Below are 230,686 nucleotides of genomic sequence, written 5' to 3'. Positions count from 1 at the left end.
GCGCCGCAGATAGGTGTGCAGAATCTCTTTGTCGTCCATACGACGACTCTGCCCCAGACGGACGACAGGCGCGAGCGCGTCAGTACCGAGCCTTGTCGGGCTCGATCTCGGTGACCCACGCGTCGACCCCGCCGCCGAGGTCGGAGATGTTCGACCAGCCGTTCTGCGCCATGTAGTCGCGGGCCTGGCCCGAGCGCCCGTCGTGGTGGCAGTACAGGATCACCCTGTCGTCCTGCGGCATCTTCTCGCGCGCCTCGTCGCTCAGTAGCTGGCTCATCGGAATCAGCTCCGATCCCTCGATAGCGACGATGTCGCGCTCCCACGGCTCGCGCACGTCGACCAGCACGAATTTCTGCTCGCCTCGCGCGCGGGCGTCGAGCAGATCCTTCAGCTGGGCGGGGGTCAGCCGTTCGGCCGACGGCTCGGGCTGGGCGGTGGATGCGTCGGGCTGGGTCACGGGAGTGCCTTTCGTTTGCGGGGTGGCGGGTGAAGAGGAGAAAGATGCGGCCGCGCGCTCTCGGGGAGCAGCATCGCGAGCGGCCGGGCCGAAGCGGATCTCGCGCCACGTCGCATCCAGACCGTCGTGCACGAGCAGGCGGCCGAGCAGCAGCTCGCCGAACCCGAGCAGGAGTTTGATGGTCTCGGTCGCCATGACCGAGCCGATCGACGCGCAGATCGATCCGAGAACGCCCGCGGTGGCGCACGTCTCGCCCTCGTCGGCCGCGGGTTCTTCGGCGAAGAGATCGCGCACCGTGACGCCCTGGCCGAGGGAGGCCGGAGGCGCAGCCCAGAACACGGTCGCCTGGCCGTCGAAGCGCAGCACAGACCCCCAGACGTAGGGCTTGTCCAGCAGCTTCGCCGCGTCGTGGGCGAGATAGCGGGTCTCGAAGTTGTCGGTGCCGTCGACGATCACGTCGTAGTCGGCCACAAGCGCGAGCACGTTCGCCGAGGTCAGGCGCGTCACCAGGGGAACGACGTCGATCAGCGGATTGAGCTCGGCCAAGGCGTCGGCCGCGGCGACGGCCTTCTGCCTGCCGACATCGGCAGTGCTGAACAGAGTCTGGCGCTGAAGATTCGAGGGCTCGACGGTGTCGGAGTCCACGACACCGATCGTTCCGACGCCCGCGGCGGTGAGGGAGGTGAGGATGGGGGAGCCGAGTCCGCCCGCTCCGAGCACGAGAACGCGCGAGGCCTTGAGCCGCCTCTGGCCGTTCATGCCGATCTGGGGCAGAGTGAGTTGCCGCGAATACCGGCTCAGTTCGGCGGGTGTCAGCGCGGCTCCAGGGGAGACGATCGGGGAGTGAGCCATTCCTTCGGGAGCGTCCAATCAGTGAGCGATGCCCCGGCGCGAAGTATGCGAGGCGGCGGATCAAGCGTACGCCGCCTAGCATGAGCGCTATGCGGAGCTCGATCAAGACACTGTCAGCCGGAGGCGTCACGGCGTTCACGGTCGTCGTCCTCGCCGCAGGGTGCGCGTCGAACGGCTCATCCGATGCCATGCCTACCCCGACGCCGAGTTACGTCATCACAGCGGCTGTCGACGGCGTCACGCTTCCCCCATTCGGCGAGCCGGCGGACTACCAGCTCGGCGGCAGCTACGACGTCGATGACGCGGTGAAGATGGTCGCGCGCGACAGCACCTCCGAGCCCGCGGAGGGCGTGTACTCGATCTGCTACGTCAACGGCTTCCAATCCCAGCCCGGAGACGACGAGCGGTGGAACATCGACAACCCCGACCTCGTGCTGCGGGATGACGCAGGCCACGCCATCATCGATCCGAACTGGCCCGACGAATTCATTCTCGACACCTCGAGCCCTGAGAAGAGGCAGCGCATCTCGCGCATGATCGGCGCATCGATCGAGATCTGCGCAGACAAGGGCTTCGACGCCGTCGAGATCGACAATCTCGACACGTACTCGCGCAGCGAGGGGCGCCTCAGCGTCGATGACAACCTGGCGCTCGCGAAGCTCTTCGCCGACCGCGCTCACGGGCGCGCCATGGCGATCGGGCAGAAGAACTCGGCCGAGCTGGGCGAGCGCGGGCGCACGGAGGCGGGCTTCGACTTCGCCGTCACCGAGGAATGCGTGCGTTTCGAGGAGTGCGGCGCCTACGCCGAGGTGTACGGCGACGCGGTCATCGACATCGAGTACACCGACGACCTCTCAGCCCCGTTCGACGAGATCTGCGCATCCGGCGACCGGCCCGCCACCACCATCCTCCGTGACCGCAACCTCGTCGCCGAGAACGAGCCCGGCCACGCGTTCGAGCATTGCTGACGAGCCTCGCCCCCGGTTTCGCGCCTGTTCGGTACCGTAGAGCAATCACGGGCAGTCGGAACGAAGCGGAGGGCCTCGGGTGTATCTGAAGAGCCTGACCCTCAAGGGCTTCAAGTCGTTCGCTCACCCCACCACCTTCGCGTTCGAGACCGGGGTGACCTGCGTGGTCGGCCCGAACGGGTCGGGCAAGAGCAACGTCGTCGACGCCCTCGCCTGGGTCATGGGCGAGCAGGGCGCGAAGACGCTGCGCGGCGGCAAGATGGAAGACGTCATCTTCGCCGGCACGGCCACCAAGGGGCCCCTCGGCCGGGCCGAGGTCATCCTCACCATCGACAACTCCGACGGTGCGCTGCCGATCGACTACTCCGAGGTCACGATCAGCCGCACGCTCTTCCGCAACGGCGGCAGCGAGTACGCGATCAACGGAGAGGGGTGCCGCCTTCTCGACGTGCAAGAGCTGCTGAGCGACTCCGGCCTCGGGCGCGAGATGCACGTGATCGTCGGTCAGGGCCAGCTCGACGCCGTGCTGCACGCTACACCCGAGGGGCGTCGAGGGTTCATCGAGGAGGCCGCAGGAATCCTCAAGCATCGTCGCCGCAAGGAGAAGACGCAGCGCAAGCTCGAGGCGATGCAGGCCAACCTCACGCGCCTCAGCGACCTCGCCGGCGAGATCCGGCGTCAACTCAAGCCCCTGGGGCGCCAGGCCGAGGTCGCGAAAGAGGCGCAGTCGATCGCCATGGTCGTTCGCGATGCGCGCGCCCGGCTTCTCGCAGACGAGGTCGTGACGCTGCGCACCGCGCTCTCCGAACACGGACGAACCGAGAACGAGCGCCGCACCGAGCGCATCGTGCTGCAGGAGCGCCTCGAGCAGAATCAGCTTCGGGTGGCGCGAATCGAGAACGCTCAGGTGGGCGATGCCGTCGACATCGCACGGCGAACGAGTTTCGGTCTCGAGTCGGTGCAGGAGCGCCTGCGCGGGCTCTTCACTCTGGCGAATCAACGGCTCGCGCTGCTGGGGTCGGATGCCGAGGGTACGGCCGCAGGGCCCACGGTCACGCCGCAGATGGTCGCCGACGCGGCCGACGAGATCGTTCGGCTTCGCGGCGAGGTCGCCGCGGCCGAGCTGGCTCTCACTGCTGCGCAGGCCGACTCCGTGACGGCGCGCTCTGCGCTCGACTCGGTCGACGAGGAGATCGCGGCGCAGAGTGCCCTCGTCTCGAGGCACGACCTCGAGATCTCCAAGCTGCAGGGCCAGGTCGACACGGCGAACTCGCGTCTGGCGGCCGTTCGCGGCGAGGTGCTGCGGCAGACCAACGCCCTCGAGGCCGCGACCGCCCGACGAGAGTCGGCGCAGGCAGAATTCGCCCTCCTCGAAGCAGAGGCCGCGGTCTCAGGAACGTCGGAGACCGACCTCGACGAGGCCTACGAGTTCGCGCAGGCCCGCCTGTTCGAGGCCGAGGCCGAGATCGAGATCCTGCGCGAGACGCTGCACGGCCACGAGCGCGAACGGGATGCACTCGCCGCCCGAACGAGCGCTCTGACGCTCGCCCTCGACCAGAAAGACGGCACCACCGATCTGATTGCCGCCAAGGTTCCGGGCGTGCTCGGACTCGTGGCCGACAACGTGACCGCCAAGCCGGGCTTCGAGGCCGCGATCGCGGCAGCCCTCGGCACGCTGGCCGATGCCGTACTCGCCGAGACCCCGGATGCCGCGCGCACCGCCATCGACCTGGCGCACAGTGACGAGCTGGGTCGCGTCGAGATCGTCGTGGCCGACCCCTCCGATTCGGTCGCCGACGAGGTCGCCTCGCCCATCGCATCCGCTGTGGCCGGGGTGATCGCGGCTGCCGATGTGATCACCGCGCCTTCCGGCGTGCGCGGACTGCTTGCCCGAACGCTCGTCGTCGACGACCTGGCGACCGCCCGCGAGGTCTGGCCGACGGTGTCGAAGCACGCGGGCGCCACCCTCATCACTCGATCGGGAGACGTACTCACCGAGTACGTGCTGCGCGGGGGATCGGGAGCCAAGCGCAGCCGCATCGAGCTGCGCGCCGAGCGCGACACCGCTTCGGTGAGCCTCGACGAGACGCGCTCGTTGATCGAGCGGGCGAAATTCGCCCTCGCCGAGCAGCGCGGAATAGTGCAGGTGGCTAAGGAGCAGTCGGCGAACGCCCTGGCGGCTCTCCGCGAGTTCGACTCCGCGCTCGCCGCGCAGACCGAGAAGCTCGCCAGGCTCAAGGCACAACTCGACGCGTCGACGGGTGAGTTCGACCGGCTCAGTACGGCCCTCGCGGCCTCGGAGGAGACTGTCGCCCAGGCCGAGCGGGCGGCGGCGACGGCGAAGGACGAACTCGAGACCGCGCAGTCCCGCCCGCGCCCGATGCTCGACGTGAGTCAGCGCGATGCGCTGTACGCCGAGCTCGAGAGCGCCAGGGAGCGGGAGATCGGCGCGCGGCTCCAGCTGGAGACAGCTCGCGAGCGGGTGCGCGCCGAGGAGGCTCGTCGAGCCGCCCTCGAGAAGCAGGTCGAGGCAGACCGTGCAGCGGCCGAAGAGGCGGCCCGCCGAGCCGTGATCCGGCGCCGTCAGGTCGAGGCGGCGACCGACGTGGTCGAAGCACTGCCCGCGGTGCTCAGCTCGGTGGAGGCCTCGGTGGCTGAGGCGCGCCTCGAACAGGCTCGCGCCGAGGCGGAGCGCGCGGAACAGAATCAGGAGCTGCTCGCCCTGCGCCGAGACGAAGCGGCATTGCGCGAGCGTCTGCAGGCGATCACCGAGAACGTGCACGGACTCGAGCTGCAGATCTATGAGAAGAAGCTGCATCTGTCGAGCGTGCTCGAGCGCGTCGGCAGCGAGCTCGGTCTCGTCGAAGACGTGCTCGTCTCCGAGTACGGCCCCGACGAGCTGATCCCCTCCGATACGCCGTCGCCTGAGCCCGTCGAGGGGCAGACCGCGGGCATCCCCTTCGATCGCGCGCAGCAGCAGGCCCGATTGGCGAAGGCCGAACGCAAGCTCGCCGAGCTGGGCCGCGTGAACCCGCTCGCACTCGAGGAGTTCGACGCGCTGGAGCAGCGGCACAAGTTCCTCACCGAGCAGCTGACCGACCTCACCAAGACCCGAACAGACCTGCTCACGATCATCGACGAGATCGACGTGAAGATGCAGGTCATCTTCGACGAGGCCTTCACCGACACGAAGGCGGCGTTCCAAGAGGTGTTCCCGATTCTCTTCCCGGGCGGCACGGGCAGCATCAGCCTCACCGATCCATCGAATCTGCTCACCACAGGCATCGAGGTCTCGGTGAAACCCGCTGGCAAGAAGATCGAACGGCTCTCGCTGCTGTCGGGCGGCGAGCGATCGCTGGCTGCGGTCGCGCTGCTGATCGCGATCTTCAAGGCCAGACCCAGCCCGTTCTACATCATGGACGAGGTGGAGGCAGCTCTCGACGACGCCAACCTCGGCCGGCTGCTCACCATTTTCGAAGACCTGCGAAAGACGAGTCAGCTCATCGTGATCACGCATCAGAAGCGCACGATGGAGATCGCCGACGCCCTCTATGGAGTCTCGATGCGACAAGACGGGGTGTCGGCCGTCGTCGGCCAGCGCGTCGGCGACAACCAGCCGGCGTGATTAATTGGACTGCGTCTATTAAATAGTTAGACTTCCGGCATGACGCAGCTTCTCCTTGCCGGATTCGGCGACGACGCACTGGAGTATCGAGAGGGCTGGGCTATGCAGCGCAGCATCCACGACGAGGTGGTCGGTGGTCGCTCGCCCGGCACTCTCATCATGCTCGAGCACCAGTCCGTGTACACGGCAGGCCGACGAACGGATGCGTCGGAACGGCCCACCGACGGCACCCCGGTCGTCGACGTCGACCGGGGCGGCAAGATCACCTGGCATGGGCCCGGCCAACTGGTCGGCTACCCCATTCTGCGACTCGCGGAGCCTGTCGATGTCGTGGGTTACGTGCGCCGTCTCGAGGGCGTTCTCATCGAGGTGCTCGATGAGCTCGGCGTGGAGTGCGGACGCGTCGAGGGGCGGTCGGGGGTCTGGGTCTCGGCGAACGGAACGGATCTCAAGATCGCGGCCATCGGCATCCGGATCGCCCATGGTGTGACGATGCATGGGTTCGCCCTGAATTGCAGCAACAGCCTCGCGCCCTACTCGCGAATCGTGGCGTGCGGCATCCGCGACGCGGGGGTGACGACGATCAGCGAGTGTCTCGGTCGCATCGTCACGCCGAGCGATGTCGCTCCGCTCATCGCCGAACGGTTCGCCGATTCGTCGGCGCTCGCGGGCTTCTCTGCCGACGCCGTCGCGGAGGTCGCCGCGTGAGCGCCGTGCCCGAGGGGCGCAAACTGCTGCGCCTCGAGATCAGGAACGCCGAGACGCCCATCGAGAAGAAGCCGGAGTGGATCAAGACGAAGGCGCGCTTCGGGCCCGAGTACCGCGCCCTGCAGAGCCTCGTGAAAGACGAGGGGTTGCACACCGTCTGCCAGGAGGCCGGGTGCCCGAACATCTTCGAGTGCTGGGAGGACCGCGAGGCGACGTTCCTCATCGGTGGGTCTCAGTGCACCCGCCGCTGCGACTTCTGCCAGATCGACACAGGCAAGCCCGCCGACTACGACACCGACGAGCCGAGGCGCGTCGCCGAGTCGGTCGAGAAGATGAACCTGCGCTATGCGACCGTCACCGGAGTCGCCCGCGACGACCTACCGGACGAGGGTGCCTGGCTGCACGCCGAGACCGTGCGCGAGATCCACCGTCGTAATCCCGGCACGGGGGTCGAGATCCTGGCCACCGACTTCTCGGGCAACAGCGATCTGCTCGCGGAGGTATTCTCGTCGAGGCCTGAGGTGTTCGCCCACAACGTCGAGACCGTGCCGCGCATCTTCAAGCGCATCCGCCCCGCGTTTCGATACGAGCGATCGCTCGATGTGTTGACGCAGGCCCGCGACGCCGGGCTCATCACGAAGTCCAATCTCATCCTCGGCATGGGCGAGGAGCCGGCCGAGGTGAGTCAGGCACTGCAGGATCTGCACGACGCCGGCACCGACATCATCACGTTGACGCAGTACCTGCGTCCGACCCCTCGCCACCTTCCGGTGTCGCGCTGGGTCAAGCCCGAGGAGTTCGTCGCGTTCAAGCAGGAGGCAGAGGAGATCGGCTTCCTCGGCGTTCTGGCCGGGCCGCTGGTGCGGTCGAGCTACCGGGCGGGTCGGCTGTGGGCGCAGTCCATGGCACGGAAGGGAATCGAGTTGCCCGAGCGCCTCGCCCACCTGGCCGCTGAGGCGGAGCGCTCAGACGGTTTCGTGCAGGCCGTCGGCTGAACGCGCGCCGCTAGTCTTGTCGTATGGCTGAACGCACCCCCTGGTCTTTGTCTGGCGCCCTCCGGGGCATGTTCACCAAGCCCACGATCGACGCCAACACGTGGGAGGACCTCGAAGACGCGCTGCTGAAGGCCGACTTCGGGCCGGACGTCACCGACTCCGTGGTGAGCGACCTGCGAGCCAAGGTCGATCGCTTCAAGACGACCGACCCCAAAGACCTGCAGCGCATGCTCCGCGAGACCATGGAGGAGCGGCTCTCGAGGCTCGACACGACCCTGCACCTCTCGGAGCGCCCGGCCGTGGTGCTCGTCGTCGGTGTGAACGGGGTCGGCAAGACCACCACGATCGGCAAGTTCGCCAAGTTTCTCGCCACCTACGGGCGCACGGTGGTCATCGGCGCGGCCGACACCTTCCGCGCAGCCGCCGTCGAGCAGGTCGCCACCTGGGCAGAACGTGCCGGCGCTGCCATCGTGCGGCCGCAGCACGAGGGCCAGGATCCCGCATCCGTCGCCTTTCAGACCATCGAGTTCGCGAAGCTGCACGGCACCGAGATCGTCGTCATCGACACGGCCGGTCGTCTGCAGACGAAGGGCGGCTTGATGGATGAGCTCGGCAAGATCCGTCGCGTCATCGAGAAGCAGGCTCCGGTTGCCGAGGTGCTTCTGGTGCTCGACGCGACCACGGGCCAGAACGGTCTCGCCCAGGCGGAGGCGTTCATTCAGCACGCCGGGGTGACGGGCCTCGTCCTGACCAAACTCGACGGCTCGGCGAAGGCCGGCTTCGTGTTGGCGGTGCAGGAGAAGACGGGCATTCCCATCAAGCTCATCGGCCAGGGTGAGGGCATCAACGACCTCACCGGCTTCACCCCGCACGTGTTCGCTCAGAACCTGGTCGGCTAGAACCTGGTCGGCTAGAGCCGCTCAGAATCGCGAGGCGACCTCGTAGAGAACCTCTTCGTCGCCGGCGTAGATTCCCTCTGGCCTGGGCCAGTGCGAGATCACATCGGTGAAGCCGAGTTGTGCCGCGCGGCCGACCATGTCGTCGAACGCGCCCACGCTCTCGAGAGAGAACTGGCCGCCCGAGTCGAGCGAGAGATAACGATCGATGGATGCCGGCTCGCGGCCCGCCGCGTTCGCCGCGTCGTCGAGACGGCCGGCCAGGGTGGCCACCGCAGACCACCACTCCTCGCCGGTGGCGCCGTCTTTGCCCGTGGTGACCCACCCCTGCCCGTGCTTCGCGACGAGCGCGAGGCCCTTCGGGCCGTTCGCGGCGAGCACGAACGGCACCCGCGGCTGCTGCGTCGCGACCCCGACCATGCGCGCGTCGACCGCTTCGTACCAGTCGCCGTCGAAGGAGATGCCCCGTGCTCCCTCGCCCTCGTGCCGCAGCAGCTCGTCGAGCAGAGTCACGAACTCCGCGAAGCGCTCGTGCCGCTGAAGCGGCGTGTACTCGGGCTGGCCGAGCACGAACGCGTCGAAGCCCGTTCCGCCAGACCCGACGCCGAGCACGAACCGACCGCCCGAGATGTCATCGACCGTCGCGATCTCTTTGGCGAAGGGCACCGGATGCCTGAAGTTGGGCGATGAGACGAAGGTGCCGAGGCGGATGCTCTCGGTGACGACCGCCGCGGCCGTGAGCGTGGGGATGGTCGCGTTCCATGGCTGGTCTGCGAGGGAGCGCCACGAGAGATGATCGTAGGTCCAGGCGTGATCGAAGCCGAGCCCCTCGGCGGACTGCCACTTTCGGCGAGCGATCGACCAAGGGTCTTGGGGAAGGATGACGATTCCTTGGCGCATGTCCCGAGTCTAGAGACTGGCTCCGACGTCGATCGTGGCCGGTATCGTCGGAGTCGCCCCTTGCGAGAAAGAGACCCATGCGCGCCGTTGTCTTCACTGAATTCGGAGGTACCCCCGAGCTTCGCGACGTGCCGGATCCCGTTCCCTCGGCCGCCGGCGTCGTCATCAGAGTCGAGACGACGGGAGTCTGCCGCAGCGATGCCCACGGATGGCTGGGCCATGACGACGGTATCGCCCTCCCGCATGTTCCCGGGCACGAACTCGTCGGCCGCATCGCCGCAGTGGGACCGGAGGTCACGAGGTTCCGGATCGGCGAACGCGTGACGGTTCCGTTCGTCTCGGCCTGTGGGCGCTGCCCCGAATGCGCGGGCGGAAACGGCCAGGTCTGCCGCAATCAGACGCAGCCCGGGTTCACGCACTGGGGGTCCTTCGCCGAGCTCGTGGCATTGCACAATGCCGACGTCAACCTCATCCCCGTTCCAGACGGGCTCGACTCGGGTGCTGCGGCCCTTCTCGGCTGCCGGTTCGCGACGGCCTATCGAGGTCTCGTGCACCGGGCGAGGCTCCAACGCGGTGAACGCCTGCTCGTCATCGGCTGCGGCGGAGTGGGGCTGAGTGCCGCGATGATCGGTATAGCTCTCGGCGCCGAGGTGATCGCCGTCGATATCGACCCTGTCGCGCTCGAGCGTGCCTCGTCGTTGGGAGCGGCGCACACCATCGACTCGTCCGGCCTCTCCGAGTCTCAGGTCCTCGAGGCGATCGCCTCCGTTGCCCCTGCCGGCATCCAGGTCTCTGTCGAGGCCTTGGGCAGGCAGGCGACGATGCGGCTCAGCGTGCTCGCGCTGGCGCCGCTCGGTCGACAGGTGCAGATCGGTCTGTTCTCAGAGGAGCCCGCGGTCCCGCTCCCGACGATCATCGCCAAAGAGCTCTCTCTGCATGGCAGTCACGGAATGCCGGCGTCGGACTACCCGGCGCTCCTCGACCTCGTTCTGAGTGGCGCCCTCGACCCGGCCCGACTCATCGAGCACCGGATCGGGCTGGCCGAGGCGCCTGCGGCACTCCAAGCCATTGCTGCGGGAGATCGGTCGTCTGGGGTCACCGTCGTCGACATCGCCTGACGCTTGACGCTTGGGGATCCGCGCTCAGGATCTCCGCGCATCCGCCTCGTCGAGGGCGAGATCCTCTTCAAGCTCCGCTGCAGTTTCGGGCGCGCTGCTGCGCGCGTAGGGTCGTCCGTCGTGACTCACGATGAAGTGCGGATGCGCAGCGCGGTCGTAGTGCAACCGCAGGTGCCGGAACACGATGAGCCAGCCGAGACCGATCGCAGCGGCGACGAGCCCCGACGCGGCGGCCACACCGATCGCCCAGCGAGGGCCGAAGCTGTTCGCCACCCATCCGACGACGGGTGCGCCGAGGGGAGTTCCGCCCATGAAGACCGCCATGTAGAGCGCCATCACGCGGCCACGCATCTCGGGCGCGGTCGTCGTCTGCACCGTGCCGTTCGCCGTGGTCATGAGCGTCTGAGCAGAGAGCCCCACGAAGACGAGCACGAGGGCGAATCCCCAGTAGCTCGGCATGACGGCGGCGGCGAGACAGCTCACGCCGAATGCGGTGGCCGCGACGAATGTGAGTCGGAGCCGTGGCCGGTCGCGTCGAGCCGACATCAGCGCCCCCGTCACCGATCCCACCGCCATGACCGACGAGAGCAGGCCGAAAGCCTCGGGCCCCTGCCCGAACTCGACGCTCGCCATGGTCGACGTGAAGATGGCGAAGTTCATGCCGAACGTGCCGATGATGAAGACGATCACGAAGATCACGAGAAGATCAGGCCTCGCCCGCACATAGCGAAAGCCCTCGAGCAGTTGGCCCTTGCCCTGCGGCGCACGCTTGCTCTGACGCAGCTGATCGACCCTGATGAACGCGAGCGAAGCCAAGACCGCGCCGAACGTCACCGCGTTCAGTAGGAAGACCCACCCCGCGCCGATCACGGCGACCAGGATCCCCGCGACGGCGGGGCCGATCATGCGCGCGGCATTGAACGAGGCCGAGTTGAGTGCCACGGCGTTCGACAGGTTGGAGCCGCCGACGAGTTCGGAGACGAACGTCTGCCGCACGGGCGCGTCGATCGCGGAGGCGATCCCCAGCAGCAGGGCGAAGAGATAGACGTGCCAGAGCTGGGCGACGCCCGTCACGACGATGAGGCCGAGTCCGAGGCCCAGAATGCCCATGGATGCCTGGGTCACCATCAGAGTGCGTCGCCGATCGAGACGGTCGGCGATCAACCCGGACCACGGCACGAGGAGGAGCTGCGGCCCGAGCTGAAGCGCCATGACGATGCCTACCGCCGCCGCATCGTGATCGGTCAGCTCGGTGAGCACGATCCAGTCCTGCGCCGTACGTTGCATCCAGGTGCCCACGTTCGACACCAGTGCTCCGGCGAACCAGATGCGGTAGTTGACGCTCGAGAGCGAGCGGAACATCGCGCTCACCGAGCAACCATCGTTCTCAGAATGACCGTCGCCTCCTCGAGTGTTCGTCGTTCCTCGGCCGTGAGTGCCGAGAGCCTCGAGTGCAGCCACGCGTCGCGCTTGCGCCTCGTCTCCTTCACGACCGCGAAGCCGTTCTCTGTGGCCGTGACGAACACCTTGCGGCCGTCCGACGCATCCGGTGTTCGAGCCACCAGGCCGGCGGTCTCGAGCGCGTTGATCGTGCGGTTCATCGATGGGGGAGTGACGTGCTCCCACGCGCTCAGCTCGTTCGGCGTGTGCGCCCCGGTGCGCACGAGGTACGCCAGCACGCTGAACTGGGAGTCGCCGAGGTCGATATCGGCCCGCTCGTTGCGGAGTCTGCGGGAGAGGTGCATCGTGACCCCGCGCAGCTCGGAGCTGAGGGCGGGCAGCGAGAGGGGAGGAGTCATATCTTTAGCCTAGCTCATTAGTTAGGCTAACGATCCGTCGCGTGTGTCGTTCAGCGGGCTCGTCGGCACGGTCCTTCGACCTGCGGCGTCGGCGGCCAGGTAAACTTGTCGAACCATGGCTACTTTCGGAAACCTGTCTGACCGGCTCGCAGAGACCTTCAAGAACCTTCGCACCAAGGGCAAGCTGAGCCCCGCGGATGTCGACGCGACCGTGCGCGAGATCCGCCGCGCCCTGCTCGACGCCGACGTCGCGCTCGAGGTGGTCAAGGACTTCACCGGCAAGGTGCGCGAGCGCGCGCTGGGCGACGAGGTCAACAAGGCGCTCAACCCGGCGCAGCAGGTCGTGCAGATCGTCAACGAAGAACTCGTGGCGATCCTCGGCGGCGAGGCCCGCCGCATCCAGTTCGCGAAGAAGCCGCCGACAGTGATCATGCTCGCCGGTCTACAGGGCGCCGGTAAGACGACGCTCGCGGGCAAGCTCGCCAAGTGGCTGGCCAAAGACAACCACACGCCGCTGCTGGTCGCCGCCGATCTTCAGCGCCCCAACGCCGTCAACCAGCTGCAGGTCGTGGCCGGACAGGCCGGAGTCGCCGTCTTCGCTCCCGAGCCCGGCAACGGCACGGGAAACCCCGTGAAGGTCGCGAAAGACTCCATCAAGTTCGCCATCGACAAGCAGTACGACGTGGTCATCGTCGACACGGCAGGTCGCCTCGGTGTCGACGCCGACATGATGAAGCAGGCCTCAGACATCCGCAAGGCCGTCGATCCCGACGAGGTGCTCTTCGTCATCGACGCCATGATCGGTCAAGACGCGGTCGCGACGGCCAAGGCCTTCCAAGACGGTGTCGACTTCACGGGTGTCGTGCTGACCAAGCTCGACGGCGACGCCCGCGGTGGAGCAGCCCTCTCGGTAGCCTCCGTCACCGGTCGACCGATCATCTTCGCGTCGACGGGCGAGTCGCTCGACGACTTCGAGCCCTTCTACCCCGACCGTATGGCGAGCCGCATCCTCGACCTCGGTGACATCCTGACCCTCATCGAGCAGGCCCAGTCGGCCTTCGACGAGGGTGAGGCCATGAAGATGGCCGAGAAGTTCGCCACCGACACCTTCACGCTCGAGGACTTCCTGTCGCAGATGCAGCAGCTCCGCGGCGCGGGCTCCATCAAGAAGATGATGGGCATGCTGCCCGGCATGGGCGGCATGAAGCAGCAGCTCGAGAACTTCGACGAGCGCGAGATCGTGCGCACCGAGGCGATCATCCAGTCGATGACCAAGGCCGAGCGGCAGAACTCCAAGCTGCTCAACGGCTCGCGCCGCGTGCGCATCGCCAAGGGATCCGGCATGACGGTCACCGACGTGAACCAGCTCGTGCAGCGATTCGAGCAGGCCGCGAAGATGATGAAGACCGTGGCCAAGGGCGGCATGCCGAACATCCCCGGAATGGGCCCGGTTCCCGGCGCCCACGGCGGACGCAAGCAGGTCGCTAAGAAGAAGGGCTCGAAGTCGGGCAACCCGGCGAAGCGTGCGGCCGAAGATGCGGCGCGCGCCGCCGGCATCAAACCGGATGCCGCGCCCGTCACGGCGGGCGGCTCGGGCTTCGGCCTGGGGCTCGGCAAGGGCAAGTCGGCACCGGGCGCTCCGAGCGAAGAAGAGCTGGCCTCGCTGCAGAAGTTTTTGGGTCGCTAGCGGCGTTCCGTGGTCCTCCGAGCCTCTTGGAGGAGGCGGGCTCAGTAGCTCGCGTTCGCCGTGAGGTAGGGGATCGCGTCGAAGCGGATACCGTCGGCGAAGAACAGCTCGAAGTGCAGGTGCTCGACACTGGCGTTGCCGGTGTCGCCGGTGAGCCCGATCACGGTGCCGGCCGTGACCTCCTGCCCCACGGTGACGGTCACGGATCCGTCTTGGAAGTGCATGTACATGCTGCAGAGGCGCTGTCCGCCGACCATGGTGGCGATCGCCACGTAATTGCCCGCTGAGCCGTTGTAGCCCGACGCGGTGACGACGCCGTCGCCGATCGCCTGGATGGGCGTGCCGTCTCCGGCGAGCATGTCGATGCCGTCGTGCATACCCTCGGCGCGTGGACCGAATCCGTCGCCGATCTTGACGGGATGGTCGTATGGCCAGGTGAGGCGCGTCGTCTCGGCGGGGGCGTCTCGCTGGCAGCCCCATCCTCCCGGGCTTCCTCCCGTCGACGCGGGGGCGGCCTTGACCACAGGCGTCGGGGTGGGTGTGGGCGTGGGGGTGTTCACGGTGTAGCCGTCGCGCAGAACGCTGGCGTCGGCGGCCGAGCCATCGACCGAGAGCAGCTGATCCTGTGACTGCGGACCGCCCGTGGCCCCGGTGAGTCCGAACGACGAGCCGGGCCCGAATGCTGCGGCCGGAAGGGACGTGGCAACCGCCAGTGCGCCGACGAAGAGCAGCGCGGCAGGAGGGAGAAACCGGGAGGCGATGTTGCGACGCGGCCGCTGAGGGCGCATGTTCGCAGACTTCGGCTCTATCGACTTCACCTGTTCATTGTGAGGTGAGATGCCGGATGCCGCAAGGTGAGTTCTCGAACAGGCGTGATAAGTAGGCTCGCATCATGACGACACACTCTTCGCGCCCCGTGCGCATCGGCATTCAGATCGCACCCCAGCACTCCGACTACACGACGATCCGTGACACTCTTCGTCAGCTCGAGGAACTCGGCGTCGATATCGCCTTCAACTGGGATCACTTCTACCCGCTGTCGGGAGACCCCGCGGGCCTGCACTTCGAGGGCTGGAGCATGCTCGCCGCCTGGGCCGAGCAGACCTCGACCATCGAGTTCGGCCCCCTCGTCACGTGTAACAGCTATCGGAACCCCGACCTGCTCGCCGACATGGCCCGCACCGTGGACCACATCAGCGCCAAGACCCCGGGCGCCGAGGGTCGGCTCGTCTTCGGTATCGGCTCGGGCTGGTTCGAGCGAGACTACGACGAGTACGGCTACGAGTTCGGCACGGTCGGGCAGAGACTGGATGCGCTGGGCGAGGCCATGCCGCGCATTGAGGCGCGGTGGGGTGTACTCAACCCGGCTCCCACCCGCAAGATCCCCGTACTGATCGGCGGTGGTGGCGAGAAGAAGACGCTCAAGCTCGTCGCGAAGCACGCGACGATCTGGCACAGCTTCTCCGACGTGCCGACTCTGCAGCACAAGCTCGAGGTTCTGCGCGGACACGCGTCGGATGTCGGCCGCGACGTCTCGGAGATCGAGATCTCGAACGATGTGAAGCTCACCGGTGCCTTCGGCTCGGCCGACGCCGCGGTTCTCGACGAGAAGGCCGAGGTGGGCGTCACGCTGTTCACCCTCGGAATCACGGGCCCGTCGATCGACCTCGGCCCGGTCAAGGATCTGCTGGCCTGGCGCGACGAGAAGAACGCCTAGCCGGTGTGCCCGAGGCCGTGGCGCAGTTCGCGAGTAAGCGAGGCGACCACGGCCTTGAGGCTGCCGCCGTTCTCCTCCGCGACACGAAGCTGGCGCTGGTAGCTGGCACCGTGCTCGAGGATCAGGTTCACCTGGGCGAGTTCGGCGACGCAGTCGAGCCGCTCGGCGATCGGCGCGAGGGTGACCAGCAGTTCTCGCACGTCGTCGGTGACCAATTTCTCGGCGCCCCGCGCATCCACGATGATCTCGGCGTCGAGACCGTAGCGCGCAGCGCGCCACTTGTTCTCGCGCACGTACCAGGGCTGAAGCGTCGGCAGGGTCTCGCCCGCGTCGAGCCGATCTGACATGTGCTCGACGAGGCACTGGATGAACGCCGCGACCGCGCCGATCTCCTCCGGGCTCGAGAGGCCGTCGCAGGCGCGCATCTCGAGTGTTCCCCACTGCGGTGAAGGCCGGATGTCCCAGCGCACCTCGGTGTGGTCGTCGACGATGCCCGTGACCTTCATATCGTCGACGTACGACTCGTACTGGGACCACTCGTCGAATTGGTAGGGGAGGCCTGCTGTCGGGAGCTGCTGGAACATGAGCGCGCGGTTCGACGCGTAGCCCGTCTTCTCGCCCGCCCAGAACGGGCTCGAGGCAGAGAGTGCTTGCAGATGCGGGTAGTAGTTGAGGAGACCGTTCAACAGGGGCAGCACCTTGTCGCGGCTCTCGACACCGACGTGCACGTGGATGCCCCAGATCATCATGTTGCGGCCCCACCACTGGGTGCGGTCGATCAGCTTGTGATACCGCTCCTTGTCGGTGATCTGCTGGTCGAACCACTGGGCGAACGGGTGCGTTCCCGCGCACATGAGCTCGACGTCGAGGGGATCGGTGATGGCGCGCACCTCGGAGAGCTGCTCCTGGAGGTCGTCCACGGCATCCGACACCCGGGTGTGCACCGCGGTGACGAGTTCGACGGTGTTCAGAAGGAGCTCTTCGGTGATGCGGGGGTGGTCTTCGCCGTCGGCTCCGCGAAGAGACTGCAGCACGTCGCCGGCGACATTGACCAGGTCGCCCGAGCTCTGCTCGACGAGTGCGATCTCCCACTCGATGCCGAGGGTCGAGCGTTCGGAATGAGCGAACGAGATCTCCATGAGCGGCTCCGATCGATAGCAGCGAATCGCCTCATCCTGACAGACTCGATGGAACGTGCTTCTGAATTACGCGCGCCGGTCGAATATCTGACAGAATGATCTGTCGAGTCTGCCCGCCCGACCCTCTAATCAGGTTGCGGCAGAACCCTCGAGAACTTTTTACGCCGAGTGTGCACCCCACGCTCACGGCTGCCAGTTCACCCACATTTAGGCCCACCAGGGCCGAGAGAAAAACCTAGGAAGAATTGTGGCTGTAAAGATCCGTTTGAAGCGCATGGGCAAGATCCGTGCACCGTACTACCGCATCGTCGTTGCCGACTCGCGCACCAAGCGCGACGGTCGTGTCATCGAGGAGATCGGCCAGTACCACCCCACCGAAGAGCCCTCGGTCATCAAGATCGAGTCCGAGCGTGCGCTCTACTGGCTCGGCGTCGGCGCTCAGCCGACCGAGCAGGTCGCCGCTCTCCTCAAGCTCACGGGCGACTGGGGCAAGTTCAAGGGCGACAAGGACGCGGTCTCGACCGTGCGCGTCAAGGAGCCCAAGGAGCCGTTCGTCGCAGACGAGAAGAAGAAGCCGGTTTTGAAGCCCAAGGCCGAGGTCAAGGTCGAGGCTCCTGCCGCTCCCGCCGAAGAGGCACCGGCTGCCGACGAGGCTCCCGAGGCTGAAGCAGAGAAGGCCTAGCCTTGCTCGCTCCTGCTCTCGAGCACCTGGTCAAGGGCATCGTCGACAAACCTGCCGACGTGCATGTCGTTGCGAAGAGCTCACCGCGCGGAGAGGTTCTCGAGGTGCGCGTGCATCCCGACGACCTCGGACGCGTGATCGGTCGTGCGGGTCGCACGGCCAAGGCTCTCCGCACACTCGTCGCCGCGCTCGCTGATGGCAAGCGCGTTCGTGTAGACGTGGTGGATACCGATTTCTAAGAACGAGACGCAGCAACTCCGGGTTGGTCGCCTCCTGAAAGCCCACGGGCTCAAGGGGGCGATCAAGCTGGAACTCTTCACCGACGACCCCGCACGACGCTTCGTGCCGGGCGCGGTGTTCACCCTCCAGGTTCCTACATCGTCTCCGTGGCACGGCAAGACCCTCGAACTCATCGAGCTCAAGTGGTTCAACAGCCATGCCGTCGGATTCTTCAAGGGCGTGCCCGACCGAACAGCCGCCGAAGGCCTGGTCAAGGCGATCCTCTGGATCGATCAGGACTCGGATGAGCAGTCAGCCGAAGAAGACGCCTGGTTCGACCACCAGCTCGTCGGACTCGACGTGATCCGCGACGGCGAGAAGATCGGCGTCGTGCGCCAGGTCAATCACATGCCAGCTCAAGACCTCCTGGTCATCGAGCAGGCATCCGGCGAGGTGCTGGTTCCGTTCGTCAAGGCAATCGTGCCAGCCGTCGACATCGTGGCCGGAACGATGACCATCACGCCGCCTCCGGGCCTCCTCGAAGAGCTCCCGGAGTCCGAGGACGACGAGACTCCCACCGAGGAGACGTCGCCGGAGGACACACCGGCCGAGTAGCAGCTTCACCCGAACGGGCGGAGATTACGTCATCCGACGCGCATAGCGAGTCGGATGTACTGATCTCCGCCCGTTCTTTGTTTTCCACAGATCTGTCGACGCTCCCCAGCGAGCTTGTCGCGCCGGGCACGATCGTCGTATGACGAGTCTCGAAACCATCCTCGGTTCGGCTGGCGGAGTCGCATCTCTGAGTTATCTGCAGACCCGCGGCGTTCCACGCCGAGAGGTCGACCGCGAGCTGCGCTCTGGTGCACTTCTGCGGGTCAGACAAGGCTGGGTGGCGTCGCCGGCGGCGAACGCGGAGATCGTGCAAGCTGTTCGGGTCGGCGGCGTGCTCACCTGCCAATCCGTACTGCGGCGACTCGGAGTTTGGTGCGACGATGACCGGCTCCTGCATGTTCGCGTGGGCAAACACACAACGCATCTCTCCGCCCCGCACGACCGCCGCATGCCGCTTGGCAGGCCTGGAAGTCGCGGCGTTCAAATACATCGCACGGTCGCTGGATCTGAGGCACTCGAAACGGGCCGCTCCGTCGATTCGGTAGAGATGGCGGTCATCCATCTCTTTCACTGCGAACCCCGCGACAAAGTGATCGTGAGTCTCGATTCGATCCTCAACAAGAGAATTCTGAGCCACGAACGACTCGAAGAGATCGCTTCGATTCTGCCCGAGAAGTTTCGTTCGTTCCTATCGCTTGTTGATTCAGCGGCGCAGTCGGGGTTGGAGACAAAGGCGCGTCTGGGCTTGAGGCGGCACGGAATCCCCTATCGCAGCCAGGTCTTCGTGGAGGGCGTGGGGCGCGTCGATCTCCTTATCGGCGATCGGGTGGTCCTCGAGGTCGACGGCGAAGCCTGGCACTCAGGACCGCTCGCCTACGCAGAGGACAGGCGTCGTGATCTCGAGCTTCTACGTCAAGGCTTCGTCGTCGTTCGCGTGAGCTACGCGCAGGTCATGAACCAATGGGCGCTCATAGAGGAGGTCATTCGATCCCTCGTCGCACGACGCGAGCACATGTGGGCAGGGCGGCACCGGCGTGCCGGACTCGGCGGCATCGCACTGGGCGGAGAACAGCTCAACCGAACCATATAGAGGCTCGGATGCTCTCGTCTCCGCCCGTTTCATCGAGTGTGCACTGCGCGACCGGGGCGGCGGCCGCAGCTAGGCTTTCAGGATGCGCATCGACATCGTCTCGATCTTTCCGAGCTTCTTCGACGCACTCGACATCTCTCTGCTCGGTAAGGCGCGCCAGTCCGGGCTCATCGAACTCGGGGTGCACGATCTGCGCGACCACACTCACGACCGGCATCGCAAGGTCGACGACACCCCCTTCGGCGGCGGCGCGGGAATGGTCATGAAGCCCGAGCCGTGGGGCGAGGCGCTCGACGCGATCCTCGATGCCGAGCCCACCGCATCCGCGGCCCCGCTGGTCATCTTTCCCTCGCCGGCAGGCGAGGTGTTCACCCAGAAGATGGCGCGCGAGCTGTCGACTCGCGAGCACCTGGTCTTCGGATGCGGGCGGTACGAGGGCATCGATCAGCGCGTGTTCGACGACACGGCCGAGAAGGCCGAGGTGCGGTTGGTGAGCCTCGGCGACTACGTGCTGAACGGCGGCGAGGTCGCCGTCATGGCAATGATCGAGGCGATCGGCAGGCTCATTCCGGGAGTCGTCGGTAACCCCGAGAGTCTGGTCGAGGAGTCGCACGAAGACGGCCTTCTTGAATACCCGAGTTACACGAAGCCGGCCGAATGGCGAGGCCGCGCCGTTCCGCCAGTGCTGCTCAGCGGCAATCATCGCGTGATCGCCGAGTGGCGTCGCGAGCAGCAGCTCGAACGCACCGCGCGGGTTCGTCCCGATCTTCTACGAGTGGACGATCAGCCAGACAGCGACGCAGGGCTCGCCTGACCGGTTGCTGAGGCGATGCGGCCTCGTCGCGGGAAACGTGATCGAGTCTCCGGCCGAGAGGGTCACATCTTCGCCCTCGAACGTGATCGTGAGGGTGCCCGAGGTGATGCTGCCGATCTCGAACCCGTCATGCCGGATGAGGTCGCCGTGGGCACTGCCCGTCGACCCTGCTGGGTAGGTGGACTCGAAGATCTCGAGGCCGGGCACTGGACCGGGGGAGAGCCTGCGATAGACGACGCCCGACTCGAGCTTCATGTCGGGCACGCGTCCGGCGCGTGAGATGACATAGCCGTCGCCCTCGACCGGCTCATCGGCGATGCCGGCGAGACGGTCGCCGAGCGTTGTGGCGGCGGTGGTGGATGCTGCCGCCGATTCCGCTCCCGGAGCTTCGAACGCCGCCGACAGGGGAACACCCAGCGCGGTCACGATGGCGATCAGGCGGTTCACCGAGGGAACCATCACGCCGGTCTCGATCTGCGACACGGCGCTCGCCGAGATGTCGAGCGACCGAGCGAGCGCTCGAAGCGAGAGGCCGGATTGGGTGCGGAGTTCGCGAAGTCTTCGACCGAGGGACTCGTTCGCGCCCTGAGCCGCCTCGTCTCCGGACTCGAGCACGTTCGCCACCCGTCAATTGTCACATGCCTGTAACAGGCACGAAATCGTGCGGAGCGTGTTAAGCAATAGCTTTATGAGCACTGACGGAGCCCTGGGGAGCTGCCGGTTAGGGAACGTGGATCGACTCGGATCATCCACCGCTCACCACCCTCCAACCACACTGTCGCACCACCGATGAGAAACCGGAGAAATCCATGACCGAGGTCATCAACCCCCCTGGCCAGAAGCCCGGCGACGTGCTCGAAGCCGCCGGACTGCCCACGGGCAGCGGCGTCGTCGAAGCGTTCCACGACCCGCGCCTCAGCAACGAGGATCTCGCGCCGCTCAAGAAGCAGACCTGGAGCGCCTACAACTTCTTCGCATTCTGGATGTCCGACGTGCACAGCGTCGGCGGCTACGTCACCGCGGGCAGCCTGTTCGCGCTGGGGCTCGCCAGTTGGCAGGTGCTCGTCTCTCTGCTGGTGGGCATCACGATCGTCTACTTCCTGTGCAACCTCGTCGCGAAACCCAGCCAGCAGTCGGGGGTTCCCTATCCGGTCATCTCGCGAACGGTGTTCGGCGTCCTCGGCGCCAACATCCCCGCGATCATCCGCGGCCTGATCGCGGTGGCCTGGTACGGCATCCAGACCTATCTGGCCTCGGCGGCGCTCGTCGTCGTCGCCCTGAAGCTCTGGCCCGAGCTCGCGGGCATCGCGGATGCCGACACTGTCGGTTTCGCAGGACTGTCGTTGCTCGGCTGGATCGCCTTCCTCATCCTCTGGGTCGCGCAGGCCTTCGTGTTCTGGCGGGGTATGGAGTCCATCCGCAAGTTCATCGACTTCTGCGGGCCGGCCGTCTACGTCGTGATGATCATCCTCGCCGTGTACCTCGTGTCGCAGGCGGGCTGGGAGAACATCGACCTGAACCTCGGTTCGGTGCAGTTCGAGGGCTGGGACGCGGTGCCTGTCATGCTCGGCGCGATCGCGCTCGTCGTGTCGTACTTCTCGGGCCCGATGCTGAACTTCGGCGACTTCTCGCGCTACGGCAAGTCGTACAAGGCCGTCAAGCGTGGAAACCTCCTCGGTCTGCCCCTGAACTTCCTCGTCTTCTCTCTTCTCGTCGTGATCTGCGCCTCGGCCACCGTGCCCGTCTTCGGCACGCTCATCACCGACCCCATCGAGACTGTCGCCCGCATCGACAACGTCTACGCGATCATCCTCGGCGCGCTCACCTTCGCCATCGCGACGGTGGGAATCAACATCGTGGCCAACTTCGTGTCGCCGGCCTTCGACTTCTCGAACGTCGCACCGCAGAAGATCTCGTGGCGCATGGGCGGCATGATCGCCGCGGTCGGTAGCATTCTGATCACGCCCTGGAACCTCTACTCGAGCCCGGAGATCATCCACTACACGCTCGACACGTTGGGCGCCTTCATCGGCCCGCTGTTCGGCGTGCTGATCTGCGACTTCTACATCGTGCGCAAGCAGACGGTCTATGTCGACGACCTCTACTCGATGAGCGAGAAGGGGCGCTACTGGTACAAGAAGGGCTTCAACCCGAACGCGGTCATCGCGACGGCGGTCGGAGCGGTCCTCGCGGCCAGCACCGTCTTCGTTCCCGCTCTTCAGGGCGCGGCGTCGTACGCCTGGTTCATCGGCTGCGGAATCGGACTCGTCGTCTACTGGCTGGCGGAGAAGATCAGTCCTCAGGCCGCTCGCAGCATGCAGGCGGCCGAGGAGCACGAGACCGCCTCGGTCATCCAGTAATCCCACTCGCCGCACCACCGAATGGATACGCCCTCGTGCACATCACCGTGATCAACCCGAACACCACCCGGGCCATGACCGACATGATCGGATCGTGCGCCCGGGGGGTGGCCGGCCCCGGAACGCGTATCAGCGCCGTGAACCCCTCGATGGGCCCGGCATCGATCGAGAGCCACTACGACGAAACGCTGTCGGTTCCCGGTCTGCTTCAAAAGATCGCGGAGGGCGAGCGGGCGGGCTCTGACGGGTACGTCATCGCCTGCTTCGGCGACCCGGGGCTGGATGCCGCTCGCGAGCTCGCGGGCGGCCCGGTCGTCGGAATCGCCGAGGCGGCGATGCACGCGGCCACCCTCCTCGGTCGGAGCTTCAGCGTGGTCACCTCGCTCTCGCGAACGGTGGGGCGCGCACAGGATCTGGTGAGGCACTACGGCTTCGCCGATCGATGCGTGGGCGTCTACGCCTGCGACATCCCCGTTCTGGCGCTCGACGACCCGTCGACCAAAGCGGCGCAGGTGATCATCGAACGGTGCCGGCAGACGGTCGAGCGAGACGACGCCGACTCGATCGTGCTCGGATGCGCCGGGATGGCCGAGCTGTGCAGCTACATCTCGAGCGAGGTCGGCGTTCCCGTCATCGACGGGGTGAGCGTCGCCACCAAGCTCGTGGAGTCGCTCGTCACACTCGGCTACTCCACGTCGAGGCGAGACGAGTTCGCGCGGCCGCTGCCGAAGGCCTACTCCGGGGGACTGTCCGCGTTCGAACTGGTCGACTGAACGCGGAGCGACCGGTTAAGAACGCGCGGTCAGGATCAGCGGGCCGTCCTCGGTGATCGCCACGGTGTGCTCCGAGTGCGCGCCCCGAGAACCGTCGGCGCTGCGCAGGGTCCAGCCATCTTTGTCGGTGACGATCTTGTCGGTCGTCTCGAGGAACCATGGCTCGATCGCGATGACGAGGCCCGCGCGTAGCGGGAGCCCACGGTTCGGGCGGCCGCTGTTCGGAACGTGGGGGTCGCCGTGCATGGTGCGGCCCACCCCGTGTCCGCCGAAGTCGGTGTTCACGAGGTATCCGGCCTCGGCCGCGACCTGGCCGATCGCCGCAGAGATGTCGCCGAGTCGTCCTCCCGGACGAGCCGCCGCGATGCCGGCCTCCAGAGCGCGCTCCGTCGTCTCGATGACGCGGAGGTCTTCCGCGCGGGGCGTGCCGACCACGATCGACACCGCTGAGTCGGAGACCCATCCGTCGACCGATGCCGCGAAGTCGAGACTGAGCAGGTCGCCATCGCGCAGGACGTAGTCGTGGGGGAGGCCGTGCAGCACGGCGTCGTTGACCGACGTGCACAGCACCTTGCCGAAGGGGCTGGCGCCGAACGACGGGTGGTAGTCGATGTAGCACGACTCGGCTCCACGAGACCGGATCATCTCATGTGCGATCGCATCGAGCTTCAGCAGGTTCATGCCGACGGCGGCACGCGATTTCAGTTCGGTGAGCACGTCGGCGACGAAGCGCCCCGCCGCCCGCATCTCGTCGATTTCTGTGGGCGTGCGCAACTCGATCATGTGTCTATTCTGCCCGCTCTCGTGTTCGCCCGAGGCGCACATCATCCCAGCCAATTCCCGAGCTGCCGCGCCTAGCCTGAAGAGGTGATGATTCGTCGGGCTTTCTATTCGGTTCTGTTCCCTGCAGCGGTCCTTCTCCCCGCGTGGCTGCTCGTCGGCAGCGCCATCTTCGGTGGCGGCGCCTGGGAGACCCTGGGGGTTCTCCTCGCCGGCATCGTGCTGTTCGTAGCGCTCGCCGCCATCGCCGGCATCGTCTACGCGCGGCCGGGCGTTCGCGCATCCAAACTCGTCTCGTGGATCGACGTGGCCGTTCTCACCGTGATCTCGGCCGCAGCGATCACCCTCGGCCTCAATACGGCCGCATCGACGATCGCATCCGTTGTTCTGATCGTGGCGGTCATCGGAGGGTTCTGGGCCTCCGTGTGGCAGTTCTTCGTCGAGGCGCGCAAGCGCGTGCAGGATGCATTCGCGTCGTTCGAGGTGCCGCCGACCACCCCCGGTGCCGGATTCCGACCGAATGAGGTGCCCGCGGGCATCCGGAACGACGGCGAGTACATCGTCATCGAGACGAGCCGCGACACTCATTGATTGTGGCGCGGGCGCCGCGTGTGGCAGAATAAACGATTGTGCCTCGGCCCGACTCTGCCACAGGGGAGTCTGCGATAAACGATGGCACCGAAACTCACACTTCTTTTACCCCGTAGTCGACCTGTGGCGGTTGCAGAGAGCGAATCATCATCATGAGCCACATTCTCGATTTCGTCGACGCGGCATCGCTGCGTAGCGACATTCCCGAATTCCGTGCCGGCGACAACGTCAAGGTGCACGTCAACATCGTTGAAGGTACGCGCTCGCGTATCCAGGTCTTCCAGGGCGTCGTCATCGGCCGCTCCGGCGAGGGCGTCCGCGAGACGTTCTGCGTGCGCAAGGTCAGCTTCCAGGTCGGCGTCGAGCGTACCTTCCCGGTGCACTCGCCGGTCATCGACCACATCGAGGTCGTCACCCGCGGTGACGTTCGTCGCGCGAAGCTGTACTACCTGCGTGCCCTTCGCGGCAAGAAGGCCAAGATCAAAGAGAAGCGCGACGCGTAACTCTCGCCTTCGAATCGTCTGACAGCCGAAACGCCGTCGGTCCTCCGATTCACATCCCTGAGCTCCCTGCCCATAAAATGGCAGGGAGCTCAGGCGGTTAAATGACAGAAACGACCATGCCATCGCGTACGTCACGCCGGCACAAGAATTCGCGCAGACAGCGCAGCACGCTGCTGTTCCTCCGCGACATCCTCATCATCTTCCTCGTGGCCGTTCTGGCCTCGGTGCTGATCAAGACCTTCCTCGTGCGGTCGTTCTACATCCCCTCGGGGTCGATGGAGAACACGCTTCAGATCAACGATCGCATTCTGGTGAACCAACTCGAGCCGAACCTCATGCCGATCGAGCGCGGCGACGTCGTCGTCTTCGCCGATCCGGGCGGCTGGCTGCCGGCCACGATCGAACCCGAGAAGGCGCCGGTCGCCGCGGCCCTCGACTGGGTACTCGAGACGGTGGGACTCACCGCGAGTGACGCCAACGACCATCTGATCAAGCGGGTCATCGGCCTGCCCGGTGACCACGTCACGTGCTGCAACGCGCTCGGGCAGATGTCGGTCAACGGTGTTCCACTCGACGAGCCCTACATCAAGCTGCCCGACGGGCAGACGGCCGCCTCCGGAGTCGCCTTCGACGTGACCGTGCCCGAGGGCTCTCTGTGGGTCATGGGAGACAACCGCTACAACTCAAAGGATTCGCGGTTCAACCAGGATCAGCCCGGCAAGGGCTTCGTGCCGATCGACAACGTCGTGGGTCGTGCTCTGTGGATCACCTGGCCGACCGATCGCTGGACATTCCTCGACAACTACTCGGATGTGTTCGCGGGCGTCGAGAGCGAGGGATCGAAATAGCCGTCTCCGACCCGACCCTCACGGTCGAACGCGGCCTGGAGCGCCGTGGCGCGAGCCTCGTCATCGGAATCGATGAGGTCGGCAGGGGAGCGCTCGCCGGCCCTGTCGCCGTGGGCCTCTGCGTGATCCGCGCCAGCAGGCGTGCGCCCATTCCCGCGGGCCTGCGTGACTCGAAGATGCTCTCCGAGTCGGCGCGCGAGCGCATCGCCCCGCTTGCGGCGGAGTGGGCGCTCGACAGCGCCGTCGGGCTCGCGAGCCCGCAGGAGGTCGACGAACTCGGCATCATCGCGTGCCTCGGACTCGCCGCGAAGCGCGGGCTCGGCCTGCTCTATGGCCGCGGGGTGGATGTCGCCGGTTCCGTCATTCTGCTCGACGGCTCCCACGATTGGCTGGCCCCCGCCCTCTCCACGCCTCTGAACGTCGTCACCCGGGTGAAAGCCGACCGTGACTGTGCGTCGGTCGCAGCGGCATCCGTCGTGGCCAAGGTGCACCGCGACCGTCTGATGATCGACCGCCATGTCGACACGCCTCACTACGGCTGGAACAGCAACAAGGGCTACGGAAGCACCGTGCACATGGAGGCAATCGCCAGCCACGGAGCCAGCGACTTCCATCGCCGCAGCTGGCTGAAGGAATCCGCCCTCGTTTCGACGCCGTAGACTGGGCGCACCATGGAAGATGATGAGATCGAGGACTACGACCGCGAAGTCGAACTGGCCCTCTACCGCGAATACCGCGATGTGGTCTCGCAGTTCAAGTACGTGATCGAGACCGAGCGCCGGTTCTATCTGGCCAACGACGTCGAATTGGTTCGCCGCGACACCGAGCACGACTTCTACTTCGAGCTCGTGATGAACGACGTGTGGGTGTGGGATGTCTACCGCTCCGACCGCTTCGTCAAGAGCGTGCGCGTGCTGACCTTCAAAGACGTCAACGTCGAAGAGCTGTCGACGAAGGACTTCGAGCTTCCGAAGGAACTCGCGCTCGACGAGTAGGCGTCTTCTCCTCGGTTGTGCCTGTGGAGAGTGGGTTTCGCCCGTTCTCTCGGTGTGACCTCTGCCGCAGTTCTCGCGCTGCCATCCTCGATGGCGGAGGCGCGAATGAAAGCAAAAGATGCCCTGGGTCGCCGGGGCGAAGACGTGGCGGCGAGCTACCTCGTAGACCAGGGCTTCGACGTTCTCGAACGCAACTGGCGGTGTGAGCACGGAGAGATCGATCTCGTCGGCGTAGACGGGCGCGACACTGTGTTCGTCGAGGTCAAGACGCGATCGTCGACGGCGTTCGGGCACCCCTTCGAGGCGATCACCGACGCGAAGCTGGCACGGTTGCGCCGGCTCGCCTCCGCGTGGTGCGACGCACAGAAAGGCGCACGACCAGGCGTCATCCGCATCGATGCGGTGTCGGTGCTCATCCGAGACGGCGGCATGCCCGTCGTCGAGCACCTCCGCGGGGTCTTCCGATGATCGGTACCACGACGGCGGTGGCGCTGCTGGGGTTGACCGGCCAGATGGTCGAGGTCGAGGCCGACATCACTCCCGGCCTTCCGTCGTTCACCATCATCGGGTTGCCCGATACGGCGCTGTCGAACGCGCGCGAGAGGGTGCGGCACGCCACGAGCAACGCAGGCTGTCCCTTGCCAGCGAGGCGCATCACCGTGAACCTCTCGCCCGCCGCACTGCCGAAGTTCGGCCCGGTCTTCGACCTCGCCATCGCGATGGCGCTGCTGGCGGCCGCACGCAGCATCAGCGCCGAATCGATCGGCCGGGTGGTGCACCTCGGCGAGCTGGGGCTCGACGGCCGGTTGAGGCCGACGAGCGGCATCCTCCCCGCGGTGGCCGCTGCTGCGCGATTGGGGTTCACCCGATTCATGGTGCCCACTGGCAACGCCGATGAAGCGGCCCTCGTGCCCGGCATCACGGTCATTCCCGTCGCCTCCGTCCGTGACGCGGCGATCTATCACGGCAGTACCCTCCAGCCTCAGCCCGTCGACCCGATCCTGCTCGCGAGAGAGAGCGCCACCGAGACCCCGGTGCTCGAACTGGCCGATGTGGTCGGCAATCGCGACGCGACTCAGGCCCTCGTGGTCGCCGCTGCCGGCGGTCACCATCTCTTCATGCTCGGCCCACCCGGCGCGGGCAAGACCATGTTGGCGGCCAGATTACCTGGGTTGCTTCCCGATCTCGGTGCCCTCGAATCGCTCGAGGTCAGTTCGCTTCGCTCGCTCAGCGGCGAGGTCGTCGGCTCGCAGCTCATCACACGCCCGCCGCTCGAGAGCCCGCACCACACGGCGACCGCGGCTGCGCTGGTGGGTGGCGGCTCGCGACAGATCAGACCGGGAGCTGCCGCCCGCGCTTCTCATGGCGTGCTCTTCATCGACGAGGCTCCTGAGTTCAACTCCTCGGTGCTCGACGCGCTGAGACAGCCGATCGAGACGGGCGTCATCAGCATCCATCGAGCGAACGCGGTCGCCTCGTTTCCGGCGACGTTCCAGCTGGTGCTCGCGGCGAATCCGTGTCCGTGCGGCCAGTACGGCGCCCGCGACTCCGAGTGCACCTGCACCCCGAACGCCCGTCGGCGATATCTCGGTCGGATCTCGGGGCCTCTGATGGACCGCATCGACATCCAGTTGCGTGTCCAGCGCATCACCGCGGCAGAACTGCGCATGGCCGACGGTGCCGAGCGACTCGATACGTCTACGGCGCGGGCGACCGTCATCGCGGCGCGGGCTCGGTCGGCGGAGCGGCTCGCGAAGACGCCGTGGAGGGTGAACTCGCAGGTTCCCGGCTCCTGGCTTCGCACGGGACCGCGTCGGCTGCATCGCGCCACCACAGCGTCGCTCGACCGGGCGCTCGAACGAGGAGGACTCACCATGCGCGGATACGACCGGGTGCTGCGCCTGGCATGGACCGTCGCCGATCTCGACTCTGTCGAGTCTCCGACGGCGGAACACGTCGGGCGAGCCCTGTACTTGCGGAAGTCGTTGCAGTCGTGAGCGTGTTCGGGTTGGACTCGCGTCAGGTCATGGGCCTCGCCTCCGCCGTGTCGTCTGGCGCGGACACGGAGGTCGACGAGGCGCTTGCGGCCGAGATCTTCGCCAGAGCATCCTGGACGGGCATCGCCGAGCCGGGCGATTCCGTCGCGGGTGCGCTCGTGTCGTCGTTGGGCGCGGTGGCTGCCCTCACTTCTCTCGTCGATTCATGGACCGTCGATCGAGTCACGGCCGAAGCCGCCAGCACGGGGGCCGACCCGGTCGCCGCGCATGATCTCGCGCTCGCCTTCGAGCGCTGGCGGCCGCGTCTGGTCTCGAGCGCGGTCATTACCGCGCTTAGACAAGCCGCGAGGGTGTCGGCCCGACTTCTTCTTCCGTCAGACAGGAGCTGGCCCTCCGCGGTCGACGACCTCGGCGTGCACGGCCCGATCGCACTCTGGGTGCGGGGTGTCGATGCAGCCTTGGATTCGCTCCCGTCGTCGGTCGCCCTGGTCGGTGCGCGGGCGGCCACGGGTTACGGAGAGCACATGGCGATGGAACTCGGAGCTGGTCTGAGCGACAGGGGAGTTTCTGTGGTGTCGGGCGCCGCCTACGGCATCGACGGCATGGTGCATCGGTCTGTGCTCGCGAGCGGCGGGCTCACGGTCGCGTTCCTCGCCGGCGGTGTCGATCGCTTCTACCCCAGCGGCCACGATGCCCTGCTGGGGCGCATCGCCACCGTCGGTGCCGTCGTCTCCGAGTTGCCCTGCGGTTCGCCGCCGACCAAATGGCGCTTTCTGCAACGCAATCGATTGATAGCAGCGGCGAGTGTCGCGACCGTCGTCGTCGAGGCCGGCCGCCGTTCGGGCTCGCTCAATACCGCGGCGCACGCGGCATCCGTCGGGCGGCCCCTCGGCGCGGTTCCCGGTCCGGTCACGTCTCCGTCGTCGGCGGGGTGCCATCGTCTGATCAGAGAATTCGATGCGGTGTGCGTCACGAGCGTCGACGAGGTGCTGGAGCTCGCGTCGGGCATGGCCGATGGTGCGGCGCAGCCGGAACTCGATATCGGCCTCGACGCGGCATTCGACAGACCACCGCCCGACCACGTGCGTGTGCTCGATGCGCTGAGCGCTCGATCGGCCCGCACGACGAGCGATGTGGCCCGGCGCACCGGCATGTCGATGGGGGCGACGGAAGGCGTGCTGGGCCTGCTCGCACTAGACGGGATGGCGGTCGAGGGCGAGGCCGGGTGGAAGAAAGAGAAACGGTAGCGTGAAGACATGAGCATTGCAGAGTCCCGTACGGACAGTGTCCCGGCGATCGCTGTCACCGGATCGACAGGTCATCTCGGCGGACGAGTGGCGACGGCCATCGCAGAGCGCGGAGAGGCGCAGACGCTGGTGGTGCGAGACGCCAGCCGCGCGCCTCAGCTCGCGGGCGCGCGGGTGCGCCAGGCGAGTTATCGCGACGGCGAGGCGAGTCGGGCCGCTCTCGAGGGGGTGCAGACGCTGTTCATGGTGTCCGCCTCGGAGAGTGCGGACCGCGTCGACGAGCACCGCTCGTTCATCGATGCCGCCGCAGCGGCCGGCGTTCGGCACATCGTGTACACGTCGTTCTTCGGCGCGCACCCCGAGGCTGTGTTCACGCTCGCGCGCGATCACTTCGCGACAGAGCAGCACATCCGAGACTCCGGAATGAGCTTCACGTTTCTGCGCAACAACTTCTACATGGACTTCTTCGCCCTCCTGCCCGGAGAGGACGGCGTGATCCGCGGGCCCGCCGGCAGTGGTCGTGTCTCGGCCGTCAGCAGGGCAGACCTGGCCGATGCCGCACTCGCGGTGCTGAGCGATCCGACGGCGCACAGCGGCGCCGTCTACGAGCTGACAGGCCGCGAGGCGCTGAGCCTCGACGAGGTCGCCCGAATCATCACCCAGAAGACGGGGCGCTCGATCACCTTCCGCGACGAGACGCTGCCCGAGGCCTACGAGTCTCGTGCCGGCTATAGCGCGCCATCGTGGCAGGTCGACGCCTGGGTGTCGACGTATACGGCGATGGCTGACGGCGAACAGGAGCGCATCACCGATGACATCCGAACTCTGACAGGGCACGACCCTCAGACGCTGGCGGAGTTCCTCGACCGATCGTGAGCCTCGGAGGCCGTGTCTCAGGCCGAGTCGCGCCAGACGATGGCCGTCTCGAGGAACGTGCCCGCGGTATCCACCGTCTCGCCCCTGAGCTGAGCCAGCACGCTTTCGGCCGCCCGTCGACCGAGTTGCCCTGCCGGCTGGTGAACCGTCGAGAGCGGGGGCTGTGCCCGGGTCGCCCAGGCGCTGTCGTCGAATCCCACGACGCCCACGTCGGCAGGAACAGACCGGCCGACCTCACGGAGGACATCGAGCACACCGGCCGCCATGGCGTCTGACGCAGCGAAGACGCCGTCGATGTCGGGCGCACGGTCGAGCAGCAGGCGCATGCCGTCGATGCCGCTCGCGTGTGCGTACAGCGGCGTCGTGATCACCAGCTCGGGGTCGAAGGCGTCGCCCATCGCGGCGCGGAAGCCCGCCATGCGGTCCTGTCCGGAGTCGCGGTCGAGGCCCGCGGCGATCATGCCGATTCGACGTCGACCGGTCTCCTTGAGCCGTGTCGTGATCGCCTTGGCGGCGCTGAAGTTGTCGATGCCCACGTAGGGGATGCCTTCGATGTCGACGGGATGACCCACGAAGGCTGCCGCGATACCGAGCTCGGCGACCACCTTTGCTATCGGATCGTGGGCGCGCGCCGACACGATGATCACTCCGTCGACGAACCCGCCGCTGAGGTACTCGGCCACCCTATGACTGTCGCGTTCGGAGTCGATGACGAGCGAGACGAGCTGATAGTCGGCGTCGGACAGGGCGGAGTTGATGCCCAGCAGGATGCTGCCGATGTTGGGGTCTTCGAGAAAGAGCGAGTGAGGTTCGTGCACGACGAGGCCCACCGCGTGAGACTGCCGCGTGGCCAGGTTGCGCGCCGCGCTGTTGCGAACGTAGCCCACCTTCGAGATGGCGTCGGTCACGGCGGAACGCGCGGCCTCCGAGACGTACGCCTCAGAGTTCAGCACCCGAGACACGGTGCCGCGCGAGACGCCCGCGACAGCGGCCACATCGTTGATGGTCGCGCGTGTGGCGGCGGCTCGACGGGCGGTCATATGCCCACTGTACTGGGCTGAAAGTCTGCTGGGTGGTTCGCCATCGGACGACCGGAATTGACACCTCGATATCCGTGCGCATATTCTGGGAGCGTTCCCAGAACCGACCTTCTTTTTTCGTTCGGACAAATCTGGGAGCGTTCCCAGACGGCGCGGCCGCGGGATCGAGCATGAACTGACAATGGAGCCCGTACCGTGAGCGAGACCGCAGTAGCCACCCTGATCGATGGCGACGTCTCCGCGTTCACTTTCGGTTGCGACTACAACCCCGAGCAGTGGAGTCGAGAGACCTGGCTCGAGGACGCCCGCCTGATGAACGAGGCCGGCGTGACCCTGGTGGCGCTGAACATCTTCGGCTGGGCGCAGCTCGAACCCGTGCGGGGCAGCTACGACTTCGACGCGCTCGACACGATCATCCAGATCCTCCACGAGCACGGCATCGGCATCAACCTCGGCACGGCGACGGCCAGCCCGCCGCCGTGGTTCAGCGCCGACTACCCCGAATCGTTGCCCATGATGGCCGACGGCACGACGCGCGAATTCGGCGGACGCCAGGCGTTCTGCCCGAGCTCTCCCGCCTACCGGGAGCACGCGCTCGCGCTCGTCGAGAAGATCGCCGAGCGCTACGGCGCGCATCCGGCCGTGCGTCTGTGGCACGTCTCCAACGAGATCGGATGTCACAACGCGCACTGCTATTGCGCCATCTCCTCCGTCGCCTTCCGTGGTTGGCTCGAGGAGCGCTACGGCAGCATCGACGAGCTGAACGCCGCATGGGGCACCTCGTTCTGGAGCCAGCGCTACGCGTCGTGGGAGCACATCCGCACGCCCCGGCTGACGGTATCGACCGGAAATCCGGGCCAGGCGCTCGACTTCATGCGATTCAGCTCGGATGAACTGCTGGCCCACTACAAGGCAGAGCAGGCGATCCTCCGCAAGCACAGCTCGGCGCCGATCACGACGAACTTCATGGTCACGGCGCACATCCGCAATCAGGACTACTGGGCCTGGGCGCCTCACATGGATGTCATCGCCAACGACCACTACCTCGACCATCGTCTGGGCGACCCGCGATCAGAGCTGTCGTTCGCGGCGGATGCGACGCGCGGCCTGGCCGGCGGACGCCCGTGGATGCTCATGGAGCAGGCGACTTCGGCGGTCAACTGGCAGCCCCTCAATATCGCCAAGGCGCCCGGCGAGATGATCCGCAACACCCTCAGCCACGTCGCCCGCGGCGCCGATGGCATCAGCTTCTTCCAGTGGAGGGCCTCGCTGCAGGGCAGCGAGAAGTTCCACTCGGCGATGCTGCCCCATGCGGGAACGGATTCGATGCTCTGGCGCGAGGTCGTCGAGCTGGGGGACATCCTGGCGAAACTGGCCGAGGTGACCGGCAGCGTCGTCGACGCCGACGTGGCCATCGTCTTCGACTGGCAGGCCTGGTGGGCCACCGACCTCGACTCGCATCCGTCGGTCGAGGTGCGCTACCTGGCCCAGGTGCACGCCGCATACAACGCACTCCTCGGCGCGGGCATCACGGTCGACATCGTGGCCCCGGGCGCTCCCGTCGACAGCTACGCGCTCGTCGTCGTTCCGAGCCTCTACAGCGTCACGGATGCCGCGGCTCAGGTTCTCGCCGACTACGTGGCGGCCGGTGGGCACGCCGTCGTGACCTTCTTCAGCGGAATCGTCGACGAGCACGACCGGGTGCGCGCCGGCGGCTATCCCGGCGCCTTCCGCGAACTCCTCGGCGTGCGGAGCGAGGAGTTCGTTCCGCTTCACCCGTCGACCGTTCTCGAACTGAGCGATGGACAGAGTGCGCGCCTGTGGTCGGAGCGACTGCGCCTCGAGGGCGCAGAGGCTGTCTCCGTCTTCACGAACGGGCCCGTTCCCGGTGTCGCCGCCGTCACCCGCAACGCGTTCGGCGACGGGGTCGCCTGGTACCTCGCGACGGCCCTCGACGAGGAGTCCCTCGCCACGACGCTCGTTCGCGCCGCCAGAGACGCCGGCGTCGCGGTGACCGCGGGCCACCCGGCCGGGGTGGAGATCGTGCGTCGGGTCGGAGAATCCGGCAGCTGGGTCTTCATCATCAACCACACGAATGCCGCGTTCGAGTACCGAACGCAGGGCACCGAGATCCTCACGGGCGCCGAGATCGGCCTGCCCGCGTCAGCTACGAACGAGACCGCGCGGATCGGCACGCTCGACGTGCCGGCCGGCACGGTGCGCGTCGTGAGAGAGAGCAGGAACTAAGAAGTGACGACCACCTCGGTGCCGCGGCTGAAAGCCCGCCGCACGCCCGTCAAGCACAAGAGGGCGATTGCGATCTTCCTCGCTCCCTTCGCCGTGCTCTTCGCCGCGTTCTACCTGTTGCCGATCGGCTGGGCGATCGGCCAGTCCCTGCTCGTCGTCGAGCGCGACGGTACGTTCGGCAAGCCCGTCGAGGTGTTCGGCGGCCTCACCCAGTACATCCTGGTGTTCCAGAACGAGGCGTTCTGGGCATCCGTCGGCCGCGTCGCGCTCTTCGGCGTGGTGCAGGTGCCGGTGATGCTCGGGTTCGCGCTGGTGCTCGCGCTGCTGCTCGACTCGCCACTCGTGAAGGGCAAGAAGTTCTTCCGGCTGGCCTTCTTCGTGCCGTATGCCGTTCCCGGCGTCATCGCGGCCATCATGTGGGGCTACCTCTACTCGCCGAACCTCTCGCCCTTCGCCGCCTTCACGTCGGGCTTCGACCTGCTGGCGCCCGAGACGGTGCTCTGGTCGATCGCGAACGTGGTCACGTGGGTCTACGTCGGCTACAACATGCTCATCATCTACTCGGCGTTGCTCGCTCTGCCCACCGAGATCTTCGAGGCGGCCAGGCTCGACGGCGCGAACCAGCTGCAGATCGCCCTCTCGATCAAGATCCCGCTCGTGATGCCGGCGATCGTGCTCACCGCGATCTTCTCGATCATCGGAACGCTCCAGTTGCTCGCCGAGCCGCAGGTGTTCCGCAGCTTCACCTCGTCGGTGTCGAGCACCTTCACGCCCAACATCGCGGTCTACACGACCTCCGCCGTTCCGAACGTGAGCCTGGCCGCCGCGATGAGCGTGGTTCTGGCCATCGCGACCTTCGTCATGTCGTTCGTCTTCTTGAAATTCACCCAGCGTAAGGGCGACAAATGAGCCAGATTTCTGCCGGAGCTCCCAAAGAGAAGCTCGCGTCGCGCACCGCGGCCATGATCGTGATGGGCGTCTCGACGCTCTACTTCCTGGTGCCGATCTGGTGGCTGTTCATCGGCTCGACCAAGTCGCGCGAGCAGTTCTCGAGCACGGCCGGTCTGTGGTTCGCCGACTTCAACCTGTTCACCAACATCGGCGACCTGTTCGCCTACAACGACGGCGTCTACCTCCGCTGGATGCTGAACAGCATCATCTACGCGAGCTTCGGAGCGCTGCTCGGAACGCTCTTCGCCGCGATGTGCGGCTACGCGCTCGCCAAGTACCGGTTTCCCGGCCGAGAGCTGATCTTCAACACCGTGCTCGGCGGTGTCCTCGTTCCGGCCACCGCGCTGGCGTTGCCGCTGTTCCTGATCTTCAGCCAGTTCAACGCGACCAACACGTTCTGGTCGGTGTTCCTGCCGAGCATCGTGAGCCCGTTCGGCGTATACCTCGCTCGCATCTTCGCCGCGGCGAGTGTGCCGGACGAGCTGCTCGAAGCCGCGCGGCTCGATGGCGCGGGCGAGGTGCGCACCTTCTTCTCCGTTTCGCGCCGCCTCATGACCCCGGCGCTCGTCACGATCTTCCTCTTCCAGTTCGTGGCCATCTGGAACAACTTCTTCCTGCCGCTCATCATGCTGCGCGACCAGACGCTGTTCCCCGTCACCCTCGGCCTCTACACCTGGAACTCGCAGGTCAACCAGATCCCCGAGATCCGCACTTTCGTCATCATCGGGGCCTTCCTGTCGATCATCCCGCTGATCATCGCCTTCCTCAGCCTCCAGCGCTTCTGGCGCGGAGGGCTGGGGGCCGGCAGCGTCAAGTAGCCGCTGCCACCCGCACGACCCCTCACCACAGAACCGCACAGTCAAAGGAAGAGAAAATGCATATCAAAAACAGCAAGCGCATCGTGGCGCTCGGTGTTCTCGCGGCTATCAGCCTCACGGGATGCGCCGCAGGCGGCAGCGGCGGAAGCGCCGGTGGCAGCGACGCCGCCGCGTGCGCTCCGAGCGACGGCAAGGTCGAACTGAGCTACACGTCGTGGATCCCCGGAATCGATAAGGTCGTCGACATCTGGAACAAGGAGAACCCCGACATCCAGGTCACCGTCCAGACGGGCCCGAACGGCAACGGCGGCACCTACAAGAACTTCTTCAACCAGCTGAGTGCCGGCAACGCCCCCGACCTCGGCCAGATCGAGTACGACGCTCTGCCGAACTTCCGCGTGCAGGACGGCCTCACGAACATCGCGTCGTGCAAGAACGTCACCGAGAGCAAAGACGACTTCATCGACTGGACCTGGAACCAGGTGACCTTCGGAGAGAAGGACTCGGTCTACGCGATCCCGCAGGACACCGGCCCCATGGCCATGTACTACCGCAAGGATCTGTTCGAGAAGGCCGGTATCGCCGTGCCGACCACCTGGGACGAGTACGCCGAGGCCGCGAAGACCATCCGCACGCAGGGCGGCTACATCACCAACTTCCCGCAGAACGACGTGAACTGGTTCGCCGGTCTCGTCTGGCAGGCAGACGGTCGTTGGTTCTCGAACGACGGTGACAAATGGGACGTCACCCTCACCTCGCCCGAGTCCGAGAAGGTCGCCGACTACTGGCAGGGCCTCATCTCCACCGACCTCGTCTCCAAGGTTCCGGCCTGGACCGACGAGTGGAACAACGCCTACAACACGGGCAGCGACTGGACCTGGATCTCGGCCGTCTGGGGAGCCAACTCGATCTCGAGCGGCGCCCCTGACACATCCGGCAACTGGGCCGTTGCGCCGATGCCGCAGTGGAAGGCCGGCGAGAACAAGGCAGGCAACTGGGGCGGTTCGTCCACGGCCGTGCTCAAGGGCTCGAAGCACCCCTACGAGGCGGCGCAGTTCGCTCTCTGGCTCAACACCTCCGACGAGGCCCTCACGGCTCTGAACAAGGAAGCCAATCTCTACCCCGCGACGAAGGCCGGACTCAAGCTGCCCGTGCTCGGCGACGGCGTCGACTTCTACGGCGGACAGAAGATCTACGACACGTTCGCGACCGCGGCGAACGAGACCAACTCCGACTTCGTCTGGGGTCCCACGATGACGCAGACCTACGGTGACGTCGCAGACGGCTTCGGTGAGGTGCTGGGTGGCACCGGCACGCTGACCGACGCGTTGAAGACGGGTCAGAAGAAGACCATCGACGCCCTCGACGCGGCTGCGATCCCCGTCAACAAGTGAGCATGATCCACCACCTCCGTGCCGCGGGCACCAGCTTCGTGCTGGACGCCCGCGGCACGGCCGTGCCCGCCGTTATTCATTTCGGGGCCGATCTGGGCGAACTCGACCAGCACGCCCTGCAGAACCTCGCCGAGGCGCAGAGACCGGCCATCGGCCCCAGCTCCATCGACTCGCCTCTCACGCAGCGGATCGTTCCCCTGATGGCCGACGGGTGGTCGGGCAGGCCCGGCCTCGCCGGCTATCACGAAGGCACGCCGATCTCCACACTCGGCGTGCAGCACACGGCGTCGCTCCGCCTCAGAGAGACGCGGCACGCAGGCCTCAATCTCTCCCTCGTTCTCGAGACGATCCCGCCGGTCGTCGGCGAACCGGATGCAACGGCTCTCGTCGCCGAGATCGACATCGAGATGTCGGCGCAGGGTGTCGTGCGCCAGCGGCTCAGCGTGCGCAACGAGGGATCGAGCGTGTATTCGCTGGCCTCCCTCGACGCCACCCTTCCTGTGCCCGCGAGGGCGCGAGAGCTGCTCGACTTCACCGGTCGCTGGCCCCGGGAACGTCAACCGCAACGCCACGATCTCGGCGTGGGAACGTGGACCAGAGACAGCCGGCACGGCAGGCCCGGCCACGACGCGGCATTCCTGCTCGTAGCCGGCACCCCGGGCTTCGGTTTTCGGCACGGAGAGATCTGGGGTTCTCATCTCGCCTGGAGCGGTGACCAGCGTCTGTGGGCGGAGGCATCGGCCACCGGCCACTCTCTCGTGGGCGCCGGCGAACTCATCGAACCGGGAGAAGTGCGCCTGGCCACGGGGGAGACCTACCGCTCTCCCTGGCTCGTCTCCGCGTGGTCGGCGAACGGTCTCGACGGCCTCGCCGAGCGCCTTCACGGCTTTCTCCGCTCGAAGCGCCCCCTCGGCGAGCGCAAGCTCATGCTGAACACATGGGAGGCCGTGTACTTCGACCACGATCTCGCGAAGCTGACCCGCTTGGCCGAGACGGCCGCCAGCGTGGGCGTGGAGCGCTTCGTGCTCGACGACGGCTGGATGACGGGCCGCACCGACGACCGACGTGCGCTCGGAGACTGGGTCGTCGACGCATCCAAGTGGCCCGACGGGCTGCACACCCTGATCGAGAGAGTCCACGGACTCGGCATGGACTTCGGCCTGTGGGTCGAGCCCGAGATGGTGAGCGTCGACTCCGACGTGTTCCGCGCCCACCCCGAGTGGGTGCTGTCGGCCGGGAACGCCGAGCTGCCGCAATCGTGGCGCTTTCAGCAGGCGCTCGACCTGTCGAACCCGGAGGCCTTCGCGCACGTGCTCGGCCAGCTCTCCGCTCTTCTCGACGAGTACCCGATCGCCTATCTGAAGTGGGATCAGAACCGCGACCTGCTCGGCGGCTCGGCCCACCGACAGACGCTCGCCTGCTATCGGCTCATGGACGCGCTTCGAGCGCAGCATCCGACGCTCGAGATCGAGTCGTGTTCGTCGGGCGGCGCACGTGTCGACCTCGGCGTGCTGGAGCGCACCGACCGCGTCTGGCCGAGCGACACCAACGACTCGCTGGAGCGTCAGTCGATCTACCGTTACACGGCGGGTCTCGTGCCGCCGGAGTTCCTCGGCGTGCACCTCGGTGCCCCGACCGCGCACACGACCGGTCGCAGCCACGAGCTCAGCTTCCGGCTCGCGACCGCACTGTTCGGCCACGCCGGTATCGAGTGGGATCTGACGACCGCCAGCGAGACAGAGCTCGACGCCATCCGCGTCTGGGCCTCGCTCTATCGCGAGCAGCGGGCGCTTCTGCACTCGGGCGTGCTGGTGCGAGCAGATGACGTCGATCCGGCCCGTCAGCTGCACGGCATCGTGGCGGCGGATGCGATGGCCGCGATCTTCTCGATCGTCACGGTCGCCGCGACTCGCGACTCGGCCGTGGCGCCGGTGAGGTTCCCCGGTCTGCACCCGGATCTCGTGTACCGGGTTCGGGCGGTGAAGCTCGGCGAGTGGCCCCGCGTCCTGCAGGATGCTCCGCCTCCCTGGTGGGTTCACGGCGGCGTCACCCTGTCGGGTCGTGTTCTCGGCGAGCTCGGTCTGACCATGCCGTTGCTCCTGCCCGAGCAGGCGCTCGTTCTGCACCTGGCGGCCGTCTGACAATCGGCGTGCTGCAGCGGGTGGCCTGCGCGCGAATCCGTGCCGAAGGCGGCATGCTGAAGGCATGCAGCTGGAACGCGCGATCGACGACTTCGTGTCGTATCTCGTGGGCGAGCGCGGCTACTCGCCGCATACCGTGCGTGCATACCGCTCGGATCTCGCCGCGCTGGCCTCCTTCGCCGTACTCAAGACGATCGACGACACCGACGAGCTGACGCTCGAGGTCTACCGGGACTGGCTGTGGGCCGCCTCGCAGTCCGGGCTCTCGAAGGCCACCCTGGCGAGGCGGTCGGCCACGGCCAAGAGCTTCTCGGCCTGGCTCTCTCGCTCGACGGAGAAGACCACCGACGCCGCCTCGAGGCTTCGGGCGCCCAAACCCGATCGCAGTCTTCCCCGCGTTCTCTCGAGAGAGGCGATGGACACGGTGCTCGACTCCCTGGCGGCTCGCGCCGTCGATGGTGAGCCGGTCGCTCTTCGCGACCTGGCCATCGTCGAGCTGCTCTACGCATCGGCGCTGCGCGTCTCCGAACTCGTGGGCATCGATACCGGCGATCTCGATCTCGATCGACGCACGGTGCGCGTCTTGGGAAAGGGCAGCAAGGAACGCGTCGTTCCCTTCGGCCAGCCCGCTCATCTCGCCGTGGCCGACTATCTGCAGCGAGGGCGGCCCGCGCTGGCGGCGCGAGCGAGCGACGGCGCCGCTTCGTCGGCCGTCTATCTCGGTGCTCGCGGAGCGCGCCTCGGTGCTCGTTCGGTCTACGCGATCGTCTCGAAACTGCTGCTGGATGTTCCGGGCTCGGGCCCGGAGGGGCCTCACGCATTCAGACACACGGCAGCGACCCACCTGCTCGACGGCGGTGCGGATCTGCGGGCCGTGCAGGAGATGCTCGGTCACGCGAGCCTCGGCACGACCCAGATCTACACCCACGTGACGACCGAGAGGCTGCGCGAGACCTACCGTCAGGCGCACCCGCGGGCCTGACCCGCGGCATCCGCTGGTCGACCCCGCCGACGTCGACGCGCGACACCGGCAGCAGCACCGCTCTGGGGCGTGCTTCGAGCAGCAGAAGGGGCGAGATGTACCGGCCGTCGTGCCGAACGCCGAAGTGCAGGCACGATTCGGCGCAGTGCATCGTGGAGGCCACCGTGCCGATCTGTTGTCCGCGAGTCACCCGGTCGCCCTTCTTGAGCGTGCTCTCGACCGGTTCGTAGCTCGAGATCAGATCTCCTGAGTGAGCGATCGACAGGACCGAACGATCCACCACGCGTCCGGAGAAGTGAACGGTTCCTGCTTCGGGTGCGACGACGACCGTGCCCGGAGGCGCCGCGAGATCGATGCCACGATGACCGGGGGAGTAGTCGTCGACGGGTTGCTGCCACTCTCGGACGATGACGTGGGGCTGGCCGAGGGGCCAATCCCAGGCAGGTGCGGCGGAGATCGGCGACGACGCGACGAGCGCCTGGACGACGATGACCGGCGCGAGAAGGACCGCGCGCTGTCGTAAAAGGAGGTGACTACCGAACCGACGCATGCAGTCCAGCCTGTCAAGGGGGACACCAAGGACAGGCAGGATGCCCCGAACGGGGGAGAGTTCGTGCCAAGATCGTTCTGTTAGGGACAGCGTCGTGACGCGCGCACTGTCGGTCACAAGAGGGAGCAGATCATGGCAACCAGCGGGGGCGCAGGGCAAACGGAGACCGACGTGAAAACCGATAAGAAGCTCAGGCGCAAGGTCATCGCGCTCGCGGCCGCCGGAGCCATCGGCGGCTTCCTCTTCGGATTCGATTCCTCCGTCGTCAACGGCGCGGTCGACGCGATCCAAGACGAATTCAGCCTCACGGCGGCCTTCACCGGCTTCGCCGTCGCATCCGCTCTTCTCGGCTGTGCCGTCGGCGCCTACGTCGCCGGTCGCCTCGCCGATCGTCTCGGCCGCATCCCGGTCATGCTCATCGGCGCCGTGCTCTTCCTGGTGAGCTCGCTCGGCTCCGGCTTCGCCTTCGCCGCGTGGGATCTCACCATCTGGCGCCTCGTCGGCGGTCTCGGCATCGGTATCGCCTCCGTCATCGCCCCGGCCTACATCTCCGAGATCGCCCCGAAGGCGATCCGAGGCAGCCTCGCCTCGCTGCAGCAGCTCGCGATCACCATCGGTATCTTCACCGCGTTGCTCTCTGACGCCATCCTGGCCAATGTCGCCGGGGGCGCGAGCGAGGTCTTCTTCCTGGGTCTCGACGCCTGGCGGTGGATGTTCCTCGTATGCGCCGTGCCCGCCATCGTCTACGGCCTCGTCGCTCTCAAGCTGCCCGAGTCGCCCCGCTATCTGCTGATGACCGACAAGAAAGAGAAGGCCACGAAGGTGCTGGCCTCGATCACGCCGGCCAACCAGCTCGACAAGGCCGTCGCAGACATCGAAGCCGGTATTCGCGAAGACGCGGCCAATGCCGACAAGGGCTCTCTGCGAGGAAAGCGTTTCGGCCTTCTGCCCATCGTCTGGGTGGGCATCATCCTCTCGATGCTGCAGCAGCTCGTGGGTATCAACGTGATCTTCTACTACTCGACCACCCTGTGGTCGAGCGTGGGCTTCAAAGAGAGCGACTCTCTCACCATCTCGGTCATCACGTCGGTCACGAACGTGGCCGTCACCTTCGTCGCCATTTTCCTCGTCGACAAGGTCGGTCGACGGCCCATCCTGCTCTTCGGCTCTGTCGGTATGGCGGTCGCCCTCGGTTCGATGACGCTGGCGTTCAGCCAGGCGCAACTCGTCGACGGCAAGCCCAGCCTCGAGGGAGCGTGGGGAATCATCGCTCTCGTCGGTGCCAACCTCTTCGTCGTCGCTTTCGGTGCCTCCTGGGGCCCGCTGGTCTGGGTGCTTCTCGGCGAGATCTTCCCGACTCGCATCCGTGGTCGTGCTCTCGGAGTGGCCGCGGCCGCCCAGTGGCTCACGAACTTCGCCGTCACCATGACGTTCCCGATCATCTCGCAGGACGTCTCGTTGACCCTGGCCTACGGTCTCTATGCCGCGTTCGCCGTGCTGTCGTTCTTCTTCGTCTTCTTCAAGATCCCCGAGACGAAGGGCGTCGCCCTCGAAGAGACGGGAAGCCTGAGCGTCGTGCGCGGGCGTCGGCGCGAGAAAGACGGAGTCGGCGGCGCCAAATAGGCTGCCTCCATGCAGCTCGGTCAATACCCTCCAGCCGATCATGTGCTGGCGCACATCAGCGACACCCATTTTCTGGGCGGTGGCAGGCCCTTGTACGGCAGTATCGACACCGACGCCACGCTGTCGGCGGCGATGGCCGCACTCGAGGCCTCTCGCATCGACATCGATGCGCTGGTGTTCACCGGTGACATCGCCGACCTGGGCGAACCGGATGCGTATGACCGGGTTCGCGCGATCGTCGAGCCGGCGGCCGCGCGCATGGGCGCCGAGATCTTGTGGGTCATGGGCAACCACGACGACAGGTCGGCCTTTCGAGCCGGGCTCCTCGACGCGGGCGACGGCGACGTCTCGCACGACGCGACCCCCATCGATCGCGTGGTCGATCTCGACGGGCTGAGAGTCATCACCCTCGACACATCGGTTCCGGGCTACCACCACGGCGAGCTGGCCTCCGAGCAACTCGACTGGCTCCGCGAGCAGCTGTCGGTCGCCGCTCCGCACGGCACACTCCTCGCACTGCACCATCCTCCGATTCCGAGCCCCGTGGCCTACATGCAGGTTCTCGAGTTGCAGCGGCAGCACGAGCTGGCCGATGTCGTCCGAGGCAGCGACATCCGGGCGATCCTGGGCGGGCACCTCCACTATTCGACCCATGGCCTGTTCGCCGGTATTCCCGTGGCCGTCGCCGCGGCGACCTGCTACACCATGGACGTCACGGCGCCGGAGTCGACGCTGGTGGGTCGAGCTGGTGGCCAGTCGATCACTCTCGTGCACGTCTATGCCGATCAGGTGGTCCACTCGATCGTGCCGCTCGGCGATTTTCCCGTCGTCGCCCGCTTCGACAGCGACTTCACGCGCAGGCTCGAGGCTGCCGATCCGGTCGAATTGCGCGAGTACTACGCCAAGCAACAGGGGTGATATAGTTTCCGGAGCACCTCGATCCGTCGGGGTGACTACGCGTGCCCGCTGACTTTTTGTCACGACTCCACTCGGTCCTCCCCTCTCCCTCCTGCTCTGCAGGAGTGTGTGATCGGTGGTCGGAGGCGTGCTGGGCACCAGGAACCGTCGCCAACAGGTCGACGGTAAGAAACCGATTGACGTGTGCCTGTGGCGCGAACAGTTCGTGATGAACTGCGACCTGCGCAGCCGCCGTCGAAGAACAGGAGACGGCTCATGGCCGTTGTAACCATTCGCCAGCTGCTCGACAGCGGCGTTCACTTTGGACACCAGACCCGTCGTTGGAACCCGAAGATGAAGCGATTCATCCTCACGGAGCGCTCGGGCAGCCACATCATCGACCTGCAGCAGTCGCTGGTGCACATCGACAAGACGTACGACTACGTCAAAGAGACCGTCGCCCACGGCGGAACGGTCCTCTTCGTCGGAACCAAGAAGCAGGCTCAGGGCTCCATCGCCGAGCAGGCTCAGCGCGTCGGCCAGCCCTACGTCAACCAGCGTTGGCTCGGTGGCCTCCTCACCAACTTCCAGACGGTCTCCAAGCGTCTCGCACGTATGAAGGAACTCGAAGAGGTCGACTTCGACGACACCACGCGCGGCTACACGAAGAAAGAGCTCCTGATTCAGAAGCGCGAGCTCGTCAAGCTGCAGAAGAGCCTCGGCGGTATCCGCAACCTCACGAAGACGCCGTCGGCGATCTGGATCGTCGACACCAAGAAGGAGCACCTCGCCATCGACGAGGCGCACAAGCTCGGTATCCCCGTCATCGCGATCCTCGACACCAACTGCGACCCCGACGACGTGCAGTACCCGATCCCGGGCAACGACGACGCGATCCGCTCCGTGGGCCTGCTCACGCGCATCATCGCCGACGCCGCCGCCGAGGGCCTGATCCAGCGTCACCAGAAGCCCGAAGAGGCCGGCAACGTCTCGGCCGTCGAGCCCCTGGCCGAGTGGGAGCGCGAGCTCCTCCAGGCGTCGGAGAACCCGTCGACCGAGTCCGAGAAGATCGAGGCCGTCGACGGTCTCGTCGAGAACGCTGTCGAGTCCGACGCCACGAAGGCCGCTGTCGCCGACGTCATCGCTGCGGAGACGCCCACCGAAGAGAACGACGCAGACGCCGTCGTCGCCGAGCACGAGGCCGCCGCAGACGCGTCGATCGTTCCCGAGCACGCCGTCGAGTCCGACGCCGCGACCGAGGCCCGCCTCGAGGCCGAGGCTACCGACGCCGAGAAGACCCCCGCGAAGTAGTTCGCGCCTTCCTCGATATCTCACCTCTTTAGTCAAGTAAGGAAGCACACCATGGCAGATTTCAGCCTGGCTGACCTCAAGACCCTGCGCGAGCGCCTCGGCACCGGCATGGTCGACAGCAAGAACGCACTCGTCGAAGCCGGCGGCGACCTCGAGAAGGCGACGGAGATCCTTCGCCTCAAGGGTGCCAAGTCGAACGCGAAGCGCGCCGACCGCTCCACCAGCGAAGGCCTCGTCGCGGCCAAGGAGAGCGGCAACACCGCGACCCTGATCGAGCTCGCCAGCGAGACCGACTTCGTTGCGAAGAACGACAAGTTCGTCGCTCTGGCCGACGCCGTCCTCGACGCGTCCGTCGCGGCCGGTGCCACCTCGGTCGAGGAGGCCCTCGCGGCTCCCGCGGCCGGTGGAACCGTCGCCGACCTGATCAGCAACGAGGCGGCGATCCTCGGAGAGAAGATCGAGCTCCGTCGTCTCGCCGTCGTGACCGGCGACGCGTTCGCGATCTACCTGCACAAGACCTCGAAGGATCTGCCCCCGCAGGTCGGCGTGGTCGTGGGCTACACGGGCTCGGATGCCGACACGGCTCGATCGATCGCTCAGCACATCTCGTTCGCCAACCCGGAATTCCTCGCTCGCGAGGACGTACCTGCCGAGGCTGTCGAGAACGAGCGTCGCATCGTCGAGGAGATCTCGCGTGGCGAGGGCAAGCCTGAGGCCGCCCTGCCGAAGATCATCGAGGGTCGCCTCGGTGCCTACTACAAGCAGGTCGCCCTGCTCGAGCAGGACTACGCGAAGGACAACAAGCAGCAGGTCAAGAAGGTGCTCGCCGACGCCGATATCACCGTCTCCGGCTTCGCGCGCTTCAAGGTCGGCGCGTAACACCACGACGTCCGTTTCGACCGAAGGCCCATCCCTTGTGGGGGATGGGCCTTCGGCTGTTAAGTAGGATCGATCGTGGCCGCTCTATCGGGGTGAGCCCCAGCCTCAAGGAGACTCGCCTGTGAAGACGACGACTGCATCGCCTGTGCGCCACGCCCGAATGCCCCTGCGGGGAGCGTGGGTGCGCGTTCTCCGGCTCGTCGCCATCGTGGCGGCCGTCGCCCTGGTCAGCACGGGCGGTATCGCGGCTGTCAGCGCGTGGACCTTCACCTCGAAGCTCGAGGCGAACTCCGTCGAGATCCACCCGGAGCAGAACGAGCAACAGGCGCCGCCGGCCATCGGCGCGCTCGAGGGTGGCTTCAATGTACTGGTCGTGGCGGCCGACAACGATGCGAACCAGAGTCAGGATCTGTACGGAGAACGCGACGGAGCGACCCTGAACGACGTGAACATGCTGTTGCACGTCTCCAAAGACCATAAGACCGCCGTCGCCGTCAGCTTTCCGCGAGACCTCGTCATCGCGCATCCGGAGTGCGAGAAGGGCGACGCCATGCGCGCCGCGCCCATCAACGAGGCCTGGGGTCGAGGAGGGCTCGCCTGCGTCGTAGCGACGGTCGGCAATCTCACCGGTCTCGACATCCAATACGCCGTATCGATGACCTTCGACGCCGTCATCGCCCTGACCGACTCGATCGGCGGTGTGCCGATCTGCCTCACCGGACGCGTGACTGATGAGAACGTGGTCTATCCCGATGCGAACGGGGAGCTGCAGCATCTCGACCTGCCGGCCGGCATCACGGAGGTGCAGGGCGGCCTTGCCGCCGGATTCCTCCGCTCACGACACGGCGTCGGCGACGGCGGCGACCTCAGCCGCATCTCGTCGCAGCAGCAGTATCTCTCGTCGCTGGTGCGCAAGCTGAAGAGCAATGACACCCTGGGCGACTTCGGAAAGCTCTACTCGCTGGCGAACGTGGTCGCCGATCCGAAGTACTTCACTCTGTCGACATCGCTGACCAAGGTCGACACGATGATCTCGATGGCGCAGGCGCTGCGCACGATCGACCTGAACAACATCACCTTCGTCCAGTATCCGGGAACGACCAACGATCCCGACTTCCCGGGCAAGGTCGTGCCCACTCAAGGCGCGGCCGACACGCTGTTCGCACTGATCAAGGCCGACCAGCCCTTCACCCTCGGTGCCGACTCGCAGCCGATCGGTAGCACGATCGAGCCCACGGCGCCGGCGGACCCGGCCGCTCCCGTCGATCCGGCGGCCCCTGCCGACCCCGCTGCCCCGGTCGATCCGGCGGCTCCCGCAGACCCGGCGACACCGGATGCCGGCGCGCCCGCTGTACTCGACGGGGTCACCGGCTCGACCGCTCAACAGGAGACGTGCGCGGTCCCGGCGGAGGGCTAGCGCGGCCAGCCCCTAAAATTGGCAGGACGAGATCGAAAGGGATCCACACTCATGACTTCATCAGAACCCCGGCGCCGGGTACTCCTCAAACTCTCTGGTGAGGCCTTCGGTGCAGGCTCCCTCGGCGTCAACCCCGACGTGGTCAGCGAATTGGCGAGGGAGATCGCCGCAGCTGCCAAGCAGGTGGAGATCGCGATCGTCGTCGGTGGAGGCAACTTCTTCCGGGGTGCCGAGCTCTCGCAGCGCGGAATGGACCGCGGTCGCGCCGACTATATGGGCATGCTGGGCACGGTGATGAATGCACTGGCGCTCCAGGACTTCCTCGAGCAGGCGGGGGCTGCGACGCGTGTGCAGTCCGCCATCTCGATGACGCAGGTCGCTGAGCCGTACATTCCGCTCCGCGCCGAGCGTCACCTCGAGAAGGGTCGTGTGGTGATCTTCGGAGCGGGAGCCGGTCTGCCTTACTTCTCGACCGACACCGTCGCAGCGCAGCGCGCTCTCGAGATCGGCGCGAACGTCGTGCTCGTCGCCAAGAACGGTGTCGACGGCGTGTACGACTCCGACCCGCGCACCAACCCCGATGCGAAGAAGATCGACAGGCTCACCTACCTCGACGCCCTGCAGCGCGAACTCAAGGTCGTCGACTCGACCGCGTTCAGCCTGTGCATGGACAACAAGATGCCGATGATGGTCTTCGGCATGCAGCCCCAGGGCAATGTGACCCGGGCCATTCTGGGCGAGCGCATCGGCACCCTGGTCAGCACGTCGCACGACTGACCGAGCACGTCGCCCTAAACTACTGAAGAACCAAAAGAAGGAGTTGCCGTGATCGCGGATGTACTGGCCGGCGCAACAGAGCGCATGAAGAAAGCCGTCGACAACACGAAGGAAGACTTCTCGAGCATTCGCACCGGGCGCGCGAACCCGGGGCTCTTCCAGAAGATCCTGGTCGACTACTACGGCACCCCGACGCCGCTCAGCCAGCTGGCCGGCCTCCAGAACCCCGAGGCGCGCACCATGCTCATCACGCCCTACGACAAGGGCGCGCTGCGCGACATCGAGCAGGCCATCCGCGACACTCCCAATCTCGGTGCCAACCCGTCGAACGACGGCAACGTCATCCGGGTCACGTTGCCCGAGCTCACCGAGGAGCGTCGCAAGGAGTACGTGAAGATCGTGCGCACGAAGGCCGAAGACGGCAAGGTGTCGCTGCGCAACATCCGGCGTAAGGCGAAAGACGAACTCGACGCGCTGAAGAGCGAGGTCGGCGACGACGAGGTGGCGCGCGCCGAGAAAGAGCTGGAGCAGCTCACCAAGTCGCACGTCGACGGCATCGACGACGCGCTGAAGCGCAAGGAAGTCGAACTCCTCGAGATCTAGGCCACACCGATGACGAACGATCCCGACACTCCCGCGTCTGAGGCGGATCCGGCGCGCAAGCATCCGGGGATGAGCCGCGCCGAGTTCGAAGCGAAGGTGCGCGAGCGCCGGGATCAGTTCGATCGGGCGAATGACAAGATCACCGCCCGCTCGGGCCGCAATCTCGTGAGCGCGATCGGCATCGGCCTGGGGCTGGGGCTGGTCATGATCTTCAGCCTGCTCTTCATCAAAGACATCTTCGTCGTCTTCGCGACGGTGCTCGTGGCATTCACCGCATTCGAACTGGCGACGGCGCTTCGTCACGCCGGCCGCGATGTTCCCCGTATTCCGAGCGTGATCGCGCCCGTCGTCGTCGTGCCCGTGTCGTTCTACTTCGGCGAGGAGTGGCAGTGGATCGCGACCATCGGCGGTGTGCTGCTTGTGGTCCTCTGGCGGTTGGCCGAGCTGGCGATTCCGCGCCATCGCGCGTCGATGCGCAGCGTGGCGCTCGACATGTCCGGCGGGGTGTTCATTCAGGTCTACGTCACGTTCCTGGGCAGCATCGCGGCGCTGCTTCTGCGCAATGACGACGGCCAGTGGTGGGTCATGGCCTTCCTCATCGTCGTGGTGTCGGTCGACGTCGGTGCCTATGCGACGGGCTTGAATTTCGGCAAGCATCCGATGGCGCCGACCATCAGCCCGAAGAAGACCTGGGAGGGTTTCGCCGGATCGTTGATCTTCGGTATCGCGTCGAGCGTGCTGCTCTCGATCTTCTTGCTCGACATGCCGTGGTGGTTCGGTCTCATCCTCGGAACAGTGCTGGTGCTGACCGCGACGGCCGGCGACCTGTCAGAGTCGTTGCTGAAGCGCGATCTCGGCATCAAAGACATGAGCACGTGGTTGCCCGGACACGGCGGGTTCCTCGACCGCCTCGATTCGATCCTGCCGTCGGCCGCCGCAGCCTACGTGCTGTTCATCGTCTTCGCTTAGGCGTCGACCAAAAAGTGTTGACAGAATGGTGACCGTGAGTCAGACGTTTCCCCGAGCGCGGTCCTCCAGGCCCGGCTACAAGATCGACGAAGTCGAGAAGTTCTTGGCGGCGGCGCGCATCGCGTACAGCGCGGAACCCGGCGATACCGGAACGATCGTGACAGCCGAAGGCATCCGGCACATGGCTTTCGGCCTCGAGAAGGGGGGCTACTCGACGCTGGCCGTCGACGCCGCCCTCGAGCGGCTGGAAGAGGCGTTCGCCGCCCGCGAGAGAGAGAAGATCTCGTCGTCTGTCGGCGACGAGGCCTGGTTCGCCGAGGCGAGAGACAAAGCCAGGGAGATCCTCGCGAGACTGGAGAGGCCCGCGAAGCACCGATTCCGAGGCAGCGGCCTGTTCAAGCTGGGATACGACAAGCAGGATGTCGACGCCTTCGCCGAACGCCTCATTGCATATTTCAGAGAAGGCACAGAGATCTCCGTCGACGACGTGCGCCAGGTGTCGTTCCGCTCACGTACGCGCGGGTACTCGGAGGCGCAGGTCGACCTGGTTCTCGATGCCGTCATCGACGTCATGCTGTCGGTGCGCTGAGATCTTCGCCTCGGTCTGCAATTCGGCCAGAAGTTCGGTAAAGTCGAACAATCGTGGGTAAAAATCTGGAACGTGACGCATCCGCGGGGGTCTCTCTGAAACCCCGCGTGAGTTCGGTGCCCGTACAGGCGAACGGTGTGGCTCCCATTCGGGTCCTCAATCCCACGCCTCCTCGCCGGGCCAAGATCGTCTCTCGTCCTGGCCGGTTCGCGCTCCAGCTGCTGGGTGTCGTGGCCGTCGGGGCGTCGGTTCTCGTGAACATCGTCGACCCGTACTCGGGCGTCGCCGCGTCGCAGTACTTCACCGTGGCTCTCGAACCCGGCTCCAAGCTGCCATCGCAGACGGTGACCTCGTCGAGCCTGGCCGCATCGATCGTGCGCGACGGATTCACCGTGACCGAGGCGCCGAAGCCCACGCCCACCCCGACCCCCACGCCGACTCCCACAGAGCCGTCGAGCAAGTCCGACAGCGGTGGTACATCCGGTGGCTACGCCCCTCCCGCCGGCGCTCCCGACCCAGGCAGCGCGCAGGCGATCGCCGCGCAGATGGTGGCCGATCGCGGCTGGCCGAGCAGCGAGTACGACTGCCTCTACTCGCTCTGGGCGAAGGAGTCGGGCTGGCGGTACAACGCCTACAACGCCAGCAGTGGCGCCTACGGTATTCCCCAGTCGCTGCCGGGCAGCAAGATGGCCAGCGTCGCCGCCGACTGGGAGACCAATCCGGCCACTCAGATCACCTGGGGCCTCGGCTACATCACGGGCCGCTACCAGACGCCGTGTGGCGCTTGGGGCCACTCCGAGAGCGTGGGCTGGTACTGATTCAATAGGCTGACCCCATGGGGTTGGCTCTGATCGCGGTTCTCGGCGTCGTCGCCATCGTGGCGGTGTCTCTTCTCGCGCCGAAGGTCAAGGTCGCCGCACCGCTGATCCTCGCCGTCCTCGGCATCGGCATATCGGTTCTGCCCGGCATGCCACCCGTGCACATCGCGAGTGCGGTGATCCTCTCGGGAGTGCTGCCGCCCCTGCTCTACGCCTCGTCGATCAGCCTGCCCCTGGCCGATCTGCGCTCGAACATCGGCAGCATCTCCGCCCTGGCCGTCGTGCTGGTGGTCGTGAGCGCATTCGGCACGGGTTTTCTGCTGTTCACCCTGTTTCCCGACCTGAGTCTGGCGTCGGCCATCGCCTTGGGTGCGGTGATCAGCCCGACGGATGCCGTGGCCGCCACATCCATCGGCAAGCGGCTCGGCCTTCCCCCTCGGCTTCTGGCTGTTCTCGAGGGCGAGAGTCTCGTCAACGACGCTTCCGCCCTCGTTCTGCTGCGAACAGCCATCGCGGCCACGGCGGGCGCCGTCAGCGCATGGCAGATCGTGGGCACATTCGCATACTCCGTGGTGCTCGGAGTCGGACTGGGTGTCGCCATCGGCTATCTCACCGTGTTCGTGCGGGCGCGCGTGCCTGACCCTGTGCTGGCCACCGCGATCTCATTCGTGGTGCCGTTCGCGGCCTATCTTCCGGCGGAGACGATCGGCGCATCCGGCGTGCTCAGTGTGGTGGCGGCGGGACTCATCACGGGCCATCTCGGGGCCACGAGTTTCTCCGCCCCTGCGCGACTGAGCGAGCGCCTCAACTGGCGCACGTTCCAATTCCTGCTCGAGAACGGCGTGTTCCTGCTGATGGGCCTCGAACTGAAGACGATCGTCGAGGGAGTGCGGCACCATCGCCTCGATGTTCCCCAGGCGATCCTCTTCGGGCTGCTCGCCACGGTCGTGCTCATCGGCATCAGGTGTGCGGTGGTCGCGGCCATGACCGCCCTCGGTCGTCTCCCGAGAAAGCAGCCAGACCCGCAGAAGCTCGGCGCACGGGAGGGCATCGTGCTGTCGTGGAGCGGAATGCGGGGCGTCGTCACCGTCGCTGGGGCGCAGTCGTTGCCCGAGCAGATCCCCTACCGAGAGCAGCTCGTTCTCATCGCCTACACGGTGGCCATCGTGACGCTCGTCGTGCAGGGCGCGAGCCTGCCCGCGGTGATCCGGATCGCCGGGGTGAAGGGCACCCCCGTGCAGAGGCAGCTCGAGGAGTTCGCAGAGCTCGTCGATCACATCCGGCAGAAGGGGGCCGAGCGTCTGGACGATCCTGCGCTGGCCGTTCTGGGCGGGGGAGTGCTCGACCCCGCGGTGCTCGAACGCGTGCGGGTCGAGTCCTCGAGACGGAGCGACTACGCCTGGGAACGGTCATCTGCGGCGGACCACCAGGGCGTCGCAGCGAACGAACAGTATGCACTCGTGCGGAGAGACATCCTGCTGCACGAGCGCGCTGCTCTTGTCGCGGCTCGCAACCGAGGAGGCTACTCGTCGATTGCCTTGGCCCGTGCACAGGAGATGCTCGATCTCGAGGAAGCGGGCCTCGACCACCTGCGCGACGGAGACACGACGGGGCACTGACCTAGGATTGAGGCATGCCCCGCAGCAACCGACCTCGTCGACGCGGGGCCGGCGACGGTGACGACGCCGAGATAGATCTGAACCGGATCCTGACGGGCGGCCGACGTATCGAGCATCGCCGCAGCGGCTCGTGGAACGTGCAGTCCGTCTCGCCCGCGCAGGCCGTCAAAGACTATGTGTGCCCCGGATGCTCGTTGCCGGTCGTCGCAGGCACGGCGCATGTCGTCGCGTGGCGGGCCGACGGATTGATGGGCGAGGCGAATGACCTCGCCGGCCGCCGCCACTGGCACAGCCATTGCTGGAAGATCGGAAATTGAACGTGAGCACCATCGACATCCGCAGCACGACGGTGCTCCCGGCCATTCGCGAAGACATCGTGCTGCACACCGACGACGGCTTCGACCTCGTCGGAGAGCTGGCGCTCCCGGAGTCGGGCGACCCCGTCGCCACCCTCGTGACTCTCCATCCGCTTCCCACGGGCGGGGGGTTCATGGACTCGCACATTCTGAGAAAGGCGGCGAACCGGCTCCCGGCACTCGCTGACCTGGCGGTGCTGCGGTTCAACACCCGTGGAACCTCGTCGCCTCGAGGCACGAGCGAGGGCGCTTTCGATCACGGCGTGGCGGAGCGCTGGGATGTGAAGGCGGCGATGGCCTTCGTCGCCGAGCGTGGACTCCCTCACCCCTGGCTGGTCGGCTGGTCGTTCGGAACGGAGCTGGCGCTGAAGTACGGCATCGAGCATACGGTCGACGGGGTCATCCTGCTGTCACCGCCCCTGCATCGAACCTCTGAAGACGAGTTGGCGGCGTGGAACGCCGTCGACGTGCCCGTCGTGGCACTCATCCCCGAGCTCGACGACTACCTGCGCCCGCCAGAAGCGACGACCCGATTCGCGGCGATGCCGCACATCGAGTTGGTCGCGGTGGAGGGCGGCAAACACCTCTGGGTCGGCGAGTCGCAGACGCGGAGGGTTCTGAGCGAGATCGTGGGCAGGGTCAACCCGGCCGTGCTTCCGCTGCCGGACAGCTACGAGGGCTGAGCCCGGGTCACCGTTCGTTCTGAATAGGGATGACCACCTGTTTGATGATCAGCAGCAGAGACGCTGCGACAGGGATCGCGATGAGGGCTCCCAGGATACCGAGCAGAGTTCCCCCGGCCAGAGCGGCGATCACCACGACAGCGCCCGGAACCGAGACGGCGCGGTTCATGATGTTCGGGCTGAGCAGGTAGGCCTCCACCTGCATGTAGATCAGGTAGTAGATGGCCGCGGCGATGAAGGTCGGCAACGACCCGAGCCCGGGTATGAGGCAGACCAGCGCGATGATGATCGAGCCCGAGAGGGTTCCGACGAGCGGGATCAGTGACAGCATGCCGGCGAGGAACGCGAGCACCGCAGGAAACGGTGCCTGGATGATCGACAGGAAGACGTAGCTGAGCACGAAGTTGATGGCGCCGAGCGAGAGCTGGCCCACGACGTAGCGACCGACAGCGTCGGTGATCTGCTCGCTCAGATCTGCGAAGCGTTCGCGGCGAGATGCCGGCACGAGACGGTACAGCGCACGCTTGATCGAGTTGAGCGACGCCGTGAAATACAGGGTGAGGATCAGCACGATCACGGTGCCGAACACGCCGTTCGCGATGCTGGCTCCCACGGCGAGGGCACCGCTCGCGATGATGGAGTAGTTGCCGACGTCGGTGAGGTACTTGGTGGCCTGGTCGATCACGGCCTGCACATCGAACCCGCCGAGTTGGTTAGACAGATCCGATACCCAGGTTCCCTGTTGCGCCCTGTCGATCAGCACGGGAACGATATCGAACAGCTGACCGAGTTGATCGACGATGATTGGCACGACGGCGAAGACGAGCCCCGCGATGATGCCTGCGACGGCCACGAAGACCACGATGATGGCCAGCCACCTGGGCAGCTTCTTCTTCTCGAGCCAGGAGATCACCGGATCGAGGCCGAGGGCGATGAAGATCGCTGCACCGATGTAGGTGAGGATCGTGGCGAGCGACGCAATCGAGGTGAGAATCAGGATGCCGACGCCGACGCCCAGCGTGCCGACAACTCCCAGGGTGAATGCGTTGTGGATCTTCACGAAACCTGCCTGCCCAGAGCTATCGGATGTCGCTGATGGAGTGCCCGAATTCTACCGAGTGGGAAGTGCTCGAGGCTGGCATGTCGTCTCAGCCACGCCACAGCGAGTCTCGAGCTTGCGCTCATCGACCGGCCCCACCCTATAGCTCGTGCACCCCACCGATACTGACAGCCTTCCACGATGGTGGGGCCAGCCCTGGCGATTCCGATCCGGACTCCTCGTCATCCTGCTCGTCTCCGCGGCTCTCATGGTCTGGAACCTCGCCAAGGGCGGTGACGCGTCGTTCTATGAAGCGTCGGCTCGCTCGATGTCCGAGTCGTGGCACGCGATGCTCTTCGGCGCCTTCGACCCCGCGGGTACCGTCACTCTCGACAAGCTCAGCGGGTTCGCAGTGCCGCAGGCGCTGAGCATCCGGCTGTTCGGGATGTCGACCTCAGCGCTCGCCCTGCCGCAGGTCGTCGAGGGGCTGATCACCGTCTGGTGCTGCTCGGTGATCGGCCTGAGGTGGGCCGGTCCGGGGGCGGGGCTGGTGGCCGCCGCTGCCGCAGCCACCACCCCGATCTTCGTCTCGATGTTCGCTCATCCGATGGAGGACGGCCTCGTCACCATGGCTCTCACGGTGGCCCTGTTCTTCTTCCAGCGTGCTCTGCTGACCGAGCGGTTGTGGCCCCTGCTCGTCGCAGCCCTCTTCGTCGGCGTGGGGTTCCAGGCCAAGATGATGCAGGCATGGTTCATCCTCCCCGCCTTCGTCGTGGGCAGCTTCCTCTGGACGCGGGGTGCCTGGCCGCGCCGTCTGTGGAGATCCACGGTCGTGTTGGCGACCGCTGTGGCGGCGTCTCTGGTCTGGGTGCTCGTGCTCCAACTCACGCCGGCCGCCGACCGCCCCTACATCGACGGCTCCACGAGCAATAACGCGTTCGCCATGGTCTTCGGCTACAACGGTCTCGACCGGCTGTTGCCCCACGCGGTTCCGGGAGCGGTAGGCGGTTCCGGCGGTCACACGCACGCGGCCCCCGTCTTCTTCGCGGCACCCTCCGATCTGTCGTCGGCCGGCGCCTCCCTGACCAAGCTGGTCGACCCGCTGTACGTCACACAGGTGGGCTGGCTGTACCCGATCGCGATCGCCGGGATCGTGTTCGGGCTTATTCGCTGGTGGCCGCGTCGTGGCGGCGCGCCATCGGCTTCGTTCGCCATGCTCGGCGTCGTCTCCGCCTGGCTGGTCACCGCCGCGCTCGTTCTCTCGGTGGCCCACACCCCGCACACCGCCTACGTGGCGGCCATCGGCACGCAGATCGCAGTGCTGGCCGCCGTCGGATGGAAGCAGGCCGTCCGGATGCTGCGCGCTCCTCGGCGGCGAACGCGCCTCGCGGTCTGCGGCGTCTTGGTCGTTCAGGCTGGCTGGTCGGTCTTCCTGGCGATAGAGGGCGCTCTACCCGCGATCCTCCTCGTGCCTGCGGTGGCCGTCTGCGGCGCGTGTTGTGTCGCGCTCGCGGCACACGCATGGCGCACCCGGCCGCGCGCATCCATTGCATCGACGCGTCGCAATCGACTCAGGCTGGCGGCGGTTCCCCTTCTCGCTGCTGCGCTGATCCTGGGAGGTCAGGCGGCCTTCTCTCTGCAGGTCGTCGACCCGGCCAGGAACGGCACAGGGGGAGACGCCTACGTGGGGATCAAGCCCGTGAGATCCGATCCGACTCCGCTGTCCTTCCGCCCCGCCCCGCCCCAGCTGTGGGGAGGATCCGTGACACTCTCGCCGAAGGTGAGCGATCTCGTGAACGCGGCACGGACCGCGGGCGGCGGGGCTGACGGCAGACCCGACTTCATCACCGATTCGTGGGCGATCTCCGCTCAGGTGATCGACGCGACCGGCGACAGCGTGCTGACCGACGGGGGCTATTCGGGAACCGTCCCGGTGTTCACCGAGTCGCAGCTCGAGCGGATGATCGCCACGGGCGCCGACCACCTCTTCGTCGTGAAGCAGAATGCGCCGGCTGCCGATCCGGTCGAACAGGTCGTGGAGCATTCGTCATGCACCCGACTCGGATCGTTCAGCACCGGCGTCATCGCGGTGAGTCCGCAATCCGGTGCCGTCGAGCTCTGGGACTGCAGCTGAAGCCGACGTCGAGCGCGCGCTGGGCGTAGTCTGAGTGCGGCGTCAGGCTTCATCGGCTATCTTTTAATGTCTTTGTCTGGAGTAATCTGTGCGCTTTGTATTCGCGATCATCGCCTTCGTCGTTGCGACGGCCCTCATCGGTGTCGGTGTTGCCCAACGCACCTTCCTCCTGCCTCCGGGAAGTGTGAGCGTGGCGACCGCGGGTGCGACCGATGAGCCGTACGTTCTGCTCGACTCGGACACACTCCGGGCGAACCCGGGTTCGCAGACCGTCTCGATCAGCGGCGACTCGACCATCTTCGTCGCGTATGGCCGCGATGCCGACGTCAAGGCGTGGTTGAGCGGCTCGAGCTATTCGCAGCTCGCCGTCGACTCCGAGTCCAAGAAGCTCACCGAGGCCGTCGTCCCCGCCGATCCGGCGGGTGCCAAGAACGTCGCCAGCGGTTCCGCCGATCCGGCGGGCAGCGACCTCTGGCTCGAGCAGTACACCGGCAATCAGTCGCTTACGCGCACCATCAACGTGCCCTCCGGCTACTCGGCGATCATCGCGTCGAACGGAACGGATCCGGCGCCCGCCGACGTCTCCGTCGCGTGGCCGATCGACAACTCCACCCCGTGGGCCGTGCCGCTCCTGCTCGCGGGCGCCTCCGTGCTCCTCGTCGGTCTGGCGCTTCTGCTCTGGGGTCTATGGCACATGAGGCGCCAGCAGGGCCCGCGCAGAAAGCCGCCCACAGGAACGCCCCGACGCCGATTCTCTCCGGCCCGAACGAACGCGATCGAGTCTGGAATGTCGAAACGACGCAAGGCCATCACCCGGTCGATGACCGCTGTACTGCCGGTGCTGCTCGTCGCGGCCCTCGGTGCGGGTGCGCCTCTCGCCGCATCGGCCAGCACGGTCACGCCCACACCTCGGCCGACTCCGACGGTCGGAACCGATACGGATTCGACGAGCGAGCCGTCGAACATGCAGACAGGCACGCCGTCTCCCACACCGACTCCGACGAGTACGGCTCCAGCGGCGGAGACTGTGCTGCCGGCCGTGACAGAGAAGCAGGCGCAGACCATCATCGAGCGCGTCATCGCGGTCGAGAGCGCGGCGAACGCGGCCTCAGACAGCAACGCCCTCGACGCGCGATTCACCGGTCCGGCGCTCGAGCTCCGCAAGGCTGCCTACGCCACCCGCGCGGCGCTGCCGGACTACGCGCTGCCCGCCGCCATTCCCTCCGGAGCCGCCGAGGTCGTCCTTCCCCAGGCGACGACGGTGTGGCCCAAGACGGTGTTCACGATCATCGAGAACGAAGACAAGACGGTCGCTCCTCTTGCCGTCACGCTCGTTCAGGAGTCGGCACGAGCCAACTACAAGGTCGAATACGCGATCTCTCTCGAGCCCGACACCACGCTTCCTCCGGTGTCGGCGGCAAGCGTCGGTGCCTCGCGCCTCGCGCCGGACTCGAAGCTGCTGTCGATGACCCCTGACGCCGTCGAGGCCGCTTACGCGGACATCCTCGCCCAGGGCTCCGCGAGCCCCTCGTTCGGGCAGATCGACACGGAAGGCGACACTCTTCTCACGAGTGTCGGCTCCGACTACAAGGCGGCCAAGAAAGCGAAGATCGAAGAGACGGGCACCGCCACGATCGAGTTCGCCAAGGTCCCCTCGATCTCCGACGGAATAGCTCTCGCCACGAACGACTCGGGTGCGATCCTGTCGTTCAACCTCCGCGAGTCCGAGGTCGTGAAGCCCACCCAGACGGGTGCGACCATCACGCCGGAGGGTGCCGTCAAGGCGCTCTCGGGCCTCTCCGCGACAGGCAAGGGTGTCGAGTCGACCTACGACTACCAGCTTCTGTTCTACATCCCGTCCGCGGGTGAAACGGGCAAACCGACGCTGCTCGGATTCACCCAGGGCCTCGTCCAAGCCAAGGAGCTTCCATGAGTTCTGTTCCCCCGTCCGCAGCCAGCCTTCGTGGCGCCGTCGATCTCTCGTCGCTCGTCAATAGGCCCGCGCCCGGAGCCGCCGCAGCTCAGCCCGGCGCAGTTCCTGCAACGCCCGGTGCTCCTTTGCCTTTGCCCAGCCTCGTGATCGAAGGCACCGACGCGGCCTTCAGCGCCTTCATCGAGCTGTCCAACACGGTTCCCGTCGTGGTCGTCGTCGGCGCCTCCTACAACGAGCCGAGCACTCAGCTCGACACGATCCTGCGCGCGCTCACGACCGAGTACGCGGGTCGATTCGTTCTCGTCACGGTCGAGGCGGATGCCAACCCTCAGCTGTCACAGGCATTCCAGGCCCAGACGCTCCCCACGGTCGCCGCGGTCGTCGGCGGCCGGCCCATCGGTCTCTTCGCCGGTGTCCACCCGGTCGAGCAGGTGCGCGACGTGATCGAGCAGGTGCTCGAGCTCGCCGCACAGCAGGGTGTCACCGGAACCGCGGTCGTCGACGGCGCTCCAGAGGGCGAGCCGACAGAACCTGTCGAGGCCCCGCTGCCCCCGCATCATGCCGAGGCCTACGACGCCATCGCGCGCGGAGACTTCGACGAAGCGATCCGCGAATACGAGACGGCCATCAAGCAAGACCCGCGTGACAGCCTCGCGGTGGCCGGTCTCGCCCAGGTGAGTCTGCTCGCCCGCCTGAAAGACAAGACCCAGGCTGAGATCCGCAACGACGCCGCGGCGCGCCCGACCGAGCTCGAGCCCCAGTTGTTGGTGGCGGATCTCGACCTCTCAGGCGGTCATGTCGAGGACGCGTTCGATCGGCTGCTGACGCTCTTCGTGACCCTCGACCAAGAGGGCAAGAACACCGTGCGTGCGCGACTGATCGATCTGTTCGAGGTCGTCGGTATCGACGACCCTCGCGTCGTGAAGGCCCGAGCACGCCTCACGGGCCTGCTCTACTAGCGGCCGTTCCCTCGCAATCATGCTCTGAGCCCGTCGAAGGTGATCTTCGACGGGCTCAGAGCATGCTGACGGCTATCTGCGCGGCTTGAGGTACAGGGCCGCGAGCGGCGGCAGGGTCAGCTCGACCGAGGCCTGGCGTCCCGACCAGGGCACGTCTTGCGCTTCGACAGAACCGAAGTTGCCCACGCCCGATCCTCCGAACTCCACGGCGTCGGTATTGATCAGCTCATCCCAGGTGCCGCCGAAGGGCAGACCGACCCTGTAGGGCCCGACCGGAGCGCCCGAGAAGTTCATCAGGACGGCGATGGGGTTGCCCTCGTCGTCCCAGCGGAGGAACGACACGAGGTTCTGGTTCGACGATCCGCCGTCGATGAACTCGAAGCCCGATGCATCGTGATCGCGCTGCCAGAGCGCGGGGTTGTCGGCATAGACCCGGTTGAGCTGGGAGACGAGTCCGAGAAGCGCGCGGTGCACGGGCTGATCGAGAATCCACCAGTCGAGTCCGCGTTCCTCCGACCACTCCGACGGCTGCCCGAACTCCTGGCCCATGAACAGCAACTGCTTGCCGGGGTGCGCCCACATGAACGCGAGATACGCCCGGAGGTTCGCGAGCTTCTGCCAGTGGTCGCCGGGCATTTTGTTCAGCAGCGATCCCTTGCCGTGCACGACCTCGTCGTGGCTGATCGGCAGGATGAAGTTCTCGCTGAACGCGTAGACGAACGAGAACGTGATCTCGCCATGGTGGTAGCTGCGATAGAGCGGATCGGTCTCCATGTACTGCAAGGAGTCGTGCATCCAGCCCATGTTCCATTTGAGCCCGAAGCCGAGCCCTCCCTGGTTCGTGGGGTGGGTGACCCCGGGCCAGCTCGTCGACTCCTCGGCGATCATGATGATGCCCGGGTACAGCTTGTACGCGGTCGCCGTGGCCTCCTGCAAGAAGCTGATGGCTTCGAGGTTCTCGCGCCCTCCGTACTGGTTCGGCAGCCACTCGCCCTCTTTGCGGGAGTAATCGAGATAGAGCATGCTCGCCACGGCATCGACCCGCAGGCCGTCGACGTGGAACTGCTCGAGCCAGTAGAGAGCGTTCGCGACCAGGAAGTTGCGCACCTGCGAGTCGCCGAAGTTGAATACGAGCGTGCCCCAGTCGGGCTGCTCGCCTCGACGAGGGTCAGGATGCTCGTACAGCGGCTGGCCGTCGAAATTGGCGAGGGCGAACTCGTCTTTGGGGAAGTGCCCGGGAACCCAGTCGACCAGCACGCCGATGCCGGCCTGGTGCAGGCGGTCGATCAGGTAGCGCAGGTCGTCGGGGTGGCCGAAGCGCGAGGTGGGAGCGTAGTACGAAGTGACCTGGTAGCCCCACGAGCCGCCGAACGGGTGCTCGGCCAAGGGCATGAACTCGACGTGGGTGAAGCCGAGCTCCTGCACGTAGTCGATGAGCTGGTCGGCGAGCTCCCGGTAGGAGAGTCCGGGGCGCCAGGATCCGACATGCATCTCATAGACGCTCATGGGACCGGAATGCGGGTCGCTCGACGCACGCCGCGACATCCACTCGTCGTCGCCCCACGTGTGGGCCGACTGACCGATGACCGATGCGGTCAGCGGCGGGATCTCGGTGTAGCGGGCCATCGGGTCGGCGCGCCGCACCCACTGGCCGGACTGCGCCAGGATCTCGAACTTGTAGTTGCTGCCGGGCTCGAGGCCGGGCACGAACAGCTCCCAGACGCCCGAGCTGCCGAGGCTGCGCAGAGAGTGCTTCAAGCCGTCCCAGGAGTTGAAATCACCGATGACGCGCACGGCCTGAGCGTGCGGCGCCCAGACGGCGAACGACGTGCCCGCGACCTGCTCGTCGACGCCGTGCCAGGAGCGATAGTGCGAGCCCAGAACATCCCAGAGACGCTCGTGCCGGCCCTCGCCGAGGAGATGGATGTCGACGTCGCCGAGGGTGGGGGAGAAGCGGTAGGGGTCGTCGCTGGTCCAGACGGTGTCGTCGTCGTAGCGGGCCTCGATCGTGTAGTCGCTGAGGCCGGTCAGCGTGTAGCCCTGCCAGATACCGCCGTGCAGGTGGGTGAGCTCGGTGCGTGCGCCGGATGCCAGCACCGCGACCACCGATTTCGCGAGGGGCCGCAGGGTGCGGATGACGGTGACGCCGTCGGCCCCCGCGCCCTCGATGGGATGCTGGCCGAGAACGCCGTGCGGGTTGTAGTAGGAACCCGCCGCGACCTTGTCGAGCACGTCGGTGGGGACGTCGGGGATGGAGAGCACGGATGCTCCGTCGAGGGTGGACATCAGTGAGCCGCCTTGTCTGCACCGGTCGGGTGCGTTTCGGGCCAGGTCCCATCGACCGGCTCCACGTGCAGAATGTGTACGGGTTCGGTGAACGCGTCGAGGCGCACGAAGTTGTGGCTGACGCCCCAGATCCACGATGCCCCTGTGATGAGGTCGGTGACCCTGAACTGCTCGACGCCAGCGAGGCCGAACTTCGAGACGTCGAAGTGCACGCTCGTCTCGCGCGCCGAATGCGGATCGACGTTGGCCACGACGATGATGGCATCCGGCGTTCCCGTGCCGCTGAACTCCGCAGCGATGTACTTGGAGTAGACCAGGATCGCGTCGTCGTCGCTCCAGTGCAGCTCGAGGTTGCGCAGCTGGCGCAGGGCCGGGTGATCGCGGCGCATCTCGTTCAGCTTGGTGATGTACGGGGCGATCGATTGCCCGGTCTTCTCCGCCAGCGCGAAGTCACGCGGCCGGTACTCGTATTTCTCGTTGTCGATGTTCTCTTCGGCGCCGGGACGCGCGACGTTCTCGATGAGCTCGTAGCCGGAGTACACGGCCCAGGTGGGCGCGGCGGTGGCGGCGATGGCGGCTCTGATCTTGTACGCCGCGCGCCCGCCGAACTGCAGGTACTGCGTGAGGATGTCCGGGGTGTTGACCCAGAGATTCGGCCGGAAGAAGGCGTCGGTCTCGTGCGACAGGCCGTTGAGGAACTCCTCGAGCTCTTCCTTCGTGTTGCGCCACGTGAAGTAGGTGTACGACTGCTGGTAGCCGACCTTCGCCAGCCCCTGCATAATCGCGGGGCGCGTGAACGCCTCGGCGAGGAAGACGACCTCGGGGAACTCCGCGTTGATCGTGTGGATCACGTACTCCCAGAAGTCGAGCGGCTTCGTGTGCGGGTTGTCGACACGGAAGATGCGCACGCCGAGTTTGATCCAGTAGCGCAGCAGGCGCAGAGTCTCGCGCCGGATGCCCTTCGGGTCGTTGTCGAAGTTGATCGGGTAGATGTCCTGATACTTCTTCGGAGGGTTCTCCGCGTAGGCGATGGAGCCGTCGGGCAGCGTGGTGAACCACTCGGGATGCTCGGTGACCCAGGGGTGGTCGGGTGATGCCTGGAGCGCGAAGTCGAGAGCGACTTCGAGTCCGGCCTTGGCCGCCTGCTTCAAGAAGTAGCTGAAGTCGGCGACCGTTCCGAGGTCGGGGTGGATCGCGTCGTGTCCGCCCGCGGCACCGCCGATGGCCCAGGGCGATCCGGGGTCGTACGGTCCGGCATCCAAAGAGTTGTTGGGGCCCTTGCGGAACGACCGGCCGATCGGGTGGATCGGTGGCATGTAGAGAACGTCGAACCCCATGGCCGCCACCTCGGGGAGGCGTTTAGCCGCGGTGCGGAACGTACCGCTCGTCCAGCTGCCGTCGTCGTTCTTCTTCGCTCCGATCGAGCGCGGGAAGAACTCGTACCAGGAGCCCGACCCGGCGCGCTCGCGCTCGACCGTGATCTCTCGCCACTCCGAGAACGTGGTGAGGCTCTCGAACGGGCGGTCGGCGATGGCCTCGAGAACGGCGGCGCTCGTGGCCACGTCGAGGCGCTCGACCGGGTCGATGGTCGCGTCGCCCAGGGTGTTGGCGACCTTGCCGAACAGCACGCGCTGAGCGTCGGAGCGCGTCGCGTCGATTCTGCCCGCTTCGAACAGCTCCCGCCCGATGGCGAGGGTCACGTCGACGTCGATGCCTGCGGGGAGCTTGATCGACGCGGTGTGCTGCCAGGTTGCGAAGTCGTCGGAGTACGCGCGGATGCGGAATCGCCAGAGGCCCTCCTCGCCCAACTGCTCGAGTGCTCCGTAGCGGTCGGTGCCGGGCTCGAGGGGCGTCAGGAGCCGTTCGCTGCGCTGCCCGGAGGGGCCGGCCACCTCGACGCGGGCGCCGACAGCGTCGTGGCCCTCGCGGAACACCACGGCCCCGAAGGGCACGACCTCGCCGGCGAATGCCTTGGGTAGCCATCGTTGGCCGGGAACACTGGGGAAGATGTCGAGGATCGGGATGCGCCCGAGTCCGGAATCGGAGAGGGTCGGTTGCTTGTGTGCTTGCGTCTTTGCCACGGTTCGACCGTATCAATAAAGGGGAAACGTTCGCGGGGGATTATGGAAACGGTTCCCGGTCGTTTATGCGGCCACAGCGGCGCTGTCCTAGGCTGGGCGAAGCCAGGCCACGGCGTTCGCCGCGGCGCGCGAGACGAGTGGTGGTGGCGCGCCGATATGGAGAATTTTTCGTGAAGGCGATCAGAAGATTCACCGTTAGATCCGTGCTGCCGGAGCGTCTGGGGGCTGTCGGTGAACTCGCATCCAACCTCCGTTGGTCGTGGCACGAGCCCACCCGCGCGCTCTTCGCCCGCATCTCGCCGGATGACTGGCAGCAGACCGGCGGCGATCCGATCGCCCTGCTCGGCGCTGTCAGCCCCGACCGCCTCGACGAGCTGTCGCACGACGAGGGATTTGTGGCGTGGGCGAACAGTCTTCGCGACGATCTGAACCGCTACCTCGTCGAGCCGCGCTGGTATCAGCAACTCGAGGGCGAGAAGCCGACCGGCATCGCCTACTTCTCCGCCGAATTCGGCATCGCCGCTGCGCTTCCTCAGTACTCAGGAGGACTCGGTATCCTCGCCGGCGACCATCTGAAGGCGGCGAGCGACCTCGGACTGCCCCTCACCGGCGTGGGCCTCTTCTACCGGGCCGGCTACTTCAGTCAGGCCATCTCGCGAGACGGGTGGCAGCAGGAGAGCTACCCGGTGCTCGATCCCGACGGACTCCCGCTCACCGTGCTGCGTCTCGCCGACGGATCGGCGGCCCACATCGCGCTGGCGCTCCCCGACGGACGCGCCCTGTTCGCGCGGATCTGGCAGGCCAAGGTCGGCCGCGTGAGGCTCCTGCTTCTCGACACCGACATCCCCGAGAACGCCGAAGATCTTCGCGGCATCACCGACCGCCTGTACGGGGGCGGCGGCGAGCACCGCCTTCTTCAGGAATTGCTGCTCGGTATCGGGGGAGTGCGCGCGCTCAAGCTCGCGGCCGAACTCCGCGATGTGCCCGAGCCCGAGGTCTTCCACGCCAACGAGGGTCACGCCGGATTCCAGGGACTCGAGCGCATCTCGCGTCTCATCGGAGACGGGCTCAGCTTCGACGCTGCCCTGCAGGTCGTGCGCGCTGGCACCGTCTTCACGACGCACACCCCCGTTCCCGCGGGGATCGACCGGTTCGAGCGCACTCTCATCGAGCGATACTTCGGCGGCGACCTGCTGCCTGGTCTCGCCGTCGACGACATTCTGCGTCTCGGCGCCGAGGACTACGAGGGCGGTTCGTCCGAGGTCTTCAACATGGCGGTGATGGGGCTGCGTCTCGCGCAGCGGGCGAACGGGGTGTCGAAACTGCACGGGGCTGTGAGCAGAGGAATGTTCCAGGGTCTGTGGAAGGGCTTCGACGTCGACGACGTGCCCATCACCTCGGTGACGAACGGCGTTCACGCCGCCACCTGGACCGACCCGCTTCTGCAGGAGCTCGCAAGTTCGAAGCTCGGCTCCTCCGACACGGCCAATGCCGACTGGAACAGTTCCGACGTCAGCGACGGCGATCTCTGGGCTGTGCGGGGCGATATGCGCCGCCAGCTCGTGCACGACGCCCGTCGTCGCGTGACCGAGGCCTTCGAGCTGCAGAATCCGGGCTCGATCGCCCCGGCCTGGTATCAGACGCTTCTCGATCCCACGGTGCTCACGATCGGCTTCGCGCGTCGAGTGCCGACGTACAAGCGCCTCACCCTGATGCTGCACGACCCCGCGCGGCTGAAGTCGATCCTGCTCAACCCGCAGCGCCCTATCCAGCTGGTGATCGCGGGCAAATCGCATCCGGCAGACGAGGAGGGCAAGCGTCTCATCCAGCGACTCGTGCAGTTCGCCTCCGACCCGGAGGTGCGGCACCGCATCGTCTTCCTTCCGAACTACGACATCGGCATGGCCCAGCTGCTGTACCCGGGTACCGACGTGTGGCTGAACAACCCGCTGCGCCCGCTCGAGGCGTGCGGAACATCCGGAATGAAGGCCTCACTGAACGGCGGACTCAACCTGTCGATTCTCGACGGCTGGTGGAACGAGTACTACGACGGAGAGAACGGTTGGGCGATCCCCACCGCCGACGGCGCGAGCACCCCGGAGGAACGCGACGCTATCGAGGCTGGCGCGCTGTACGACCTCATGGAGCACCAGGTCGCCACGCGTTTCTACGACCGCAACGCCGACGGCATCCCCGAGCGCTGGATGGCCTCGGTGAGGAACACTCTGTCGACCCTGTCGCCCAGCCTGTCTGCCGAGCGCATGGTGCGCGAGTACACCGAGCGCCTCTACACGAAGGCGGCCGCAGCCGAGAGGATCATGTCGGCGCGAGACCACGAGGCGGCGCGCGAGTTGTCGACGTTCAAGGAACGGATGACGGCGCACTGGCCGAGCGTGCAGGTCGTGCACGTCGAGTCCGGCGGCCTCGACGACACTCCGCAGGTCGGCGACTCGCTGCATCTGCGTGCTCAGGTGCAGCTCGACGGCATCAGCCCCGACGACGTGTCGGTCGAGGTCGTCTATGGCCAGGCGGGCACGGGCGATGAGCTGCGCGACGTGGCCACGTTCGCGCTGTCGCCGTCGACCGCTTCGGCCTCAGACTCGGGAGTGGTGCTCTTCGAGGGTACCCTCGCCCTGTCGAGAGCGGGCGCGTTCGGCTACACGGTGCGCGTGGTGCCCAAACACGCTCACCTGGCCTCACCGGCCGAGCTGGGCCTCATAGCGACCGCCCACTGACGTCTGTCAGTTGGCCCGGAACAGGCGCAGCGACGAGGGCGCCATCTCGATCACGGTGCCTGGCTCATAGGTGGGCCCCTCCTCGGGATTCGGCGCGTCGTGGCCCGAGTCCCACAGCTCGGTGTACGACGCCACGCCGAGGTGCACGGGCAACGTCACCGTGACCGGCGCCTCGATGCCGTGGATCACGAGCAGCATGCGGTTGAACTCCTCGTGTTCGGGCGTCGACGCCGCCATGTACTGCAGCGTGCGGTTCTGGGCCGAGTTCCAGTCGTAGACCGACATCGATGCGCCGGCCGCGTCGTACCAGTCCATCTGGCTGGCACTCGGGGTGGTCTCGCCGAAGATGCCGAATCTGACCGGCCGAAGCGCCGGGTTCTCTCGCCTCAGCTTCAACAGATGCTGCGTCGTCTTCCAGTGGTCTTTCTGCCAGCGCCGTCTGTCCCAGCTCAGCCAGGTGAGCTCGCTGTCGTGGCAGTAGGCGTTGTTGTTGCCCTTCTGGCTGCGGCCGAACTCATCTCCCGCCGTGATGAGGGGAACGCCCGCCGATAGCAGCAGAGTGCCCATGAGGTTGCGCATCGCCTGGCGACGCGACGCCTCGATCGGCCGCGACGACGTGGGGCCCTCGACGCCGTGGTTGAACGACATGTTGTTGTCGGTTCCGTCACGGTTCGATTCACCGTTGCCCACGTTGTGCTTCGAGTCGTATGCGGTCAGATCCGCCATGGTGAAACCGTCGTGCGCGGTGACGAAGTTGACCGACGACAGCGGTCCACGATGCTGCGCGAAGGTGTTCGACGATCCCGCGAGGCGCGTCGCGAGCATCCCCACGCCGTCGCCCGGATCTCCGTGCTGTCGCATCGAGCGGATGTCCCGCAGCCAGAACTTGCGCATCCGGTCGCGGTAGCGGTCGTTCCACTCCGACCAGCCGTCGGGAAAATTGCCGGTCTGCCATCCGCCCATGCCGACGTCCCACGGCTCGGCGATCATCTTCACGTTCTGCAGCTGAGGGTCTGAGACGATCTGGGTGAGAAGCGGATGCTGCGGGTCGTAGTAGTGGTCGGCGTTGCGGCCCAGGGTGGCGGCGAGATCGAACCGGAAACCGTCGATCTGCACCTCGTTCGCCCAGAAGCGCAGGGAATCGAGAATCATGCGCGAGACCGCCGGGGTGGCGGTGTTGATGCTGTTGCCGCATCCCGTGACGTCGATGTAGGTGCCTCCGACGGTCTGGCGGTAGTAGCCGGCATTGTCGATGCCGCGGAAGCTCGTGGTCGGGCCCTCAGGGCCTTCTTCGGCCGTGTGGTTGTAGACGACATCCAGCAGCACCTCGATGCCGGCCTCGTGCAAGAGCTTGACCATGCCCTTGAACTCGCGCAGGTTCGCGCTCGGTCCTTGAGCCTGGGCGGCCTTTGACGCGTACAGGGCGTGGGGGCTGAAGAACCCGAGCGTGTTGTATCCCCAGTAGTTGCGTAACCCCTGCTTGATGAGTCGTTGCTCCGACACGAACGACTGCACGGGGAGCAGCTGCACGGCCGTCACGCCGAGATTCTTCAGATAGCCGATGGTCGTCTCGTGCGCGAGGCCGGCGTACGTTCCGCGCAGCTCCTCGGGGATGCGCGGGTTGAGTTCAGAGAGTCCCTTCACGTGCGCCTCGTAGATGACCGTGTGATCGAGCGGTGTGTTGGGCTTGACGACGCCGGCCCAGTCGAACGACTGATCGACGACGACGGAGCGTTGCGACCCCGAGCTCAGCCGCTGGATGCCCTTGCCATAGGGGTCGAGCAGGAGCCGCGAGGGATCGAAGCGGTGCGTCGGTCCCTGAGGCCCCGAGACACGCAGGTTGTAGCGGCGGCCGGGGACCAGTTCACGGGTGCGGCCGAACCAGACGCCGTGCCGGTCGCGCGCGAGGTCGACGGTCTTGTAGATCCAGTTGGCGTCCTTGTCGTCGAACAGGCAGAGCTCGACCTTCTCGGCATGCTCCGACCAGACGCGGATCTCGCCTCCGTGGGCGGTGAGGCGAACGCCCATGTTGGCGAGGGGATCAGCGGCAGTCATGCGTCTTAGAGTAGTGATTCATACGTTTCGAACAGATCACGGAAAGGGTCGTCGTGCCCGTCTACCTCGACCATGCGGCCACCACGCCGATGCTCCCCGATGCGCGAGACGCGTACATCGAGGCACTCGGCGTCGTCGGTAACCCCGCGTCGATTCACAGCCAGGGGCAGCAGGCCAAGCGGATGCTCGAGGAAGCGCGTGAGAACGTCGCCGAGAGCGTGTCGGCGGAGCCCGTCGAGGTTGTGTTCACCTCGGGCGGCACCGAGGCCGTCAACCTGGGCATCAAGGGTCTGTTCTGGAAGAGGCAGGAGGACAGGCCGCGCCGTCGCATCCTCGTTCCCGGAGGCGAGCACCACGCGACCATCGACGCCGTCGAGTGGCTCGCGGCCCACGACGGGGCCGAGCTCGAGTGGCTGCCGATCGACTCGCTGGGCCGCCTTCACCCGCAGACCTTGCGCGAGGCGATCGAGCGCGCGCCCGAATCCGTCGCCCTCATCTCGATTCTCTGGGCGAACAACGAGGTCGGCACCATCCAGCCCGTGGCCGAGCTGGCAGCGGTCGCTGCGGAATTCGGCATCCCGACACACGTCGACGCGATCTCCGCCTTCGGCTATCTGCCCCTCGACTTCCACGCCTCGGGTGCTGCGGCGATGAGTATCTCGGCGCACAAGATCGGGGGACCGGTGGGGGTGGGGGCGCTTCTGCTGTCGCGCTCGGCCGAGGTCGTACCCCTCTTCCACGGCGGCAGTCAGCAGCGGGGCCGAAGCGGAACGCAGGATGTCGCGGGTGCCGTCTCGTTCGGCGTCGCCGCGCGCCGCGCCTCCGCCGAGGTCGCCGTCCACGCGGCCGAGCTCCGCACGCTGCGCGACCGGCTCATCGAGGCCGTGCGGCTGGCCGTGCCCGAGGCCGTCCTGCAGGGCGATCCGGATGCCGCGGGTCGGCTCCCCGGCAACGCGCACTTCACTTTTCCCGGCTGCGAAGGCGACTCGCTCCTCTTCCTGCTCGACGTAGCAGGACTCTCCGTCTCGACGGGGTCTGCCTGTCAGGCGGGCGTGCCCGAGGCGTCGCACGTGCTCACGGCCATGGGACTGAGCGAGGCCGACGCGCGCGGTGCGCTGCGCATCACGCTCGGGCACGGAACGACCGAAGCCGACGTCGATGCGTTCGTCGCCGCGCTGCCGGTCGCATTCACGCAGGCGTCCAAGGCGGGGCTCAGCGACCGTGTGGTGCCGCTCGGGCACGCCCGCTAGAGATTGACGGTGGCCACGATGGCCAGGTGGTCGCTGCCTCCGGCCGGGATGACGGTGTTGCTCGTGACGTCGAGGCCGCGCTGAAGGAAGTGGTCGAGCCTCGTCACCGCGAAGGGAGATACCGGCCAGGTGAAGCCGAAGAGGCCGTCGCTCTGATTCGGCTCCGACAGCTGCGACAGGATCGGCTTGAACGCCCTGTCGGTGGACGCCGCATTGAAGTCGCCGACAGCGATGACACGATCGTTCTCGTCGTTGGGAAGGACGTCGGCGAGGTTCTTCAGCATCTCGTCTCTGTCACCGTGATCGCCCAGGCGGGCCGACGCCGCGTGGATCACGTAGATGCTCACGAGGCCCTCGGGTGTCTCGAGATCGGCGGCGAGCGCGCGCTGCCATCCGAGGCCGAGGTCCCACGGCTGCGCGTTCAGAATGGGGTAGCTGCTCCAGAGGCCGACGGTGCCCACCTGATAGGAGTACTCGTAGGCGGCGTCGAGAACAGACGAGATCTCGTCGCGCGACGCGTCGTCGATCTCCTGGATGGCGACCACCTGGGCGCCCGTCGCGACGAGGTCGGCGGCCGACGCGGCCCCCGTGCCCGAACTCGCCTCGACGTTCTGACTCGCGACGGTGAGCGTGCTCGCGCTCGCGGGAGGGGCGGTCCACTTGAGCGGAACGATGGAAGCCCCGAACATGAACACCCAGGCCACGAGAGGCACGAAGGCGGCGACCCAAGGACGCCCGCGGCGAGCGAAGGCGGCAAGGACGAACAGAACCGGGATTCCGAGCCCGAGCCAGGGAGCGGCCGAGTCGATCACCAGGCCGAGACCACCCACATCGGGCACGAGATTGTGCAGCGCGATGACGGCGGCGAGTACCAGGGATGCGGCCACGACGACGGCGTTCAGCGCACGTCGACCGGGGGAGGGTCGACGCTTCGCAGAAGGTGACGCGCGGGGCGTCTCGTACAGGAGAGACATCGCCCTCCAGTCTGCCGCAGCAGACTGGGCGAATACTCAGGTCGATACCGCGATGCATCGGGCGGGGCTTGTTGCACCACTCCTCATGTTTTGAGTCATTCAAAATACCGTTAGGGTGGAGGCATGACGACAGACGTGACGGACGCGACGGCGCTGGCCGACAGCATCCGCTCGGTCGGCCTCAAGGTGACCGAACCCCGTATCGCGGTGCTCTCGGTCATCGAACGCGATCCGCACATCGACGCCGAACGCATCTTCCAATCGATTCGGAGGACGCTGCCCGGTACGAGCGTGCAGGCCGTGCACGGAGTTCTGGCAGCCTTTTCTCAGGCCGGACTCCTCCGGCGCATCGAGCCCGCTCACTCGCCCGCGCTCTACGAGCGACGTGTCGATGACAACCATCATCACATCGTCTGTTCCGCGTGCGGAGCGGTGGAAGACGTCGACTGCACCGTCGGGCACAGCCCGTGCCTCGTGCCGTCGTCGGCGTCGGGCTTTCAGGTTCAGAGCGCCGAAGTGAACTTCTGGGGTCTCTGTCCGAATTGCCAGACTGCCTAACAGCGCCAGACCGTATTCTCGTCCTGTCGACCGATCCTCTACAAAGGAGAACCATGTCCACCGATGCTTTCACCACCACCAACTCCGGCGCCCCCGTCGCGAGTGACGAGCACTCGCAGACCGTCGGCACCGACGGTCCCATCACTCTGCACGACCATTACCTGGTCGAGAAGCTCGCCCAGTTCAACCGCGAGAAGGTCCCCGAGCGCATTGTGCATGCCAAGGGCGGCGGCGCGTTCGGCACCTTCGTGACCACCCACGATGTCTCGGCCTACACCCGGGCCAGCCTCTTCCAGCCGGGCGCCTCCGTCGACGTGCTCGCTCGCTTCTCCACGGTCGCAGGCGAGCAGGGCAGCCCCGACACCTGGCGCGACCCGCGCGGCTTCGCGCTCAAGTTCTACACCGACGAGGGCAACTACGACCTGGTCGGCAACAACACGCCCGTCTTCTTCATCCGCGACGGCATCAAGTTCCCCGACTTCATCCACTCGCAGAAGCGTCTGCCCGGCACGCACCTGCGCGACCACGACATGCAGTGGGACTTCTGGACGCTCTCGCCCGAGACCGCACACCAGGTGACCTGGCTCATGGGAGATCGTGGCCTGCCGGCCTCGTGGCGCCACATGGACGGCTTCGGTTCGCACACCTACCAGTGGATCAACGCAGCAGGCGAGCGCTTCTGGGTGAAGTACCACTTCAAGACCCACCAGGGCATCGAGATCCTGAGCCAGACCGACGCAGACCGCATCGCCGGCGAAGACGCCGACTTCCACATCCGCGACCTGTCCGAGGCCATCAAGCGCGGCGACTACCCGAGCTGGACCCTCTCGGTGCAGATCATGCCCTACGACGACGCGGCGAACTACCGGTTCAACCCGTTCGACCTCACCAAGGTCTGGCCGCACGCCGACTACCCGCTGCACGAGGTCGGAACGATGACCCTGACACGCAACCCGGAGAATTACTTCGCTCAGATCGAGCAGGCCACCTTCGCGCCCTCGAACTTCGTTCCCGGAATCGCGGCCAGCCCCGACAAGATGCTGCTCGCCCGCATCTTCAGCTACGCAGACGCGCACCGCTACCGCGTGGGAACGAACCACGCTCAGCTGCCCGTGAACGCCGCTGTCTCGCCGGTCAACTCCTACTCGAAGGACGGGGCGATGCGTCACGGCTTCAACTCGGAAGAGACCCCCGTCTACGCGCCGAACTCGCACGGAGGCCCGCACGCCGACCCGGCTCGTCACGGCAACGACGCGGGCTGGGAGAGCGACGGCGAACTCGTGCGTGCCGCTGCCGCGCTGCATGCCGACGACGACGACTTCGGCCAGGCCGGCACGCTGGTGCGCGAGGTTCTGGATGACGCGGCGCGCGATCGGCTCGTCGCGAACATCGCGGGTCACGTCTCGAAGGTGACCGACGCCGGGCTCCGCCAGCGCGTGTACCAGTACTGGACGAACGTCGACGCGACGCTCGGAGCGCGCGTCGCCGCGGCCGTCGAGCCGAGCGCCCCCGGCTCGAACGAGCAGCCCGAGGTCGTGGGCATCGGCGCGTAGCGCACCGTCCCCGGCCCGCCCACGGGCGGGCCGGGGAATGAAGCGCAACCCCGTTTCGTTGTACGGGTCGTGCGGGTAGCGTTTCGCGAACCGCACGACCATCAACCGAAACGCTTCACGAGGAGGCCCGTTTTGCCTACCGTTACCGTCACCGCCGAATCCCTCGACAAGACCATCACCGAGAACGAGATCGTTCTGCTCGACTTCTGGGCCGACTGGTGCGGGCCCTGTAAGCAGTTCGCTCCGGTCTTCGAGAAGTCCAGCGAAGACAACACCGATGTGGTCTACGGAAAGATCGACACCGAAGACCAGCAGCAGCTCGCGGCTGCCGCCCAGATCACGTCCATCCCCACGCTCATGGCGTTCAAGAACGGCGTGCCCGTGTTCCGCCAGGCGGGATCGCTTCCCGCGCCCGCGCTCGCCGATCTCGTCGCTCAGCTCAAGGCGCTCGACGTCGAGGCCGCGATGAAGGCCCAGGCCGAGGCAGACGCTGCTGCTACGACACCTGGCGAGTAAGCACCACCCCGGCCCCGCCGTCGTACCCCTCACGTAAGCTCGTTCCGTGAAGGTTTTAGCAGCGATGAGTGGCGGAGTCGACTCCGCGGTTGCCGCGGCGCGCGCGGTCGAGGCCGGGCACGACGTGGTCGGGGTGCATCTCGCCCTGTCCCGAATGCCCGGCACTCTCCGCACGGGGGCGCGTGGCTGCTGCACAATCGAAGACTCGATGGACGCGCAGCGCGTGGCAAACAAGATCGGCATCCCGTACTACGTGTGGGATTTCTCCGAGCGATTCAAGGCCGACGTGGTCGACGACTTCGTGGCCGAATACACGGCGGGGCGCACTCCAAACCCGTGTATGCGCTGCAACGAGCGCATCAAGTTCGCGGCTCTGCTCGAGAAGGCGGTCGATCTCGGCTTCGACGCGGTGGCCACTGGTCACTACGCGAACATCGTCACCGACGCCGACGGCAATCGCGAGTTGCACCGTGCGGCGACGTGGGCCAAAGACCAGAGCTACGTTCTGGGCGTCCTCACCAGCGAGCAGCTCGCGCACAGCATGTTCCCCCTGGGCGCCACGCCGTCCAAGGCCGAGGTTCGCGCCGAGGCTGCCGAGCGCGGTTTCTCCGTGGCGAAGAAGCCAGACAGCCACGACATCTGCTTCATCCCCGACGGCGACACGAAGGGCTGGCTCGCCGAGCGCGTCGGCGCCGAGACAGGGCAGGTCATCGAACGCGACGGCAGCGTCGTGGGCAGCCACGACGGAGCTCACTCGTTCACGGTCGGCCAGCGCCGAGGACTGCACCTCGGCATGCCGGCGCCCGACGGCAAGCCGCGCTTCGTTCTCGAGGTGCGTCCCATCAGCAACCAGGTTGTCGTCGGCCCGAAAGAGGCGCTCGACATCTCGGAGATCGCCGGTGCACGCTTCACCTGGGCGGGCCTGGCTCCCGAGCATCCCGAGGTCGCCTTCGAGTGCGAGGTTCAGATCCGAGCGCACGCTGATCCTGTCGCGGCGACCGCGGTCGTACGCCCCCTCGACGTTCCCGTGCCGGTCGAGGGGCAGCGACCGGCATCTGATCACGAGCTCGTGATCACGCCCCACTCGCCACTCAACGGCGTCGCCCCCGGCCAGACGGCTGTCGTCTACATCGGCACGCGAGTTCTCGGTCAGTGCACGATCGACCGCACGGTGAGCGCCGTCGCGGTCGCGTCCGATTCCAGCCCGGCCGTGGCCTGATGTCCGAGATCCTGCCAGACGAGATCACGCCGGATTTCGCCGAGGCCAAGGTCGAGGCGCAGCAGCTCACGACGCGCATCCTCGAGCTGCGCGATCAGTACTACGAGAAGAACGCGTCGACCGTCTCCGACGCCGAGTACGACGCGCTCGTGCGCCGACTCGACGCACTCGAGCGCGCTCATCCCGAGCTCCAGAGCGCAGACAGCCCCACCCAGACGGTCGGCGGACGCGCCGAGACCACCATGTTCACCCCCGTCACGCACGCCGAGCGCATGCTCAGCCTCGACAACGTCTTCAGCGAAGAAGAACTGCGCGAGTGGGCGTCGAAGATCGAACGCGACGCGGGCCGCAGTGCGGTGCGCTACCTCTCGGAGCTCAAGATCGACGGCCTGGCCATCAACCTGCGCTACGAGAACGGAGTGCTCGTCACCGCCGCGACTCGTGGCGATGGGGTCGTCGGCGAGGATGTCACCGACAACGTGCTGCAGATCAAGCAGATCCCGCCGCGACTCGCGGGAACGGGTCACCCGCCGCTCGTCGAGGTGCGGGGTGAGATCTTCTTTCCCGTCGCATCCTTCGACGAACTCAACGCCGCCCAGGAAGCGGCGGGGGAGCGCGTGTTCGCGAATCCCCGCAACGCGGCGGCCGGGTCGCTGCGGCAGAAGACCGAGGGCAAGAACGCCAAGCAGCTGGCCTTAGTCGAGAACCGTCTGTCTCGACTGCGCATGCTCGTGCACGGCATCGGAGCGTGGCCGAACCCTCCGGTCGCCGCCCAGAGCGAGGTGTACGGCCTGCTCGCCGAGTGGGGCCTTCCCATCTCCACCCACTTCAAGGTCTTCGACGCGGTCGACGACGTGGTCGAGTTCGTTCGCTACAACGGCATCCATCGCGCCAGTGTCGAGCACCAGATCGACGGAATCGTCATCAAGGTCGACAACCTGGCCCTGCACGACGAGCTCGGCGCCACGAGCCGCGCGCCGCGCTGGGCCACCGCCTACAAATACCCGCCCGAAGAGGTCAACACTCGACTGCTCGACATCGTCGTGAGCGTCGGACGCACGGGCAGGGCCACCCCTTTCGCCGTTATGGAGAAGGTCGAGGTCGCCGGGTCGGAAGTGCGCCAGGCCACCCTGCACAACCAAGACGTCGTCAAGGCCAAGGGTGTGCTCATCGGCGACATCGTGGTTCTGCGCAAGGCAGGCGACGTCATTCCCGAGGTGCTCGGCCCCGTCGTCGAACTCCGCACCGGCGACGAACGCGCCTTCGTGATGCCCGAGAACTGTCCCGAGTGCGGCACCCGACTGGCTCCGGCGAAAGAGGGCGACAAAGACCTGCGCTGCCCGAATGCCCGAAGCTGCCCCGCGCAGGTTCGCGGTCGCGTCGAGCACGTCGGATCTCGCGGCGGACTCGATATCGAGGTGCTGGGCGAGGTGTCGGCCGCGGCACTCACTCAGCCGCTCGAACCTGCCGAACCTCCGCTCGAGACCGAGGCGGGGCTCTTTGCCCTGCGCATGCGAGACATCTTCCCGATCACCGTCGTCGTGCGCGACAACGAGACCGGCATGATCAAGCTCACCGACGGCGGCGAACCCAAGCGGGTCATGCCGTTCCAGCGCAAGCGCCAGAAGCGCGATGGGGCCTTCGACCCCGAGGCTGCCGAGTTCGCGGGCGACGAGTTCTCGGTGCCCTCGACCAACGCGGTGAAGCTCCTCTCCGAGATCGATAAAGCCAAGACGAAGCCGTTGTGGCGCATCCTGGTGTCGTTGTCGATCCGCCACGTGGGTCCCGTCGCCGCGCGCGCTCTCGCCGACTACTTCGGGTCGCTCGACGCGATCCGCGCTGCGAGCCGCGATGAACTCGCCGCGGTCGACGGCGTCGGGCCGATCATCGCCGACGCCCTGATCGACTGGTTCGCGGTCGACTGGCACGTCGACATCGTCGAGGCCTGGGCCGCGGCCGGCGTGCAGTTCGCAACCCCGGGGCATCCGGGGCCGGGAGCCGCTGTCGTCGAGGGCGGTGTGCTCTCGGGCATCACCGTGGTCGCCACCGGGTCGCTCGAAGGATTCAGCCGAGAAGGCGCCCTCGAAGCGATCATGGAGGCGGGCGGCAAGGCCGCGTCGAGCGTGAGCAAGAAGACCGACTTCGTGGCGGCGGGCCCCGGCGCGGGCTCCAAGCTCACGAAAGCCGAGGCGCTGGGCCTGCGCATCATCGACGCCGAACAGTTCGCGATCCTCATCACGCAGGGCCCGGATGCGCTCGGCCCGGCTCCCGAGGCGGAGAGCGAGCCCGACGACGTCACTCCCTGACCCTGTCGTTCCCTCCGACAAGCTCAGGGAACGGGCCTCCGGTAGAATCGGTGGGTTCGTCCGAACTCCCCCCGAATGAAGACACGGAGCAGCATGTCCGAAATCACGCAGGAGCAGGTCACCCACCTCGCCAACCTCGCCCGTATCGCATTGACGCCCGAAGAGATCGTGTCGCTCACCAGCGAACTCGGGTCGATCATGGACCACGTGGCCACGGTCACCGAGGTGGCGACGCCCGACGTGCCCGCGACGAGCCACCCGATCCCGCTGCAGAACGTCTTCCGCGACGACGTTGTGGGGCAGACCCTCACCGCCGAAGAGGCGCTGGCGGGCGCACCCGATCACGACGGCTCCCGGTTCCGCGTCACCGCGATCCTGGGGGAGGAGCAGTAATGACATCCGATCTGACCAGGCTCACCGCCGACGCCCTCGCAGCCAAGCTCGCCTCGAAAGAGGTGAGCTCGGTGGAGGCCACGCAGGCCCACCTCGACCGCATCGCCGCGGTCGAAGGCGCGGTGCACGCGTTCCTGCATGTCGCATCCGACAGCGCCCTCGCCGAGGCGGCCGATATCGACCGTCGCCGTGCGGCCGGTGAGCAGTTGCACCCCCTTGCCGGTGTGCCGATCGCCATCAAAGACGTCATCGTCACCAAGGGCATGCCCACCACCAGCGGCTCGAAGATCCTCGAGGGCTGGGTACCGCCCTACGACGCCACGGTCATGACCAAGCTGCGGGCCGCGGGCCTCGTCTCGCTGGGCAAGACCAACATGGACGAGTTCGCCATGGGCTCGTCGACCGAGCACTCCGCCTACGGCCCGACGCACAACCCGTGGGATCTGGAGCGTATCCCCGGAGGCTCCGGTGGTGGCTCTGCCGCGGCTGTCGCCGCCTTCGAAGCTCCCTTCGCGCTCGGCAGCGACACCGGCGGATCCATCCGCCAGCCCGCCCACGTCACGGGAACCGTGGGCCTCAAGCCCACGTACGGCGGAGTCAGCCGCTACGGCGCCATCGCCCTCGCCTCCAGCCTCGACCAGATCGGCCCGGTCTCGCGCACCGTCCTCGACTCGGCCCTGCTGCACGACGTGATCGGCGGCCACGACCCGCGAGACTCCACGTCACTTACCGACGTCTGGCCCTCGTTCGCCGAGGCCGTGCGCAATGCCGACGTCGCGGGTCTCCGTATCGGCGTCATCAAAGAGCTCCAGGGCGACGGCTTCCAGCCGGGCGTCATGGAACGCTTCCGCGAAGCCCTGGCCCTTCTCGAGGGGGCCGGCGCGATCATCACCGAGGTCGAGCTTCCGAGCGTCGAACACGCGATCGCCGCGTACTACCTGATCATGCCCGCCGAGGCCTCCAGCAACCTCGCCAAGTTCGACTCCGTGCGCTTCGGCCTGAGGGTCAACCCGAAGGGTGGCGGAACCGTCGAAGACGTGATGAGCGCCACCCGCGAACAGGGCTTCGGTGCAGAGACGAAGCGCCGCATCATCCTCGGCACCTACGCTCTCTCCGCCGGCTACTACGATGCCTACTACGGCAGTGCCCAGAAGGTGCGCACGCTCGTGCAGCGCGACTTCGCAGCTGCGTTCGCCAACGCCGACGTGCTGGTGTCGCCGACGGCTCCGACCACGGCGTTCAAGCTCGGCGAGAAGACCGGCGATCCGCTGTCGATGTACCTCAACGACATCGCGACGATCCCGGCCAACCTCGCCGGCATCCCCGGGATCTCGGTTCCCGCAGGACTGGCCGCCGAAGACGGTCTGCCCGTCGGCATCCAGTTCTTGGCACCGGCGCGCGAAGACGCCCGACTCTATGGCGTCGCGGCGGCGCTCGAAGCCCTGCTCGAGCAGAAATGGGGCCACACGCTCCTGAGCCAGGCTCCCGACCTCTCTTTTAGTGAAATGAACGCGACCGATGAGGGAGCCGTCTGATGGCGAAATTGATGGACTACGACCGCGCTCTCGAACTGTTCGAGCCGGTGCTCGGCTTCGAGGTGCACATCGAGCTCAGCACCAAGACCAAGATGTTCTCCGACGCGCCCAACTACTTCGGCGGAGAGCCCAACACCAACATCACGCCCGTCGATCTAGGGCTGCCAGGGTCGCTTCCCGTCGTCAACGGCCAGGCCGTGCGTTACGCCATCAGCCTGGGCCTGGCCCTCGGCTGCTCCATCGCGCCGACGAGCCGCTTCGCCCGTAAGAACTACTTCTACCCCGACCTGGCGAAGAACTACCAGATCTCGCAGAGCGATGAGCCCATCGCCTTCGCGGGTTCCGTCGAGGTCGAGCTCCCCAACGGCCGACTCTTCACGGTGCCGATCGAACGGGCGCACATGGAGGAAGACGCCGGAAAGCTCACCCATGTGGGCGGCGCGACCGGTCGCATCCAGGGCGCCGAGTATTCGCTCGTCGACTACAACCGCGCCGGTGTGCCTCTCGTCGAGATCGTGACCGACATCATCTATGGTGCCGAAGCCGACGCCCCTGAATTGGCCAAGGCGTACGTGTCGACGATTCGCGACATCGTCGTGGGCCTGGGTATCTCAGAGGCCCGCATGGAGCGCGGAAACCTGCGCTGCGACGCGAACATCTCGCTGCGCCGGCGTACGCCCGAGGGCGAGCCGCCCGCGCCGCTCGGAACACGCACCGAGACGAAGAACGTCAACTCGCTGCGCAGCGTCGAGCGCGCCATCCGCTACGAGATCCAGCGCCAGGCCGCCATCCTCGACGACGGCGGAACGATCACGCAGGAGACCCGGCACTGGCACGAGGACACGGGCCAGACCTCCGCAGGCCGCCCCAAGTCCGACGCCGACGACTACCGGTACTTCCCGGAGCCCGATCTGCTTCCCGTCGTGCCCTCGCCCGAGCTCATCGAGGAACTGCGTGCCGCCCTTCCCGAGGCTCCCGCGATCCGTCGTCGCCGGCTCAAGACCGAGTGGAACTTCACCGATCTGGAGTTCCAGGACCTGACGAACTCCGGCCTGGTCAACGAGGTCATCGACACCGTCGCCGCCGGTGCCTCTCCCGCCTCCGCCCGCAAGTGGTGGACCGGGGAGATCGCCCGGACGGCCAACGCCCAGGGCGTCGACGCCACTACCCTCGTCACGCCGCTCCAGGTCGCTCAGCTCGTCGCACTCGTCGATGCTGGCACGCTCACCGATCGCCTCGCGCGGCAGGTTCTCGAGGGTGTCATCGCGGGCGAGGGCACACCTCAGCAGGTCGTGGATGCGCGCGGCCTGGCCGTCGTGTCAGACGACGGCGCGCTGATCGCCGCCATCGACGAGGCTCTGCAGAGCCAGCCCGATGTGCTGGCCAAGATCCGCGACGGCAAGGTGCAGGCCGCCGGCGCCGTGATCGGAGCCGTGATGAAGGCGATGAAGGGCCAGGCAGACGCCGCGCGCGTGCGTGAGCTGGTGCTCGAGCGGGCGACCGCGCTTCCGGAGTAGTCCGGGCTGAACTTCGGCTAGAAGTCGATGCCGGTCAGGTCTTCTGACGCAGCCCAGAGCCGCATGGCCACCCTCTGATCGAGGGCCCGTCGGCTCTGTTTGGCGCGCCCGGGAGGACCCGTCAGGCCGAATGCGCCCGTGGGCCCGACGTAGTCGCCGCCGGACACGCTCGCCCAGGTCGCGGCGAACAGTTCGGGTTCTGTGCCCTGCTCGGCGTCCTGAGAGAAGCCGGGCGATTGCATGAATCGCTCGACGAGAGCGCTGGCCGGCTTGTCGCGGCCCAACTGCGGGCCCGCGTTCTGCAGATTCGTGCGGCTCGAACCAGGATGCGCAGCAGCGCTCAGCAGCCCCCATCCGGCGGCGTCGCTTCGGCGCTGCAACTCGTGGGCGAAGAGGAGGTTGGCCAGTTTCGACTGGCCGTAGGCGAGCCACGCGTTGTACTTCTTCTCGGCGTTGAGGTCGCCGAAGCGGATGCGACCGATCCAGTGCATCACGCTCGACAGGGTGACGACCCGGGGCGCTTCGGCGGCTGTCAGCGAGGGAAGCAGCTGCGCCGTGAGAGCGAAGTGCCCGAGGTGGTTCGTGCCGAACTGCAGCTCGAAGCCGTCTTCGGTGGTGTGCCTCGTGGGCACCGCCATAACGCCTGCGTTGTTGATCAGGATGTCGGTGGGCGTCTTCTCGGCATTCATGCGATCGGCGAACGCCCTCACACTGGCCAGAGATGCGAGATCGAGGCTCTCGAGCTGCAGGGATGCGTCGGGAACCGTCTTGCGGATGGTGTCGGCGGCTCCGGCGTTCTTCTCCGCCGTTCGGGCGGCCATCACGACGTGGGCGCCGGCGGCAGAGAGGCGGCGTGCCGCCTCGAGGCCGAGCCCGCTGTTGGCGCCGGTGATGATCACGCGTCTGCCGTGCTGATCGGGGATGGATAGCGGGGGTGCGGTCGACATGAAGCTCCTCGGGGGCGAGGCGGTGTCTCGGGTGGGCCGCCTAGACAAAAAGGTTATTGCGCATTCCTGACGGTGCCCTCATTCGTCGCTACGCGGAGAGCGGAAGCCTGTCGTCGCGGCCCGTCAGAGCGAGCAGTTTCGACTGCAGCGGCGCGTGCTCGGGAACGGGAATCGGCGAGCTGAACAGACCCGAGGCTTCGAGCGTCTCTTTCTGCGGTTCGAAGACCGTGTAGACAGCCGCGATCAGCCGTTCGTCGATGACCTCAGCGGTCCGGGTCGCCCGCGCGAGGTCCCAGGTGTGGATCGTGACGTCGGAGACCTGCTCGCGCAGGTATTCGGTGACTGTCACTGTGTCGTACGAGAGCTGCACCTGAGCATCCGGTGCAGCCGATCGCCACGCGTCGGTGGCAGCCTTCGAGTACTGAGCCCACTCTGCCGCGAGATCGCTCGACAGCGGCCGCTTGAGCGATCGCGCCTGACGCAGGCTGCGGCCCTCGAGCAGCAGCGGCACCCACTGCTGCTCTTCGATGACGTGGGTCACGAGCTGACGGGTGTTCCAGTCTGTGTCGGGCGTAGGCGCGTTCCAATCGGTCACCGCGTTCAGGCGAGCGGTGAACTCGGCGTGGGCGGTGTTCTGCAGTGTCAGCCAGTCGATGGTCACGATGGGGCTCCTGTCGGCAGTGCTCGTCATAGTCCTGGGTATAAGTCCATCATGGCGGTGCGCATTCCGCCGAGCCGGTGCGGATAGGCTCTCGGGGTGACCTTGACGACCAGAGATATCGACGCCACCGATCTGACTTCGCTTCTGGCGATGAACAACGGGGCGATACCCGCGGTCAATCTGCTCGACGAGGCGGAACTGCTCGATCTCGTGTCGATGGCGCATTCGGCCGTCATCGTCGTCGATGACGCCTCCCCGCGCGACCCGCTCGGTCTCGTCATCACGCTGACGGCGGGCAACGACTACGACAGCGAGAACTACCGCTGGTTCGAAGAGCGCGGCGGTGACTTTCTGTACGTCGACCGCATCGTCGTACACCAGGGCATGCGCGGCAGGGGTCTCGGACAGATCCTGTACGAGCGTGTCTTCGCCGAGGCGGAGCTGGCCGGACTCGCGGAAGTCACGTGCGAGGTCAACCTCGATCCGCCGAACCCCGGATCTCTGGCATTCCACGATCGGCTCGGCTTCGTGCAGCTGGGCGAGCAGGTCACCAAGGGTGGATCCGTGAAGGTCGCCCTGCTGTCCGCGCCCGTGTTTCCGGCCTCGGCCCTGCCCGAAGCCTCCTAGGTCTCCAACTCCCGGCTCAGCCGCGGTCGGCCAGCAGCTGCTCCCTGACCGCCCGGCGCAGCACCTTGCCGATCAGCGATTTCGGGAGCTCGTCGATGACCACGATCCTCTTCGGCACCTTGTACGCGGTGAGCTGATCGCGGCACCAGTCGCGGAACTTCTTCTCGTCGAAGTCGGCCTTGGAAGACAGCACCACCGCCGCTACGACGTCTTCTCCGCCGCCGCCGCTGGGCATGCCGACCACAGCCACATCGGCGACTCCGGGGTGCTGTCGGAGCGCGTCTTCGACCTCTGAGGGCGCGACGTTGAAGCCGCCCGTGATGATGAGCTCCTTGATGCGGTCGACGATCGTGACGAAGCCATCGGCATCCTGCGTGCAGATGTCGCCCGTGCGGAACCAGCCGCCGTCGAGCAGCACGGCGTCGGTCTCATCGGACTTCTGCCAGTACCCCTGGAACACCTGCGGGCCACGGATCAGCAGTTCGCCCTCTTCGCCCGGCGCCCTATCGACGGAGGTGTCGTCGGGATCGACCACGCGGATCTCCGTGCTGGGAAAGGGCACGCCGACGGTGCCGGGCCGACGGCTCGGGCCGATGGGATTGCCCAGTGCGACGGGGGAGGTCTCGGTGAGTCCGTAGCCCTCGACCAGGTAACCGCCCGTGGCCTTCTCCCAGAGTTCGACGGTGGAGACCGGCAGATTCATTGCACCCGAGATGGCGAACCGGATGCCCGTGAGATCGACCTTGCGCTTCTCGGCACCCAGGGCGAGCCGCTCGTAGATGGGCGGCACGGCGGGAAGGAACGTGGGCGGATGCGACTTGGCCGCGTCGAGGACGAGGTCGACGTCGAACTTCGGCAGCAACACGAGCCGGGCACCGCTGTTCATCGCGAAGGTGAGGCAGAGCGTGAGCCCATATGCGTGGAACATGGGCAGGACGGCGTAGATGACCTCCTTGCCCGCCACCATCCCGGGAACCCACGCTCGCCCCTGCAGGGCATTCGCATGCAGATTGAGGTGGGTGAGCTTCGCGCCCTTCGGCGTTCCGGTCGTGCCGCTGGTGTACTGGATCACGGCGAGGTCGTCGACCGAGGGCCGTGGCACGGAGCGTCGGATCGGCCGGTGATTGAGGAGCTTCTCCCACGGCGTGCTGCGCTTCGAGTCTGCGGTGAGCGCCTTACGCGCCTCGCGGGCCTTCGGCACCGGCAGGCGCAGGGCGAGTCTCTTGGAGAGCGGCATGGCGCGGGTCACATCGACCGCGATGACCGTGTCGAACGCAACGTCGGCGGGCATCGCGTGGATGCGGTCACCCACCTTGTCCCACACGATGGCGACCTTGGCGCCGTGGTCTTCGAACTGATGGCGCATCTCACGGTCCGTGTAGAGCGGGTTGTGCTCCACGACGACCGCACCCAGCCGAAGCACGGCGTAGAAGGCGATGACGTGCTGCGGGCAGTTCGGCAAAACCAGGGCGACCCTGTCGCCGTGGCCGACGCCCGCGCGGCGCAGCCCTTCGGCCGCTCGTGCCACAAGCATTCCGAGCTCGGCATAGGTCGTGGTCGAACCGAAGAAGTCGAGCGCGACGTTGGAGCGGAACGCACTGATAGAAGCGTCGAGCATGTCGACGAGAGACCCCGTCGGCAGCTCGATCGTGGAGGGTACGCCGTCTGCATACTGGGAAACCCATGGCCGGTCGGTCTCGATGGTCATTCGTTGCCCTTCGCGTCGTCGTGAGGTCATTATGACGCAGTCGAAGGGCTGTCTCATGGGCGTCGATCGAGACGCATGCATCGTGCTACCGTGCGAGCGTGTCGCGAATCGTCGGGGTATCAGCCGCTCTTCCTTCGAACTCGTATGCCCAGAAGGACATCACCGAGGCGATAGCGCCGATGATCACGCGTGACCGGTCGAAGCAGGCTGTGCTGCGGCGTCTGCACGAATCGAGCCGGGTCGAGCGTCGTCACCTGGTGCTGCCGATCGAGCGGTACCTCGAAGAGCAGAGCTTCACGACCACGAACGACATCTTCATCGAGGCCGCGACCGATCTCGCCGAGGAGGCTCTCGCCGATGCCCTGGCGCAGTCCGGGATCGCCGCCGACGAAGTCGACTTCGTCTTGTTCACCTCGGTCACCGGCGTGTCCGCGCCCTCCATCGATGCCCTCCTGGTTCCGCGAATCGGGCTCAGATCGGATGTGAAGCGCGTGCCGATGTTCGGCCTCGGCTGCGTTGCTGGAGCGGCGGGCATCGCCAGGCTCGACGACTATCTCGTCGGTCACCCCCACGGCGTGGCCGTCTTGATCGCGGTCGAGCTGTGTTCGCTCACCGTGCAGCGCGACGACGACTCGATGGCGAACCTCGTGGCGTCGGGACTCTTCGGCGACGGAGCGGCGGCCGTCGTGATGGTCGGCGCAGAGCGCGCGGCCGCACGCACAGACGAGGGATTCGACGTCGTGGGCGTGCGCAGCGCCCTCTACCCCAACACTCGAGACGTGCTCGGGTTCAACCCCGGCGAAACGGGGTTCCGCATCGTCTTGACGGCCGGGGTCGCCGACGTGATCGACGAGCACTTCGGTCATGACATGACGCTGTTCCTCTCCGACCACGACACCGCCGTCGACAGAATCGGGCGCTGGATCGCGCATCCCGGCGGACCGAGGGTGCTCGAGGCGTTCAGCGACGCGCTCCAGCTTCCGGCCGATGCCCTCGACGCCAGTTGGGATTCGCTGGCCCGCGTCGGCAATCTGTCGTCGGCCTCGGTCCTGCACGTGCTGGCCGACAGCATCCGCGATCACACACCGGCGGCCGGCGAACTGTGCGCCCTCTTCGCGCTCGGGCCGGGCGTCTCGGCCGAACTCGTTCTGATGAGATGGTCTGGAGATTCGAAGTGACCCTGTCGGTGCCGCTCTACGTGATTCTCATCCTGCTGACCGGGGGCGAGCGCATCGTCGAGCTCGTGGTCTCGACGCGCAACGCGGCCTGGGCTTTCGCTCGCGGCGGCATGGAGTTCGGCAGACGGCACTTCGGGCCCATGGTGGCTCTGCACACGGGCCTCCTGCTGGCGTGCCTCGTCGAGACCCTCCTCGCCGACAGGCCGTTCATCCCGTGGCTGGGGTGGCCTATGCTCGTCGTCGCACTGGCGAGTCAGGCTCTGCGCTGGTGGTGCATCGGCTCGCTGGGTCGGCGCTGGAACACGCGCGTCATCGTGGTGCCCGGTCTGCCTCTCGTGCTGCGGGGACCGTATCGGTGGCTCCGCCACCCCAACTACATCGTCGTCATCGCGGAGGGCATCGCCCTCCCTCTGGTGCACAGCAACTGGGTGACCGCCCTCGCGTTCACCGTGCTCAACGCCGTGCTCCTGTTCGGATTCCGCATTCCGGTCGAGGAACGTGCCCTCGAGGCGGCGCTCGGCGAAGAGCCGGTCGCCCCGAGATGACACCGGTCGACGTCGACGTCGCCATCGTGGGAGCGGGCCCCATCGGACTCGCCGGCGCCATCGAGTCGCGTCTGGCCGGGTACTCCGTGGCCGTCATCGAACCGCGGAGCTTTCCGATCGACAAGGCCTGCGGCGAGGGTCTTATGCCCGGAGCGGTCGGCGCCCTGGCTCGTCTGGGGGTGCATCCACCGGGCGTTCCGATCGCGGGCTTCCGCTACACGGATGCGACCAGGTCGGCCGAGCACCGCTTCGCCGGAGCCTCCGGCCTCGGCGTGCGCCGCACGGCTCTGCACGACGCGCTCGCGGCCCGTGCCGACGAGCTGGGCGTGACGCGGGTGGATGGCCGGGTCACCGACGTGGTGCAGCGTGCCGACGGCGTGACGGTCGGCGACGTGCGCGCGTCGTGGTTGCTCGCGTGCGACGGGCTGCACTCGACCGTGCGGCGGGTGACGGGGCTCGAGCGTTTGCCGAGCCCGCGAGTCGACCGCCGCCGCTTCGGTCTGCGCAAGCACTATGCGGTCGAGCCGTGGACAGACCTCGTCGAGGTGCACTGGGTTGCGGATGCGGAGGCGTACGTCACGCCGCTGGCCGGAGGCCTCGTCGGCGTCGCCGTTCTCGGCCCGCCGCGCACGGATTTCGACGACGTGCTGGCCCGCATGCCGGAGCTACGCGCTCGGCTCGGACGGGCAGACGCCGTGGAGGCGCTCCGCGGTGCCGGACCACTGCGGCAGCGCAGCTCGGCCAGGAGTGTCGGCCGGGTGCTGTTGCTGGGCGACGCCTCGGGCTATGTCGACGCACTCACCGGCGAGGGCATCCGGGTGGGCCTCGCCCACGCCAGGGCGGCCGTCGAGGCGATCGGTGCCGCCGATAGCCGGTCGGCGGCTGTGTACGACCGCGAATGGGTGCGCGTAAGCCGCGACTTCCGTGTGATCACCTCGGCGTTGCTCGCCGCAGCGCAGTCGCCCCTGCGGCCCCTCATCGTGCCGGCGGCCCGCACGCTGCCCGGCCTTTTCGGGCTCGCCATCGAGCGTCTCGCTCGCTGAGAGGAAACACCGTGAAACTCGTTCCCGCCGCCCTGCGCGATCGTATCCGCCTCGTCCTGAGCGGCTCCAGCAACGAGCCGCCGGAGTGGTCGGTGCGCCTCGACGAGGGCGACGACGGAGGCTTCTTCGCGCCGGGCTCTGCCACGTGGAGCGTGCACGGCGGAATGTCGACGATCGTCGCGGGGATCCGAGCGCTGCTGATCCAGGCGCTGCACCCGGGTGCGATGGCCGGCGTGCACGATCACTCCCGCTACAAGGAGGATCCGCTCGGACGACTGGCCGGAACGATCCGGTGGATCTTCACGGTGAGTTACGGAGACACTCGGACGGCGATCGGCACATCGAACTGGGTGCTGAAGATGCACGAGCGGGTCGTCGGCAGCTACCTCGATGCGCACGGTGCGGAGCGCCCCTATTCAGCGAACGACCCCGAGTTGTTGAGCTGGGTGCACCTCGCCTTCACGGATTCATTCCTCGCGACGGCGAAACTCTACGGAAAGCCGATCCCGGGTGGCCCTGATGCATACGTGCGCGAGTGGGCGAAGGCGGGCGAGCTGATGGGCGTGCAGAACCCGCCGCGTTCGGAGGCGGAGCTCTCATCGCAGTTGCGCGAGTACCTCGATGCGGGACAGCTGGTCTACAACAAGCGTGTGGCCGATGCCGTGTCGTTCATCCGTCGACCTCCGCTGGGCCGCTCTCTGATGCCGGGCTACGCCCTCCTGTTCGCGGGAGCCGTCGCATCCATCCCCGAGCCCTATCGGGGCATGCTGCGGCTGCGCACCCCGGCGCTCGGGCCCATCCGACTGCCCGTGGCGGCGTTCACGCGACTGACCCTTCGTGTTATCGCGGGAACCCTGGAGAAAGATCCGCCGAGCGAGCTTGCGGCACGCCGCAGGCTCGCCCGGCTGGGCGTCGACGGGCCGGCCATCACCCCCCGATAGCGCCGATCAGACGGGACGTGTCTCGGGCGAGACCGTGTGCTTGGCGTCGCGCACGACGACAGAGCCCAGCGCCTCGTCGATGCGCGCCAGGATGCCCTCGTCGAGGGTCACCCCGGCGGCCTTCACGTTCGACTCGACCTGCTCGGGGCGCGATGCTCCCATGAGGGCCGAGGCGACGTTGGGGTTCTGCAGCACCCACGCGATGGCGAGCTGCGCCATCGTGAGACCGAGGTCGTGCGCGATGGGCTGAAGCAGCTGCACCCGGGTCAGCACGTCGTCGTTCAGGAAGCGCTTCACCATGTCTGCGCCGCCCTTCTCGTCGGTCGCGCGGCTTCCCGGCGGAAGCTCAGCCCCCGGCTTGTACTTGCCGGTGAGCACTCCCTGGGCGACGGGAGACCAGACGATCTGCGACAGACCCAGCTCGGCCGACGTCGGCACGACCTGGTCTTCGATGACGCGCCACAGCATCGAATACTGGGGCTGGTTCGAGATCAGCTGGAAGCCGTGCTCTTTCGACAGGGCGTGGCCGGCTCGGATCTGCTCCGCGTTCCATTCGCTCACGCCGATGTAGAGGGCTTTGCCCTGGCGCACGATGTCGGCGAACGCCTGCATCGTCTCTTCCAGGGGCGTCTCGACGTCGTAGCGGTGAGCCTGGTAGAGATCGACGTAGTCGGTCTTCAACCGACGCAGCGATCCGTCGATCGACTCCATGATGTGCTTGCGCGAGAGGCCCACGTCGTTGGGGCCCTTCGGGCCGGTGGGCCAGTACACCTTCGTGAAGATTTCGAGCGATTCGCGGCGCTGATGCTTCAGCGCCTTGCCGAGAACCTTCTCCGCCGCCGTGTTCGCGTAGGCGTCTGCGGTGTCGAAGGTCGTGATGCCGGCGGTCAGCGCGGCTTCGACGCACTGCGCCGCGATGTCGTTCTCGACCTGCGATCCGTGGGTCAGCCAGTTGCCGTATGTGATTTCCGAGACTTTGAGCCCGGACTTGCCGAGGTATCTGAATTCCATGTTCGCCACGCTACTCCTCGCACTGGACGGCGGCTGGGGGTAGCGTGGGAACCCCCGATACGACAGGACACCATGGCCGCTACGCTCGAGATGATCAACCATCTCCTCGGGTTGGCCCTGGCGCTGACGTTCAGCACGGGCGCCGTCGACACGGTCGCCGTGGTGGGCGTGGTGGCGCTCAGCGCCCTTGCCGTGGCCCTGTGCGCGCACTACCTGGCGAGCCTGATCGCGAATGCGACCACGTCGCCCGTCGAGCAGACGAGTTTCGAGAGAGCGGCGCTGCGCGTCTTGGTCGTGCAGAGCGATCCGAATGCCGCGGGCCGTCCGCGCACGAGAGCGCCGGCACGCATCCTCCCGGTCGCCGCCTAGCCCAGAGCTGATCTGCGCGAGCGCCATCGAGCGCGCGGTTCGCGACCACACGTCATCCATCTTTCGCCCATGACGTTGGGATATCTCTGCCATGAATCCGTACACCCTCGGCCCTGTCGCCGCAGTCCTCGATGCCGCCTACGCCGTCGTCGTCCACCTCGAACTTCTGCTCGAACCCGTTTTTCCGGTGGCCGCAGCCGGTGCCGCCATCGTCGTCATCACGCTGCTCGTTCGGAGTGCGCTCATCCCTGTCGGAGTCTCGCAGGCGCGGGCCGAGGTCGCCCGCCGGCGACTCGCCCCGGCGATAGCGCGCCTCCGACAGAAGCACGCGAAGAATCCCGAACGCATGCAGCGTGAGCTCATGGACCTCTACGCGGCAGAGAAGACATCGCCGTTCGCGGGGTTCCTGCCGATGCTCATCCAGCTGCCGATCGTGTCGATCGTCTACGGCCTCTTCACCCAACTGCACGTAAACGGTCACGCGAACGGCCTGCTCGAGCAGACCGTCTTCGGTGTTCCTCTCGGCACGAGTCTGCTGTCCGTCTCCGGCGACGGCCTCGTGTGGGCTGATGTCGCCGTCTTCGGCGCGATCCTGGCGTCGATCGCGATCGTCGCCACGTTGTCACGGCGTTTCCTGGCTCCGCTTCCTCCGCTGGCTCAGCCAGCAGTTCCCGCGACGCCGGTCGCCCCGACCGTGCCGGGAGCGGAATCGCTCACGCGCATCCTGAGCTATCTGCCGTATCTCACCGTTCTGTTCGCCGCCTTCGTACCGCTTGCGGCGGCCCTCTATCTCGCCGTGACGACGGCCTGGAGCTTCGGGGAGCGGCTCATTCTGCGGCGTCGGATGGCAGGATGAGGGGATCGAGGAGGCCGTCGTGACGACGTATGTGGCACTGGTGCGCGGCATCAACGTGGGAACGAGCACCCTTGTGGCGATGCCCGACTTCCAGCGGGTGCTGGAGGAACGCGGGTTCACCCGAGTGAAGACGCTTCTTCGCAGCGGGAACGCCGTCTTCGACACCGAGGCGACGATGTCGCACGGCGACATCGCCGATCTCGAGGCCCGCTTCGTGGAAGCGACGGGTGTCAGGGCGCCGTTCGTGGTGATCGAGGGCTCGGAGTTCGTCAGGATCGTTGACGAGAATCCGCTCGCCGAGATCTCCGACAATCCCTCACGGTTGATGATCTCGTTCCTGCCCGGGCCTGCGCCTGCGGGCGTCACCACGCCGGATGCCGCGGCGCTGCTTCCCGAGGTCGTGCGGGTGGGAGGCAGGGCGGTATACGCGTGGTGTCCCCACGGGGTGTCGGCGTCGAAGATCCCGGCGGCGTTCTGGCGGCAGTTCGGACAGGGGGCGACCGTGCGGAACGCGAACACCGCGGCCAAGCTGGTGTCGCTGGTGCTGCCTAGACTCGAGGAATGACGATCAGTGCGGGGGTAGACGACTCGACCGCCACCATGCTGCACATCGACATGGACGCCTTCTTCGCCTCGGTCGAGCTGCTCGATCACCCCGAGCTACGCGGCCAGCCGGTCATCATCGGCCACGCCGGCGGTCGGGGAGTGGTGACCAGCGCCACGTACGAGGCGCGTCGTCTCGGGGTGCATTCGGCCATGCCCGTGTCGGTGGCGATGCGACTGGCACCCAAGGCCCATGTCCTCCCGCCGCACATGCACCTCTACAAGCACTACTCCGCCGAGGTGATGCGCATCTTCCACGACATCACGCCGTTGGTCGAGCCGCTCAGCATCGACGAGGCCTTCCTCGACGTGTCGGGTGCCAGAAGGCTGCTCGGCAGTCCCAGCGAGATCGGCGCCCAGGTGCGGGCGCGGGTGTTCGCCGAGACCGGCCTCACCTGCTCGGTGGGCGCCTCGTCGACCAAGTTCGTCGCCAAGATGGCATCGCAGCGCGCCAAGCCCGACGGCATGCTGGTCGTTCCCGAGTCAGAGATCCTCAACTTCCTGCACCCTCTGCCGATCAAGGCGTTGTGGGGCGTGGGTGCGAGCACCGAGGCGGCACTGGCTCGCATCGGCATCAAGACCGTTCGAGAACTGGCCGAGATGCCGCTGCCCGCTCTCACCAGAGCGGTGGGAGAGGCGTCAGGCCAGAAGCTCCACGCCCTGGCGCTCGGCATCGACCCCCGCGGCATCGTTCTCGAGCGCCAGGAGAAGAGCATCGGGCACGAGAACACCTTCGAATTCGACGTCTCCGATCGCCGGGTCCTGCATCGCGAGCTGCTCAAACAGGCGAACCAGGTGGCCGTGCGATTGCGCAGGGCCGGCCTCGAGGGTCGCACCGTCGCGCTCAAGCTCAGATTCAGCGATTTCACCACCATCACCCGATCGCGCACGCTCGCCGAACCCAGCGACCTCGGCAAGCAGATCTACGACGAGGCCAAGTCGATCTTCGATGCGCTCGACCTGCGCGACGACCAACGGGTGCGGCTCATCGGTGTGCGGGTGGAGCAGCTCGCCGAGTCGGGGTCTGTTGTGCACCAGCCGTCGCTCTGGGTCGACGAGGCCGAGTCTCAGACCGACGGATGGCGCGACGCCGAGCGCACGATCGACAAGCTCTCGGCGCGTTTCGGGTCAGGGGCCGTCGGCCCCGCATCGCTTCTGAAGAAGAAGGCGAGCGGGGCCTCGGGCGACGAGCCTCAGGAGACGCGGGGCCGGTAGACCGTCACCGAGTGCGGCGCGACCGTGTGCGAATCCCCGCGAGGGCTCCACTCCAGCAGAACGTCTGCGTCATCCAGCAGCGCCGAGGGGGCCTGCAGCGGCTCCTCGGCCAGGTTGATCAGCACTCTGACGTCACCGCGCGTCAGCTCGAGCCAACGCTCGTCCTCCGAGAACTCCACCGAGAGATGCGGCCAGCGCGGGTCGGTGAAGGCGGGCACGGTTCGGCGCAACGTCGTGAGCGCCGTGTAGAACCTCAGCAACCGCGCGTGCGCGGAATCAGCGTCTTCGGCTTCGCTCCAATCGAGCTTGGAGTTGGCGAACGTCGAGACGTCTTGCGGATTTGGAACGACCGACTCGTCCCACCCCATGCGCTCGAACTCGGCGATGCGACCCTCTGCTGTGGCCTTGCCCAACTCGGGTTCGGGGTGCGAGGTGAAGAACTGGAACGGCGTGGACGCTCCCCATTCCTCACCCATGAACAGCATGGGCGTGTACGGACCGAGAAGGGTCAGCGCCGCCGCGATGGCGAGTTGCCCTTCGTCGAGCGACGCGGTGAGCCGGTCTCCGATCGCCCGGTTGCCGATCTGATCGTGGTTCTGATTGGCCACGACGAGGCGCCATGTGAGCACGTTGGCGGTGTCGATGCGCTTGCCGTGGTGACGGCCTCGGAAGCTCGACCACGTTCCGTCGTGGAAGAAGCCCGAGGTGAGCGCCTTGGCCAGAGCGCTCAGCGGCTCGAAGTCGGCGTAGTAACCCGATGTCTCGCGTGTGAGGGCGACGTGCACCGCATGGTGGAAGTCGTCGCTCCACTGGCCGGCGAGGCCATAGCCCTGCTGGTCGCGGGCGGTGAACATGACGGGGTCGTTGAGATCGGACTCTGCGATGAGGCTCAGCGGGCGGCCGACGAAGGCCGACCATGCATCGGTCTCGGCGCCCAGTTCGCTCAACAGGTGGCGGGAGCTCTCATCGTGCAGTGCGTGCACGGCGTCGAGCCGCAGACCATCGACGTGGTACTCCTCGAACCACATGCGGGCGTTGTCGAGAATGAAGCGCCGTACCTCCGTCGAGCCGTGGCCGTCGAGGTTGATCGCCTTGCCCCAGGTCGTTCCGGCGGCCTCGTGCTCGTACGGACCATAGACGCCGAGATAGTTGCCGCTGGGGCCCAGGTGGTTGTAGACCACGTCTTGGATGACGGCGAGACCGCGAAGGTGACACGCGTCGACGAACCGGCGGTAGGCATCCGGACCGCCGTAGGTCTCTTGAACGGCGAACCAGAGAACGCCGTCATAGCCCCAGTTGTGCGTGCCGTTGAAGGCGTTGACCGGCATGACCTCGACGAAGTCGATTCCGAGTGACACGAGGTGATCGAGTCGCTCGATCGCCGAGTCGAGCGTGCCCTCGGGTGTGAACGTGCCGATATGCAGCTCGTAGATGGCACCGCCGGCGAGCTGTCGTCCGGCCCAATCGTCGTCGTTCCACACGTACGATTCGGCGTCGACGGTGCGGGTGAGTCCGTGCACGCCCTCGGGTTGGCGACGCGAGCGGGGATCGGGGATCGGGCCGACCGAGTTTCCGTCGGCGTCGTCGACGATATACCCGTAGTCGACCTCGCCCTCCGGCGTCGCCGGGCCGGCGCTCCACCAGTCGTCGGCTGATCTGGTCATCTCGAGCGTGCTCCCCGCGACGACGAGGCGCACACGGTGGGCGTGAGGAGCCCACACATCGAATCGGAGACGTTCGGTCATTCGGAGAGATCCTCTCGGACGGCGGCGAGGAGGGCGACGGGAAGGTCGGCGAGCAGCTCGGACACGGCCACCGGGCCTGCCTCGATGCGGCGTCCGGTGAGGACGTCGACGCTGTCGCGTTCGATGGTGATCTGGGTCGAGCCCCAGCCCTCGGCCTGGGCGAGCGACCAGGGAAGACGCGTCGCGATCGTGATCGCGCCGCCCCTGTCGAAGGCGATCACATGGCTGGCTGCGTCGCCGTGCGCCTCGACGGGGGTGTATCCCGTGAAGAACTCGGGATGCTCGTGCCGAAGACGAAGCGCGCGCGACGTGACGAGCAGCTTTGCGGCGCCCGTCTCGTCGACGGACGGCAGCTCGCCCGTGTCGAGGATCTCGAGCAGCCGACGTCGCTCGTCGAAGTCGACCGGTCGACGGTTGTCGGGGTCGACGAGGGAGTTGTCCCAGAGCTCGGTGCCCTGGTACACGTCGGGAACGCCCACCATGGTGAGCTGGATCAGCTTCGCGGCGAGCGAGTTCGACCAGCCCGCGGGCCGGATGCGAGTGGCGAGCGCCTCGACGAGCTCGTGGGTGCGCGGGTCGTCGTAGGCGGCATCGACCGCGGCATGCAGGGCCTCCTCGAACTGCTCGTCCGGTGCGTTCCACGTCGTGGATGCGCCGGCTTCGCGAGACGCCTTCTCTGCGTAGGCGTGCAAGCGCTCGCGCTCGATCGGCCAGGCGCCGATCGCGGTCTGCCAGAGGAGAGAATCGAAGGCCTCGTCGCCGATGGGTGCGGATTCGCGCAGCCCCTCGAGCGTCTCGAGCCACGTGTGCGGCAGCTCGCTCAGCACGTCGATACGAGCGCGGACGTCTTCGCCACGCTTGGTGTCGTGGGTCGAGAGGGTCGTCATGGTGCGGGGGAACGACGCCATGCGCTGCCACTGGCGCGCGTGGAATTCGCCGGCATCGATCGCGAACTCGGCGGGCTCCCCGCCCACCTCGTTGAGCGACACGAGCCTGTTCCAGCGATAGAACGCCGTGTCCTCGACGCCCTTGGCCATGACCATGCCCGATGTCTGCTGAAAACGGATCGCGCCAGCGTTGCTGGGGTGCGACAGGGCCGCCGTGACGACATCGAGTTCTGCGGTGAGGTCGGGCCGCGCTGCCAGAGCGGCGCGGTGAGCCTCTTCGAGCTTCTCGACACCGGACGGGAGGTAGGAGCGGTAGACGGGGAAGCAGGTGAGCAGCTCGGCGATCGCGTCCGCGATCGCGGGGGAGCCGCGCCAGGCAGCATCCGCCAGGGCGTCTTCGCGGTCGAGGTCGCGCTGGATCCGCAGCACCTCGGACCGCAGGATGCCGTCGGCGATGCCGCGCTTCGTGTCGTGGATCAACGTCGTCCAGCTGTCATGCGCGCTCTCGCCGTCGCCGAGGCCCAACGCGACGTTCAGGAACTGCTCGCCCGAGGCATCCACCAGCACCCGATCGATGTCGCCGAGCGCGTCGTAGCCGGTCGTGCCTGCCGTCTTCCAGGTGGGCGGCAGCTTCTCGCGACCCTCGAGGATCTTCTCGACGAGAACGTAGGCGCCGCCCGTGAGCTCGGCGAGGTGCTCGAGGTAGTCCTCGGGGTCGGCGAGCCCATCGGGGTGATCGACCCGCAGCCCGTCGGCCAGGCCGTCGGCGAACCAGCGCCCGATCTCGGCGTGCGACTCCTGGAACACCCACGGCACCTCGACCTTGACGCCGGCGAGGGTCGTGACGGCGAAGAACCGTCGGTAGTTCAATTCGGAATCGGCGCGCCGCCAGTTCATGAGCTCGTAGTGCTGCCGCGAGTGCACGGTGATCGCGTCGGCGCCGTCGTCGGCCGTTCCCGGCGCGACCGGGAATCGGTTGTCGTAGTAGTGCAGTTCCTTCGCCCCATCGGGACCCGTGGCGAGCTCGAGCGCGTCGAGGGAGTCGTCGCCCAGCACGGGCAGGCGAACCTTGCCGTGGCCGAACTCCCAGTCCACGTCGAAGGCCTCGGCATGCCGGGAATCGCGTCCGTGCGTCAGCAGCTCCCACCACCACACGCTGAGCGGGGCCGTCGCCACACCCACGTGATTGGGCACGATGTCGACCAGGACGCCGAGGCCGCGCGCGTGGGCTGCCTCGGAGAGCCGTTCCAGCCCATCCGGCCCGCCGCGCTCGGGATCGACACGGCTGTGGTCGATCACGTCGTAGCCGTGGTTGCTGCCGGGCTCGGCCTCGAGAATAGGCGACAGGTACACCCAGTCGGCGCCGAGGTCGGCGAGGTAGTCGATGAGTTCAGCCGCCGCGTCGAGTGTGAACGACGACGAGATCTGGAGTCGGTAGGTGGAGAGGGGTTCTCGCATGGGTCCTCGCTAGCCGTTGGACGGCTTGGTCAGGGGGATGGTCTCGATGGTGCCGGTCATGGCAGTGAGAGAGGCGGCGACCGAGTGGTCAGCCTCGGTCACGGCTTCTTGGTGGGCGCGGAGTACGACCAACGACTTCGCCAGTACTCTGACCTTCTCGTTCGCGCTGCGCAGAGGTCCGTCTGCAGCCTGGCCTGCCGAATCGATCACCACATCCCACGACTGCGAGTATTCGCCGGGAGGGAGAACGAAGTCAACGTCTTGCGGTTCGGCGTTGAAATAGACAAGGAAGTTCACATCGGTGATGCGCTGGCCGCGCTGATCGCGCCCGCGGATGCCCTGCCCGTTGAGGAAGACGCCCACCGAGCGGCTGAGAGGGGCGTCCCACTCTTCCGGCTCCATCTCGCGGGCATCCGAGTTGAGCCAGACGATGTCGGGCAGGGGCTCGCCCTTGCCGCGCCTGACCGGTCGGCCGTCGAAGAACCGACTGCGTCGGAAGGTGGGGTGTTCCTTGCGCAGCCGTGACACGGCGGCGGTGAACTCGTTCAGGGGAACGTCGGCGTGATCCCAGTGGATCCAGCTGATCTCCGAGTCTTGGGCGTAGGTGTTGTTGTTGCCCTGTTGCGTGCGGCCGATCTCGTCGCCGTGCAGCAGCATCGGCACGCCTTGCGAGAGCAGCAGTGTGGCCAGGAAGTTGCGCTGCTGACGTGCTCGCAGCTCGAGGATGACGGGATCGTTCGTGGGACCTTCGACCCCGGAGTTCCAGGACCGGTTGTGGGATTCGCCGTCGTTGTTGTTCTCGCCGTTGGCGTCGTTGTGCTTCTCGTTGTACGACACGAGGTCGCGGATCGTGAAGCCGTCGTGGGCCGTGACGAAGTTGATGGATGCGACGGGTCGGCGTCCGGAGTGCTCGTAGAGGTCTGCGGATCCGGTGAAGCGCGAGGCGAACTCTCCGAGGCTCGCCGGCTCGCCACGCCAGAAGTCGCGCACCGTGTCGCGGTACTTCCCGTTCCACTCGGTCCACTGGGCGGGGAAGTTTCCGACCTGGTAACCGCCGGGGCCGACGTCCCAGGGCTCGGCGATGAGCTTGACCTGCGAGATCACCGGGTCCTGCTGCACGAGCTCGAAGAAGGTCGAGAGCTTGTCGACGTCGTAGAACTCGCGGGCCAACGCCGAGGCGAGGTCGAATCGGAAACCGTCGACGTGCATCTCGGTCGCCCAGTAGCGCAGCGAGTCCATGATGAGCTGCAGGGAGTGCGGGTGGCGCACGTTCAGCGTGTTCCCCGTGCCCGTGTAGTCCATGTAGTAACGCTTGTCGTCGTCCATGAGCCGGTAGTACGCCGCGTTGTCGATGCCTCGGAACGAGATCGTGGGGCCGAGGTGGTTTCCCTCCGCGGTGTGGTTGTAGACCACGTCGAGGATCACTTCGATGCCGGCCGCGTGCAGCGACTTCACCATGCCCTTGAACTCCTGCACCTGCTGGCCGCGTTCGCCGGCCGACGAGTAGCTCGACTGCGGGGCGAAGAAGCCGATGGTGTTGTAGCCCCAGTAGTTCGACAGGCCCTTCTCGAGCAGCGTGCTGTCTTGAACGAACTGGTGCACCGGCATCAGCTCGATCGCCGTGACCCCGAGCTTCTTGAGGTGCTCGATGACGGCCGGATGCGCGACACCGGCGTAGGTGCCGCGCTGCTCGCGCGGCACTTCGGGGTGCAGCTCGGTGAGTCCCTTGACGTGGGCTTCGTAGATGACCGTCTCGTTGTACGGGATGTCGAGGATGCGGTCGCCGGACCAGTCGAAGAACGGGTTGATGACCACGCCCGTCATCATGTGCTTGGCGGAATCGTCGTCGTTGCGCGAGTCGGGGTCGCCGAAATTGTAGGAGAACAGCGACTGATCCCAGTCGATGGTTCCGCTCGTCGCTTTGGCGTACGGGTCGAGCAGGAGCTTGTTGGGGTTGAAGCGGCAGCCGTTCTCCGGGTCGTAGGGTCCGTAGACGCGATAGCCGTAGCGCTGGCCCGGCTGCACCTGGGGCAGGTAGCAGTGCCAGACGTACGCGTCGACCTCGGTGAGTTCGATGCGGGTCTCCGCGCCCTTCTCGCCGAAGAGGCAGAGGACGACGCGCTCTGCGGCCTCGCTGAAGATCGCGAAGTTCGTGCCGCTACCGTCGAAGGTCGCGCCGAGCGGGTAGGCCGATCCGGGCCAGCTTTCCATAAAAGTCTCCTGTGAAATCGTGATTCGGGTCGAGCAGAAGTGCCTGGGCGGGAAAGCTCAGTCGAGCTGGGACATGACCTCGGCCGCGATGAGTTCGAGGTGGTCGAGGTCGTGCATGTCGAGAATCTGGAGGTAGAGGCGTTCGACGCCGTCTTCGCGGAGGGCGCCGATACGATCGACGACCTCGGCGGGGGAGCCCGCGAGACCGTGCTCGCGCAGCTCGTCGGGTTCGCGGCCGATCGCGGCGGCCCGGCGCTCGAACTCCGCGGTGTTCGATCCGACTGCGGCGACGAGAGCGGCCGAGTAGACCAGCTCCGACGGCTCGCGCCCGATCGTCTCGCATGCCTCGCGCACGGCGCGGAAGCGCAGCGGGATGTCCGCGAACTCGGCGAAGGGCACGTTGAACTCCGTGGCGAACCGTGCCGCGATCTTCGGAGTCCGAGTCGGCCCCGAACCGCCGACGATCACGGGGAACGGATGCTGCACGGGCTTGGGCAGCGCGGGGGAGTCGACGAGTGTGTAGTGCTCGCCTTCGAACGAGTAGGTCTCGCCCAGCGGAGTACCCCACAGTCCCGTGATGATCTCGAGCTGCTCCTCGAGCAGGCCGAAGCGCTTGGCAGGAAAGGGGATTCCGTAGGCGAGGTGCTCCTGCTCGAACCAGCCGGTGCCGAGACCGAGTTCGACGCGGCCACCCGACATGGCGTCGACCTGGGCGACCTGGATGGCCAGGATGCCGGGGTGGCGGTACGTGACACTCGAGACGAGGGTTCCCAGCTTGATGCGCGAGGTCTCCCGGGCGAGCCCTGCCAACGATGTCCAGGCATCCGTCGGTCCGGGAAGGCCTTCGAACGGGTCGTCGCCCATGCGCAGGTAATGGTCGGAGCGGAAGAATGCGTCGAAGCCGAGCCTCTCGGTGGCTGTTGCGATGGCCAGCAGGTCGTCGTAGCTGGCGCCTTGCTGCGGTTCTGTGAAGATACGTAGGTCCACACCCCCAGAGTGTCACACCCCGGGGGACCCTGGCGGCACAGATGTGCGCCGGGTAGCGTGACCCCATGACAAACATCGCCGTGAAGCTCGCAGAGACCGTTCGATCGTTCGGAGTGGGGGCCGTCTACGGCGATCCCGTCGAGATCGAGGGCCAGACTCTCGTGCCCGTCGCCATCACCTGGTTCGGTTTCGGAGGGAGCGGCTCAGACGAGACGACGTCCGGTATTGCCGGCGGCGGAGGGGGAGGCGCAGCCATCCCCGTTGGCGCCTACGTCACGCAGGAGAACGGGCGCGTCGCGTTCGAGCCCAACCTCATCTCGCTCCTCGCGGTGTCCATCCCCGCTGTGTGGGTCAGCGGCAAGGCTCTCGCCAGGATCATCCGCGCGCTGAAGAAGTAGACCGCTCTATACTGAGTCGCAACACGGGAGTCCGGTGAGCCGGGCTGAGAGGAAGGTTCTCCAACCTTCGACCGTCGAACCTGATCTGGATCATGCCAGCGCAGGGAGGACATCTCACGGTGTCGTCCGCAGCACATCTGCGGCGACGCCACCCGTGCCCTGACATTCGCATACGACGAAAGGGCACGTTCAGTGCGCACTTCAACCACCTCTTCAGAATCAGACACCACCGCCGCGGTCGGAGCGGGCCGCAGCAACCGCTTCCGCTGGAGGGTCGTCGACATCGTCGTCGCCAGCGTGATCGGCGTCGCCGCCGGACTCGTCTTCTGGCTCTGGGGGCAGGCATACAACCCTCTGTCCGCACCGCTCGAAGCGGCGCTCCCGGGCCTCCAGGCTCTCCTCGGCGGCGGATGGCTCTTCGCCGGAGTGCTCGGCGGTCTCATCATCCGCAAGCCCGGCGCGGCCCTCTTCACCGAGGTCGTCGCCGCCGTCGTCTCCGCGATCGTCGGAACGCAGTGGGCCGCACTCACCCTCGTGTCGGGACTCGTCCAGGGTCTGGGTGCCGAGCTCGTGTTCGCTCTCTTCCTCTACGCGAACTGGCGCGCCTACGTCGCGGTCCTCTCGGGAATGGGCGCGGGGCTGGCCCTCGCGATCAACGACCTCGTGCTCTGGTACCCCGGCGCCAAGGTCGAGTTCGCCGTCATCTACACCGTCTGCTCGCTGGTCTCAGGAGCCGTGCTCGCGGGGCTCCTCTCGTGGCTCGCGGCGCGCGGGCTCGCCCGCACGGGGGCGCTCAGCCGATTCGCCTCGGGCCGAGAGGTATCGGCGCGGGTCTGACGGGCATCCGGACCATCGCGACCATGACGCACGACCGCCAGCCGCCGGCCGCCGTCTCGGCGCGCGGCTGGGGCTGGCGGCACGCGTCGCGCAAGGCCTGGGCTGTCGACGGGCTCGACCTAGACATCGAGCCGGGGCAGCGGGTCTTGCTCCTCGGCGCCTCGGGCGCGGGCAAGAGCACGCTGATGCACGCTCTCGCCGGGGTGATCGGGGGCGACGACGAGGGCGAGCAGCGAGGCGAACTCCGTGTGGCGGGGCGCGACGCGACAAGCGCGCGTGGCGTGGCCGGGCTCGTCCTGCAGGACCCGGATTCCCAGGTGATTCTCGCCCGCGTGGGCGACGACGTGGCCTTCGGGTGCGAGAACCTGGGCGTGCCCCGCGACGAGATCTGGCACCGGGTCGCGCGGGCCCTCGACGCCGTGGGGCTCGACCTTCCCCTCGATCATCCGACCTCGGCTCTGTCCGGCGGCCAGAAGCAACGACTCGCGCTCGCGGGAGTGCTCGCCATGCAGCCTGGACTGATTCTGCTCGACGAGCCCACCGCGAACCTCGACCCGCACGGGGTCGCCGAGGTGCGCGACGCCGTGGCCCGAGTGGCCGCAACGACCGGGGCCACGCTGATCGTGATCGAGCACCGCGTCGAGGTCTGGCGCGACATCGTCGACCGTGTCGTGGTGCTGGCACCCGGTGGCGGAGTGCTGGCCGACGGAGACCCCGACGCCGTGCTGCGTGCCCGAGGCGCCGAGCTCAGCGCATCCGGCGTGTGGATCCCCGAGTTCCCGCCCCCGGTCGCCCAGCGACGGGTCGTCGGGGCGGGCGATCGCCTCCTGGATGCCGCTGGCCTGGGGATCGCGCGCGTGCGCGGCACACGCATCGCCGGCGACATCGAGGTCTCGCTCGACGAGGGCAGGGCCACGGCCATCGTCGGACCCAACGGAGCCGGCAAGTCGACGCTCGCGTTGACCCTGGCCGGCCTCCTGCGCCCTGCGGAGGGTGTCGTGTCTGCCACGCCTGCCCTGACTCGCAAGCTGAAGTCGACGTCGCCGATCGACTGGCGATCGAAAGACCTGCTGACGCGCATCGGCACGGTGTTCCAAGACCCCGAGCACCAGTTTCTGGCGGCGACGGTGCGCGACGAACTGGCCGTGGGGCCACGGGCCCTCGAACTGAGCGACAGGGACGTCGACGCGCGGGTCGACGGGCTGCTGGAGCGGCTACGGCTCGACCACCTGGCTCTCGCGAATCCGTTCACGCTGTCGGGCGGGGAGAAGCGCAGGCTGTCGGTGGCCACCGTGCTCGCCACGAAACCGCAGCTTCTCGTACTCGACGAACCCACCTTCGGGCAGGACTCGCGAACCTGGAGCGAACTCGTCTCGCTGCTCGCCAACCTGCTCGACGAGGGCCAGTCGATTCTGGCGGTCACGCACGACGCCGACTTCGTGGCGGCCCTCGCCGATGACGAGATCAGGCTGTCGTGAGCATCCTCACCCCCACCAAGGGCGCCCAGGCGATCTATCGGATCAACCCCGTCGCCAAGCTAGCGACGGCCTTTCTCCTGAGCTTCGCGCTCATTCTCACGATCGACTGGCTCTCGGCGGCCACCGCGCTCGTGCTCGAGAGCCTTCTGCTGGCATGGGCCGGGCTGTCCGCGCGGCAGTTCTTCCTCCGCACCATCCCGGTGTGGATCGCTGCACCCACCGCGGGGTTCACCACGCTGCTGTACGGGCAGGCGTCGGGCGAGAGCCACTTCGAGTTCGGCCTCATCCACGTCACAGACGGGTCGATCTCGCTCGCGATCGCCACCTCGCTCCGGGTGCTCGCCATCGGATTGCCGGCCATCGTGCTGTTCGTGACGATAGACCCCACCGACCTCGCCGACGGTCTCGCCCAGGTCTGGCGTCTGCCGAGCCGTTTCGTGCTGGGCGCCCTCGCGGGTCTGCGCCTGGTCGGACTGTTTCTCGACGACTGGCGCTCGCTCGAGCTCGCCCGGCGAGCACGGGGAGTGGGGGATCGGGGGCGCATCCGACGCATCCTGTCGCAGGCCTTCGCCCTTCTGGTGTTGTCGATCAGACGTGGCAGCAAGCTCGCGACGGCGATGGAGGCACGCGGCTTCGGGGGAGATACGAAGCGCACCTGGGCGCGCGAGTCCCTTTTCGGATGGCGCGAGTTCGTGCTCATCGGCGTCGGGGCCGCGATCGCTGCGACCGCGATCGCCGTGGCCGTGGCGTTCGGAACATGGAACTTCATCGTCGGATGAGACCTCGAAACATCATTCTGCTGGACGGACCGAGCGGCGCGGGCAAGAGCACGCTCGCCGATCGCATCGTCGGCGGTTGGCCCGGAGCCGTCGTGCCTCAGCTCGTGCGGCTCGACGACATCTATCCCGGATGGGACGGTCTCCGCGACGCGGGAGTGCACGTGCAGCGCTTCGTTCTCGAGCCCCTCGCCGCGGGCCAGCGGGCGCGCTGGCAGAGGTTCGACTGGAACGCCGCCGCTCCGGCCGAATGGCACGACGTCGACCCCGAGCGCCCGTTGCTCATCGAGGGATGCGGTGTTCTCACCCGTCGAAACGCTGCACTCGCCGACGTGCGCATCTGGCTCGATGCGCCAGACGTGGTGAGAAAGCGACGGGCGCTAGATCGTGATGGCGAGACGTATATTCCGCACTGGGACAGGTGGCAGCGGCAGTGGGAGACCTTCGTCGAGGAGGAGGACCCTACCTCGTCGGCCGACCTTGTGCTCGACGGGTCGTAACTGAGCGCTGAACGCGGCCTGACGGTTTACGGTGGAGCAATGACTGAGAAAACCTACACAGCCCTGTACCTCGACGGTCCCCTCGAGGGGCAGACCGAAGACCGCGCATTCATCGACGGCCAGTTCGACAGCCGCTTCCCCGCGCTCGGCGCCGTCGGAGGCCTCGAGTCGACCTTCTGGTACCAGGCCGGAGACACCGAAGAGGTCGACGGACACCTGACCGTCAAGTACTCCTTCGATGCAGCAGACTCCGACCCGACCGTTCAGACGGGCGACATCGGCGACGACCACTAGGCGAACGCCTACTGATCCGTTCGAGACTCGATGAACGCGTCGATCACGGGCGCCGGATGCGTCATGCGCCAGACCGGCCCCGGGTCGGCGATTCGTCTATCGAGCTCGAGCAGCACCGTGACGTCTCCCGTGGGCGTCGTGAACGTCACCTGACCGACTCGCGTGCCTTTCGCCCCGGTCGTCACGGGCTCGACGGTGACCTTCTTGGTCACGGGAGCCGTCAACCAGATCAGCTGTGATCTGGTCGCGACCGCGACACCGTGTGCCTCATCGCCCCACGGGGTGGTGTACGTGACGACCCTGTCTCCCTCCGACACGAGCACCGTCTTCGTGAGTGTCGCGGCCGACGTCGAGATGAGCGTCGAGAGGTCGCCATCCAAAGTCTCGTAGTCGGGCTCGCGGAGGAACGCCCCGTAGAGCGGAACGGCGTCGGCACCCGTGCCCACCGTGAGACGGAAGAGGAAGCACAGTCCCGCGGAGTCTGTGAAGCTGCGCGAGAGGCCGGTGATTCCCTCGTCGCCGCGGTAGGCGGCGACGTTGTCGACCTTGCGGTTGCCCGCCACCACGACGCTGTCGTGGCTCATGATGTCGGCGAGGACGGGGTCGGCGAAGGCGCGGGCGGAGAGCGCCGCGAGTTCGGATGCCGTGCCCTGGGACCCCTCGGCGAGTCCGGTCGCGTCGACCACACTCGTGCCCGCATATCCGTTCTTCGCCAGCCAGGCATTGGCGGCGACGACGTAGGCATCGACCGAGCCGAATGCCCATCGGGCGAGGGCGTCGGCGTGGGTGTTGCTCGAACCGAGCAGCATCGACTGCAGGTATTGCTGCTCGCTCCAGGTCTCACCGGCGATCAACGAGATCGAACGCGCTGACTCCGAGATGTACTTCACATACCCCGCGTAATCCTCGGCGGTGACCACGATCGACGGGCCCGGTTTGCCCGCCTCGATCGGCTTGGCGTCGAGTACGACGAGGGCGGTGATGACCTTGGTGACCCCACCCAGAGGCACCGGCGCTGCGTCGCCACCGGATGCGAGGATCGCGCCGTCGGCGGTCGCGATGGCGCTTGCACCGTTCTGCGAGACGGTCGGCGCCCCGAGCGTCGGCGCGATGTCCGACGCATCGTCGATCACGGCGTTCGTGCTGGGGAGGGGCCCGACGAGCGTGGCGGGGCCGTAGAGTCCGATGGCGAGGATGAGCACGGCTCCGAGCGTGATGCCCAGTGCCCGGTTGATACGTGATGCGGTTGACCTGGCCATGGGCCAAGGCTAACCGCGTCGGGCTGAGTGGCCGGTCAGCCCCAGCCGAGTTCGTGAAGTCTGCTGTCGTCGATTCCGTAGAAGTGGGCGATCTCGTGCACCAGGGTCACGTGGATCTGATCCTTCAACTCGTCGAGATCCTCGACGAGTTCGAGCAGCGGCTCGCGGTAGAGCACGATGCGATCGGGCATCTCGCCGAATCCGTACTGCCCGCGCTCCGTTAGTGCGACGCCGTCGTAGAGTCCCAGCAGATCGAGAGAGCCGTCCTCGGGTCGGTCTTCGACGACGAAGACCACGTTGTCGAGACCGTCGATCATGTCGTCGGGCAGCAGATCGAGTTCGGCAACCACGAGCGCCTCGAACTGCTCGGCATCGATGTCGTGCACGGTGCGCCTTTCAAATCGGGTGCCGCGTCGGAAAGCAAAAGGCCCGGGTCGAATGCGACCCGGGCCTTTCTCACGTGGGGTGAATAACGGGGCTCGAACCCGCGACATCCGGCTCCACAAGCCAGCGCTCTACCAACTGAGCTATATCCACCATGTGCCACTCGATGAAGTACTCATCGAAGCGACCGAAGAAAACTCTACTACAGACCGGCGGCGAACTCGCGCACAATCGTGGATGAGAGTTCCTTCAGGTCGTCTGTGGCCGGTCCAGGTTCCGCGACGAAGGCGCCCTTGCGGTAGTAGCCGAGCTCTCGGATGGATTCGAGGATGTCGGCGAGGGCGCGGTGACCGCCGTCTTTCTTGGGTGCGTTGTAGTACACCCGGGGGAACCAGCGGTGCACGAGCTCTTTGATGCTCGACACATCGACGCTGCGGTAGTGCAGGTGGCCGTCGACACGGGGCATGTACTTGGCCAGGAACGCGCGGTCGGTACCGATCGTGTTTCCGGCGAGCGGCGCCTGCTGCCCGGTGGGCACGAACTTCAGGATGTACTCGAGTACCTGGAATTCGGCCTCGGCAAGGCTCACGCCGTGAGGGATCTCCTGATCGAGTCCGCTGGACGCGTGCATGTTCCGCACGAAGTCGTTCATGTTCTGCATCGCCGAGTCGTCGGGCTTGATGACGATCGCGAAGCCCGGGTCGAGGATGTTGAGGTCGAAGTCGGTGATGACCACCGCGACCTCGACGAGTTCGTCGACGCTGAGATCGAGTCCCGTCATTTCGCAGTCGATCCAGACGAGACGATCCGTGAGTGAAGCCATGTGGGCAATCCTATCCGTGCGCATGAATCGTAGGATGGACGCGATGATCATCACGCTCGCCGTCCTCCTTCTCGTCAACGCGCTGTGGAACGTCCTCGTCTGGCCGCGTTTCTACAAGCGCGTCAGCAAAGACCCCCGGGCGCGCGACGCATCGGGCAAGGCCACCACGTTCCTTATCGTGCACGCGGTGCTCATCGGCGTCTCGCTGCTTCTCGCCGCCGTGTCGCTTGTGGTGGCGGTCATCGCGCTCGTCTCTCTCTGACGCGCTATCGTAGAAACGCCTCGCGATGAGCGGGGCGCAACGCCTCCGTAGCTCAGTGGATAGAGCAAGAGCCTTCTAATCTCTTGGTCGTAGGTTCGATTCCTACCGGGGGCACTCCACTACGCTTCGTGTCGAATGACGATGAGAAGCCCTCAATAGTTGTCGCTTCAACTATTCCCAGTGTTTCCACAGTTCCTCCCAAGTACTTGCAGCAGTGACGCCCCTATGGTCATAGGCGTACTAACTTGCCAGTACGCATCCCGACTGATGGAGAGAACCATGATCACCCGCCACCAGAAAACCGCTGTCACCGCCCTCGCCGGACTCTCGCTTCTCGGTGTCGTCACCGGCTGCTCCACCGGAGCAGGATCGTCCGACTCCGGCAGCACTCCCGCCGCGACACTCCAGAGCACGAGCGACGCAGCCCCCGCCACGTCCGCCCCCGCCGGATCGTCCGCCTATAAAGACGGCGAGTACAAGGCCGAAGGCGAATACACCTCTCCCGGTGGCAAAGAGACCGTCGGCGTCTCGCTGACTCTCGCCGGAGACAAGGTCACCGCCGTGACCGTCACTCCCGAATCGACCAACCCCAACGGCAAGAAGTACCAGGGCGAGTTCGCCGATGGCATCGCCGCCGAGGTCGTGGGCAAGAGCCTCAACGAGCTCAAGGTGTCGAAGGTGGCCGGTTCCTCGCTGACCAGCGGCGGTTTCAACGATGCCGTCGACAAGATCAAGGCCGATGCCGGCGTCTAGTCTCCGCTTCACCGGAATCGGGACGACCTGGCAGATCGACACCGACGACGACCTCCCCGAGGCGGTCGCCGAGCGAGTGCGAGGCCGGGTCGAGGAGTTCGATCGCGCGTACTCCCGGTTCCGATCCGACTCCCTGGTGACGTCTCTTGCACGAGAGGCCGGCTCGGTCGAGTTCCCGTCGGATTCGGCCGATCTCTTCGACCTCTACGACAGGCTCGACGAGATCAGCGGGGGAGCGGTGACACCGCTGGTGGGCCGCTCCCTCGAGCACCTCGGCTACGACAGTCGGTACAGCCTCACCGCTCAGGCGGGCCGAGTCGTGCCGACCAGATGGTCGGAGGCCGTGAGCCGGAGCGGCACCACGGTGACTACGACGGAACCCACGGTCATCGATGTCGGAGCGGCCGGAAAGGGCTACCTCGTCGATCTGGTGGCCGACGTGCTCAGACAGTCAAACATCACGGACTTCGTCATCGACGCCAGTGGAGATCTGGTGAGCAGGGGAGAGCCCCTCCGCGTAGGCCTCGAGCATCCGTTCGACCCCAGCAAAGCGATCGGGGTCGTGACCATCGAGAACGAGTCGCTCTGCGCATCCGGATCGAATCGCCGGGTGTGGGGAGCGGGTCTGCACCATATTCTCGACGGACGCACCGGCTCGCCGACCTCCGACATCATCGCCACATGGGCGATCGCTCCCACCGGCCTGCTGGCCGATGGGCTCGCCACAGCCCTGTTCTTCGTGCAGCCCGCGCGGCTCGCCGAGCATTTCGAATTCGATTGGGTGCGCATGCACTCCTCCGGCATCGCCGAACGATCCCGCACACTGCGGGGAGAGGTCTTCTCCTGATGGCTCGACTGGATGCCCTGCTGGGCAAGCTTCAGATGTACCGGCTCGTCAGCCTCGTGCTGGCGGCGATCGCTCTGGTGGCGATCGTCGAGAGTCTCGTCGGCGTGCTGGGGTTCCCGCCTCTCGCGCTGCTCGCGACTCTGGCCACCGTGCTGGTCTCCTGCGTCGTGGCCAACCGTGTGATGGCCCTGCTGTTCCGCGTGAGGCCGCACACGGAGTCGTCGATCATCACCGCGCTCCTGCTGTTCTTCCTGTTCTTTCCCACGACCGATGGAACAGACCTGCTCTCGGTTGCGCTCGTGTCCGCCATCGCCGTGGCGTCGAAATACGTGCTCGCCTGGAGGCGGCGTCATATCTTCAACCCGGCCGCCGTCGGCGCACTGATCATCGGGTTCACCGGCCTCAACGCATCGGTGTGGTGGGTCGGAACGCCCGTGCTGCTTCCCGTCGTCGCGATCGGTGCGCTGCTCGTGCTCTATCGCACACGTCAGCTGCCCATGGGACTCACCTTCATCGGGATCGCCACGGTCGCCGTGGTCATCGTCCAATCGTCGTTCGGCCTCACGGTGCCCGACGCTCTGATCTACGCGATCGGGTCGTCACCGCTCATCTTCCTCGCCGGCTTCATGCTGAGCGAACCGCTCACGCTGCCACCGCGACTGTGGCAGAGAATCGCTCTCGCGGCCGTCGTGGCGCTGCTCTTCTCTATCCCGTTCTCGTTCGGTCCGATTCACGGCAGCCCCGAGCTCGCCCTCGTGGTGGGCAACCTGCTCGCCTTCCTTGTAGGGCAGCGTCGTGGACTTTCGCTCTCGTTCGAGCGCTCGGTCCAGCTCACGCCGTCGATGACCGAATTCGTCTTCTCGACGAAGCACCCGGTCTCGTTCCGCGCCGGACAGTACATGGAGCTGTCGATCCCGCACGCGGGCGTCGACTCGTCGGGAACCCGGCGCGTGTTCAGCATCGCGTCGGCGCCGAGCAACCCCCACGAGGTGCGCTTCGGTGTGCGGATGGGCGAGTCGACCTCGAGCTTCAAGCGGGCTCTGGCCTCGTTGAAGCCCTCGCAATCCGTGCGAGCGAACCTGGTCGCGGGCGACTTCCTTCTGCCCTCGGACCCGAACCGACCGGTGCTGCTCGTCGCGGGCGGAATCGGAATCACACCGTTCATCAGCCAGCTGCAGCATGACTCGGCCGAGGGCGTGCAGCGTGACCTGGTTCTCGTCTACGCCATCCGCGGGCACGAGGAGTTCGCCTACGCCGACGAGTTGAAGCGGCTGGGAGTGCGCGTCGTTCTTCTCGCGCCGTCCGCACCCGAGCAGCTGCCCGAGGGGTGGAGCTACGCGGGATCCGGGCGTCTGACGAAAGACGTGATCGAGCAGCATGTGCCCGACGCCCGGCAGAGGACGGCCTTCGTCTCGGGACCGCCGCGCCTGGTCGGCGCCGCCCGCTCCGAGCTGAAGCGCCTGCGCGTGCGCCGCGTCGTCACCGACGCGTTCTCGGGCTATTGATCAGTCGTTCTCGGATGCGCGACGCGGCGGGAACGCGTTGATCGGGGGCGGCGTCTCGCCGTCTTCGCGGGACTCCACGTGACGCTGGACCGCGTTCACGTTCGCGAGAACGCGCTGGGTCTCCTCGCGGGTCGCCCGCTGTTCGTGCGTCTCGACAGGCGATTCGACGGATGAGACGGGCGCGGCAGCCACGGCAGGGGCGGCCGCCGGGGTGATGACGGTGGTCGCCTCGAGCTCGGGCTGGCTGTGCTGCTCGTGGTGCTGCTGCGCCACCCACGCCTCCTGCTGGCGAGCGAGGTGCTTCTCGGCATCCTCGTCCTCGACGCTCCAGCGGTCGAGATCGGATTGGAAGGTCTTGCGGCTGCGGCCCGGACGTTCTTGCCATTCGATGAGACGATCGCGGAATTCGATGACCGCGGGCTCGACCTCGTAGCCGAAGGTGGCCGAATTGCGGCGCATGTCTGCGAGCGAGTGAGCAGCCCAGTCGGCAGCGACGGCAGCACCCTTGATGGGCAGCAGACGGATCTGGATATCGGCCTGACCCACCGCGCGGTCGGACATGATCTGCTCCTGCGGCGTCAATGAATTCCACACGGACGCCTGCTGTGCGGAGTCGACCAGCGATGCGATCGCCGCCACCTTGAGCTCTCGATCGTGTTTGGCCAGAAGCCGTTTGATCGAGCCGCTCGCGATCCATGCGCCGACGATTGCGGCGACGATGATCGCCACTGCCGGCAGAACGATGCCGGACACGACGAAACGCCCGTTGCTCGAAGCGAACCAGTCTGCGATGTTGTTCCACCATTCCATGAGCCGAAGACTACGTCGTCGGTCGACGGCATGACGGTGCGACGAGCCGAGGAGAGTTCGATTCGTGATCTGCGGATTACGCGAAACAGGCCCGAGCGCTGTCGAGAGACCAGAAGTCACCGATGTCGACGAGTCGTGTCGTGTTCGACACGAGGCGACGGGCGGTGAACTGGTGTCCCCCGGCCGCTCGCGCCTCTTCTATGTAGCCCAGGACGTGCCCCGCAGGATGAACCACTCGCCAGAAGCCCGGACGCAGAGCGATGAAAGATGCGGCTGATGTCGTGGGTGTGGTGATCATGGCTGCTCCTGTCTGCGTGACGGCTACGACTTCTCTCGTCGTGAGAAAAGGCTAGGAGCAGCCACCGACAGTGCGGGGTCAGAGCCCGGTGCCGTGCACCGCGAGCGGTTCGATGAGCGTGAGTTCCGCCTCGGACAGGGGGTCCGCGCGCAGAGCATCCAGATTCTGGTCGAGCTGGTCGACGCTGGACGCGCCGATGATCGCGCTGGTCACCTGGGGCTGCCGAAGCACCCACGTGAGTGCGAGTTGGGCCAGCGTCTGGCCCCTGTCCTTCGCGATCGAGTCGAGGGCGCGTGCCCGCGACAGATAACTGTCGTCGATCCGTGACTCGGGCAGGAACCTGCTGGTCGCGGCGCGTGACCCATCGGGGACGGTTCCGGTCAGGTATCGGTCTGTCAGCAGACCCTGCGCGAGAGGCGAGAAGACGATACCGCCCACGCCGAGCTCGTCGAGCACGGGCAGCAGGCCGTCTTCTTCGATGTGCCTGTCGAACATGGAATAGCGAGGCTGGTGGATGAGGAGGGGGACACGATGTTCAGCCAGCGCGGCATGCATGCGACGCGTGTCCTCCGCGCCGTAGTTGGAGACACCGACGTACAGGGCCTTGCCCTGCGCAACCGCCGCTGCGAGGGCTGCGGCGGTCTCTTCGATCGGCGTCTCGGGGTCGGGCCGGTGGTGATAGAAGATGTCGACGTAGTCGAGCCCGAGCCGCCCGAGGCTCTGGTCGAGGGACGCGAGCAGGTACTTGCGTGATCCGAAATCGCCGTACGGCCCCGGCCACATGTCATAGCCGGCCTTCGAGGAGATGATCAACTCGTCGCGATAGGGGCTGAGATCGTCGGCGAGGATGCGACCGAAGTTGGTCTCCGCAGATCCATAGGGCGGCCCGTAGTTGTTGGCGAGATCGAAGTGCGTGACTCCACGGTCGAAGGCGCGGCGCACGATGTCGCGTTGCGTCTGCAGGGGCTTGGTGTCTCCGAAGTTGTGCCAGAGGCCCAACGACAGGGCGGGGAGCTTCAGTCCGCTCCGCCCTGTTCGGTTGTACTGCATCGATTCGTATCGGCTGTCATCGGCGCTGTAGATCACGCATCAACCGTAGAGCACCAGCACGGCGCGGAGCGATCCGGCCTCTCCTCCTCCTCCGAGTGCTGTCGTCGAGCGCTGTGCACAGATGCCGGCGGCTCGGCCCCGCGCCCCGCGCTCGGCGACGAGTCTGGTGCAACCGGCGCGAGTCCGGAATCAACTGGCACGAGTGCCGGTCTCGCGCCGGCCAACCGACCGACTGAAGGAGAATGACGTGACAGACACCGTGACGCTGGCAGGCGTCGTAGCGACAAAGCCCGAGAACGTGCGAACCAGCACAGGCCTGACGGTCACCAATTTCCGTCTGGCCTCGAGCCAACGACGATTCGACCGCGCGACATCGACGTGGATCGAGGGCGACACCAACTGGTACACCGTCAACGCGTACCGCTGGATGGCGAACAACGTCGCCAACTCGCTCGAGATCGGCAACCATGTCGTGCTCACGGGCAGATTGCGGGTGCGCAACTGGACGAGTGGCGACAAACGCGGCACGGCGATCGAGGTCGACGTCGACTCCATCGGCCACGACCTCGCATTCGGCGTCTCCCATTTCACTCGGCTGAAGGCTGCGGTGCCCGTCGACCAGCAGGGCGCTCCGAGTGTCGACGACGTTGAGCCAGATCCTCTGGGGTCTGGGGCTCACGGCGATACGAACGACATCTGGTCGTCGCCCGTCGGCGATGTCGATCTTCCGCACGATTCAGAGGAGTCGGTGCCCGACGCGCAAGACGAGGGCTCCAAGACGGAAAAGGTGCCGTTCTAGCCCGCTCGATGGATCGGCGAATCGACCTCGCCGTTGTCGCCCACCCGAGGCCCTCACCTAGAATCGGTGAGGGCACACGGGGGACACAGCGAGAAGAGGGCATCGTGACGCGTAGAGCGACTGACGGCAACGGCATACGGCGACGTCGAGCGAACCTGGTCGCGGTGATCGCGACCGCATCGTTGGCTCTGGTTCTGACCGGCTGCGTGGCCGAACCCACGCCGACCTCGACCTCGAGCTCCTCCGACCCGACATCGTCTGAGTCGCCGACGCCGACGCCGACGGATGCGCCGCCCCCCGCTCTCGTTCCCAACGGCACTGCGGCCGAGAACAAGCCGTTCTTCGACTACCTGAACAACCAGGCCATCACGGCGGCAGGCGGACAGCCCGATGGCCCCGCGTTCATCAACTCCCTCCGCGCGGGCGGTTTCGCCGTCGAGACCATGGAGTTGACGCCCGACATCACGACCGTGGGCGTCAAGGCTGACTCGGTGCAGTTCTCGGTGCACGCGCCCGATGCCTGTCTGATCGGGCAGTGGGGTGCGGTCGGCGGCTACACCAGCATCATCGCGGCGCCGCTTGCGACCGGCAAGTGCTTCGTCGGCCAGACTCGTCCTATCGACTTCTGAGCCGAGGAAGTGAGGCCGAAGAGACCATAGACTGGTCGAATGGCCGAATATATCTACTCGATGGTCCGCGCCCGCAAGGCCGTGGGAGACAAGCTCATCCTCGACGACGTCACGATGGCGTTCCTGCCGGGGGCGAAGATCGGTGTCGTCGGCCCTAACGGAGCCGGCAAGTCGACGATCCTCAAGATCATGGCCGGACTCGACACGCCGTCGAACGGCGAAGCCAGGCTGACTCCCGGTTTCAGCGTGGGAATCCTCATGCAGGAGCCGGAGCTCGACGAGTCGAAGACCGTGCTCGAGAACGTTCAGGAGGGTGTCGGCCCGATCAAGCAGAAGGTCGACCGCTTCAACGAGATCGGCCTCGCCATGGCGGAGCCCGACGCAGACTTCGACGCGCTCCTCGCCGAGATGGGCACGTTGCAAGAGGAGATCGACGCGGCCGACGCGTGGGACCTCGACTCCCAGCTCGAGCAGGCGATGGATGCGCTCCGCACGCCGCCCGGCGACTACAGCGTCTCGAACCTCTCCGGTGGTGAGAAGCGTCGTGTGGCGCTCACGAAGCTCCTGCTGCAGAAGCCCGACCTTTTGCTCCTCGATGAGCCCACCAACCACCTCGACGCCGAAAGTGTTCTCTGGCTCGAGCAGCACCTCGCCAAGTATCCCGGCGCCGTTCTCGCCGTGACTCACGACCGGTACTTCCTCGACCACGTCGCCGAGTGGATCGCCGAAGTCGACCGCGGAAAGCTCTACCCCTACGAGGGCAACTACTCGACGTACCTCGAGAAGAAGCAGGAGCGACTGCAGGTTCAGGGTAAGAAAGACGCCAAGCTGGCCAAGAGGCTCTCCAGCGAACTCGAATGGGTTCGCTCGAACGCGAAGGGCCGCCAGGTCAAGTCCAAGGCTCGTCTCGCCCGCTACGAGGAGATGGCGGCCGAGGCGGAGAAGACGCGCAAACTCGACTTCGAAGAGCTCGTCATTCCCGTCGGTCCGCGTCTGGGATCTCAGGTCATCGACGCGAAAGACCTCAAGAAGGGCTTCGGCGATCGCGTGCTGATCGACGGCCTCAGCTTCACCTTGCCGCGTAACGGCATCGTCGGCGTCATCGGCCCGAACGGCGTCGGCAAGTCCACGCTCTTCAAGACCATCACCGGAATCGAGCCTCTCGACTCGGGCAACCTGAAGATCGGTGAGACGGTCGACATCTCGTACGTCGACCAGGATCGCGGCGGCATCGACCCGCAGAAGACGCTCTGGGAGGTCGTTTCCGACGGACAGGACTACATCCAGGTCGGCAAGACGGAGATCCCGTCGCGCGGTTACGTCTCGCAGTTCGGATTCAAGGGTCCGGATCAGCAGAAGAAGGCGGGCGTGCTCTCCGGTGGTGAGCGCAACCGTCTGAACCTCGCGCTCACCCTCAAGCAGGGCGGCAACCTGCTGCTGCTCGACGAACCGACGAACGACCTCGATGTCGAGACGCTGTCGAGCCTCGAGAACGCCCTCCTCGAGTTCCCCGGATGCGCCGTGGTGATCACACACGACCGGTGGTTCCTCGACCGCATCGCCACCCACATCCTCGCCTATGAAGGCACCGAGGAGGCCCCGTCGAACTGGCACTGGTTCGAGGGCAACTTCGAGTCCTACGAGCAGAACAAGATCGAGCGACTGGGCCCGGACGCGGCGAAGCCCAACCGTTCGGCGTACCGCAAGCTCACGCGCGACTAGTCGAGGTCGCGATGCGCCTGCACGTTCCCATCCGCCTGCGCTGGTCCGATCTCGACGCCTACGGCCACGTCAACAACGCCGAGATGCTGCGCCTCCTCGAGGAGGCGCGCATCGAGGCGTTCTGGATGCCCGATCCGGGAGCGGCGGAGTCGGCAGCCGGGGGATCCACAGCGGTGCTTGACGGGCGCCCTGGCTCTGACACGTTGACACTGATCGCGCGGCAGGAGATCGAGTATCTCGCTCCCGTGCCGTATCTGAGGCAACCCGTCGACATCCAGCTCTGGATCGGCCGGCTCGGCGGGGCGAGTCTCGAGGTCTGCTACGAGGTGCGCAGTCCTGTCGGGGTCGAACCGAACGTGCTGTTCACGCGTGCGACGACGACGATCGTGCTGGTCGACGCGGCGACGCAGAGGCCGCGCCGCATCAACGACATCGAGCGCGCGGCGTGGGAGCCCTACCTCGACGCGCCCGTCGAATTCACGAAGCGCGCCCGCTAGGCGGAACCCGCACCATGCCCTCCTGAGCCACGCTGGCGAGCAGTAATCCGTCGCGCGAGTAGATGCGCCCCAGAGAGAGACCACGGCCTCCCTGGCCGCTCGGCGTCTCCTGAACGTAGAGGATCCATTCGTCGACCCGGCCGAACCGATGCCACCACATGGCGTGGTCGAGGCTGGCCGTCTTCAGCCCCGGGGTCACCCACGCGATACCGTGGCGGCGATAGATGGGTTCGAGGATCGTGTAGTCGCTGGCGTAGGCGAGCGCCGCGCGGTGCAGATTCGGGTCGTCCGGCAGGCTACCCAGGGTCTTCATCCACACGGCCTGGTGGCCCACGGGCTGCCCCTCGACAGAGAGGTAGATCGGCGAGTCGATGTGTCGCATGTCGAAGGGCCGCTCGTTCGCCCAGAAGCGCGCCACAGGGTGATCGATACCTTCCAGCCGCTCGGCCGTGCTCGGAATGTCTTCGGGAGCAGGGATCGACTCGGGCATGTCGATCTGGTGCTCGAGGCCGTCGTCCTCCGTCTGGAACGAGGCGATGAGCGACAGGATCGGCGTTCCATCCTGATAGGCCTGCGTGCGACGGGTGGCGAACGAGCGACCGTCGTGGATGCGATCGACGGCGAAGGTGATGGGCTTGTCGATGTTGCCGGGCCTCAAGAAGTAGCCGTGCATCGAGTGCACGATCCTGTCTTCGTCGACCGTGCGCATCGCCGCGGTGATCGATTGCGCGAGCACCTGACCGCCGAAGACGCGGCCCTGCGGCATCCACTGCGACGGGCCGGTGAAGATGTCCTCGTTCGTGCGGGCACCCGTGTCGGTGAGGTCCAACGCCGTGAGGAGCCCCTCCAATGGCGTAGCACGGATCTTCTCGGTCATGCTGCCTCCCATATTGGCGTTCCCAGTGAAGTAGTTTAGACAGCGAGATGGTTCAGTCATTCGCCCTTGTCGATTCGCCCTCGCTCGGCGACCTCAAAGTGTTCCTCGGCCGTTCGGCACGGCTCGATCAGGGCGGCGTGCGACTCATCGGAGGATCCGGCGTGCTCGCCGTGTACGCGCCGGTGCTGCACCCCCGCGGCCTCCTCGACAACGCGCCCACCGTGCTCGGCCTCCGCACGTTCGCGCTCGCCGAGAGTGCGTCGTTCGACGTCGTGGTCTCGGCGCGACAGCTTCTCGATCGCTTGGCTCTGCTCTCGGTGACCGTCAACCTCGACGACGGCCCGATCGGAGTGCTCATCCCGCCACCCGAATCGTCGCCGGCCTGGGTGGGCATCTCGCCGCCCCGCGGCGGGTGGACGGCTGCCGGCGAGGTCGCCGCGCCCGTGCTCGAGGCCGCCGCTCGCAACGGTGTGGCCGAGGTCGCCGCCGCCCTGCCGAAAGACGCCGGCGAGCAGCTCGTGCACAAGGTGCGTGCCGAGGTCTGGGGTCGCGCGATTCCGGATGTCGCTCCGCCGATTCCCGCGGGCGTCGGTCTCGCCGCCGACAGCCTCGGCTTCCTGCGCACCGACGAGCCCGCTCGCATCCTCGTCTCGGGCGCCTGGACCCGCGTCTCGACCCGACGCGGCCACGTCCTCACGAGGTGACCCGCCTCACGAGGTGACCCGGCTCACGAGATGACTCAGAGCTGGGACGCGACGGCGCGCCCGGCAGCTCGGCCCGAGAAGAGGCAGCCGCCGAGGAACGTCCCCTCGAGCGAGCGGTACCCGTGCATGCCCCCGCCGCCGAACCCGCTCGCCTCGCCCGCCGCGTAGAGGCCGGCGATCGCCCGGCCCTGCGCATCCAAGGCCTGACCGAGCAGATTCGTCTCGATGCCGCCGAGGCTCTTTCGCGTGAGAGTGTGCAGTCTCACGGCGATGAGAGGTCCGGCTTTCGGATCGAGCAGGCGATGAGGGCTGGTGACGCGGATGAGCTTGTCGCCCCGATATCGTCGGGCTCCGCGGATCGCGGTGAGTTGCGCATCCTTCGTGAAGTTGTTCGCGACCTCTCGGTCGCGCGCCAACACCTCGCTCTCGACCAGACCCGCGTCGAGCACACCGGTCGGTGACAGCCTCTGCATCGACTCGATCAGTTCGGGAAGAGTCGCGGCGACCGCGAAGTCGACGCCCCTCTTCTTGAAGGCCTCGACGGGCCCAGGGGCTCCGGGAGCCACTCGCTTCGCGAGCAGCCGCAGATCCTTGCCGGTGAGGTCGGGGTTCTGCTCGCTTCCCGACAGGGCGAATTCCTTCTCGATGATGTTCTGAGTGAGCACGAACCAGCTGTGGTCGTATCCGGTCGTTCGCAGGTACTCGAGGGTGCCGAGCGTATCGAACCCGGGAAAGAGAGGCACGGGGAGGCGGCGCCCGGTCGCGTCGAGCCACAGAGACGACGGGCCGGGCAGAATCCGGATGCCGTGCGACGGCCAGACGGGATCCCAGTTGGTGATTCCCTCGGTGTAATGCCACATGCGGTCGCCGTTGATGAGGTGAGCGCCGACGTTCTCCGAGATCGCGAGCATCCGCCCGTCGACATGGGCGGGAACGCCGGAGAGCATCGTCGCCGGGGGAGTGCCGAGGCGTTCCGGCCAGTTCGTGCGTACGAGATCGTGGTTGCCGCCGATGCCGCCGCTGGTCACGATGACGGCCTCGGCCTCCAGCTCGAAGTCGCCGACCACGTCGCGCGAGCTGGATGAGCCCCGCACCGCGTCGTCGTCGGCCAGGATGGCGCCGCGAACCCCGACGACCGACCCGTCTCGCGTGACGAGCTCGTCGACGCGGTGCCGGTGCAGCATCGTGACCAGGCCCCGGGCGATCCCCTCGTGGAGTATGCGAACGAAGGGAGCCAGCACTCCTGGCCCCGTGCCCCAGACGATGTGAAAACGGGGCACGCTGTTCCCGTGGCCGTTGGCCGTGTAGCCGCCGCGCTCCGCCCACCCGACCACGGGAAAGAACCGCACGCCCAGGCTGTGCAGCCAGGCGCGTTTCTCGCCGGCGGCGAAGTCGAGGTAGGCCTCGGCCCAGCGCCTCGGCCAGGCATCCTCCTCGCGGTCGAAGCCCGCGCTCCCGAACCAGTCCTGGCGCGCCAACTCGGGCGAGTCATGCACGCCGAGGCGACGCTGCTCGGGGGAGTCGACGAGAAAGAGCCCGCCGAACGACCACCACGCCTGTCCGCCGAGCGAGGCCGCGGGTTCCTGCTCGACGATGGTGACGTGACGGCCCGCCCCGATGAGTTCGGACGCAGCGACGAGGCCGGCCAGCCCCGCACCCACGATGATCGCTCCGGTGCTGTTCGATGACATCAAGACTCCTTCGTCTCTCATGCTCCGGCGCGGAACCGCCCGGCTACTCCTCGAAGGTGTTCACCATCGCATGGGCCGCCCTGTCGAGGTATCCCCAGAGCGTAGCGTCCTGCAGCGGAGGAAGCTCAAGAGTGTCGACCGCTGCCCGCATGTGGGTCAGCCATCGGTCGCGAGCATCCGGGTTCACTTTGAAAGGCATGTGGCGCATGCGCAGCCTCGGGTGGCCGCGTTCTTCGCTGTAGGTACCCGGACCGCCCCAGTACTGCTCGAGGAAGCCCGTGAGGCGCTGGATGGCACCCTCGTGGTCTTCCTCGGGGTACATCTCGACGAGCACGGGGTCGGTTGCGACTCCGTCGTAGAAGGCGCGTACGAGCTTCTCGAAGGTGGCTCGCCCCCCGACCTCGTCGTAGAACGATCGGGCGAGGGCGGAGTCGCCGTTCTGCGTGACACGCAAAGTGATCGGCGACGGCTCAGAGGGGATCGACATGTCAGCTATCCGTCTTCTTGGGGGCCCGAGGAGGTCGAGGCCCCGTCTCTCCGGACTTGGTGGTGTTCTCATCGACGCTGGTGGTGAGGGGAACCGGTTTGGTCTTCGGCGTGCGAGCTCCGGACACACTGGCGGCGCCTTCGAAGCCCGAGAGCACGATGCTGTTGAGGGCGGGCAGCCGCACATCCATCTCGTCGAGTGCTCGTTTTAAGCGCATCCGCAGTTCGCGGGCGACCGTGTCTTTCGACGAGGTGCGGGTCTTGACGACGAGCCGGATCACGAGGGCCTCGGCCGAGATCGACTCCAACCCCCAGATCTCCGGCTTCTCCATGATGAGGCTGCGGTACTTGGGGTTGGACGCGAGGGCCGTGGCGGTCTCGAGCATCTTCTTCTGCACCTCGTCGACATCGGTGTCGTAGGGCACGGCGAGGTCGATGATGACGCGCGCCCAGCCCTGAGACATGTTGCCCACGCGCAGGATCTCTCCGTTGCGCACGAACCAGAGGGTTCCGTTCACATCGCGCACCTGCGTGACGCGGATGCCCACGGCCTCCACGACACCCGTGGCCGGACCGAGATCGACGACATCACCGACCCCGAGCTGGTCCTCCATCACCATGAACAGGCCGTTCAGCACGTCCTTGACGATGTTCTGCGCACCGAATCCGAGTCCGGCACCGAGGGCCGCCGTCAGGATCGCGAGCGAGCCGATGATGTTCGGATCGATCGTGGTGACGACGAGAATCAGCGTGACGACGACCACGGTCACGTTGACGATATTCGTCAGCACGGTTCCGAGGGTGCGGGTGCGCTGCACGACCCGCACCGCGGCCAGAGGCGACGCGATGAGAGCCTGCGTGTCCTGCACGTTCTGCTTCTTCTTGACGCCGGAGACGACCTGCTGCACGACGCGTTTGATCACGAAGATCATCAGCGCGCGTATCGCGAAAGCGAGCGCGATGATGATCACGATGTTGATCGGTTTGCCCCACACGACCATGAAGTCGTTGAAGCCGGCCCAGAATGCGTTCCAATCCATATTCACGTCACTCTATCGATGGCGTCTCAGTACCGGCTGAAGGGCACCCCACTCGAGGTGCCCTTCAGCTCTCAGTCCGCGTCGCGCGCCTGTGCCGCGATCGCACGATCGACGCCGGCCAGGTTCTCGACGACGAGGCGGCGCAGCGCCGGGGGCTGCTCCACGTTCGCATCGAGCCACGCCTGGGTCGCGTCGCGCAACTCCTGGTTCGCCAGCGCTGCCGGGTACAGACCGGTGATCAGCGACGACGAGATGCCGTAACTGCGGGTCTCCCAGACGCTGACCAGGGCGTCGAAGTACTTGGCCACGAACGGCTCGAGGAGCGCCGTGTCGTGAGCGCGCTGGAAGCCGAGGGTCGTGGCGCGCACGATGGCGTTCGGAGCCTCGTCGGTGTCGATGAGTGAGGCCCAGGCGGCGTTCTTGCCTTCCGCCGTGGGGATCGCGGCCGAGGCGTGAGCGGCCGACTGAGCACCGGATGCCGTGTTGTCGTTCTCGAGAGCCTGATCGATCTCGGTCTGGCCGGCCTTGCCTCCGGCGACGAGCGCGATCAGCAGCTCCCAGCGCAGATCGGTGTCGATCTCGAGGCCGTCGAGTGCAACCTCGCCATTGCGCAGCTGGGCGACGGTCGCCAGCTGATCCTCGGTCGAAGCCAGGGCGGCGAAGAAGCGCACGAACTGGAACTGCGCGTCACTTCCCGCCTCGGCGGCCTGGGCGAGCGACCACAGCTCGTCGGCTGCGACCTCGATGACCTCGCCCCGAGCATCCGGAGCAATGTAGCTCGTGCTGGTGAGCACGAGCTGATTCAGCGCGGTGCGCAGCGTGGTGCTCTCGGTCTCGGTCGCGACGTTGCCCAGCACCAGGCGCACGAAGTCGCGTCCCCGTGTCTCGGCGTCGCGGGTCGAGTCCCAGGCGGATCCCCACAGAATGGCGCGGGCGAGCGGGCTCGTCACAGCGGCGAGGCTCTCGGCGGCGACAGCCAGCGACGCCTCGTCGAGGCGCACCTTGGCGTAGGCCAGGTCGTCGTCGTTGAGCAGAACGAGGTCGGGGCGACGCTCGCCGACGAGTTCGCCGACCTCCGTGCGCTCGCCGTCGACGTCGAGTTCGACCCGCTTCGTGCGCACGAGCGCATCGCCGTCGAAGGAGTAGAAACCGATCGCGAGACGGTGCGGCCTGATCGTGGGGTATTCGGCGATCGCCGTCTGCAGCACGGAGAACGACGTGATCGTGCCGTTCTCGTCTGTCGTGATCTCGGGGCGCAGCGTGTTGACGCCGGCGGTCTCGAGCCACAGCTTCGACCACTCGCCGAGGTCGCGGCCGCTCGTGGCCTCGAGCTCGGTCAGCAGGTCGACGAGCTCGGTGTTGCCGAACGCGTGGGCGTCGAAGTAACGGGCCACACCGGCCATGAACTCGGTCTGACCGACCCAAGCCACGAGCTGCTTCAGTACCGATGCGCCCTTGGCGTAGGTGATGCCGTCGAAGTTGACCTGCACGTCTTCGAGGTCGTTGATGGTCGCCACGATGGGGTGGGTCGAGGGCAGCTGGTCCTGACGGTAGGCCCAGCTCTTCTCGGTCGAGGCGAACGTGGCCCAGGCCTCGGTCCACTCGGTCGCGTCGGCGGTGGCCAGCGTCGACATGTACTCCGCGAACGACTCGTTGAGCCACAGGTCGTTCCACCAGCGCATGGTGACGAGGTCGCCGAACCACATGTGGGCGAGCTCGTGCAGCACGGTGACGACCCGGCGCTCGCGCACGGCGTCGGTGACCTTGGATCGGAAGACGTAGGTCTCGGTGAAGGTGACCGCACCGGCGTTCTCCATCGCGCCCGCGTTGAACTCGGGCACGAAGAGCTGGTCGTACTTGTCGAACGGGTAGGGGTAGGCGAACTGCGTCTCGTAGAACTCGAAGCCCTGGCGGGTCTTCTCGAAGATGTAGTCGGCGTCCATGTACTGCGAGAGCGAGGCGCGCGAGAAGACGCCGAGGGGGATAACACGGCCGTCGCTCGACGTCAGCTCGCTGCGCTCCACCACGTAGGGGCCCGCGATGAGGGCCGTGATGTACGACGAGATGCGGGGCGTGGGCTCGAAGGCCCAGGTCGCGGAGTCGGTTCCCTCGACGGCGACGGGCTCGGGGGTCGGCTGGTTCGACACCATCTGCCAGTAGGCGGGTGCGGTGACGGTGAAGGCGAACGTGGCCTTGAGGTCAGGCTGCTCGAACACCGCGAACATGCGGCGCGAGTCGGGCACCTCGAACTGGCTGTAGAGGTAGACCTCGCCGTCGACGGGATCGACGAAGCGGTGCAGGCCCTCGCCGGTGTTGGTGTATTCGGCGTCGGCGTCGATGACGAGCACGTTGTCGTCGGCCAGATCGTCGAGCTGGATGCGCACGCCGTCGTTCACGGCAGAGACATCGAGCGACCGGTCGTTCAGCGTGACCGAGTGCACCGAGCGCGTGATGGCGTCGATGAAGGTCGACGCGCCTGCGGTGGCGCTGAAGCGGACGGTCGTCGTCGACCGGAACGTCTCGGCACCCTGGGTGAGGTCGAGGACCACGTCGTAGCTCGAGACGCTGACGATGGCGGCGCGTTCCTGCGCTTCGACGCGGGTGAGGTTTTCTCCAGGCACTGGTGACTTCTTTCGTACTCGTGTGAGTTCTGGGCGCGCGGGCTCGTGGCCCGCCGCGCGTGACCGTACCAGCCTATCTGCGCCACCGCCCGGCCTCAGTAAACTCATCCCATGCGCATCCATATCGCCACGGATCATGCCGGGCTCGATTTCTCCCAGACCATCCAGGAGCACCTCGCATCCCTCGGGCATGACGTGATCGACCACGGACCGACGAGCTACGACCCCATCGACGACTACCCCTCGTTCTGCATCAATGCGGCTCAGGCCGTCGTGCGCGACCAGCAGGCCGGCATCCAGGCTCTTGGTGTGGTCTTCGGCGGCTCGGGCAACGGCGAGCAGATCGCGGCGAACAAGGTCACCGGCGTGCGCGCAGCGCTTGTCTGGAACCACTCGACAGCCGTGCTCGCCCGGCAGCACAACGACGCCAACGTCATCTCGATCGGCGCGCGCCAGCACACCGTCGACGAGGCCATGAGCCTGATCGACGCCTTCGTGGCCGAACCCTTCTCGCTCGAAGAGAGGCACGTGCGGCGTATCGCGCAGCTCGCGGAGTACGAGGCCACGGGCGCCATCGCCGGGCACGTCGTCGACCCGGCCTGAGTCATGCCCGAGGGACATTCCGTACATCGCATCACCCGCCAATTCGCGCGCAACTTCGTGGGTCGCCGCATCGAATCCTGGTCTCCGCAGGGCCGTTTCGCCGAGGGTGCCGCCATTCTCGATGGGCGCACGATGACCGACGCGAAGGCCGTCGGCAAACAGATGTTCCTGGAGTTCGACGGCGAGGTCTGGCTGCGCGTGCATCTCGGCATCTACGGCGCCTGGGACTTCGCGGGAGACATCACACGCGACGACACCATTGCGGCGGCGAGCGGCCGCATGGGTCAGACGAACCAACGCGGAACTATCGTCGACGCCGATGGCGAGGACTCCCTCTCGAGCATCGGCGCTCCACGACGGGCCCGGCTCCGCATGTCGGAGCAGGAGCAGCTCGGCGACGAGATCACCGAATGGCCTCCCGCGCCGGTGGGTGCGGTGCGCGTGCGCCTGCTGACCGACACTGCCGTGGCCGACCTGCGCGGGCCGACCGCGTGCGAGATTCTGGATGCGGCCCAGGTCGCCGCGGTGATTGCGAAGGCCGGGCCGGATCCGCTTCTCGAGACCACGGCGAAGGCCCGCCGTGCGGCCGAAGACCGTTTCGCTGCCGCCGTGCGCAAGAAGCCGACGCCGATCGGGCTGTTGCTCATGGACCAGTCGGTCGTGAGCGGCATCGGTAACGTCTACCGAGCGGAGCTGCTATTCCGCGCCCGCCTCAACCCGCACACGCCGGGAAAGCTCGTGCCGGAGGACACTGTTCGCGAGCTCTGGAAGGACTGGACGAAACTCCTCACCATCGGCGTCGAGACCGGTCAGATGATGACGATGGACAAGCTCTCCAAGGCCGACTACGACAAGGCGCTCGCGAAACGCGAAGACCGGCACTGGGTCTACAAGCGCGACGGTCTTCCGTGTCGCGTCTGCGGCACGAACATCGTGCTCGAGATCATGGGTGGCAGAAAACTGTACTGGTGCCCGAAAGATCAGGCGTGACATGAGACAGGCGTGACATGAGAAAGACACCCGCATTCGTCCTCGACGACGAGGCAGAGTTGCGACGGCTCATCGAGCTGAACCCGTGGATCACGCTCGTCAGCCACACCTCGAAGGGGCTCGTCGCGTCGCACTACGCCGTGCTTCTCGATGACAGCCGTGACGAGCTCGCCATCGTCGGACACGTCGGGCGACCCGATGAGCGCGTGCACGAACTCGGTCAGCATGAGGTGATGGTCGTCGTGCAGGGCCCCCACGGTTACATCTCGCCGTCGTGGTACGGCGCCGATCCGGCTGTTCCCACGTGGAACTTCACTTCCGCACACCTGTCGGGCGTTCCCGAGATCCTCGACGCCGACGAGAATCTGCGCGTACTCGATCGACTCGTCGCGCACTTCGAGACGCACGTCGACGAGCCTCGGCTCATGCGTGGAACAGCCGAGAACTCCGCCTTCGCCGACGCGATCAGCGCGGGCACCGTGGGATTCCGTCTCGTGCCGACGCGCATCGAGGCGAAGACCAAACTGAGTCAGAACAAGCCGGAGGCGACGGTGGATCGAATCATCTCCGAGCTCGAGGGTGACGGGCCGTATGCGAGCGAAGCGCTCGCGGCCGAGATGCGACGCGTACGGGGAGAGAAATGACCGAATCGGTGCTGTTGACAGGAGCCCGGCTGCCCGGCGGAGGGACGGCCGAGGTGAGCCTCGTCGACGGGCGCATCGAGTCGGTCTCCACGGCCGGCGGAGGTTCTCTCGCCGCGTCACGCGATGCGGCGACGCAGATCGTCGACCTCGATGGTCGCTACCTGATTCCGGGCCTGTGGGACAAGCACGTTCACGCCACCCAGTGGGCGCTGGTGTCGCGCCGCCTCGATCTTTCGGCCGCGGCGTCTGCGGCGGATGCCGTGGGCATCGTGGCAGAGCGGCTTCGACGGGCGAGCGCGTCGCACGACGAGTCGGCGGACATCGCGAGCGACACGGATGCCGGGCCGTTGGTCGGCTACGGGTTCCGCGACGGACTCTGGCCGGACGCTCCGCACCGCGGGTTGCTCGATGCCGTGACCGGGGCGCGGCCCGTCATCCTCGTGAGTGCCGACCTGCACTGCTGCTGGTTGAATTCCGCCGCGCTCGCACAGCACGGCCAAGCCGAGCATCCCACGGGGCTGCTGCGCGAAGACGACTGCTTCGCCGTGACCCGCACCCTCGGCGACGTCGAGACGGACACCCTGGATGGTTGGGTGCGCGACGCGGCCCGTGCCGCCGCGGCTCGAGGTGTCGTCGGTGTCGTCGATCTCGAGATGTCGTGGAACGTCGAGGACTGGACCCGTCGCATTCGATCGGGCTCGACCGAACTGCGTGTTCGATTCGGAATCTACCCGCAGCACCTCGACCGGGCCATCGACGCGGGCCTCGTCACCGGTGCTCTCATCGCGGGCACGCATGGTCTGCTGCAGGTGGGGCCGTTCAAGGTGATCACCGACGGGTCGCTCAACACCCGCACCGCGTACTGTTTCGACGAGTACCCCGGATTGGAGGGACTGGCCCACTCCCGCGGTCAGCTCAACGTTCCCTATGATGAGCTCGTTCCGATGCTCCGCCAGGCCAGCCAGGCGGGCCTCGTTCCCGCCGTGCACGCGATCGGCGATCACGCCAACACGCTCGCTCTCGATGCGTTCGAACGACTCGGCGTGGGCGGGAGCATCGAGCACGCTCAGCTCATCGCCGAGGTCGACGTCGAACGCTTCGCCCGCCTCGGTGTCGTCGCCGGGGTGCAACCCGAACACGCCATGGACGACCGCGACGTCGCCGACAAGTACTGGCCCGGTCGCACCGGCCGCGCGTTCGCGCTCGCATCACTGCTCGAGTCCGGAGCCGAACTCGCCCTGGGTTCGGACGCGCCCGTCGCGCCGCTCGACCCCTGGATCACGATCGCGGCCGCCGTTGCACGCACGGGTGATGAGCGCGCACCGTGGCACCCCGAGCAGTCCATCTCGGTGGAGGAGGCCCTGTTCGCCTCCGCCGACGGACGTCGCGCACTCGAGCCGGGCGGCCCCGCCGACATCGCCGTTCTCGAGGTCGACCCTCTGTCGGCCAGTACCGAAGAACTGCGTCGGATGCCCGTGGCCGCGACACTGCTCGCAGGGCGCTTCACGCACAACGCACTCTGAATCGGCGCGCGACAAGACCGGGACGTTTAGAAGGGGCAGTCGGCCAGGCCGTGCTCCTGCTCTGTTGAGCCGGCCACCGTGCCGGTTGCGGCTGCTCTTGTCGCTGTGGCGTCGATGAGCGCTCGTGGTGCGGGTCTCATCCTGCCCTCCGGCTGAATCACGTAGCGGTAGCCCGCGGGCGAGGTGGCGGTGAGGGTGTCGTCTCCGTTCTGTGTGATCTGCCACCTGGTGTGGTGCTTCACCGTGTGATGGCCCTGACTCAGCGGTGCCAGGTTCTCCGGAGTCGTGTGACCACCCAAAGCATGATCTTCGGTGTGATCGATGTCGGCCCGTTCCGACGGAACAGTGCACCCCGGGAACACACACGTCGGGTGCACCAACCGCGCATGGTCGATCATGCGTGCTGTCGGCCGGTAGTCGCGGGGATCGGTCGTGAGGATGCGTCCGGTGACGGGGTCGGTGAGGATGCGCCTCCATGAGGTCGCCTTCGCCGTCAACTGCGCCGCGGTCGCCGGGTCGATCGGTCCGTAGCCCCGAAGGATCGCAGCCTCCTCTCCGATGCCGAGGATGGTCATCGCGGGAACCATCACATGAACCCTGCCCCGGACGCCCCGGGTAGCGCCCGGAATCGAGGTCTCACCGTTGAGCATGAGGTCGGTGAGGACATCGAGTTTCAGGTGTCCCATGCTGCGCGGGTCACTGTCTGCCCTGAGCCCAGCAGCGAGGCGTGCCGCCCGATCGGCGATCGCGTGGATCTCCGGTGCGGGTGCGAACAGCGTCAGATAGGCCATGCCATCGGCTGCCGGGTCGACATAGATGCGCCGGGTGGCCGCTGCTTTCTCTGCCCGCTCCACCGCCGTCGACGGTTGGGCCAGTTCAACCTGGGCTCTCGCTTTGCGGTCGAGCTGTTTCGGGTTCACCTCTGTCGCCAGTGCCGCGAGCCGGGTGTCGTACGACACCAGCGCCTCGTCCTCGAGGCCGTCGACGTGTTTCGCGATGACCTCGGCGTGCTCCCACGACAACGCGCCCGCAGTGACTGCGGCCAGCGTTGCGGGCAGCAGGTCGACCAGCGCGGTACTGGTGTCGACGAGCGTCGCGGCCCGGTACTCCGTTCGGCGAGTGAGCTGCGCCAGTTCCGTGACGAGCTCGACCCGTTCGACCCGAGCCGTCGACCACACGGGACCGCCCGTCGAAGTATCGGATGGCGCCTGGCTGTGCAGGTGATTTTTCGCGTCGGTGACGCGTCTGGCCCTATCGGCAGACAGTCGGGCTATCTGCCTGTCGAGGGCGGCGACCTCCTCGAGCGCGACCACGTACGGGTCGGGCTCCAGGAGCGGGGTGATAAGTGACATACGAGAAGTCAAACAGCACCCACCGACACTGAGTCGATTCGCGCATTCAATGCTTGATCAGCGCATTTCACTGTGGATGACTTCCGAAAGGCGCGCCCTGTGGAGGAGTGGTCGGCGCGGAAAATGGCCTCGGCCCGGGGCGCTCGTTCCTCGCGACCGCTACTCGACCAGCGTGTCGGGGAAGCGCCTACGACGTACGAGGGAGCAGTGCAGAAACCGCCAGTGCTGAGATCAGCGGCGGGTCACCAGTGACCAGGCGGCGCGGCGCAGCTCGGGATAATCGAACGCGATGCCGCGCAGGATCTCGAAGTTCGACTGGTGCGGCTCACCGGGAAGGCGAGCCTCAACGTGAGCGGTGCGCAGACCGATGACCACGCACTGATCGACCGTGGGCAGCTCGGGAAGGAAGTCCCACGGATCCTCGCCCTCGCGGCAGCGGGCTTCGATGCCGGCATCGAGCACATCGCGGGCCTCCTGCCGGAGCTGCGACAGAGCGAGTAGATCTTTTTCCACCCGACAAGGCTACGTGACGATCGTGGCGTTCTCCCCGCGCTCGTAGATTCGAGCGGCCGAGCCGACGATGTTCTCATCGGGCTGCCCGACGATCTCATGGTCTTTGTTGTCGTAGTCGAACAGGCTCAGCACGTGGCGCATGGCCTCGAGTCGAGCACGCTTCTTGTCGTTGCTCTTCACGACCGTCCAGGGCGCGTTCGACGTGTCGGTGTGGGCGAACATGGCCTCTTTCGCCGCCGTGTAGTCGCCCCACTTGTCGAGCGACGCGATATCCATGGGCGACAGCTTCCACTGCCGTACGGGGTCGACCTGACGAATTGCGAAGCGCGTGCGCTGTTCGTCTGCCGAGACCGAGAACCAGAACTTGACCAGGTCGATGCCATCGCCGACGAGCATCTCCTCGAACCTCGGCGTCTGGCGCATGAACTCGTCGTACTGGGCGGGAGTGCAGAACCCCATTACGCGCTCGACACCGGCGCGGTTGTACCAGGAGCGATCGAAGAGCACGATCTCGCCCGAGGCGGGAAGGTGCTGCACGTAGCGCTGGAAGTACCACTGCCCGCTCTCTCGCTCAGACGGCTTCTCGAGGGCGACCGTTCGGGCGCCGCGCGGGTTCAGATGCTCGGTGAATCGCTTGATCGTTCCGCCCTTGCCGGCGGCGTCGCGGCCCTCGAAGACCACGACGAGGCGACGGTTGGATTTCTTGATCCAGTTCTGGAGCTTGAGCAACTCGATCTGCAGCAGTCGTTTCGAGAGCTCGTACTCGTTCCTATCCATGCGCTCGGCATAGGGATACCCCTCGCGCCAGGTATCGACGCGGGTGCCGTCTCGCGAGATGAGTACGGGATCGTCGTCGTCCTCATCGAACACCGTGTAGCCCGAGACGTCGTCGAGATCGGGCGGGAGTGCGTAGTGGCTCACGAGCTGCGTCATAGGGCCTGACGCTAGCCGCCGGAGGCATCCGGTCGGTGGCCGTGGGGTGGACGCCGGGTTAACCACGACGGCCCTCCGGTGGATCCACCGGAGGGCCGTCGTTCGAGCTGTGATTACTCGGCGATGTGCGCCGCGAGGAACCAGCGCGACTTCTCGAGGCCGCGGGCGATCTCGAGAACGACGTCCTGGCTGGTGAGGTCGATGTCGTTGAGCTCGGTGATGGCCTTGCGGATGCCCACCAGCGTGGCGTCGATCTGTGCGACCATCGCGGCGATCATGTACTCCGAGCGCTGAAAACCGGGCTCCATGGTGGGGATGACAGTCTTGGCGGCGACGGTCTCGATACGAGCGTCGAGCGGAAGACCGAGGGCGACGACGCGCTCGGCGGCGAGGTCGGCCCAGTCCTGGGCGTGGCTCACGACGTTGTCGAGCAGCTCGTGAACGCCGATGAAGTTGGCGCCGCGCACGTGCCAGTGCGCCTGCTTGCCGTTGATGGCGAGGGCCTGGAGGTCGACGACGATCGGGGCGAGGAACTGGGCCGTAGCGGCAGCGACGTCGGGGCTCGTCGAGCTGGTGGGAACGGTGACGGTGGTGTTGGTCATTGTGTGACTCCTATCGTGTCTGACTCGTCTAACCGTACTCAGCACAGTTTGTTCCGCAAGCAAGCTGAGGCTGGGCTAACCCAGCCCTGACCGGGGGTTAACCCCCGGCCGATATCGGATGCTCGTCGTATGTCGACGAGGCGGTGTGACGGTCAGGGTTGAGGCATGACAACACAGACGCTCGACATGACACACCAGCTGGACTCTGCCACGCTTGACACGATGATCCACTCGGACGGCGCAGCACCGGTGCAGAATCGCCTCCGTCGACGGTGGGCGAGGGTGCCCCGCGAACTCGGATTCCTCCTCGCCACGCTTCCCGTGGTGACGATCGCGTTCATCGCCCTCGTGACCCTCTTCTCTCTGGGTGCGTCGACCGTCGTTCTGGTCGGAGGATTCTTCGTGCTGGCCGCCGCCATGGTGACGGCTCGCTGGTTCGGCGCGGTCGAGCTCGTTCGTCTCGAAGCTGCGGGGATGCCACCCATCGCGCGGCCCACGTGGAACCTCCCGCGCCGCCCCGGCATCCTGGGCTGGCTCAAGCGGTACCTGGGCGACGGGCACTACTGGCTGTACCTCCTGCACGGAGGAGTCGTGAACTTCGCGGTGGGAGTCGCGACGTGGTGCGTGGCGATCACCTGGCTCGTGACCGGCCTCGGCGGTGTGAGCTTCGGCATCTGGTCACGATTCCTGCCCCCGCACGAAGCAGGCAACCTCTGGATCAACAAGGTCGTCATCGAATTCGTCGTGCCCGGCACGCAACTCGGAAACGACCCCGATGTTCTTCAGCGCAACGAGACGATCCTCTACCTCATACTCGGTCTCGCGATGCTTGCGACGCTGCCGTTCGTGACCCGAGGCCTCGTCAGAATCCACCACGGAATCGCCCGCGGCATGCTCGGTCGATTCGCCTCTGACGACCTCAAACGCGAGGTCGCCGCCCTGGGCGCGTCTCGCGATGCGGCCGTCTCGGCCGAGGACCACAGTCTGCGCCGCCTCGAGCGAGACATCCACGACGGACCGCAGCAGCGACTCGTGCGCCTCCAATTCGACCTGGCCAGCGCCGAGCGCGCCCTCGACTCCGATCCTGCCACCGCCAGAGCCCTGCTCGAAGGAGCCAGGGAGCAGTCGCGAGACACGCTCGAGGAACTCCGCGAGTTGTCTCGAGGCTTCGCACCGCCCCTGCTGCAGGATCGCGGCCTGGCTGCCGCCCTCGAGTCGCTCGCCGTGCGCAGCACCGTGCCCACGAGCATCCGGCTGTCGTTGGGCGAAACGGAGATCGCGCCCGAGGTGGAGCGCAGCGTCTACTTCATCGCTGCCGAGCTTCTGGCGAACGTCGCGAAGCACGCCGCGGCGACGATGGCCACAGTGTCGGCATCGGTCCGCGAATCGGATGCCGGTGAGCGCGTGCTCGAGCTGACCGTCTTCGACGACGGCGTCGGAAAGGCGGCGGAGACCGCGGGCCACGGACTGGCGGGACTCGCCGAGAGGGTGAGCGGGTTGCGCGGAGAACTCACGATCACCTCACCCGAGGGCGGACCGACGATGATCGCGACTCGCATCCCCCTATCCTGAAGACGTGAGTGATCGAGACGAGAAGCGCACCATCCGTCTCGTTCTCGCTGAGGACTCCCTCCTGCTGCGCGAGGGTCTCGTGCGGCTCTTCGCAGAGGCAGGGTTCGAGACGCTGGCCGCCTATGGCGACGCCGAGTCGCTGCTGGCCGACATCGCGGCGGTGCGCCCCGACGTGGCCATTCTCGATGTTCGGATGCCGCCGACCTATCGCGACGAGGGTGTGCGTGCGGCGCTCGATCTGCGCAGACGGCATCCGGAGATCGGCATCCTGCTGCTGAGTCAATACGTCGAGGAGACCTACGCGGTCGAGCTCCTGGCGGCCGGCGAGAGCGGCATCGGGTACCTGCTGAAAGATCGGCTGGTGTCGCTCGACGAACTGCAGGATGCCGTGGCCCGCATCGCCGACGGCGGCACGGTGCTCGACGAGCAGGTCGTGCGGCATCTGCTCAGTCGGCGTCGCGACCCGCTGTCGACCCTCACAGCACGGGAGCGCGACGTGATCGCTCTGATGGCCGAGGGCCGAACGAATGCGGGCATCGCCGCCCAGCTCGTCGTGGGAACCGGGGCCGTCGAGAAGCACGTCTCGAGCATCTTCTCGAAGCTGGGCCTCGACGACTCCGGCACCGATCATCGTCGCGTTCTGGCCGTGCTCGCGTGGTTGAGAGCGTCCTGACACCACCGGCCTGGCCCGCGCGTCAACGCAGTGAGGACACCGTACCGACGAACGATCTGAGGTTGCGCACCCGATGCTCGTATCGGGCCGCCAGCGCGACGAGGAGTGCGCCGCCGATTCCCAGCCAGATCCACCACGGCACGGCCGAGTAGAGTCCCTGGATCCACGGCCAGGACTGGGCGATCGCGTGCACGAGCAGCACCACCCCGCCGACGATCAGCGGAGCCTGCCAGCGCAGCGCGATGCCGACGACGACGATCGCCACCGCGAGAACGCCGAGTGCGATGACGCGCCAGAGATCCGTGCTTCCGACGTCGGCGAGGAGTGACGGAACGAGCAGCAGGCCGAGCCCCGGTCCGAGGTGCGGCCACGTGCGAGCGGCCGCGTCGCGGTTCAGTCTGATAAGGCCCGACGCGATCAGCGCCACGGCGACGGGAGCCGTCGCCAGTTCGAATGGATGCGCCGCGCCGGTCGCGAGGCCGGTGACTCCGACGACGACCAGAAGGCTGAGGGCCGTGAGCCTGGACACACGGTCGAGAGGCACCGAATGGCGCACGGCGGCGGCGACCACCACACCGACGAAAGTCATGCTCACGACGATGAGGCGCGTCGACGCATTCGTCTCGGGAAACGCGACCAGGCATACGACAGCGCTGACACCGGCGAGGGTGACGGCCGAGGGCACCCCGAGTTGAGCGACGGGGAAGGGCAGGGCTCGACGTCTCGTCCACACGACCGACGTCACGATCAGAGCGAGCACGGCGGGGAGCGTCCAGATCTCGGGGAAGAGCGCTGCGTCTGAGGCGCCGACGGCGTCGCGCACGGTGCGGCCGAGGCCCACAGAAATCAGCACAGCGATGCCCGAATACAGCGTGCTGTCGCGCACGAGGACGCCGCGCACGACCCGGGGTGCGATGAGCGCCACCGTCGTCACCGCGCCGGCGATCACGAGCACCACAATGGCGCGGGCGGCGTGTTCGTCTGCGATCGAGACCAGCGCGGAGGGCGCGAGTGCGATGACGAGAGCCGCGGCGAGGAGGGTCGACCGGACGGTGGCCACATGCGCCGTCAACGGGCCGAACACGGCGATGGCAGCGGTGAGACACAACAGCAAGCCGGCGACGGGCAGCGTGTACGGTTCGACGTCGACGATGCCTCGGAAGGCCAGGAACTGCCAGAGTGCCGCAACGGCGAGGATGCACGTGAGGGTGCCGCCGAAGCGTCGCGGCGACAGACTCGTGAACGGGTTGCCGTCGGTGAACGCGACGATGAGCGGCGTCGCCGCGAGCAGGAGCAGAGTCAGCCACGTGCTTTCTCCGGGATCGATCGCGCTTCGGGCGATGGAGACGACGACGATGAGGGCGGTTGCGCACTCCCACGCGATGCGCGCGGCGCGGTGCATGCCGGATGCGGCCCGTGCGAACAACATCGCGCCGAGAGAGGCCGACAGGAGCGCCGCGGTCGGTGCCGCGAGGTCGACGATCAGGGCCGTGGACGAGGTGGTGGCAGCGTCGATCACGGCGGCGAGGGTTGCCGCCAGCGCGAGGGGCGCCATGACGGCCAGCACGACGCGTTCGACCGTGTTCGCCACGGGGCCGCGCAGTTGCCAGGTCACGGCGGCGACCGTGAGGACGAGCAGAACAGCGACCCGCACGACGTGCTCGGCGGCGGAACCGGCTCCCGACGCGAAGAGGACGAGCGAGCTGATGGCCGCTGCGGGCAGGGCGACGATCGCCGCGGCGCGGAGACCAGAGATTCCGCTCGGAACGCGCTCGACGCGGGTTCGCAGAACCAGCGGAGCCACGAACAGAAGGAGCGCAGCGGCCGCACCGGGAAGGGCGGCGAAATCGCTCGGAGGAGGAAAGGGGGAACCGCTCAGCGAGGCCGAGAGGCGCCAGCCCGTGATCCAGGGCACCAGCAGTGTCGCCTCGACGAACCCGAGGCCCACGGCCACGGCGGTGAGGAGAGTCCGCACGAGCGAGCCGGCGCGAGTGCCGGGTGCGACGACGAGCCGCGATGCGACGATCAGGGCCGCGGTGGCGAGGATGCCCGGCAGCCACAGGGGCGAGCTCGCATGCGAGAGAATCGCGACCGCGAACGTGGCGACACCCAACGCGATCGCCGCGGGAACACGCGCCGCAGGCACGCGCCGGCCCCTCGTGGCGAGAAGAAGCGAGAGTGCGACGACGGCGACAGACGCGTAGGCGAGGAGAGCCACCATCACCGAGTCTGAATGGCTGGCCGCGGCGATCATCGCCAGAGCCGCCAATCCGCCCGCGACCGCACCGACGACCCTCGGCAGCCGTACGAAGCGGATGGCCGCGGCTCCGAGGATCGCTGCGGCGGCCGGGGCGAGAACGGCGGCCCACGCTCCGGTCTCGGGAAGGTAACCGGCGGTGTCGCCGGGGGTCGCCTGCCAGAGAAGATGTCGTGGAACGAGCGAGCTGAGAATGTGAATCGCCGCAAGTCCGACGCCCGGGAGCAGGCCGATCGCGGCGACGACAAGCGCGGGGATCAGCGCGTCGCGGCAGGTCCGCGTCGAGAGCTCGGTCGTGGAGGTGCGCGCACGAACCACGAAGGTGACGGCGATGACGCCGGCGGCCGTTCCCGGAGCCCAGAGGTTCCACTCGGTCGACGCGTCTCTGAATATGGCCATCGTCGGGGCAAGCGTCACAGACAACCCGAGCAGCACCGATGCCGCCCTGCTCCAGGGTCGCGCGCCGGACTCCGCACGCAGCCGCACGACGACCGCGCCCCAGGCGATCGCCGACACGGAGCACGCCAGGGCCGACGAGCCCGGGAGCTCGGGCAGAAGCACAGCGGCGGGGATGAGTGCCGCCGTCATCGATGCGACGGCGACCCATCGGAGGACGGCCGCCTCGGTCGACCGATCACCGATCTGCGGAAGAAGAAGCGCGGACGCACCTGCCACCACAAGGCCCGCCCACCACGCCAGGCCGGAGTCGACAGGGTGGAGCGCGCCGATCACGACGAGGGCGAGACCGGCCGGGGCGAGTACCACGCTGCCGAAGCGCGCGAAGCGGAGCCCCGAGACCCGATGAAGGAGTTCGAGCAGGGCGGCGAGAGCGAGCAGGCCCACGCCGCAGAACAGTGCGGGGGCGACCGAAGAGGAACCGAAGAGTTCTGCACCCCGCACGAACACGAGTACACCGATCAGGATCACCGCCCCTGTCACACCGACGCCCTCGGCCGTGGCGGGCAGGCGGCGCCGCCTGAGCAGCCAGGCGACGCCGAACACGACGACTCCGGCGAGAGCGGTGACGACGACGCGCACCTCGACGGTGGCGAACAGGTAGGCGACGGTCACGAAGAACAGTGCGAAGACGGAGAGGAGCACGATGCCCGTCACCAGCAGGAAGACCTGCACCCCGGATCGGCGGGGTCCACGCTCGGTGAGGCCGACCGCGGGCGCGGGGTGCGGTAACGGAGGAGAGGGAACAGTCGCGGCGGCCGCGCTCGCGGCATCCGGCATGTGGTCTGCGGACGTGGGTGGGGCCGCCGGCTGAGGGAGCTCGAGGGTCGACGCGATCTGCGCGACCTGCGCGACCTGCTCGTCCGCCTGGGCGGCGAGTTGCTCGTTCCACATGCGATCGATCAGATCGCGGCGACGGCGTTCGGCGCCGACGATCGTGTTCGACGCCGCGATGAGTTCTGCGGCCAGCGGCACGTTCAGTTCGAGACCGCAGGCATGGCAACGGCTGCTGCCCAGCACCGCGAAACAGCGCGGGCAGAGGCCCATGTCAGAGAAAGCGAGAGGTGTCGAAGGCCAGGCGGCCTCCGGCGACGGAACGGAGGCAGGCGCGGGGTCTGTCATCTGCACAGCGTGTCAGAGATCACACATCGTCTGCAGCGGGTGAGGTCGAACTGGGGATGAAAAAAGGCCCCCGAGTGTCTCGGAGGCCTTTCTTGACAACGAGGGGCTGACGAGAATCGAACTCGCATCATCTGTTTGGAAGACAGAGGCTTTACCACTAAGCTACAGCCCCGAATGGGGAGGTGTGCGCCGCAAGCGGCACTGGAACATCGTAGTACACAGTTTCCCCGTCCGCGTAACCGGCGCCGGGAAATTGCTCAGCGGGCCTCCAGACTGTGCAGTAGACTTGCCGAGGCCAATTCGCCCGGCACTACCCTCGTGCCAGACGCCCTGTGCGTCACCCGGTGACTGGCCTCACGGGACTTGTGACGAGAACCGGGGCGTAGCTCAGCTTGGCTAGAGCGCCCGTTTTGGGGGCGGGAGGTCGCAGGTTCGAATCCTGTCGCCCCGACCACAGCGCGAGTTCCCCCAGTACCACTTTGATCCAGCCAAACGGTGCAGCACAGTACTAACCCTCAGGAGAAGCCAAACGTGAAGACCACGGTCGAACAGCTCAGCCCGACACGCGTGAAGATCGCCATCTCGGTCACCCCCGACGAGCTGAAGCCCAGCATTGATCACGCATACGGCCACATCGCCGAGTCGATCAATATCCCCGGCTTCCGCAAGGGCAAGGTTCCGCCGCCCCTCATCGACCAGCGCGTCGGCAAGGAGGCCGTGCTCGAGCACGCCGTCAACGACGGACTCGACGGCTTCTACCGCCAGGCCATCACCGAGAACGAGCTTCGCCCCCTCGGCAAGCCGAGCGCAGACATCGTCGAGTGGCCCAGCAACAAGGACTTCTCCGGAGACCTCGAGCTCGCCATCGAGGTCGATGTGCGCCCCGAGATCACCCTCCCCGAGTACAACGACCTCGAGGTCACAGTCGACACCGTCGAGGTGTCCGACGAGGACATCGCGACCGAGCTCGAGAACCTGCGCAGCCGCTTCGGCACGCTGGTGACCGTCGACCGTCCGGCCAAGACGGGCGACTTCGCCCAGCTCGACCTGGTCGCCACGATCGATGGCGCCGAGGTCGACAAGGCCACGGGCATCTCCTACGAGGTCGGATCGGGCGAACTGCTCGAAGGCATCGACGAGGCGCTCGACTCCCTCTCCGCGGGCGAGTCCACCACCTTCGAGGCGCCGCTGCTCGGCGGAGACCACGCCGGTTCCGACGCACTCGTGTCGGTCTCGCTGCTCGCCGTCAAGGAGCGCGAGCTTCCCGAGGCCGACGACGACTTCGCTCAGATCGCCAGCGAGTTCGACACGCTCGACGAGCTGAAGGCCGACCTCAAGAACACCGTCGCGAAGCAGAAGGCGTTCGGCCAGGCATCCGCCGCCCGCACCAAGCTGGTCGAGACGCTGCTCGAGAAGGTCGACGTCGCCGTGCCGCCCGCGCTCATCGAAGACGAGGTGCACCGTCACCTCGAGGGCGAGAACCGCCTCGAAGACGACGAGCACCGCGCCGAGGTCACCGCCTCGAGCGAGAGCACGTTCCGCACCCAGATCCTCCTCGACGCTGTCGCTGAGAAGGAGCAGGTCAAGGTCGGCCAGGACGAGCTGACGCAGTACCTCGTGCAGAGCGCCGCTCAGTACGGCATGGAGCCCAACGAGTTCGTTCAGGCACTCGACCAGAGCGGCCAGATCCCCGCCATGGTCGGCGAGGTCGCCCGCAACAAGGCGCTCGCGATCCTGCTCGGCAAGGCCAAGGTCGTCGACACCGACGGCAAGACCGTCGACCTCAAGGAGTTCGCCGCGGTCGTCTCGGAGCCCGAGGATGCCGTCGACGAGCACGAGGGTCACGACCACGACGACCACGAGGGTCACTCCCACTAGTCGCTTCACTCGAGGGGCCCGGCATGCACGCGCATGCCGGGCCCCTCGTCGTTAAGCGACACTGAGGGAATGGAGATCGCCGCGGTGCCCGACGGACCGGTCGAGGTACCGTCGATCGTGTCGTTGCACGCCGCCGGCGATACGCCGGTTCCGGTGTGGCGTAACACTCGTGGCGGACTGACGTTCAGACTCGGCGAGGGCGTGCGGGCCCGCTTCATCAAGTGGATGCCCGAAGGCGAGTCGTCGCTCGAAGGCGAGGCCGAGCGGCTCGCTTGGGCGAGCGCGTTCATCGTGGTTCCTCGCGTGATCGAGGCGGGTTCGGGCGACGGCGGTTCGTGGATGCTGACGGCCGGCCTGCCGGGCCACAGTGCGGTCGATGCGCGGTTCGGGTCGGACGCCGCTACGGCGCGCGTGGCGGCTCGCGGCATCGGCGCCGGACTCCGCCGTCTGCACGACGCACTGCCCGTTGACGCCTGTCCCTATTCCTGGTCGGTATCCCGGCGAATCGGCCGCGCGCGATCGGAGGGCCTTACGGTGGCCGAGTCGCTCGAGATCCCGCCATCCATCGACAGGCTCGTCGTCTGCCACAGCGACGCGTGCGCGCCGAACACACTTCTCGCCGATGACGGCGCTTTCGTCGGCCACGTCGACCTGGGGTCGTTGGGAGTCGCCGATCGCTGGGCCGACCTGGCCATCGCGACGTGGAGCCTGGAATGGAACTTCGCCGGGGGAGAGCGTCTGGAGTCGGAACTGCTCGACGCCTACGGGATCGCGCGCGACGAGGAGCGCATCCGGTACTACCGCGCCCTCTGGGCCGCCACCTGAGCGTCGGTCCACTCCTCCTCCCCAGCCCCGTCGCATCCACTCGGCGCGAAAGCACTCACACCGCGCTCGGTCGGTGCTTTTCCGCCGACTCGACGCGCTCGTGCCTATCGAGTCGGCGCAAAGGCGTGCATGACGCAGGGTTTCGGTGCTTCTCGGCCGACTCGACGGATCGTGTTGCCTGTGGAGAGACGCACAAACAGCGGCGAAGACGGGGCAACATGTCGGGATGCCTCGTCGTGTCGCTCTTCCACCCCATCTGACGCGGCGGTCGTTCTCTGTTGCGGAGGGACGGCATGCGGGGATCGGCCGTCAGCGAATGAGGGGACGAGATCTCGAGCGACCGTTCCATGGCGTTCGAGTCCGGCGGGGTGGCATCCACGGACTCTATGGTCTGTGCCTCGCCTATCTCGTGCGCATGCGCGCGGACGAATTCTTCTGCGGCCTGACGGCAGCTCGGATGTGGCGTATACCGTTGCCCGATGAGTTCACACGGGCAGAGGGCGTGCACGTGGGCCGGATGTCGCCGAATCGGGCGAGTCGAGCGCGCGGCGTAAGAGGGCGCGAGTTCTCCGACACGCGCATCCGAGTCGAGAGGAGATATGGATTCCGTGTCTCGGACGCCGCCTCCACCTGGTGCCACCTCGCCGGAGTACTGTCGCACGACGACCTCGTGGCCGCGGCAGACCACCTCATCTTGGTCCCGAAAAAGCCGCAGCCTGGCGAGACCCGGCCCTACGCGACGATCGAGCAGCTGATCGACCGTGTTCAGAGCTACTCTGGCCGGCACGCGCGGGCGGCCCGGCGCGCAGTTCTCGACATCAGGCAGGGCGCGGAATCGCGGCCGGAGACGATCCTCCGCCTCCACATGATGCGTGCGGGCTTGCCCGAGCTGGAACTGAACGTCGACATCTTCAGCGAATCAGGTACATTCCTCGGACGAGGAGACAGCCTATTTCGGGACTTTCGTGTGATCGCGGAGTACGACGGCGAGCAGCATCGCACCGACTCCGTTCAGTACAACAGGGACATGCTCCGGATCGAGGGTTTCATTCGCAACAAGTGGACGCCCATCCGTGTTCGCAAAGGTCAACTCTTCGGCGACCCGATGGCCGCTGTGGCCCGCGTCGAAGCTGCCCTGCGCGACGCCGGCTGGCGTCCCTGATTCCTCGCGCCGGCATCCACTAGACGCATACGCACCACGACTGTCATCGAGTCGGTGCAGATGCGCGCATAGTCCGGTGGGTGGGTGCTTTCGCGCCGAGTCGAAGTGGCGGAGACCGCGCGGGCGGGTCAGCTGCCGAAGATGGCGTGGGCGACGGTGAAGATGGCCAGCCCTGCGAGCGAGCCGACGACGGTGCCGTTGATGCGGATGAACTGCAGGTCGCGTCCCACCTCGACCTCGATCTTGCGTCCCGTGTCCTCGGCGTTCCAGCCGCGCACGGTGTCGGAGATGATCGCTGCGAGGTCGTGTCGATAGGTCTCGACGAGGTAGCCCGCCGCGTCCTCCACCCAACGGTCGACCTTCTCCCCGAGCACGGCGTCTTCGAGGAGCGCGTGGCCGAACTGAGCGACCGCCTGGGTGAGGCGGGTGCGCAACTCGCTGTCGGCGTTCTCGAGCGACGACAGCAGTGCGGTGCGGGCGGCGTTCCACGCCTGGCCGGCCAGATCGCGCACCTGCGGGCTGTCGAACACCTGACCCTTGAGCTCTTCGACCTTGGTCATCGTGGCCTCGTCGTGCTGCAGGTCGTCGCTGAGCTTGCGCAGATACTCGTCGATCGCGACGCGCAACTGGTGGTTCGGGTCGTTGCGCACAGCCGAGATGAACTTCAGGGCCTCCCGGTGGGCGCGGTCGTCGACGACGCGATCGACGAACGACGGCATCCAGCTGGGCAGGCGCTCGCTCACGGCCTGACCGAACGCATCCGGATTGCGTTCGAGCCACTCGTGCAGACGCTCGACGAGCAGATCGACGACCTGGCCCTGATGCCCGCCGTCGACGAAGGTCGAGGTCATGCGTCCGAGGGGAGGTCCCCAAGCCGGATCGATCAGCTGCCGACGCCCGATCTCCTCGATGACCTCGCGCATCGTGTCGTCGTCGGCGAGGGAGAGGAATCCGCGTGCCGCGTTGGCCGCCTCCAAGGTGAGCCTCTCTGCGTGGGCCGGATCGATGAGCCAGGTTCCGACGGCGCGCGAGACCCCGAGCGAGCGCAATTTCGTCGTGATGACCTCGCGCGACAGAAAGTTCGTCTCGACGAATTCTCCGAGCGTCACGCCGATACGGTCTTTCTCGGTCGGAATGATCGCCGTGTGAGGAATGCGCAGTCCGAGAGGATGCCGGAACAATGCGGTGACCGCGAACCAGTCGGCGATGGCGCCCACCATGCCGCCCTCGGCCGCGGCGCGCACGTACTGCAGCCACTCGTACTTCTCCTGCAGCGCGAATGCCACGACGAAGATCACCGCCATGATCACCAGAAGTCCGGTGGCCAGGCGCTTCATGCCGCGGAGCGCGGCGAGCTTCTCCAGGTCGCGCGGCGAGAGAAGGGTGGTGGATGCGACGGGGACGTCGAGCGGGGTGGCCATGGCTTTATCGTAAGACGGCTTCACCGCCATTCTTTGCCTACGGCGAACAGCGGCTTCTGCCGAGGCATCCTCCAGTAGATTCGAGATCACGCAAGTAATAGAGGAGCAATCACATGGCCGAACCGGCTCTGGTATCCAGTGTTTTTGACCGACTACTCAAGGACCGCATCATCTGGTTGGGCAGTGCTGTCCGTGACGACAATGCGAACGAGATCTGCGCCAAGATTCTTCTGCTCGCAGCCGAAGATCCCGATCGCGACATCTACCTCTACATCAACTCTCCCGGCGGATCGATCACCGCGGGAATGGCCATCTACGACACGATGAAGTTCGTCTCGAACGACATCGTCACCGTCGGAATCGGCATGGCGGCCTCGATGGGCCAGTTCCTGCTCTCGTCGGGAACGAAGGGCAAGCGCTACATCACGCCCAACGCCCGCGTGCTGCTGCACCAGCCCTCCGGTGGCTTCGGCGGCACGAGCGCCGACATCCAGACCCAGGCCAAGCTGATCCTCGACATGAAGCGCCGCATGGCGGAGCTCACCAGCGAGCAGACCGGCAAGACCATCGAGCAGGTCATCAAAGACGGCGACCGTGACAACTGGTTCACCGCGCAGGAGGCCCTCGAGTACGGCTTCGTCGACCACGTCCGCGAGTTCGCGTCCGACGTCGCCGGCGGCGGCGGCACCGAAGAGGCCGACGCCGTGCCCAGCGAGTCCAACTAAGTTCCGCCGAGACCAGACGAACAGAGAAGAAGAATGAATACTCCCGCTTTCGGCGCCGCTTACAGCTCGCCCTACGGAAACGGCACCTCGCCGTCCAACCGCTACATCCTGCCCACGTTCGAAGAGCGCACGGCCTATGGCTACAAGCGCCAGGACCCGTACGCGAAGCTCTTCGAAGACCGCATCATCTTCCTCGGAGTGCAGGTCGACGACGCGTCCGCCGATGACATCATGGCTCAGCTCCTCGTTCTCGAGAGCCAGGACCCGGACCGCGACATCGAGATGTACATCAACTCTCCCGGTGGATCGTTCACCGCGATGACGGCGATCTACGACACGATGCAGTACATCCGCCCGCAGATCCAAACCGTATGCCTCGGCCAGGCTGCCTCGGCGGCGGCCGTGCTGCTCGCTGCGGGCTCGCCCGGCAAGCGCCTCGCCCTGCCGAACGCTCGGATCCTCATCCACCAGCCGTCCGCGGGTGGCGGAGAGGGCGGTGGCCAGGCCTCCGACATCGAGATCCAGGCCGCCGAGATCCTGCGCATGCGCACCTGGCTCGAGGAGACCCTGGCGCACCACTCCGGCAAGACCGCGGAGCAGGTCAACAAGGACATCGACCGCGACAACATCATGAGTGCGGCCGACGCCCTCGAGTACGGACTGATCGACCAGGTCCTGACCTCGCGCAAGAACCTGCCTGCGCTCGTCAAGTAGTTCTTTTCCCCATGAGGCCCCTCGCCGGGCTCGATGATCGATTCGTTCGTTGAGCCCGTCGAGGGGCCTTTTTGTTACGACTAACGCGACTCTCGATCATGGTCCGCCCCGGATGTCGGTGGCACGGGTTAGGCTCGAATCAATCGTCATCGACAGGAGGCTGGCATGGCTCGCATCGGAGAAAGCGCCGACCTGCTCAAGTGTTCGTTCTGCGGAAAGAGCCAGAAGCAGGTGCAGCAACTCATCGCCGGCCCCGGGGTCTACATCTGCGACGAGTGCGTCGAGCTGTGCAACGAGATCATCGAGGAGCGCCTGTCTGAGGCGGGCGACGAAGCGACCGGCGAGTTCGAGCTGCCGAAGCCCAAAGAGATCTTCAACTTCCTCGAAGAATATGTGATCGGCCAGGAGGCCGCGAAGAAGGCGCTCTCCGTCGCCGTCTACAACCACTACAAGCGCACCAAGGCGCGCACCACCATCGGCCCTGCAGAGACGCAGGGCGACCAGATCGAACTGGCCAAGAGCAACATCCTCCTCATCGGCCCGACCGGCTGCGGCAAGACCTACCTGGCGCAGACGCTGGCGAAGCGGCTCAACGTGCCGTTCGCGGTGGCCGATGCGACAGCGCTCACCGAGGCGGGCTACGTCGGCGAAGACGTCGAGAACATCCTGCTGAAGCTCATCCAGGCGGCCGACTACGACGTCAAGCGTGCCGAGACGGGCATCATCTACATCGACGAGGTCGACAAGATCGCCCGCAAGGCAGAGAACCCGTCGATCACCCGCGATGTCTCCGGCGAGGGGGTTCAGCAGGCGCTGCTCAAGATCCTCGAGGGCACCGTGGCGTCTGTTCCGCCGCAGGGCGGGCGCAAGCACCCGCACCAGGAGTTCATCCAGATCGACACCACGAACGTGCTCTTCATCGTGGCCGGTGCGTTCGCGGGGCTCGAGGAGATCATCGCCGAGCGGGCAGGCAAGCGGGGCATCGGCTTCAACGCGCCGCTGCACTCCAAGCGCGAAGACGTCAACTTCTTCTCCGACGTTCTGCCCGAAGACCTGCACAAGTTCGGTCTGATTCCCGAGTTCATCGGTCGTCTGCCCGTGGTCACCACGGTGACGCCGCTCGATCAGACCGCGCTGATGCAGATCCTCACCGAGCCGCGCAACGCCATCGTCAAGCAGTATCAGCGCATGTTCGAACTCGACGGCGTCGAGCTCGAGTTCGACCGCGAAGCTCTCGAGGCCATCGCCGACCTGGCGGTTCTGCGCAAGACCGGTGCACGTGGGCTCCGCTCCATCATGGAAGAGGTACTCGGACCGATCATGTTCGAGGTGCCTTCCACCGACGAGGTGGCGCGTGTCGTCGTCACCCGCGAATCCGTGAACAACAACGCCGCACCGACGATCGTTCCGCGCAAGCCTGTTCGTGCCGAAAAGTCGGCGTAACGACGCCGACGCCGTTGGGCTGATCCAGCCCGTCTCGGCTGGTATCGTTTCGGCGATCACGGGCTTCGCAAGCTCGTTCGTGCTCGTTGTCGCCGGTCTTCGTGCGGTAGGGGCGAGCGAGGCGCAGGCTTCGTCTGGCCTGCTCGCCGTCTGCGTCTTGAGCGGACTGTGCTGCATCGTGTTGGCATGGCGGTTCAGAATGCCCATCTCGTTCGCGTGGTCCACACCGGGGGCCGCACTCTTGGTTGCTGCGGCTGCTGTGACCGACGACTTCGGCGCCGCCGTGGGCGCTTTTCTGGTCTGCGGTGCACTGATCGTGCTGTGCGGTCTCTGGCCCGCTCTCGGGCGTGCCATCACCAGCATCCCGCGTCCGATCGCGAGTGCCATGCTCGCCGGCATCCTCTTTCCGATCTGTCTCGCTCCGATCACCGCGGCGGTGCAGCTTCCCTGGCTGGCCCTGCCCGTGATCATCACGTGGCTCGTGCTGTACAGGCTCGCGCCGCGGTGGGCAGTGCCAGCCGCCATGCTCGTAGCGGCCATCGGCATCGCCGTCACATCGGGCAGCTCTCTCCTCGAGGGGGCCGGACTCGCCCCGACGCTGCAGTTCGTTGTTCCGTCGTTCGACCCCGCGGTCATCGTGAGCCTCGGTCTGCCTCTGTTCATCGTCACCATGGCGGGCCAGAACGTGCCCGGATTCGCGGTGATGTCGACCTTCGGTTACGCGGTTCCGCCGCGACCGGCTCTCGTCGCGTCGGGCGCGGGCTCGATGCTCGGCGCGCTCTTCGGCGGGCACGCCATCAACCTCGCCGCGATCACCGCGGCCATCATGGCCGGCCCCGACGCGCATCCCGATCCACGCAAGCGCTGGCCGGCGTCCGTTACGGCTGGGGTGCTCTATGTGCTCTTCGGCCTCGCAGCCGGAGTCGCGACGACGCTCATCTCGGCCGCGCCGCCCATCCTGATCACGGCGGTCGCGGGTCTCGCGCTGCTCGGCGCCCTCGTCACGAGCGTCGTGAGCGCGCTCGAAGTCGTCGACCGTCGCATCCCCGCCATCGCGACCTTCCTCGTCACGGCATCGGGTGTATCGATCGTCGGCATCGGCTCGGCCTTCTGGGGCCTGCTCGTAGGCGCGGTCGTGATGATCGTGACCACGGTCGGCAGGTCGCGGGTCAGCCCTCAGCCCGACCGAGGCGCCAGTACCCCATAAACGCGACGCTCTTACGGTCGATGCCGAGTTCGCTCACGAGGTGCCGACGCAGAGTCTTGATCACTCCCGCCTCGCCCGCGAGCCAGGCGTAGAGAGGGGCAGACTGCCGCGCGGGTCCACCGTGATCGTCCGAGGGCACCTCCCACAGCATGTCGACATCGACATCGACGTCGCTCAGTTCCGCAGTCACGGTCGATGCCGCGCGCACAGAGCGCAGCAGATCGGGAGCCACGGCCTGCACCGCAGGCACGAGAAGGTCGCCCCGCGCCCGATCGTGTCGCGCGAGCACCTCGACGGTGAAGCCGGGATGCGACGCCATGCAGGCGGCGTCGTCGGAGTGCGGCACCTCGACGATGGCGTGCCCAGAGGCCGTCGCGGGAAGGCGCTCGAGAATCGCTGCGATGGCAGGCAATGCCGTCTCGTCGCCCGCGAGCAGAATGCGCTCGGCGTGGGGCGGCGGAAGAAAATCGACGCCGCCCTGCACGCCGTCATGGTGAGCGTTCGGCCCGAGCACGATGAGCTCGTCGCCGACCGAGGCCGTCTCGGCCCAGATCGAAGCGGGGCCATCGATGGGATGCACCACCACGTCGACGTCGATCTCGCGCAGTTCTGCGCGCACCCCGCGCACGGTGTAGGTGCGGATGGGATTGCGATGATCGTGGGGCAGATCGCGCCACCGGGCGTACCAGTCGTCGGTCATGGGCATGGTGCTGAGCCCGTGTTCCTCGATCGGCAGGATCAGTTTGATGCGCTGATCGAAGCCGTTGTCGGCGAAGGAGTCGAGCCGATCGCCGCTGAGGGTGAATCGCCGAAAGCTGGGTGACAGATCGAGGATCCGACCGACTCGAACTCTGTGCAGATGAAACGGAGACGTGGGGGACTGGGCGAACAGGATCAGTCCTCGTCTTCGTAGGGCGTGATGATCGCCTCGTCTGTGTCGGGGTCGTATTCGACCAGCGTTCCGTCATCGAGTTCGCACACAGGTTTGCCTTCGAGCCAGGTGAGCGTCCAATTCCATCCCGAGGTGTCGGTGCCCGCCTCCGCGAGGGCCGCTTCGACCTCCTCGACGGCGTCGGTGACGACCTGGGGCAGGCGTGACGGGGTCTCGTCGCCGACGGCCCAACGGGTTCCGAGCTGAATCATGTGGTCTCCTTCGCCGCGGCAGCTAGTGCGCCGAGGCCGATGTCGGTGGTGGTCACGCCGGTCGACGTCTCGGTGAACGACGCGACGGCGGTGAGCTCGAGAGCGGAGAAGGCCGCCTTCGCCTCGTCGGTGGGGAAGCCGCACGGGCTGACCGGGGCGTACACCGGGTAGCTGCGCTCACCCGGGTAGGTCAGCCAGACGAGCAGTGGGTCCTCGATCTGCAGCGTGCACACGACCGACGGATCGACCGGAGCGTTCGGCACAGCGTACGCGGCGAGAAGCTGGTCGAGTCCGCCGCTCACGGTGCTGACCGTGGTGGTCATCACGCCGTCCGCGCCCATCGAAGTCGAGCAGATGACTGCGCTCGAGACGGTCGCCTCCAGCTGGTGAAGGTGCACCGCCTCGACGTCGAGCGGGCACCAGGAGGCGAGCTCCTCGGAGTCGGGGAAGGCCACGACGGGAAGCTTTGTGGTGGGCTGCGTGCCGCCCTGGAGGTCGCTCGACGATGTCGGTGTCGCCGAGGGCGATCCGCCTCCGGTGGAGCCTCCCTCAGCCTCTCCCGTGGCGCACGCGGACAGCGCGAGCGCGGTGAAGGCTGCCGCGAGGGTGATCAGAATGGTCTTCTTCACGTGCGTCGAGCCTCCCTCTCTCGGTTCGGTCACGCCTTCAGATCGTACGTGACCCACTCGGTCTTCTGCGCGATCCGGTCGTACAGTCGTCGGGCGTCCTCGTTGTTCTCTGCCGTGATCCAGCGCACGACAAAGGCGCGGCGCTCGACGCCGATCTCGCGCAGTCGCTCGATCAGAGCCTGACCGATTCCTTGCCCCCGCGCATCCGGTCGCACATAGAGGTCGTCGAGGTAGAGGCCCGTGCCGCCCGCGAGGGTGTCGACGAACTCGCGGAAGTGGGCGAGTCCGAGCAGCTGGCCGGTCTCGTCGTCGACGGCGATCATGGCCTCAGCGAGGCGCCGCTCCGACGTGAACCACGACCAGGCACGCACAGCCTTCTCGTCGTTCAGGGGAGTCTCGTAGAAGTCGCAATACCCCTCGAACAACTCGTGCCAGGCGAAGAAATCACGGTCTACGACGGGTCTGATGGTGAATGCCACTGTTGCTCCTAGGGTGTGCGACAACGCTGTCTCAGGCGAGACTATCGGGCGCGAAGACGATGTCCTCGACGACAAGCTCAGTGCCCGCGCGGAAGGTAAGATTCTCTATCTTTCCCACGGCGCGCAGATCGTCGGCCGCCGTCTCGAGGATCTGGATGGTCTCGGCGGGTGCGGCGATCACGGCGGATGCGACCGGCGTCTTCTGCGAGGCCTTCGCGTCGGTCTTGGCCCGGCGGATGCCGATCAGAGCCTGGCCTGCCAACTGCAGCAGGGTCTCGTTCGAGGGGATGCCATCGGCCGGCACGCCGGGGGCATCTCGCGTGGTGGTGGGCCAGGGTGCGACGTGCACGGAGCCGTCATGCGTCCACGACCAGACCTCCTCGGTGGCGAATGGCAGGAAGGGCGCGAAGAGACGGAGCATCACGTCGGTGGCGGCGCGCAGCGCCAAGACCGCCGATGCGCGGGCCGCGGGTTCGGTGGCCTCGCTGTAGGCGCGCTCCTTGACCAGCTCGAGGTAGTCGTCGCAGAACGTCCAGAAGAACGACTCGGTGGTCTCGAGCGCCCGGGCGTGGTCGTAGTTCGCAAACGCATCCGTGGCCGTGGTGATGACGGCGTCGAGCGAGGTGAGCATCGACAGGTCGATGGGGTGCGTCACGGCGTGCTCGCCGGCGGGCAGCTCGAAGCCGTAGACGAACTTCGCCGCGTTCAGGATCTTGATGGCCAGTCGGCGGCCGATCTTGATCTGGGTCGGGTTCTGCGGGTCGAAAGCCGCATCGGTGCCGAGGCGACTCGACGCCGCCCAATACCGCACGGCGTCGGAGCCGTGCTGCTTCAGCACATCGGCGGGCGTGACGACGTTGCCCTTCGACTTCGACATCTTCTTGCGGTCGGGGTCGACGATGAACCCCGACACCGCAGCGTGCTTCCACGGCTTCTCGTTGTCTTCGAGGGTGGCGCGCAGCAGGGTCGAGAACAGCCAGGTGCGGATGATGTCCTGGCCCTGGGGTCGCAGGTCGAAGGGGTAGACGCGCTCGAAGAGGTCTTCGTCGCGCTTCCGCCCGCCCGCGAGCTGCGGGGTGAGCGACGAGGTCGCCCAGGTGTCCATCACGTCGACTTCGCCCTGGAACCCGCCGGCGACGCCGCGCTGGCTCTCGTCGTAGCCGGGGGCCGCATCCGACGACGGGTCGACGGGCAGCGACGACGCGTCGGGGAAGATGGGCTGGTCGAACACCGGGTTGCCGTCGGCGTCGAGGGGGTACCAGACGGGCAGGGGCACGCCGAAGAAGCGCTGGCGCGAGATCAGCCAGTCTCCGGTGAGGCCTCCGACCCAGTTGTCGAAGCGCACCTTCATGAACTCCGGGTGCCACGAGATCTCATTGCCGAGTTCGAGCAGACGAGAGCGCAGCTCTTCGTTGCGGGCGCCATTGGTGATGTACCACTGGCGGGTCGACACGATCTCGAGAGGCTTGTCGCCCTTCTCGAAGAACTTCACGGGGTGCGTGATGGGCTTCGGGTCGCCGATCATCTCTCCGGACTCGCGGAGCAGCTCGACGATCGTCTGCTTGGCAGAGAAGACCGTCTTGCCGGCGAGCTGGGCGTACGCGGCCCTGCCGCCCTCGGACGTGATCGCCAGCGGTGCATCCGAGATGAGACGGCCGTCGAAGCCGATCACGGCGCGGATGGGCAGGTCGAGGTCGCGCCACCAGATCACGTCGGTGAGGTCGCCGAACGTGCAGATCATGGCGATGCCCGAACCCTTGTCCTGCTGCGCGAGGTGATGGGCGACCACGGGGATCTCGACGTCGAAGAGGGGCGAGCGAACGGTCGTGCCGACGAGATCGGCGTACCGGGGGTCGTCCGGATGCGCGACGAGAGCCACGCAGGCGGGAAGCAGTTCGGGGCGGGTCGTCTCGATGAAGATGTCGCCGGCGGGGCCGTGGAACGCGAGCCGGTGATAGGCGCCCGGCTGCTCCTTGTCTTCGAGCTCGGCCTGGGCGACGGCCGTGCGGAACGTCACGTCCCACAGGGTCGGAGCCATGGCCTGATACGCCTCGCCGCGCTCGACGTTGCCGAGGAAGGCCAGCTGGCTCGCTCGGAGCGACTCGTCGCCGATCGTGCGGTACGTCTGGGTCCAGTCGACGGACAGGCCGAGTTCGCGCCACAGCGCCTCGAACTGCTTCTCGTCTTCGACGGTGAGTCGTTCGCAGAGCTCGATGAAGTTGCGACGCGAGACGGGCTTCTGATCTGCGGCCTTCGAGCTCTTGTTGTCGCCGCCCTCGAAGGGAGGTGTGAAGTCGGCCTCGTAGGGCAGCGATGGGTCGCAGCGCACGCCGTAGTAGTTCTGCACGCGCCGTTCGGTGGGAAGGCCGTTGTCGTCCCACCCGATGGGGTAGAAGACGCTCTTGCCGCGCATGCGCTGGAACCGCGCGATCACGTCGGTGTGCGTGTACGAGAAGACGTGCCCGATGTGCAGCGAACCGGATGCCGTCGGCGGGGGAGTGTCGATGGAGTAGACGCCCTCGCGGGTCGCCGCGTCGCGGTCGAAGAGGTACGTGCCCTGGTTTTCCCAGGTCTCTCCCCACTTGCTCTCGAGCCCCTCGAGCACGGGCTTCGCGGGAATGGAGGAGGGCACGGAGTCGGTCACGGCGGGGAGTCCTTTGTTATGGGCGGCACCGTGTCGGTGGTGAGGTGCCTGAATGTCAGCCCCTAAGGATACTCTCCCCGCCGCCGCTTCAGCTCGACGCCTGGTCGGGGCCGAGCTCGCGCGTCAACCGATCGAGCTCTCGTCGCAGCTCGAGGGGGAACCGGGTGTCGTCGAACGAGTCGAAGTACTCGGCGATCGCCCGGGCCTCGCGACGCCAGGCCACCGTGTCGAGATCGATGATTCCCCGGATCTCGTCGACGCTGAGAGAAAGCCCGTCGAGATTCAGTTCGTGCGCGAGGGGAAGGCCTCCGATGGGGGTCGAGCGTGCCTCCAGGTCGCCCTGAAGACGCCCGACGATCCACTCGATGACCCGAGCGTTCTCAGAGAATCCGGGCCAGACGAACCGGCCGTCGGCGTCCGTGCGGAACCAGTTCACGGAGAAGATCTGCGGCGCCTTGTCTCCGAGCTGCTCGCCCATGGCGATCCAGTGGGCGAAGTAGTCGGCCATGTTGTAACCGGCGAAGGGCAGCATCGCGAAGGGGTCATGACGCAGCCGCCCCACCTCGCCGGTGGCCGCGGCGGTCGTCTCGGAGGCCATGGTGGCGCCCATGAAGACGCCCTGCTTCCACGACGCCGCCTGCGAGACGAGAGGCACGGTGCTGGGGCGACGACCACCGAACAGGATCGCGTCGATGACGACGCCGTCCGGCGCATTCCAATCGTCGGCGATCGACGGGCACTGATCGGCCGTCACGGTGAAGCGTCCGTTGGGGTGTGCGGCGCGAGTACCGGATGCGGGGGTCCAGTCGTTGCCCTCCCAGTCGGTCGCGTGGGCCGGCGGCGTGTCGGTCAGGCCCTCCCACCACACATCTCCGTCATCGCGCAGGGCGACGTTCGTGAAGATCGTGTTTCCCCAGATCGTCTGCGTGGCGGTGGGGTTGGTCGACGGTCCAGTTCCCGGCGCGACGCCGAAGAAGCCCCGCTCGGGATTGATCGCGCGGAGCCTGCCGTCGGCACCGGGGCGCATCCAGGCGATGTCATCGCCGATGGTCTCGACCGTCCATCCCGGGATCGAGGGTGCCAGCATCGCGAGATTGGTCTTGCCGCAGGCCGAGGGAAATGCGGCGGCCAGGTGGAACACCCTGTTCTCGGGCGAGGTGACGCGCACGATCAGCATGTGCTCGGCCATCCAGCCCTCGTCGCGGGCCATCACGCTGGCGATGCGCAAGGCGAAGCACTTCTTGCCGAGCAGCGCGTTGCCCCCGTAGCCCGAGCCGAACGACCAGATCTCGCGGGTCTCGGGAAAGTGGCAGATGTATTTCGTGTCGTTGTGCGGCCACGGGCTGTCATCGCGGCGCACTCCGTCGTCGTCGATCAGGGGGACGCCGACGCTGTGCAGGGCGGGTACCCACGGAGTCCCGGGCGTGATCGCGTCGAGCGCCGCGTCGCCCATGCGCGTCATCAGAGCCATGCTCGCGACGACGTAGGGCGAATCCGTAATCTGCACGCCGAACTGCGACAGCGCGCCGCCGATCGGGCCCATGGAGAACGGGACCACGTACATCGTGCGGCCGCGCATGCTGTGAGAGAAGAGCTCCGAGAGCTCGAGGCGCATGATCGACGGATCGCGCCAATTGTTCGTCGGACCGGCGTCGTCGGGATCGACAGAGCAGATGAAGGTGCGATCCTCGACCCGGGCCACGTCGGCGGGGTCGCTGCGCGCGAGAAAGCTGTTCGGTCGCCATTCCGGGTTCAACCGGATCAGCGTTCCCTGGGCGACCATCTCCTTGGTCAGTCGGTCCCATTCCGCGGTCGATCCGTCGACCCAGACGACCTCGTCGGGCGTCGTGAGCCGAGCGATGCCGTCGACCCAGTCGGCGATCTCGGGGTTGGGTGTGGTGCGGGGTGATGCGGTCCTCGGTGCGAGCAGCGTCATGATTCTCCTGTGAATGGATGCGTCGGTCTGGTTGCGAGGAAGAAAATTCTTCGGTATCTCCAGATTGAGCGACAAGCGGCGTAGATTTGAAAAGATCGCGCGCAAAGAAGCGCCGATCTTGACAGGAGGGCAATGTGGCCGCCGAAACCGATCTGATCACGCTGGGCCGGCGCATCCGGCACCATCGCAAACAGGCCGGACTCACACTCGACCAACTGGGCGCGCGAGTCGGTGTCGTGGGCAGCCAGCTCTCCCTCGTCGAGAACGGACGCAGAGAGCCTCGGCTCGCCTTGCTGCAGAACGTCGCGAAAGAACTCGGCGTGCCGCTGGCCGATCTGCTCTCGGGCGATGCGCCGGATGCCCGCACAGCCCTCGAGATCGAACTGTCACGGGCTCAGCGTGGGCCGCTCTACGCGTCGCTCGGCCTACCCGTCGTTCCCGCGTCGCGCAGCCTTCCCACAGAGACGCTCGAGTCGCTGGTGGGCCTGCATCGCGAGCTCATCCGCCGCGCGAATCGCGCGGTCGCGACGCCCGAGGAGGCCCGCCGAGCGAACACGGAGCTGCGTCTCAGAATGCGCGAGCGCAACAACTACTTGCCCGAGATAGAGAAGATCGCCTCGGATGCACTCGCAAAGGTCGGCCATGTCGGGGGAGCGCTGACCCATCGCAGTGTGAGCCTGCTCGCCGAGAGTCTCGGATTCAGCCTCATCCACGTCGACGATCTGCCCCACTCGGCACGCTCCGTCATCGACCTCGAGAACGGGCGGATCTACCTGCCGCCGGCCTCGATTCCCGGAGGCCACGGTCTTCGCTCGATGGCGTTGCAGGCGATGGCGCACCGGCTTCTCGGACATCAGCCCCCGGAGAGCTACGCCGAGTTTCTGCAGCAGCGGCTCGAGATCAACTACTTCGCTGCCGCCTGCCTGATGCCGCACGACGCCTCCGTGCGATTCCTGCGCGCGGCGAAGGAGCGCCGCGACCTCTCCGTCGAGGACTTCCGCGACGCCTTCGGGGTGACCCACGAGGCGGCGGCGCTGCGGCTCACCAACCTGAGCACGGAGCAGCTCGGCCTCTCGATGCACTTCTTGCGCGTCGCCGACGACGGCGCTATTCAGAAGGCCTACGAGAACGACGGCCTCGCGCTGCCGATGGATGTGACGGGTGCGATCGAGGGACAGCTCGTGTGCCGCTTCTGGGCATCTCGTGCCGCGCTGCACCGCACCAACCGCACGACGGAGTTCTACCAGTACACGGATACCCCCGGCGGAACGTTCTGGTGCGCGACCCAGACGGGAAAGACCGACGCCGGCGAATTCTCGATCAGCGTCGGCGTGCCGTTCGCCGAGGCGAAGTGGTTCCGAGGAAGAGACACGTCGGTGCGAGCGCAGTCCCGCTGCCCCGACGAGTCGTGCTGCCGTCGGCCGGACGACGACCTCGCCGAACGCTGGAGAGACAGGGCCTGGCCCAGCGCGAGGCTGCACGCCCACATTCTGTCGCCGCTGCCGCAGGGAGAGTTCCCGGGCGTCGACACGCTCGAGGTCTACGAGTTCCTCGAGTCGCACTCCGCGACCTGACGGGTGGCGCTACGGCGCGGTGAACCCGGTGAGAACGGGCGAAAGCGCCTGTTCCAGATGCGGAGCGAGCGAGCCTCGGCCGGGGCCGGCTTCGGCCCAACTCGTCATGGCCGCGACGACGGCGGCGACGCTGGCGAACGCCAGACTTCGGGAGACGGCGGCGGGGGCCGAGTCGCCGAGACCCCGCTCGATGACGCTCGACAGACGCGTGGCCCGACCGATAGCGGAGGCCATGACCTCGTGCGTGCTGCCGATCAGTTCGAAGTGGGTGAGCACCCACGGCACGTCGGACGGGCCGAGCAGCTCGGCGGCGCGCAGCAGAGAGTCGCGCAGCGCTTCGGTCGCTCGCGCGACGTCGCCCCCGCTCGACACGTCGAGAGAGGCGGCGACGCGACCGATGCTGGCGTCGAGTCCCACCCAGAAGACGTCGCTCTTGGCGGTGAAGTAGTTGAAGAAGGTGTTGCGGCTCACGCCGGCGCGAGTGCTGATCTGCTCGACCGTCGTGCCGGCGTAGCCGTTCTCGAGAAAGAGCTCGAAGGCGGCCTCCTCGAGGAGTGCCGGCGATCCCACCCGGGGCCGCCCCCTCGTCGCGCGCGGCGCATCCGTCATGGGCACATCCTGTCTCGTCTTCGCTTTGTTGGGCTGAGTCTATTTAAAACGGCCTAGGCTAGAACGTGCGTCTCGCGATCGAGGCATCCCCACCCGAGAGAAGTTCATCATGTTTTCGCGCCCCGGATCGTTCCGCATCGCAGGTTCCCTCGCGCTCGTCGTCAGCGCCGCCCTGGTCTTGGCCGGTTGCTCCGCGCCTGCGGGCACGGGAGAGAAGGTCCAGGGTGGCACGATCTCCTTCGGAGTCGACGTCGACCCGGTGGGTCACCTCGACGTGCACTCGTCGCAGCTCGACATCAACGCGATCCTGCAGCGGCCCGTCTTCGACTCCCTGGTGTCGCAGAAGCCCGACGGCACGATCGTTCCCTGGCTGGCCACCGCGTGGCAGGTGTCCGACGATCAGCTCCAGTACACCTTCACCCTGCGCGACGACGTCACCTTCTCCGACGGCGAGAAGTTCGATGCTGCCGCGGTCAAGGCCAACTTCGACCACATCGTCGACCCGGCCACCGAATCGGCCCAGGCGTCCAGCCTCATCGGCGGCGAGTACTACGCCGGCACCGAGGTGATCGACCCCAGCACTGTTCGGGTCAGTTTCTCGCAGCCGTACGCGCCCTTCCTCGCCAACGCCGCGTCGGTGCAACTGGGCTTCTACTCTCCCAAGGTGCTCGCCGAGCATGCCAGCGAGTTGAAGGCGGGCGGCCCGGGCATCTCCGTGGGATCGGGGCCCTTCATCCTGTCGAAGTACACCCCCGGCAGCGAGCTCGTCTACACGAAGAACCCCGACTACAACTGGGCCCCGGAGGGTGCGACGGCGCAGGGGCCGGCGAGCATCGACGAGCTCGACGTGAAGATCCTCCCGGAGAGCTCGGTACGCACCAGCGCACTGACATCGGGCCAGGTCGATGTGATCGGCGACACGGCTCCGTCGAGCCTGACGCAGATCGGTGACAACTTCACGGTCACGTCGACCGAGTCGCCCGGTGTGCCGTACTCGCTCTACCTCAACGTCACGCGTCCGGTCTTCTCCGACGTCACCGTGCGCAAGGCCTTCTCCGACGGCTTCGACCTCGATGCGGCGGTGAAGGCGGTCTTCAACGACACCTACAAGCGCGCGTACTCGATTCTCGGGCCCACGACACCCGACTCCTACGACGCGGCCCTCGAGAAGAGCACGTCGTTCGACGCCGACGCGGCGAACGACGCACTGGATGCCGCGGGCTGGTCCGAGCGCGACTTGGATGGCTACCGCACGAAGGACGGCAAGCGTCTGAGTGCACGGTGGATCTCGTACACGCCGGTGAACGAGGACAACGCCAACCTCGCGAACCTGATTCAAGACGGACTGAAGAAGATCGGCTTCGAGGTGGTGCACGATCAGCTCGAGCCCGGCGCGTACCTCGACGCCTACCTCGCCGGAGACTACGACCTCACCGACTGGGGCTTCCTCTCGGCCGACGCCGATGTGCTGCGCAGCCACCTCGGAACGGGCGGCTACCAGAACGCGTCGCATCTGAGCGATCCCGAGATCGATGCGACGCTGGCCTCGGCGGTCGCCACGACCGACACAACGCAGCGCGCGGAGCTCTACACGAAGCTGCAGCAGTGGAATGCGGAGAACGCGGTGATAGTGCCTCTCTACGTGCCCGAGTACATCCTCGCCTCGAGCGACAAGGTGAGTGGCATCGAGGTCGACATCCACGGGTGGCCGCTCTTCTCCGGGGCTTCGCTCACGAAGTAGTCCGGGCTGACATAGAGTGCGGGGCATGGTACTCCGGCGCATCCTCGCGCGCGTCGCGGGGATGCTGGTCGTCGTCTGGGGTGCGGCGACGGCGGCATTCCTGGTGCTCAAGCTGGTTCCCGGCGATCCTGTCGACGTGATGCTCGGCGTCTCCGCCCAGGCGTCGCCCGAGCTCAAGCAGTCGATCCGGGTGGATCTCGGTCTCGACCAGCCCCTCATCGCTCAGTATCTCTCCTACCTCGGTCGCCTCGTTCGGGGCGATTTCGGCACCAGCTATCAGCTCCGACTTCGCGTGACCGAGGTCATCGGGCAGCAGCTCGGATACACGCTGCAGTTGGCGGCTGCCTCGTTGGCGATCGCCGTGGTCATCGCCCTCGTCGGCGCGGTGCTCGTGCACGGACGCGGAGCGCGAGGAGCAGTCTCGGTGCTCGAGCTGCTGGCCATCAGTTCGCCTCCGTTCTGGATCGGCCTCGTGCTGCTCAGCGTCTTCGCGTTCGGGCTCGGCTGGTTTCCGGTGGCCGGCGCAGACGGCATCCAGGGCCTCGTTCTGCCCGCCGTGACCATCGCGCTGCCGGTCGCCGGAATTCTCGGACAGGTGGTGCGGACGGGGCTCGAAGACGCCGAAGCGCAGCCCTTCGCCACCACGGCCCGGGCACGCGGTGCGGGCCCCTCACGACTGGTCCTGCGGCACACGCTACGGCACGCGTCGATTCCCGCTCTGACTCTGGCGGGGTACATCGTGGGTTCGCTTCTCGGCGGTGCTGTCGTGGTCGAATCGGTCTTCGCACGCCCCGGTCTCGGCCGGGTCGCGCTCGCGGCCATCACCAATCGCGATCTCCCGGTGGTGATGGGGGTCATCGTCTTCACGGCAATCGTCTTCGTCCTCGTCAATCTCCTGGTCGACCTCGCCTACCGGGCGATCGATCCGCGCATCGCACCGCCCACGACCGCTATCCGGGGTGCGCGATGAGGGGCAGGGTGCGCGACAGGGTCGGCCTGATCGCGGCGGTGCTCTTTCTCGTGGTCGTCACCGCGATGGCCGTCGCGCCGTGGATCTTCACGCCGCTCGATCCCCTTACGACCGACACCTCTCAGATACTGCAGCCGCCGGCATGGGGTCATCCGTTCGGCACCGACCAGACGGGCCGTGACGTGTTCACCCGCGTCGTCTACGGCGCCTCCTACTCACTCGGCGTGGGCGCCGGCGCGACCGCGGCCGCGCTGATCGTCGGAATCGTCGTCGGCACGCTGGCGGGTCTCGCCCCTCGGTTCGTCGACGGCATCGCGATGCGCGGCGTCGAGATCCTGCTCGCCTTCCCGGAGTTCCTCCTCGCGCTCTTCGCCATCGCCGTTCTGGGCCCCGGCCCGATCAATGTCGCTACGGCCGTCGGAGTCGCTGCGGTGCCCGCCTACATCAGGGTGGCGCGAGCCGAGACGCTCGTCGTCCGCCGCTCGGGCTACGTGGAGGCCGCTCGGGGCCTGGGGGTCCACCCGCTGCGCGTCGCCGTCTCGCATATCGTGCCCAACACGCTGCGCCCGTTGGGGGTCATCGCCACCATCGGAATCGGAACCACGATCGTGGCCGCGGCCGGCCTCAGCTTTCTCGGCCTCGGGCCGCAGGATCCGACGCCGGAATGGGGACTCCTGCTCTCGGGCGGCCGCAATCTGCTGGGCCAGGCCTGGTGGGTCGCGTTCTTCCCCGGCGTGCTGATCACACTGACCGTCGTGTCGGCCACGGTGGTGGGTCGGCGCCTGCGTCGAGCCGGCGAGGGGCGAGCATGACCGAGAATCGCGAGGTCGTTCGGGTCTCGGGGCTGACGGTGCGTTTCGGCCAGGCGGTCGTCGTCGACTCCGTCTCGCTCTCTGTGGCGGCCGGCGAGTGCCTCGCCATCGTGGGGGAGTCCGGCTCCGGCAAGACCCTGACGGCGCGGGCGCTTCTCGGGCTGCTTCCCGACGGCGCCTCCGTCGACGTCGACGAGCTCGTCATCGACGGGGTCGACGCGCGGAACTACTCGGAGCGCGACTGGCGACGCATACGCGGTGCGCGCGTCGGCCTGGTGAGCCAGGATGCCCTCGTCTCGCTCGACCCGCTGCGTCGGGTCGGTGCCGAGGTCGCCGAGGTCATCGAGATCCACGGTGCCCGCGGCTCCGTCGGGCGGATGTCTCGGGCCGGGATCGCCGACAGGGTCACCGGCATGCTGGGTCGGGTCGCCGTGCCGGAGCCCGAGGAGAGAGCACAGCAGTATCCGCACGAGCTCTCGGGCGGATTGCGGCAACGGGCCCTGATCGCCTCGGCGCTCGCGGGGGAGCCCGGCATCCTCATCGCCGACGAGCCGACGACCGCGCTCGACGTCACCGTGCAGGCCCAGGTGCTCGACCTGCTCGCCGGACTGCGCGCCGACGGGCTGGGCATCATGGTGATCAGTCATGATCTCGCCGTCGTCTCCGGTCTCGCCGACCGGGTCGCCGTGATGAAAGACGGGCGCATCGTCGAGGAGGGTGTCACGACCGAGGTCCTCTCCCGTCCACAGCACCCGTATACGCGCATGCTCCTGGCTGCGGCCCCGCGCCTGGGTGCGGAGGCGTCGCCTATCGGCGCCGCGCCCATCGTGCAGGAGGTGGTTCTGGAGGCCACGGGCCTCGGGCGCGATTTCCGTCGTCCCGATGGCGGCGTGCGCTCGGCGGTCGACGCTGTGTCGTTGACGGTGCGCGCCGGCGCCGCGGTTGGCGTGGTGGGGGAGTCCGGCTCGGGCAAGACCACGCTCGCGCGGCTGCTGCTCGGCTTCGACACGCCCGACCGCGGAGAGGTCGCCCTCGACGGTCGTGCGTGGAGCGGTGTACCGGAACGGCGTCGCCGAGCGCGGCGGGGCGACATCCAGTTCATCAGCCAGGATCCACTCGGCTCGTTCGACCCGCGCTTCACCGTGGCGCGCATCGTCGCGGAGGGGCTGCGCGGTGACGCTCGCCGTGCGTCCGCCGCCGGCCGGGCCACGCGCATCCGGCAGTTGCTCGACAGCGTCGGCCTCGACGCGTCTCTCGAGAGTCGGCGGCCGCACGAGCTATCGGGCGGGCAGAGGCAGCGAGTGGCGATCGCACGCGCCCTCGCGTCGGATCCGCGAATCCTGGTGTGCGATGAGCCGGTGTCGGCACTCGACGTCTCTATTCAGGCGACGATCATCGATCTTCTGGATACGCTGCGCCGTGACCTCGGCGTCGCCCTGGTGTTCGTCTCGCACGACCTCGCCGTCGTCGCTCAGCTGTGCGACGAGGTGCTGGTGATGCAGGGTGGGCGCGTCGTCGAGAGCGGCTCGACCGATCGGGTCTTCCAGAACCCGCAGCACCCGTTCACCAAGGCCCTGGTCGCCGCCGTGCCGCGCATGCCGTGACGAACAGCGCCTGCCTTTCTCGGTGAATAGCTATCGAGCTAATTAGCATTAGTGCTATATTGCGAATATGCGAAATGACGACGCGACCTCGGACGTCTTCACCGCGCTGAGCTCTCCGATCCGGCGGCAGATCCTGCAGGAGCTGCGAGACGGCGAGTTGGCCGCCGGTGATATCGCCGGTCGTTTTCCCGTGTCGGGGCCCACAATCTCTCGGCACCTCTCGGTGTTGAAGGGGGCGGGGCTCGTGTCGGAGCGGCGCGACGCCAACCGCATTCTCTACTCTCTTGTCGGCGACAGACTCGCGCTGTCGGTCGGCGATTTCCTCTCGGCCGTCTGCCCCGAGCAGATCGTTCTCCGAGGCATCCAGAAGGTCACACCCACGACCACGAACGAGGCCCGCGCATGAGCTACTTCCTTCCCTCACTCACGGCCGTGATCGAACGCCGGCTGCTCATCAACTACGCCCTCGACCCGTCTGTCGCCGCCGATCTGCTTCCCGATGGGCTCCGGCCTCAGCTCGTCAGCGGCTCCGCCGTGGCCGGGGTCTGTCTGATCAGGCTCGGCGACATGCGAACGCCGTGGATGCCGCGGGCGCTCGGATGGGGCGCCGAGAACGCGGCCCACCGCATCGCCGTGGAGTGGGACGACGAGGGCGGTACGCAGCAGGGCGTCTACATTCCCGTGCGACACAGTGCCTCCTGGGTTCCCGTGGCGGTCGGAGGGCGGCTGTTCCCCGGGGTCCACCGGCACGCGCGCTTCACCGGATCGGAGACGCCCAATCGCATCCGGGTCGAACTCTCCGCGTCTGATCTGAGGGTGTCGGCCGATGTCGCCGTGGTCTCCGAGTGGAGGAGCCGGCTCTTCTCCACCGTCGATGATGCTTCGGCGTTCTTTCGCGCGGGCTCGACCGGCTGGTCGCCGCGACGAGGTTCGGACGAGCTCGACGGCCTCACTCTCGAGACCGAGAAGTGGGCCGTCGAGCCGGGTCGGCTCCTGAACGTCGAATCGTCGTTCTTCGATGCGTTGCCCGAGGGCAGCGCGCGACTCGACAGCGTGCTCGTGATGCGCGAGGTGCCCATCGTGTGGAGCGTGCCGCCTCGCAGCCCTCAGATCACTCGGGCGATGCTGGCGAGCTCGGTGCCGACTTCGAGCTGATCGTCTCGCCCTCCGGCTCCGTGCGCTTCTCCGGTGCGACGGCGGGCGTTCGACCGCGGCGACGGAAGAGGGCGCGGAGGCCGCCCTCGGGCTCGCGCTCCAGAGGCGCATCGACCTCGAGCCCGTAGAACTCCCCGACGTGCTCGACGAATGCCGCACGCTGAGCGCGGTCGTAGGCCCGTCGCTCCCGCGAGAACGCGACGACCGTCGACCAGCAGATCAACAGCATCACGATCGAGAAGGGCAGCGCGATGATGATCGCCGCGGTCTTCAGAGCCTCGAGACCGCCCGAGAGCAGAAGGGCGATCGCGAGCAGAGAGGTCACGCAGGCGAAGAAGACCCTGATCCACTTGCGTGGTTCGACCTGACCGCCCGACGCGATCATCCCCATCACCAGCGATCCGGAGTCGGCCGAGGTGATGAAGAACACGGCGACGAGCACGATCGCGCCGATCGTGAGCACCGAACCGCCGGGCAGGTTGCCGAGCATCGAGAACAGGGCGCCCTCGACATCGACGACGCCATCCGCGCCCACGAGGTCGGCTTCGCCCGACAGCTGCATGTACAGCGCCGTGCCGCCGAGCACGGAGAACCAGAGGCAGGTGATCAGAGTGGGGACCAGGATGACTCCGGTGACGAACTGGCGCACGGTGCGACCGCGCGAGATCCTGGCGATGAAGATCCCGACGAACGGCGCCCACGAGATCCACCAACCCCAGTAGAACGTCGTCCAGCTGGCCTGCCAGGCTTCTCCCGCCTCGCCGGTGAACGCGTTGACGGTGAACGACATGCCCACGAAGTTCTGAACGTAGTTTCCGAGCGACTGAACGAAGTCGCGCAGAAGGAACTGGGTGGGGCCGACGATGAGGATGAAGACGACCAGCAGGGCGGCGAGCACGAGGTTGATGTTCGACAGCCACTTCATGCCGCGCCCGACGCCGGACAGTACCGAGAACAAGACGAAGCCGGTGATCACGACGATGATGATCACGTTGATGAGCGTGGAGGCCTCGAGCAGCCCCGCCTCTTCGAGCCCCGCGCTGATCTGCAGCACACCGAGCCCGAGCGACGTCGCCACGCCGAAGAGGGTTCCGACCAGGGCGACGACGTCGATGGCGTTTCCCCACCCGCCGCGCACCCGACGGCCGAGGATCGGCTCGAGCGTCCAGCGAATGGAGACGGGGCGGTTGCGGCGGTGGATCGCGTAGGCGAGCGCCAACCCGATGACCACGTAGATCGACCAGGCGTGGACGCCCCAGTGCAGATACGTCTGCGAGATGGCCTGCTGGGCGATCTCGATGTCGGATCCGGTGACGCCGGGACGGGGATGCGCGAAGTGGCTCAGGGGCTCGCTGACCCCGTAGAAGACAAGGCCGATTCCCATACCGGCGGCGAAGAGCAGCGACAGCCACGAGCCGATCGAGAACTCCGGCTCGTCATCGTCCTTTCCGAGCTTGATGTCGCCGTAGCGGCTGAACCCCAGATACAGGCAGAAGACCACGAAGAACGCGGCGATCAGCACGTAGTACCAGTTGAAGTTCTTCACGATGCTCGACTGCACGGCGCCGAAAGCGGCCTCGGCGGCATCCGGCACGATCATGGCGAATGCGGCGAACGCGACGACGATGACGGCGGCGGGCCAGAAGACCCATCGATTGACGGAGGCGGGGGTCTGAGTGGATCCGGGCATCAGACCAGGGTACGGGTGCAAAGAGGCCATGCCGTGCCGATGTCGGATAACATGGGTGTCACATGACAGTGATCCGGTTATCACCGGTGAGTCTTCGGAAGAAACGCACGCGCGAGCGGGCCGAGTAGAACCGAACGGGTCTGGCCCGTCACAGCCAAAGAACGAGCGGCCGACCGAATCATGGTCGGCAAGCGAGGTGGTACCACGCGGGTCGGAGCGTTTCCGACCAGGCGTCCTCGTGGAACAGGCAACGAGAAGGCCCGTCCAGGAGAAGCATGTCGTACCCCAAATCAGCCGACGAGACCCCCGGTGAGCAGCACCGCCACGCGGCTCCCGCCATCACGCCGAGCCCGAACTTCCCGGCGATCGAAGAAGAGGTCCTCGGCTTCTGGAAGGCCGACGACACATTCCGTGCGTCGATCGAGAACCGCGCGGATGCCGATGAGTGGGTCTTCTACGACGGCCCGCCCTTCGCGAACGGCCTTCCGCACTACGGCCACCTGCTCACCGGCTACGCCAAGGATCTGTTCCCGCGCTTCCAGACCATGCGCGGCAAGAAGGTGGAGCGGCGCTTCGGCTGGGACACCCACGGCCTGCCCGCCGAGCTCGAGGCGATGCGCCAGCTCGGAATCACCGAGAAGAGCCAGATCGAAGAGATGGGCATCGGCGTCTTCAACCAGGCGTCGCGTGACTCCGTGCTTCGCTACACCGGCGAGTGGCAGGAGTATGTGACTCGGCAGGCGCGCTGGGTCGACTTCGAGAACGACTACAAGACCCTCGACATCACCTTCATGGAGAGCGTCATCTGGGCGTTCAAGCAGTTGCACACGAAGGGGCTCGCCTACGAGGGCTTCCGCGTGCTTCCCTACTGCTGGCACGACGAGACTCCGCTGTCGAACCACGAGCTGCGCATGGACGACGACGTCTACAAGATGCGCCAGGACCAGACGGTCACTGTCACCTTCCCGCTCACCGGCGTCAAGGCCGAGGCGCTCGGCCTCACCGCCGTGCGTGCCCTGGCCTGGACCACGACACCGTGGACCCTGCCGACGAACCTCGCTCTGGCGGTCGGCCCGGGCATCCAGTACGCCGTGCTGCCGGGCGGCCCGCTGGGTGCTGCCGACGTGCACGAAGACAGGCTCGAGGGCGAGTCGCACGAGTACCTCATCGCGAGCGACCTCGTGGGAAACTACGCGAAAGACCTGGGCTACGAGTCGGCCGACGACGCCATCGCGGCCATCTCACGCACCCACCTCGGTGCGGAGCTCGAGGGTATCACCTATGACCGCCTCTGGGACTACTACGCCGACGCCGAGACGTGGGGAACGCAGAACGCGTGGCGCATCCTCGTGGCCGACTACGTCTCGACCACCGATGGAACGGGCATCGTGCACCAGGCTCCCGCCTACGGTGAAGAAGACCAGAAGATCTGCGAGGCCGCCGGCATCCCCGTCGTGATCTCGGTCGACGAGGGCGCGCGGTTCCTGCCGAGCGTCTCCGACGTCGTGGGTCTGCAGGTGTTCGAGGCGAACAAGCCGCTCACGCAGTTGCTACGGGCCAACGGGCGACTCCTGCGTCAGGCCAGCTACGAGCACTCCTACCCGCACTGCTGGCGCTGCCGCAATCCGCTGATCTACAAGGCCGTGTCGAGCTGGTTCGTGCGCGTCACCGAGTTCCGCGACCGCATGGAGACGCTGAACCAGGAGATCAACTGGATCCCCGAGAACGTGAAAGACGGCCAGTTCGGCAAGTGGGTGTCGAACGCCCGCGACTGGTCGATCTCGCGCAACCGCTACTGGGGATCGCCCATCCCGGTGTGGAAGAGCGACAACCCCGAGTACCCGCGGGTCGATGTGTACGGCTCGCTCGACGAGCTCGAGGCCGATTTCGGCGTGCGCCCGACCGATCTGCACCGCCCCTACATCGACGAGCTCACGCGCCCCAACCCCGACGACCCCACCGGGCAGTCGACGATGCGCCGCATCGAGGACGTGCTCGACGTGTGGTTCGACTCGGGGTCGATGCCGTTCGCCCAGGTGCACTACCCCTTCGAGAACCAGGACTGGTTCGACAGCCACAACCCTGCCGACTTCATCGTGGAGTACATCGGGCAGACGCGCGGATGGTTCTACACGCTGCACACCCTGTCGACGGCGCTCTTCGACCGCCCGGCCTTCCGCAACGTCGTGAGCCACGGCATCGTGCTCGGCAGCGACGGGCAGAAGATGTCGAAGAGCCTCCGCAACTACCCCGATGTCTCCGAGGTGCTCGACCGCGACGGCTCGGATGCGATGCGCTGGTTCCTCATGAGCTCGCCGGTTCTGCGCGGCGGCAACCTCGTGGTGACAGAGGAGGCGATCCGGGAGGCGACGCGCCAGGTGCTGCTGCCGCTGTGGAGCACCTACTACTTCTTCACGCTCTACGCCAACACCGCGGGGGAGTCGGGCTACGACGCCCGGCTGCGCACCGACTCGACCGACGTGCTCGACCGCTACCTGTTGGCCAAGACGCGCGAGCTGATCCACGACGTGGCGTCGGACCTCGACGCCTACGACTCGACGCTCGCGACCGCGAAGCTGCGCGATTTCGCCGACGTGCTCACCAACTGGTACGTGCGCCGCAGCCGCGACCGATTCTGGACGGGAACGGACACGGCGGCGTTCGACACCCTCTTCACCGTGCTCGAGACCGTCACCCGCGTCGCCGCCCCGCTTCTGCCGCTCGTCTCCGAGCGCATCTGGAAGGGACTCACGGGAGGCCGGAGCGTTCACCTCACCGACTGGCCTGACGAGAACCGGTTCCCGGCCGACCCGGCGCTCGTGCACGCCATGGATCAGGTGCGCGAGATCTCGTCGACCGTCCTGTCGCTGCGCAAGCAGAACGGCCTCCGCGTGCGTCTTCCGCTCGCAAACCTCACGATCGTGAGTTCGAACGTCGAGGCGCTGTGCCCGTTCGAGGGCATCCTCGCCGACGAGCTCAACGTCAAGAACGTCACGCTGGTCGAGCAGCAGCAGAACAGCGCTCTCGAGTTCGGCATCACGTCGAAGCTCACGGTGAACGCGCGCGCCGCGGGTCCCCGCCTGGGAAAGCAGGTGCAGCAGGTCATCAAGGCCGCTCGCGGAGGCGACTGGTCCGAGAGCAACGGCGTCGTGACGGCGGGCGGCATCGACCTCGTCGACGGCGAATACGACCTGGTGCTCGAGACGCAGGATGCCGGTGAGGGCGCCCACACGGCCCTCGCGCTGCTCGCCGGCGGCGGATTCGCTCTGCTCGACACCGCGACTACGCCCGAGCTCGAGGCCGAGGGTCTCGCACGCGACATGATCCGAGCCGTGCAGGATGCCCGCAAGTCGGCGGGTTTCGAGGTGAGCGACCGCATCGTGCTCGACCTCGTCTTCTTCGACGATGCGGATGCCGACGCGCTGCGTCAGGCCTCTGCCGTCGACGTGGCGGGGGAGACCCTCGCCACGGGCTTCACCATCTCCGGTCCCCGTGACACCCCCGGTCTCGGCGGGTACCGTGGAGATCTGGTCACCGAGTGGATCGGCAACGTGGTCACCACCGCTCCCGAGCACGTCGTTCGCATCGGCGGCGCCAAGTACGCGAACACCGACGACGTCATCGTCGCCGTGAGCCGACAGTCAGGAATCCGCAATGTCTGATCACGAGTCACCCGACCCGAAGGAATCCGGGTACATCGGTCCGCTCGACGATACCGATCCCGACGAGTTCGTCGACGCGGGCGACGCGGTCTACGCGGCGCTGCTCGAGAGGATCGGCGAGTCCGCTCCTCAGCCCAGGCTCTCGGCCACCCGTCGCGTCGTCGAGCTGCTGGGCGACCCGCAGCGTGCGTACCCCGTGATCCACATCACGGGCACCAATGGAAAGACGAGCACCAGCCGCATCACGGAGAGCATCCTCCGGGCGTACGGCCTGCGTACGGGACTCTTCACGAGCCCGCACCTCGAGCGCCTCAACGAACGCATCGTCGTCGACGGAGAACCGATCAGCAACGAGGCGCTGGCGGCGAACTGGGCAGACATCGAGCCGTTCCTGCAGATCGTCGACGGTGAGCTCGAGACGGCGGGCGAACCCCGCATCACCTTCTTCGAGGCGCTCTCGGTCCTGGCGTTCGCGTCGTTCGCCGACGCGCCCGTCGACGTTGCAGTGATCGAGGTCGGCATGGGCGGCGAGTGGGACTCCACGAACGTGGCCGACGGCCAGGTCGCCGTCATCACCCCGATCTCGCTCGACCACACCTCTCGCCTCGGCAACACGGTCGAGGAGATCGCTCGCACCAAGTCGGGAATCATCAAGCCGGTGTCCCACGTGGTCACCGCCCTCCAGCCGGAGGGAGCTCTGGCCGAGCTGCAGCGCGCGGCGGAGCTCACCGAATCGACCCTCGCGGTGCAGGGAGAGCAGTTCCGGCTGATCTCCAGCGCCGTCGGCGTCGGCGGCCAGGTCGTGTCGATCAAGGGTCTCGCCGGAACGTACTCGGATCTGTTCCTGCCCCTGTACGGCGCCCACCAGGCCCAGAATGCCGCCGTCGCCGTCGCGGCGGTCGAGTCGTTCCTCGGCGGGGGAACGCACGAACTCGCATCCGACGTGGTGAACGAGGGCTTCGCCACCGCGACATCGCCCGGGCGTCTGCAGCTGGTGGGCATCGAGCCCACCGTGCTGGTCGACGCCGCCCACAATCCCGGCGGAGCCGAGGCGCTGGCCGTGGCCATCACCGAGTACTTCACCTTCGACAAGGTGGTCGCCGTCCTCGGTGTCCTCGCCGATAAAGACGTCGAGGGCATCGTGCGGGCGCTCGAACCCGTCGTCACCGAATTCGTCGTGACGGATGCGCCCAGCGACCGGTCGATCGATGCGGATTCGCTGGCGGCGATCGTCGTCGGCATCGTCGGGCGCGACCGCGTCACGGTCGAGCCCGAATTCGAGCGCGCCATGGAGGTCGCTCGGGACAGCGCAGACGAGGCGGAACGGGGCGCCGTGCTCGTGACGGGCTCGATCACGCTCGTCGGCGAGGCCATCACCCTTGCCTCGGCCGAGAAATGGAAGCCGTGACAGACATCCAGCCCCCGGCCGAGGACGCGACGCCCACAAGGCCCGCCCGACCCGCATCCGTGCGACGGTCGCTCGGTTCCATCGTGCTCGGCTTCGAGAGCGTCGTGATGTTCCTCGCCGCCCTCGTGGCCTTCGGGCTCAAGGCGCTCCCCGCGCTGCCCGCCCTCGGCGGGGGCGCCCTGCTGTGCGTGGCGCTCGTGGCCGGGGCAGGACTCCTGCGCTTCCGGTGGGGTTACGCCTTCGGCTGGGTGCTGCAGGCCGCGATCATCGCGTCCGCCTTCCTCGTGCCCGTCATGTGGATCGTTGGTGTGCTCTTCGTGGGCCTGTGGACGTACTGCATGGTCGTGGGAGCGCGAATCGACCGAGAGAAAGCAGCAGCCGCCGCCGGTCAGCCGTGATCGGTCCGCGACCCTCGCTACAGTGAAACGGTACGTTTTCCCATTGTCTGGAAGGACATCCCTGTGACCATCACGAGCGAAGAATCCCTCGTTCTCATCAAGCCCGACGGCGTCGCCCGCAATCTCACGGGGGAGATCCTCTCCCGCATCGAGGGCAAGGGCTACCAGCTCGTCGACATCAAGCTCATCGAGCCCGAGCGCAGCCTGCTCGCGGCGCACTACGCCGAGCACGAGGGCAAGCCGTTCTACGAGCCGCTCCTCGAGTTCATGGAGTCGGGTCCGATCGTCGCGATCCGCATCGCCGGCAACCGCGTCATCGAGGGTTTCCGCTCACTCGCAGGAACGACCGACCCGACCACGGCGGCACCCGGCACGATCCGCGGCGACCTGGGCCGCGACTGGGGTCTGAAGGTCCAGCAGAACCTCGTGCACGGAAGCGACTCTCCCGAGTCCGCACAGCGCGAACTCGCCATCTGGTTCGGCTAGATCAGCTGTACAGAATGATCGTCGTGATGGCGTCGAGCCTGAGCTGCGCCATCACGACGATCGCGAGGTAACCGAGAAGCACGAGGATCCAGGTAAACGGGTACACACGAGCGAAGATGCGTCGCGACGCGCCCGAGTTGCCGAAGTGGCCCTCTTTCAGATTGAAGACCGTCACGTAGAAGAACATCGGGATCATCACGCTCCACACCACCATGCAGTACGGGCAGAGAGTTCCCAGAACGAAGATGCTCTGAGAGATGAGCCAGGCGACGAAGACGATGCCCGCCAGGAGACCTGTGTTGAAGGCGATCCAGAACCACGCCGCGAATCGCGCGCCGGCCAGAATCGCGAAGCCCACAAAGATCGGGGCCATGAACGCCGCGACTCCGATGATGGGATTGGGGAAGCCGAATACCGACCCTTGAGCGCTCGACATGTTCGCTCCGCACTGCACGAGCGGCGAGATGTCGCAGCTCGGAGTGTGGGAGGGATCGACGAGAGTCTCGATCTTCTCGAGAGTCAGATCGAAGGCGGCGATCCATCCGATGACTCCGGCCACGATCAGGAAGATCGCGAATATGAAGGGCCGTCTCGTCTTGATCGTCGTATCCACCACGTTCGGATTATCGCACAGGGCAAAATACGCATTCTGAGAATGCATGCGATAATTGGCGTCAGTCCTCCTGGCCGCGTCCGGGAAGACGCCAAAGAAGGCTTGTCGGAACGAAAGCAGGCGCAACCTCATCGGTCGCCCGCCTCTTCCGAACACAGATGTACAGTCACAAAAGAAGTACACGTAAAGGCAGCCAGAGCCTATGTCGCCGGCTGCCCGTGTAAAGGATTGGCGAGGGCGTCGCTCAGGCGACGAGCTCGCTCTGGAGAGTACCGACGGGTGGCGCGGCCACCGGGTCGGCAAGGAGTGCACCAGAAATGGTGGAAGACAACAACAACCACGGTTCATCGAACACAGAATCAGCACCGCGCAAACGCCTCTTCGGGGGTCGCAAGTCGGCGAAGAAGTCTGCCGACGCACCCGCGCTCGACGCTCCCGTTGCGCCCGCCGCGCTGCCAGAGGAGCCGAAGCAGGCGCCCCAGGCGCCGGCCGAGGCCTCCAAGGGCTTTGACGAGGAGCACCCGGGACTGGCTCCTCTCGAGCCCGCCGCGCAGACGGCAGCGCCCGTCCAGGCGCCCGTGGTGCGGCCGACCACGTCGCTGATCTTCCAGGCGCCCGACATCCAGCCGTTGCCCCCGCGCGACGACGACGATAGCGACGACGACGATCGCCCTGACACCTCGGTCCGGCGCCGTTCGCGTCGCCGTTCGGGTGAGGACAACAGGCCGGGAGACAACGATCCGGCCAACACGGTCGTCAAGGTGCGCACGCCTCGTCCCGAGCCGGAACTCATCACGGAGCCCCAGCGCATCAAGGGGTCCACCCGCCTCGAGGCCAAGAAGCAGCGTCGTCGCGATGGTCGCGATGCCGGTCGCCGTCGTCCGGTCGTGACCGAGGCCGAGTTCCTGGCCCGCCGCGAGTCGGTCGACCGGGTCATGGTCGTGCGTGCCAAAGACAACAAGATCCAGATCGGCGTGCTCGAAGACGGTGTGCTGGTCGAGCACTATGTCGCCAAGGCACAGGATGCCTCGCTCATCGGCAACGTCTATCTCGGCAAGGTGCAGAACGTCCTGCCCAGCATGGAGGCGGCGTTCGTCGACATCGGGCGCGGCCGCAACGCTGTTCTCTATTCGGGTGAGGTCGACTGGGACGCCGCAGCGGCAGAGAACCCCAACGGCGGCAATCAGGCGCGCAAGATCGAACTCGCCCTCAAGCCGGGTGCAACCGTCCTGGTGCAGGTCACCAAAGATCCCGTCGGTCACAAGGGTGCTCGCCTGACCAGCCAGATCTCGCTCCCGGGTCGCTACCTCGTGTACGTGCCCAACGGGTCGATGAACGGCATCTCGCGCAAGCTCCCGGATGTCGAGCGCTCGCGACTCAAGAAGATCCTCAAAGAGGTGCTGCCCGAGAACGTCGGCGTGATCGTACGCACCGCCTCCGAGGGCGCGACCGAAGAGCAGTTGACCCTCGACGTGAGTCGTCTCACCAAGCAGTGGTCCGAGATCTCGACCGCGGTGCAGAAGCAGCAGTCTCCGGCCCTGTTGCACTCCGAACCCGATCTGCTGATCAAGATCGTGCGCGACGTCTTCAACGAAGACTTCCAGCGTCTGATCATCTCGGGCGACGATGCCCGCGCGACGATCGAGACCTACCTGGGCCAGGTCGCTCCCGATCTTCTCGATCGGGTCGAGCGCTACGAGGGCGATAGGGATGCTTTCGACGAGTTCCGTATCTCGGAGCAGATCGAGAAGGCGCTCGACCGCAAGGTGTGGCTGCCATCGGGCGGGTCCCTCGTGATCGACCGGACCGAAGCCATGACCGTCGTCGACGTCAACACCGGCAAGTTCGTGGGCTCCGGCGGAAACCTCGAGGAGACCGTCACCAAGAACAACCTCGAGGCCGCCGAAGAGATCGTGCGTCAGCTGCGTCTGCGCGACATCGGCGGCATCATCGTCGTCGACTTCATCGACATGGTCCTCGAGTCGAACCGCGACCTGGTTCTGCGCCGCATGGTCGAGTGCCTGAGCCGCGACCGCACCAAGCACCAGGTGGCCGAGGTCACCTCGCTCGGTCTCGTGCAGATGACCCGCAAGAAGCTGGGCCTCGGCCTCCTCGAATCGTTCAGCGAGGCCTGCGAGGTCTGCGCGGGCCGCGGCGTCATCGTGCACCACGACCCGGTCGTGAAGCATCGTGGAGCAGGCGGCGCTCCCGCATCGTCAGGCGCGCCGCAGCAGGAGCGTCGTCGATCGGGTCGCGGCAACGGCGGCAACGGCAACGGAAATGGCAACGGTTCAGGCGGGTCGTCTGCAAACGGCAATGGTTCGTCGAACGGCTCGTCGTCGCACAGCGCTCCCGCCACCAAGCCGCACGGCATCACCGACGACGCGAAGAACGCACTCGCCAAGATCGCGGCGTCGACCATCTCCACCCACACGGGTGCGGTGAACATCATCACCCAGGAGCAGTCCGAGGCGGCCAAGGCGGCGTCGACGGCTCCCGTCGAGGCTGCGGCCGAGGTCGCCACGGTGTCCGAGAGCGTCCAGACGACTCCGGATGCGGCCGGCTCTGACGCGCCGACCTCGTCGCGTCGCAAGGGCAACCGGCGCGCGCGCCAGTCGAAGCCCCAGGTCGAGATCGAGGCCGTCGAGGCGCAGCCCGAGACCGCGCAGGCTCCCGCGGCGTCAGAGGTCTCCGAGGCTCCGGCCGTCGCTGGGCTTCCGGCCATCGCTGGGCTTCCGGCCATCGAGATCCTCGATATCCCCGTCGCGAAGGCGCCGGCCGCCCAGCGTCGCATCTCGAACAGAGACGCCGAAGTACTGCTCGATTCGGTACTCGGCGCCCTGCCGGAACCCAAGCAGCCCGGTCAGGGTCGTTCGCGCAGCCGTCGGGTGAGCACTGCAGCGCTCTCGGCTCCAACACCCGAGGAACAGCAGCAGTAGCAGCCAGACCTCAGCGCTATCAGAGGCCGCTATCGCCCCGCACCGGGGCGGTCGCGGCCTTTGACGCGTAAGCCGCTCCGCTCGAGCCTGCGCACGAGATCGCGGTAGTTCACGGGCAGCGCCCCCGCCGCGACCAGTTCGTCGTGGCGGGCGATGGGCACGTCGTAGTGATCGAGATCGAAGCTGCGCGCGGGCAGACCGGCCCTGCGGGCGAACTCGTGAAGCTCGTCGAGCGACGAGTCGCTGACGAGGTGGCCCCATACGGTGCCGTGAGCGGGCCAGATGGGCCAGTCGATGAGCACGGTCATGATCTTCCCGAGTGTACGGCCGCGCGGCGCTTCTCAGCGTCCGCCCTCCGGGTGGCTTGTACTCTGGTGCCCGATGTCTTCCACCCGGTCCACCCTCGATCCTCACGCAGACGAGGCTGCCCACGACGAGCACGAGGGTCACACCCATTCGGCGTCGGTGACGGGTCGTCAGCTGCTGGTGCGCGTCGGCGTGGGCCTCGGCATCGTCGTTCTGTTGTTCGCCGTGCGCGCGCTGATCCCGGGCCTCGGGTGGAGCCTGCCCAACCGCATGCAGGACTTCATCACGCTCTCGATCAGCGTCATCGTCGAGTCGCTGCCGTTCGTGCTGCTGGGCATCGTGCTCGCGGTGATCGTGCAGGTCTGGCTCCCCGCGGGATTCTTCGACCGTATCCTGCCCAAGAACCCACTGGCCCGCAGAGCCTGCATCTCGCTCATCGGCATGCTCCTCCCGGTATGCGAGTGCGGCAACGTACCGCTGGCGCGCGGGCTCATCATCCGTGGCTTCACGGTGCCCGAGTCGCTGACCTTTCTGCTCGCGGCACCGATCCTCAACCCGATCACCATCATCACCACGCAGCAGGCGTTCGGGGGAGACCCGATCATCCTCGTCGCGCGACTCGTGGGGGGATTCGTCATCGCGAACACGATCGGGTGGCTCTACTCGAAGCACTCCGATCCGGACGCCCTGCTGACGCCGGGGTTCGTGCGGGAGTGCGCGATCGCGCATGACGAGTCCGGGTCACGACTCGTGCGCAGCCTGGCGATGTTCGTGCGGGAGACCACGGGGATCATGCCCGCGCTGATCATCGGCTCGCTCGTGGCCGGCGGCATCCAGACCATCGTGCCGCGCGACGTGCTCGTCGCGCTCGGCAGCAACCCGGTCTGGTCGGTGCTGGCGCTGATGGCCCTGGCGTTCGTCGTGTCGGTCTGTTCCAACGTCGACGCGTTCTTCATCCTGTCGTTCGGGGGCATCTTCAGCACCGGAGCGATCGTGTCGTTCCTGACCTTCGGCCCCATGATCGACGTGAAGATGCTGGCGCTGATGCGAACGACCTTCACGACGAAGACCCTCGTGCAGGTGTCCGTGCTCGTCGGGCTGATGGCCGCGGCGCTGGGGTTGGCGGTGAACGTTGTTGTTTGACAACCTGAGACAACGGTGGATCGGCGTCGTCCTGACCCTGGTGGCCTGCGTGGCCACGGTCTGGCTGTGGCTGAACGGCGACCTCGGTCTCTACGTGCACCCTCGCTACTTCGCGTTCACCGTCATCGCTGCGGCCTGCGGCATCGTGCTGGTCGTCGCGAGCTTCGTCGTGCGGGTGCCCGCCGACGACGCGACCGACGGCGGGCGTGCGCGTCGCGCGTGGCGGCGCGGCCTGTCGGTCGCGGTGGTCGTCGCGAGCGTCTTCGGCATCGGGGCGCTGATCGTGCTGCCACCCGCGACGCTCACCTCGGCCACCGCCGACCAGCGCAGCGTGAACAGCGGCACGGTGGTGGGTTCGGGCGCGCAGCAGGCCGCGGGCGACACGGCCGACTACGGCGTCAAGGAGTGGGCGACTGCTCTGCGCCAGAGCACGGATCTGCAGGGCATCGCCGGCAAACCGGCCACGCTCACGGGCTTCATCAGCGCCGACCCCGACGACCCCGACAACGTCTTCTTCATCACGCGCTTCTTCGTGACCTGCTGCGCGGCCGACGCCCAGCCCGTGGGTGTGCCGGTGTACCAGCCCGACTGGAAGTCGTCGTTGACCCTCGACGACTGGGTCGAGGTGACGGGTGCCTTCGATCTGAACCCGAGCGTCAAGAGCCGTCAGCCGATGGTCATCCTGCCTCAGCAGGTCAGCCCGGTCGACGAGCCGAGTGATCCCTATGTCTACTGAGTCGAGCGCCTCCGCACCCGTGCGTCGCGGATCGTTCGGTCGTACCCTCGCGGCCATGATCACCGTGCTGGTCGTGCTCTGCACCGGGCTCGCCGTTCTGACTCTGGGACAGGGCCCGAGGCTCGTGCGCTCCGACATCGACACCGACAGCGTGGTGCAATTGGCCCAGCAGCGGCTCTTGATGCACTCGAACGAACCGCTCGCGGAGATCGCCGCAGAGCAGGTCAGCGTCACACCGAGCATTCCGCTGACGGTCGCCACCGACGGAAGCACGCTCTCGATCACCTTCGACCAGCGTCTGCTCTACGGCACCGACTACGTGGTATCCGTCTCGGGCGTCACGAGCCCGTTCCAAGAGGCGGCGTCGACGTTCGACTACTCCTTCACGACGGGATCCCCGCCGATCTACTATCTGCAGAAAGGCGCCCCGGATGCGGCGGGTGGCGCCGACGACGCGATCGTGCGGACCACCGTCTCGGGAACGGCGAGAGACGTCGTCTACGCGGCCCCGCGCATCCAGGACTTCGCGGTGGTGGGGTCGAGCCTCGCGATCGCGACCGAGACCGCCGATGGCCTGTCGCAGCTGATGCTGGTGGCACCCGGACAGACGGCCGTCGAGACCCTTCCCCTGCCGACCCGCGGCACGATCACGCAGCTCGGCTCGTCGGTGAAGCAGGCGATGCTCGGGTTCCGCTTCACCAGCGTCGACCCGGCCGCCGGCTACTCGAACACCCTGCTGGTGTTCGACCTGCTCGCCAAGCACGCGTCGTTCACCCTGCCCGGCACCGTGATCGGCGAGGCGTTGCGTGTCGACCAGTGGCGCTTCATCCCCGACAGCACCCTGATCGAGACGACCGCCGGCGGGGTGATGTCGATCTACGACTCCGCTCTGCAGCAGGGAGCCGTGATCGGGGATTACGACAGCCTCGGAGAGGTCGCACCGGCGGGAAAGCAGTCGGTGATCGGTGGGCAGGGGGTGTTCCATACGCTCGACCTGCTGTCCGGTCAGGTGTCGCCGCTCGCCCCGATCCTTCCGGAGGGTGCGAGCGCCCTGGGCCTTCCCCTCCTAGGGCCCGACGGTTCGACGACCGTCTCCATGGCGTCCGCGACCGCCGATGACGGCACGACGAGGCAGATCGTCGTCCGCAGCGACAGCAGCGGTGCCACGATGGTTTTCGACACGGCCTCAGGGGATGCCCGAATCGTCTCCGTCGTCCAGTCGCCCAACACGCAGTACCTTGCAATCGCCGTGGAACCGCGCCCGGGGGCCGAGATCGTGACCTCTCTCGTCGACCGCTCGACCGGGGCCGTCGTGCGCACGCTGTCGGGCCTTCGCGTCACCTGGCCGTAGCCGGCGGTGGAGGCTGTTATGCTGTCGAGAGCGCAAAGACCTCGACCGAACCCTCGGGGGAAGGCGCTCATCAACGTGCTCCGGGTTTGACCGGAGCGCGAGCTTGACGTAAAGTTGTCCGTTGGCGCGCGCTTGGCTCAGCCCGCGTGTCAATCGAGTTTTGTGGGCATTCGCTCTCTAGAGAATAGGTACTGAAGTGGTTTACGCAGTTGTGCGCGCCGGTGGTCGGCAAGAAAAGGTAGAGGTCGGCACGATCGTCACCCTCGACCGCATCAAGGCCGACAAAGACGGCAACATCGAGTTGGCCGCCGTGCTGCTCGTCGACGGTGACAAGATCACCTTCGACGCCGCATCGCTCGCCAAGGTCACCGTCACCGCCGAGGTCCTCGAAGACCTCCGTGGCCCGAAGATCGTCATCCAGAAGTTCAAGAACAAGACCGGGTACAAGAAGCGCCAGGGTCACCGTCAAGACCTGACCCGCGTCAAGGTCACCGGAATCAAGTAGGGCAGGAAGAGCTAATGGCACATAAAAAGGGCGCGAGTTCCACTCGCAACGGTCGTGACTCCAACGCACAGCGTCTGGGCGTCAAGCGCTTCGGTGGCCAGGTCGTCGGAGCGGGCGAGATCATCGTCCGCCAGCGCGGCACCCACTTCCACCCCGGCGTGAACGTCGGCCGTGGCGGCGACGACACGCTGTTCGCACTGGCTGCCGGTTCGGTCGAGTTCGGACACAAGGGTGGCCGCAAGGTCATCAACATCGTGGCAGGCGAGTAGCACCACCTCGCAGGCACAGATGGCAGGGGCGGGCTTCGGCCCGTTCCTGCCATTCTTCGTTTTTCACAGAAACACCAACGTAAGGAGAGCAGATGGCGACGTTTGTTGACCATGTGACACTCCACCTCCGCGCAGGCAATGGCGGCAACGGCTGCGTGTCGGTGAAGCGAGAGAAATTCAAGCCCCTCGCGGGCCCGGACGGCGGAACCGGCGGCAACGGTGGCGACATCGTGCTCGTGGCCGACCCCGGCGTCACGACCCTGCTCGGATTCCACCGTTCACCGCATCGTCGCAGTGACAACGGCGGCCCGGGCATGGGCGACCACCGCAGCGGCACGAATGCAGACGAGCTCGTGCTCAGCGTGCCCATCGGAACATTGGTGAAAGACGCCGACGGCACCGAGCTCGCCGACATGACCGACGCAGGAATGCGCGTCGTCGTCGCCGAGGCCGGACAGGGCGGGCTCGGAAACGCCGCGCTGTCGAACACGAAGCGAAAGGCTCCGGGGTTCGCCCTGCTCGGCACGCTCGGCTTCGAGGGCGACATTCGGCTCGAACTGAAGGTCGTCGCCGACGTTGCTCTCGTGGGCTACCCCTCCGCGGGCAAGTCGAGTCTCGTCGCCGCACTGTCTGCCGCGAAGCCGAAGATCGCCGACTACCCGTTCACCACACTCCACCCCAACCTGGGCGTCGTCCAGGCGGGGGAGACCCGCTACACCATCGCCGACGTTCCCGGCCTCATCGAGGGCGCGAGCGAGGGCAAGGGGCTGGGCCTCGAGTTCCTTCGTCACGTCGAGCGGTGCACCGCGCTGCTGCACGTGCTCGACTGCGCCACCCTCGAACCGGGCCGCGATCCGATCTCGGACCTCGACATCATTCTCGCCGAGCTGGCCGCCTACCCGGTTCCCGAGGGTCAGATCCCGCTCATCGAGCGGCCGCAGCTCGTCGCCCTGAACAAGATCGACGTGCCGGAAGGGCGCGAGCTCGCCGACTTCGTCACCGCAGAACTCGAGGCGCGGGGATACCGCGTGTTCGAGATCTCGACCGTGAGCCACGAGGGTCTGAAGCCACTGTCGTTCGCTCTCGCGCAACTCGTCGAGGAAGGCCGACAGGCGCTCGTCGACGCGCCGCCGAAGCCTCGGCTCGTCATGCGCCCCCGCGCCGTCGACGAGGCCGGCTTCACCGTGCGCGTCGAGGGAGGATCGGGCGGAAACATCTACCGCGTTCTCGGAACGAAGCCCGAGCGCTGGGTGCAGCAGACCGACTTCACGAACGAAGAGGCCATCGGCTTCCTCGCCGACCGTCTGGCGAAGCTGGGCGTCGAAGACCAGCTCTTCAAGAAGGGCGCCCAAGCGGGTTCGACGGTCATCATCGGCCTCGACAACGGTGTGGTGTTCGATTGGGAGCCCACGATGACGTCGACGGCCGAGCTCGTCACCGCTCCGCGTGGCCTCGATCCTCGACTGCTCAAAGACGGACGACGCACGAGCAACCAGCGCCGCGAGGAGTACTTCGAGCGCATGGACGCCAAGGCCGAGGCCCGCGCAGAACTCGTACGCGAGAAAGAGGCGGGGCTCTGGCGCGAAGACAGCACGGACGAGGAGTGACCCGCGTCCGGCTGGCCGACCGCAGCGACATCGAGCGCGCGAGGCGCATCGTCGTGAAGGTCGGCTCATCGTCGATCTCCGGTGACAACGCCGGCCAGATCGCGCCGCTCGTCGACGCGCTGGCCACGGCGCATGGTCGCGGAGTCGAGATCATGCTCGTCTCATCGGGAGCCATCGCGACGGGCATGCCGTATCTGCAGCTCGATTCTCGCCCCACCGATCTGGCCACCCAGCAGGCGGCGGCGGCGGTGGGGCAGAACGTGCTCATCTACCGCTATCAAGACAGCCTCGACCGCTTCGACATCGTGGCCGGTCAGGTGCTGCTCACAGCCGGAGACCTCGAGAACCCCACGCCCCGTTCGAACGCTCAGCGCGCGATGGAGCGGCTGCTCGGTCTACGCATCCTGCCCATCGTGAACGAGAACGACACGGTGGCCACGCACGAGATCCGCTTCGGCGACAACGACCGCCTGGCCTCGCTCGTGGCCGAGCTGGTGCGGGCCGACCTGCTGGTGTTGCTCTCCGACGTCGACGCTCTCTATACCCGGCCGCCTCTCGAACCCGGCGCCATCCTGATCTCGCACGTGCCCTACGGCGACGAGCTCGACGGTGTCGTCGTCGGAGACGTGGGAACGGGGCTCGGTACGGGCGGTGCGACCACCAAGGTCTCGGCCGCGCGGTACGCGGCGAGCAACGGCACCGCGGTCATTCTGACGTCGACGCCGCAGGCCGCCCAGGCCCTGGCCGGCGAGCCCGTCGGAACCTGGTTCGACGCGGCCCCATCGTCGTAAACTGAGCGCCATGTCCCTTTCGACCCTGGCCTCCACGACGTTCACCGAGAAACTGGATGCCGCGCGCACGTCTGCGCGCAGTCTCGCGCAGGCCACGACGATGGTGAAGAACGGTGCCCTCACGGCCATCGCGGAGCAGCTGAGGGCGAACGCCTCGCGCATCAGCGAGGCCAACGATCTCGACCTGGCCAACGGCCGTGAGAACGGACTCGCCGCCGGGCTGCTGGATCGGCTCACTCTGAACGCCGATCGTATCGAGGCACTGGCGGCGGCGACCCTCGACCTGGTCGCGCTGGTCGATCCGGTGGGGGAGACCGTGCGCGGACGCTCGCTACCCAACGGCGTGCGCATCGAGCAGGTGCGCGTTCCGTTCGGTGTCGTAGGCGCCATCTACGAGGCGCGCCCGAACGTCACGATCGACATCGCCGCGCTGGCCATCAAGAGTGGCAACGCGGTGGTCCTGCGGGGCGGCTCGGCCGCCGAGAACACGAACCGGGTGCTGGTCGATCTCCTCCAGAGCGCGCTCGAGTCAGTCGGCCTGCCGCGAGAGGCCGCGCAGACGATCGACGAATTCGGGCGAGACGGCGCGACCGCTCTGATGACGGCCCGGGGATACGTCGACGTGCTGATTCCCCGCGGCAGCGCTGCCCTCATCAACACCGTCGTCAGCGAGTCGACGGTGCCGGTCATCGAAACCGGTGCCGGAGTCGTGCACATCTTCCTCGACGCCAGCGCAGACCCCGATATGGCCACCGCCATCGTGCACAACTCCAAGGTGCAGCGGCCGAGCGTGTGCAATGCGCTCGAGACGCTCCTGGTGCACGAGAGCGCAGCGGAACGACTGCTTCCCGGCGTGCTCGGTGCGCTCCGGGCATCCGGCGTCACGATTCACGGTGATGCCCGCACGCTCGCCCTGTTCCCCGATGCGATCGAGGCGACCGACGACGACTGGGCGACCGAGTACATGACGCTCGACCTCGCCGTGCGGGTCGTCGCCGATCTCGACGAGGCGATGGATCACATCCGCCACTACTCCACGCACCACACCGAATCGATCATCACCAACGACCTGTCGAACGCCGAGCGCTTTCTGCGCGAGGTCGACTCTGCCGCCGTCATGGTGAACGCCTCGACCCGCTTCACCGACGGCGGCGAGTTCGGCTTCGGGGCGGAGGTCGGCATCTCCACCCAGAAGCTGCACGCGCGTGGTCCGATGGGTCTTCCCGAGCTCACGAGCACGAAGTGGCTGGTGCGGGGAACAGGTCAGGTGCGCGCATAGCGGTATCCTTGATCGACCGCGTTATTTTCTGCGCGCCGCCGACGACGAAAGAGAACCATGTCAGTTGTGACCAGCCTGTTGGCCGAAGCTGAGGCCCACGTCGAATTGCCGTTCCCGGCCATCGTCTTCGGACTCATCGCCTTCGTGATCTTCATCGCACTGGCCGCCGTGATGTGGAGCTACCGCGATGTCGCCAACCGCCACCCGCGCAAGTCTGCCGCCTACGCGAGCAGCCACGATCCTCACGGACACGCAGACCGCACCGGCGCCGACCACTAGGTTTCGAAGAACGTGACCTCCGCGAGCGGGCGGCGTGCCCGGATCGGTGTGATGGGTGGCACTTTCGACCCCATTCACCACGGGCACCTCGTGGCCGCCAGCGAAGTGGCGCAGTCGTTCGACCTCGACGAGGTCGTCTTTGTGCCGACCGGACAGCCGTGGCAGAAGAAGGTCGTCACCCCGGCCGAGCACCGTTATCTCATGACAGTGATCGCCACCGCGTCGAACCCTCGCTTCACGGTGAGCCGCGTCGACATCGATCGGGTCGGCGACACCTACACGATCGACACCCTGCGCGATCTGCACGAACAACGGCCCGACGCAGACCTGTTCTTCATCTCGGGAGCGGACGCCATCGCCCAGATTCTGGGCTGGAAGAACGCCGATGAACTGTGGTCGCTCGCCCACTTCGTGGCCGTCTCCCGGCCCGGGCATCCGCTGTCCATTTCCGCTTTGCCGCATGAAGACGTAAGCTATTTGGAAGTTCCGGCTCTAGCGATATCGTCCACTGACATACGCGGCCGGGTGGGCCGGGGTTTTCCGGTGTGGTACTTGGTACCCGACGGTGTCGTACAGTACATCACCAAGCACCATCTATATCGGAGTTTTGAATGACGTTGTCTCCCGACGAGCAGCCGCTGACACGGCGCCAGCTGCGCGAACTCGAGCGCACCATGCCCAAGAAAGACCGGCAGGACGCCGCCAAGGTGCACGAAGAGGCAGCGCGACGCGCTGCCGAGGCCGACGCCGACACCGAAGCCCCCGTTGCTCCCGAGCAGGCATCCGAGACTCCGTCCGAGCAGGCAGAGGCCTCCGAAACCGAGCCGACCCAGGCATCCGACGCCACAGAGGTCGTCGAAGACGCCGTCGTCGTCGAAGAACCGACTCAGGCGATCCCCACGTTCGAACGTGAGACGCCTCAGCAGATGCCGCCTCCCGTCGGCGCACGCAGCGCATCCGACCCGATCTCGAGCTTCGCCCCCGAGGCCACCGAGTCGGAGCCCATCGTCGAAGAACTCGTCATCGACGAACCGCGAATCGACGAACCGCGAACGGACGCGTCGCGATCGGATGCCTCGCGATCGGACGACGTGCCGATCGACGACGACCCCGACGACGGAGACTCCGTCACGGAGATCACCGTCGAGTCGCTCTCGAGCGGTCCGATCCTCGCACCGATCTTCCAGCCGCCGACCGTTGTCCCCGACGAGCAGGCTCCGGCCAAGATCGACGACGCCGACGCCTCGTTCGACGACCTGATCTCATCGCGCACCGTCGGATCGACCAACTCGTCGCAGACCAGCGCTCTCGTTCTTCCCGCCGTTCCGAGCAGTATGGACATGGGTACGGCTCTCGACGAGACCGGTGAGGTCATCATCACCGGATCTATCGACCTGCCGTCGAGCATGGGCGCCAGCGGCGCTCCCGCTGCGGGCATCGAGTCGAAAGATCTCGATGCTCTCCTCGACATCGGTGAGACCGAGCAGAGCGGCGACGACGTCGCGCCTGTCAGCGCCAGTCGTGCCGTCAGCACGGGGGCGTCGAACAACGCTCTCGTCGCTCCTCCCAAGCGGGGCAGGGTCAACGTGCCTGTCGTCCTCGCGATCACCGCGGGTGTACTCGCGATCGGCGTCGTGGGCCTTCTGCTCGCCGCCTTCGTCTTCAGGATCTTCTAAATTCAATTGACAGCTTCAGCACGCTCCATCGAGCTCACCCAGATCGCGGCCTCTGCCGCCGATTCGAAGCAGGCCTCCGATCTCGTCGCCCTCGACGTGTCCGGTCCGCTTCCTCTTGCCGACATCTTCCTCCTCGCCTCCGGCCGCAATGAGCGCAACGTCGTCGCCATCGGCGAGGAGATCATTGACCGCTTCGCCGAGCAGGATGTCAAGATCCTGCGTCGCGAAGGACTCTCCGAGGGCCGCTGGGCCCTCCTCGACTTCGGCGATATCGTCGTGCACGTCTTCCACGAGGAAGACCGCATGTACTACTCGCTCGAGCGTCTCTGGAAGGACTGCCCGGTCGTTCCGATCGAGCTCGCCTCGAGCGAGGCCAGCGCCTGACGCTGACGACAGTCGGATCGCCTCTCGATTTTTCTTCAGGCCGATCCGTGTTGTAAGCTAGGCAAGTTGTTTCGGCCCGGTGCGAAAGCGCAGGGAGGGAACATGAACGGGGCTGTGGCGCAGTTGGTAGCGCACCTGCATGGCATGCAGGGGGTCAGGGGTTCGAATCCCCTCAGCTCCACCCCGTGAGAAAGACCCCGGCCTCGAGGCCGGGGTCTTCTGCGTTAATTGCCGTGATTCGGGCCGATTGCACTCTTCAAGTAAAAGTGCAAGACTGCACTCTGTGAATGAGAGTGCAACAGTCGATCGCCGCGAAGTGCGACGTGTACAGACGGCGTCGCGTCTCACCTCGATCTCTCGTCGCCTCACAGCCCAGCATGGGCTGGGTGGCTTCACTATCGAAGAGCTCTGTGACGAGGTGGGAGTCTCCCGCCGCACGTTCTTCAACTACTTCCGAACGAAGGAAGACGCGGTCATCGGAGCCGATCCCGAAGCCGAGTCCCAGACCTTCGCCGAGGAGTTCCTGGCCCGCGGATCGCGCGGCTGGCCTGTCGTCATCGACGATCTGCTCGAGCTTGCCATCCAGCACTTCGGCGCACTCGAGGGTACGGCCCGCGAGCACGCCGACTTCTTCGCCGCCCTTGAACGTGAGCCGCGGCTGCTGCAGCGCTTCATCGGCATGAGCAAGGAGCGCGAGCGTCAGGTCGTCGCTCTCGTCGCTCAGCGCGAGAACGTCCCCACCGACGATCTCCGCCCGCAGGCCGTCGTCCACATCCTGTTCGGTCTGCTGCGCAGCGTGGGCGAACGCGTGCACACCCTCGCTGGGCCCGATGAACTCGCCTCCATTCTCACCGACTCTCTCTCGGCCGCACGCATCGTGATGGCCGAACCCACTCCTCGAAAGGCCCACCCGTGACCACTGCCTCCACCTCCGAGAGGCCCATGCTCCTCACCAAGCGACGCATCTGGATCATCTTCGGCGCTCTCATCGCCGGCATGCTCCTGTCGAGCCTCGATCAGACGATCGTCTCGACGGCGATGCCGACCATCGTCGGTCAGCTCGGCGGCGTCGAGCACCAGGTCTGGTTGACCACCGCGTATCTGCTCGCCACCACCATCGTGATGCCCGTCTACGGCAAGTTCGGCGACGTTCTCGGTCGCCGCAATCTGTTCCTGATCGCCATAGCGCTGTTCACACTGGCCTCGGTCGGCTGCGCCTTCGCCGGGGACTTCACCCAGCTCATCGTCTTCCGCGCCATGCAGGGTCTGGGCGGCGGCGGCCTGATGATCCTCTCGCAGGCCATCATCGCCGACATCGTTCCCGCCTCCGAGCGCGGAAAGTACCTCGGCCCCCTCGGCGCGATCTTCGGCCTCTCCGCCGTCGGTGGCCCGCTGCTGGGTGGCTTCTTCGTCGATCACCTCACCTGGCAGTGGGCGTTCTACATCAACATCCCCGTGGGCATCGCCGCGTTCGCTATCGCCTGGTTCGCGCTCAGGCTGCCGAGCAAGAAGGCCACACAGCCGATCGACATCCTCGGCGTGATCCTGCTCTCGGCTTTCACCACCTGCCTCATCTTCTTCACCGACTTCGGCGGAGACAAGACCGATCACGGCTGGGCTGCACCCGAGACCTGGATGTTCGGAGCCGGCATGATCGTGGCCGCGATCCTGTTCGTCATCGTCGAGGCGCGCGCGAAAGACCCGGTGATCCCGCTCGCACTGTTTAAGAACCGCACCTTCGTCAACGCGACCCTGATCGGGCTCACCCTGGGCCTCGGCATGTTCTCCGCGATCGGCTTCATTCCGACCTTCCTGCAGATGTCGTCGGGAACCTCGGCGGCCGCATCCGGACTGCTGATGCTGCCCATGATGGCCGGCCTGATCGGCACCTCGATCGTGTCGGGAATCGCGATCACCCGCACGGGCCGCTACAAGCTCTTCCCGATCGTCGGAACGTTGCTGACAGCCGCCGCGATGGTCGCCATGACGACCCTGACCGCGGACACACCGATCTGGCTCATCTGCGTCTTCCTGTTCGTCTTCGGGGCCGGTCTCGGTCTCATCATGCAGGTCGTCGTCCTGGTGGCGCAGAACTCGGTGAACCCGTCGATGGTCGGCACGGCGACGAGCACGAACAACTACTTCCGCGAGGTCGGCGCGTCTCTCGGTGTGGCCGTCTTCGGCACCATCTTCACCACGCGCCTCTCGGAGAACCTCACCACGGTCTTCACCAACGCCGGGGCCAGTGCGTCGGATGCCGCGGCCTCGACGTCGACGCTCGACCCGCAGACGCTCTCGCAGCTTCCCGACAGCGTGCGCGATGGCATCGTCACCGCGTACGCCGACGCGCTCGCACCCGTGTTCTGGTACCTGCTGCCCTTCATCGGGCTCGCCTTCCTGCTCTCCCTCTTCCTCAAGCAGATTCCGCTGTCAGACGTGGCCGGGCTCGTCGCCCGAGGCGAGGCGATCGGCGGAGACGAGGCCGAGCGCCTCGAGGCCGACGAGAAAACGGGTGTCGCCGCCGGTTCGGCTACGGCAGAGTCAGGTCGTGCGTCACGGGTCGACGACCGTCGATGATCGGGAGCGCCACAGGAGCGTGAGTCCGATGCCGACGACCGCACCGAAGAGCGTCTCCACGAGGCGGTCGGCGATCAGTGCGCCGCCATCGACCGCGTGGGCGAGCTCGATCATGCAGAGGGCGAGCGGAGTGACGAAGACCATCGTCAGTCCGTAGTTTCGCCCGATGAAGAGCTCGGCGGTCATCTGCAACGCGACGACCACGGCGATGGTCGCGGGTGCCGGCAGATCGGCGGCGAAGAGCAGCGCCGCGAGGCCGAGACCGAGGATCGTCCCGAGGATCCGGTGACCGGCCCGCACGAGGCGTGCCGTCGCATCCGGCCCCGACAGGGCGGCGACGACGGCCACCATGGCCCAGTACGGATGTCCGATGCCCACGACGGTCGGAACGATTCCGGCGATGAGGATTCCCGTCATCAGTCTGGCGACGGTCGAGACGTTCTCGGGTCGAGCGATCGCGTCGCGGAACGAGATGGAGAAGGTCGAGCGTGGTCGGAGCCGTGCGGCCGGATGCGCGAATCCGATGACTCCGATGGCCAACGACAAAGCGGCGCTGGCGGATGCGACGACCAACGCCAGACCGATCGACGCGGGCGTGCTCGGCACGGATGCGCAGGCGGCGACGGCGAACGTGGCGAAGAGAGCGCCGGGCGGATGCAGGTCGGCGGCGTTCGAGACGATCGTCACCAGGGCGGCCACGATGGCTACGACGGGGACGACGATCCACTGTCGGGCCTCGAACACCCCGACGGTCGTTCCGATGACGACGGCCGAGACCAACATCGCCGCGGCGAGGGTCTGCATGCGCAGCCGGGGGAGGTGAGTGTGGTTGCGGCCGTAGAGCGCTGTGAACGCACCGAATGCCGCGTAGAGCGAGAGATCGAGATGACCGCTGAGCCACAGGGCGGTCAGAGGCACGGCCATCGAGATGCCGGCGCGTAGGGCAACGGTGTGGGCGCCTCCGTGCGGGCCGAACGCCACGAGATGGCGCGGATGGGGCAGCATGGATGAACTCATTGGGTATAGTTTACTAGTAAATTAGTTTGTGGAGGTTCGATGAGCAGTGCACTCGATGAGCCGGGCTCGGCGGGCGATGCGATCGATGCCATCCAGTCGGAGTGGCGTCGTCTCAGGCCGGATCTCGACCTCGCCGCGATCGGAGTGGTGGGCCGGGTGCTGCGCAGCGCCGCGTTGATCGTGGATCGCAGCGACGAGGTGCTCGCGGCTCACGGGCTCACGCGGGGGGAGTTCGACATCCTCGCCGTGCTGAGGAGATCCACCGCCCCGAGATCTCCGAGCGAACTGCGCACGATCTCCCTGGCGACAGCTCCGTCGACCACGAAGAGACTCAAAGGACTCGAGGGGCGCGGTCTGGTGGATCGATCGGTGAATCCGGCCGATGGGCGGGGTGCGCTGATCTCGTTGACGGCGGAGGGTCGTGACCTCGTCGATGAGGTATTTCCGCTGCAACTCGCAGCCGAGGACGCGTTGCTCGCGGGGATATCGGGTGACGAGCGCGTCGCGCTCGTGGGGTCGCTCACGACGCTCCTGGCGAGCATCGACCGATCCTGACGCGCGGTCTGTCCCTATAATTCGACGTATGCTCCGTGGGATGATCAGCGCGTCCCACCCGGGGCCGGCTGTGGCCGTCACCCTGGTCACGGTCATCCTCGCGATAGGGGTCGGTATCGACCCGGCGCGGGTCGTTCTCGTCGGTGCCGCAATGCTCGCCGGTCAGCTGTCGATCGGCTGGAGCAACGACTGGATCGATGCCGATCGCGATTCGGCCGTGGCTCGCTCGGACAAGCCGATCGCATCCGGACGTATCAGCCGCTCGGCGGTTCGCACGGCCGCCATCGCGGCCGTGATCGTCGCCGTGCCGTTGTCGCTCCTCCTGGGGCCGCTGGCCGCGCTGGTGAACATCGTCGGAATCGCCTCGGGGTGGAGCTACAACGCGTGGCTGAAGCGCACTCCGGCGTCGGGCGTGCCCTACCTGATCACCTTCGGAACGCTTCCCCTCTTCGTGACGCTGTCGTCGGCCGATCCTCGGCCTGCGGTGTGGTGGGCGATCGCTGTCGGCGCGCTCCTGGGCTTCGGGGCGCATTTCGCCAACGTCCTCCCCGACCTCGACGACGACGCGCGCACAGGGGTTCGCGGTCTGCCTCACATACTCGGCCGCCGGCCGTCTGCCGTCGTCGCATTCGCCTCGCTCGCCGTCGCATCGCTCGTCGCGTCGATCGGCATCGCTGCGTCGTCACCCGGACTGATCGTCGTCTCTGTGATCGGGCTCGTGGCCGGCGCGACGATAGCGGTCTCGGGGATAATTCTGGCCCTCACCAGGCCGCCGACGCGATTGCTGTTTCAGCTGATCATGGCCAGTGCCGTGGTCGACGTGATTCTGCTGACGACGGCCGGATCGAGCCTCGTCGGGCGCTGATCGGGGCCCGACCGATCAGTACCAGTGCGGCGAATTGCCGTTCCAGAACGCCAACGCGCTGCACGGCGATCCGTACCTGCCGCTGATGTAGTTGAGCCCCCAGGTGATCTGCGTCGCGGCATTGGTCGGCCAGTCTGGAGCCACGTCGGCCATCTTGTTCGCAGGCAGCGACTGGGGAATCCCGTACGCTCCGCTGTCGGGGTTGTACGCGTTGACGCGCCAGCCGGACTCGCCCGTCCAGAGGCGAACGAGACAGCTCTGCTGCTCGGCGCCCCAACCGTAGGAGCCCAGCATGTTGAAGGCGATCTGCTTCGCCTCGTCGGGTGACGCGACCGATCCGGAGTCGGGCACCCAGGCGCTGCCGTCGCCGCCGCTGTCGTTCGCCGCGGCCTCTGCGGCAGCCGCAGCCTCTGCGGCCGCTTTGCGCGCGGCCTCTTCGGCGGCCTTGGCCAGGCCATCCCGGTAGCCCTGCTCGGCTGCGGCGGTGGTGTTCTTCAGCGTCGCGAGCTGCTGGTAGAGGGTGGCGCTGTGCGCCTTCTCCTCGGCGACCTGGGCGTCGGCGGCGGCCTGTGCGTCTTCCGCCGCTTCGAGCGCCGTCTCCGCCTCGGTCGAGAGTCGGTCGCGTTCGGCCAACGCCGCGTCGGCCTGCAGCCTCAGTGACGACGCGTTGTTGGCCGCGATCTCTGCGGCGTCGCGCAGCCCCACCGTCTGCGATGTGAGCTGGCTCATGGTGCCGAGCTTGTAGAGCAGTTCTTTCGACTTGTCGCCGTTCAGCAGCAGGTTCACCGTGCCGTTGTCGCCGCCGGACTTGTAGAGCTGCGCGGCGATCTGACCCACCTGTCGCTTCGCAGTGTCGGCTTTGGCGGATGCCTGGGTGGCCCTGGTCTCGAGGTCGTCGGCCGAGGTCTGCGCTGCGTCTCGGTTGTAGGTCGCGACGAGGTACTCCTGGCCGCGCTTCAACGCCTCGTTGCTGAGCGTGGTGGCCGTGGCCTCGAGCTCGTCGAGTAGTCCGGTGATCCTGTCGGCCTCCGCCTGAGCGCTGGCTTCGTTCTGCTTCGCCGCCTGCACGTCGTCCCACGAGGGGTAGTCGGCGGCGCGCAGGGGGCCGGCGGTGGCGCCCGTCAACGGCACCGCGACGAGCGCGGTGACCGTCGCGAGCACGCCGAAGAATCTCAGAACGGAGTGAGCCATGATCTCCAGGGTAGGCGAAGCGTTTTCGAATCCCGGGATTACCGGGACTTTAGGAGAAGATCGGGTCGCGGGTGCGGCTGCGCTTGAGCTCGAAGAACCCGTCGTACGACGCCGCGGCGACCACTCCATCCCAGAGTGCGAGCGCCTGCTCGCCCTTCGGCGCGGGTGAGATCACGGGGCCGAAGAACGCGACGCCGTTCACCGCGATGATCGGAGTTCCGACATCGGCACCGACCAGGTCGATGCCGCTGCGGTGGGACGCGCGCAACTCCGCGTCGAACTCGAACCGGCCCTCGGCATCCGGAAGAGCGCGATCGGCGATCGACGCGCCGAGACCCGCCTCTGCCAGCGACTCGGCGACCACGGCCTCGACGTCGGTCGCCCGCTCGTCGAGGTGGATGCGCCGACCGAGAGCGTCGTACAGCGGCTTGAGAGTCTCTTCGCCATGCAGGGCCTCGGCTGTCGCGACGACGCGGGCGTAGCGCAGGGCGCGCGGGAAGAAGGCCCGGTAGTCCTCGGGCACGTCGTTGTTCTCGTTGAGGATCGCGAGGCTCATGATGTGCCAGTGCACGTCGAGGTCGCGATGGGCGGCGACCTCGTCGACCCAGCGGCTTGTCATCCATGCCCATGGGCACGAGGGGTCGAACCAGAAATCCACGCGTGTGTTGTCATTCGTCATTCTGCAATCCTCTCAACTGCCGCCCCACTGTGTCGCCGCATGACGACATTCACCGGCTATTCAGGATCTCGTTTCACCGAAGTGGAATAATCACCGTGGTACATGCATTTGTATCGAAGTGGGTTCTGACCCACTCCCTTCTGTCTCAGACGAAAAGAGAAATCATGACCGACACGATCACCATCCCGGGTTACAAGGCCGGCACCTGGACAATCGACGCTTCGCACTCCGAGGTCTCGTTCAGCGTTCGCCACCTGCTCATCAGCAAGGTCAAGGGCAAGTTCGAGAAGTTCGACGCCACCTTCACCACGGGCGAGAACCCCCTCGACTCCACCGTCACGGCCAAGGCCGAGGTCGCCTCGATCAACACGAACGACGAGAACCGCGACGGTCACCTGCGCACCAACGACTTCTTCGACGCCCCCACCCACCCCGAGCTCACCTTCGTCTCGACGGGTATCCGCTACGAGGGTGGCGACTTCCTCGTCGACGGAGACCTCACGATCAAGGGCGTGACCAAGCCGGTCACGTTCGACCTCGAGTTCGGTGGATTCCAGGACGACCTGTACGGCAACTACAAGGCCGGACTGACCGCGACGACCAAGATCAACCGCAACGACTTCGGTGTCAGCTGGAACGCTCCCCTCGAGACCGGCGGAGTCCTCGTCGGCGACGAGGTCACCATCACGATCGACCTTCAGGCCTCGCTCCAGAAGTAGTCCTTCCGCGGGTCCTCCGCGTATCGAAGCCGTCGTCCGGAATCACCGGGCGGCGGCTTCGTCGTTTCTGAGCGGGGATCGTCGGGGCGTCAGGAATCCGAGCGCTTCGAGCGTCTCTCGCGGACGCTCGACATGGGCGAAGTGGCCGCAATCGCCGATCTCCGCCAGCGTGGCGAGGGTATCGCGCGGAGCAGTCCGGTGAGGTCTCGAGAGGGAACGAACGAGTCGGCGTCGCCTCGAACAGCCCAGACGGCGCACCGGATGCTCGCCCAGCGTTTGGCCGGATCGTATCCGCGGGTCGCTTCGGCGGCGCGGACGAAGCTGTCGGGGCGAACCTCGAGTGCCAGAGCATCGACGACCGAGCGGGGTACGCGCAGCGGGTGCCGGAAGAGCGGGCTGACGGCGAGGCGCAGCAGTCCGATCTTCTGCACGGCGTGTACCAGCCCGACGCCCCGATCCCCGCCCATCCGGAGCAGACGGAACACGCCGAGTAGAAGAGTGAACCCGGGAACGGCGCCGAACGATCGCAGCGGATGCTCGACGCTCGCCAGCACCGAGAAGGTGGTCGCCGAGACGAGGCGCACGGCCTCGACGTGCGCCGGTCGGATCGATGCGAGGTGCAGGGCGATGAAGGCCCCCAGTGAATGGCCCGTGATGTCGGCTCGGGTGTATCCGAGGTGGGTGACGACCTGCCACATCACGTCGGCCAGCGAGTCGAGGGTGAGACGCGACCGGATGCGGGGGCCGGGCGAGTCACCCCACCCGGGCAGGTCGACGGCCACCACATCGGTGAGCGGTTCGCCGGCGGCGCGAGCCGCAGCGAGCAACGGCGTCCAGGTCGTCCAGCTTCCGGCCGCTCCGTGCAGCAGAAGGATCGCGGTCGATGCGGTTCGGGTCGGCGATCGATGCACGCGGATCGGGCCGAGCTCGGTCTCGATGGTGTCGACCACGAGCTCGGCCTGTGCGGGCACGGCATCGAGGCCATACGGAGCGTAGGGCTGGATGGAGGCGGGGCCAGCCGCGTCGGAATCAGTCATGTCGAGGGTTGTTCGTTCGCGTACCCCCGTGCGGATTGCCGACGAGGCCTCATGACTCGGCGGTCATCGACTCCGGGGTTCACGATGCCTCACGCGCCTGACGCTGCTGCGTCTGCTGCCACTGCGCCCACAGCGCCTTCAGATCCCAGGCGTTGCTCGCCTCGATCGAGATTCCGCGTTCTCCCGTTCGCCGCGTCTTTCCCTGGATCACCATGAGCTTCGTTCCGAAGAGCAGAGGTCCGGCCCGGTCTTGGGCCTCCTCGAAGAATGTGGAGTCCGAGCACCCCGAGCCGTCGTCGAGGCTGATGAACACCACTCGTTTGCCGCTGCGCATCGGGGGAGTCTGGGTCGCGACGCGGATTCCCGCCACCAGCACGGTCGTGCCGTTCCAGCAGTTGAGAAGCTCGCTCGCAGGCAGGACGCCGAGCTCGTCGAGCAGGGGACGGTAGCTCTCGATCACGTGTTCGCTGATCTCCATCTGCAGCACATCGAGTTCGGTCGCCACCCGCTCGATCATGCTCGGCGGCTCAGCGAGCTCGGTCAGCTGTTCTCGGTCGTCGACGAAGATGGGCAGGGTCGGCTGGATGTGCCGGGTCGCGGGACGCTTGCCCCTCGCGATCAGCTCGCGCACTCGCGCCATCACATCGCCGCGCGATGCAGCTGCATCACCCACGGCCTCACCGGGCGCGGCCAGTGAGTCGAGAGCGCCGACCAGGCCCAGCCGGGTGAGCAGGGCGCGTGACGGCGCGGCACGCTGGTAGAAGTCGCCGATGCCGACGTAGGGCTGGTTCTCGAGGATTCGCTCGAGTTCGGCCGCGGTGATTCCATGCACGTCGCTGAGCGAGAGGCGGATGCCGAGGATCACGTCGTCGGGATCGGCGAGCACCCCGTGCGATCGGGGCGGCTCGATGCGCTCGACCGTGTAGACCTCGCGAGAGGCGCTGACGTCGAGCGGCAGGATCGGCACACCCATGCGTCGGGCCTCGGCGAGCAGCAGCCGTTTAGGGTACATGCCGGGGTCGTGGGTGAGCAGAGCGGCCACGAACTCGGCCGGGTAGTGCGTCTTCAGCCAGGCGCTTTGGAACGTCGGCAGGGCGAACGCTGCTCCGTGGGCCTTGCAGAAGCCGAACGAGCCGAATCCTTTGAGCACGGCCCAGATGCGCTCGATGGCCTGGTCGTCGTAGATGCGCGCGCCGTCGCTATCGACGTTCGCTGCGGTCTGTTGACGGAATCGCTCTTCGACACGAGCCTCTGGGTCGTCGATCGTTCGTCTCATCTCGTCGCCTTCGGCGAGCGAGACGTTCATGCAGGCCGCGAAGATGCGCAGGATCTGCTCGTGGTAGATGACGACGCCGTAGGTGCTTTCGAGGAAGGGCCGGAACGTCGGGTGCAGATACTGAGGTTGGGCGAAGCCGTGCTTCGTGTCGAGGAAGGGCGCCACCATGTTGCCCTTCATCGGGCCGGGGCGGAACAACGAGATGTCGGCGATGAGGTCTTCGAACTCGGTGGGCTGCATCTTGCCGATCAGTTCGCGTTGGCCGGGACTCTCGATCTGGAACATGCCGAGGGTGCGGGTGGTGCGGATCGCCTCGAAGGTCGCTTCGTCGTCGAGGGGAATCTCGTCGAGTTCGATGATGCCGTCTGCGCTGACGTAGCGCGCGTCGACGGGCAGGCCGCCCGCGTGGGCCGTGCGACGACCGTGAACACGGTGGATCTCGGACACCGCATAGGCCAGCGTGCTCTGCATGCGCACACCGAGGACGTCGAGCTTCAGCAACCCCGCGTCATCCATGTCGTGCTTGTCGTACTGGCTCATGGGCAGGCCCATGCCACTGGGTTGCACGGGTGTGGTGTTGAGAAGCTCGTCGTTGCCGAGGATGACGCCGCACGGATGCATGCTGATGTGCCGGGGAAGGCGGTCGAGTCGTTCGGTGAGATCGACGAGCATGTCGATCTGGGCATCGTTCTTGACCAGGGCGGCGATCTCGCGGAGTTCGGGCTTCTCATCGAGCACCCGACGAAAGTCACGCGCGTTGAACCGCCAGAGGTTGGTGGCGACGAGATCGATCTGGGCGTCGTCGAGCCCCAGGGCGAGTCCGGCATCGCGCGCGGCGCCGCGGGCCCTGTAGGTGTTCTGCATCGACATGAGGCTCACCCGGTTCTGGCCGAAACGCTCGAAGATCGCCCGATAGATGTCGTGCCGCCTGGCCGATTCGACGTCGATATCGATGTCGGGCAGAGTCGATCTCTTGTTGCCGAGGAAGCGTTCGAACAGCAGATCGTGTCGGATCGGATCGACGTTGGAGATGCGCAGTGCGAAGTTCACCAGGCTTCCGGCTCCGGAGCCGCGCGCCTGGTTGCGCACGTTCATGGAGCGCATGAGCGACGACACCTCCGCGACGGTGAGGAAATAGCTGGCGAAGCCGAATCGGCCGATCGTGTCGATCTCTGTGTCGAGGCGGGTCTTCAGCGACTCGACCTCGCTCGATCGTGCATCGGCATAGCGCTCGAGGAGGCCGGATTCGCTTCGTCGACGCAGCTCGACGAGCGGGTCGCCCTCGATGCCGAGGACCGTTTGCGAGGGAAGCTTGGGTCGCCGCCAGGCGAGGTCCTCACGCGGGTCGAGTCGGCAGGTGTCTGCCAGGCGCTCTGTGCTCGAGAGCAGCTGCTCGGCTGCCGATCGGGGCAGCGCAGAGTGGTCGACGATGAGAAAAGCGAGTCGCCTCATGGCATCGGCCGACTTGAGCCAGGCCTGGGCGTTGGGTTGAGGCTGGAATGCGCCGAGGGGGCGGAGTCTGTCGGCCGCGTCGAGCACATCGCCCGTGACCGCGTCGTCGGGTCTGAGGTAACGCACGGCGTTGCTGAGCACGGCCGGCACACCGACGCTGTCGGCGAGTTCGAGCATGCGCGCGGCGTGGCGGATGCTCGCGCGCTCGCCCGGTTCGGTGAGGTGGCACACCACCTCGACCGCGATCGCGCCGGGCAGCAGTCTCTTCCATTCGGCCAGCATGGATGCCGCGAGTGAGAGATCTGCCGCGGCTACCGCCTGCGCGACGTCGGAATCAGGGCCGAGCAGTACCGTCGCGACCGGGCCGGACTCCCCGATGAGGAACCCGCTGGGACGGGAGCGCTGAATGCCGACATCGTTCGGACGCCGCGGCATGCCGTCGCCTGCAGGGCTGTGGGCGGCACTGATCAGCCGACAGAGTGCAGCCCATCCCTCTCCGGAGTTGTGGCCGTGCGCCAGGACCGTGATGCGGGCCGGCGTCGAGGACGGGGGAGCCGGGGAATCGGCCTGCCTGCCCGGGGTCGAGGCTCGCGCCGATCTCTCTGGCAGCAGAGCCAGGTCGACGCCCACGACCGCGTCGATGCCCGCGGCTATGCAGGCCCGCACATGCCGGATGGCGCCGTAGAGGCCGTCGCGATCGGTGATGGCCGCGACCTCGGCGCCGTCGCTCACAGCGGAAGCGACCAACGCCTCGGGCTGGGATGTTCCGAAGTGCGAGGAGTAGGCCGAGGCGACATGCAGGTGGGTGAATCGGGGCATCGGCGTCAGGCGAAGAGCTGCGTGTCGAGGACATCGTCGAAGGCGCGGGACATGTGCCACTCGCCCGGCGCAGAGCGCAGGGCGAGATCGAACGTGCCGTCGCGGCGCGGCATACCGGCGGTGAGCGGCACGGCATCGACGCGCCACATCTCACGATCGATCAAGGCCTCGCCCGTGCCGAGAGAGGCCCTGCCGTCGAGCAGCCACCAGGGTCGTCGCGCGAACCAGCGTTCGGGTGCGCTGATGACTCCGTAATGCACCCCGCGCCACTCGAATCTCAGGGGAGAGCCGTCGTCGGACAGCTCGACGGTGACGGGTTCTTCGATGTTCATGGCCGCTCTCCAATCGGGAGACATTCGAATATATCTTCTATATTCGAAGTGTACGAACCGGCACCGACATCCGCCACTCGCCCCGGCGTGGCGTGCGAGCGCGACTATGCGACGGTGTGCACGACACCGCCGACGACGACGCCGAGAAGGGTCGTCCACCCGATGATGGCGAGACCCTGCCAGAACAGCACGCGTCGCGCGGCCACTCCCGACGCGGTGAGCATCGTCGCCGTGAACTGCGTCGGCAGCAGCAGAGGCCCGAGCAGACTGACTCCGGGAACGCCGTAGCGGTCGAGCGCGCGCTGGAATTTCACCCAGCGAGCCGTCTTTCGGCCCGACTCCGGTGCATCCACGTCTGCGTTCTCGTCTGCGCTCTCGTCATGCGCCCCGGGGCCGGCGCCGACCAGGGTCACGTCGCGGGCCTCGGCCCTGCTTCTTCGGTGGCTCACGATCGCCGAGCGTGTTCTCGAGCTCAGCGTCACGAGCACGAGTACGCAAAGGAAGTTGCCGGCGATACCCGCCAGCACGGCGGCCACGGGATGCACTCCGCCGATGACGCCGATAACGGCGGCCCCCTCGCCTTCGATGAAGGGCACGGCGCCTGCCAGGGCGACGATCAGCGGTTGAACGAACTCCGGAACCTGGGCGACCAGATCCTGGAAGCGGGGGATGAGGTCCATGGTGTGACTCCTTCTCGTGTGGCGGCACCCGGATCGACGGTGCCGGTGTCATGGTCAAGCCCAGCGCACGAGCTGCCCCCTCCGACAGTGTCGGTCTGTCACCTCCTGTCGGGTCTTATGCCCGCCGCGGCCGTGACATCTGTCACGCGCCTATGGTGGTGGACGTGACGCATCCCGCAGACTCTCGCCGCGCATCCGATACGACCGGGCGACCGGGCTCGACGACGGCGCGGGGAGTCGTCGCCACCTGGTGGTACACGGCGTCTGCGGTCGTGTTCTTCGAGGTCGTCATCGTGCTGATCTGGGTGGCGACGCTGATCCAGAGAGGAGAGCAGGCGGCGACACTGCTCGTGGTCTCGGCTGCGGGACTGATCTGGATCGCCTCGACCCTGCCGCTGGTGCGCACCTATCGGCATCGCACGGGTGAGACGACGAGCCTGCCCGGCCGCTCTGTTCTCGTGCCGCTGCTGGTGGCTGTGGCCGCCGGCGCCGTCGTCTTCTCGGTGAGCGGTCTCTGGTTGATGCTCGCGCTGCCGCTGGCGCAGTCTCTGCAGCTGCTCGACTGGCCGCGCCCCGTGCGCCTGCGCCTGGTGATCGTCGTCACGGTGCTGCTGGTGTGTCTCTGGGGGCTCGACGTCAATGGCGCCTTCGCGGGGCCGGGAGGCGGCGACTACTTCGTGTTCGGCTTCTACACGAGCGTTCTTCCGTTGATGACGGTGTTCTCGCTCTGGTGGTGGGACGTCCTCATCGCGCTCGACCGCGCCCGGATCTCCGAGTCGCGCCTTGCCGCCGCGGAGGAACGCTTGAGCGTCGCGACAGACGTGCACGACCTGCAGGGTCATCATCTGCAGGTGATCGCCCTGCAGCTGGAGTTGGCCGAGCGCCTGCTGCCCGATGACCGGGATGCCGCGCTGCAGCAGCTGCGCGCGGCGCGAGTGAGCGTCGACGAGGCACGCCAGGGAACCAGGGACCTCGCCACGAGGTTCCGCTCCGTGCCCCTGCCCGACGAGCTGGCGAATGCCCGAGACCTCCTCCGTGCGGCGGGCATGGCGGCAGACTCGCGTGTCTCACCGGATGCGGCCGATGCTCCTGCCTCGGTCTTCGCACCCGTCATCCGTGAGACGACGACGAACGTGCTCCGTCACGGCGGCGGACGACGGGCCGCGCTGGCCCTCACCCGTGGCGGCGAGCAGTGGCGCTACGAGATCCGAAACGACACCGCGGAATCCAAACCGATGATCGTCGCCGACAACCGCGGATCAGGGCTCGACGGCATCGCTCGGCGCGTGGGCGCGGCCGGTGGTTCCCTGACCGTGACGACAGACGATGGAGAGTTCTGCGTGGTCGTCACGGTTCCGGACAACCGGGCGGTGCGAGCATGATCCGGGTGCTTCTCGCCGACGACGAGGCGATGATCCGCTCCGCCCTCGCGGCCCTGCTGCGCCTCGAGGGCGACATCGACGTGATCGCCGAATGCGCCGACGGCGAGGAGGCCGTCGCCGAGGCCGAGCGGCTGAAGCCCGATGTGTGCCTTCTCGACCTCGAGATGCCCGGCCTCGATGGAGTCGAGGTCGCCGAGCGGCTTCGGCGCACGGTCAGCGCGCGGTGCGTGGTGGTCACCCGTCATGCGCGCCCCGGCGTGCTGAGGCGTGCGCTCGCGGCCGGAGTGGCCGGCTTTCTGCCCAAGTCGCGGGATGCCGGAGAAGTTGCCGCGGTCATCCGGCGGGTGATGGCGGGAGCCCGGTACGTCGACCCGGAGATGGCGGCCGACGCGTTGAGCGACGAACGCTGCCCGCTCACCGATCGAGAGCTCGACGTCTTGCGCGTCGGCCGTCGGGGCGAGACGACCGCCCAGATCGCCCGGCAGCTGAAGCTCGCGCCCGGAACGGTGCGCAATCACGTATCGGCCGTGCTCGCGAAGCTCGCCGTCGATACTCGTCAGCAGGCCGTGTTCGTCGCCCAGGAACGCGGCTGGATCTAGCGCGGCGGAAGCTGGAGGATGCCGGCCTCGGTGAGCTGGGCGGAGATGCCGGCGCCATCGGGTGCGTAGACCCACGTCGCGCCGGTCTGCTCGGTGTGCACCTCGTCGTTCGAGCGGCCTCCGGCCAGAACGGCCTCGCTCGGCGAGAGCTGTCGGATGGCGACCGCGGCGATGCTCTCGGGAAAGTCGATGGCGAAGTCCGCGTAGATCTCTTCGTCGTGCTGCCCGTCGTCGCCGATGAGCAGCCAGCGCACGTCGGGGAACTCGCGTGCGAGGCGACGCAGGTTCTCTCGCTTGTGCTCGCGCCCGCTGCGGAACCAACGATCGTGCGTCGGACCCCAATCGGTGAGAAGCAGAGGGCCTGCGGGGTAGAGGTTGCGTGAGAGGAAGCGGCTGAGCGTGGGCGCGACGTTCCACGCGCCCGTCGAGAGGTAGATGACGGGGGAGGTGGGGTTCTCAGTCGTGAGGCGTTCGAGCAGCACGGCCATGCCGGGCGTGGGCACCCGTGCGTGCTCATCGAGCACGAAGGTGTTCCAGGCAGCCAGTAGAGGCCGCGGCAAGGCCGTAACCATGACGGTGTCGTCGATGTCGCTGACGACGCCGAAGCGAGACGAGGGATCGAGGACGAAGATCGGAGCCTCGACCGTCTGGCCGCCGTCGATCCCGATGGTGACCGTCTGCCACCCGGGCTCGAGTACGACCTCGATGACCGCATCCACGACGCCGCCGCGATCGGCGGCCACCGTGTGGGACCCGCCGCCCGCCTCGACCGTGACCGAGGCGTTGCCGAAGGGGACGCTGGTGAAGCTCCTCCACCCGCGAACGCTCTCGTGCTGCGTGCGGGCCTTGCGGTCTTCGCGCGATCCGGGTCTGGGCGGGGTCGTCAGCAGCACCCGGGCGAGGACCCTGACCCAGGTGGTCGACCCGTATCCCGTGAACGGGATGACCGTGGGCACCTTGCCGCTGGCCTGTGCGCGCTTCTGGCGGAACTCGTGCACCGCGTCTTCGATGCGGGCCGCACGGTGAATGATGACTTCGGCGCCCTGCTTGGCCGAGAGGGGCTTATCCGATTTCCGCACACCCCAGTGTCGCACGCATCCGATTTGCCTCGCCGTCAGTCGACCGGCATGACCAGTTCGGGCGAGTCGTTGCCGACCGTGCCGACAGCGGTCCCGACCGTGTGGAACACCATGTCGTCGGCGAGCTCTTCGGCGGCCAGCGAGATGTCGGCGAGCAGTCCCGCGTCTCCGGTGGTGCGCGGGTCGAGCCAGTCCTCCATGAGTCCAGGCTCGAGGAACACGGGCATCCGCTCGTGCAGCGAGGCCAGCGGCCCCGCTCCGGCTCGAGTCAGGATGGTGGTCGAGAGCAGCCAACGAGCGGGATCGTCGGCGGCGACCGCAGGATTGCGCCACCACTCGTACAGCCCGGCGAAGAGGATCGGCTCGTCGTCGCCGGCTGAGACGAACTGCGGGCTCTTGCTGCCGTCGGGCGCAATCAACCACTCGTAGTATCCCGACGCCGGTATGGCGGCACGGCGCGCGGCGACGGCCTCGCGGAAGGCCGGCTTCTCTGCCGCCGTCTCGATGCGGGCGTTGAAGAGAGGCGCGGATGCTGTCGGCTCGGTCGCGAACCCGGGCACGAGTCCCCAGCGGGCCGACTCCAGCCGCCTCAGCACGGCGGGTGCGTCCTCGTCGGTCGCGGCAGCACGATTGACGGCATCGATGATCACCGGGACGCGCTGGGTCGGTGCCACGTTCCACGATGGCTCGGGTAAGTCGGCGCCTTCGACATCGACATCGAAGAGGGCGACCAGGTCGCCTGCAGCACGGGACACGACGAAACGACCACACATGTTCTCTATTCTGCCGCCCTCGCGCAACTAAGATGGTCAGCACATCCCTGATGAAAGGATCGGCGCCGTGCCTGTGAACAACGTCACCGAGGAAATCCGCGCCGACGCCGTGCAGGTGCGCAACGAACCCATTCAGGCTCGCAGCTCCGATCGCATCGCCGCTCTGCTCGACGCGGCGGCCGCCGTCGTCGACGAGGTGGGAATCGAACGACTCACCACGGCCCTCGTCGCAGACCGAGCCGAGGCCTCCATCGGAACCGTCTACCGCTACTTTCCCGACCGCATCGCGGTCTTGACGGCACTGGGAGCCCGCAGCATCGAGCGGTTCCTGCGGCAGTTCGAAGCCGACATCGCCGAGAAGACCCCCTCGAGCTGGATCGACGCGGTCGTCGTCTCGATCGGCTCTTCGGTCGCCATGCACCGCAGCGAGGTGGGCTTCACATCGATCAGACTCGGCGACCTGGTCTCGTCGCCCGAGACCGACGTGTCGCGCATCAAGACGCGTCGCGTCGCTCAGAATCTGCACGACGTGCTGATCGAGAAGTACGGCGTCTCGAACGAGGCCGCGTTCCTGACGCGCCTCGAGGTCGCCGTCACCATGATCGACGCGCTGCTGGTCCGTGCATTCATGCTCGGCGGCACGGGAGACGACACGATCATCGACGAGTGCGAGCGGGTCGTTCGCGACTATCTCACCCGCAACGACGAGAGCGCCACGCCGCTGGCCTGACCCGGGCCGGGTGCACCTTAGCCTGCCGGACACAATTCGTCATTCCCGGCTCGCATGCTTTGCCGATTGGGGCGTTGCATGTTTGGCTGAGGTCACACGCGCGCACTCGTGCGCGCCAGACGAACGGGCCATGACATGATCGAATTCCGTCAGGTCTCGAAGCGTTTTCCTGACGGCACGCTGGCCGTCGAGGACTTCAGCCTCGTGATCCCGTCGCGCAAGACCACGGTCTTCGTCGGGTCCTCCGGCTGTGGCAAGACCACTATCCTGCGCATGATCAACCGCATGATCGACCGGTCATCCGGCTCGATCGAGATCGACGGCGAAGACATCGTCGGTCTCGACAAGGTGAAGCTCCGTCGTCGCATCGGCTACGTGATGCAGAACTCCGGGCTGCTGCCTCATCGCAAGGTGGTCGACAACGTCGCCACCGTCCCCCTTCTGAACGGGGTTCCGAAGCGGGAGGCTCATGCCCGGGCCCTCGAACTCCTCGACACGGTCGGTCTGGATCGCTCCCTTGCGAACCGCTACCCGAGCCAGCTCTCGGGTGGTCAGCAGCAGCGCGTGGGCGTCGCCCGTGGACTGGCGGCCGACCCGAACATCCTGCTGATGGACGAGCCGTTCGGCGCGGTCGACCCGCTCGTGCGCGCAGAGCTCCAGCAAGAACTCATCCGGCTGCAGCGCGAGCTCGACAAGACGGTCGTCTTCGTCACACACGACATCGATGAGGCATTCCTGCTGGGCGACCAGGTGGTCATCCTGCAGAAGGGCGGCGTCATCGTGCAGAAGGGCTCGCCGACCGAGATCCTCACGGCTCCGGCCAACGACTTCGTGGCCGACTTCATCGGAGCGACCAAGGGCAAGAGGGCGCTGCACATCGACCGGCGCGACGGGCGTGACGTGGTGCTCGACAGCGAGGGCCGCGCTGCCGGAGTCCTGGTCGACGGTGCCCCGTCCGGCGGCGACCCGAGGCCCCTCGAGGACGAGCCGGCATGAACTGGATCATCGAGAACCTGCCCCTCATCGGACAGCGCACTCTCGAGCACCTCGCACTCAGCATCCCGCCCATCGTTCTGAGCTTCGTCCTCTCTGTTCCGCTCGGCTGGGTGGCGAACCGCTACCGGCTCAGCCGCGGAGTGCTGCTCACGGTGCTCGGCCTGCTCTACGCGATCCCCTCTCTGCCGCTCCTCATCGTTCTCCCGATCGTCCTGGGAACGGGCGCGAGGGATTCGATCAACGTCGTCGTGGCGCTCACCCTCTACGGCATCGCGCTGATGGTCCGCACGACGTCGGATGCCCTCGGCTCGGTGTCGTCGGACATCAGCCAGTCCGCCACCGCGATGGGATTCTCGCCGTGGACGCGCTTCTGGAGGGTCGATCTGCCGTTGGCGGGTCCGGTGCTTCTCGCGGGCATCCGCGTGGTGGCGGTCAGTACCGTCAGCCTGGTCACGGTCGGTGCGGTCCTCGGTATCAAGAGCCTCGGGCTGCTCTTCACCGACGGATTGCAGCGCAACATCGTGGCAGAGGTGCTCGCCGGCATGGTGGCCACCATCGCGCTCGCGCTGCTGATCGACGCGGCACTGGTGCTCCTCGGTCGGCTTCTCATGCCGTGGGCGCGTGCGACCCGACCCTCCTCCACGCGCCGCTCGCGGCTCACCGCAGAGGCGGCCGCATCGTGAATCTGCTCATCGACGCCTTCGCCTGGATCTTCGATCCGGCCCATCTCGGGGGACCGAACGGCATCCCGATCCGTCTCGTGCAACACCTCACGATCAGCCTGGTCGTTCTCGTCATCGCGAGCGTCATCGCGATCCCACTGGGGTACCTCATCGGGCACACGGGTCGCGGTCGCAGCCTGGCCGTGAGCCTGACCGGGGGATTCCGGGCGCTGCCCACCCTCGGCCTGCTCATCATCGTCGCGCTCTGGCTCGGAATCGGCGTGGAGGCCCCCATCATCGCGCTGGTGGTGCTGGCGGTCCCGCCGATCCTGGCCGGCGCCTACTCGGGGTTCGAGGCGATCGATCGCCGCACGATCGACTCCGCTCGGGCCGTGGGCATGACGGAGGGGCAGATCGTGCGCAAGGTCGAGGTTCCGCTCGGCCTGCCGCTGCTGATCGGAGGGCTCCGTTCGGCGACACTCCAGGTCATCGCGACGGCGACCCTCGCCGACTACGTGGGTGCCGGCGGCCTCGGGCGCTTCATCTTCGTCGGCCTCAAATCCAACGACTACTCCCAGATGCTCGCCGGGTCACTGCTCGTGATCGCGCTCGCGCTGCTCAGCGAGGGAATCTTCGCGGTGTTGCAGAAGTTGGTCGTACCACGCGGCGTCGTCGCAAACCAGAACACAGATGTCCGCACGCCGTCATCCCGACGCGTCGCGGTGGTGGGGTCTCCCACCCAAGAGAGGAAATAACGATGTTCACAGCAAACATTAGGAAGGGCCGGATCGTCGCAAGCGTTATCGCGGTCGGTGCCGTGGTGGCACTGGCAGGGTGTGCAACATCCGATCCGCTGGACGCCGGATCCACTGATGCGGCCAGCACCGACTCCATCGTGATCGGCTCGCAGGACTACTACTCGAACGAGATCATCGCCGAGATCTACGCCCAGGCGCTCGAGGCCAACGACTACACCGTCGACCGCCAGTTCCGCATCGGTCAGCGTGAGGTCTACCTTCCCGAGATCGAGGCGGGCAAGATCGACCTGTTCCCCGACTACAGCGGCAGTCTGCTGCAGGCGCTCAAGCCCGACACGAAGGCGACGACGAGCGACGATGTCTACTCCGAGCTCGAGGCGGCTCTGCCCGACGGCCTGCGCGCGCTCGACAAGTCCGAGGCGAGTGACCAGAACTCGTACACGGTGACCGAGGCCTACGCGGCCGAGAACAAGCTCACCGACATCGCCTCGTTGAAGAACGTGACGACCCCGATCGTCGTCGGCGGCAACGCGGAGCTCGAGACCCGCCCCTACGGCCCGGCGACGCTCAAGGAGAAGTACGGAATCGACACGACCTTCCAGTCGATCGAGGACTCGGGCGGACCCCTGACCGTGAAGGCGCTCGTCGACAACACGATCCAGTTGGGCAACATCTACACGGCCGACCCCAACATCAAGTCGAACAACCTTGTCGCTCTGACCGACCCCGATGGCCTGTTCGTGGCCGACAACGTCGTGCCCGTCGCGTCGAAGAAGGTCGACGACAAGGCGGCGGACATCATCAACAAGGTCAACGGTGCGCTGACCGAAGACGATCTCGTCGAGTTGAACTCGCAGAGCGTCAACGACCAGAAATCGGCCGAGGTCATCGCCAAGGCGTGGCTCGCCGAGAAGAAGCTCTTCTAAGCCTTCTGTCACCACGAGCGGGTCCGTCGACCGAGGTCGACGGGCCCGCTCGTTCGTGGAGCGGGCGTCATCTACTGGTGGCGAAGAAACCCAGAAGAGCCACGCCATTGAACACCATGTGCGCGACGATGCCGGGGCCCAGTCGACCCGTACGGGTCGCGAGCGCGGCATTGGCCAGCCCGAGAACGAGCGTCGAGGTGCCGAGCACGAGGAGTGTGGTCAGATCGGGCGCCTGATACAGGTGCATGGCCATGAAGGCCACTGACGAGATCAGAATGCTGGCCAGCAGGGCGCCGCGCGCCCGAGCCGCGGAAGGCGGAGCAGTGCGCGGGTGCGATGCTCGGCCGCGCAACACACCGTTTCTGATCGCCCGCAGCAGCAGCCCGCGAAAGAAGAGCTCCTCGACGAGGGGAGCCACAAGGGTGGTGGCGACCACGGTATTGAGGACGATCCAGACGAGATCGCTCTGCACCGGCACATTGCTCGTCGGCACGCCGCCGGTCAGCCCGACCAACGGAATCGCGATGATGACGCCGACGATCTTCGCCGCGATCCCCACGCCGAGCCCGGTGGCCAGGTCGACGGGCCGAAAGCGCAGACCGAAGTCCCGAGCGAGTGAGCCGGTTCCCCGCGAACGCGCTGCAAAAAAGGCCGGCAGGAACAGCGCGCCGTACCCCGCGAGCACGGCCGCGAAGAGCAGCGGGCTCTGTGCCGCGCGCGGCACGAACAGGGCGAGGGTGTTGACGACGATGAGGATCGCGACGAACAGACCGATCCCGATGGCGAACTGAGGCAGACCCCAGCGGATGGCCGCGTCGGGACGATATCCGATCGACGAGTAGTCGTCGGCCGCCTCAGTGGGGGAGTGCGCCCCGCTCGGCGGAGTCAGGGGAATCGGGGGAGTCTGGTGCGTCATTCATGTGCCTCTCCTCACCGCGCGCGATGACTTTCTTCACGATGATCACAACGATAACGAAGACCACGATGGCGGCCACGAAGATGTACCCCGCGAAATGCAGGCGGTCGGCCAGCTCGCGGTAGCTGCCGGCGGCGACCGAGCCGGCGGTGACGTAGGCGAACGACCACAGGATGCAGGCGGGCAAGGTCCACGCGATGAATCGGCGGTAGGTCATCGTGCTCATGCCCACGGTGACGGGGATGAGAGAGTGCAGCACGGGGAGGAAGCGCGAGAGGAACACGGCGATGCCTCCGCGGCGATCGAGGTAGCGCTCTGCCCGCTGCCAGTGCCGCTCTCCGATTCGTCGGCCGAGCCGCGAGTGGCGGATCCGCGGGCCGAAGTAGCGGCCGAGCATGAATCCGATGCTCTCGCCGCCGAGTGCGCCGACGATGGAGGCCAGGGCGAGCGCGACGTATTGCACCGGGCCCTGCACTCCGGTGGCGGTGACGAGCAGTACGGTGTCGCCCGGAACGATGAGACCGAGCAGGATGCTCGTCTCGAGCAGCATGGCGACACCCGCGATGAGGGTGCGCCACACGGGATCGACGCCGGACACCGTGTCCAGGATCCAACTGAGAATCTCGTTCACGCCCCGAGCCTATGACCTGTCGGTGTCGATGACCTGGGGATGCGCCCGATCACAGCAGGGCGACGAGCACGGCGACGGGCACGGCGACGAGGACGACCCCGGTCGCGAGCACGAGGGCGCGAGCTGCCCGGGAGAGAGAGTCGGGTGGGGAGATCAGACGCGATACCCGCGCCCCGAGTGTCTCGGGATCGGCCTCGGGCACGATCTCGTCTGACGGGAGAGGTGCGGACGCGGGGTCGCCGTCTCGCCAGGGGGAGCCGACGATGGCGATCGCCGTGGCGAGCGAGGCGTCGTCCACCTCGCGACGAGCGTCGTCGTCCGCCAGCATCTCGACGAGGAGGGCGACGGCCTTCTCGGCGCGGTTCGCGATGGGAAACCACGGGAGCGCGATGTTCCACGCCTTGAAGGCGAGCAGCACGAGATGGTGATACTGGCGGAGGTGCGCCCGCTCGTGGGCCAACACGGCTCGGAGCTGCGCGGCATCCAGAACCCGAACCAGGCCCTCGGTGAGCACCGTGATCGAGCGCACGCCGGGAAGGCAGTACGCGACGGGTGCAGGGAAATCCAGCATGCGCGTTCCGGGGCTGCCCTGAAGCGGTGAGCTGAGGAGTTCGATCAGTGCTCGATGCCGATGGCGCTCGCGGGCGGTGTTGGCCGCCGTGGTCGCGAGACTCAGCACCAGGTGAACCCCGAGCACCACGGCGCCGGCCAGCGAGACGATCTGCAAGGCGCCGGCCTGAGCGGGCACGGGGCCGTCGAGGATGTGGCCGGAGAGGAGTGTCGATGCGACCCCCAGGTCGTTCTCGAACGGCGTCAGGCCGAACGCCAACAGCGCCCCGATCATCGAGAGACCACCGGAGAGGGCAACCGCCTGCCACAGCGCCAACGCGGTGCCCGGGGCGCGGGCGGGCCACGCCGCTTTCGACAGGGCGATGGGAACGGGCCACGCCAGAGCGAGGGCGAGAACCGCGAGCCCGATCCAGGCTCCGGTCACCGTCAGTTACCGGTGCCGCGGGATGCGAGGAGGCGGCGAAGCGTTTCGGCTTCGGTCGGTGAGACCCCACCGACGAAACGGGCGAGAGCGTCGTCTCGATCGGGCGCGAGCTGCAGAACCTCGTGCATGAGCTCGGCCGTGTGCTCAGACCGCGAGTTGACCGCGTGATAGCGGTGCGGCCTGGTGGCGCGGCTGCGCGAGACGAAGCCCTTGCTCTCGAGGCGCGAGAGCACGGTGAGCAGAGTGGTCGTCGCGAGTTCGCGACGCTTGGCGGGAGCCTCGGCTGCCACCAGCCGTTCGCCGAGTTCGGGGGCGGAGAGGCCGTCGGGGGACTCCCACAGGGCGTTCATCACCGAACGCTCGAGTACGCCGAGAGTGATCATGCGACAAGACTACCTTTTCGTTTCGATATGTTCTACGCTCTGTAGAAGAAGGATTTCTACGTTGTGTAGAAGTCTACTTCCGAAGGGGAACTCTCCATGAACGAGTGGCTCGATCCACTGCTCCTGTCGCGTTGGCAGTTCGGCCTCACCACCGTCTACCACTTTCTCTTCGTACCCATCACGATCGGCATGGCGCTCACTGTCGCTCTGTTCCAGACCGCGTGGGTGCGCACAGACAAAGAGAAGTATCTGCAACTCACGAAGTTCTTCGGAAAGCTCTTCCTCATCAACTTCGCGATGGGCGTCGTCACGGGAATCGTGCAGGAGTTCCAGTTCGGAATGAACTGGTCCGACTACTCGCGGTTCGTGGGCGACGTGTTCGGAGCGCCGCTCGCCATGGAAGGCCTGCTCGCGTTCTTCTTCGAGGCGACATTCATCGGGCTCTGGATCTTCGGCTGGGACAAGCTGCCCCGCGGCCTGCACCTGGCCACCATCTGGGCGACCGCGGTCGGCAGCATCCTCTCGGCCTACTTCATCATCGCCGCCAACGCATTCATGCAGAACCCGGTGGGCTACGACATCAACGAGGCGAAGGGGCGTGCCGAACTCACCGACATCTGGGCACTCCTCACGAACAAGGTGGCGCTCGCGGCGTTCCCCCACACGATCTTCGCCTGCTTCATGGTCGCCGCCGGTCTCATCATCACCGTCGCCGCCTGGCACCTCTCGCGCAATCAGCACCTCGACACCATGCGCCCGGCGCTCAAGTTCGGCCTGTGGATGATGATGATCGCGGGTGCTCTCACCGTCTTGACCGGCGACTCGCTCGGCCTCGCCATGGTGCAGACGCAACCCATGAAGATGGCGGCTGCGGAGGCGATGTACACGACATCGACGGGAGCCGACGCCTCGTTCAGCATCTTCACCCTCGGCACGCCCGACGGCTCGAGCGAGTTGTTCTCGATCCGCATCCCGTACCTGCTCTCGTTCCTCTCGACGCACACCTTCGACGGCACCGTCGAAGGCATCAACGATCTTCAGGCTCAGTACGTTCAGCTCTACGGTCCCGGCGACTACACGCCCACCATCTGGGTCACCTATTGGGCGTTCCGGTGGATGATCGCTCTCGGCGTTCTGCACGTGTTCACCGCGTTCGTCGGTCTCGTGCTGACCCGAAAGAAGAGCGCCCTCGGCGCCCGCCTGTTCGCGGGTCGCTGGGGCCGTTGGATCTGGAAGGCCGCGATCTGGAGCTTCCCGCTCTCGCTCGGCGCCATGATCATGGGCTGGGTCTTCACCGAGATGGGCCGGCAGCCGTGGCTCGTGTTCGGCCTGCTCAAGACGGCTGACGGCGTCTCCCCGAACGTCACCGGCCTCGAGGTGCTGATCTCTCTGATCGCCTTCACCCTCATCTACGGCTCGCTCGCCGTCGTCGAGTTCAAGCTCATCAAGAAGGCTGCCCAGAAGGGCCCGGACGACCTGCCCGAACCCCATCCCGAGACAGGCGTGCGACGCCAGGAAACGACGGTGTACTGATCATGGACCTCACTATCCTCTGGTTCGGAATCATCACATTCCTCTTCATCGGATACTTCGTTCTCGACGGCTTCGACTTCGGCGTCGGAATGTCGATTCCGTTCCTCGGAAAAGACGACACCGACCGCCGGGTCATCATCAACACGATCGGCCCGATCTGGGATCTGAACGAGACCTGGCTGATCGTCGCCGGCGCCTCGCTGTTCGCGGCGTTCCCCGAGTGGTACGCGACCCTGTTCTCGGGCTTCTATCTGGCGCTGCTCCTGATCCTCTTGTCGCTCATTCTGCGCGGTGTCTCGTTCGAGTATCGCCACCAGCGGCCGGAGGCCGCCTGGAAGCGCCGATTCGACGCCATGATCGTGATCGGTTCTGCCGTCCCCGCTTTCCTGTGGGGCGTCGCGTTCGGCAACATCGTCCGCGGTGTTCCGCTCGATTCGGGTTTCAACTACACCGGGTCGTTCTTCGACCTCCTGAACCCCTACGCGCTCCTCGCCGGGCTCACCACGCTGCTGCTCTTCTTCACGCACGGCACGCTGTTCGTCTCGTTGAAGACCGACGGGGAGCTGCAGCGACGAGCCCGGCGGTTGGCCGGTCGCTCGGGGCTGCTCACGATCGTCGTCGCCGCGTCCTTCCTCCTGTGGACGACCCTGGCGTACGGCACCTTCTGGTCGGCCGTGCTCTCTCTGGTCGCTGCGGTCACTCTGATCTCCGCCGTGCTCGCCAACGCTCGGGGGCGCGAGGGGTGGGCGTTCGGTGCGATGGCGGCGACCGTCGCGTTCGCCGTACTCAGCCTGTTCCTCTCGCTCTTCCCCGATGTGATGCCGGCCTCGAACAACCCGGCCAACAGCCTCACCATCGCGAACGCCTCGTCGTCGGCTTACACGCTGCAGGTCATGACCTGGGTGGCCCTCGTGGCGCTCCCGCTGATCCTCGCCTACCAGGGCTGGACATACTGGGTGTTCCGCAAGAGGATCACCCGTGCGCACATCGAGGGTGCGCAGGCGGCACACTAGACGAGTGAAACCTCTCGATCCCCGGCTGCTCGGCTATGCCAGAGCAGCCCGGGCATTCCTGGCGGCGGGTGCGCTGATCGGGCTGGCCCAGACCGCCTGCATCGTGGGGTTCGCCTGGTTTCTCAGCCAGGTCATCGTGCGAGCGATCGACGGACAGGGCCTTCACGAATTGGCTCCGCTGATCGCGGCACTCGCCGGCGTCGTGGCGGCGCGCGCCCTGCTGCTCTGGATCGCCGAGGTCACGAGCACCCGAGGCGCCGCCCGGGTCAAGAGCCAGCTGCGCTCCCGCGTGCTCTCTGCCGTCACCCGGCTGGGCCCGGGGTGGATGGCCGAGCGGAACGCGACGTCGGTGGCCACCGTCACCGGTCCCGGTCTCGATGCCCTCGACACCTATTTCTCCCGCTATCTTCCGCAGCTCATCCTCACCGCCATCGCCACGCCGGTCGTCGTTCTCGTGATCTTTCTCCAGGACTGGCCGAGCGCCCTGGGCGTGGTGCTGACACTCCCGATCATCCCCGTCTTCATGGTCCTCATCGGGTGGGCCACGCAGACCGTGCAGAAGAAGCAGTGGCGTCTGCTCAACAGCCTCTCCACCGGCTTCCTCGACGTCGTCGGGGGTCTCGCCACGCTGACGCTGTTCGGACGCGCGGCACGCCAGGCCGAGCGCATCCGCAGTGTCACCGAGCAGTACCGCGTGCAGACGATGAAGGTGCTGCGGGTCTCGTTCCTCAGCGGCTTCGTTCTCGAACTCGTGTCGAGTCTCGCGGTCGCCGTGGTCGCCGTCTCGGTCGGGCTGCGCCTGATAGACGGTTCGCTGGGCCTCTCCGTCGGGCTCTTCGTGCTGCTTCTCGCGCCCGAGGCCTTCCTGCCGCTGCGCCAGGTGGGAACGCAGTTCCATGCCGCGGCAGACGGTGTCGCCGCGGCCGACGACGTCTTCGAGATCCTCGACGCGGAGTCGTCCGCCGCGTCCGCGACGGCTGTCGATGCCACGCCTGATCGCCCATCGGCAGGCGCGCTCGTCTTGACGGGCTTCGGTGCGGCATACGGCGACCGGCCCGTGATCGGGCCCCTCGACGCGGAGTTCCCCGAGGGCAGCTTCACCGCCATCACCGGCCCGTCCGGGGTCGGCAAGTCCACGCTCGTCGCCGCGCTCCTCGGCTTCGTCGGGCACACGGGCGTTGTCGCCCTCGGCGGGCGCGAGATCGAGGTCGGCGCGACCGGTCTCGACTGGATCTCGTGGTGCGGGCAGCGTTCCGGACTGCTCGCGGGCTCGGTCTTCGAAAACGTGACCCTCGGAAGCCGCTCGCCCGATCGCGCGCTGGCCGCGCGAGCGCTCGCCGTCGCCGCGGCAGACGAGATAGACCTCGACCGGATGCTCGGGGTCGCCGGGGCGGGCCTGTCGGGCGGGCAGGCGCAGCGGGTGTCGATCGCTCGCGCGGTCTATCGCGCGCTCGAGCGGCATTCATCTGTTCTGGTGCTCGACGAGCCGAGCTCGGCCCTCGACGAACTGTCTGAAGCGAGACTTGTCGAGGGGCTTCGCGCCCTCAGAGAGAGCACGACGCTCACGCTCGTCGTCGTGACGCACCGCGAGGCTGTCGCCCGTGCCGCCGACAGCATCCTCGCGCTCGAGCCGGCTGCGATGGCCGCCTGATGCGCACGACCGAGATTCTGCGCCTCGCCCAGCCGGGCGCCAGGCGATTCGCCCCCGGAGCCCTGCTCGGACTGTTGAGCGCCCTCTGCGCGGTCGGTCTGCTCGCGACCTCGGCCTACCTCATCACGCGTGCCGCCGAGATGCCGCCCATCCTCTATCTGAACATGGCGATCGTCGGCGTGCGGGCCTTTGCTCTCGGGCGAGCCGGCTTCCGCTACGCCGAGCGTCTCGCGAGCCACGATGCCGCGTTCCGCACCTTGGCGACGCTGCGGGTCGGCATCTACGAGCGCCTCGTGCCGATCGCCCCCGACGGACTCACCGGCACGCGACGCGGAGACCTCCTGACTCGACTCACCGCCGACGTCGACGAGCTGCAGAACCTGCCCCTGCGAGTCGTTCAGCCGCTGCTTGTCTCGGGGGCCGTGGCCGCCACCAGCGTCATCACGGTGTGGATCCTGCTTCCTCCGGCGGGCCTCGCCCTGTTGATCGCGCTCGTGCTCGCGGCGCTCGTGGGAACCGCGGCCAACGGCCTCATCGCGGCGCGCGCCGAGCGGTCGATCGCCCCGCTCCGGGGCGCCTTCGCCGACGAGGTGCTCGACACCGTCGTGAACCTCGACGTGCTCACCGCCTTCGACGCCACCGGCTCCCGGCTGGCCGCGGTCGAACGGGCCGACGCGCGGCTGACCCGCGCCGTGCTCTCGAGCGCGGCGGGCACCGGCGTCGCCACGGGCATCCTGTCTGTGCTGGCGGGGGCGGCGAGCATCGCCGCGCTCCTCGTCGGCATCCCCGCGCTCGGAACCGCGGGCTTCGACGGGCCGGTGCTCGCGATCATCGCGCTGGTGCCGATCGCCGTCTTCGAGGTGATCTCCAGCGTGCCGCTCGCGCTGTCGGCGCTCCGCCAGGTGCGTTCGAGCGCCGAGCGCATCGGTTCAGCCGTGCCGGAGATCGTGCCGCCGGAGATTCCGACAGACCGTGCAGCGGATGCGCGCCGAACGGTCGATCCGGCGAACGCGGTGATCGAGCTTCGGGGCGTCTCGGCCTCGTGGCCGCACGAGTCGTCGCCGGCCATTCGGGAAATCGACCTCACCGTGTCGCCGGGCGACCGCATCCTGGTGACCGGCCCGAGCGGATCGGGAAAGACCACGCTCGCGCACGTCCTGGTGCGCTTCCTCGAGTTCGAGGGCTCGTACCGCCTCGGCGGCGTCGACGCGCGCAGCCTGCCCCTCGCCGAGGTGCGGCGCACGATCGGGCTCAGCGAGCAGACGCCGTACCTGTTCGACGAGTCGATTCGGCAGAACCTGCTGTTCGCCCGAGACGACGCGTCCGACGACGAACTGATCGCGGTGCTCGAACGGGTGGGGCTGTCGGAGTGGCTCGATCAGCGCGGCGGTCTGGATGCACGGGTGGGCGAGCGGGGATCGCTCGTGTCGGGTGGACAGGCGCAGCGCATCGCCCTGGCCCGCGCGCTGCTCGCAGACTTCCCGATACTCGTGCTCGACGAGCCGACGGCCAACGTCGACCCGGGCCGAGCAGACGCTCTGCTGCGAGACCTGCTGTCCGCATCCGCCGACCCCGACGGCCGACGCGCGGTGGTGATCATCAGCCACCTGCCCGTTCCCGCCGAGCTGATAACGGCTCGTCTGCGGCTGGGCTGACGAGGCTAGGGGAGCGGCCGAACGAGGGCGTCGAGTCGGCGCTGCCACGCGGCCGCTCGTCCGGCGGTGCGACCGAGCGTCGGTCCGTTCCGCCACGACGTCACGACCCGGATACCGTGCAGCGCGTTGACCACCCAGACCTCGCACCCCGAGAGATCCGCCGGGGCGGCGAACTCCTCTCCGGTCGTGATGCCCGTGGCCGTGGCGAGAAGCCGGATGGACTTGGCGGTCACGCTGTCGACACGGCTGAGCGACGCCGAGGGAGCGAACAGCCGCTCTCCGCGCCACCACAGCACCGCGCTCGTGGCTCCGTCGACGACGTGGCCCGCGGCCGAGACGATGATCGGTTCATCGACATCGTTCTGCGCTGCCTCGCTCTTCAGCGCGCCGAGTCGGTCGAGGTCGGGACCCTTCACCGTGGCGACCGTTCGCGGGTCGCCCTCGTCGAGCGACGCCACGCGTACCGAGGCCCCGAGCGGGGGTGCGGGGCGCAGGCGGAAGGAGAGTGTCGGCCCGGCGTCCGTGCGCAGCGCCTCGACGCGGGGAAACCACTCGCCCGTGTGGGGGAGCGCATCGACCGCCGCCTGCCAGAAGCCCTCTGCGGCGAGCGAGTCGATGCTCGTCTGCGATGCGACGCCGCGAAGGAATCTGTCGCGATGCAGCTGCAGGGCCCGCACGCCCCCGTCGGCGACCAGCCAGCTGTCGGCCACGAACACGCCGTCGTGAGCCGGAACATCCGGCGACTCTGCCAGTTCTCGCCCCGTCCAGACGAAGAAGCGGGGCGCGATCACACGGCCTACGCTATTACAGTGTCCCGCCGCGTCGTCACCAGAGCACTCGAGCACTGGGTCGATCCCGAGCGGGTGTTCATCGAGGTCTACGGTCGTGAGCCGAATGCGTTCTGGCTCGACTCCGGTCGTGACGCGGCCTCGGGCACGAGCTATCTCGGCGCCGGAGACCCGATCGATGCTCCGGCAGACCTGCCCGGGCTGATCCACGATCTGCGCGAACGCCGGCGCGGGGTCGACCTGGTCAGCGGCGCGTCCGAGGGATTCGCACTCGGCTGGGTCGGCTGGCTGTCGTACGAGTTCGGCGCGGTCGAGCTCGGGGTCGACACGGCCTCGGCGACGACGCCCGGCGCGGCTCTGCTGTGGGTGACTCGAGCGATCGCCTTCGATCACCGGTCGGGCACGGTCACGCTGCTCGCGCTCGAAGGCGAACCGGATGCCGAGGGCTGGCTCGAGCGCACCGCGCGCCGTCTCGACGCCCTCCGTCTCGGACGCGCGCCGGTGCTCGCGCCATTTCCTCTTGCACAAGCGGACCGCATCCGGCAGCCCGCCGAGGCGACAGCCGCCCGGTGGAGGCACGACGCGCACGACTACGCGCGGCTGGTACGCGAGTGTCAGGAGTCGATCCGAAGGGGAGACGCCTACCAGCTCTGCCTCACGAACGAGATCACCGCCGAGGTGCACCCCGACCCTCTCGGTCTCTATATCGCCGTGCGCGCCGCTCACGCGAGCCACCACGGCGGGTATCTGCGCATCAACGACGTCGCACTCGTGAGCGCCAGCCCCGAGCGTTTTCTGCGCATCGACTCCTCTGGCGCCGTCGAGACGAAACCGATCAAGGGAACGCGTCCGCGCGGAGTGGACGTCGTCGACGACGAGCGGCTCAAAGAGGAGTTGCTCGCCAGCGACAAGGAGCGGGCCGAGAACCTCATGATCGTCGACCTGATGCGCAACGATCTCTCGCGGGTGGCGCAGCTCGGATCGGTCGAGGTGACCAGCCTGCTGGCGGTCGAGAGCTACAGTTCCGTTCACCAGCTCGTCAGCACGGTCACAGCCCGGCTCGCTCCCGAGGCCGATTCGCTCGACGCCATCGCCGCGCTGTTTCCCGCGGGGTCGATGACCGGGGCTCCCAAGATCAGCGCCATGCGCATCCTGAACAGGCTGGAAGGCGGCGCTCGCGGAATCTACGCCGGCGTCTTCGGCTACATCGGCCTCGATGACGCGCTCGACCTGGCGATGGTCATCCGCAGCGTCGTGCTCACGCCAGGCGGCGCATCCATCGGCACGGGCGGCGGCATCACGGCCCTCTCGGTCGTCGACGACGAGGTCGAGGAGACCCGGGTCAAGGCCGGGCCACTGCTGGATGCGCTCGGCCTGTAGCGGCGGGTCGGGCTAGAGCGCGCCCGGTTCACCCACGGCCAGGTGGCAGCCGGCGGCGTGATCGTTGACCAGGCCCGCGAATTGCATGAGCGCGTACATCGTGGTGGGTCCGACGAAGCGATAGCCGAGCGTCTTGAGTGCGGCGCTCGCGGAGGTCGAGAACGGCGTCGACGCGGGGACCTGGGAATACGACTCCGGCGCGACCGTGCGCCGTGGGGGAGCGTACTTCCAGAGCAGGGAGTCGAGCGCCCCCGGCTGCGGGTCGACGAGGGCCTTCGTCGCCCGGGCGTTGGCGATGGAGGCGGTGATCTTGGCGCGGTTCCGCACGATGCCGGCATCGGCCATGAGGCGCTCCACATCGCCCTCGTCGAATGCGGCGACACGGTCGATATCGAACGAGGCGAAGGCGGTGCGGAAGGCCTCGCGCTTGCGCAGGATCGTGATCCAGGAGAGCCCGGACTGGAATGCCTCGAGGCAGAGCTTCTCGAACAGCGGCTGGTCGCCGTGCAGCGTTCTGCCCCACTCCTCGTCGTGATAGCGCAGCATCTCCGGCGCGGAATGAGCCCAGCCGCAGCGGGTGACGCCGTCGGCGCTGGTGATGGTCGCATCCACGTGCTCAACGATACGGTGCGGGCAGGTTTAGTACGATGGATTGCTGCCGCGCCCCCGTGTCACGCGTCTGACGTGCATCGACGGGGTGTGTATCGCGGCGATCTTGGCCCAGCAGCCGAACCCAAGCAGGAATTGAGAGTCGCGTGACCATCGAAACGACGAGCGCCGAGCAGTACGACCCCCGCAACGACCCGGCCCTCCACTACGACTTCGCCGCCATTCAGAACAAGTGGCTGCCTCGCTGGGACGAGATGCAGCCCTTCAAGACCGACCTCGAGGGAGACAAGCGCCCGCGCAAGTACGTGCTCGACATGTTCCCCTACCCATCGGGCGACCTGCACATGGGCCACGCCGAGGCGTATGCGCTCGGAGACGTGATCGCGCGCTACTGGCGCCAGCAGGGCTTCAACGTGCTGCACCCCATCGGCTGGGATTCCTTCGGCCTGCCCGCCGAGAACGCCGCGATCAAGCGCGGCCTCGACCCGCGCCAGTGGACCTACGACAACATCGAACAGCAGAAGCGCAGCATGCGCCGCTACGCCGCCTCGTTCGACTGGGACCGCGTGCTGCACACCAGCGATCCCGAGTACTACAAGTGGAATCAGTGGTTGTTCCTGCAGATGTACAAGAAGGGTCTCGCCTACCGCAAGGCCAGCTGGGTCAACTGGGACCCGGTAGACCAGACCGTGCTCGCCAACGAGCAGGTTCTGCCCGACGGCACCTCGGAGCGCAGCGGCGCGGTGGTCGTCAAGAAGAAGCTCACCCAGTGGTACTTCAAGATCACCGACTACGCCGACCGTCTGCTCGACGACCTCAACCAGCTCGAGGGCTCATGGCCGTCGAAGGTGCTGAGCATGCAGCGCAACTGGATCGGACGCTCGATCGGTGCCGACGTCGACTTCGCCGTCGAGGGGCGCGACGAGCCCGTCACCGTGTTCACCACCCGGCCCGACACGCTCTTCGGCGCGACCTTCATGGTCGTGGCCCCCGACTCCGATCTCGCGATCGAACTCGCGGCAGAGTCGACGCCGGAGGTGCAGGACGCGTTCAAGCAGTACCTCACCGCCGTGCAGAAGAGCACCGAGACCGAGCGCCAGGCCACCGACCGCCCCAAGACCGGCGTGTTCCTCGAGCGCTATGCGATCAACCCGGTCAACGGAGAGCGCATGCCCATCTGGGCCGCAGACTACGTGCTGGCCGACTACGGCACCGGTGCGGTCATGGCCGTTCCCGCCCACGACCAGCGTGACCTCGACTTCGCGCGCGCCTTCGACCTGCCGATCCGTATGGTCGTCGACGTCACCGCACCCGCGACCGGCGCCATCCCGATCATCACCGACGCCATGCTTGCTGAACAGAGCCTCGACGACCCGAACTTCGGCAGCTACGACCCCGCCGTCACGGGAGTCGCGCTCGCGGGCGACGGGCGTCTCATGAACTCCGGCCCGCTGAACGGGCTCTCGAAGGTCAACGCCATCAAGAAGGCCATCGAGATCCTGCAGCAGCAGGGCGCCGGCCGCCCCGCCAAGAACTACCGCCTGCGCGACTGGCTGATCTCGCGTCAGCGGTATTGGGGTACGCCGATCCCGATCATCCACGGCGAGAACGGCGAAGAGATTCCCGTTCCCGAAGACCAGCTGCCCGTACTGCTGCCGCCGAGCGACGGCCTCGACCTCAAGCCGCGCGGAAGCTCTCCGCTGGGCGCCGCAGAGGACTGGGTCAACGTGACCAACCCCGTCGACGGCACCCCGGCGCTGCGCGACGCCGACACCATGGACACCTTCGTCGACAGCTCGTGGTACTTCCTTCGCTTCCTCAACCCGCACGACAGCGAGAAGGCCTTCGACCCGAAAGACGTCGACAAGTGGGCGCCCGTCGACCAGTACGTGGGCGGCGTCACGCACGCGATCCTGCACCTGCTCTACGCGCGTTTCATCACGAAGGTGCTGTTCGACCTGGGACTCGTCTCGTTCACCGAGCCGTTCAGCGCGCTGCTGAACCAGGGCATGGTTCTGATGGACGGCTCCGCCATGTCGAAGTCCAAGGGCAACATCGTGCAGCTGAGCGATCAGCTCGACGAGCACGGTGTCGACGCCGTGCGGCTCACGATGGCGTTCGCCGGCCCGCCGGAAGACGACATCGACTGGGCGGACGTGTCGCCGGCCGGGTCCTCCAAGTTCCTCGCCCGCGCGTGGAGGCTGGCCGGAGACGTCACCAGCAAGCCCGAGGTCAACTGGCGCGACGGCGACATCGCCCTGCGCCGGGTCACCCACCGCTTCCTGGCCGAGGCGCCCGGCCTCATCGAGGCGTTCAAGTTCAACGTCGTCGTGGCGCGCATCATGGAGCTCGTCAACGTGACCCGCAAGGCCGTCGACAAGGGCCCGGGCGGCGGCGACCCGGCCGTGCGCGAGGCCGTCGAGACGATCGCGCTCGGACTCAGCCTGTTCGCGCCCTACACGGCAGAAGACATGTGGGAGCGTCTCGGCTACCCGGCGACGATCTCCGGCTACGGCTGGCGAGGAGCCGATCCTGCGCTGCTCACCGAGGAATCGGTGACCGCGGTCGTGCAGGTCGACGGCAAGGTGCGCGACCGGCTCGAGGTGCCGCCCACGATCGCCGGCAGCGACCTCGAGGCGATGGCCCGGGCATCCGCCGCCGTTCAGCGCGCGATTGGCGATCGTGAGATCGTCAACGTCGTCGTGCGAGCCCCGCGCGTCGTCAGCATCGCGACGAAGCCGGCGGCCTAGCGGGAGTCGCCGAGTGGACGCCTACCGCAACACCGCGCTCGTGCTGCTGACGGGATTCGGCGTGTACTTCGGCGTGCTCGTTCCCGCGCTCACGATGACCTGGATCATGATCCCGGTCGGCGTCATCCTGCTCGTCTCGGCGGCGGTGCTGGCCGTCGACAGACGCCGTGAGCGCCGGCGGGCGTCGCCGTCACGGGTCGGTTCGCACTCAGCGGGTTCCGGCGGCGCGCTTCCAGAGCCATTCGACCGGACCGAGGGCGAACCGTCGCAGCCAGAGGTGCGCGAACAGTGAGATGACGGCTGTGAGCGCGATGAAGGCCGCCACGGTCACGGGCAAACGCCATTCAAGGGTGCGCTCAGCAAGGCCGAGGCCCCAGCCATAGAACAGCGCTCCAGCCAGCAGGTTCTGAAGCATGTACGCGCTGAGCGCGACGCGACCGATCTCGCTCGACCGGCGAGCGAGCCATCCGTCCGTGCCTCTGCTCAGGCAGAGCTCGGCGACGAGAGCGAGGAGCCCGAGAGCCACGAACGGCGCCACCAGGTAGCGCTCGGCGAGTAGTCCCGCGGTTCCTCCGCCAATGCCGAGGGCAAGGTCGATCGGCACCGCGACAGCACCCAGGATGAGGAGCCGTCGGCGGAGCCTGTCGCCCCCTGGGGCGAAGACACCGGAACCCAGGAGCCGAGCGCCGAGGAGGAAGAGCGCGAGCGACAGGAAGCCGATGAGCACGGGTTCCACACGGAAGATTCCGGCATTGTCGAGGCGGAAGAGCACGAGGTCGAGGAAGGAGCCATCGGCGTAGGGATTGCGTCCGTTGGGCAGCGCCGCCTCGCCGCCAGCGTCGCCGAGAGCTACGGCGGCCACGACCGCGGAGATGATGAGCACGTGGAGTGCGCCGAACATCACGATCATCGCCCGCTGAGCACGCGGGCGGGTGAGGAGCAGGTAGGCGACGATCGCTCCTGTCACGGCGTAGCCCATGAGCACGTCAAACTCCGCGATGAGAACGTAGTTGATCGCGCCGTCGAGCAGCAGGAGCGTCGCCCGCCAGAGATAACGCCCGGGCCACCGGGTTTCACGACGCACGGCCGCGGCGTGTTGGATCGCAAGCCCCATCCCGAAGACGAGGGAGAGTAGCGCGAGAAACTTCCCCTGTGCGAGGGACATCAGGGCGAGTTGCGCAACCGCTTCCGGTCCGCCCGGCTCGGACGTCACCGGCATGCTCAGCATGCCGAGGAGTCCCCAAGGGTGGGAGAACACCCAGATGTTGGTTCCGAGCGTGCCGACGATCGCGATACCGCGGACGACATCGATCGCCCCGATGCGGGCGCCACGGGAGTTCGTGCTGTGCAATACGCTCGTATTGGTCATGATCTGACCGTAGCCTAAGAGGGGCGATCGACGCCAGCGACGTCGCCGCGAGCGGGGAGGGAGAGCGATGATCGTCCGACGCGGGAGCAGGGACGCGATCCTCGACGCTGTCATCTCGGTTCTCTCGACCCGTGGCAGCGACGCCGTCACCATTCGCAACGTCGCCGCGGAAGCAGGCGTCTCGGTGGGCGCAGTGCAGCACAACTTCCCGACCAAGGAAGCACTCATCATCGGCGCGATGACCGCAGTCAACGTGCGGTTCCGTGAGCGCCTGCGCTTGCTGCTCCAGAACGAGGAGTCGGCGGAGCGACGCCTCCGGGCGTTCTGCGAAGAGGTCTCGTGCCTCACGGAGACAGGCCTGACCGACGCTGTCGTGTGGACGGCGTTTGCCGCGCGCGCGACGACGGATCCTGGGATCCGGGCGATCCACGCCGCGGATTGGGGCGGCACCGAGGACTTCCTCCAGCAGTTGCTCGACGCCGCCTACCCGGATGCCGGAATCACGGCCGACGACGCCGCGCTCGTCCTCGCTGTGACGGATGGCATCGCCGTCGCCCGCGCTGCCGAGAAGACCGACCGCATGACGGCCGAGCGGGCCGTTCGGCTCATCGACGCTGCGCTCGCGCCGATCGCCGCACGCCGGCGGCCTTAGGGGTAGCTGAGCAGAGTTCGTTCGGGGTGGCGAACTCGAGTGTGTCCCCGTGCCGCACCTCGACGTCGGACACAGAGCTGACAGTACCCCGGTATCCCGGGATACAGTCGTCGTCGCTGAGGCGGGCGCGTTTTCGCATCCTCTCCTCACCAATCGCCCCGGCGTGCGTGCTGTTCACAGCGCGTCGCCGGGGTGAGCCACTGGGCCGCTCACGCGCCTACCGTGAGGGCATGGATGCCGGACCACCGCCGCCGGCGCGGGCTCGGCTCAGCATCGGGTTCGGGGCGGGCATCGTCATCGTGCTCACCGTGCTCGTGGTCGCGGTGCTGGTCTCAGCGCTGGCGCCGAGGGGCAGCAGCGAAGTTCTCGTGACCGACCAGGGGGCCGAACAGAGCGGATCCCCGTTCGACGGGACGGGGGAGCCCGGTGACGGCGGCGGCGGGGCCGATGCGCCGGTGATCTACGTGCACGTGCTCGGGTCGGTGGCGCGACCGGGGCTGTACGAACTGCGCGAGGGCGCGCGGATCGTCGATGCGATCGCCGCCGCCGGAGGCTACACAGACGCGGCCGATCCGGCCCAGCTCAACCTGGCGCGCGTCGTAGCCGACGGGGAGCAGGTGTACGCACCCGCCATTGGAGAGGCGCCACCACCTCCGCCGAGCGGCGGCGCCGCAGCGTCGGGAGATCCCGGGTCGTCCGCCGTCAACCTGAACACCGCCGATTCCGCGGCGCTTGAGACTCTGCCGCGCATTGGTCCGGAGACGGCGAAGAAGATCCTCGACTACCGAGACGAGCACGGTCCGTTCACCTCGATCGACCAGCTGCTCGAGGTGCCTGGAATCGGGCAGAAGACTCTCGATGGACTCCGTGATGCGGCAGTCGTGTGACCGAGACGCGGCATGGCGCACGGCAATCGGCCTCGACCCGGTGGGCCGATCATCGCCTGACGCTTCCTGCTCTGTGCGCCTGGGGCGTGGCCTTCGCTGTGGTGGACCAGCCTGCTGCTGCTGTGCCGGTGCTGATCGCCGCCTTCGCCTGCACGGCGGTCTCGCTCGCGCTGTGGCCAGTGCGGCCCTCGTCGCCGAAGAGATCTCGACGGGGTCGAGTACTCCGAGCAGCACGCAGCGCTCTCCCGACGATCGCCGTGTGCGCCGGCATCGGCGCGAGTATCGCGTCGGCGGTCCTCGTCTTCCAGCCCCTCCGAGAGCCGCCGCTTCTTCTCGACGAGACGCAGGGGATGCTGTCGGCCGAGCTCGAGGTCGTGGGAACCCCGTCAGAGACCGCGCACTCGGGATTCGCCGGCCAGTCGGTGTCGGGGGTGCGGTTCGAGGCGACCCTGCACCGGATCCAGAACACTGCGGGCCGCAGCGACCGCACGTCGACGAGAGTGCTGCTCTTCGTCGACGACCTCGGCACCGTCGATGCGCCGGCTATCGGATCGACGATCCGTGTCGATGCGAGATTCCGCGCGACCGATGACGGATCGCAGACGGCGTGGCTCGCGTTCGCAGAGGGTCGACCGCAGACGATCCGGCCGCCGGGGTGGCAGCTCGCGTGGGCAGCCGAGTTGCGCGCCCGGTTCGCCGACGCAGCCCGTGGCCTCCCCGGCGACGGGGCAGAACTCGTGCCCGGCCTCGCTCTGGGCGACGACTCGCTGGTCGACGCGTCGCTCGACGAGGCCATGAAAGACAGCGGTCTCAGTCACCTCACCGCCGTCTCCGGGGCGAACTGCGCCATCGTCATCGCGGGTGCATTCCTGATCGCCGGCTTCGCCGGTCTTCGTCGCAGCGCACGACTCGGCGCGGCCGGCGCCGTGCTGGTGCTCTTCGTCGTCCTCGTGACGCCGCAACCGAGCGTCATTCGAGCGGCTGCGATGGCGGGGATCGTTCTCATGTCGATGGGTGCGTCCCGCTCGGCTCGAGGCATGCCCGTGCTCTGTGTGGCCGTCATCAGCCTCATCGTCACCGATCCGTGGCTCTCGCACAGCTTCGGCTTCGCCCTGTCTTCTCTCGCCACGGCCGGACTCCTCCTGTTCACCCGGCCCCTCACCGCCGCCTTGTCTCGGTGGATGCCGACCTGGCTCGCCGCTGTCATAGCGGTTCCGCTTGCTGCGCAACTCGCCTGTCAGCCGGTGCTCGCCCTCCTCACACCCACGATCGCTCCCTACAGCGTGCCGGCCAATCTGCTCGCGGCTCCGGCCGCCCCCGTCGCCACCGTCGTGGGTTTGCTGGCCTGCCTGGTGGGCGCGCTCATACCGGCGCTCGCGGTTCCGACGGCATGGCTGTGCTGGGTGCCCGCCGCCTGGATCGGTGCTGTCGCACGTTTCTTCGCGGGCGCACCGGGGGCGCGGCTGCCCTGGGTACCCGGACTCATCGGCGCCCTGCTCGTGCTGGTGCTGACGGCACTGGCGCTCTGGGTCGTTCTGGCCACCGGCGCCCCTCGGCTACGTCGTTTCGCGGCCGTGTTCCTGATCGCGGCGATCGTCGGCGTCTACGGAGGGGTGCTGGTCGGCGGCACCATCGCGCTCCGGTTGTCCGTGCCGCAGAACTGGCGCATCGCCGCGTGCGACATCGGGCAGGGCGACGCGGTACTGGTGAGAAGCGACGGCGTCACCGCGCTCATCGACACGGGGCCTGATCCAGATGCGCTGCGCGCCTGTCTCGATCGGATGCAGATCGGTCGCATCGACCTCCTCGTGCTCACGCACTTCGACCTCGACCACATCGGCGGTCTCGATGCCGTGGTGGGTCGCGCCGACGCGGTGCTCGTGGGCCCCACCGACGGTCGATCCGATGTGTCGGTGGTCAGCCGCCTCGTCGAGTCCGGGGCCGCGGTGCACCAGGCGGCACGCGGTGACAGGGGAGTGCTCGGCCGACTGCGCTGGGAGGTGCTCTGGCCCACCGTCGACACCACGCTCCGGGGCAACGGCGCGAGCGTCACGCTCCTGTTCTCCGGTGACGTCGATGCCCTGTTCCTCGGAGACCTCGGCGAGAGCGACCAGGCCCAGTTGATGGCGGAGGGTCGGGTAGGGCGCGTCGATGTCGTGAAGGTCGCGCATCACGGGTCGGGCGATCAGAGCGCAGAGCTCTATGAACGCATCCATGCTCGGGCGGGAATCATCTCCGTGGGCGCCGACAACGACTACGGGCATCCGAACAACCGCATCCTCGAGATCCTCTCGGGAGCGGCCACTCGTGTCTTCCGCACGGATCAGCTGGGACTGATCGTGGTGTCGATCGAGGATGGCCAGACCGTCGTCTGGAGCGAGAAGGCGGTAGCCGCCCCGGCCGCGTCCGCTCTGTCGGTGCCGCCGACTAGGCTCGAGACGAGAATCGACAGAGTGAGGACACGTGGCAACTGCACGCGGCGCAAAACAAACAGCCAAGGCCTCGATCCCGCAACTCTCGTGGGAGCAGGTCCGCCCCGCGCCGGTGGTGCTGGTCTCGGGCACAGAGACGTTCCTCGCCGAGCGCAGCATCCGGCAGCTTCGTGAGCTGTTGAAGATCGAAGACCCCAGCCTCGAGGTCTCCGACATCGACGCGTCGTCGTACGCGCCGGGCGAGCTGCTCACCGTTGCGAGCCCGTCGCTCTTCGGCGAGCCCCGCATGATCCGGGTGTCGTCCGTCGAGAAGTGCACCGACGATTTCCTCAGCGAGACGATCTCCTACCTCGAGAATCCGGCAGACGACACATACCTGGTGCTCCGCCACGGCGGCGGCGTCAGAGGCAAGCGGCTGCTCGACGCCATCCGCTCCGGTTCGGGCGGGGGCATCGAGATCGTCTGCGCCGAGCTCAAGAAAGACACCGAGCGGTACGAGTTCGCCTCCTCCGAGTTCCGGGCCGCCGGGCGTCGCGTTTCGTCGGGCGCCCTGCGGGCGCTCGTCGCCGCGTTCTCCGACGACCTCGCCGAGCTCTCGAGCGCCTGTCAGCAACTCGTCGCCGATGCATCGGCCGAGATCACCGAGGCCACGGTCGACCGCTACTACGGCGGTCGCGTCGAGGCCAGCGCCTTCGCGGTGGCCGACATGGCCATCGCCGGCAGGCACGGCGAGGCGCTCGCGCTCGCCCGTCACGCGCTCGCCTCGGGCGCCGATCCCGTGCCCATGGTCGCGGCGTTCGCCATGAAGCTCCGCACGATGGCCAAGGTACTCGGAACGCGCGGAGGGTCAGGCCAGCTCGCCGGCCAATTGGGCCTCGCGCCGTGGCAGATCGACAGAGCCCGCCGAGACCTGGCCGGCTGGTCGGGTGCGGGCTTGGGGCGCAGCATCCAGATGCTCGCCGAGACCGACGAGAACATCAAGGGTGGCAGCCGCGACGCGGTCTACTCGCTCGAGCGCATGATCGGTGTCATCGCCGAACGGGGAGAGCTTCCTCGCTGACTAGCGGGCACGAAAAAAGCCCCGCATCAGCGGGGCTTTTTTCGTGCGTGCACCTCGTTAGAGAGAGGCGACGGTCTTCGCGAGGGCCGACTTGCGGTTCGCGGCCTGGTTCTTGTGGATGACGCCCTTCGAGGCGGCCTTGTCGAGCTTCTTGCCCGCTGCGGTCAGCGCGGCGAGGGCCTTGTCTTTGTCGCCCGTGGCGACAGCGGTCTTGGTGGCGCGGATAGCAGTCTTCAGGCCACTCTTGACGGCCTTGTTGCGCTCCTGGGCCTTCTTGTTGGTGCCGATGCGCTTGATCTGCGACTTGATGTTTGCCACGAAATTACCTCTTGTATGTGTTCGGATGAATGCAATGCGATCGACCGGCGACCGCGAGTTCGCTCCGCATAGTAAGACGGAAGCGTAAGCCAACAGGCAACGTTACCAGACGGGCGCCTTCTCGACAATATCGAGGCATCCGACGGTTCGCTGTCTCAGCGGACTGCGGCGTTTCACCGTACCCCGACCGAGGCGTAGCGTTAATGCTCTCATGCCACAGCTCGCATCCCACATCGATTCCGTTCCCCCGTCGGGAATCCGCCGCATCTTCGAGATGGCCCTGGTGCTCGACGACGTGGTGATGCTCGCGGTGGGCGAGCCCGACGTCGCGGTCGCGCCCGAGATCCTTCGGGCGGGCTCCGATGCCTGGCTCGCCGACGAGACCGACTACGGTCCCAACGGCGGCCTTCCCGCACTTCGGGAGGCGCTGGTGCGCAAGCTAGCCCGTGAGAACGGCGTCGTCGTCGACACGGAGCAGGTCTGGGTGACGTGCGGCGGCATGCAGGCTCTCTACGTCGCGATGAGCCTCACGCTCGGCCCGGGAGACGAGGTACTCATCCCCGATCCGGGATACTCGACCTTCGCGATGAATGCCGCGATGATCTCCGCCGTCTCCGTGCCGTATCCGCTGCGCCGTGACAACGCGTTCCTCCCCGACTTCGACGAGCTGACGAGGCTCGTCACCCCGCGCACCCGCATGATCGTCATCAACTCGCCGTCGAATCCGCTCGGCTCGGTCTTTCCCGAAGAGACCCTCCGGGCGCTCGTGGAGTTCGCGCGGCAGAACGACCTTTGGATCCTGAGCGACGAGGTGTATGAGGCTTTCAGCTACGAGACGCCCCACGTCTCGGTCGCAAGCCTCGATGCGGATGATCGTGTGTTCTCTGTCTTCTCGCTGTCGAAGACGTACGCGCTCACCGGCGCGCGGGTGGGTTACCTCGTCACGCCGCCTGGACTCGCGACGACGATGCGCACGGCGCAGGAGGCGATGATCAGCTGCGTCAACACGCCCGCTCAGCTGGCCGCGCTGGTAGCCGTTGAGGGCGATCAGCAGCACGTGAGAACCGCGGGCCTGCACTACCGGCAGAATCTCGACGCCGCCACCGCCGTTCTGCGCCAGCGCGGCATCGAATATCTCCAGCCGTCGGGTGCCTTCTACCTGTGGGTGAACGTCGGATACGCGACCGACGGCGACGTGGCGGGGTGGGCCGAGCGGTTCCTGCTCGAGAAACGGGTCGCCGTGGCCCCGGGCAGCGCGTTCGGTCGCGGGGGAGAGGGCTGGATCCGCATCTGCGTCGCGGCCGGCCTCGACGACCTGCTCGAGGGCATCCGTCGTCTGCCCGAACCCCGGCGACACGAGACGGATGCGCAGCCGTCCGCGTCGGAGGGCATCTCCGTGCGGCTCGCCCACCCCGACGAGTACGACGAGATCGCCCACCAGCGGCTCGAGGCGTATCGGCTCGACTTCACCATCGGCGACGACTACGCCGTGCAGATCCTCGATGTGCCGTGGCACGCGGCCATCGGCGAGGTCTGGGTCGCCGTCGACGACGAGACCGGTCGCATCCTGGGCTCGGTCACCACGCCTCGATCGGGCGAACAGCTGACGCCGCTCGCGCGGCCCGGCGAGTTCGACTTCCGGCTCCTCGCCGTCGACCCGGCGTCGCGCGGGCGACGGGTGGGCAGCACCCTCACCGACTTCGTCATCGACCTCGCCCGAGCGCGCGGCGCCGAGCGAGTCGTCATGAACAGCGGAACCGAGATGACGACCGCGCACGGACTCTACGAGCGGCGCGGGTTCTCGCGCATGCCCGATCGCGAGAACCCTCCGGGCATCGAGCCGTCGCGCGCCTACGGCCTCGAACTCTAGAAGGCGCGCGACGAACGGCTAGTTCTTTGCCGCATACGATCCGGTGCGCAGCTCGTCGACGAGGCTCGGGCCGTTCGGCTCCCAGCCCAGGTCGATGCGCGCGGCGCTTCCTCTGGCCTGCTGGTCGAGCAGCAGCGCATCGGCGAACGCGGCGCCCAGGCGAGCGTGCGTCTCGTCGACGGTCTGGGTCTCAACACGAGAGTCCAGGCCCTGGCCGGCGGCGGCGGCGTCACCCATCTCGCGCACGGTCGGGTTCTCGCCGCTGGCGCCGATGTACGTCGAGCCGGATTCGCCGAGATCGAAGGCGAGGATGTACAGCTCGGCCAGGTCGTCGACGTGCACCGTGGTCCAGTGCTGCGAGCCATCGCCGACGAGTCGGACGGCGGCCTCGGGGTCGCTGTCATCTCCGAGGAAGAGAGCGGGAATGCCCGAGCCGTGGCCGAAGACGACGGCCGGGGCGATCAGTGTGGTCGAGACGCCCTGCGCGCCGAGCACGCGCTTCTCGATCTCCTCGCGCCAGGCCACGATGGCCGGAGCGTTGCGGGGCGAATCCTCCGTGATGTCGGAGTTGCTTCCCCAGACCCAGATTCCGCCCGTGTGCACGTAGCGCTTGTCGCTTCCCTCGAGGCCGGCGAAGATGGCCGTGACGAAGGCATCGTCGACGTCGCGGCTGGACTCGTCACCGGGGGAGGCGAGGTGGATCACGCCATCGCTCGCGATGGCCTGTTCGGTCATCAGTTCGGTGTCGGTGACGTCACCGATCACGGCGGTGGCTCCGAGGGCCTCGATCTTGGCCGCCTTCTCGGGCGAGCGCACGAGGGCGGTCACGTCGCGCCCCTGCAGTCGGAGCTGACGGAGGACTGCGGACCCGATGAAGCCGGTGGCACCGGTAAGAAAAATACTCATGACCATATTCAACCGCGCCGAACTGTCGACTGCCCGTACGACGTGACGAAAAGCGTCGGCCGTGAACAACGTGAGAGAATGGGCGCTTACCCGCCGTACGACACAAGAGGAACGCGTGAGCCCGCTAGCTAACAAGGCCCTGGAGCCGGCATCCACCGACCCCGCGTTCATTCGCAATTTCTGCATCATCGCCCACATCGACCACGGCAAGTCCACGCTGGCCGACCGCATGCTGCAGATCACCGGAGTCGTCAGTGATCGCGATATGAGGGCTCAGTACCTCGACCGCATGGACATCGAGCGCGAGCGCGGCATCACGATCAAGAGCCAGGCCGTGCGTATGCCCTGGTCGCTCGACGACCAGACCTACGCGCTCAACATGATCGACACCCCCGGCCACGTCGACTTCACCTACGAGGTGTCCCGTTCTCTCGCGGCCTGCGAGGGCGCCCTCCTGCTCGTCGACGCCGCCCAGGGCATTGAGGCCCAGACGCTGGCGAACCTCTACCTGGCCCTCGACAACGACCTCACGATCATCCCTGTTCTGAACAAGATCGATCTGCCGGCGGCGGACCCCGACAAGTACGCGCAGGAGCTGGCCAGCCTCATCGGCGGCAAGCCCGAAGACGTGCTGCGGGTGTCGGGCAAGACGGGCGTCGGCGTTCCCGAGCTCCTCGACCGCCTCACGGCTCTCGTCCCCGCGCCCCAGGGTGATCCGGATGCCGCGGCTCGCGCCATGATCTTCGACTCGGTCTACGACTCCTACCGCGGCGTCGTCACGTACGTGCGAATGATCGACGGCCAGCTGTCGCCGCGCGAGAAGATCCAGATGATGTCGACCCGTGCCACCCACGAGATCCTCGAGATCGGTGTCTCGTCGCCTGAGCCGACCCCCAGCAAGGGTCTCGGCGTCGGCGAGGTGGGCTACCTGATCACCGGTGTGAAAGACGTCCGTCAGTCCAAGGTCGGCGACACGGTCACCACCCACTCGAAGCCGGCGACCGAGGCTCTGCCGGGATACACGGAACCGCTGCCCATGGTGTTCTCGGGGCTGTACCCGATCGACGGCACCGACTACCCCGCACTCCGAGACGCCCTCGACAAGCTCAAGCTCAGCGACGCCTCGCTCGTCTACGAGCCCGAGACCTCGGTCGCCCTCGGCTTCGGTTTCCGCTGCGGCTTCCTCGGACTGCTGCACCTCGAGATCATCAACGAACGCCTCGAGCGCGAGTTCGGTCTCGACCTCATCGCCACCGCGCCGAGCGTCATCTACGAGGTCACCACTGAAGACAAGAAGACCGTCACCGTCACCAACCCGAGCGAGTTCCCCTCGGGCAAGATCACGAGCGTCCACGAGCCGGTGGTCAAGGCGGCGATCCTGGCGCCGAAGGACTACGTCGGCGTCATCATGGAGCTCTGCCAGAGCCGCCGCGGCACCCTGCTCGGCATGGAGTTCCTCGGTGAAGACCGCGTCGAGATCCGTTACAACATGCCGCTCGCCGAGATCGTTTTCGACTTCTTCGACAGCCTCAAGTCGAAGACGGCCGGATACGCCTCGCTCGACTACGAGCCCATCGGCGATCAGGAGGCCGACCTCGTGAAGGTCGACATCCTGCTGCAGGGCGAGCAGGTCGACGCGTTCAGCGCCATCGTGCACCGCGACAAGGCGCAGGCCTACGGCGCACTCATGACCGAGCGTCTGCGCAAGCTCATCCCGCGCCAGCAGTTCGAGGTGCCGATCCAGGCCGCCATCGGTGCGCGCATCATCGCGCGCGAGTCGATCCGCGCGATGCGCAAAGACGTTCTCGCCAAGTGCTACGGCGGCGATATCAGCCGCAAGCGCAAGCTCCTCGAGAAGCAGAAAGAGGGCAAGAAGCGCATGAAGATGGTCGGGCGCGTCGAGGTGCCCCAGGGCGCGTTCATCGCGGCTCTGTCAGGTGACACGGAGACGAAGAAAGAAAAGAAGTAGCTCATGCTGCAGCGATCCACGCACACGGGCCAGTCTCTGACCTATGCGGCCGTCGGGGCCTCGCAGGCGCCCGACCTCATGTTCTACCCTCCGAAGGGCTACCGACCTGCAGAAGACAGCATCCGCATCGGTTCGGGGCGCGAGCGATTCGATGCCGCTGCAGCGACGCTGCTGGCGTGGGGCGTGCAGAAGAACAGCGGCATCGAGGTGTCGAACATCGAGCTGCCCACGCCGAGCGACACCGACTACGCGGGGCTCGTCTACGACGCCGACGGCACGCCGTTGGCCGCGCGCGACGTGAATCCCGAACTCACCTACTCCGAAGACGGAACGCCGCAGATCTCGGCCGGTGTCACGGCCGATCTGCGCATCCGGGCCTATGGTCGTGTCGTCACGGCTCCCGTGCGGGTCGTTATCGTCATCGACGAGCCGAACGAGGCGGGCTTCGCCTACGGAACCCTGCCCGGGCATCCGGAGGAGGGCGAGGAGAGCTTCGTCGTCACGCACGAGCCCGACGACTCGGTCTGGTTCACCGTGCGTTCGTTCTCGCGCGGCAGCACGGCCCTCTATCGCATGGTCTCGCCACTGCTGCGTCGACAGCAGCGACTCATGACGAAGCGGTACCTGCGCGCTCTTCTTCCCGGTCGCGCCGCGTGAGTAGTCACCGCGCGACGGGTCGGCGCTGATGGCGTCGGCGCTTCCCCTCGGCGATCCCGCCCCCCTCGACGGTCTCCTGCCGCCCGATTCCGACCGCGACGCCGCCGCCCGTAACTTCGGCGTGTATCTTCACGTTCCGTTCTGCCGCGTTCGCTGCGGATACTGCGATTTCAACACGTACACGGCCACCGAGCTTCGGGGTGCGAAGCAGTCGGACTACGCGTCTCAGGCGGTGGTCGAGGTCGACCTCGCCCGCCGAGTGCTCGAGCAGTCGGGCGTGCCGCGCCGAGAGGTGTCGACCGTCTTCTTCGGGGGCGGAACACCGACCCTGCTTCCCGCCGAGAACCTCGTGCGCATGCTCGCCGCCGTGCGTGACGCGTGGGGCCTGCAGCAGGGGGCCGAGGTCACGACCGAGGCGAACCCCGACAGCGTCGAC

211 protein-coding genes, 5 tRNA genes and 1 pseudogene (2 of these 217 running past the window's edge) are annotated in these 230,686 nt (G+C 66.8%); 146 read left to right on the top strand and 71 right to left on the bottom strand.

From position 1 onward, the window contains the following. Positions 1 to 39, bottom strand: the start of a protein-coding gene (locus ASE64_RS01365) for a DinB family protein (protein WP_055774862.1). It extends 534 nt beyond the left edge of the window; only the first 39 of its 573 coding nucleotides appear in the window; its start codon is at positions 37 to 39; its stop codon lies beyond the left edge, outside the window. 40 nt (positions 40 to 79) lie between these two features. Continuing rightward, complete coding sequence (locus tag ASE64_RS01360) at positions 80 to 1,309, bottom strand: ThiF family adenylyltransferase (protein WP_055774859.1); 1,230 nt, start codon at positions 1,307 to 1,309, stop codon at positions 80 to 82. An 89-nt stretch (positions 1,310 to 1,398) separates the two neighbouring features. On the opposite strand from ASE64_RS01360, the gene ASE64_RS01355 reads away from it, so the two are divergent. The 5 genes from ASE64_RS01355 to ftsY all read left to right on the top strand — a co-directional run bounded on the left by ASE64_RS01355 (position 1,399) and on the right by ftsY (position 8,504). Further along, complete coding sequence (locus ASE64_RS01355; protein WP_055774856.1) at positions 1,399 to 2,277, top strand: endo alpha-1,4 polygalactosaminidase; 879 nt, start codon at positions 1,399 to 1,401, stop codon at positions 2,275 to 2,277. Positions 2,278 to 2,356: 79 nt separating this feature from the next. Continuing rightward, positions 2,357 to 5,902, top strand: a complete 3,546-nt coding sequence (gene smc / locus ASE64_RS01350) for a chromosome segregation protein SMC (protein WP_055774853.1) — start codon at positions 2,357 to 2,359, stop codon at positions 5,900 to 5,902. Positions 5,903 to 5,941: 39 nt separating this feature from the next. Then, a complete protein-coding gene (gene lipB / locus ASE64_RS01345) occupies positions 5,942 to 6,610 on the top strand; it encodes a lipoyl(octanoyl) transferase LipB (protein WP_055774850.1) in 669 nt (222 codons plus the stop codon). After that, complete coding sequence (gene lipA / locus ASE64_RS01340; protein ID WP_055774847.1) at positions 6,607 to 7,605, top strand: lipoyl synthase; 999 nt, start codon at positions 6,607 to 6,609, stop codon at positions 7,603 to 7,605. Before lipB ends, lipA begins: the two co-directional genes overlap by 4 nt. Before the next feature lie 23 nt (positions 7,606 to 7,628). Next, positions 7,629 to 8,504 carry a signal recognition particle-docking protein FtsY gene (gene ftsY / locus ASE64_RS01335; RefSeq protein WP_055774844.1) on the top strand — a complete coding sequence of 292 codons (876 nt, stop codon included), beginning with the start codon at positions 7,629 to 7,631 and terminating at the stop codon, positions 8,502 to 8,504. 21 nt (positions 8,505 to 8,525) lie between these two features. Here the strand turns inward: ftsY and ASE64_RS01330 are convergent, their stop codons facing one another. Beyond that, positions 8,526 to 9,401 carry an LLM class flavin-dependent oxidoreductase gene (locus ASE64_RS01330; protein ID WP_055774841.1) on the bottom strand — a complete coding sequence of 292 codons (876 nt, stop codon included), beginning with the start codon at positions 9,399 to 9,401 and terminating at the stop codon, positions 8,526 to 8,528. Between the two features lie 77 nt (positions 9,402 to 9,478). On the opposite strand from ASE64_RS01330, the gene ASE64_RS01325 reads away from it, so the two are divergent. Further along, on the top strand, positions 9,479 to 10,519 hold the full coding sequence (locus tag ASE64_RS01325) for an alcohol dehydrogenase catalytic domain-containing protein (RefSeq protein ID WP_055774839.1): 1,041 nt from the start codon (positions 9,479 to 9,481) through the stop codon (positions 10,517 to 10,519). Between the two features lie 24 nt (positions 10,520 to 10,543). On the opposite strand, the gene ASE64_RS01320 is transcribed toward ASE64_RS01325, so the two are convergent. Both ASE64_RS01320 and ASE64_RS01315 read right to left on the bottom strand, forming a co-directional pair. Beyond that, positions 10,544 to 11,881 (bottom strand): MFS transporter, encoded by a 1,338-nt coding sequence (locus tag ASE64_RS01320; RefSeq protein WP_200920114.1) that lies wholly within the window; start codon positions 11,879 to 11,881, stop codon positions 10,544 to 10,546. Positions 11,882 to 11,886: 5 nt separating this feature from the next. After that, positions 11,887 to 12,318, bottom strand: a complete 432-nt coding sequence (locus tag ASE64_RS01315; RefSeq protein ID WP_055774833.1) for a MarR family winged helix-turn-helix transcriptional regulator — start codon at positions 12,316 to 12,318, stop codon at positions 11,887 to 11,889. A gap of 115 nt (positions 12,319 to 12,433) precedes the next feature. Between ASE64_RS01315 and ffh the strand changes: the two genes are divergently transcribed. Next, on the top strand, positions 12,434 to 14,005 hold the full coding sequence (gene ffh, locus ASE64_RS01310; RefSeq protein WP_055774830.1) for a signal recognition particle protein: 1,572 nt from the start codon (positions 12,434 to 12,436) through the stop codon (positions 14,003 to 14,005). Positions 14,006 to 14,046: 41 nt separating this feature from the next. On the opposite strand, the gene ASE64_RS01305 is transcribed toward ffh, so the two are convergent. Next, positions 14,047 to 14,793, bottom strand: coding sequence for a M23 family metallopeptidase (locus ASE64_RS01305; RefSeq protein WP_156351587.1), 747 nt, complete (start codon positions 14,791 to 14,793; stop codon positions 14,047 to 14,049). 104 nt (positions 14,794 to 14,897) lie between these two features. Here ASE64_RS01305 and ASE64_RS01300 point away from each other — a divergent pair, with 104 nt between their 5' ends. Next, positions 14,898 to 15,722: an LLM class F420-dependent oxidoreductase gene (locus ASE64_RS01300; RefSeq protein ID WP_055774824.1), complete on the top strand. Its 825-nt coding sequence runs from the start codon at positions 14,898 to 14,900 to the stop codon at positions 15,720 to 15,722. Here ASE64_RS01300 and ASE64_RS01295 read toward each other — a convergent pair. Continuing rightward, positions 15,719 to 16,861 carry a glutamate--cysteine ligase gene (locus ASE64_RS01295; protein WP_055774823.1) on the bottom strand — a complete coding sequence of 381 codons (1,143 nt, stop codon included), beginning with the start codon at positions 16,859 to 16,861 and terminating at the stop codon, positions 15,719 to 15,721. The genes ASE64_RS01300 and ASE64_RS01295 overlap by 4 nt on opposite strands. 247 nt (positions 16,862 to 17,108) lie before the next feature. On the opposite strand from ASE64_RS01295, the gene rpsP reads away from it, so the two are divergent. The 5 genes from rpsP (at position 17,109) to trmD (ending at position 20,281) form a co-directional block, all read left to right on the top strand. Beyond that, the gene (rpsP, locus tag ASE64_RS01290; RefSeq protein ID WP_044442064.1) at positions 17,109 to 17,543 is read left to right on the top strand and encodes a 30S ribosomal protein S16; all 435 of its coding nucleotides are present in this window, start codon (positions 17,109 to 17,111) and stop codon (positions 17,541 to 17,543) included. A gap of 2 nt (positions 17,544 to 17,545) precedes the next feature. Then, a complete protein-coding gene (locus ASE64_RS01285; RefSeq protein WP_044442063.1) occupies positions 17,546 to 17,782 on the top strand; it encodes an RNA-binding protein in 237 nt (78 codons plus the stop codon). Then, positions 17,769 to 18,377 carry a ribosome maturation factor RimM gene (gene rimM, locus ASE64_RS01280; RefSeq protein WP_055774820.1) on the top strand — a complete coding sequence of 203 codons (609 nt, stop codon included), beginning with the start codon at positions 17,769 to 17,771 and terminating at the stop codon, positions 18,375 to 18,377. The genes ASE64_RS01285 and rimM overlap by 14 nt, the downstream gene beginning before the upstream one ends. Before the next feature lie 277 nt (positions 18,378 to 18,654). Further along, on the top strand, positions 18,655 to 19,467 hold the full coding sequence (locus ASE64_RS01275) for an endonuclease domain-containing protein (RefSeq protein ID WP_162234531.1): 813 nt from the start codon (positions 18,655 to 18,657) through the stop codon (positions 19,465 to 19,467). An 82-nt stretch (positions 19,468 to 19,549) separates the two neighbouring features. Further along, complete coding sequence (trmD, locus tag ASE64_RS01270) at positions 19,550 to 20,281, top strand: tRNA (guanosine(37)-N1)-methyltransferase TrmD (RefSeq protein ID WP_055774814.1); 732 nt, start codon at positions 19,550 to 19,552, stop codon at positions 20,279 to 20,281. On the opposite strand, the gene ASE64_RS01265 is transcribed toward trmD, so the two are convergent. Next, entirely contained in the window at positions 20,237 to 20,905 is a 669-nt protein-coding gene (locus ASE64_RS01265; protein WP_055774811.1) for a helix-turn-helix domain-containing protein, read from the bottom strand. The two genes, trmD and ASE64_RS01265, sit on opposite strands and share 45 nt — an antisense overlap. A 185-nt stretch (positions 20,906 to 21,090) precedes the next feature. On the opposite strand from ASE64_RS01265, the gene ASE64_RS01260 reads away from it, so the two are divergent. Both ASE64_RS01260 and ASE64_RS01255 read left to right on the top strand, forming a co-directional pair. Then, on the top strand, positions 21,091 to 22,641 hold the full coding sequence (locus ASE64_RS01260) for an NCS1 family nucleobase:cation symporter-1 (protein WP_055774809.1): 1,551 nt from the start codon (positions 21,091 to 21,093) through the stop codon (positions 22,639 to 22,641). Between the two features lie 35 nt (positions 22,642 to 22,676). Next, positions 22,677 to 23,414: an aspartate/glutamate racemase family protein gene (locus ASE64_RS01255; RefSeq protein ID WP_055774805.1), complete on the top strand. Its 738-nt coding sequence runs from the start codon at positions 22,677 to 22,679 to the stop codon at positions 23,412 to 23,414. Between the two features lie 15 nt (positions 23,415 to 23,429). Here ASE64_RS01255 and map read toward each other — a convergent pair whose 3' ends face one another. Continuing rightward, positions 23,430 to 24,197 carry a type I methionyl aminopeptidase gene (gene map, locus ASE64_RS01250; protein WP_055774801.1) on the bottom strand — a complete coding sequence of 256 codons (768 nt, stop codon included), beginning with the start codon at positions 24,195 to 24,197 and terminating at the stop codon, positions 23,430 to 23,432. Positions 24,198 to 24,281: 84 nt separating this feature from the next. On the opposite strand from map, the gene ASE64_RS01245 reads away from it, so the two are divergent. The 9 genes from ASE64_RS01245 to ASE64_RS01205 all read left to right on the top strand — a co-directional run bounded on the left by ASE64_RS01245 (position 24,282) and on the right by ASE64_RS01205 (position 31,251). Next, complete coding sequence (locus ASE64_RS01245) at positions 24,282 to 24,785, top strand: hypothetical protein (RefSeq protein ID WP_146077598.1); 504 nt, start codon at positions 24,282 to 24,284, stop codon at positions 24,783 to 24,785. A gap of 152 nt (positions 24,786 to 24,937) precedes the next feature. Continuing rightward, positions 24,938 to 25,288, top strand: coding sequence for a 50S ribosomal protein L19 (rplS, locus tag ASE64_RS01240; protein WP_044442052.1), 351 nt, complete (start codon positions 24,938 to 24,940; stop codon positions 25,286 to 25,288). Positions 25,289 to 25,389: 101 nt separating this feature from the next. Then, complete coding sequence (lepB, locus tag ASE64_RS01235) at positions 25,390 to 26,136, top strand: signal peptidase I (protein WP_055774796.1); 747 nt, start codon at positions 25,390 to 25,392, stop codon at positions 26,134 to 26,136. Then, positions 26,049 to 26,795 (top strand): ribonuclease HII, encoded by a 747-nt coding sequence (locus ASE64_RS01230; RefSeq protein WP_326938932.1) that lies wholly within the window; start codon positions 26,049 to 26,051, stop codon positions 26,793 to 26,795. Before lepB ends, ASE64_RS01230 begins: the two co-directional genes overlap by 88 nt. Positions 26,796 to 26,807: 12 nt before the next feature. After that, positions 26,808 to 27,131, top strand: coding sequence for a DUF2469 family protein (locus ASE64_RS01225; protein WP_044442048.1), 324 nt, complete (start codon positions 26,808 to 26,810; stop codon positions 27,129 to 27,131). A gap of 105 nt (positions 27,132 to 27,236) precedes the next feature. Beyond that, the gene (locus ASE64_RS01220; protein WP_055777245.1) at positions 27,237 to 27,599 is read left to right on the top strand and encodes a YraN family protein; all 363 of its coding nucleotides are present in this window, start codon (positions 27,237 to 27,239) and stop codon (positions 27,597 to 27,599) included. Next, positions 27,596 to 29,128 carry a YifB family Mg chelatase-like AAA ATPase gene (locus ASE64_RS01215; RefSeq protein ID WP_055774793.1) on the top strand — a complete coding sequence of 511 codons (1,533 nt, stop codon included), beginning with the start codon at positions 27,596 to 27,598 and terminating at the stop codon, positions 29,126 to 29,128. The genes ASE64_RS01220 and ASE64_RS01215 overlap by 4 nt, the downstream gene beginning before the upstream one ends. A 29-nt stretch (positions 29,129 to 29,157) precedes the next feature. After that, positions 29,158 to 30,375 carry a DNA-processing protein DprA gene (gene dprA / locus ASE64_RS01210; RefSeq protein WP_055777242.1) on the top strand — a complete coding sequence of 406 codons (1,218 nt, stop codon included), beginning with the start codon at positions 29,158 to 29,160 and terminating at the stop codon, positions 30,373 to 30,375. Positions 30,376 to 30,384: 9 nt separating this feature from the next. After that, positions 30,385 to 31,251 (top strand): SDR family oxidoreductase, encoded by an 867-nt coding sequence (locus ASE64_RS01205; protein ID WP_055774790.1) that lies wholly within the window; start codon positions 30,385 to 30,387, stop codon positions 31,249 to 31,251. A 17-nt stretch (positions 31,252 to 31,268) separates the two neighbouring features. On the opposite strand, the gene ASE64_RS01200 is transcribed toward ASE64_RS01205, so the two are convergent. Further along, positions 31,269 to 32,291: a LacI family DNA-binding transcriptional regulator gene (locus ASE64_RS01200; protein WP_055774787.1), complete on the bottom strand. Its 1,023-nt coding sequence runs from the start codon at positions 32,289 to 32,291 to the stop codon at positions 31,269 to 31,271. Between the two features lie 195 nt (positions 32,292 to 32,486). On the opposite strand from ASE64_RS01200, the gene ASE64_RS01195 reads away from it, so the two are divergent. From ASE64_RS01195 to ASE64_RS01170, 6 genes are all read left to right on the top strand, one after another. Then, entirely contained in the window at positions 32,487 to 34,538 is a 2,052-nt protein-coding gene (locus tag ASE64_RS01195) for a beta-galactosidase (RefSeq protein ID WP_082465825.1), read from the top strand. Between the two features lie 3 nt (positions 34,539 to 34,541). Further along, positions 34,542 to 35,447, top strand: coding sequence for a carbohydrate ABC transporter permease (locus ASE64_RS01190; RefSeq protein ID WP_055774784.1), 906 nt, complete (start codon positions 34,542 to 34,544; stop codon positions 35,445 to 35,447). Beyond that, the gene (locus tag ASE64_RS01185; protein ID WP_055774781.1) at positions 35,444 to 36,307 is read left to right on the top strand and encodes a carbohydrate ABC transporter permease; all 864 of its coding nucleotides are present in this window, start codon (positions 35,444 to 35,446) and stop codon (positions 36,305 to 36,307) included. Before ASE64_RS01190 ends, ASE64_RS01185 begins: the two co-directional genes overlap by 4 nt. A 56-nt stretch (positions 36,308 to 36,363) precedes the next feature. Continuing rightward, positions 36,364 to 37,701 (top strand): ABC transporter substrate-binding protein, encoded by a 1,338-nt coding sequence (locus ASE64_RS01180; protein ID WP_055774778.1) that lies wholly within the window; start codon positions 36,364 to 36,366, stop codon positions 37,699 to 37,701. Positions 37,702 to 37,703: 2 nt separating this feature from the next. After that, positions 37,704 to 39,842 (top strand): alpha-galactosidase, encoded by a 2,139-nt coding sequence (locus ASE64_RS01175; RefSeq protein WP_055777237.1) that lies wholly within the window; start codon positions 37,704 to 37,706, stop codon positions 39,840 to 39,842. A gap of 64 nt (positions 39,843 to 39,906) precedes the next feature. Then, positions 39,907 to 40,824 (top strand): tyrosine recombinase XerC, encoded by a 918-nt coding sequence (locus ASE64_RS01170; protein ID WP_055774775.1) that lies wholly within the window; start codon positions 39,907 to 39,909, stop codon positions 40,822 to 40,824. A 100-nt stretch (positions 40,825 to 40,924) separates the two neighbouring features. Here ASE64_RS01170 and ASE64_RS17015 read toward each other — a convergent pair. After that, positions 40,925 to 41,374 (bottom strand): annotated as a pseudogene (locus ASE64_RS17015) (M23 family metallopeptidase); the annotation flags it as partial. Between the two features lie 171 nt (positions 41,375 to 41,545). Here ASE64_RS17015 and ASE64_RS01160 point away from each other — a divergent pair. The 13 genes from ASE64_RS01160 to ASE64_RS01100 all read left to right on the top strand — a co-directional run bounded on the left by ASE64_RS01160 (position 41,546) and on the right by ASE64_RS01100 (position 53,915). Then, on the top strand, positions 41,546 to 42,997 hold the full coding sequence (locus ASE64_RS01160) for a sugar porter family MFS transporter (protein ID WP_235480450.1): 1,452 nt from the start codon (positions 41,546 to 41,548) through the stop codon (positions 42,995 to 42,997). Between the two features lie 9 nt (positions 42,998 to 43,006). Next, positions 43,007 to 43,915 carry a phosphodiesterase gene (locus ASE64_RS01155; protein ID WP_055774764.1) on the top strand — a complete coding sequence of 303 codons (909 nt, stop codon included), beginning with the start codon at positions 43,007 to 43,009 and terminating at the stop codon, positions 43,913 to 43,915. A 255-nt stretch (positions 43,916 to 44,170) separates the two neighbouring features. Beyond that, the gene (gene rpsB, locus ASE64_RS01150) at positions 44,171 to 45,205 is read left to right on the top strand and encodes a 30S ribosomal protein S2 (RefSeq protein ID WP_055774760.1); all 1,035 of its coding nucleotides are present in this window, start codon (positions 44,171 to 44,173) and stop codon (positions 45,203 to 45,205) included. A 51-nt stretch (positions 45,206 to 45,256) separates the two neighbouring features. Then, positions 45,257 to 46,084 (top strand): translation elongation factor Ts, encoded by an 828-nt coding sequence (gene tsf, locus ASE64_RS01145; protein WP_055774758.1) that lies wholly within the window; start codon positions 45,257 to 45,259, stop codon positions 46,082 to 46,084. Between the two features lie 121 nt (positions 46,085 to 46,205). After that, the gene (locus ASE64_RS17615; protein WP_156351586.1) at positions 46,206 to 47,501 is read left to right on the top strand and encodes an LCP family protein; all 1,296 of its coding nucleotides are present in this window, start codon (positions 46,206 to 46,208) and stop codon (positions 47,499 to 47,501) included. Positions 47,502 to 47,552: 51 nt separating this feature from the next. After that, positions 47,553 to 48,278, top strand: coding sequence for a UMP kinase (gene pyrH, locus ASE64_RS01135; protein ID WP_055774752.1), 726 nt, complete (start codon positions 47,553 to 47,555; stop codon positions 48,276 to 48,278). 48 nt (positions 48,279 to 48,326) lie between these two features. Then, complete coding sequence (gene frr / locus ASE64_RS01130; protein ID WP_055774749.1) at positions 48,327 to 48,881, top strand: ribosome recycling factor; 555 nt, start codon at positions 48,327 to 48,329, stop codon at positions 48,879 to 48,881. Positions 48,882 to 48,890: 9 nt separating this feature from the next. Next, positions 48,891 to 49,850, top strand: coding sequence for a phosphatidate cytidylyltransferase (locus ASE64_RS01125; protein ID WP_235480448.1), 960 nt, complete (start codon positions 48,891 to 48,893; stop codon positions 49,848 to 49,850). 25 nt (positions 49,851 to 49,875) lie between these two features. Beyond that, a complete protein-coding gene (locus ASE64_RS01120; protein ID WP_055774746.1) occupies positions 49,876 to 50,439 on the top strand; it encodes a DivIVA domain-containing protein in 564 nt (187 codons plus the stop codon). A 137-nt stretch (positions 50,440 to 50,576) separates the two neighbouring features. Next, positions 50,577 to 51,257 carry a lytic transglycosylase domain-containing protein gene (locus tag ASE64_RS01115; protein ID WP_156351585.1) on the top strand — a complete coding sequence of 227 codons (681 nt, stop codon included), beginning with the start codon at positions 50,577 to 50,579 and terminating at the stop codon, positions 51,255 to 51,257. 17 nt (positions 51,258 to 51,274) lie between these two features. Further along, the gene (locus tag ASE64_RS01110) at positions 51,275 to 52,876 is read left to right on the top strand and encodes a cation:proton antiporter (RefSeq protein WP_055774741.1); all 1,602 of its coding nucleotides are present in this window, start codon (positions 51,275 to 51,277) and stop codon (positions 52,874 to 52,876) included. Between the two features lie 14 nt (positions 52,877 to 52,890). Beyond that, positions 52,891 to 53,193: a hypothetical protein gene (locus ASE64_RS01105; protein ID WP_055774739.1), complete on the top strand. Its 303-nt coding sequence runs from the start codon at positions 52,891 to 52,893 to the stop codon at positions 53,191 to 53,193. Positions 53,194 to 53,204: 11 nt separating this feature from the next. Further along, positions 53,205 to 53,915, top strand: coding sequence for an alpha/beta hydrolase (locus ASE64_RS01100; RefSeq protein WP_055777232.1), 711 nt, complete (start codon positions 53,205 to 53,207; stop codon positions 53,913 to 53,915). A gap of 7 nt (positions 53,916 to 53,922) precedes the next feature. Here the strand turns inward: ASE64_RS01100 and ASE64_RS01095 are convergent, their stop codons facing one another. Further along, positions 53,923 to 54,975, bottom strand: coding sequence for an AI-2E family transporter (locus ASE64_RS01095; RefSeq protein ID WP_055774736.1), 1,053 nt, complete (start codon positions 54,973 to 54,975; stop codon positions 53,923 to 53,925). A 148-nt stretch (positions 54,976 to 55,123) separates the two neighbouring features. Between ASE64_RS01095 and ASE64_RS01090 the strand changes: the two genes are divergently transcribed. From ASE64_RS01090 to ASE64_RS01080, 3 genes are all read left to right on the top strand, one after another. Continuing rightward, positions 55,124 to 57,088, top strand: a complete 1,965-nt coding sequence (locus ASE64_RS01090; protein ID WP_055774734.1) for a glycosyltransferase family 39 protein — start codon at positions 55,124 to 55,126, stop codon at positions 57,086 to 57,088. A gap of 88 nt (positions 57,089 to 57,176) precedes the next feature. Further along, the gene (locus ASE64_RS01085; protein WP_055774731.1) at positions 57,177 to 59,021 is read left to right on the top strand and encodes a hypothetical protein; all 1,845 of its coding nucleotides are present in this window, start codon (positions 57,177 to 57,179) and stop codon (positions 59,019 to 59,021) included. Continuing rightward, the gene (locus ASE64_RS01080; RefSeq protein WP_055774728.1) at positions 59,018 to 59,980 is read left to right on the top strand and encodes a tetratricopeptide repeat protein; all 963 of its coding nucleotides are present in this window, start codon (positions 59,018 to 59,020) and stop codon (positions 59,978 to 59,980) included. The genes ASE64_RS01085 and ASE64_RS01080 overlap by 4 nt, the downstream gene beginning before the upstream one ends. A 72-nt stretch (positions 59,981 to 60,052) precedes the next feature. Here the strand turns inward: ASE64_RS01080 and glgB are convergent, their stop codons facing one another. Next, a complete protein-coding gene (gene glgB, locus ASE64_RS01075) occupies positions 60,053 to 62,266 on the bottom strand; it encodes a 1,4-alpha-glucan branching protein GlgB (protein WP_055774725.1) in 2,214 nt (737 codons plus the stop codon). Then, positions 62,266 to 64,347, bottom strand: a complete 2,082-nt coding sequence (locus ASE64_RS01070; protein ID WP_082465824.1) for a maltotransferase domain-containing protein — start codon at positions 64,345 to 64,347, stop codon at positions 62,266 to 62,268. The genes glgB and ASE64_RS01070 overlap by 1 nt, the downstream gene beginning before the upstream one ends. Before the next feature lie 170 nt (positions 64,348 to 64,517). Here ASE64_RS01070 and glgP point away from each other — a divergent pair, with 170 nt between their 5' ends. Continuing rightward, on the top strand, positions 64,518 to 67,082 hold the full coding sequence (glgP, locus tag ASE64_RS01065; RefSeq protein ID WP_055774721.1) for an alpha-glucan family phosphorylase: 2,565 nt from the start codon (positions 64,518 to 64,520) through the stop codon (positions 67,080 to 67,082). 6 nt (positions 67,083 to 67,088) lie between these two features. Here the strand turns inward: glgP and glgX (ASE64_RS01060) are convergent, their stop codons facing one another. After that, on the bottom strand, positions 67,089 to 69,137 hold the full coding sequence (gene glgX, locus ASE64_RS01060; RefSeq protein ID WP_055774718.1) for a glycogen debranching protein GlgX: 2,049 nt from the start codon (positions 69,135 to 69,137) through the stop codon (positions 67,089 to 67,091). A 53-nt stretch (positions 69,138 to 69,190) separates the two neighbouring features. Between glgX (ASE64_RS01060) and ASE64_RS01055 the strand changes: the two genes are divergently transcribed. Continuing rightward, complete coding sequence (locus ASE64_RS01055; protein ID WP_082465823.1) at positions 69,191 to 70,387, top strand: cysteine desulfurase family protein; 1,197 nt, start codon at positions 69,191 to 69,193, stop codon at positions 70,385 to 70,387. On the opposite strand, the gene ASE64_RS01050 is transcribed toward ASE64_RS01055, so the two are convergent. Continuing rightward, positions 70,384 to 71,361 (bottom strand): endonuclease/exonuclease/phosphatase family protein, encoded by a 978-nt coding sequence (locus ASE64_RS01050; RefSeq protein ID WP_055774715.1) that lies wholly within the window; start codon positions 71,359 to 71,361, stop codon positions 70,384 to 70,386. The two genes, ASE64_RS01055 and ASE64_RS01050, sit on opposite strands and share 4 nt — an antisense overlap. Positions 71,362 to 71,484: 123 nt before the next feature. Between ASE64_RS01050 and ASE64_RS01045 the strand changes: the two genes are divergently transcribed. The 8 genes from ASE64_RS01045 to gatB all read left to right on the top strand — a co-directional run bounded on the left by ASE64_RS01045 (position 71,485) and on the right by gatB (position 80,958). Further along, positions 71,485 to 71,919, top strand: a complete 435-nt coding sequence (locus ASE64_RS01045) for a Fur family transcriptional regulator (protein ID WP_055774712.1) — start codon at positions 71,485 to 71,487, stop codon at positions 71,917 to 71,919. Positions 71,920 to 71,972: 53 nt separating this feature from the next. Continuing rightward, positions 71,973 to 73,472: a catalase gene (locus ASE64_RS01040; protein ID WP_055774709.1), complete on the top strand. Its 1,500-nt coding sequence runs from the start codon at positions 71,973 to 71,975 to the stop codon at positions 73,470 to 73,472. A gap of 132 nt (positions 73,473 to 73,604) precedes the next feature. Continuing rightward, positions 73,605 to 73,988: a thioredoxin gene (trxA, locus tag ASE64_RS01035; RefSeq protein ID WP_055774706.1), complete on the top strand. Its 384-nt coding sequence runs from the start codon at positions 73,605 to 73,607 to the stop codon at positions 73,986 to 73,988. Between the two features lie 46 nt (positions 73,989 to 74,034). Further along, positions 74,035 to 75,207: a tRNA 2-thiouridine(34) synthase MnmA gene (mnmA, locus tag ASE64_RS01030; RefSeq protein ID WP_200920072.1), complete on the top strand. Its 1,173-nt coding sequence runs from the start codon at positions 74,035 to 74,037 to the stop codon at positions 75,205 to 75,207. Further along, positions 75,207 to 77,513, top strand: coding sequence for an NAD-dependent DNA ligase LigA (ligA, locus tag ASE64_RS01025; RefSeq protein ID WP_055774700.1), 2,307 nt, complete (start codon positions 75,207 to 75,209; stop codon positions 77,511 to 77,513). Before mnmA ends, ligA begins: the two co-directional genes overlap by 1 nt. A gap of 93 nt (positions 77,514 to 77,606) precedes the next feature. Continuing rightward, on the top strand, positions 77,607 to 77,906 hold the full coding sequence (gatC, locus tag ASE64_RS01020) for an Asp-tRNA(Asn)/Glu-tRNA(Gln) amidotransferase subunit GatC (RefSeq protein ID WP_044442836.1): 300 nt from the start codon (positions 77,607 to 77,609) through the stop codon (positions 77,904 to 77,906). Then, positions 77,906 to 79,441, top strand: a complete 1,536-nt coding sequence (gene gatA / locus ASE64_RS01015) for an Asp-tRNA(Asn)/Glu-tRNA(Gln) amidotransferase subunit GatA (RefSeq protein WP_055774695.1) — start codon at positions 77,906 to 77,908, stop codon at positions 79,439 to 79,441. The genes gatC and gatA overlap by 1 nt, the downstream gene beginning before the upstream one ends. After that, on the top strand, positions 79,441 to 80,958 hold the full coding sequence (gatB, locus tag ASE64_RS01010; protein ID WP_055774691.1) for an Asp-tRNA(Asn)/Glu-tRNA(Gln) amidotransferase subunit GatB: 1,518 nt from the start codon (positions 79,441 to 79,443) through the stop codon (positions 80,956 to 80,958). The genes gatA and gatB overlap by 1 nt, the downstream gene beginning before the upstream one ends. Positions 80,959 to 80,975: 17 nt before the next feature. Here gatB and ASE64_RS01005 read toward each other — a convergent pair whose 3' ends face one another. Together ASE64_RS01005 and ASE64_RS01000 are read right to left on the bottom strand one after the other, a co-directional pair. Further along, positions 80,976 to 81,905 carry an SDR family oxidoreductase gene (locus tag ASE64_RS01005; protein ID WP_055774688.1) on the bottom strand — a complete coding sequence of 310 codons (930 nt, stop codon included), beginning with the start codon at positions 81,903 to 81,905 and terminating at the stop codon, positions 80,976 to 80,978. Between the two features lie 88 nt (positions 81,906 to 81,993). Further along, entirely contained in the window at positions 81,994 to 82,596 is a 603-nt protein-coding gene (locus ASE64_RS01000; RefSeq protein ID WP_055774686.1) for a TIGR03086 family metal-binding protein, read from the bottom strand. Positions 82,597 to 82,662: 66 nt separating this feature from the next. Between ASE64_RS01000 and ASE64_RS00995 the strand changes: the two genes are divergently transcribed. Next, the gene (locus ASE64_RS00995) at positions 82,663 to 83,193 is read left to right on the top strand and encodes a GNAT family N-acetyltransferase (protein ID WP_055774683.1); all 531 of its coding nucleotides are present in this window, start codon (positions 82,663 to 82,665) and stop codon (positions 83,191 to 83,193) included. A gap of 16 nt (positions 83,194 to 83,209) precedes the next feature. On the opposite strand, the gene ASE64_RS00990 is transcribed toward ASE64_RS00995, so the two are convergent. Further along, positions 83,210 to 84,901 (bottom strand): long-chain-fatty-acid--CoA ligase, encoded by a 1,692-nt coding sequence (locus ASE64_RS00990; RefSeq protein WP_055774680.1) that lies wholly within the window; start codon positions 84,899 to 84,901, stop codon positions 83,210 to 83,212. A gap of 98 nt (positions 84,902 to 84,999) precedes the next feature. Between ASE64_RS00990 and ASE64_RS00985 the strand changes: the two genes are divergently transcribed. Genes ASE64_RS00985 through ASE64_RS00970 form a run of 4 tightly spaced genes read left to right on the top strand, consistent with a single transcriptional unit; the run spans position 85,000 to position 88,608 of the window. Next, positions 85,000 to 86,079 (top strand): type III polyketide synthase, encoded by a 1,080-nt coding sequence (locus ASE64_RS00985; protein ID WP_055774676.1) that lies wholly within the window; start codon positions 85,000 to 85,002, stop codon positions 86,077 to 86,079. A gap of 2 nt (positions 86,080 to 86,081) precedes the next feature. Beyond that, positions 86,082 to 86,624, top strand: coding sequence for an isoprenylcysteine carboxyl methyltransferase family protein (locus ASE64_RS00980; protein ID WP_235480508.1), 543 nt, complete (start codon positions 86,082 to 86,084; stop codon positions 86,622 to 86,624). Then, positions 86,621 to 87,667, top strand: coding sequence for an NAD(P)/FAD-dependent oxidoreductase (locus ASE64_RS00975; protein WP_055774669.1), 1,047 nt, complete (start codon positions 86,621 to 86,623; stop codon positions 87,665 to 87,667). The genes ASE64_RS00980 and ASE64_RS00975 overlap by 4 nt, the downstream gene beginning before the upstream one ends. 11 nt (positions 87,668 to 87,678) lie before the next feature. Next, positions 87,679 to 88,608 carry an oxygenase MpaB family protein gene (locus ASE64_RS00970; RefSeq protein ID WP_055774666.1) on the top strand — a complete coding sequence of 310 codons (930 nt, stop codon included), beginning with the start codon at positions 87,679 to 87,681 and terminating at the stop codon, positions 88,606 to 88,608. A gap of 6 nt (positions 88,609 to 88,614) precedes the next feature. On the opposite strand, the gene ASE64_RS00965 is transcribed toward ASE64_RS00970, so the two are convergent. Then, positions 88,615 to 89,619, bottom strand: coding sequence for an aldo/keto reductase family protein (locus ASE64_RS00965; RefSeq protein ID WP_055774663.1), 1,005 nt, complete (start codon positions 89,617 to 89,619; stop codon positions 88,615 to 88,617). Positions 89,620 to 89,691: 72 nt separating this feature from the next. Between ASE64_RS00965 and ASE64_RS00960 the strand changes: the two genes are divergently transcribed. The 4 genes from ASE64_RS00960 (at position 89,692) to dinB (ending at position 92,662) form a co-directional block, all read left to right on the top strand. Continuing rightward, entirely contained in the window at positions 89,692 to 89,988 is a 297-nt protein-coding gene (locus ASE64_RS00960; RefSeq protein ID WP_055774660.1) for a DUF6412 domain-containing protein, read from the top strand. 91 nt (positions 89,989 to 90,079) lie between these two features. Continuing rightward, complete coding sequence (locus tag ASE64_RS00955; protein ID WP_055774657.1) at positions 90,080 to 90,844, top strand: YidC/Oxa1 family membrane protein insertase; 765 nt, start codon at positions 90,080 to 90,082, stop codon at positions 90,842 to 90,844. A 19-nt stretch (positions 90,845 to 90,863) separates the two neighbouring features. Beyond that, positions 90,864 to 91,409 (top strand): DUF1697 domain-containing protein, encoded by a 546-nt coding sequence (locus ASE64_RS00950; protein ID WP_055774654.1) that lies wholly within the window; start codon positions 90,864 to 90,866, stop codon positions 91,407 to 91,409. Continuing rightward, positions 91,406 to 92,662, top strand: a complete 1,257-nt coding sequence (gene dinB, locus ASE64_RS00945; RefSeq protein WP_055774651.1) for a DNA polymerase IV — start codon at positions 91,406 to 91,408, stop codon at positions 92,660 to 92,662. The genes ASE64_RS00950 and dinB overlap by 4 nt, the downstream gene beginning before the upstream one ends. Here dinB and treZ read toward each other — a convergent pair. The 4 genes from treZ to ASE64_RS00925 are packed head-to-tail and all read right to left on the bottom strand — an operon-like array spanning position 92,641 to position 99,950. After that, positions 92,641 to 94,407, bottom strand: a complete 1,767-nt coding sequence (treZ, locus tag ASE64_RS00940; RefSeq protein ID WP_055774648.1) for a malto-oligosyltrehalose trehalohydrolase — start codon at positions 94,405 to 94,407, stop codon at positions 92,641 to 92,643. The two genes, dinB and treZ, sit on opposite strands and share 22 nt — an antisense overlap. After that, on the bottom strand, positions 94,404 to 96,752 hold the full coding sequence (gene treY / locus ASE64_RS00935) for a malto-oligosyltrehalose synthase (protein WP_055774644.1): 2,349 nt from the start codon (positions 96,750 to 96,752) through the stop codon (positions 94,404 to 94,406). Before treY ends, treZ begins: the two co-directional genes overlap by 4 nt. 9 nt (positions 96,753 to 96,761) lie before the next feature. Then, complete coding sequence (gene glgX / locus ASE64_RS00930) at positions 96,762 to 98,963, bottom strand: glycogen debranching protein GlgX (RefSeq protein ID WP_055774641.1); 2,202 nt, start codon at positions 98,961 to 98,963, stop codon at positions 96,762 to 96,764. Positions 98,964 to 99,020: 57 nt separating this feature from the next. Next, positions 99,021 to 99,950 carry an LLM class F420-dependent oxidoreductase gene (locus ASE64_RS00925; RefSeq protein WP_055774637.1) on the bottom strand — a complete coding sequence of 310 codons (930 nt, stop codon included), beginning with the start codon at positions 99,948 to 99,950 and terminating at the stop codon, positions 99,021 to 99,023. 65 nt (positions 99,951 to 100,015) lie between these two features. Here ASE64_RS00925 and ASE64_RS00920 point away from each other — a divergent pair, with 65 nt between their 5' ends. The 6 genes from ASE64_RS00920 (at position 100,016) to ASE64_RS00895 (ending at position 104,233) form a co-directional block, all read left to right on the top strand. Further along, on the top strand, positions 100,016 to 100,348 hold the full coding sequence (locus ASE64_RS00920) for a hypothetical protein (protein ID WP_055774635.1): 333 nt from the start codon (positions 100,016 to 100,018) through the stop codon (positions 100,346 to 100,348). Between the two features lie 192 nt (positions 100,349 to 100,540). Further along, a complete protein-coding gene (locus ASE64_RS00915) occupies positions 100,541 to 101,185 on the top strand; it encodes an ECF transporter S component (protein ID WP_055774632.1) in 645 nt (214 codons plus the stop codon). Between the two features lie 23 nt (positions 101,186 to 101,208). Continuing rightward, positions 101,209 to 102,663: an ABC transporter ATP-binding protein gene (locus ASE64_RS00910; protein WP_082465927.1), complete on the top strand. Its 1,455-nt coding sequence runs from the start codon at positions 101,209 to 101,211 to the stop codon at positions 102,661 to 102,663. Further along, complete coding sequence (locus ASE64_RS00905) at positions 102,660 to 103,442, top strand: energy-coupling factor transporter transmembrane component T family protein (protein ID WP_055774628.1); 783 nt, start codon at positions 102,660 to 102,662, stop codon at positions 103,440 to 103,442. The genes ASE64_RS00910 and ASE64_RS00905 overlap by 4 nt, the downstream gene beginning before the upstream one ends. After that, positions 103,439 to 103,939 carry a hypothetical protein gene (locus ASE64_RS00900; RefSeq protein WP_055774625.1) on the top strand — a complete coding sequence of 167 codons (501 nt, stop codon included), beginning with the start codon at positions 103,439 to 103,441 and terminating at the stop codon, positions 103,937 to 103,939. The genes ASE64_RS00905 and ASE64_RS00900 overlap by 4 nt, the downstream gene beginning before the upstream one ends. A gap of 39 nt (positions 103,940 to 103,978) precedes the next feature. Then, a complete protein-coding gene (locus ASE64_RS00895; protein WP_055774621.1) occupies positions 103,979 to 104,233 on the top strand; it encodes a hypothetical protein in 255 nt (84 codons plus the stop codon). 8 nt (positions 104,234 to 104,241) lie between these two features. Here ASE64_RS00895 and ASE64_RS00890 read toward each other — a convergent pair whose 3' ends face one another. The 4 genes from ASE64_RS00890 to orn all read right to left on the bottom strand — a co-directional run bounded on the left by ASE64_RS00890 (position 104,242) and on the right by orn (position 106,699). Further along, positions 104,242 to 105,492, bottom strand: a complete 1,251-nt coding sequence (locus tag ASE64_RS00890; RefSeq protein WP_055774618.1) for a D-alanyl-D-alanine carboxypeptidase family protein — start codon at positions 105,490 to 105,492, stop codon at positions 104,242 to 104,244. A gap of 35 nt (positions 105,493 to 105,527) precedes the next feature. Next, the gene (locus tag ASE64_RS00885; protein WP_055774615.1) at positions 105,528 to 105,878 is read right to left on the bottom strand and encodes a metallopeptidase family protein; all 351 of its coding nucleotides are present in this window, start codon (positions 105,876 to 105,878) and stop codon (positions 105,528 to 105,530) included. A 75-nt stretch (positions 105,879 to 105,953) separates the two neighbouring features. Then, positions 105,954 to 106,029: transfer RNA gene (locus ASE64_RS00880), tRNA-His, on the bottom strand. Between the two features lie 49 nt (positions 106,030 to 106,078). Further along, positions 106,079 to 106,699, bottom strand: coding sequence for an oligoribonuclease (gene orn / locus ASE64_RS00875; RefSeq protein ID WP_055774613.1), 621 nt, complete (start codon positions 106,697 to 106,699; stop codon positions 106,079 to 106,081). Between the two features lie 43 nt (positions 106,700 to 106,742). Between orn and ASE64_RS00870 the strand changes: the two genes are divergently transcribed. The 5 genes from ASE64_RS00870 to ASE64_RS00850 all read left to right on the top strand — a co-directional run bounded on the left by ASE64_RS00870 (position 106,743) and on the right by ASE64_RS00850 (position 110,066). Further along, a complete protein-coding gene (locus ASE64_RS00870; protein ID WP_055777218.1) occupies positions 106,743 to 106,961 on the top strand; it encodes an SCO4848 family membrane protein in 219 nt (72 codons plus the stop codon). Positions 106,962 to 107,002: 41 nt separating this feature from the next. After that, positions 107,003 to 107,075, top strand: a tRNA-Arg gene (locus ASE64_RS00865). Positions 107,076 to 107,240: 165 nt separating this feature from the next. Next, positions 107,241 to 107,714 (top strand): FMN-binding protein, encoded by a 474-nt coding sequence (locus tag ASE64_RS00860; RefSeq protein ID WP_055774610.1) that lies wholly within the window; start codon positions 107,241 to 107,243, stop codon positions 107,712 to 107,714. After that, positions 107,701 to 108,561, top strand: coding sequence for an FAD:protein FMN transferase (locus tag ASE64_RS00855; protein ID WP_055774607.1), 861 nt, complete (start codon positions 107,701 to 107,703; stop codon positions 108,559 to 108,561). The genes ASE64_RS00860 and ASE64_RS00855 overlap by 14 nt, the downstream gene beginning before the upstream one ends. Next, positions 108,561 to 110,066 carry an FAD-dependent oxidoreductase gene (locus ASE64_RS00850; RefSeq protein ID WP_055774605.1) on the top strand — a complete coding sequence of 502 codons (1,506 nt, stop codon included), beginning with the start codon at positions 108,561 to 108,563 and terminating at the stop codon, positions 110,064 to 110,066. Before ASE64_RS00855 ends, ASE64_RS00850 begins: the two co-directional genes overlap by 1 nt. On the opposite strand, the gene ASE64_RS00845 is transcribed toward ASE64_RS00850, so the two are convergent. The 3 genes from ASE64_RS00845 to ASE64_RS00835 form a co-directional block, all read right to left on the bottom strand. Further along, a complete protein-coding gene (locus ASE64_RS00845; protein ID WP_156351582.1) occupies positions 110,067 to 110,876 on the bottom strand; it encodes a hypothetical protein in 810 nt (269 codons plus the stop codon). It abuts the gene before it with no gap. Between the two features lie 76 nt (positions 110,877 to 110,952). Then, a complete protein-coding gene (locus tag ASE64_RS00840; protein ID WP_055774602.1) occupies positions 110,953 to 111,174 on the bottom strand; it encodes a hypothetical protein in 222 nt (73 codons plus the stop codon). Between the two features lie 78 nt (positions 111,175 to 111,252). Next, entirely contained in the window at positions 111,253 to 112,224 is a 972-nt protein-coding gene (locus tag ASE64_RS00835; RefSeq protein ID WP_055777215.1) for an aldo/keto reductase, read from the bottom strand. Positions 112,225 to 112,471: 247 nt separating this feature from the next. Between ASE64_RS00835 and ASE64_RS00830 the strand changes: the two genes are divergently transcribed. The 4 genes from ASE64_RS00830 (at position 112,472) to ASE64_RS00815 (ending at position 115,871) form a co-directional block, all read left to right on the top strand. Continuing rightward, the gene (locus ASE64_RS00830; RefSeq protein WP_055774599.1) at positions 112,472 to 113,023 is read left to right on the top strand and encodes a single-stranded DNA-binding protein; all 552 of its coding nucleotides are present in this window, start codon (positions 112,472 to 112,474) and stop codon (positions 113,021 to 113,023) included. 104 nt (positions 113,024 to 113,127) lie between these two features. Continuing rightward, complete coding sequence (locus ASE64_RS00825; protein WP_235480446.1) at positions 113,128 to 113,652, top strand: DUF6993 domain-containing protein; 525 nt, start codon at positions 113,128 to 113,130, stop codon at positions 113,650 to 113,652. 39 nt (positions 113,653 to 113,691) lie between these two features. Continuing rightward, on the top strand, positions 113,692 to 115,374 hold the full coding sequence (gene ettA, locus ASE64_RS00820; protein WP_044442898.1) for an energy-dependent translational throttle protein EttA: 1,683 nt from the start codon (positions 113,692 to 113,694) through the stop codon (positions 115,372 to 115,374). Positions 115,375 to 115,385: 11 nt separating this feature from the next. After that, positions 115,386 to 115,871 (top strand): acyl-CoA thioesterase, encoded by a 486-nt coding sequence (locus ASE64_RS00815; protein ID WP_055774592.1) that lies wholly within the window; start codon positions 115,386 to 115,388, stop codon positions 115,869 to 115,871. On the opposite strand, the gene ASE64_RS00810 is transcribed toward ASE64_RS00815, so the two are convergent. Continuing rightward, positions 115,852 to 116,748 carry an acyl-CoA thioesterase gene (locus tag ASE64_RS00810; protein WP_055774589.1) on the bottom strand — a complete coding sequence of 299 codons (897 nt, stop codon included), beginning with the start codon at positions 116,746 to 116,748 and terminating at the stop codon, positions 115,852 to 115,854. The genes ASE64_RS00815 and ASE64_RS00810 overlap by 20 nt on opposite strands. Positions 116,749 to 116,795: 47 nt before the next feature. On the opposite strand from ASE64_RS00810, the gene ASE64_RS00805 reads away from it, so the two are divergent. Then, complete coding sequence (locus ASE64_RS00805) at positions 116,796 to 117,452, top strand: hypothetical protein (RefSeq protein WP_055774585.1); 657 nt, start codon at positions 116,796 to 116,798, stop codon at positions 117,450 to 117,452. Positions 117,453 to 117,487: 35 nt separating this feature from the next. Here the strand turns inward: ASE64_RS00805 and ASE64_RS00800 are convergent, their stop codons facing one another. The 4 genes from ASE64_RS00800 to pepN form a co-directional block, all read right to left on the bottom strand. After that, positions 117,488 to 119,143 (bottom strand): FAD-binding dehydrogenase, encoded by a 1,656-nt coding sequence (locus ASE64_RS00800; RefSeq protein ID WP_055774583.1) that lies wholly within the window; start codon positions 119,141 to 119,143, stop codon positions 117,488 to 117,490. Positions 119,144 to 119,186: 43 nt separating this feature from the next. After that, entirely contained in the window at positions 119,187 to 119,630 is a 444-nt protein-coding gene (locus tag ASE64_RS00795; RefSeq protein ID WP_082465819.1) for a globin, read from the bottom strand. 1 nt (position 119,631) lies between these two features. Continuing rightward, complete coding sequence (locus ASE64_RS00790) at positions 119,632 to 120,669, bottom strand: mechanosensitive ion channel family protein (protein ID WP_082465818.1); 1,038 nt, start codon at positions 120,667 to 120,669, stop codon at positions 119,632 to 119,634. Between the two features lie 71 nt (positions 120,670 to 120,740). Continuing rightward, positions 120,741 to 123,290, bottom strand: a complete 2,550-nt coding sequence (gene pepN / locus ASE64_RS00785) for an aminopeptidase N (protein ID WP_055774580.1) — start codon at positions 123,288 to 123,290, stop codon at positions 120,741 to 120,743. A 111-nt stretch (positions 123,291 to 123,401) separates the two neighbouring features. Between pepN and ASE64_RS00780 the strand changes: the two genes are divergently transcribed. The 4 genes from ASE64_RS00780 to ASE64_RS00765 are packed head-to-tail and all read left to right on the top strand — an operon-like array spanning position 123,402 to position 127,050. Beyond that, positions 123,402 to 123,893, top strand: a complete 492-nt coding sequence (locus ASE64_RS00780; RefSeq protein ID WP_055774577.1) for a ribose-5-phosphate isomerase — start codon at positions 123,402 to 123,404, stop codon at positions 123,891 to 123,893. Between the two features lie 3 nt (positions 123,894 to 123,896). After that, positions 123,897 to 124,883 carry an Fpg/Nei family DNA glycosylase gene (locus tag ASE64_RS00775; RefSeq protein WP_055774573.1) on the top strand — a complete coding sequence of 329 codons (987 nt, stop codon included), beginning with the start codon at positions 123,897 to 123,899 and terminating at the stop codon, positions 124,881 to 124,883. Positions 124,884 to 124,900: 17 nt separating this feature from the next. Next, complete coding sequence (locus ASE64_RS00770) at positions 124,901 to 125,527, top strand: FMN-binding negative transcriptional regulator (RefSeq protein WP_055774570.1); 627 nt, start codon at positions 124,901 to 124,903, stop codon at positions 125,525 to 125,527. After that, positions 125,524 to 127,050 (top strand): amidohydrolase, encoded by a 1,527-nt coding sequence (locus ASE64_RS00765; protein WP_055774567.1) that lies wholly within the window; start codon positions 125,524 to 125,526, stop codon positions 127,048 to 127,050. The genes ASE64_RS00770 and ASE64_RS00765 overlap by 4 nt, the downstream gene beginning before the upstream one ends. Before the next feature lie 26 nt (positions 127,051 to 127,076). On the opposite strand, the gene ASE64_RS00760 is transcribed toward ASE64_RS00765, so the two are convergent. The 4 genes from ASE64_RS00760 to ASE64_RS00745 form a co-directional block, all read right to left on the bottom strand. Next, positions 127,077 to 128,402, bottom strand: a complete 1,326-nt coding sequence (locus ASE64_RS00760; protein ID WP_055774564.1) for an HNH endonuclease signature motif containing protein — start codon at positions 128,400 to 128,402, stop codon at positions 127,077 to 127,079. 231 nt (positions 128,403 to 128,633) lie between these two features. Then, positions 128,634 to 128,915, bottom strand: coding sequence for a hypothetical protein (locus ASE64_RS00755; protein WP_055774560.1), 282 nt, complete (start codon positions 128,913 to 128,915; stop codon positions 128,634 to 128,636). A 9-nt stretch (positions 128,916 to 128,924) separates the two neighbouring features. Beyond that, on the bottom strand, positions 128,925 to 129,848 hold the full coding sequence (ppk2, locus tag ASE64_RS00750; protein WP_055774557.1) for a polyphosphate kinase 2: 924 nt from the start codon (positions 129,846 to 129,848) through the stop codon (positions 128,925 to 128,927). 113 nt (positions 129,849 to 129,961) lie between these two features. After that, positions 129,962 to 130,450, bottom strand: coding sequence for a Dps family protein (locus tag ASE64_RS00745; RefSeq protein WP_055774554.1), 489 nt, complete (start codon positions 130,448 to 130,450; stop codon positions 129,962 to 129,964). Positions 130,451 to 130,615: 165 nt separating this feature from the next. Between ASE64_RS00745 and ASE64_RS00740 the strand changes: the two genes are divergently transcribed. Together ASE64_RS00740 and ASE64_RS00735 are read left to right on the top strand one after the other, a co-directional pair. Continuing rightward, a complete protein-coding gene (locus ASE64_RS00740) occupies positions 130,616 to 132,022 on the top strand; it encodes a sensor histidine kinase (protein ID WP_235480443.1) in 1,407 nt (468 codons plus the stop codon). 4 nt (positions 132,023 to 132,026) lie between these two features. Then, positions 132,027 to 132,695 (top strand): response regulator transcription factor, encoded by a 669-nt coding sequence (locus ASE64_RS00735; RefSeq protein WP_235480441.1) that lies wholly within the window; start codon positions 132,027 to 132,029, stop codon positions 132,693 to 132,695. Between the two features lie 22 nt (positions 132,696 to 132,717). On the opposite strand, the gene ASE64_RS00730 is transcribed toward ASE64_RS00735, so the two are convergent. Further along, the gene (locus ASE64_RS00730) at positions 132,718 to 136,530 is read right to left on the bottom strand and encodes an SCO7613 C-terminal domain-containing membrane protein (protein ID WP_156351581.1); all 3,813 of its coding nucleotides are present in this window, start codon (positions 136,528 to 136,530) and stop codon (positions 132,718 to 132,720) included. 101 nt (positions 136,531 to 136,631) lie between these two features. Then, positions 136,632 to 136,702, bottom strand: a tRNA-Gly gene (locus ASE64_RS00725). A 204-nt stretch (positions 136,703 to 136,906) separates the two neighbouring features. Between ASE64_RS00725 and ASE64_RS00720 the strand changes: the two genes are divergently transcribed. From ASE64_RS00720 to ASE64_RS00705, 4 genes are all read left to right on the top strand, one after another. After that, positions 136,907 to 136,984 (top strand) — tRNA-Pro (locus tag ASE64_RS00720). 77 nt (positions 136,985 to 137,061) lie between these two features. Further along, a complete protein-coding gene (gene tig, locus ASE64_RS00715) occupies positions 137,062 to 138,408 on the top strand; it encodes a trigger factor (protein WP_055774549.1) in 1,347 nt (448 codons plus the stop codon). Positions 138,409 to 138,477: 69 nt separating this feature from the next. Continuing rightward, a complete protein-coding gene (locus ASE64_RS00710) occupies positions 138,478 to 139,233 on the top strand; it encodes an aminoglycoside 3'-phosphotransferase (RefSeq protein ID WP_055774545.1) in 756 nt (251 codons plus the stop codon). 472 nt (positions 139,234 to 139,705) lie between these two features. After that, positions 139,706 to 140,395, top strand: coding sequence for a hypothetical protein (locus ASE64_RS00705; RefSeq protein WP_156351580.1), 690 nt, complete (start codon positions 139,706 to 139,708; stop codon positions 140,393 to 140,395). A 128-nt stretch (positions 140,396 to 140,523) separates the two neighbouring features. Here ASE64_RS00705 and ASE64_RS00700 read toward each other — a convergent pair whose 3' ends face one another. Further along, on the bottom strand, positions 140,524 to 141,816 hold the full coding sequence (locus ASE64_RS00700) for a DUF445 domain-containing protein (protein ID WP_082465817.1): 1,293 nt from the start codon (positions 141,814 to 141,816) through the stop codon (positions 140,524 to 140,526). 113 nt (positions 141,817 to 141,929) lie between these two features. On the opposite strand from ASE64_RS00700, the gene ASE64_RS00695 reads away from it, so the two are divergent. From ASE64_RS00695 to ASE64_RS00680, 4 genes are all read left to right on the top strand, one after another. Beyond that, on the top strand, positions 141,930 to 142,541 hold the full coding sequence (locus tag ASE64_RS00695; protein WP_055774536.1) for an ATP-dependent Clp protease proteolytic subunit: 612 nt from the start codon (positions 141,930 to 141,932) through the stop codon (positions 142,539 to 142,541). A 33-nt stretch (positions 142,542 to 142,574) separates the two neighbouring features. Further along, positions 142,575 to 143,255 (top strand): ATP-dependent Clp protease proteolytic subunit, encoded by a 681-nt coding sequence (locus ASE64_RS00690; RefSeq protein WP_044442923.1) that lies wholly within the window; start codon positions 142,575 to 142,577, stop codon positions 143,253 to 143,255. Positions 143,256 to 143,420: 165 nt separating this feature from the next. Then, positions 143,421 to 144,698 (top strand): ATP-dependent Clp protease ATP-binding subunit ClpX, encoded by a 1,278-nt coding sequence (clpX, locus tag ASE64_RS00685; RefSeq protein WP_055774534.1) that lies wholly within the window; start codon positions 143,421 to 143,423, stop codon positions 144,696 to 144,698. Next, positions 144,679 to 145,905, top strand: coding sequence for a benzoate/H(+) symporter BenE family transporter (locus tag ASE64_RS00680; RefSeq protein ID WP_055774531.1), 1,227 nt, complete (start codon positions 144,679 to 144,681; stop codon positions 145,903 to 145,905). The genes clpX and ASE64_RS00680 overlap by 20 nt, the downstream gene beginning before the upstream one ends. Here ASE64_RS00680 and ASE64_RS00675 read toward each other — a convergent pair. The 6 genes from ASE64_RS00675 to ASE64_RS00650 form a co-directional block, all read right to left on the bottom strand. Beyond that, positions 145,868 to 146,740, bottom strand: coding sequence for a siderophore-interacting protein (locus ASE64_RS00675; protein WP_326939007.1), 873 nt, complete (start codon positions 146,738 to 146,740; stop codon positions 145,868 to 145,870). The two genes, ASE64_RS00680 and ASE64_RS00675, sit on opposite strands and share 38 nt — an antisense overlap. Positions 146,741 to 146,799: 59 nt before the next feature. Continuing rightward, positions 146,800 to 147,048: a hypothetical protein gene (locus ASE64_RS00670; RefSeq protein WP_235480439.1), complete on the bottom strand. Its 249-nt coding sequence runs from the start codon at positions 147,046 to 147,048 to the stop codon at positions 146,800 to 146,802. Further along, complete coding sequence (locus ASE64_RS00665) at positions 147,045 to 147,710, bottom strand: hypothetical protein (protein WP_055774526.1); 666 nt, start codon at positions 147,708 to 147,710, stop codon at positions 147,045 to 147,047. The genes ASE64_RS00670 and ASE64_RS00665 overlap by 4 nt, the downstream gene beginning before the upstream one ends. Further along, entirely contained in the window at positions 147,707 to 148,156 is a 450-nt protein-coding gene (locus tag ASE64_RS00660) for a GNAT family N-acetyltransferase (protein WP_055774522.1), read from the bottom strand. The genes ASE64_RS00665 and ASE64_RS00660 overlap by 4 nt, the downstream gene beginning before the upstream one ends. Positions 148,157 to 148,187: 31 nt before the next feature. After that, complete coding sequence (gene valS / locus ASE64_RS00655; RefSeq protein ID WP_055774516.1) at positions 148,188 to 150,800, bottom strand: valine--tRNA ligase; 2,613 nt, start codon at positions 150,798 to 150,800, stop codon at positions 148,188 to 148,190. A gap of 88 nt (positions 150,801 to 150,888) precedes the next feature. Next, positions 150,889 to 152,736, bottom strand: coding sequence for a phosphoenolpyruvate carboxykinase (GTP) (locus tag ASE64_RS00650; protein WP_082465816.1), 1,848 nt, complete (start codon positions 152,734 to 152,736; stop codon positions 150,889 to 150,891). 134 nt (positions 152,737 to 152,870) lie between these two features. Between ASE64_RS00650 and ASE64_RS00645 the strand changes: the two genes are divergently transcribed. Continuing rightward, entirely contained in the window at positions 152,871 to 154,310 is a 1,440-nt protein-coding gene (locus ASE64_RS00645; protein WP_055774513.1) for a helix-turn-helix domain-containing protein, read from the top strand. Positions 154,311 to 154,319: 9 nt separating this feature from the next. On the opposite strand, the gene ASE64_RS00640 is transcribed toward ASE64_RS00645, so the two are convergent. Further along, positions 154,320 to 154,919: a TetR/AcrR family transcriptional regulator gene (locus tag ASE64_RS00640; protein ID WP_082465815.1), complete on the bottom strand. Its 600-nt coding sequence runs from the start codon at positions 154,917 to 154,919 to the stop codon at positions 154,320 to 154,322. Between the two features lie 109 nt (positions 154,920 to 155,028). On the opposite strand from ASE64_RS00640, the gene ASE64_RS00635 reads away from it, so the two are divergent. The 6 genes from ASE64_RS00635 (at position 155,029) to ASE64_RS00610 (ending at position 161,201) form a co-directional block, all read left to right on the top strand. Next, positions 155,029 to 156,660 carry an ABC transporter substrate-binding protein gene (locus tag ASE64_RS00635; protein WP_055774507.1) on the top strand — a complete coding sequence of 544 codons (1,632 nt, stop codon included), beginning with the start codon at positions 155,029 to 155,031 and terminating at the stop codon, positions 156,658 to 156,660. Positions 156,661 to 156,685: 25 nt separating this feature from the next. After that, positions 156,686 to 157,630: an ABC transporter permease gene (locus ASE64_RS00630; protein ID WP_055774504.1), complete on the top strand. Its 945-nt coding sequence runs from the start codon at positions 156,686 to 156,688 to the stop codon at positions 157,628 to 157,630. 8 nt (positions 157,631 to 157,638) lie between these two features. Continuing rightward, entirely contained in the window at positions 157,639 to 158,442 is an 804-nt protein-coding gene (locus ASE64_RS00625; RefSeq protein WP_235480438.1) for an ABC transporter permease, read from the top strand. Then, the gene (locus ASE64_RS00620) at positions 158,439 to 160,046 is read left to right on the top strand and encodes a dipeptide ABC transporter ATP-binding protein (protein ID WP_055774500.1); all 1,608 of its coding nucleotides are present in this window, start codon (positions 158,439 to 158,441) and stop codon (positions 160,044 to 160,046) included. Before ASE64_RS00625 ends, ASE64_RS00620 begins: the two co-directional genes overlap by 4 nt. 67 nt (positions 160,047 to 160,113) lie before the next feature. Beyond that, positions 160,114 to 160,452, top strand: a complete 339-nt coding sequence (locus ASE64_RS00615; protein WP_055774497.1) for a metalloregulator ArsR/SmtB family transcription factor — start codon at positions 160,114 to 160,116, stop codon at positions 160,450 to 160,452. Then, a complete protein-coding gene (locus ASE64_RS00610) occupies positions 160,449 to 161,201 on the top strand; it encodes a DUF2071 domain-containing protein (RefSeq protein WP_055774494.1) in 753 nt (250 codons plus the stop codon). The genes ASE64_RS00615 and ASE64_RS00610 overlap by 4 nt, the downstream gene beginning before the upstream one ends. Here ASE64_RS00610 and ASE64_RS00605 read toward each other — a convergent pair. Then, complete coding sequence (locus tag ASE64_RS00605; protein WP_082465814.1) at positions 161,158 to 162,891, bottom strand: BCCT family transporter; 1,734 nt, start codon at positions 162,889 to 162,891, stop codon at positions 161,158 to 161,160. The two genes, ASE64_RS00610 and ASE64_RS00605, sit on opposite strands and share 44 nt — an antisense overlap. A 275-nt stretch (positions 162,892 to 163,166) precedes the next feature. Between ASE64_RS00605 and ileS the strand changes: the two genes are divergently transcribed. From ileS to ndk, 4 genes are all read left to right on the top strand, one after another. Continuing rightward, entirely contained in the window at positions 163,167 to 166,553 is a 3,387-nt protein-coding gene (ileS, locus tag ASE64_RS00600; RefSeq protein WP_055774492.1) for an isoleucine--tRNA ligase, read from the top strand. Next, positions 166,546 to 167,961: a bifunctional folylpolyglutamate synthase/dihydrofolate synthase gene (locus ASE64_RS00595; protein ID WP_082465813.1), complete on the top strand. Its 1,416-nt coding sequence runs from the start codon at positions 166,546 to 166,548 to the stop codon at positions 167,959 to 167,961. Before ileS ends, ASE64_RS00595 begins: the two co-directional genes overlap by 8 nt. Then, positions 167,958 to 168,359: a DUF4233 domain-containing protein gene (locus ASE64_RS00590; protein WP_235480437.1), complete on the top strand. Its 402-nt coding sequence runs from the start codon at positions 167,958 to 167,960 to the stop codon at positions 168,357 to 168,359. Before ASE64_RS00595 ends, ASE64_RS00590 begins: the two co-directional genes overlap by 4 nt. 69 nt (positions 168,360 to 168,428) lie before the next feature. Continuing rightward, entirely contained in the window at positions 168,429 to 168,845 is a 417-nt protein-coding gene (ndk, locus tag ASE64_RS00585) for a nucleoside-diphosphate kinase (protein WP_055777193.1), read from the top strand. 1 nt (position 168,846) lies between these two features. On the opposite strand, the gene ASE64_RS00580 is transcribed toward ndk, so the two are convergent. Further along, on the bottom strand, positions 168,847 to 169,461 hold the full coding sequence (locus tag ASE64_RS00580) for a vitamin K epoxide reductase family protein (protein WP_326938929.1): 615 nt from the start codon (positions 169,459 to 169,461) through the stop codon (positions 168,847 to 168,849). A gap of 314 nt (positions 169,462 to 169,775) precedes the next feature. Here ASE64_RS00580 and ASE64_RS00575 point away from each other — a divergent pair, with 314 nt between their 5' ends. After that, positions 169,776 to 172,397 carry an Rne/Rng family ribonuclease gene (locus ASE64_RS00575; RefSeq protein ID WP_055774484.1) on the top strand — a complete coding sequence of 874 codons (2,622 nt, stop codon included), beginning with the start codon at positions 169,776 to 169,778 and terminating at the stop codon, positions 172,395 to 172,397. Positions 172,398 to 172,426: 29 nt separating this feature from the next. Here ASE64_RS00575 and ASE64_RS00570 read toward each other — a convergent pair whose 3' ends face one another. Continuing rightward, positions 172,427 to 172,705 carry a DUF4031 domain-containing protein gene (locus ASE64_RS00570; RefSeq protein ID WP_055774481.1) on the bottom strand — a complete coding sequence of 93 codons (279 nt, stop codon included), beginning with the start codon at positions 172,703 to 172,705 and terminating at the stop codon, positions 172,427 to 172,429. Positions 172,706 to 172,778: 73 nt separating this feature from the next. Between ASE64_RS00570 and ASE64_RS00565 the strand changes: the two genes are divergently transcribed. From ASE64_RS00565 to ASE64_RS00495, 15 genes are all read left to right on the top strand, one after another. Then, positions 172,779 to 173,846 (top strand): permease, encoded by a 1,068-nt coding sequence (locus tag ASE64_RS00565; RefSeq protein WP_156351579.1) that lies wholly within the window; start codon positions 172,779 to 172,781, stop codon positions 173,844 to 173,846. Then, entirely contained in the window at positions 173,836 to 174,582 is a 747-nt protein-coding gene (locus ASE64_RS00560) for a TIGR03943 family putative permease subunit (RefSeq protein ID WP_235480435.1), read from the top strand. The genes ASE64_RS00565 and ASE64_RS00560 overlap by 11 nt, the downstream gene beginning before the upstream one ends. Continuing rightward, complete coding sequence (locus ASE64_RS00555; RefSeq protein ID WP_156351578.1) at positions 174,572 to 175,933, top strand: Ig-like domain-containing protein; 1,362 nt, start codon at positions 174,572 to 174,574, stop codon at positions 175,931 to 175,933. The genes ASE64_RS00560 and ASE64_RS00555 overlap by 11 nt, the downstream gene beginning before the upstream one ends. Positions 175,934 to 176,129: 196 nt before the next feature. Further along, complete coding sequence (gene rplU, locus ASE64_RS00550; RefSeq protein WP_044442947.1) at positions 176,130 to 176,438, top strand: 50S ribosomal protein L21; 309 nt, start codon at positions 176,130 to 176,132, stop codon at positions 176,436 to 176,438. A gap of 14 nt (positions 176,439 to 176,452) precedes the next feature. Beyond that, complete coding sequence (gene rpmA, locus ASE64_RS00545; RefSeq protein WP_044442950.1) at positions 176,453 to 176,707, top strand: 50S ribosomal protein L27; 255 nt, start codon at positions 176,453 to 176,455, stop codon at positions 176,705 to 176,707. A gap of 92 nt (positions 176,708 to 176,799) precedes the next feature. Next, entirely contained in the window at positions 176,800 to 178,314 is a 1,515-nt protein-coding gene (obgE, locus tag ASE64_RS00540) for a GTPase ObgE (RefSeq protein ID WP_055774473.1), read from the top strand. Positions 178,315 to 178,325: 11 nt separating this feature from the next. Beyond that, the gene (gene proB, locus ASE64_RS00535; RefSeq protein ID WP_200920107.1) at positions 178,326 to 179,105 is read left to right on the top strand and encodes a glutamate 5-kinase; all 780 of its coding nucleotides are present in this window, start codon (positions 178,326 to 178,328) and stop codon (positions 179,103 to 179,105) included. 10 nt (positions 179,106 to 179,115) lie between these two features. Then, positions 179,116 to 180,384: a glutamate-5-semialdehyde dehydrogenase gene (locus ASE64_RS00530; protein WP_055774466.1), complete on the top strand. Its 1,269-nt coding sequence runs from the start codon at positions 179,116 to 179,118 to the stop codon at positions 180,382 to 180,384. Positions 180,385 to 180,441: 57 nt separating this feature from the next. Then, entirely contained in the window at positions 180,442 to 180,663 is a 222-nt protein-coding gene (locus ASE64_RS00525) for a hypothetical protein (RefSeq protein ID WP_055774464.1), read from the top strand. Between the two features lie 12 nt (positions 180,664 to 180,675). Continuing rightward, on the top strand, positions 180,676 to 181,278 hold the full coding sequence (gene nadD, locus ASE64_RS00520; RefSeq protein ID WP_082465812.1) for a nicotinate-nucleotide adenylyltransferase: 603 nt from the start codon (positions 180,676 to 180,678) through the stop codon (positions 181,276 to 181,278). Then, positions 181,275 to 182,339: a hypothetical protein gene (locus ASE64_RS00515; protein ID WP_055774461.1), complete on the top strand. Its 1,065-nt coding sequence runs from the start codon at positions 181,275 to 181,277 to the stop codon at positions 182,337 to 182,339. The genes nadD and ASE64_RS00515 overlap by 4 nt, the downstream gene beginning before the upstream one ends. Before the next feature lie 6 nt (positions 182,340 to 182,345). Then, positions 182,346 to 182,723, top strand: a complete 378-nt coding sequence (gene rsfS / locus ASE64_RS00510) for a ribosome silencing factor (protein ID WP_055774458.1) — start codon at positions 182,346 to 182,348, stop codon at positions 182,721 to 182,723. A gap of 108 nt (positions 182,724 to 182,831) precedes the next feature. Further along, positions 182,832 to 182,904: transfer RNA gene (locus ASE64_RS00505), tRNA-Ala, on the top strand. A gap of 102 nt (positions 182,905 to 183,006) precedes the next feature. Next, entirely contained in the window at positions 183,007 to 183,639 is a 633-nt protein-coding gene (locus tag ASE64_RS00500; protein ID WP_162234529.1) for a TetR/AcrR family transcriptional regulator, read from the top strand. Between the two features lie 26 nt (positions 183,640 to 183,665). Next, positions 183,666 to 185,300 carry an MDR family MFS transporter gene (locus ASE64_RS00495; protein WP_055777181.1) on the top strand — a complete coding sequence of 545 codons (1,635 nt, stop codon included), beginning with the start codon at positions 183,666 to 183,668 and terminating at the stop codon, positions 185,298 to 185,300. On the opposite strand, the gene ASE64_RS00490 is transcribed toward ASE64_RS00495, so the two are convergent. Then, a complete protein-coding gene (locus ASE64_RS00490; protein ID WP_082465810.1) occupies positions 185,277 to 186,317 on the bottom strand; it encodes an FUSC family protein in 1,041 nt (346 codons plus the stop codon). The genes ASE64_RS00495 and ASE64_RS00490 overlap by 24 nt on opposite strands. 39 nt (positions 186,318 to 186,356) lie before the next feature. Here ASE64_RS00490 and ASE64_RS00485 point away from each other — a divergent pair, with 39 nt between their 5' ends. Together ASE64_RS00485 and ASE64_RS00480 are read left to right on the top strand one after the other, a co-directional pair. After that, positions 186,357 to 186,872, top strand: coding sequence for a MarR family winged helix-turn-helix transcriptional regulator (locus ASE64_RS00485; RefSeq protein ID WP_055774449.1), 516 nt, complete (start codon positions 186,357 to 186,359; stop codon positions 186,870 to 186,872). Positions 186,873 to 186,912: 40 nt separating this feature from the next. Continuing rightward, positions 186,913 to 187,737, top strand: coding sequence for a UbiA family prenyltransferase (locus tag ASE64_RS00480; RefSeq protein ID WP_235480432.1), 825 nt, complete (start codon positions 186,913 to 186,915; stop codon positions 187,735 to 187,737). Positions 187,738 to 187,752: 15 nt separating this feature from the next. Here the strand turns inward: ASE64_RS00480 and ASE64_RS00475 are convergent, their stop codons facing one another. Both ASE64_RS00475 and ASE64_RS00470 read right to left on the bottom strand, forming a co-directional pair. Then, positions 187,753 to 188,928, bottom strand: coding sequence for a coiled-coil domain-containing protein (locus ASE64_RS00475; RefSeq protein ID WP_055774445.1), 1,176 nt, complete (start codon positions 188,926 to 188,928; stop codon positions 187,753 to 187,755). A 49-nt stretch (positions 188,929 to 188,977) separates the two neighbouring features. Continuing rightward, positions 188,978 to 189,607, bottom strand: coding sequence for a mycothiol-dependent nitroreductase Rv2466c family protein (locus tag ASE64_RS00470; protein WP_055774441.1), 630 nt, complete (start codon positions 189,605 to 189,607; stop codon positions 188,978 to 188,980). Between the two features lie 164 nt (positions 189,608 to 189,771). On the opposite strand from ASE64_RS00470, the gene ASE64_RS00465 reads away from it, so the two are divergent. Next, a complete protein-coding gene (locus tag ASE64_RS00465; protein ID WP_055774439.1) occupies positions 189,772 to 190,326 on the top strand; it encodes a YceI family protein in 555 nt (184 codons plus the stop codon). Positions 190,327 to 190,415: 89 nt separating this feature from the next. Here ASE64_RS00465 and ASE64_RS00460 read toward each other — a convergent pair whose 3' ends face one another. The 4 genes from ASE64_RS00460 to ASE64_RS00445 form a co-directional block, all read right to left on the bottom strand. After that, complete coding sequence (locus ASE64_RS00460; RefSeq protein WP_235480430.1) at positions 190,416 to 191,363, bottom strand: alpha/beta fold hydrolase; 948 nt, start codon at positions 191,361 to 191,363, stop codon at positions 190,416 to 190,418. 79 nt (positions 191,364 to 191,442) lie between these two features. Continuing rightward, positions 191,443 to 194,910, bottom strand: coding sequence for a DNA polymerase III subunit alpha (locus ASE64_RS00455; protein WP_055774436.1), 3,468 nt, complete (start codon positions 194,908 to 194,910; stop codon positions 191,443 to 191,445). A 5-nt stretch (positions 194,911 to 194,915) separates the two neighbouring features. Continuing rightward, entirely contained in the window at positions 194,916 to 195,242 is a 327-nt protein-coding gene (locus ASE64_RS00450; protein ID WP_055774433.1) for a DUF6504 family protein, read from the bottom strand. Positions 195,243 to 195,346: 104 nt separating this feature from the next. Next, on the bottom strand, positions 195,347 to 195,922 hold the full coding sequence (locus ASE64_RS00445) for a hypothetical protein (RefSeq protein WP_055774431.1): 576 nt from the start codon (positions 195,920 to 195,922) through the stop codon (positions 195,347 to 195,349). 164 nt (positions 195,923 to 196,086) lie between these two features. On the opposite strand from ASE64_RS00445, the gene ASE64_RS00440 reads away from it, so the two are divergent. Beyond that, complete coding sequence (locus tag ASE64_RS00440) at positions 196,087 to 197,304, top strand: sensor histidine kinase (RefSeq protein ID WP_055777175.1); 1,218 nt, start codon at positions 196,087 to 196,089, stop codon at positions 197,302 to 197,304. After that, entirely contained in the window at positions 197,301 to 197,903 is a 603-nt protein-coding gene (locus ASE64_RS00435) for a response regulator transcription factor (RefSeq protein WP_055774428.1), read from the top strand. The genes ASE64_RS00440 and ASE64_RS00435 overlap by 4 nt, the downstream gene beginning before the upstream one ends. Here ASE64_RS00435 and ASE64_RS00430 read toward each other — a convergent pair. Together ASE64_RS00430 and ASE64_RS00425 are read right to left on the bottom strand one after the other, a co-directional pair. After that, complete coding sequence (locus tag ASE64_RS00430) at positions 197,900 to 198,982, bottom strand: App1 family protein (protein WP_055774427.1); 1,083 nt, start codon at positions 198,980 to 198,982, stop codon at positions 197,900 to 197,902. The two genes, ASE64_RS00435 and ASE64_RS00430, sit on opposite strands and share 4 nt — an antisense overlap. A 35-nt stretch (positions 198,983 to 199,017) precedes the next feature. Further along, positions 199,018 to 199,755 carry an SOS response-associated peptidase gene (locus tag ASE64_RS00425; protein ID WP_055774424.1) on the bottom strand — a complete coding sequence of 246 codons (738 nt, stop codon included), beginning with the start codon at positions 199,753 to 199,755 and terminating at the stop codon, positions 199,018 to 199,020. 67 nt (positions 199,756 to 199,822) lie between these two features. On the opposite strand from ASE64_RS00425, the gene ASE64_RS00420 reads away from it, so the two are divergent. From ASE64_RS00420 to ASE64_RS00400, 5 genes are all read left to right on the top strand, one after another. Then, positions 199,823 to 200,485: a TetR/AcrR family transcriptional regulator gene (locus tag ASE64_RS00420; RefSeq protein WP_162234528.1), complete on the top strand. Its 663-nt coding sequence runs from the start codon at positions 199,823 to 199,825 to the stop codon at positions 200,483 to 200,485. 135 nt (positions 200,486 to 200,620) lie between these two features. Further along, positions 200,621 to 201,481: an ABC transporter ATP-binding protein gene (locus ASE64_RS00415; protein WP_055774418.1), complete on the top strand. Its 861-nt coding sequence runs from the start codon at positions 200,621 to 200,623 to the stop codon at positions 201,479 to 201,481. Beyond that, a complete protein-coding gene (locus tag ASE64_RS00410; RefSeq protein WP_055774416.1) occupies positions 201,478 to 202,164 on the top strand; it encodes an ABC transporter permease in 687 nt (228 codons plus the stop codon). The genes ASE64_RS00415 and ASE64_RS00410 overlap by 4 nt, the downstream gene beginning before the upstream one ends. Next, positions 202,161 to 202,898 (top strand): ABC transporter permease, encoded by a 738-nt coding sequence (locus tag ASE64_RS00405; protein WP_055777172.1) that lies wholly within the window; start codon positions 202,161 to 202,163, stop codon positions 202,896 to 202,898. The genes ASE64_RS00410 and ASE64_RS00405 overlap by 4 nt, the downstream gene beginning before the upstream one ends. 2 nt (positions 202,899 to 202,900) lie before the next feature. Beyond that, positions 202,901 to 203,827: a glycine betaine ABC transporter substrate-binding protein gene (locus ASE64_RS00400; protein WP_055774412.1), complete on the top strand. Its 927-nt coding sequence runs from the start codon at positions 202,901 to 202,903 to the stop codon at positions 203,825 to 203,827. 67 nt (positions 203,828 to 203,894) lie between these two features. Here ASE64_RS00400 and ASE64_RS00395 read toward each other — a convergent pair whose 3' ends face one another. From ASE64_RS00395 to ASE64_RS00380, 4 genes are read right to left on the bottom strand one after another with little or no spacing between them, the layout of a single operon-like run. Further along, positions 203,895 to 204,743 carry a CPBP family intramembrane glutamic endopeptidase gene (locus ASE64_RS00395; protein WP_055774407.1) on the bottom strand — a complete coding sequence of 283 codons (849 nt, stop codon included), beginning with the start codon at positions 204,741 to 204,743 and terminating at the stop codon, positions 203,895 to 203,897. Continuing rightward, on the bottom strand, positions 204,682 to 205,374 hold the full coding sequence (locus ASE64_RS00390) for a DedA family protein (protein WP_055774406.1): 693 nt from the start codon (positions 205,372 to 205,374) through the stop codon (positions 204,682 to 204,684). The genes ASE64_RS00395 and ASE64_RS00390 overlap by 62 nt, the downstream gene beginning before the upstream one ends. Before the next feature lie 49 nt (positions 205,375 to 205,423). Next, positions 205,424 to 206,368, bottom strand: coding sequence for a M56 family metallopeptidase (locus tag ASE64_RS00385; RefSeq protein ID WP_082465807.1), 945 nt, complete (start codon positions 206,366 to 206,368; stop codon positions 205,424 to 205,426). A 2-nt stretch (positions 206,369 to 206,370) separates the two neighbouring features. Beyond that, positions 206,371 to 206,751, bottom strand: coding sequence for a BlaI/MecI/CopY family transcriptional regulator (locus tag ASE64_RS00380; RefSeq protein ID WP_055774399.1), 381 nt, complete (start codon positions 206,749 to 206,751; stop codon positions 206,371 to 206,373). A gap of 96 nt (positions 206,752 to 206,847) precedes the next feature. Here ASE64_RS00380 and ASE64_RS00375 point away from each other — a divergent pair, with 96 nt between their 5' ends. Genes ASE64_RS00375 through cydC form a run of 4 tightly spaced genes read left to right on the top strand, consistent with a single transcriptional unit; the run spans position 206,848 to position 212,603 of the window. Then, on the top strand, positions 206,848 to 208,284 hold the full coding sequence (locus ASE64_RS00375) for a cytochrome ubiquinol oxidase subunit I (RefSeq protein ID WP_055774396.1): 1,437 nt from the start codon (positions 206,848 to 206,850) through the stop codon (positions 208,282 to 208,284). A 2-nt stretch (positions 208,285 to 208,286) separates the two neighbouring features. Next, positions 208,287 to 209,297: a cytochrome d ubiquinol oxidase subunit II gene (cydB, locus tag ASE64_RS00370; protein ID WP_055774393.1), complete on the top strand. Its 1,011-nt coding sequence runs from the start codon at positions 208,287 to 208,289 to the stop codon at positions 209,295 to 209,297. A 4-nt stretch (positions 209,298 to 209,301) separates the two neighbouring features. Beyond that, the gene (gene cydD, locus ASE64_RS00365) at positions 209,302 to 210,948 is read left to right on the top strand and encodes a thiol reductant ABC exporter subunit CydD (RefSeq protein ID WP_055774391.1); all 1,647 of its coding nucleotides are present in this window, start codon (positions 209,302 to 209,304) and stop codon (positions 210,946 to 210,948) included. Continuing rightward, positions 210,948 to 212,603: a thiol reductant ABC exporter subunit CydC gene (gene cydC, locus ASE64_RS00360; RefSeq protein WP_055774388.1), complete on the top strand. Its 1,656-nt coding sequence runs from the start codon at positions 210,948 to 210,950 to the stop codon at positions 212,601 to 212,603. The genes cydD and cydC overlap by 1 nt, the downstream gene beginning before the upstream one ends. Before the next feature lie 5 nt (positions 212,604 to 212,608). Here the strand turns inward: cydC and ASE64_RS00355 are convergent, their stop codons facing one another. After that, a complete protein-coding gene (locus tag ASE64_RS00355; protein WP_055774385.1) occupies positions 212,609 to 213,394 on the bottom strand; it encodes an aminotransferase class IV in 786 nt (261 codons plus the stop codon). Between the two features lie 18 nt (positions 213,395 to 213,412). On the opposite strand from ASE64_RS00355, the gene ASE64_RS00350 reads away from it, so the two are divergent. Further along, complete coding sequence (locus ASE64_RS00350; protein ID WP_055774381.1) at positions 213,413 to 214,771, top strand: anthranilate synthase component I family protein; 1,359 nt, start codon at positions 213,413 to 213,415, stop codon at positions 214,769 to 214,771. Positions 214,772 to 214,783: 12 nt separating this feature from the next. Here the strand turns inward: ASE64_RS00350 and ASE64_RS00345 are convergent, their stop codons facing one another. Continuing rightward, positions 214,784 to 215,383 (bottom strand): DNA-3-methyladenine glycosylase I, encoded by a 600-nt coding sequence (locus tag ASE64_RS00345; RefSeq protein WP_200920069.1) that lies wholly within the window; start codon positions 215,381 to 215,383, stop codon positions 214,784 to 214,786. A gap of 149 nt (positions 215,384 to 215,532) precedes the next feature. Here ASE64_RS00345 and leuS point away from each other — a divergent pair, with 149 nt between their 5' ends. Further along, the gene (leuS, locus tag ASE64_RS00340) at positions 215,533 to 218,130 is read left to right on the top strand and encodes a leucine--tRNA ligase (protein ID WP_200920106.1); all 2,598 of its coding nucleotides are present in this window, start codon (positions 215,533 to 215,535) and stop codon (positions 218,128 to 218,130) included. Positions 218,131 to 218,338: 208 nt separating this feature from the next. Here the strand turns inward: leuS and ASE64_RS00335 are convergent, their stop codons facing one another. Continuing rightward, the gene (locus ASE64_RS00335; protein ID WP_055774373.1) at positions 218,339 to 219,499 is read right to left on the bottom strand and encodes a DUF418 domain-containing protein; all 1,161 of its coding nucleotides are present in this window, start codon (positions 219,497 to 219,499) and stop codon (positions 218,339 to 218,341) included. A gap of 67 nt (positions 219,500 to 219,566) precedes the next feature. Here ASE64_RS00335 and ASE64_RS00330 point away from each other — a divergent pair, with 67 nt between their 5' ends. The 4 genes from ASE64_RS00330 to holA all read left to right on the top strand — a co-directional run bounded on the left by ASE64_RS00330 (position 219,567) and on the right by holA (position 224,530). Beyond that, entirely contained in the window at positions 219,567 to 220,151 is a 585-nt protein-coding gene (locus tag ASE64_RS00330; protein ID WP_055774371.1) for a TetR/AcrR family transcriptional regulator, read from the top strand. 230 nt (positions 220,152 to 220,381) lie between these two features. Then, positions 220,382 to 221,038 carry a ComEA family DNA-binding protein gene (locus tag ASE64_RS00325; protein WP_055774369.1) on the top strand — a complete coding sequence of 219 codons (657 nt, stop codon included), beginning with the start codon at positions 220,382 to 220,384 and terminating at the stop codon, positions 221,036 to 221,038. Next, positions 221,035 to 223,644, top strand: coding sequence for a ComEC/Rec2 family competence protein (locus ASE64_RS17010; protein WP_082465806.1), 2,610 nt, complete (start codon positions 221,035 to 221,037; stop codon positions 223,642 to 223,644). Before ASE64_RS00325 ends, ASE64_RS17010 begins: the two co-directional genes overlap by 4 nt. After that, the gene (holA, locus tag ASE64_RS17725; protein ID WP_235480507.1) at positions 223,544 to 224,530 is read left to right on the top strand and encodes a DNA polymerase III subunit delta; all 987 of its coding nucleotides are present in this window, start codon (positions 223,544 to 223,546) and stop codon (positions 224,528 to 224,530) included. The genes ASE64_RS17010 and holA overlap by 101 nt, the downstream gene beginning before the upstream one ends. 57 nt (positions 224,531 to 224,587) lie before the next feature. On the opposite strand, the gene rpsT is transcribed toward holA, so the two are convergent. Beyond that, positions 224,588 to 224,848: a 30S ribosomal protein S20 gene (gene rpsT / locus ASE64_RS00315; protein ID WP_055774365.1), complete on the bottom strand. Its 261-nt coding sequence runs from the start codon at positions 224,846 to 224,848 to the stop codon at positions 224,588 to 224,590. 211 nt (positions 224,849 to 225,059) lie between these two features. On the opposite strand from rpsT, the gene ASE64_RS00310 reads away from it, so the two are divergent. Continuing rightward, positions 225,060 to 226,718, top strand: a complete 1,659-nt coding sequence (locus ASE64_RS00310) for an aminotransferase class I/II-fold pyridoxal phosphate-dependent enzyme (RefSeq protein ID WP_082465805.1) — start codon at positions 225,060 to 225,062, stop codon at positions 226,716 to 226,718. Positions 226,719 to 226,736: 18 nt separating this feature from the next. Here the strand turns inward: ASE64_RS00310 and ASE64_RS00305 are convergent, their stop codons facing one another. After that, on the bottom strand, positions 226,737 to 227,624 hold the full coding sequence (locus tag ASE64_RS00305) for an NAD-dependent epimerase/dehydratase family protein (RefSeq protein WP_055777168.1): 888 nt from the start codon (positions 227,622 to 227,624) through the stop codon (positions 226,737 to 226,739). Between the two features lie 115 nt (positions 227,625 to 227,739). Between ASE64_RS00305 and lepA the strand changes: the two genes are divergently transcribed. The 3 genes in view from lepA to hemW are tightly spaced (at most 28 nt apart) and all read left to right on the top strand, a layout consistent with a single transcriptional unit that may run on beyond the window. Then, complete coding sequence (gene lepA / locus ASE64_RS00300) at positions 227,740 to 229,593, top strand: translation elongation factor 4 (protein ID WP_055774359.1); 1,854 nt, start codon at positions 227,740 to 227,742, stop codon at positions 229,591 to 229,593. A gap of 3 nt (positions 229,594 to 229,596) precedes the next feature. Then, entirely contained in the window at positions 229,597 to 230,250 is a 654-nt protein-coding gene (locus tag ASE64_RS00295) for a DUF1990 family protein (RefSeq protein WP_235480427.1), read from the top strand. 28 nt (positions 230,251 to 230,278) lie between these two features. Then, positions 230,279 to 230,686, top strand: partial view of a radical SAM family heme chaperone HemW gene (gene hemW, locus ASE64_RS00290; RefSeq protein ID WP_055774356.1) — the beginning only. The gene runs 816 nt beyond the window's last position; the window shows 408 of its 1,224 coding nt (coding positions 1–408); it begins with the start codon at positions 230,279 to 230,281; its stop codon lies off the right edge, out of view.

Source organism: Agreia sp. Leaf210, assembly GCF_001421485.1.
Taxonomy (GTDB): domain Bacteria; phylum Actinomycetota; class Actinomycetes; order Actinomycetales; family Microbacteriaceae; genus Agreia.
This window is presented reverse-complemented; position numbering and strand designations above follow the sequence as displayed.

Coding starts and splice junctions, on each gene's coding strand:
- ASE64_RS01360 (WP_055774859.1), bottom strand. CDS start 1,309: ATGGCTCACTCCCCGATCGTCTCCCCTGGAGCCGCGCTGACACCCGCC.
- ASE64_RS01355 (WP_055774856.1), top strand. CDS start 1,399: ATGCGGAGCTCGATCAAGACACTGTCAGCCGGAGGCGTCACGGCGTTC.
- lipB (WP_055774850.1), top strand. CDS start 5,942: ATGACGCAGCTTCTCCTTGCCGGATTCGGCGACGACGCACTGGAGTAT.
- ftsY (WP_055774844.1), top strand. CDS start 7,629: ATGGCTGAACGCACCCCCTGGTCTTTGTCTGGCGCCCTCCGGGGCATG.
- ASE64_RS01330 (WP_055774841.1), bottom strand. CDS start 9,401: ATGCGCCAAGGAATCGTCATCCTTCCCCAAGACCCTTGGTCGATCGCT.
- ASE64_RS01325 (WP_055774839.1), top strand. CDS start 9,479: ATGCGCGCCGTTGTCTTCACTGAATTCGGAGGTACCCCCGAGCTTCGC.
- ASE64_RS01320 (WP_200920114.1), bottom strand. CDS start 11,881: ATGTTCCGCTCGCTCTCGAGCGTCAACTACCGCATCTGGTTCGCCGGA.
- ASE64_RS01315 (WP_055774833.1), bottom strand. CDS start 12,318: ATGACTCCTCCCCTCTCGCTGCCCGCCCTCAGCTCCGAGCTGCGCGGG.
- ffh (WP_055774830.1), top strand. CDS start 12,434: ATGGCTACTTTCGGAAACCTGTCTGACCGGCTCGCAGAGACCTTCAAG.
- ASE64_RS01305 (WP_156351587.1), bottom strand. CDS start 14,793: ATGCGCCCTCAGCGGCCGCGTCGCAACATCGCCTCCCGGTTTCTCCCT.
- ASE64_RS01300 (WP_055774824.1), top strand. CDS start 14,898: ATGACGACACACTCTTCGCGCCCCGTGCGCATCGGCATTCAGATCGCA.
- ASE64_RS01295 (WP_055774823.1), bottom strand. CDS start 16,861: ATGGAGATCTCGTTCGCTCATTCCGAACGCTCGACCCTCGGCATCGAG.
- trmD (WP_055774814.1), top strand. CDS start 19,550: ATGCGCATCGACATCGTCTCGATCTTTCCGAGCTTCTTCGACGCACTC.
- ASE64_RS01260 (WP_055774809.1), top strand. CDS start 21,091: ATGACCGAGGTCATCAACCCCCCTGGCCAGAAGCCCGGCGACGTGCTC.
- map (WP_055774801.1), bottom strand. CDS start 24,197: ATGATCGAGTTGCGCACGCCCACAGAAATCGACGAGATGCGGGCGGCG.
- rplS (WP_044442052.1), top strand. CDS start 24,938: ATGAGCCACATTCTCGATTTCGTCGACGCGGCATCGCTGCGTAGCGAC.
- lepB (WP_055774796.1), top strand. CDS start 25,390: ATGACAGAAACGACCATGCCATCGCGTACGTCACGCCGGCACAAGAAT.
- ASE64_RS01225 (WP_044442048.1), top strand. CDS start 26,808: ATGGAAGATGATGAGATCGAGGACTACGACCGCGAAGTCGAACTGGCC.
- ASE64_RS01220 (WP_055777245.1), top strand. CDS start 27,237: ATGAAAGCAAAAGATGCCCTGGGTCGCCGGGGCGAAGACGTGGCGGCG.
- ASE64_RS01215 (WP_055774793.1), top strand. CDS start 27,596: ATGATCGGTACCACGACGGCGGTGGCGCTGCTGGGGTTGACCGGCCAG.
- dprA (WP_055777242.1), top strand. CDS start 29,158: ATGGGCCTCGCCTCCGCCGTGTCGTCTGGCGCGGACACGGAGGTCGAC.
- ASE64_RS01205 (WP_055774790.1), top strand. CDS start 30,385: ATGAGCATTGCAGAGTCCCGTACGGACAGTGTCCCGGCGATCGCTGTC.
- ASE64_RS01200 (WP_055774787.1), bottom strand. CDS start 32,291: ATGACCGCCCGTCGAGCCGCCGCCACACGCGCGACCATCAACGATGTG.
- ASE64_RS01185 (WP_055774781.1), top strand. CDS start 35,444: ATGAGCCAGATTTCTGCCGGAGCTCCCAAAGAGAAGCTCGCGTCGCGC.
- ASE64_RS01180 (WP_055774778.1), top strand. CDS start 36,364: ATGCATATCAAAAACAGCAAGCGCATCGTGGCGCTCGGTGTTCTCGCG.
- ASE64_RS01175 (WP_055777237.1), top strand. CDS start 37,704: ATGATCCACCACCTCCGTGCCGCGGGCACCAGCTTCGTGCTGGACGCC.
- ASE64_RS01170 (WP_055774775.1), top strand. CDS start 39,907: ATGCAGCTGGAACGCGCGATCGACGACTTCGTGTCGTATCTCGTGGGC.
- ASE64_RS01155 (WP_055774764.1), top strand. CDS start 43,007: ATGCAGCTCGGTCAATACCCTCCAGCCGATCATGTGCTGGCGCACATC.
- rpsB (WP_055774760.1), top strand. CDS start 44,171: ATGGCCGTTGTAACCATTCGCCAGCTGCTCGACAGCGGCGTTCACTTT.
- tsf (WP_055774758.1), top strand. CDS start 45,257: ATGGCAGATTTCAGCCTGGCTGACCTCAAGACCCTGCGCGAGCGCCTC.
- pyrH (WP_055774752.1), top strand. CDS start 47,553: ATGACTTCATCAGAACCCCGGCGCCGGGTACTCCTCAAACTCTCTGGT.
- ASE64_RS01125 (WP_235480448.1), top strand. CDS start 48,891: ATGACGAACGATCCCGACACTCCCGCGTCTGAGGCGGATCCGGCGCGC.
- ASE64_RS01120 (WP_055774746.1), top strand. CDS start 49,876: ATGGTGACCGTGAGTCAGACGTTTCCCCGAGCGCGGTCCTCCAGGCCC.
- ASE64_RS01110 (WP_055774741.1), top strand. CDS start 51,275: ATGGGGTTGGCTCTGATCGCGGTTCTCGGCGTCGTCGCCATCGTGGCG.
- ASE64_RS01105 (WP_055774739.1), top strand. CDS start 52,891: ATGCCCCGCAGCAACCGACCTCGTCGACGCGGGGCCGGCGACGGTGAC.
- ASE64_RS01080 (WP_055774728.1), top strand. CDS start 59,018: ATGAGTTCTGTTCCCCCGTCCGCAGCCAGCCTTCGTGGCGCCGTCGAT.
- glgB (WP_055774725.1), bottom strand. CDS start 62,266: ATGTCCACCCTCGACGGAGCATCCGTGCTCTCCATCCCCGACGTCCCC.
- glgX (WP_055774718.1), bottom strand. CDS start 69,137: ATGACTGCCGCTGATCCCCTCGCCAACATGGGCGTTCGCCTCACCGCC.
- ASE64_RS01050 (WP_055774715.1), bottom strand. CDS start 71,361: ATGTCTCTCCTGTACGAGACGCCCCGCGCGTCACCTTCTGCGAAGCGT.
- ASE64_RS01045 (WP_055774712.1), top strand. CDS start 71,485: ATGACGACAGACGTGACGGACGCGACGGCGCTGGCCGACAGCATCCGC.
- ASE64_RS01040 (WP_055774709.1), top strand. CDS start 71,973: ATGTCCACCGATGCTTTCACCACCACCAACTCCGGCGCCCCCGTCGCG.
- ligA (WP_055774700.1), top strand. CDS start 75,207: ATGTCCGAGATCCTGCCAGACGAGATCACGCCGGATTTCGCCGAGGCC.
- gatC (WP_044442836.1), top strand. CDS start 77,607: ATGTCCGAAATCACGCAGGAGCAGGTCACCCACCTCGCCAACCTCGCC.
- gatA (WP_055774695.1), top strand. CDS start 77,906: ATGACATCCGATCTGACCAGGCTCACCGCCGACGCCCTCGCAGCCAAG.
- gatB (WP_055774691.1), top strand. CDS start 79,441: ATGGCGAAATTGATGGACTACGACCGCGCTCTCGAACTGTTCGAGCCG.
- ASE64_RS01005 (WP_055774688.1), bottom strand. CDS start 81,905: ATGTCGACCGCACCCCCGCTATCCATCCCCGATCAGCACGGCAGACGC.
- ASE64_RS01000 (WP_055774686.1), bottom strand. CDS start 82,596: ATGACGAGCACTGCCGACAGGAGCCCCATCGTGACCATCGACTGGCTG.
- ASE64_RS00990 (WP_055774680.1), bottom strand. CDS start 84,901: ATGACCATCGAGACCGACCGGCCATGGGTTTCCCAGTATGCAGACGGC.
- ASE64_RS00975 (WP_055774669.1), top strand. CDS start 86,621: ATGACACCGGTCGACGTCGACGTCGCCATCGTGGGAGCGGGCCCCATC.
- ASE64_RS00965 (WP_055774663.1), bottom strand. CDS start 89,619: ATGGAATTCAGATACCTCGGCAAGTCCGGGCTCAAAGTCTCGGAAATC.
- ASE64_RS00960 (WP_055774660.1), top strand. CDS start 89,692: ATGGCCGCTACGCTCGAGATGATCAACCATCTCCTCGGGTTGGCCCTG.
- ASE64_RS00955 (WP_055774657.1), top strand. CDS start 90,080: ATGAATCCGTACACCCTCGGCCCTGTCGCCGCAGTCCTCGATGCCGCC.
- dinB (WP_055774651.1), top strand. CDS start 91,406: ATGACGATCAGTGCGGGGGTAGACGACTCGACCGCCACCATGCTGCAC.
- treZ (WP_055774648.1), bottom strand. CDS start 94,407: ATGACCGAACGTCTCCGATTCGATGTGTGGGCTCCTCACGCCCACCGT.
- treY (WP_055774644.1), bottom strand. CDS start 96,752: ATGCGAGAACCCCTCTCCACCTACCGACTCCAGATCTCGTCGTCGTTC.
- glgX (WP_055774641.1), bottom strand. CDS start 98,963: ATGGAAAGCTGGCCCGGATCGGCCTACCCGCTCGGCGCGACCTTCGAC.
- ASE64_RS00920 (WP_055774635.1), top strand. CDS start 100,016: ATGACAAACATCGCCGTGAAGCTCGCAGAGACCGTTCGATCGTTCGGA.
- ASE64_RS00910 (WP_082465927.1), top strand. CDS start 101,209: ATGACGCACGACCGCCAGCCGCCGGCCGCCGTCTCGGCGCGCGGCTGG.
- ASE64_RS00900 (WP_055774625.1), top strand. CDS start 103,439: ATGAGACCTCGAAACATCATTCTGCTGGACGGACCGAGCGGCGCGGGC.
- ASE64_RS00895 (WP_055774621.1), top strand. CDS start 103,979: ATGACTGAGAAAACCTACACAGCCCTGTACCTCGACGGTCCCCTCGAG.
- ASE64_RS00890 (WP_055774618.1), bottom strand. CDS start 105,492: ATGGCCAGGTCAACCGCATCACGTATCAACCGGGCACTGGGCATCACG.
- orn (WP_055774613.1), bottom strand. CDS start 106,699: ATGGCTTCACTCACGGATCGTCTCGTCTGGATCGACTGCGAAATGACG.
- ASE64_RS00870 (WP_055777218.1), top strand. CDS start 106,743: ATGATCATCACGCTCGCCGTCCTCCTTCTCGTCAACGCGCTGTGGAAC.
- ASE64_RS00860 (WP_055774610.1), top strand. CDS start 107,241: ATGATCACCCGCCACCAGAAAACCGCTGTCACCGCCCTCGCCGGACTC.
- ASE64_RS00855 (WP_055774607.1), top strand. CDS start 107,701: ATGCCGGCGTCTAGTCTCCGCTTCACCGGAATCGGGACGACCTGGCAG.
- ASE64_RS00850 (WP_055774605.1), top strand. CDS start 108,561: ATGGCTCGACTGGATGCCCTGCTGGGCAAGCTTCAGATGTACCGGCTC.
- ASE64_RS00845 (WP_156351582.1), bottom strand. CDS start 110,876: ATGGAATGGTGGAACAACATCGCAGACTGGTTCGCTTCGAGCAACGGG.
- ASE64_RS00840 (WP_055774602.1), bottom strand. CDS start 111,174: ATGATCACCACACCCACGACATCAGCCGCATCTTTCATCGCTCTGCGT.
- ASE64_RS00835 (WP_055777215.1), bottom strand. CDS start 112,224: ATGCAGTACAACCGAACAGGGCGGAGCGGACTGAAGCTCCCCGCCCTG.
- ettA (WP_044442898.1), top strand. CDS start 113,692: ATGGCCGAATATATCTACTCGATGGTCCGCGCCCGCAAGGCCGTGGGA.
- ASE64_RS00815 (WP_055774592.1), top strand. CDS start 115,386: ATGCGCCTGCACGTTCCCATCCGCCTGCGCTGGTCCGATCTCGACGCC.
- ASE64_RS00810 (WP_055774589.1), bottom strand. CDS start 116,748: ATGACCGAGAAGATCCGTGCTACGCCATTGGAGGGGCTCCTCACGGCG.
- ASE64_RS00805 (WP_055774585.1), top strand. CDS start 116,796: ATGGTTCAGTCATTCGCCCTTGTCGATTCGCCCTCGCTCGGCGACCTC.
- ASE64_RS00800 (WP_055774583.1), bottom strand. CDS start 119,143: ATGTCATCGAACAGCACCGGAGCGATCATCGTGGGTGCGGGGCTGGCC.
- ASE64_RS00795 (WP_082465819.1), bottom strand. CDS start 119,630: ATGTCGATCCCCTCTGAGCCGTCGCCGATCACTTTGCGTGTCACGCAG.
- ASE64_RS00790 (WP_082465818.1), bottom strand. CDS start 120,669: ATGGATTGGAACGCATTCTGGGCCGGCTTCAACGACTTCATGGTCGTG.
- ASE64_RS00780 (WP_055774577.1), top strand. CDS start 123,402: ATGCGCATCCATATCGCCACGGATCATGCCGGGCTCGATTTCTCCCAG.
- ASE64_RS00775 (WP_055774573.1), top strand. CDS start 123,897: ATGCCCGAGGGACATTCCGTACATCGCATCACCCGCCAATTCGCGCGC.
- ASE64_RS00770 (WP_055774570.1), top strand. CDS start 124,901: ATGAGAAAGACACCCGCATTCGTCCTCGACGACGAGGCAGAGTTGCGA.
- ASE64_RS00765 (WP_055774567.1), top strand. CDS start 125,524: ATGACCGAATCGGTGCTGTTGACAGGAGCCCGGCTGCCCGGCGGAGGG.
- ASE64_RS00760 (WP_055774564.1), bottom strand. CDS start 128,402: ATGTCACTTATCACCCCGCTCCTGGAGCCCGACCCGTACGTGGTCGCG.
- ppk2 (WP_055774557.1), bottom strand. CDS start 129,848: ATGACGCAGCTCGTGAGCCACTACGCACTCCCGCCCGATCTCGACGAC.
- ASE64_RS00745 (WP_055774554.1), bottom strand. CDS start 130,450: ATGACCAACACCACCGTCACCGTTCCCACCAGCTCGACGAGCCCCGAC.
- ASE64_RS00740 (WP_235480443.1), top strand. CDS start 130,616: ATGACAACACAGACGCTCGACATGACACACCAGCTGGACTCTGCCACG.
- ASE64_RS00730 (WP_156351581.1), bottom strand. CDS start 136,530: ATGACAGACCCCGCGCCTGCCTCCGTTCCGTCGCCGGAGGCCGCCTGG.
- ASE64_RS00710 (WP_055774545.1), top strand. CDS start 138,478: ATGGAGATCGCCGCGGTGCCCGACGGACCGGTCGAGGTACCGTCGATC.
- ASE64_RS00700 (WP_082465817.1), bottom strand. CDS start 141,816: ATGGCCACCCCGCTCGACGTCCCCGTCGCATCCACCACCCTTCTCTCG.
- ASE64_RS00695 (WP_055774536.1), top strand. CDS start 141,930: ATGGCCGAACCGGCTCTGGTATCCAGTGTTTTTGACCGACTACTCAAG.
- ASE64_RS00690 (WP_044442923.1), top strand. CDS start 142,575: ATGAATACTCCCGCTTTCGGCGCCGCTTACAGCTCGCCCTACGGAAAC.
- clpX (WP_055774534.1), top strand. CDS start 143,421: ATGGCTCGCATCGGAGAAAGCGCCGACCTGCTCAAGTGTTCGTTCTGC.
- ASE64_RS00670 (WP_235480439.1), bottom strand. CDS start 147,048: ATGATTCAGCTCGGAACCCGTTGGGCCGTCGGCGACGAGACCCCGTCA.
- ASE64_RS00650 (WP_082465816.1), bottom strand. CDS start 152,736: ATGACGCTGCTCGCACCGAGGACCGCATCACCCCGCACCACACCCAAC.
- ASE64_RS00640 (WP_082465815.1), bottom strand. CDS start 154,919: ATGACGGATGCGCCGCGCGCGACGAGGGGGCGGCCCCGGGTGGGATCG.
- ASE64_RS00635 (WP_055774507.1), top strand. CDS start 155,029: ATGTTTTCGCGCCCCGGATCGTTCCGCATCGCAGGTTCCCTCGCGCTC.
- ASE64_RS00630 (WP_055774504.1), top strand. CDS start 156,686: ATGGTACTCCGGCGCATCCTCGCGCGCGTCGCGGGGATGCTGGTCGTC.
- ASE64_RS00620 (WP_055774500.1), top strand. CDS start 158,439: ATGACCGAGAATCGCGAGGTCGTTCGGGTCTCGGGGCTGACGGTGCGT.
- ASE64_RS00615 (WP_055774497.1), top strand. CDS start 160,114: ATGCGAAATGACGACGCGACCTCGGACGTCTTCACCGCGCTGAGCTCT.
- ASE64_RS00610 (WP_055774494.1), top strand. CDS start 160,449: ATGAGCTACTTCCTTCCCTCACTCACGGCCGTGATCGAACGCCGGCTG.
- ASE64_RS00605 (WP_082465814.1), bottom strand. CDS start 162,891: ATGCCCGGATCCACTCAGACCCCCGCCTCCGTCAATCGATGGGTCTTC.
- ileS (WP_055774492.1), top strand. CDS start 163,167: ATGTCGTACCCCAAATCAGCCGACGAGACCCCCGGTGAGCAGCACCGC.
- ASE64_RS00595 (WP_082465813.1), top strand. CDS start 166,546: ATGTCTGATCACGAGTCACCCGACCCGAAGGAATCCGGGTACATCGGT.
- ASE64_RS00575 (WP_055774484.1), top strand. CDS start 169,776: ATGGTGGAAGACAACAACAACCACGGTTCATCGAACACAGAATCAGCA.
- ASE64_RS00570 (WP_055774481.1), bottom strand. CDS start 172,705: ATGACCGTGCTCATCGACTGGCCCATCTGGCCCGCTCACGGCACCGTA.
- ASE64_RS00565 (WP_156351579.1), top strand. CDS start 172,779: ATGTCTTCCACCCGGTCCACCCTCGATCCTCACGCAGACGAGGCTGCC.
- ASE64_RS00555 (WP_156351578.1), top strand. CDS start 174,572: ATGTCTACTGAGTCGAGCGCCTCCGCACCCGTGCGTCGCGGATCGTTC.
- rpmA (WP_044442950.1), top strand. CDS start 176,453: ATGGCACATAAAAAGGGCGCGAGTTCCACTCGCAACGGTCGTGACTCC.
- obgE (WP_055774473.1), top strand. CDS start 176,800: ATGGCGACGTTTGTTGACCATGTGACACTCCACCTCCGCGCAGGCAAT.
- ASE64_RS00530 (WP_055774466.1), top strand. CDS start 179,116: ATGTCCCTTTCGACCCTGGCCTCCACGACGTTCACCGAGAAACTGGAT.
- ASE64_RS00525 (WP_055774464.1), top strand. CDS start 180,442: ATGTCAGTTGTGACCAGCCTGTTGGCCGAAGCTGAGGCCCACGTCGAA.
- ASE64_RS00515 (WP_055774461.1), top strand. CDS start 181,275: ATGACGTTGTCTCCCGACGAGCAGCCGCTGACACGGCGCCAGCTGCGC.
- ASE64_RS00495 (WP_055777181.1), top strand. CDS start 183,666: ATGCTCCTCACCAAGCGACGCATCTGGATCATCTTCGGCGCTCTCATC.
- ASE64_RS00490 (WP_082465810.1), bottom strand. CDS start 186,317: ATGAGTTCATCCATGCTGCCCCATCCGCGCCATCTCGTGGCGTTCGGC.
- ASE64_RS00485 (WP_055774449.1), top strand. CDS start 186,357: ATGAGCAGTGCACTCGATGAGCCGGGCTCGGCGGGCGATGCGATCGAT.
- ASE64_RS00480 (WP_235480432.1), top strand. CDS start 186,913: ATGATCAGCGCGTCCCACCCGGGGCCGGCTGTGGCCGTCACCCTGGTC.
- ASE64_RS00475 (WP_055774445.1), bottom strand. CDS start 188,928: ATGGCTCACTCCGTTCTGAGATTCTTCGGCGTGCTCGCGACGGTCACC.
- ASE64_RS00470 (WP_055774441.1), bottom strand. CDS start 189,607: ATGACGAATGACAACACACGCGTGGATTTCTGGTTCGACCCCTCGTGC.
- ASE64_RS00465 (WP_055774439.1), top strand. CDS start 189,772: ATGACCGACACGATCACCATCCCGGGTTACAAGGCCGGCACCTGGACA.
- ASE64_RS00460 (WP_235480430.1), bottom strand. CDS start 191,363: ATGACTGATTCCGACGCGGCTGGCCCCGCCTCCATCCAGCCCTACGCT.
- ASE64_RS00455 (WP_055774436.1), bottom strand. CDS start 194,910: ATGCCCCGATTCACCCACCTGCATGTCGCCTCGGCCTACTCCTCGCAC.
- ASE64_RS00450 (WP_055774433.1), bottom strand. CDS start 195,242: ATGAACATCGAAGAACCCGTCACCGTCGAGCTGTCCGACGACGGCTCT.
- ASE64_RS00445 (WP_055774431.1), bottom strand. CDS start 195,922: ATGGACCTCATCCCCCGCTTCCAGGATCTGGTCGCCCAGGTTCCGGAG.
- ASE64_RS00435 (WP_055774428.1), top strand. CDS start 197,301: ATGATCCGGGTGCTTCTCGCCGACGACGAGGCGATGATCCGCTCCGCC.
- ASE64_RS00425 (WP_055774424.1), bottom strand. CDS start 199,755: ATGTGTGGTCGTTTCGTCGTGTCCCGTGCTGCAGGCGACCTGGTCGCC.
- ASE64_RS00415 (WP_055774418.1), top strand. CDS start 200,621: ATGATCGAATTCCGTCAGGTCTCGAAGCGTTTTCCTGACGGCACGCTG.
- ASE64_RS00410 (WP_055774416.1), top strand. CDS start 201,478: ATGAACTGGATCATCGAGAACCTGCCCCTCATCGGACAGCGCACTCTC.
- ASE64_RS00400 (WP_055774412.1), top strand. CDS start 202,901: ATGTTCACAGCAAACATTAGGAAGGGCCGGATCGTCGCAAGCGTTATC.
- ASE64_RS00395 (WP_055774407.1), bottom strand. CDS start 204,743: ATGACGCACCAGACTCCCCCGATTCCCCTGACTCCGCCGAGCGGGGCG.
- ASE64_RS00380 (WP_055774399.1), bottom strand. CDS start 206,751: ATGATCACTCTCGGCGTACTCGAGCGTTCGGTGATGAACGCCCTGTGG.
- ASE64_RS00375 (WP_055774396.1), top strand. CDS start 206,848: ATGAACGAGTGGCTCGATCCACTGCTCCTGTCGCGTTGGCAGTTCGGC.
- cydB (WP_055774393.1), top strand. CDS start 208,287: ATGGACCTCACTATCCTCTGGTTCGGAATCATCACATTCCTCTTCATC.
- cydC (WP_055774388.1), top strand. CDS start 210,948: ATGCGCACGACCGAGATTCTGCGCCTCGCCCAGCCGGGCGCCAGGCGA.
- ASE64_RS00335 (WP_055774373.1), bottom strand. CDS start 219,499: ATGACCAATACGAGCGTATTGCACAGCACGAACTCCCGTGGCGCCCGC.
- ASE64_RS00330 (WP_055774371.1), top strand. CDS start 219,567: ATGATCGTCCGACGCGGGAGCAGGGACGCGATCCTCGACGCTGTCATC.
- ASE64_RS00325 (WP_055774369.1), top strand. CDS start 220,382: ATGGATGCCGGACCACCGCCGCCGGCGCGGGCTCGGCTCAGCATCGGG.
- ASE64_RS00310 (WP_082465805.1), top strand. CDS start 225,060: ATGCCACAGCTCGCATCCCACATCGATTCCGTTCCCCCGTCGGGAATC.
- ASE64_RS00305 (WP_055777168.1), bottom strand. CDS start 227,624: ATGAGTATTTTTCTTACCGGTGCCACCGGCTTCATCGGGTCCGCAGTC.
- ASE64_RS00295 (WP_235480427.1), top strand. CDS start 229,597: ATGCTGCAGCGATCCACGCACACGGGCCAGTCTCTGACCTATGCGGCC.